This is a genomic window from Halobacterium sp. GSL-19 (assembly GCF_016917855.1).
Taxonomy (GTDB): domain Archaea; phylum Halobacteriota; class Halobacteria; order Halobacteriales; family Halobacteriaceae; genus Halobacterium; species Halobacterium salinarum.
Genome location: NZ_CP070377.1, coordinates 1,271,441 through 1,492,723, shown reverse-complemented (window position 1 = coordinate 1,492,723; position 221,283 = coordinate 1,271,441). Strand labels below are relative to the sequence as shown.

The 221,283-nt window shown below is 68.7% G+C and carries 240 protein-coding genes and 5 tRNA genes (2 of these 245 only partly in view); 133 read left to right on the top strand and 112 right to left on the bottom strand.

The window, feature by feature from the left end; genetic code table 11:
- A protein-coding gene (locus JT689_RS09740; protein ID WP_205251095.1) for a tRNA (guanine(26)-N(2))-dimethyltransferase crosses the window boundary here: on the bottom strand, positions 1-839 show its 5' portion. It extends 277 nt beyond the left edge of the window; 839 of the gene's 1,116 nt are visible here — the first part of the coding sequence; the start codon lies at positions 837-839; its stop codon lies beyond the left edge, outside the window.
- A 91-nt stretch (positions 840-930) separates the two neighbouring features.
- Between JT689_RS09740 and JT689_RS09735 the strand changes: the two genes are divergently transcribed.
- Positions 931-1,284, top strand: a complete 354-nt coding sequence (locus tag JT689_RS09735; RefSeq protein WP_012289430.1) for a hypothetical protein — start codon at positions 931-933, stop codon at positions 1,282-1,284.
- 87 nt (positions 1,285-1,371) lie between these two features.
- Here JT689_RS09735 and hisH read toward each other — a convergent pair whose 3' ends face one another.
- The gene (gene hisH / locus JT689_RS09730; protein WP_205251094.1) at positions 1,372-2,028 is read right to left on the bottom strand and encodes an imidazole glycerol phosphate synthase subunit HisH; all 657 of its coding nucleotides are present in this window, start codon (positions 2,026-2,028) and stop codon (positions 1,372-1,374) included.
- A gap of 151 nt (positions 2,029-2,179) precedes the next feature.
- Between hisH and JT689_RS09725 the strand changes: the two genes are divergently transcribed.
- The 3 genes from JT689_RS09725 (at position 2,180) to phnE (ending at position 5,073) form a co-directional block, all read left to right on the top strand.
- Positions 2,180-3,142, top strand: a complete 963-nt coding sequence (locus tag JT689_RS09725) for a phosphate/phosphite/phosphonate ABC transporter substrate-binding protein (RefSeq protein WP_205251093.1) — start codon at positions 2,180-2,182, stop codon at positions 3,140-3,142.
- A gap of 87 nt (positions 3,143-3,229) precedes the next feature.
- Complete coding sequence (locus JT689_RS09720) at positions 3,230-4,081, top strand: phosphonate ABC transporter ATP-binding protein (RefSeq protein WP_205251092.1); 852 nt, start codon at positions 3,230-3,232, stop codon at positions 4,079-4,081.
- Positions 4,078-5,073: a phosphonate ABC transporter, permease protein PhnE gene (gene phnE / locus JT689_RS09715; protein WP_205251091.1), complete on the top strand. Its 996-nt coding sequence runs from the start codon at positions 4,078-4,080 to the stop codon at positions 5,071-5,073. The genes JT689_RS09720 and phnE overlap by 4 nt, the downstream gene beginning before the upstream one ends.
- A 3-nt stretch (positions 5,074-5,076) precedes the next feature.
- Here the strand turns inward: phnE and JT689_RS09710 are convergent, their stop codons facing one another.
- From JT689_RS09710 to JT689_RS09700, 3 genes are read right to left on the bottom strand one after another with little or no spacing between them, the layout of a single operon-like run.
- A complete protein-coding gene (locus tag JT689_RS09710) occupies positions 5,077-5,688 on the bottom strand; it encodes a uracil-DNA glycosylase (protein ID WP_229373361.1) in 612 nt (203 codons plus the stop codon).
- Between the two features lie 27 nt (positions 5,689-5,715).
- Positions 5,716-6,264, bottom strand: a complete 549-nt coding sequence (locus JT689_RS09705; protein ID WP_205251090.1) for a DUF99 family protein — start codon at positions 6,262-6,264, stop codon at positions 5,716-5,718.
- Positions 6,261-6,446 (bottom strand): DUF5786 family protein, encoded by a 186-nt coding sequence (locus tag JT689_RS09700; RefSeq protein ID WP_010903530.1) that lies wholly within the window; start codon positions 6,444-6,446, stop codon positions 6,261-6,263. The genes JT689_RS09705 and JT689_RS09700 overlap by 4 nt, the downstream gene beginning before the upstream one ends.
- Positions 6,447-6,522: 76 nt before the next feature.
- Between JT689_RS09700 and JT689_RS09695 the strand changes: the two genes are divergently transcribed.
- From JT689_RS09695 to JT689_RS09685, 3 genes are read left to right on the top strand one after another with little or no spacing between them, the layout of a single operon-like run.
- Positions 6,523-7,140 carry an MBL fold metallo-hydrolase gene (locus JT689_RS09695; protein ID WP_205251089.1) on the top strand — a complete coding sequence of 206 codons (618 nt, stop codon included), beginning with the start codon at positions 6,523-6,525 and terminating at the stop codon, positions 7,138-7,140.
- A 57-nt stretch (positions 7,141-7,197) separates the two neighbouring features.
- Positions 7,198-7,734 carry a GNAT family protein gene (locus JT689_RS09690; RefSeq protein WP_205251088.1) on the top strand — a complete coding sequence of 179 codons (537 nt, stop codon included), beginning with the start codon at positions 7,198-7,200 and terminating at the stop codon, positions 7,732-7,734.
- Positions 7,731-8,162: an NUDIX domain-containing protein gene (locus JT689_RS09685; protein ID WP_205251087.1), complete on the top strand. Its 432-nt coding sequence runs from the start codon at positions 7,731-7,733 to the stop codon at positions 8,160-8,162. The genes JT689_RS09690 and JT689_RS09685 overlap by 4 nt, the downstream gene beginning before the upstream one ends.
- 67 nt (positions 8,163-8,229) lie before the next feature.
- Here JT689_RS09685 and JT689_RS09680 read toward each other — a convergent pair whose 3' ends face one another.
- The gene (locus tag JT689_RS09680) at positions 8,230-8,373 is read right to left on the bottom strand and encodes a 50S ribosomal protein L40e (protein WP_010903526.1); all 144 of its coding nucleotides are present in this window, start codon (positions 8,371-8,373) and stop codon (positions 8,230-8,232) included.
- A gap of 46 nt (positions 8,374-8,419) precedes the next feature.
- Complete coding sequence (locus JT689_RS09675; protein ID WP_012289427.1) at positions 8,420-8,917, bottom strand: DUF367 family protein; 498 nt, start codon at positions 8,915-8,917, stop codon at positions 8,420-8,422.
- Between the two features lie 82 nt (positions 8,918-8,999).
- On the opposite strand from JT689_RS09675, the gene JT689_RS09670 reads away from it, so the two are divergent.
- Positions 9,000-9,329 carry a nuclear transport factor 2 family protein gene (locus JT689_RS09670; RefSeq protein WP_205251086.1) on the top strand — a complete coding sequence of 110 codons (330 nt, stop codon included), beginning with the start codon at positions 9,000-9,002 and terminating at the stop codon, positions 9,327-9,329.
- A 33-nt stretch (positions 9,330-9,362) separates the two neighbouring features.
- On the opposite strand, the gene serS is transcribed toward JT689_RS09670, so the two are convergent.
- Positions 9,363-10,745: a serine--tRNA ligase gene (gene serS / locus JT689_RS09665; protein ID WP_205251085.1), complete on the bottom strand. Its 1,383-nt coding sequence runs from the start codon at positions 10,743-10,745 to the stop codon at positions 9,363-9,365.
- Between the two features lie 117 nt (positions 10,746-10,862).
- On the opposite strand from serS, the gene JT689_RS09660 reads away from it, so the two are divergent.
- The 3 genes from JT689_RS09660 (at position 10,863) to JT689_RS09650 (ending at position 15,693) form a co-directional block, all read left to right on the top strand.
- Positions 10,863-11,771: an MBL fold metallo-hydrolase gene (locus JT689_RS09660; RefSeq protein ID WP_010903522.1), complete on the top strand. Its 909-nt coding sequence runs from the start codon at positions 10,863-10,865 to the stop codon at positions 11,769-11,771.
- A gap of 11 nt (positions 11,772-11,782) precedes the next feature.
- Entirely contained in the window at positions 11,783-13,735 is a 1,953-nt protein-coding gene (locus tag JT689_RS09655) for a long-chain fatty acid--CoA ligase (RefSeq protein ID WP_205251084.1), read from the top strand.
- Positions 13,736-13,827: 92 nt separating this feature from the next.
- Entirely contained in the window at positions 13,828-15,693 is a 1,866-nt protein-coding gene (locus JT689_RS09650) for a cation:proton antiporter (protein ID WP_205251083.1), read from the top strand.
- 10 nt (positions 15,694-15,703) lie between these two features.
- Here the strand turns inward: JT689_RS09650 and JT689_RS09645 are convergent, their stop codons facing one another.
- The 3 genes from JT689_RS09645 to JT689_RS09635 all read right to left on the bottom strand — a co-directional run bounded on the left by JT689_RS09645 (position 15,704) and on the right by JT689_RS09635 (position 18,153).
- Positions 15,704-16,174, bottom strand: a complete 471-nt coding sequence (locus tag JT689_RS09645; RefSeq protein ID WP_010903519.1) for a GtrA family protein — start codon at positions 16,172-16,174, stop codon at positions 15,704-15,706.
- The gene (locus JT689_RS09640) at positions 16,167-16,940 is read right to left on the bottom strand and encodes a glycosyltransferase (RefSeq protein ID WP_205251082.1); all 774 of its coding nucleotides are present in this window, start codon (positions 16,938-16,940) and stop codon (positions 16,167-16,169) included. The genes JT689_RS09645 and JT689_RS09640 overlap by 8 nt, the downstream gene beginning before the upstream one ends.
- Positions 16,941-17,010: 70 nt before the next feature.
- Complete coding sequence (locus JT689_RS09635; protein ID WP_205251081.1) at positions 17,011-18,153, bottom strand: thiolase family protein; 1,143 nt, start codon at positions 18,151-18,153, stop codon at positions 17,011-17,013.
- Between the two features lie 129 nt (positions 18,154-18,282).
- On the opposite strand from JT689_RS09635, the gene JT689_RS09630 reads away from it, so the two are divergent.
- The 3 genes from JT689_RS09630 to JT689_RS09620 all read left to right on the top strand — a co-directional run bounded on the left by JT689_RS09630 (position 18,283) and on the right by JT689_RS09620 (position 22,202).
- On the top strand, positions 18,283-19,998 hold the full coding sequence (locus tag JT689_RS09630; protein ID WP_205251080.1) for a flippase activity-associated protein Agl23: 1,716 nt from the start codon (positions 18,283-18,285) through the stop codon (positions 19,996-19,998).
- A gap of 69 nt (positions 19,999-20,067) precedes the next feature.
- Positions 20,068-21,384 (top strand): ATP-binding protein, encoded by a 1,317-nt coding sequence (locus JT689_RS09625; protein ID WP_205251079.1) that lies wholly within the window; start codon positions 20,068-20,070, stop codon positions 21,382-21,384.
- Positions 21,381-22,202 carry an MBL fold metallo-hydrolase gene (locus tag JT689_RS09620; protein ID WP_205251078.1) on the top strand — a complete coding sequence of 274 codons (822 nt, stop codon included), beginning with the start codon at positions 21,381-21,383 and terminating at the stop codon, positions 22,200-22,202. The genes JT689_RS09625 and JT689_RS09620 overlap by 4 nt, the downstream gene beginning before the upstream one ends.
- A gap of 5 nt (positions 22,203-22,207) precedes the next feature.
- On the opposite strand, the gene JT689_RS09615 is transcribed toward JT689_RS09620, so the two are convergent.
- Positions 22,208-23,188, bottom strand: a complete 981-nt coding sequence (locus tag JT689_RS09615) for a DUF5787 family protein (protein ID WP_205251077.1) — start codon at positions 23,186-23,188, stop codon at positions 22,208-22,210.
- A 122-nt stretch (positions 23,189-23,310) separates the two neighbouring features.
- On the opposite strand from JT689_RS09615, the gene JT689_RS09610 reads away from it, so the two are divergent.
- Genes JT689_RS09610 through rdgB form a run of 10 tightly spaced genes read left to right on the top strand, consistent with a single transcriptional unit; the run spans position 23,311 to position 29,287 of the window.
- On the top strand, positions 23,311-24,555 hold the full coding sequence (locus JT689_RS09610; RefSeq protein ID WP_010903512.1) for a translation initiation factor IF-2 subunit gamma: 1,245 nt from the start codon (positions 23,311-23,313) through the stop codon (positions 24,553-24,555).
- Between the two features lie 4 nt (positions 24,556-24,559).
- Positions 24,560-24,943 carry a hypothetical protein gene (locus JT689_RS09605; RefSeq protein WP_010903511.1) on the top strand — a complete coding sequence of 128 codons (384 nt, stop codon included), beginning with the start codon at positions 24,560-24,562 and terminating at the stop codon, positions 24,941-24,943.
- 3 nt (positions 24,944-24,946) lie between these two features.
- Positions 24,947-25,519, top strand: coding sequence for a DNA-directed RNA polymerase (locus JT689_RS09600; RefSeq protein ID WP_010903510.1), 573 nt, complete (start codon positions 24,947-24,949; stop codon positions 25,517-25,519).
- Positions 25,520-25,717 carry a transcription elongation factor subunit Spt4 gene (spt4, locus tag JT689_RS09595; protein WP_010903509.1) on the top strand — a complete coding sequence of 66 codons (198 nt, stop codon included), beginning with the start codon at positions 25,520-25,522 and terminating at the stop codon, positions 25,715-25,717.
- 5 nt (positions 25,718-25,722) lie between these two features.
- A complete protein-coding gene (locus tag JT689_RS09590; protein ID WP_012289421.1) occupies positions 25,723-26,256 on the top strand; it encodes a DUF359 domain-containing protein in 534 nt (177 codons plus the stop codon).
- Between the two features lie 55 nt (positions 26,257-26,311).
- On the top strand, positions 26,312-26,620 hold the full coding sequence (locus JT689_RS09585) for a 30S ribosomal protein S24e (RefSeq protein WP_010903507.1): 309 nt from the start codon (positions 26,312-26,314) through the stop codon (positions 26,618-26,620).
- Between the two features lies 1 nt (position 26,621).
- Positions 26,622-26,756: a 30S ribosomal protein S27ae gene (locus JT689_RS09580; RefSeq protein ID WP_010903506.1), complete on the top strand. Its 135-nt coding sequence runs from the start codon at positions 26,622-26,624 to the stop codon at positions 26,754-26,756.
- A gap of 8 nt (positions 26,757-26,764) precedes the next feature.
- Complete coding sequence (locus JT689_RS09575; protein ID WP_010903505.1) at positions 26,765-28,363, top strand: bifunctional N(6)-L-threonylcarbamoyladenine synthase/serine/threonine protein kinase; 1,599 nt, start codon at positions 26,765-26,767, stop codon at positions 28,361-28,363.
- Positions 28,364-28,410: 47 nt separating this feature from the next.
- Positions 28,411-28,692: a DUF5808 domain-containing protein gene (locus tag JT689_RS09570; protein ID WP_010903504.1), complete on the top strand. Its 282-nt coding sequence runs from the start codon at positions 28,411-28,413 to the stop codon at positions 28,690-28,692.
- 40 nt (positions 28,693-28,732) lie between these two features.
- Positions 28,733-29,287 (top strand): RdgB/HAM1 family non-canonical purine NTP pyrophosphatase, encoded by a 555-nt coding sequence (gene rdgB, locus JT689_RS09565; RefSeq protein WP_010903503.1) that lies wholly within the window; start codon positions 28,733-28,735, stop codon positions 29,285-29,287.
- 14 nt (positions 29,288-29,301) lie between these two features.
- Here the strand turns inward: rdgB and JT689_RS09560 are convergent, their stop codons facing one another.
- Both JT689_RS09560 and JT689_RS09555 read right to left on the bottom strand, forming a co-directional pair.
- Positions 29,302-29,775, bottom strand: coding sequence for a hypothetical protein (locus JT689_RS09560; RefSeq protein WP_205251076.1), 474 nt, complete (start codon positions 29,773-29,775; stop codon positions 29,302-29,304).
- Positions 29,776-29,856: 81 nt separating this feature from the next.
- The gene (locus JT689_RS09555) at positions 29,857-30,624 is read right to left on the bottom strand and encodes a DUF6517 family protein (protein ID WP_205251075.1); all 768 of its coding nucleotides are present in this window, start codon (positions 30,622-30,624) and stop codon (positions 29,857-29,859) included.
- Between the two features lie 353 nt (positions 30,625-30,977).
- Between JT689_RS09555 and JT689_RS09550 the strand changes: the two genes are divergently transcribed.
- Together JT689_RS09550 and JT689_RS09545 are read left to right on the top strand one after the other, a co-directional pair.
- Entirely contained in the window at positions 30,978-32,498 is a 1,521-nt protein-coding gene (locus tag JT689_RS09550) for a PAS domain S-box protein (protein ID WP_205251074.1), read from the top strand.
- 26 nt (positions 32,499-32,524) lie between these two features.
- Positions 32,525-33,094, top strand: coding sequence for a response regulator (locus tag JT689_RS09545; protein ID WP_205251905.1), 570 nt, complete (start codon positions 32,525-32,527; stop codon positions 33,092-33,094).
- Here the strand turns inward: JT689_RS09545 and JT689_RS09540 are convergent.
- The 3 genes from JT689_RS09540 to JT689_RS09530 all read right to left on the bottom strand — a co-directional run bounded on the left by JT689_RS09540 (position 33,091) and on the right by JT689_RS09530 (position 34,248).
- Positions 33,091-33,327 (bottom strand): hypothetical protein, encoded by a 237-nt coding sequence (locus tag JT689_RS09540; RefSeq protein ID WP_010903497.1) that lies wholly within the window; start codon positions 33,325-33,327, stop codon positions 33,091-33,093. The genes JT689_RS09545 and JT689_RS09540 overlap by 4 nt on opposite strands.
- Before the next feature lie 138 nt (positions 33,328-33,465).
- Positions 33,466-33,537, bottom strand: a tRNA-Thr gene (locus JT689_RS09535).
- A 45-nt stretch (positions 33,538-33,582) separates the two neighbouring features.
- Complete coding sequence (locus JT689_RS09530; protein WP_012289417.1) at positions 33,583-34,248, bottom strand: hypothetical protein; 666 nt, start codon at positions 34,246-34,248, stop codon at positions 33,583-33,585.
- A gap of 59 nt (positions 34,249-34,307) precedes the next feature.
- Between JT689_RS09530 and JT689_RS09525 the strand changes: the two genes are divergently transcribed.
- Positions 34,308-34,982 (top strand): enoyl-CoA hydratase/isomerase family protein, encoded by a 675-nt coding sequence (locus JT689_RS09525; protein WP_205251073.1) that lies wholly within the window; start codon positions 34,308-34,310, stop codon positions 34,980-34,982.
- Here JT689_RS09525 and JT689_RS09520 read toward each other — a convergent pair.
- On the bottom strand, positions 34,979-35,785 hold the full coding sequence (locus tag JT689_RS09520; RefSeq protein WP_010903494.1) for an NAD+ synthase: 807 nt from the start codon (positions 35,783-35,785) through the stop codon (positions 34,979-34,981). The genes JT689_RS09525 and JT689_RS09520 overlap by 4 nt on opposite strands.
- A 130-nt stretch (positions 35,786-35,915) precedes the next feature.
- On the opposite strand from JT689_RS09520, the gene JT689_RS09515 reads away from it, so the two are divergent.
- Together JT689_RS09515 and JT689_RS09510 are read left to right on the top strand one after the other, a co-directional pair.
- A tRNA-Gly gene (locus JT689_RS09515) sits at positions 35,916-35,986 on the top strand.
- Positions 35,987-36,093: 107 nt separating this feature from the next.
- Positions 36,094-36,486, top strand: coding sequence for a hypothetical protein (locus JT689_RS09510; RefSeq protein WP_205251072.1), 393 nt, complete (start codon positions 36,094-36,096; stop codon positions 36,484-36,486).
- 40 nt (positions 36,487-36,526) lie between these two features.
- On the opposite strand, the gene JT689_RS09505 is transcribed toward JT689_RS09510, so the two are convergent.
- The 4 genes from JT689_RS09505 to JT689_RS09490 are packed head-to-tail and all read right to left on the bottom strand — an operon-like array spanning position 36,527 to position 38,674.
- Complete coding sequence (locus JT689_RS09505) at positions 36,527-37,240, bottom strand: hypothetical protein (protein WP_205251071.1); 714 nt, start codon at positions 37,238-37,240, stop codon at positions 36,527-36,529.
- Positions 37,237-37,482 carry a zinc ribbon domain-containing protein gene (locus tag JT689_RS09500; protein WP_010903491.1) on the bottom strand — a complete coding sequence of 82 codons (246 nt, stop codon included), beginning with the start codon at positions 37,480-37,482 and terminating at the stop codon, positions 37,237-37,239. Before JT689_RS09500 ends, JT689_RS09505 begins: the two co-directional genes overlap by 4 nt.
- A gap of 26 nt (positions 37,483-37,508) precedes the next feature.
- Complete coding sequence (locus tag JT689_RS09495) at positions 37,509-38,423, bottom strand: acyltransferase (RefSeq protein WP_205251070.1); 915 nt, start codon at positions 38,421-38,423, stop codon at positions 37,509-37,511.
- Entirely contained in the window at positions 38,420-38,674 is a 255-nt protein-coding gene (locus tag JT689_RS09490) for a hypothetical protein (protein WP_205251069.1), read from the bottom strand. The genes JT689_RS09495 and JT689_RS09490 overlap by 4 nt, the downstream gene beginning before the upstream one ends.
- 88 nt (positions 38,675-38,762) lie before the next feature.
- Here JT689_RS09490 and JT689_RS09485 point away from each other — a divergent pair, with 88 nt between their 5' ends.
- Positions 38,763-39,821 (top strand): aldo/keto reductase, encoded by a 1,059-nt coding sequence (locus JT689_RS09485; protein ID WP_205251068.1) that lies wholly within the window; start codon positions 38,763-38,765, stop codon positions 39,819-39,821.
- A gap of 37 nt (positions 39,822-39,858) precedes the next feature.
- A complete protein-coding gene (locus JT689_RS09480; protein WP_205251067.1) occupies positions 39,859-40,029 on the top strand; it encodes a hypothetical protein in 171 nt (56 codons plus the stop codon).
- Positions 40,030-40,089: 60 nt separating this feature from the next.
- On the opposite strand, the gene JT689_RS09475 is transcribed toward JT689_RS09480, so the two are convergent.
- Positions 40,090-41,568: a heme-binding protein gene (locus JT689_RS09475; RefSeq protein WP_010903487.1), complete on the bottom strand. Its 1,479-nt coding sequence runs from the start codon at positions 41,566-41,568 to the stop codon at positions 40,090-40,092.
- Between the two features lie 110 nt (positions 41,569-41,678).
- Between JT689_RS09475 and JT689_RS09470 the strand changes: the two genes are divergently transcribed.
- The gene (locus JT689_RS09470; protein ID WP_205251066.1) at positions 41,679-42,209 is read left to right on the top strand and encodes a PadR family transcriptional regulator; all 531 of its coding nucleotides are present in this window, start codon (positions 41,679-41,681) and stop codon (positions 42,207-42,209) included.
- Here JT689_RS09470 and JT689_RS09465 read toward each other — a convergent pair.
- The 3 genes from JT689_RS09465 to pyrH form a co-directional block, all read right to left on the bottom strand.
- A complete protein-coding gene (locus tag JT689_RS09465; protein WP_205251065.1) occupies positions 42,206-44,008 on the bottom strand; it encodes a site-2 protease family protein in 1,803 nt (600 codons plus the stop codon). The two genes, JT689_RS09470 and JT689_RS09465, sit on opposite strands and share 4 nt — an antisense overlap.
- Before the next feature lie 79 nt (positions 44,009-44,087).
- Positions 44,088-45,734, bottom strand: coding sequence for a lysine--tRNA ligase (lysS, locus tag JT689_RS09460; RefSeq protein ID WP_205251064.1), 1,647 nt, complete (start codon positions 45,732-45,734; stop codon positions 44,088-44,090).
- Positions 45,735-45,738: 4 nt separating this feature from the next.
- The gene (gene pyrH / locus JT689_RS09455) at positions 45,739-46,464 is read right to left on the bottom strand and encodes a UMP kinase (protein ID WP_010903483.1); all 726 of its coding nucleotides are present in this window, start codon (positions 46,462-46,464) and stop codon (positions 45,739-45,741) included.
- A gap of 380 nt (positions 46,465-46,844) precedes the next feature.
- Here pyrH and JT689_RS09450 point away from each other — a divergent pair, with 380 nt between their 5' ends.
- Positions 46,845-47,096 carry a hypothetical protein gene (locus JT689_RS09450; RefSeq protein ID WP_010903482.1) on the top strand — a complete coding sequence of 84 codons (252 nt, stop codon included), beginning with the start codon at positions 46,845-46,847 and terminating at the stop codon, positions 47,094-47,096.
- Between the two features lie 83 nt (positions 47,097-47,179).
- Positions 47,180-48,292 (top strand): site-2 protease family protein, encoded by a 1,113-nt coding sequence (locus JT689_RS09445; protein WP_205251063.1) that lies wholly within the window; start codon positions 47,180-47,182, stop codon positions 48,290-48,292.
- Here the strand turns inward: JT689_RS09445 and thiL are convergent.
- Entirely contained in the window at positions 48,289-49,155 is an 867-nt protein-coding gene (thiL, locus tag JT689_RS09440; RefSeq protein WP_205251062.1) for a thiamine-phosphate kinase, read from the bottom strand. The two genes, JT689_RS09445 and thiL, sit on opposite strands and share 4 nt — an antisense overlap.
- Before the next feature lie 151 nt (positions 49,156-49,306).
- Here thiL and JT689_RS09435 point away from each other — a divergent pair, with 151 nt between their 5' ends.
- The 5 genes from JT689_RS09435 (at position 49,307) to truA (ending at position 52,967) form a co-directional block, all read left to right on the top strand.
- The gene (locus tag JT689_RS09435; protein ID WP_010903479.1) at positions 49,307-49,762 is read left to right on the top strand and encodes a 30S ribosomal protein S19e; all 456 of its coding nucleotides are present in this window, start codon (positions 49,307-49,309) and stop codon (positions 49,760-49,762) included.
- Positions 49,763-49,864: 102 nt separating this feature from the next.
- Positions 49,865-50,218: a DNA-binding protein gene (locus JT689_RS09430; RefSeq protein WP_010903478.1), complete on the top strand. Its 354-nt coding sequence runs from the start codon at positions 49,865-49,867 to the stop codon at positions 50,216-50,218.
- A 3-nt stretch (positions 50,219-50,221) separates the two neighbouring features.
- Entirely contained in the window at positions 50,222-50,812 is a 591-nt protein-coding gene (locus JT689_RS09425) for an alpha hydrolase (protein ID WP_010903477.1), read from the top strand.
- 51 nt (positions 50,813-50,863) lie between these two features.
- Positions 50,864-52,162: a histidine--tRNA ligase gene (hisS, locus tag JT689_RS09420; RefSeq protein WP_010903476.1), complete on the top strand. Its 1,299-nt coding sequence runs from the start codon at positions 50,864-50,866 to the stop codon at positions 52,160-52,162.
- A gap of 4 nt (positions 52,163-52,166) precedes the next feature.
- The gene (gene truA / locus JT689_RS09415; RefSeq protein WP_010903475.1) at positions 52,167-52,967 is read left to right on the top strand and encodes a tRNA pseudouridine(38-40) synthase TruA; all 801 of its coding nucleotides are present in this window, start codon (positions 52,167-52,169) and stop codon (positions 52,965-52,967) included.
- Here the strand turns inward: truA and JT689_RS09410 are convergent.
- A complete protein-coding gene (locus JT689_RS09410) occupies positions 52,964-54,289 on the bottom strand; it encodes a M28 family metallopeptidase (protein WP_205251061.1) in 1,326 nt (441 codons plus the stop codon). The genes truA and JT689_RS09410 overlap by 4 nt on opposite strands.
- Before the next feature lie 103 nt (positions 54,290-54,392).
- Here JT689_RS09410 and pepF point away from each other — a divergent pair, with 103 nt between their 5' ends.
- The 6 genes from pepF to JT689_RS09380 all read left to right on the top strand — a co-directional run bounded on the left by pepF (position 54,393) and on the right by JT689_RS09380 (position 60,032).
- Positions 54,393-56,186: an oligoendopeptidase F gene (gene pepF, locus JT689_RS09405; protein WP_205251060.1), complete on the top strand. Its 1,794-nt coding sequence runs from the start codon at positions 54,393-54,395 to the stop codon at positions 56,184-56,186.
- A 95-nt stretch (positions 56,187-56,281) separates the two neighbouring features.
- Entirely contained in the window at positions 56,282-57,517 is a 1,236-nt protein-coding gene (locus JT689_RS09400; RefSeq protein ID WP_010903472.1) for a proteasome-activating nucleotidase, read from the top strand.
- Between the two features lie 32 nt (positions 57,518-57,549).
- A complete protein-coding gene (locus JT689_RS09395) occupies positions 57,550-58,032 on the top strand; it encodes a pyruvoyl-dependent arginine decarboxylase (protein WP_205251059.1) in 483 nt (160 codons plus the stop codon).
- A 51-nt stretch (positions 58,033-58,083) separates the two neighbouring features.
- Positions 58,084-58,449, top strand: a complete 366-nt coding sequence (locus JT689_RS09390; RefSeq protein ID WP_010903470.1) for a DUF5811 family protein — start codon at positions 58,084-58,086, stop codon at positions 58,447-58,449.
- 696 nt (positions 58,450-59,145) lie between these two features.
- Positions 59,146-59,466, top strand: a complete 321-nt coding sequence (locus tag JT689_RS09385; RefSeq protein WP_205251058.1) for a hypothetical protein — start codon at positions 59,146-59,148, stop codon at positions 59,464-59,466.
- Between the two features lie 164 nt (positions 59,467-59,630).
- Positions 59,631-60,032: a hypothetical protein gene (locus JT689_RS09380; protein WP_205251057.1), complete on the top strand. Its 402-nt coding sequence runs from the start codon at positions 59,631-59,633 to the stop codon at positions 60,030-60,032.
- Between the two features lie 217 nt (positions 60,033-60,249).
- On the opposite strand, the gene infB is transcribed toward JT689_RS09380, so the two are convergent.
- Positions 60,250-62,052, bottom strand: a complete 1,803-nt coding sequence (gene infB, locus JT689_RS09375; protein WP_010903469.1) for a translation initiation factor IF-2 — start codon at positions 62,050-62,052, stop codon at positions 60,250-60,252.
- A gap of 214 nt (positions 62,053-62,266) precedes the next feature.
- Here infB and JT689_RS09370 point away from each other — a divergent pair, with 214 nt between their 5' ends.
- Together JT689_RS09370 and JT689_RS09365 are read left to right on the top strand one after the other, a co-directional pair.
- The gene (locus tag JT689_RS09370) at positions 62,267-62,506 is read left to right on the top strand and encodes a PRC-barrel domain-containing protein (RefSeq protein WP_010903468.1); all 240 of its coding nucleotides are present in this window, start codon (positions 62,267-62,269) and stop codon (positions 62,504-62,506) included.
- The gene (locus JT689_RS09365) at positions 62,506-62,967 is read left to right on the top strand and encodes an NOB1 family endonuclease (RefSeq protein ID WP_012289414.1); all 462 of its coding nucleotides are present in this window, start codon (positions 62,506-62,508) and stop codon (positions 62,965-62,967) included. Before JT689_RS09370 ends, JT689_RS09365 begins: the two co-directional genes overlap by 1 nt.
- A 1-nt stretch (position 62,968) precedes the next feature.
- On the opposite strand, the gene JT689_RS09360 is transcribed toward JT689_RS09365, so the two are convergent.
- Together JT689_RS09360 and JT689_RS09355 are read right to left on the bottom strand one after the other, a co-directional pair.
- Positions 62,969-64,018, bottom strand: a complete 1,050-nt coding sequence (locus JT689_RS09360) for a CPBP family intramembrane glutamic endopeptidase (RefSeq protein ID WP_205251056.1) — start codon at positions 64,016-64,018, stop codon at positions 62,969-62,971.
- 8 nt (positions 64,019-64,026) lie between these two features.
- Positions 64,027-65,307: a glucose-6-phosphate isomerase gene (locus tag JT689_RS09355; RefSeq protein WP_205251055.1), complete on the bottom strand. Its 1,281-nt coding sequence runs from the start codon at positions 65,305-65,307 to the stop codon at positions 64,027-64,029.
- 105 nt (positions 65,308-65,412) lie between these two features.
- Between JT689_RS09355 and JT689_RS09350 the strand changes: the two genes are divergently transcribed.
- The 4 genes from JT689_RS09350 (at position 65,413) to JT689_RS09335 (ending at position 68,989) form a co-directional block, all read left to right on the top strand.
- Positions 65,413-65,955 (top strand): hypothetical protein, encoded by a 543-nt coding sequence (locus JT689_RS09350; protein WP_205251054.1) that lies wholly within the window; start codon positions 65,413-65,415, stop codon positions 65,953-65,955.
- Positions 65,956-66,002: 47 nt separating this feature from the next.
- Positions 66,003-66,476, top strand: coding sequence for a DUF5812 family protein (locus JT689_RS09345; RefSeq protein WP_205251053.1), 474 nt, complete (start codon positions 66,003-66,005; stop codon positions 66,474-66,476).
- 132 nt (positions 66,477-66,608) lie between these two features.
- The gene (gene secF / locus JT689_RS09340) at positions 66,609-67,463 is read left to right on the top strand and encodes a protein translocase subunit SecF (protein ID WP_205251052.1); all 855 of its coding nucleotides are present in this window, start codon (positions 66,609-66,611) and stop codon (positions 67,461-67,463) included.
- Positions 67,460-68,989, top strand: a complete 1,530-nt coding sequence (locus JT689_RS09335; RefSeq protein ID WP_205251051.1) for a preprotein translocase subunit SecD — start codon at positions 67,460-67,462, stop codon at positions 68,987-68,989. Before secF ends, JT689_RS09335 begins: the two co-directional genes overlap by 4 nt.
- Before the next feature lie 7 nt (positions 68,990-68,996).
- On the opposite strand, the gene nucS is transcribed toward JT689_RS09335, so the two are convergent.
- Entirely contained in the window at positions 68,997-69,749 is a 753-nt protein-coding gene (nucS, locus tag JT689_RS09330) for an endonuclease NucS (protein ID WP_205251050.1), read from the bottom strand.
- A gap of 130 nt (positions 69,750-69,879) precedes the next feature.
- On the opposite strand from nucS, the gene JT689_RS09325 reads away from it, so the two are divergent.
- The gene (locus JT689_RS09325; RefSeq protein ID WP_205251049.1) at positions 69,880-71,490 is read left to right on the top strand and encodes a Na+/H+ antiporter NhaC family protein; all 1,611 of its coding nucleotides are present in this window, start codon (positions 69,880-69,882) and stop codon (positions 71,488-71,490) included.
- On the opposite strand, the gene rnhB is transcribed toward JT689_RS09325, so the two are convergent.
- Complete coding sequence (rnhB, locus tag JT689_RS09320; protein WP_010903458.1) at positions 71,487-72,125, bottom strand: ribonuclease HII; 639 nt, start codon at positions 72,123-72,125, stop codon at positions 71,487-71,489. The two genes, JT689_RS09325 and rnhB, sit on opposite strands and share 4 nt — an antisense overlap.
- Before the next feature lies 1 nt (position 72,126).
- Complete coding sequence (locus JT689_RS09315) at positions 72,127-73,404, bottom strand: tRNA pseudouridine(54/55) synthase Pus10 (protein ID WP_205251048.1); 1,278 nt, start codon at positions 73,402-73,404, stop codon at positions 72,127-72,129.
- Positions 73,405-73,585: 181 nt separating this feature from the next.
- Between JT689_RS09315 and JT689_RS09310 the strand changes: the two genes are divergently transcribed.
- The 3 genes from JT689_RS09310 (at position 73,586) to JT689_RS09300 (ending at position 75,774) form a co-directional block, all read left to right on the top strand.
- Positions 73,586-74,809, top strand: coding sequence for a hypothetical protein (locus tag JT689_RS09310; protein WP_205251047.1), 1,224 nt, complete (start codon positions 73,586-73,588; stop codon positions 74,807-74,809).
- Positions 74,810-75,026: 217 nt separating this feature from the next.
- The gene (gene trmY, locus JT689_RS09305; RefSeq protein WP_010903455.1) at positions 75,027-75,617 is read left to right on the top strand and encodes a tRNA (pseudouridine(54)-N(1))-methyltransferase TrmY; all 591 of its coding nucleotides are present in this window, start codon (positions 75,027-75,029) and stop codon (positions 75,615-75,617) included.
- 84 nt (positions 75,618-75,701) lie between these two features.
- Positions 75,702-75,774 (top strand) — tRNA-Pro (locus JT689_RS09300).
- Between the two features lie 1,521 nt (positions 75,775-77,295).
- Here JT689_RS09300 and JT689_RS09295 read toward each other — a convergent pair.
- The 5 genes from JT689_RS09295 to JT689_RS09275 form a co-directional block, all read right to left on the bottom strand.
- Entirely contained in the window at positions 77,296-78,141 is an 846-nt protein-coding gene (locus tag JT689_RS09295; protein WP_229373359.1) for a tyrosine-type recombinase/integrase, read from the bottom strand.
- 1,028 nt (positions 78,142-79,169) lie between these two features.
- On the bottom strand, positions 79,170-79,736 hold the full coding sequence (locus JT689_RS09290; protein WP_205251046.1) for a hypothetical protein: 567 nt from the start codon (positions 79,734-79,736) through the stop codon (positions 79,170-79,172).
- A 104-nt stretch (positions 79,737-79,840) separates the two neighbouring features.
- Positions 79,841-80,665: a hypothetical protein gene (locus tag JT689_RS09285; RefSeq protein WP_205251045.1), complete on the bottom strand. Its 825-nt coding sequence runs from the start codon at positions 80,663-80,665 to the stop codon at positions 79,841-79,843.
- 73 nt (positions 80,666-80,738) lie between these two features.
- Complete coding sequence (locus JT689_RS09280; protein WP_205251044.1) at positions 80,739-81,776, bottom strand: hypothetical protein; 1,038 nt, start codon at positions 81,774-81,776, stop codon at positions 80,739-80,741.
- A 620-nt stretch (positions 81,777-82,396) separates the two neighbouring features.
- Positions 82,397-82,918, bottom strand: coding sequence for a type IV pilin (locus JT689_RS09275; RefSeq protein ID WP_205251043.1), 522 nt, complete (start codon positions 82,916-82,918; stop codon positions 82,397-82,399).
- A 310-nt stretch (positions 82,919-83,228) separates the two neighbouring features.
- On the opposite strand from JT689_RS09275, the gene JT689_RS09270 reads away from it, so the two are divergent.
- Positions 83,229-83,711 carry a hypothetical protein gene (locus JT689_RS09270; RefSeq protein WP_205251042.1) on the top strand — a complete coding sequence of 161 codons (483 nt, stop codon included), beginning with the start codon at positions 83,229-83,231 and terminating at the stop codon, positions 83,709-83,711.
- A gap of 47 nt (positions 83,712-83,758) precedes the next feature.
- Here the strand turns inward: JT689_RS09270 and JT689_RS09265 are convergent, their stop codons facing one another.
- From JT689_RS09265 to glpA, 3 genes are read right to left on the bottom strand one after another with little or no spacing between them, the layout of a single operon-like run.
- On the bottom strand, positions 83,759-85,156 hold the full coding sequence (locus JT689_RS09265) for an anaerobic glycerol-3-phosphate dehydrogenase subunit C (protein ID WP_205251041.1): 1,398 nt from the start codon (positions 85,154-85,156) through the stop codon (positions 83,759-83,761).
- Positions 85,149-86,432, bottom strand: coding sequence for a glycerol-3-phosphate dehydrogenase subunit GlpB (glpB, locus tag JT689_RS09260; protein ID WP_205251040.1), 1,284 nt, complete (start codon positions 86,430-86,432; stop codon positions 85,149-85,151). Before glpB ends, JT689_RS09265 begins: the two co-directional genes overlap by 8 nt.
- A complete protein-coding gene (gene glpA / locus JT689_RS09255; RefSeq protein WP_205251039.1) occupies positions 86,422-88,134 on the bottom strand; it encodes an anaerobic glycerol-3-phosphate dehydrogenase subunit GlpA in 1,713 nt (570 codons plus the stop codon). The genes glpB and glpA overlap by 11 nt, the downstream gene beginning before the upstream one ends.
- Positions 88,135-88,354: 220 nt before the next feature.
- Here glpA and glpK point away from each other — a divergent pair, with 220 nt between their 5' ends.
- The 14 genes from glpK to JT689_RS09185 all read left to right on the top strand — a co-directional run bounded on the left by glpK (position 88,355) and on the right by JT689_RS09185 (position 105,266).
- A complete protein-coding gene (gene glpK / locus JT689_RS09250; RefSeq protein WP_205251038.1) occupies positions 88,355-89,887 on the top strand; it encodes a glycerol kinase GlpK in 1,533 nt (510 codons plus the stop codon).
- Between the two features lie 2 nt (positions 89,888-89,889).
- Positions 89,890-90,939 (top strand): hypothetical protein, encoded by a 1,050-nt coding sequence (locus JT689_RS09245; protein ID WP_010903445.1) that lies wholly within the window; start codon positions 89,890-89,892, stop codon positions 90,937-90,939.
- Positions 90,940-91,015: 76 nt separating this feature from the next.
- The gene (locus tag JT689_RS09240) at positions 91,016-92,188 is read left to right on the top strand and encodes an ATP-binding protein (RefSeq protein WP_205251037.1); all 1,173 of its coding nucleotides are present in this window, start codon (positions 91,016-91,018) and stop codon (positions 92,186-92,188) included.
- Positions 92,189-92,249: 61 nt separating this feature from the next.
- Complete coding sequence (locus JT689_RS09235; protein WP_205251036.1) at positions 92,250-92,789, top strand: AAA family ATPase; 540 nt, start codon at positions 92,250-92,252, stop codon at positions 92,787-92,789.
- 45 nt (positions 92,790-92,834) lie between these two features.
- Entirely contained in the window at positions 92,835-93,377 is a 543-nt protein-coding gene (locus tag JT689_RS09230) for an NUDIX hydrolase (RefSeq protein WP_205251035.1), read from the top strand.
- A 31-nt stretch (positions 93,378-93,408) separates the two neighbouring features.
- On the top strand, positions 93,409-93,579 hold the full coding sequence (locus JT689_RS09225) for a hypothetical protein (RefSeq protein WP_010903440.1): 171 nt from the start codon (positions 93,409-93,411) through the stop codon (positions 93,577-93,579).
- Positions 93,580-93,625: 46 nt separating this feature from the next.
- Positions 93,626-95,101, top strand: coding sequence for a tRNA guanosine(15) transglycosylase TgtA (gene tgtA, locus JT689_RS09220; RefSeq protein WP_010903439.1), 1,476 nt, complete (start codon positions 93,626-93,628; stop codon positions 95,099-95,101).
- Between the two features lie 63 nt (positions 95,102-95,164).
- A complete protein-coding gene (gene arcS / locus JT689_RS09215; protein WP_205251034.1) occupies positions 95,165-96,922 on the top strand; it encodes an archaeosine synthase subunit alpha in 1,758 nt (585 codons plus the stop codon).
- A gap of 154 nt (positions 96,923-97,076) precedes the next feature.
- Entirely contained in the window at positions 97,077-97,364 is a 288-nt protein-coding gene (locus JT689_RS09210) for a hypothetical protein (RefSeq protein ID WP_205251033.1), read from the top strand.
- Positions 97,365-97,539: 175 nt separating this feature from the next.
- Positions 97,540-97,824 (top strand): ArsR family transcriptional regulator, encoded by a 285-nt coding sequence (locus JT689_RS09205; protein ID WP_205251032.1) that lies wholly within the window; start codon positions 97,540-97,542, stop codon positions 97,822-97,824.
- Positions 97,825-98,030: 206 nt separating this feature from the next.
- Complete coding sequence (locus tag JT689_RS09200) at positions 98,031-102,122, top strand: surface glycoprotein (RefSeq protein ID WP_205251031.1); 4,092 nt, start codon at positions 98,031-98,033, stop codon at positions 102,120-102,122.
- Positions 102,123-102,151: 29 nt separating this feature from the next.
- On the top strand, positions 102,152-102,937 hold the full coding sequence (locus JT689_RS09195; RefSeq protein WP_229373358.1) for a hypothetical protein: 786 nt from the start codon (positions 102,152-102,154) through the stop codon (positions 102,935-102,937).
- Between the two features lie 70 nt (positions 102,938-103,007).
- Positions 103,008-104,765, top strand: coding sequence for a S8 family serine peptidase (locus tag JT689_RS09190; RefSeq protein WP_205251029.1), 1,758 nt, complete (start codon positions 103,008-103,010; stop codon positions 104,763-104,765).
- A 69-nt stretch (positions 104,766-104,834) separates the two neighbouring features.
- Positions 104,835-105,266: a CBS domain-containing protein gene (locus JT689_RS09185; protein WP_229373357.1), complete on the top strand. Its 432-nt coding sequence runs from the start codon at positions 104,835-104,837 to the stop codon at positions 105,264-105,266.
- Between the two features lie 5 nt (positions 105,267-105,271).
- Here JT689_RS09185 and JT689_RS09180 read toward each other — a convergent pair whose 3' ends face one another.
- Positions 105,272-106,186 carry a hypothetical protein gene (locus JT689_RS09180; RefSeq protein ID WP_205251028.1) on the bottom strand — a complete coding sequence of 305 codons (915 nt, stop codon included), beginning with the start codon at positions 106,184-106,186 and terminating at the stop codon, positions 105,272-105,274.
- Between the two features lie 84 nt (positions 106,187-106,270).
- Positions 106,271-107,182, bottom strand: coding sequence for a formyltransferase family protein (locus tag JT689_RS09175; RefSeq protein WP_205251027.1), 912 nt, complete (start codon positions 107,180-107,182; stop codon positions 106,271-106,273).
- Positions 107,183-107,307: 125 nt separating this feature from the next.
- On the opposite strand from JT689_RS09175, the gene purS reads away from it, so the two are divergent.
- Genes purS through JT689_RS09155 form a run of 4 tightly spaced genes read left to right on the top strand, consistent with a single transcriptional unit; the run spans position 107,308 to position 108,838 of the window.
- Entirely contained in the window at positions 107,308-107,562 is a 255-nt protein-coding gene (purS, locus tag JT689_RS09170; RefSeq protein WP_010903429.1) for a phosphoribosylformylglycinamidine synthase subunit PurS, read from the top strand.
- A complete protein-coding gene (gene purQ / locus JT689_RS09165) occupies positions 107,559-108,233 on the top strand; it encodes a phosphoribosylformylglycinamidine synthase I (protein WP_010903428.1) in 675 nt (224 codons plus the stop codon). Before purS ends, purQ begins: the two co-directional genes overlap by 4 nt.
- 53 nt (positions 108,234-108,286) lie before the next feature.
- Positions 108,287-108,454, top strand: coding sequence for a hypothetical protein (locus tag JT689_RS09160; RefSeq protein ID WP_010903427.1), 168 nt, complete (start codon positions 108,287-108,289; stop codon positions 108,452-108,454).
- A gap of 45 nt (positions 108,455-108,499) precedes the next feature.
- Entirely contained in the window at positions 108,500-108,838 is a 339-nt protein-coding gene (locus JT689_RS09155; protein ID WP_205251026.1) for a hypothetical protein, read from the top strand.
- Positions 108,839-108,844: 6 nt separating this feature from the next.
- On the opposite strand, the gene JT689_RS09150 is transcribed toward JT689_RS09155, so the two are convergent.
- The 4 genes from JT689_RS09150 to JT689_RS09135 all read right to left on the bottom strand — a co-directional run bounded on the left by JT689_RS09150 (position 108,845) and on the right by JT689_RS09135 (position 112,358).
- The gene (locus tag JT689_RS09150; protein ID WP_205251025.1) at positions 108,845-109,924 is read right to left on the bottom strand and encodes an archaeosine biosynthesis radical SAM protein RaSEA; all 1,080 of its coding nucleotides are present in this window, start codon (positions 109,922-109,924) and stop codon (positions 108,845-108,847) included.
- A 79-nt stretch (positions 109,925-110,003) separates the two neighbouring features.
- Complete coding sequence (locus JT689_RS09145; protein WP_205251024.1) at positions 110,004-110,150, bottom strand: hypothetical protein; 147 nt, start codon at positions 110,148-110,150, stop codon at positions 110,004-110,006.
- Between the two features lie 452 nt (positions 110,151-110,602).
- On the bottom strand, positions 110,603-110,821 hold the full coding sequence (locus JT689_RS09140; RefSeq protein WP_205251023.1) for a hypothetical protein: 219 nt from the start codon (positions 110,819-110,821) through the stop codon (positions 110,603-110,605).
- Between the two features lie 520 nt (positions 110,822-111,341).
- On the bottom strand, positions 111,342-112,358 hold the full coding sequence (locus JT689_RS09135) for a phosphoribosylaminoimidazolesuccinocarboxamide synthase (RefSeq protein ID WP_205251022.1): 1,017 nt from the start codon (positions 112,356-112,358) through the stop codon (positions 111,342-111,344).
- Positions 112,359-112,505: 147 nt separating this feature from the next.
- Here JT689_RS09135 and cofH point away from each other — a divergent pair, with 147 nt between their 5' ends.
- Positions 112,506-113,867, top strand: coding sequence for a 7,8-didemethyl-8-hydroxy-5-deazariboflavin synthase subunit CofH (gene cofH, locus JT689_RS09130; protein WP_205251021.1), 1,362 nt, complete (start codon positions 112,506-112,508; stop codon positions 113,865-113,867).
- A gap of 6 nt (positions 113,868-113,873) precedes the next feature.
- Here cofH and cofG read toward each other — a convergent pair whose 3' ends face one another.
- The 5 genes from cofG to JT689_RS09105 all read right to left on the bottom strand — a co-directional run bounded on the left by cofG (position 113,874) and on the right by JT689_RS09105 (position 118,664).
- Positions 113,874-114,992, bottom strand: coding sequence for a 7,8-didemethyl-8-hydroxy-5-deazariboflavin synthase subunit CofG (gene cofG / locus JT689_RS09125; RefSeq protein WP_205251020.1), 1,119 nt, complete (start codon positions 114,990-114,992; stop codon positions 113,874-113,876).
- Positions 114,993-115,033: 41 nt separating this feature from the next.
- Positions 115,034-115,663 carry a 2-phospho-L-lactate guanylyltransferase gene (cofC, locus tag JT689_RS09120; protein ID WP_010903420.1) on the bottom strand — a complete coding sequence of 210 codons (630 nt, stop codon included), beginning with the start codon at positions 115,661-115,663 and terminating at the stop codon, positions 115,034-115,036.
- Entirely contained in the window at positions 115,663-116,457 is a 795-nt protein-coding gene (locus tag JT689_RS09115) for a hypothetical protein (RefSeq protein WP_205251019.1), read from the bottom strand. Before JT689_RS09115 ends, cofC begins: the two co-directional genes overlap by 1 nt.
- A complete protein-coding gene (locus tag JT689_RS09110) occupies positions 116,435-117,619 on the bottom strand; it encodes a tubulin/FtsZ family protein (protein ID WP_012289408.1) in 1,185 nt (394 codons plus the stop codon). Before JT689_RS09110 ends, JT689_RS09115 begins: the two co-directional genes overlap by 23 nt.
- 157 nt (positions 117,620-117,776) lie before the next feature.
- Positions 117,777-118,664: a complex I NDUFA9 subunit family protein gene (locus JT689_RS09105; RefSeq protein WP_205251018.1), complete on the bottom strand. Its 888-nt coding sequence runs from the start codon at positions 118,662-118,664 to the stop codon at positions 117,777-117,779.
- A 98-nt stretch (positions 118,665-118,762) separates the two neighbouring features.
- On the opposite strand from JT689_RS09105, the gene tmk reads away from it, so the two are divergent.
- Positions 118,763-119,362, top strand: a complete 600-nt coding sequence (gene tmk / locus JT689_RS09100) for a dTMP kinase (protein ID WP_010903416.1) — start codon at positions 118,763-118,765, stop codon at positions 119,360-119,362.
- 10 nt (positions 119,363-119,372) lie between these two features.
- Here the strand turns inward: tmk and JT689_RS09095 are convergent, their stop codons facing one another.
- Positions 119,373-119,699, bottom strand: coding sequence for a hypothetical protein (locus JT689_RS09095; protein ID WP_205251017.1), 327 nt, complete (start codon positions 119,697-119,699; stop codon positions 119,373-119,375).
- A gap of 65 nt (positions 119,700-119,764) precedes the next feature.
- Between JT689_RS09095 and JT689_RS09090 the strand changes: the two genes are divergently transcribed.
- Complete coding sequence (locus tag JT689_RS09090) at positions 119,765-120,811, top strand: thiamine pyrophosphate-dependent enzyme (RefSeq protein ID WP_049892524.1); 1,047 nt, start codon at positions 119,765-119,767, stop codon at positions 120,809-120,811.
- Positions 120,812-120,829: 18 nt separating this feature from the next.
- Here the strand turns inward: JT689_RS09090 and JT689_RS09085 are convergent, their stop codons facing one another.
- The gene (locus JT689_RS09085) at positions 120,830-121,069 is read right to left on the bottom strand and encodes an Lrp/AsnC ligand binding domain-containing protein (RefSeq protein ID WP_012289406.1); all 240 of its coding nucleotides are present in this window, start codon (positions 121,067-121,069) and stop codon (positions 120,830-120,832) included.
- Between the two features lie 89 nt (positions 121,070-121,158).
- Between JT689_RS09085 and JT689_RS09080 the strand changes: the two genes are divergently transcribed.
- A complete protein-coding gene (locus tag JT689_RS09080) occupies positions 121,159-121,836 on the top strand; it encodes a TrkA family potassium uptake protein (RefSeq protein WP_205251016.1) in 678 nt (225 codons plus the stop codon).
- Positions 121,837-122,064 carry an Lrp/AsnC ligand binding domain-containing protein gene (locus JT689_RS09075; protein ID WP_010903411.1) on the top strand — a complete coding sequence of 76 codons (228 nt, stop codon included), beginning with the start codon at positions 121,837-121,839 and terminating at the stop codon, positions 122,062-122,064. It abuts the gene before it with no gap.
- Positions 122,065-122,080: 16 nt separating this feature from the next.
- On the opposite strand, the gene JT689_RS09070 is transcribed toward JT689_RS09075, so the two are convergent.
- Complete coding sequence (locus JT689_RS09070; protein ID WP_205251015.1) at positions 122,081-122,557, bottom strand: DUF5813 family protein; 477 nt, start codon at positions 122,555-122,557, stop codon at positions 122,081-122,083.
- Positions 122,558-122,650: 93 nt separating this feature from the next.
- On the opposite strand from JT689_RS09070, the gene JT689_RS09065 reads away from it, so the two are divergent.
- The 3 genes from JT689_RS09065 to JT689_RS09055 are packed head-to-tail and all read left to right on the top strand — an operon-like array spanning position 122,651 to position 124,205.
- Entirely contained in the window at positions 122,651-123,037 is a 387-nt protein-coding gene (locus JT689_RS09065) for a CrcB family protein (protein ID WP_205251014.1), read from the top strand.
- Positions 123,034-123,393 (top strand): CrcB family protein, encoded by a 360-nt coding sequence (locus JT689_RS09060; RefSeq protein ID WP_205251013.1) that lies wholly within the window; start codon positions 123,034-123,036, stop codon positions 123,391-123,393. The genes JT689_RS09065 and JT689_RS09060 overlap by 4 nt, the downstream gene beginning before the upstream one ends.
- A 50-nt stretch (positions 123,394-123,443) precedes the next feature.
- The gene (locus tag JT689_RS09055; protein WP_010903407.1) at positions 123,444-124,205 is read left to right on the top strand and encodes a heptaprenylglyceryl phosphate synthase; all 762 of its coding nucleotides are present in this window, start codon (positions 123,444-123,446) and stop codon (positions 124,203-124,205) included.
- Positions 124,206-124,207: 2 nt separating this feature from the next.
- On the opposite strand, the gene JT689_RS09050 is transcribed toward JT689_RS09055, so the two are convergent.
- From JT689_RS09050 to JT689_RS09030, 5 genes are all read right to left on the bottom strand, one after another.
- Positions 124,208-124,561, bottom strand: a complete 354-nt coding sequence (locus JT689_RS09050; RefSeq protein ID WP_205251012.1) for a nuclear transport factor 2 family protein — start codon at positions 124,559-124,561, stop codon at positions 124,208-124,210.
- 69 nt (positions 124,562-124,630) lie between these two features.
- Positions 124,631-124,713, bottom strand: a tRNA-Leu gene (locus tag JT689_RS09045).
- A gap of 78 nt (positions 124,714-124,791) precedes the next feature.
- Complete coding sequence (locus JT689_RS09040) at positions 124,792-125,133, bottom strand: hypothetical protein (RefSeq protein WP_010903405.1); 342 nt, start codon at positions 125,131-125,133, stop codon at positions 124,792-124,794.
- A gap of 46 nt (positions 125,134-125,179) precedes the next feature.
- Positions 125,180-125,722: a peptidylprolyl isomerase gene (locus JT689_RS09035; RefSeq protein WP_012289404.1), complete on the bottom strand. Its 543-nt coding sequence runs from the start codon at positions 125,720-125,722 to the stop codon at positions 125,180-125,182.
- Positions 125,723-125,789: 67 nt separating this feature from the next.
- Positions 125,790-126,848 (bottom strand): anthranilate phosphoribosyltransferase, encoded by a 1,059-nt coding sequence (locus tag JT689_RS09030; RefSeq protein ID WP_205251011.1) that lies wholly within the window; start codon positions 126,846-126,848, stop codon positions 125,790-125,792.
- Positions 126,849-126,958: 110 nt separating this feature from the next.
- On the opposite strand from JT689_RS09030, the gene JT689_RS09025 reads away from it, so the two are divergent.
- Positions 126,959-127,996 carry an Lrp/AsnC family transcriptional regulator gene (locus JT689_RS09025; RefSeq protein ID WP_010903402.1) on the top strand — a complete coding sequence of 346 codons (1,038 nt, stop codon included), beginning with the start codon at positions 126,959-126,961 and terminating at the stop codon, positions 127,994-127,996.
- A gap of 9 nt (positions 127,997-128,005) precedes the next feature.
- Here the strand turns inward: JT689_RS09025 and JT689_RS09020 are convergent, their stop codons facing one another.
- From JT689_RS09020 to JT689_RS09000, 5 genes are all read right to left on the bottom strand, one after another.
- Positions 128,006-128,272, bottom strand: coding sequence for a hypothetical protein (locus JT689_RS09020; protein WP_010903401.1), 267 nt, complete (start codon positions 128,270-128,272; stop codon positions 128,006-128,008).
- Between the two features lie 31 nt (positions 128,273-128,303).
- On the bottom strand, positions 128,304-128,510 hold the full coding sequence (locus JT689_RS09015) for a hypothetical protein (protein ID WP_012289403.1): 207 nt from the start codon (positions 128,508-128,510) through the stop codon (positions 128,304-128,306).
- Between the two features lie 237 nt (positions 128,511-128,747).
- Positions 128,748-129,068 (bottom strand): hypothetical protein, encoded by a 321-nt coding sequence (locus JT689_RS09010; RefSeq protein WP_227970882.1) that lies wholly within the window; start codon positions 129,066-129,068, stop codon positions 128,748-128,750.
- Positions 129,069-129,259: 191 nt separating this feature from the next.
- Positions 129,260-129,333: transfer RNA gene (locus JT689_RS09005), tRNA-Ile, on the bottom strand.
- A gap of 74 nt (positions 129,334-129,407) precedes the next feature.
- A complete protein-coding gene (locus JT689_RS09000) occupies positions 129,408-129,968 on the bottom strand; it encodes an FxsA family protein (protein WP_205251009.1) in 561 nt (186 codons plus the stop codon).
- A gap of 100 nt (positions 129,969-130,068) precedes the next feature.
- On the opposite strand from JT689_RS09000, the gene JT689_RS08995 reads away from it, so the two are divergent.
- Positions 130,069-131,649: a DUF255 domain-containing protein gene (locus tag JT689_RS08995; RefSeq protein WP_205251008.1), complete on the top strand. Its 1,581-nt coding sequence runs from the start codon at positions 130,069-130,071 to the stop codon at positions 131,647-131,649.
- A gap of 290 nt (positions 131,650-131,939) precedes the next feature.
- Positions 131,940-132,740, top strand: coding sequence for a TrmB family transcriptional regulator (locus JT689_RS08990; protein ID WP_010903396.1), 801 nt, complete (start codon positions 131,940-131,942; stop codon positions 132,738-132,740).
- 147 nt (positions 132,741-132,887) lie between these two features.
- On the opposite strand, the gene mptA is transcribed toward JT689_RS08990, so the two are convergent.
- On the bottom strand, positions 132,888-133,823 hold the full coding sequence (gene mptA, locus JT689_RS08985; RefSeq protein WP_010903394.1) for a GTP cyclohydrolase MptA: 936 nt from the start codon (positions 133,821-133,823) through the stop codon (positions 132,888-132,890).
- 48 nt (positions 133,824-133,871) lie between these two features.
- A complete protein-coding gene (locus JT689_RS08980; RefSeq protein WP_010903393.1) occupies positions 133,872-134,720 on the bottom strand; it encodes an NAD(+)/NADH kinase in 849 nt (282 codons plus the stop codon).
- 122 nt (positions 134,721-134,842) lie between these two features.
- Here JT689_RS08980 and JT689_RS08975 point away from each other — a divergent pair, with 122 nt between their 5' ends.
- Complete coding sequence (locus tag JT689_RS08975) at positions 134,843-135,994, top strand: KaiC domain-containing protein (protein WP_205251007.1); 1,152 nt, start codon at positions 134,843-134,845, stop codon at positions 135,992-135,994.
- Positions 135,995-136,031: 37 nt separating this feature from the next.
- Here the strand turns inward: JT689_RS08975 and JT689_RS08970 are convergent, their stop codons facing one another.
- Both JT689_RS08970 and JT689_RS08965 read right to left on the bottom strand, forming a co-directional pair.
- A complete protein-coding gene (locus tag JT689_RS08970; protein WP_012289398.1) occupies positions 136,032-136,457 on the bottom strand; it encodes a universal stress protein in 426 nt (141 codons plus the stop codon).
- A 48-nt stretch (positions 136,458-136,505) separates the two neighbouring features.
- Positions 136,506-138,305 (bottom strand): ATP-binding protein, encoded by a 1,800-nt coding sequence (locus JT689_RS08965; protein ID WP_205251006.1) that lies wholly within the window; start codon positions 138,303-138,305, stop codon positions 136,506-136,508.
- Positions 138,306-138,407: 102 nt separating this feature from the next.
- Here JT689_RS08965 and JT689_RS08960 point away from each other — a divergent pair, with 102 nt between their 5' ends.
- Positions 138,408-138,755 (top strand): hypothetical protein, encoded by a 348-nt coding sequence (locus JT689_RS08960; protein ID WP_010903389.1) that lies wholly within the window; start codon positions 138,408-138,410, stop codon positions 138,753-138,755.
- 7 nt (positions 138,756-138,762) lie between these two features.
- Here the strand turns inward: JT689_RS08960 and JT689_RS08955 are convergent, their stop codons facing one another.
- From JT689_RS08955 to JT689_RS08945, 3 genes are read right to left on the bottom strand one after another with little or no spacing between them, the layout of a single operon-like run.
- Positions 138,763-140,370, bottom strand: a complete 1,608-nt coding sequence (locus tag JT689_RS08955) for a hypothetical protein (protein ID WP_205251005.1) — start codon at positions 140,368-140,370, stop codon at positions 138,763-138,765.
- Positions 140,371-141,120 (bottom strand): ABC transporter ATP-binding protein, encoded by a 750-nt coding sequence (locus JT689_RS08950; protein WP_010903387.1) that lies wholly within the window; start codon positions 141,118-141,120, stop codon positions 140,371-140,373.
- 43 nt (positions 141,121-141,163) lie between these two features.
- Positions 141,164-142,402: a DNA double-strand break repair nuclease NurA gene (locus JT689_RS08945; RefSeq protein ID WP_205251004.1), complete on the bottom strand. Its 1,239-nt coding sequence runs from the start codon at positions 142,400-142,402 to the stop codon at positions 141,164-141,166.
- Positions 142,403-142,813: 411 nt separating this feature from the next.
- Between JT689_RS08945 and JT689_RS08940 the strand changes: the two genes are divergently transcribed.
- Together JT689_RS08940 and gpmI are read left to right on the top strand one after the other, a co-directional pair.
- Entirely contained in the window at positions 142,814-143,068 is a 255-nt protein-coding gene (locus JT689_RS08940) for a hypothetical protein (RefSeq protein WP_010903384.1), read from the top strand.
- A 117-nt stretch (positions 143,069-143,185) separates the two neighbouring features.
- Positions 143,186-144,712, top strand: a complete 1,527-nt coding sequence (gene gpmI / locus JT689_RS08935) for a 2,3-bisphosphoglycerate-independent phosphoglycerate mutase (RefSeq protein ID WP_205251003.1) — start codon at positions 143,186-143,188, stop codon at positions 144,710-144,712.
- 2 nt (positions 144,713-144,714) lie between these two features.
- On the opposite strand, the gene hsmR is transcribed toward gpmI, so the two are convergent.
- Positions 144,715-145,053 carry a multidrug efflux SMR transporter protein HsmR gene (hsmR, locus tag JT689_RS08930; protein ID WP_205251002.1) on the bottom strand — a complete coding sequence of 113 codons (339 nt, stop codon included), beginning with the start codon at positions 145,051-145,053 and terminating at the stop codon, positions 144,715-144,717.
- 102 nt (positions 145,054-145,155) lie between these two features.
- Here hsmR and JT689_RS08925 point away from each other — a divergent pair, with 102 nt between their 5' ends.
- Entirely contained in the window at positions 145,156-145,947 is a 792-nt protein-coding gene (locus tag JT689_RS08925; protein WP_205251001.1) for a TrmB family transcriptional regulator, read from the top strand.
- Here JT689_RS08925 and nadC read toward each other — a convergent pair whose 3' ends face one another.
- The 6 genes from nadC to JT689_RS08895 form a co-directional block, all read right to left on the bottom strand.
- Positions 145,948-146,754, bottom strand: a complete 807-nt coding sequence (gene nadC / locus JT689_RS08920; protein ID WP_205251000.1) for a carboxylating nicotinate-nucleotide diphosphorylase — start codon at positions 146,752-146,754, stop codon at positions 145,948-145,950.
- Positions 146,741-148,270, bottom strand: a complete 1,530-nt coding sequence (locus JT689_RS08915; RefSeq protein WP_205250999.1) for an FAD-dependent oxidoreductase — start codon at positions 148,268-148,270, stop codon at positions 146,741-146,743. Before JT689_RS08915 ends, nadC begins: the two co-directional genes overlap by 14 nt.
- 2 nt (positions 148,271-148,272) lie before the next feature.
- Positions 148,273-149,397 carry a quinolinate synthase NadA gene (gene nadA / locus JT689_RS08910; protein ID WP_010903378.1) on the bottom strand — a complete coding sequence of 375 codons (1,125 nt, stop codon included), beginning with the start codon at positions 149,395-149,397 and terminating at the stop codon, positions 148,273-148,275.
- 121 nt (positions 149,398-149,518) lie between these two features.
- The gene (locus JT689_RS08905; protein WP_205250998.1) at positions 149,519-151,039 is read right to left on the bottom strand and encodes an amidohydrolase; all 1,521 of its coding nucleotides are present in this window, start codon (positions 151,037-151,039) and stop codon (positions 149,519-149,521) included.
- Between the two features lie 50 nt (positions 151,040-151,089).
- Positions 151,090-152,259 (bottom strand): thiamine ABC transporter substrate binding subunit, encoded by a 1,170-nt coding sequence (locus tag JT689_RS08900; protein WP_205250997.1) that lies wholly within the window; start codon positions 152,257-152,259, stop codon positions 151,090-151,092.
- Complete coding sequence (locus tag JT689_RS08895) at positions 152,256-152,573, bottom strand: MTH1187 family thiamine-binding protein (RefSeq protein ID WP_010903375.1); 318 nt, start codon at positions 152,571-152,573, stop codon at positions 152,256-152,258. The genes JT689_RS08900 and JT689_RS08895 overlap by 4 nt, the downstream gene beginning before the upstream one ends.
- A 95-nt stretch (positions 152,574-152,668) precedes the next feature.
- Between JT689_RS08895 and hmgA the strand changes: the two genes are divergently transcribed.
- Complete coding sequence (gene hmgA / locus JT689_RS08890) at positions 152,669-153,886, top strand: hydroxymethylglutaryl-CoA reductase (NADPH) (protein WP_010903374.1); 1,218 nt, start codon at positions 152,669-152,671, stop codon at positions 153,884-153,886.
- A gap of 6 nt (positions 153,887-153,892) precedes the next feature.
- Here hmgA and JT689_RS08885 read toward each other — a convergent pair whose 3' ends face one another.
- Together JT689_RS08885 and icd are read right to left on the bottom strand one after the other, a co-directional pair.
- Positions 153,893-154,417, bottom strand: coding sequence for a DUF5817 domain-containing protein (locus tag JT689_RS08885; RefSeq protein ID WP_205250996.1), 525 nt, complete (start codon positions 154,415-154,417; stop codon positions 153,893-153,895).
- Between the two features lie 84 nt (positions 154,418-154,501).
- Complete coding sequence (gene icd / locus JT689_RS08880; RefSeq protein WP_010903372.1) at positions 154,502-155,770, bottom strand: NADP-dependent isocitrate dehydrogenase; 1,269 nt, start codon at positions 155,768-155,770, stop codon at positions 154,502-154,504.
- A 98-nt stretch (positions 155,771-155,868) separates the two neighbouring features.
- Here icd and JT689_RS08875 point away from each other — a divergent pair, with 98 nt between their 5' ends.
- Positions 155,869-156,753 (top strand): isoaspartyl peptidase/L-asparaginase, encoded by an 885-nt coding sequence (locus JT689_RS08875; RefSeq protein ID WP_010903371.1) that lies wholly within the window; start codon positions 155,869-155,871, stop codon positions 156,751-156,753.
- Positions 156,754-156,759: 6 nt separating this feature from the next.
- Here the strand turns inward: JT689_RS08875 and JT689_RS08870 are convergent, their stop codons facing one another.
- Positions 156,760-157,884, bottom strand: coding sequence for an ABC transporter ATP-binding protein (locus JT689_RS08870; RefSeq protein ID WP_205250995.1), 1,125 nt, complete (start codon positions 157,882-157,884; stop codon positions 156,760-156,762).
- A gap of 142 nt (positions 157,885-158,026) precedes the next feature.
- On the opposite strand from JT689_RS08870, the gene JT689_RS08865 reads away from it, so the two are divergent.
- Genes JT689_RS08865 through map form a run of 4 tightly spaced genes read left to right on the top strand, consistent with a single transcriptional unit; the run spans position 158,027 to position 161,854 of the window.
- On the top strand, positions 158,027-159,205 hold the full coding sequence (locus JT689_RS08865) for a PotD/PotF family extracellular solute-binding protein (RefSeq protein ID WP_010903369.1): 1,179 nt from the start codon (positions 158,027-158,029) through the stop codon (positions 159,203-159,205).
- 1 nt (position 159,206) lies between these two features.
- Positions 159,207-160,100 (top strand): ABC transporter permease, encoded by an 894-nt coding sequence (locus tag JT689_RS08860; RefSeq protein WP_010903368.1) that lies wholly within the window; start codon positions 159,207-159,209, stop codon positions 160,098-160,100.
- Entirely contained in the window at positions 160,100-160,915 is an 816-nt protein-coding gene (locus JT689_RS08855; RefSeq protein WP_205250994.1) for an ABC transporter permease, read from the top strand. Before JT689_RS08860 ends, JT689_RS08855 begins: the two co-directional genes overlap by 1 nt.
- A 48-nt stretch (positions 160,916-160,963) precedes the next feature.
- Positions 160,964-161,854, top strand: coding sequence for a type II methionyl aminopeptidase (gene map / locus JT689_RS08850; RefSeq protein ID WP_010903366.1), 891 nt, complete (start codon positions 160,964-160,966; stop codon positions 161,852-161,854).
- Positions 161,855-161,891: 37 nt separating this feature from the next.
- Here the strand turns inward: map and JT689_RS08845 are convergent, their stop codons facing one another.
- The gene (locus tag JT689_RS08845) at positions 161,892-162,092 is read right to left on the bottom strand and encodes a hypothetical protein (protein WP_010903365.1); all 201 of its coding nucleotides are present in this window, start codon (positions 162,090-162,092) and stop codon (positions 161,892-161,894) included.
- Between the two features lie 120 nt (positions 162,093-162,212).
- On the opposite strand from JT689_RS08845, the gene JT689_RS08840 reads away from it, so the two are divergent.
- Both JT689_RS08840 and JT689_RS08835 read left to right on the top strand, forming a co-directional pair.
- Entirely contained in the window at positions 162,213-162,758 is a 546-nt protein-coding gene (locus JT689_RS08840) for an HIT domain-containing protein (protein WP_205250993.1), read from the top strand.
- Between the two features lie 40 nt (positions 162,759-162,798).
- Positions 162,799-163,698, top strand: coding sequence for a cation diffusion facilitator family transporter (locus JT689_RS08835; protein WP_010903363.1), 900 nt, complete (start codon positions 162,799-162,801; stop codon positions 163,696-163,698).
- Positions 163,699-163,716: 18 nt separating this feature from the next.
- Here JT689_RS08835 and JT689_RS08830 read toward each other — a convergent pair whose 3' ends face one another.
- Both JT689_RS08830 and deoC read right to left on the bottom strand, forming a co-directional pair.
- Positions 163,717-165,015, bottom strand: a complete 1,299-nt coding sequence (locus tag JT689_RS08830; RefSeq protein ID WP_205250992.1) for a tRNA (N(6)-L-threonylcarbamoyladenosine(37)-C(2))-methylthiotransferase — start codon at positions 165,013-165,015, stop codon at positions 163,717-163,719.
- A 58-nt stretch (positions 165,016-165,073) separates the two neighbouring features.
- Positions 165,074-165,712: a deoxyribose-phosphate aldolase gene (gene deoC / locus JT689_RS08825; RefSeq protein ID WP_205250991.1), complete on the bottom strand. Its 639-nt coding sequence runs from the start codon at positions 165,710-165,712 to the stop codon at positions 165,074-165,076.
- Between the two features lie 97 nt (positions 165,713-165,809).
- Here deoC and basB point away from each other — a divergent pair, with 97 nt between their 5' ends.
- Genes basB through JT689_RS08790 form a run of 7 tightly spaced genes read left to right on the top strand, consistent with a single transcriptional unit; the run spans position 165,810 to position 174,592 of the window.
- Positions 165,810-167,051 (top strand): chemotactic signal transduction system substrate-binding protein BasB, encoded by a 1,242-nt coding sequence (gene basB, locus JT689_RS08820; RefSeq protein ID WP_205250990.1) that lies wholly within the window; start codon positions 165,810-165,812, stop codon positions 167,049-167,051.
- Positions 167,048-169,465: a chemotaxis signal transducer protein BasT gene (gene basT / locus JT689_RS08815; RefSeq protein WP_205250989.1), complete on the top strand. Its 2,418-nt coding sequence runs from the start codon at positions 167,048-167,050 to the stop codon at positions 169,463-169,465. Before basB ends, basT begins: the two co-directional genes overlap by 4 nt.
- 42 nt (positions 169,466-169,507) lie before the next feature.
- Entirely contained in the window at positions 169,508-170,452 is a 945-nt protein-coding gene (locus tag JT689_RS08810) for a ribose 1,5-bisphosphate isomerase (RefSeq protein WP_205250988.1), read from the top strand.
- Between the two features lie 43 nt (positions 170,453-170,495).
- Positions 170,496-171,329 (top strand): DUF63 family protein, encoded by an 834-nt coding sequence (locus tag JT689_RS08805; protein ID WP_205250987.1) that lies wholly within the window; start codon positions 170,496-170,498, stop codon positions 171,327-171,329.
- Between the two features lie 24 nt (positions 171,330-171,353).
- Positions 171,354-172,241 carry a carbohydrate kinase family protein gene (locus JT689_RS08800; RefSeq protein ID WP_010903356.1) on the top strand — a complete coding sequence of 296 codons (888 nt, stop codon included), beginning with the start codon at positions 171,354-171,356 and terminating at the stop codon, positions 172,239-172,241.
- Between the two features lie 48 nt (positions 172,242-172,289).
- On the top strand, positions 172,290-173,066 hold the full coding sequence (locus tag JT689_RS08795; RefSeq protein ID WP_205250986.1) for a nucleoside phosphorylase: 777 nt from the start codon (positions 172,290-172,292) through the stop codon (positions 173,064-173,066).
- Positions 173,067-173,125: 59 nt separating this feature from the next.
- Positions 173,126-174,592, top strand: coding sequence for an HPP family protein (locus JT689_RS08790; protein WP_205250985.1), 1,467 nt, complete (start codon positions 173,126-173,128; stop codon positions 174,590-174,592).
- Between the two features lie 9 nt (positions 174,593-174,601).
- Here JT689_RS08790 and JT689_RS08785 read toward each other — a convergent pair whose 3' ends face one another.
- Complete coding sequence (locus JT689_RS08785) at positions 174,602-175,768, bottom strand: NAD-binding protein (RefSeq protein ID WP_205250984.1); 1,167 nt, start codon at positions 175,766-175,768, stop codon at positions 174,602-174,604.
- Between the two features lie 96 nt (positions 175,769-175,864).
- Between JT689_RS08785 and JT689_RS08780 the strand changes: the two genes are divergently transcribed.
- Together JT689_RS08780 and JT689_RS08775 are read left to right on the top strand one after the other, a co-directional pair.
- Positions 175,865-176,140 carry a ubiquitin-like small modifier protein 1 gene (locus JT689_RS08780; RefSeq protein WP_012289392.1) on the top strand — a complete coding sequence of 92 codons (276 nt, stop codon included), beginning with the start codon at positions 175,865-175,867 and terminating at the stop codon, positions 176,138-176,140.
- On the top strand, positions 176,140-176,871 hold the full coding sequence (locus JT689_RS08775) for a glycerophosphodiester phosphodiesterase (protein WP_205250983.1): 732 nt from the start codon (positions 176,140-176,142) through the stop codon (positions 176,869-176,871). The genes JT689_RS08780 and JT689_RS08775 overlap by 1 nt, the downstream gene beginning before the upstream one ends.
- On the opposite strand, the gene JT689_RS08770 is transcribed toward JT689_RS08775, so the two are convergent.
- From JT689_RS08770 to JT689_RS08760, 3 genes are read right to left on the bottom strand one after another with little or no spacing between them, the layout of a single operon-like run.
- Positions 176,872-177,813, bottom strand: a complete 942-nt coding sequence (locus JT689_RS08770; RefSeq protein ID WP_010903350.1) for a GNAT family N-acetyltransferase — start codon at positions 177,811-177,813, stop codon at positions 176,872-176,874.
- Positions 177,801-179,084: a Glu-tRNA(Gln) amidotransferase subunit GatD gene (gatD, locus tag JT689_RS08765; protein ID WP_205250982.1), complete on the bottom strand. Its 1,284-nt coding sequence runs from the start codon at positions 179,082-179,084 to the stop codon at positions 177,801-177,803. The genes JT689_RS08770 and gatD overlap by 13 nt, the downstream gene beginning before the upstream one ends.
- A gap of 35 nt (positions 179,085-179,119) precedes the next feature.
- The gene (locus JT689_RS08760; RefSeq protein ID WP_010903348.1) at positions 179,120-179,776 is read right to left on the bottom strand and encodes an ArsR family transcriptional regulator; all 657 of its coding nucleotides are present in this window, start codon (positions 179,774-179,776) and stop codon (positions 179,120-179,122) included.
- 112 nt (positions 179,777-179,888) lie between these two features.
- Here JT689_RS08760 and JT689_RS08755 point away from each other — a divergent pair, with 112 nt between their 5' ends.
- A complete protein-coding gene (locus tag JT689_RS08755) occupies positions 179,889-180,227 on the top strand; it encodes a DUF5802 family protein (RefSeq protein ID WP_012289390.1) in 339 nt (112 codons plus the stop codon).
- A 44-nt stretch (positions 180,228-180,271) separates the two neighbouring features.
- The gene (locus JT689_RS08750; protein WP_205250981.1) at positions 180,272-181,153 is read left to right on the top strand and encodes a Vms1/Ankzf1 family peptidyl-tRNA hydrolase; all 882 of its coding nucleotides are present in this window, start codon (positions 180,272-180,274) and stop codon (positions 181,151-181,153) included.
- A gap of 7 nt (positions 181,154-181,160) precedes the next feature.
- Here the strand turns inward: JT689_RS08750 and JT689_RS08745 are convergent, their stop codons facing one another.
- Entirely contained in the window at positions 181,161-181,358 is a 198-nt protein-coding gene (locus JT689_RS08745) for an HVO_0649 family zinc finger protein (protein WP_049892519.1), read from the bottom strand.
- A 120-nt stretch (positions 181,359-181,478) separates the two neighbouring features.
- Here JT689_RS08745 and JT689_RS08740 point away from each other — a divergent pair, with 120 nt between their 5' ends.
- On the top strand, positions 181,479-182,492 hold the full coding sequence (locus tag JT689_RS08740) for a DUF1611 domain-containing protein (RefSeq protein ID WP_205250980.1): 1,014 nt from the start codon (positions 181,479-181,481) through the stop codon (positions 182,490-182,492).
- A complete protein-coding gene (locus JT689_RS08735) occupies positions 182,489-183,520 on the top strand; it encodes a dipeptide epimerase (RefSeq protein WP_205250979.1) in 1,032 nt (343 codons plus the stop codon). The genes JT689_RS08740 and JT689_RS08735 overlap by 4 nt, the downstream gene beginning before the upstream one ends.
- Positions 183,521-183,649: 129 nt before the next feature.
- On the opposite strand, the gene JT689_RS08730 is transcribed toward JT689_RS08735, so the two are convergent.
- Entirely contained in the window at positions 183,650-183,859 is a 210-nt protein-coding gene (locus JT689_RS08730; RefSeq protein ID WP_010903343.1) for a cold shock domain-containing protein, read from the bottom strand.
- 208 nt (positions 183,860-184,067) lie between these two features.
- Between JT689_RS08730 and thrS the strand changes: the two genes are divergently transcribed.
- Entirely contained in the window at positions 184,068-185,990 is a 1,923-nt protein-coding gene (gene thrS / locus JT689_RS08725) for a threonine--tRNA ligase (protein WP_205250978.1), read from the top strand.
- A gap of 30 nt (positions 185,991-186,020) precedes the next feature.
- Here the strand turns inward: thrS and JT689_RS08720 are convergent, their stop codons facing one another.
- A complete protein-coding gene (locus JT689_RS08720) occupies positions 186,021-186,566 on the bottom strand; it encodes a redoxin domain-containing protein (protein WP_205250977.1) in 546 nt (181 codons plus the stop codon).
- Between the two features lie 91 nt (positions 186,567-186,657).
- On the opposite strand from JT689_RS08720, the gene JT689_RS08715 reads away from it, so the two are divergent.
- From JT689_RS08715 to JT689_RS08695, 5 genes are all read left to right on the top strand, one after another.
- Positions 186,658-187,275 carry an alpha/beta hydrolase gene (locus JT689_RS08715; RefSeq protein ID WP_205250976.1) on the top strand — a complete coding sequence of 206 codons (618 nt, stop codon included), beginning with the start codon at positions 186,658-186,660 and terminating at the stop codon, positions 187,273-187,275.
- 252 nt (positions 187,276-187,527) lie between these two features.
- Entirely contained in the window at positions 187,528-188,304 is a 777-nt protein-coding gene (locus JT689_RS08710; protein WP_205250975.1) for a hypothetical protein, read from the top strand.
- 89 nt (positions 188,305-188,393) lie between these two features.
- The gene (locus JT689_RS08705) at positions 188,394-190,055 is read left to right on the top strand and encodes a CTP synthase (protein WP_205250974.1); all 1,662 of its coding nucleotides are present in this window, start codon (positions 188,394-188,396) and stop codon (positions 190,053-190,055) included.
- Positions 190,055-190,972: a glutamine-hydrolyzing GMP synthase gene (guaA, locus tag JT689_RS08700; protein WP_010903336.1), complete on the top strand. Its 918-nt coding sequence runs from the start codon at positions 190,055-190,057 to the stop codon at positions 190,970-190,972. Before JT689_RS08705 ends, guaA begins: the two co-directional genes overlap by 1 nt.
- Before the next feature lie 52 nt (positions 190,973-191,024).
- A complete protein-coding gene (locus JT689_RS08695; protein WP_010903335.1) occupies positions 191,025-191,345 on the top strand; it encodes a hypothetical protein in 321 nt (106 codons plus the stop codon).
- Between the two features lie 38 nt (positions 191,346-191,383).
- Here the strand turns inward: JT689_RS08695 and JT689_RS08690 are convergent, their stop codons facing one another.
- From JT689_RS08690 to JT689_RS08680, 3 genes are read right to left on the bottom strand one after another with little or no spacing between them, the layout of a single operon-like run.
- A complete protein-coding gene (locus JT689_RS08690) occupies positions 191,384-191,611 on the bottom strand; it encodes a hypothetical protein (protein WP_205250973.1) in 228 nt (75 codons plus the stop codon).
- A gap of 52 nt (positions 191,612-191,663) precedes the next feature.
- Complete coding sequence (locus JT689_RS08685; protein ID WP_205250972.1) at positions 191,664-192,371, bottom strand: 5-formyltetrahydrofolate cyclo-ligase; 708 nt, start codon at positions 192,369-192,371, stop codon at positions 191,664-191,666.
- A complete protein-coding gene (locus JT689_RS08680) occupies positions 192,368-192,982 on the bottom strand; it encodes a molybdenum cofactor biosynthesis protein B (RefSeq protein WP_205250971.1) in 615 nt (204 codons plus the stop codon). Before JT689_RS08680 ends, JT689_RS08685 begins: the two co-directional genes overlap by 4 nt.
- A 90-nt stretch (positions 192,983-193,072) precedes the next feature.
- Between JT689_RS08680 and JT689_RS08675 the strand changes: the two genes are divergently transcribed.
- Positions 193,073-194,116, top strand: coding sequence for a zinc-binding dehydrogenase (locus JT689_RS08675; protein WP_205250970.1), 1,044 nt, complete (start codon positions 193,073-193,075; stop codon positions 194,114-194,116).
- Positions 194,116-194,349 (top strand): hypothetical protein, encoded by a 234-nt coding sequence (locus JT689_RS08670; RefSeq protein ID WP_010903330.1) that lies wholly within the window; start codon positions 194,116-194,118, stop codon positions 194,347-194,349. Before JT689_RS08675 ends, JT689_RS08670 begins: the two co-directional genes overlap by 1 nt.
- A 51-nt stretch (positions 194,350-194,400) precedes the next feature.
- Here the strand turns inward: JT689_RS08670 and JT689_RS08665 are convergent, their stop codons facing one another.
- From JT689_RS08665 to JT689_RS08655, 3 genes are read right to left on the bottom strand one after another with little or no spacing between them, the layout of a single operon-like run.
- Entirely contained in the window at positions 194,401-194,811 is a 411-nt protein-coding gene (locus JT689_RS08665; RefSeq protein WP_205250969.1) for a desampylase, read from the bottom strand.
- A 47-nt stretch (positions 194,812-194,858) separates the two neighbouring features.
- Positions 194,859-195,488: an NUDIX domain-containing protein gene (locus JT689_RS08660; RefSeq protein ID WP_205250968.1), complete on the bottom strand. Its 630-nt coding sequence runs from the start codon at positions 195,486-195,488 to the stop codon at positions 194,859-194,861.
- A 39-nt stretch (positions 195,489-195,527) separates the two neighbouring features.
- The gene (locus JT689_RS08655) at positions 195,528-195,941 is read right to left on the bottom strand and encodes an Lrp/AsnC family transcriptional regulator (protein WP_010903327.1); all 414 of its coding nucleotides are present in this window, start codon (positions 195,939-195,941) and stop codon (positions 195,528-195,530) included.
- Positions 195,942-196,038: 97 nt separating this feature from the next.
- On the opposite strand from JT689_RS08655, the gene carA reads away from it, so the two are divergent.
- Complete coding sequence (carA, locus tag JT689_RS08650; protein WP_010903326.1) at positions 196,039-197,100, top strand: glutamine-hydrolyzing carbamoyl-phosphate synthase small subunit; 1,062 nt, start codon at positions 196,039-196,041, stop codon at positions 197,098-197,100.
- 70 nt (positions 197,101-197,170) lie between these two features.
- Here carA and carB read toward each other — a convergent pair whose 3' ends face one another.
- Complete coding sequence (gene carB, locus JT689_RS08645) at positions 197,171-200,299, bottom strand: carbamoyl-phosphate synthase large subunit (protein ID WP_205250967.1); 3,129 nt, start codon at positions 200,297-200,299, stop codon at positions 197,171-197,173.
- 171 nt (positions 200,300-200,470) lie between these two features.
- Here carB and JT689_RS08640 point away from each other — a divergent pair, with 171 nt between their 5' ends.
- Together JT689_RS08640 and JT689_RS08635 are read left to right on the top strand one after the other, a co-directional pair.
- Complete coding sequence (locus tag JT689_RS08640) at positions 200,471-201,679, top strand: hypothetical protein (protein WP_205250966.1); 1,209 nt, start codon at positions 200,471-200,473, stop codon at positions 201,677-201,679.
- Positions 201,679-202,227 carry a hypothetical protein gene (locus tag JT689_RS08635; protein ID WP_205250965.1) on the top strand — a complete coding sequence of 183 codons (549 nt, stop codon included), beginning with the start codon at positions 201,679-201,681 and terminating at the stop codon, positions 202,225-202,227. The genes JT689_RS08640 and JT689_RS08635 overlap by 1 nt, the downstream gene beginning before the upstream one ends.
- Before the next feature lie 19 nt (positions 202,228-202,246).
- Here JT689_RS08635 and JT689_RS08630 read toward each other — a convergent pair whose 3' ends face one another.
- From JT689_RS08630 to JT689_RS08615, 4 genes are all read right to left on the bottom strand, one after another.
- Positions 202,247-202,795 (bottom strand): DUF5815 family protein, encoded by a 549-nt coding sequence (locus tag JT689_RS08630; protein ID WP_205250964.1) that lies wholly within the window; start codon positions 202,793-202,795, stop codon positions 202,247-202,249.
- A gap of 57 nt (positions 202,796-202,852) precedes the next feature.
- Positions 202,853-203,272 (bottom strand): hypothetical protein, encoded by a 420-nt coding sequence (locus JT689_RS08625; RefSeq protein ID WP_010903322.1) that lies wholly within the window; start codon positions 203,270-203,272, stop codon positions 202,853-202,855.
- 65 nt (positions 203,273-203,337) lie between these two features.
- A complete protein-coding gene (locus JT689_RS08620; RefSeq protein WP_010903321.1) occupies positions 203,338-203,571 on the bottom strand; it encodes a hypothetical protein in 234 nt (77 codons plus the stop codon).
- Positions 203,572-203,698: 127 nt separating this feature from the next.
- Positions 203,699-204,952 (bottom strand): FAD/NAD(P)-binding oxidoreductase, encoded by a 1,254-nt coding sequence (locus tag JT689_RS08615; RefSeq protein WP_010903320.1) that lies wholly within the window; start codon positions 204,950-204,952, stop codon positions 203,699-203,701.
- A gap of 312 nt (positions 204,953-205,264) precedes the next feature.
- Here JT689_RS08615 and JT689_RS08610 point away from each other — a divergent pair, with 312 nt between their 5' ends.
- From JT689_RS08610 to JT689_RS08590, 5 genes are all read left to right on the top strand, one after another.
- Positions 205,265-206,086, top strand: coding sequence for a hypothetical protein (locus JT689_RS08610; RefSeq protein WP_205250963.1), 822 nt, complete (start codon positions 205,265-205,267; stop codon positions 206,084-206,086).
- Positions 206,083-206,598: an Hsp20/alpha crystallin family protein gene (locus JT689_RS08605; protein ID WP_205250962.1), complete on the top strand. Its 516-nt coding sequence runs from the start codon at positions 206,083-206,085 to the stop codon at positions 206,596-206,598. Before JT689_RS08610 ends, JT689_RS08605 begins: the two co-directional genes overlap by 4 nt.
- Before the next feature lie 138 nt (positions 206,599-206,736).
- Positions 206,737-206,928 carry a hypothetical protein gene (locus JT689_RS08600; protein WP_010903317.1) on the top strand — a complete coding sequence of 64 codons (192 nt, stop codon included), beginning with the start codon at positions 206,737-206,739 and terminating at the stop codon, positions 206,926-206,928.
- A gap of 55 nt (positions 206,929-206,983) precedes the next feature.
- Complete coding sequence (locus JT689_RS08595; RefSeq protein ID WP_205250961.1) at positions 206,984-207,556, top strand: DUF6149 family protein; 573 nt, start codon at positions 206,984-206,986, stop codon at positions 207,554-207,556.
- A gap of 119 nt (positions 207,557-207,675) precedes the next feature.
- Positions 207,676-207,903, top strand: a complete 228-nt coding sequence (locus JT689_RS08590) for a hypothetical protein (protein ID WP_049892518.1) — start codon at positions 207,676-207,678, stop codon at positions 207,901-207,903.
- A gap of 25 nt (positions 207,904-207,928) precedes the next feature.
- Here the strand turns inward: JT689_RS08590 and JT689_RS08585 are convergent, their stop codons facing one another.
- The gene (locus tag JT689_RS08585) at positions 207,929-208,381 is read right to left on the bottom strand and encodes a DUF5518 domain-containing protein (RefSeq protein ID WP_205250960.1); all 453 of its coding nucleotides are present in this window, start codon (positions 208,379-208,381) and stop codon (positions 207,929-207,931) included.
- Between the two features lie 72 nt (positions 208,382-208,453).
- A complete protein-coding gene (locus JT689_RS08580; RefSeq protein ID WP_205250959.1) occupies positions 208,454-209,770 on the bottom strand; it encodes an NAD(P)/FAD-dependent oxidoreductase in 1,317 nt (438 codons plus the stop codon).
- Positions 209,771-209,890: 120 nt separating this feature from the next.
- Between JT689_RS08580 and JT689_RS08575 the strand changes: the two genes are divergently transcribed.
- Entirely contained in the window at positions 209,891-210,796 is a 906-nt protein-coding gene (locus tag JT689_RS08575; RefSeq protein WP_205250958.1) for a homoserine kinase, read from the top strand.
- A gap of 211 nt (positions 210,797-211,007) precedes the next feature.
- Complete coding sequence (locus JT689_RS08570) at positions 211,008-213,092, top strand: thermonuclease family protein (RefSeq protein WP_205250957.1); 2,085 nt, start codon at positions 211,008-211,010, stop codon at positions 213,090-213,092.
- Positions 213,093-213,101: 9 nt separating this feature from the next.
- Here JT689_RS08570 and pdxS read toward each other — a convergent pair whose 3' ends face one another.
- Positions 213,102-214,010, bottom strand: a complete 909-nt coding sequence (pdxS, locus tag JT689_RS08565; protein ID WP_010903311.1) for a pyridoxal 5'-phosphate synthase lyase subunit PdxS — start codon at positions 214,008-214,010, stop codon at positions 213,102-213,104.
- Between the two features lie 198 nt (positions 214,011-214,208).
- Between pdxS and JT689_RS08560 the strand changes: the two genes are divergently transcribed.
- Entirely contained in the window at positions 214,209-214,892 is a 684-nt protein-coding gene (locus tag JT689_RS08560; protein WP_205250956.1) for a DUF1405 domain-containing protein, read from the top strand.
- 1 nt (position 214,893) lies between these two features.
- Here JT689_RS08560 and JT689_RS08555 read toward each other — a convergent pair whose 3' ends face one another.
- Complete coding sequence (locus JT689_RS08555; protein WP_010903309.1) at positions 214,894-215,253, bottom strand: DsrE family protein; 360 nt, start codon at positions 215,251-215,253, stop codon at positions 214,894-214,896.
- Positions 215,254-215,292: 39 nt separating this feature from the next.
- Positions 215,293-216,198, bottom strand: coding sequence for a DUF6293 family protein (locus JT689_RS08550; protein ID WP_049892517.1), 906 nt, complete (start codon positions 216,196-216,198; stop codon positions 215,293-215,295).
- A gap of 97 nt (positions 216,199-216,295) precedes the next feature.
- Here JT689_RS08550 and JT689_RS08545 point away from each other — a divergent pair, with 97 nt between their 5' ends.
- Positions 216,296-216,574 (top strand): PadR family transcriptional regulator, encoded by a 279-nt coding sequence (locus JT689_RS08545; RefSeq protein ID WP_010903306.1) that lies wholly within the window; start codon positions 216,296-216,298, stop codon positions 216,572-216,574.
- A gap of 1 nt (position 216,575) precedes the next feature.
- On the opposite strand, the gene JT689_RS08540 is transcribed toward JT689_RS08545, so the two are convergent.
- Both JT689_RS08540 and JT689_RS08535 read right to left on the bottom strand, forming a co-directional pair.
- Complete coding sequence (locus JT689_RS08540; RefSeq protein WP_268824157.1) at positions 216,576-218,024, bottom strand: sodium:solute symporter; 1,449 nt, start codon at positions 218,022-218,024, stop codon at positions 216,576-216,578.
- Positions 218,025-218,062: 38 nt separating this feature from the next.
- Positions 218,063-218,275 (bottom strand): DUF3311 domain-containing protein, encoded by a 213-nt coding sequence (locus tag JT689_RS08535; protein ID WP_205250954.1) that lies wholly within the window; start codon positions 218,273-218,275, stop codon positions 218,063-218,065.
- Between the two features lie 130 nt (positions 218,276-218,405).
- Between JT689_RS08535 and dnaG the strand changes: the two genes are divergently transcribed.
- Entirely contained in the window at positions 218,406-219,626 is a 1,221-nt protein-coding gene (gene dnaG / locus JT689_RS08530; RefSeq protein WP_205250953.1) for a DNA primase DnaG, read from the top strand.
- Position 219,627: 1 nt separating this feature from the next.
- Here dnaG and JT689_RS08525 read toward each other — a convergent pair whose 3' ends face one another.
- Positions 219,628-220,950, bottom strand: coding sequence for a TIGR00297 family protein (locus JT689_RS08525; RefSeq protein ID WP_012289378.1), 1,323 nt, complete (start codon positions 220,948-220,950; stop codon positions 219,628-219,630).
- Positions 220,951-221,038: 88 nt separating this feature from the next.
- Between JT689_RS08525 and JT689_RS08520 the strand changes: the two genes are divergently transcribed.
- Positions 221,039-221,283: the 5' end (the start) of an undecaprenyl diphosphate synthase family protein gene (locus JT689_RS08520; protein ID WP_012289377.1), read on the top strand. The gene runs 364 nt beyond the window's last position; the window shows 245 of its 609 coding nt (coding positions 1-245); the start codon lies at positions 221,039-221,041; the stop codon falls past the right edge of the window.

Genomic DNA, 221,283 nt, shown 5'->3' with positions numbered 1-221,283 from the left:
TCCTCGTGGGCCGGCCCGAGCCACAGCGGCCCGGCGGTCAACACCTGGTGGCCGCCACACCGTGGACACTCCGCCCGCGGGGCGGCCACGAGGCCGTACTCGTGGTCGCGGGACAGACACTGCTGGCAGTGATACACGTGCCCGACCTGCTCGACCGCCGCGTTCGCGTCGGTCGCCCGGTGATCCAGTTCGAGGTACGTCCGCACGTAGTGGTCGCTGACGTGGCTCAGGATCGGCGTCACGCCGACGTCATACCGGGCCGCCGTCCGCGCCAACGCCCCCAGCAGGATCCGCAGCCCCATCTCCGCGTGGTAGTTCGTGTTCCGGGGGGTCGCCGAATACTTCCGCACGCCGGACTCGAAATGCGCGCCACACAGCGGCGCGGTGTCCGTCGCGGTCACACACACGAGGTTGCGCGCGTTCGCGAACGCCGCGTCCGCGAACGGCATCGGCGACCCGAACGGGTCGATGTCAACCACGTCGAGCACGCGGTCGTGGTCGTGCAGCAGGCTGTTGGCGTCCCGCGCGACGACCTCGCCGTCCAGGCCGTTGCGCGCCAGGTTCGATGTCGCCAACTCGACGGCGTCGGCGTCGACGTCCGCCATCGTCACGTCCCAGCCCGCGTCCGCCGCCCGCACGCCGCGGATGCCGCTGGCGGTCATCGCGTCCAAATACGACGCCGCCCGCGGCTCACGTTCCCGGAACGCCGCCAGCGTCGCCACGGTCAGATCCCGGTTCAACTCCTGGGTCGCGTTGAAGAACACGTCGTCGGCGGCACCCTCACCGCCGCCCGACGCGGTCGGCACCGAAACCGTCACACCCCCCTCAGATACGTCCATACGCTCCGTCGGCGGCCACACGGCAAAAACGACCCGGACTCGCCACCCGCGCAACCGAACTGCTAAACCGCCCGCCCCCTAAGCACAGCACGTGCCCGACGACGGAGGCCCCAACAGCACCGGCTGGCAGGAGACCCTCGCCGAGACGGGGGCGCTCACCCCCGAGATCACGCGTCGCATCCTCGACGCGCACGGCGACCGCGGCCGCCGCGCCATCGAAGCCGCCAGCGAAGGCCGCGTCAAACAGTACACCGACTTCACGGTCGTCGTCGGTCACGGCGACGAGTACATCATCGAAGGCGGTGCCTGCAACTGCCAGGACGCCCGGTACAACCTCGGCCCCGACGAATCCTGTTGGCACGCCCTCGCCGCCGCCATCGCCGCCCGCGTCGGCGCCGTCGACCACCACGACATGTTCTACAGCGACGTCCGCGAGTTCGTCTGAGCCGCCGCGCTTGCGCTCGGCCGCCGGCAGCCGGGCCGCCAGAGACGGCGGCCGCGTCGCCGAGGCGCGTCGAGGACGCGGCGTCGGCTACTGGTCGGCGCAGTAGTCGACGAAGTTCCGGAGGATGCGCAGCCCGGTTGCCCCGGACTTCTCGGGGTGGAACTGCGTCCCGAAGACGTTGCCGGCGTCGTTGGCGACGACCGCGGGGAACCGCTCGCCGTAGTCGGTCTCCGCGACGACGTGACCGGGGTCGTCCGGCGCGGCGTAGTAGGAGTGCACGAAGTAGGCGTACTCGCCGTCGACGCCCCCGACGAGCGGGTGGTCGCGAGTGACAGCGAGCTCGTTCCAGCCCATATGCGGGACTTTCACCGTGCCGGTGAACCGGACGTTCCTGCCCGGAATGAGGTCCAGCCCCCTGGCGTCGCCTTGGCCCTCGTGGTCGGCCTCCTCGCTCGAAGACAACAGCATCTGCATCCCCAGACAGATGCCGAACAGGGGCCGCCCCTCGCCGGCCGCGTCGGTGAGTGCGTCCCGGAACGGCCCGGCGTTCTCCATGCCGTCGCCGAACGCGCCGACTCCCGGCAACACGATGCCGTCGGCGTCGTCCAACGCGCCCGGGTCCTCGACGATCGAAACGTCGGCGTTCGCGCGCTCCAACCCCCGCGTGACACTCCGCAGGTTCCCCAGGCCGTAGTCCACGACCACGATCGACGCCCCACGCTGCCCGGTGCCCGTCGTATCCATGGCCGCCCGTTCGCCACCGACGCCAAAGGCCTTTTTCGTCTCCACCGGTGCCCCGCCGCAACGCACGCGCAAACGCCCGCTGTGGTCCGTCTCCGCGAATAGAATGAAAAATCCTTTTTGATTCAATAATGGAACTGTAACCCGTACACCAATGGACCGACGCAACTTCCTCAAAACCGCGGGCGCAGCCGGAACCATCGGGATCAGCGGCCTCTCGGGCTGCCTGGGAGTCCTCGGTGGCGGCGGCGAAGACGCCGATGTCCGGTTCGTGCTGACGCCGGCCGAATCCGACGTGAACGTCAAAGAACAGTACGCCGGCGTCTTCGACTACCTCGAATCCGAGACCGGCGCGTCGATCGAACCCAAGGTGGCCGCCGACCACCAGGCCGTACTGCAGGCCCTGGAGAACGACCAGGCCGACATCGCCGACGCCTCGCCGACGCTCGCGGTCGTCGGCGACAACGCCGGCGTCACCGACGTCGTCGGCATCCGCGTTGCGTACGGCGCATCGCGGTACTTCTCGACGATCACCACCCAGCCCGACAGCCCCATCGACTCGCTGTCGGATCTCGCGGACGAAACGGTTGTCTTCGGCGCCCGCCTCTCCACGTCCGGCTCCCTGTTCCCGCTGAAGATGCTCGCCGATGCCGGCCTCGACGTCGGCGACGCTCCCGAGGGCGAGGTCACCGGCTTCACCGGGAAGTGGTCCAACGACCACAACACCGCCATCGAGCAGCTGCTCGAACGCGACGAGTACATGGCCGCCGGCACCGGCGCGTTCGTCTCCCTCCCACACGTCCCGCAGTCACAGCTCCCCGAGCAGGTCATGAACATCTCCTCGGACGCCGACACCGCCGGCACCGAGGACCCCGAGCTCCAGTTGCTGGCTGCCTCCGATCCGATCCCGCGCGCCCCGCTGCTCTCGCGGCGCAGCTGGGAGGGCAGCGTGCGCTCCGACGTGCAGACGGCGCTGCTCGACGCCACGGAGTCCGACCTCAAGGGCAGCAACGCCAGCGACGAACTCTGGTTCACCGGCGTCGCGGAGGCCACCATCGACGACTACGAGCCGGTCCGGAACGTCAAGAACACGCTCGGCCTCGAGTTTGGGAACTAGCCGGCCAGCAGCCGTGATTCCGAGTTGTTTTAGGCATCGAATCACTCCCTTCGACGCACCCACCGCCGGCAACGGCACCCAAGACAGATGAGCAACATAACGGTCACCAACCTGCACAAATCGTACGGCGACGTCGACGCCCTCGAGGACGTTTCCTTCGAGATCCTCGACGGCGAGTTCGTCGTCATCCTCGGCGAGTCCGGAGCGGGGAAGTCGACGCTCCTCCGGTGTCTCAACGGCCTCACAGAACCCACCACCGGCTCCGTGAAGATCGACGGTGAGCCGGTCAACGGCCCGCGCGACGACGTCGGGATGATCTTCCAACAGCACAACATCATCGAAGAAATGACGGCGTACACGAACGCCCTCTCGGGGTCGCTCAACCGCACCTCGCTGGTGCGCAGCCTCTTCCAGTGGAACGACCGCGAGGAGAAACTCGACGCGCTCCGCGCGCTCGACACCGTCGGCCTGCTCGACGACGCCGAACAGCGCGCCGGCCGCATGAGCGGCGGCCAGCAACAACGCGTCGGCATCTCGCGCGCGCTCGTGCAGGACCCGAACCTGCTGCTCGCCGACGAACCCGTTGCCAGCCTCGACCCGGCGAGCGCCGAATCAGTCATGGGGTACATCAAGGACGCCGCCGACCAGCACGACCTCACGACGCTCGCGAGCCTCCACCAGGTGAATCTGGCCCGCGAGTTCGGCCAGCGATTCATCGGCATGAAAGACGGCCGCGTCATCTTCGACGGCTACCGCGACGACCTCACGTTCGACGTCATCGACGACATCTACGGCAACATCCAGACCGACGCCATCCGCACCGGCGACGACGAGGACGACGCCAACGCTGACGTGGCCCCCACGACCAGCAGCGACGGCGGGACCGACGCCGCCGGCGGCCCCGACCAACAACCCGCATCCGACCCACATCTGTCATGAGCACGAAACCGAACGAGGGGCTGTTGGCCCGCTTTGGCTTCGGTGTCGACCCGGACGACAAATACGAAGCGCAACTCTACCGGATCAAGCGCAACCGAACGAAAAACCGCATCATCTGGGCGCTCGCCCTGATCGCCTTTCTCGTGCTGTTCGAGGTTGCGCTGGAACTGGTCAACTTCTCGCTGCTCGAAATCTCGGCGTACTGGTCGCAGTTCGTCGGGTCGCTTCGGGACTTCTTCCCGCTGACATCGCTGTTCGGCGTGGTGCCGTTCGTCGACGTGGGCCAGTATTACTCGTTTTTGGCGGCCCACGAAAACCCCTCGATTCCGCTTGCGGCGGTTGAGACGCTCGGCATCGCGTTCGCCGGCACGGTGCTCGGCGCGCCGCTGGCGCTGACGTTCGGCGTGCTCGGCAGCGAGCGCGTCACGCCGTTCCCGCTCAACTTCCTGTTCCGTGGCGTGATGAGCTCGATCCGGTCGATCCCCGCGCTCGTGTGGGCGCTCATCTTCATCCCGCTTGGCGGTCTCAGCCCGTTCACGGCGACGCTGGCCATCGGCACGGACACCATCGGGAACCTCGGGCGGCTGTTCACGGACGCCCTCGAAGAAGTCGAGGACGGCCCCATCGAGGGCGTCGAGTCGACCGGCGCGTCACGGCCCCAGGTCATCCTCTTCGGGATGCTCTCACAGATGGTGCGGCCGTTCATCGCGTGGTCGATGTACATCCTCGAAATCAACGTGCGGGTGGCGGTCACCATGGGCCTCATCAACGCCGGTGGGATCGGCGAGATCCTGATGTTGCAGCGCCAGACCCGCAGCTGGCACAACATGATGGCCACCATCATCGTCATCTTCGTGCTGGTGGTGTCAGTCGAAATGCTCAGCCAGCGCATCCGCTCCCGCATCCGGGGCAACGAGAGCACGAGCGTCCTCCGGCTGTTCGTGCGGACGATCAAGCAGTTCCCGTCGAAAACCCGGGAGGCGCTCACGTAACGGTCAGTAGTCGCCGAGCCGGGCCTGCCCGCCGTCCGCGCCCGCCATCGTCGCGGCCTGCTCGATTGTCTCCCGGAACGCCGGCCGCTGGCTCGCGTCGTAGAGGGTTGCAGCCGGATGCAGACACACCACCACATCCCGGGCGGTGCCGCCCAGCGACACCCGTTCGACGCTGCCCGCCTCGCCGGTGACGGCGACCGACCGTTCGAGCACGTGCTCGCTGGGGACTTTGCCGAGCGTCACGATCACCGCGGGGTCGACGCTGTCGACTTCGGCCACGAGATGTGACCGACAGTTCGCGAGCTCCTCGCTGTGCGGGTCGCGGTTGTCCGGCGGCCGACACCGGACGCAGTTCGTGATGCGGACGTCTTCACGGGCGAGCCCGGCGGCCGCGAGCTCGTCGTCCAGAACGTCGCCGCTGCGCCCGACGAACGGCACGCCGGTGTCGTCCTCGGTTGCGCCCGGCGCCTCCCCGATGAACAACACGTCGGCGTCGCTGGGGCCGTCGCCGTTCACGACCTGACTGCGTGACTCCACGAGCGCGTCACACCGCGTGCAACACGCCGTCACAGCCGCCCCGTCCATGGTGTCGTCCCGTTGGCTGGGCTCGTCCATGCCCTGACCTGACGGGCCCGCGCCGTGTTAAGCGTAGTCGTCGCCGGCCCGTGCCGCCAGCCGCGCAACCCGCAGGGGTTCGGGACGGCCGCCCACGGGCGTGAACGCGCGCACCACAGCAGCGGCCCGATCGCAGCCGACGCTGCGCACGAACACGCGGTGGTCGTTCACCGTGACCGGCGTGCGCTCCGGCAGCGACTCGTAGATCGCCAGCCGGGCGTCGCGCTCGCGCCCCGTGAACTCGCGGTTGATCGGCTCGTCCAGCCCGGGGCTCTCCTCGAAGGACACCGCGAGCACCGGACGGTCGACGCGCTCGTGGACGGCCCGCACGTCGATGACGTTGAACCACGCGGGCGCGATCCCCGCGAGCAGCACGTACTGGACGTCCTCGCGGTTGAGGCGCTCGTAACACCGACTCACGGCGGCGGTGCTGTCCAGCCCGCCGACCGTGCACGCCGAAAACGAGACGCCGTCGACGACCCGAGCGGCGCGCACCACCGCCCCTCCGACCGTCGCGTGACCGCCGTCACCGCGGTTCGAGACCGCAACCCCGAGCGCGCGCGTGCCGCGCTTCACGAGGACTGGTCTTTGATCTCCTGCAATCGATCCAGCAGCTCGTCGTTCGACGCGCCGATCTCGTAATCTACGCCGCCGTCGTGCTCGTGTTCGGCCGTGTCCATTTCGTCCGCGGCAGCGACGTCCTCGGAGTCGATGGACTGGGTGTCTTGCTCGGACTCGTCGTAGCTCCCGAAGCCCATAAGCGAGTGAGTGTAGGCGACTGCGCCACTAAAATTTCTCGCCGGGTTTAGGTGCGAACCACCCGTGTGGGCGTGTATGTCCGTCCGAGTCGTCACCAGCGGTGCGGCGTCGTTCACCTGCAACGCCTTCCTGGTCGTCGGGGACACCACCACGCTCGTCGACGCGGGTGCGTACGACGGCGTCGCCGACGAGATCCGCGCGCACGTCGACGCCCTCGATCAGGTCGTGATCACCCACCAGCACACGGATCACGTCCAGCAGCTGGACGCCGTCGTCGACGCCTTCGAGGGCCCCGACGTGTACGCCTACGCCGACCACCCGCTGCGCACCCACGCTCTCGCCGACGGCGACACAATCCGGGTCGGCGACCAGGCCGCCGACGTGGTGTTCACGCCCGGCCACGCCCCCGACCACGTCTCGCTGGTCACCGAGACGGCGCTGTTCGCCGGGGACGTCGTGGTTCACGACGACGGCGCTTTCGACGACGGCAGCTTCGGCCGCACCGACATGCCGGGGCAGTCGCGGGAGCGCCTCATCGGCAGCCTCCGGGAGTTGCTGGCCCGCATGCCCGACTCGGTCTCGGAGCTCTACGCCGGGCACGGCGGCGTCTTCGAGGGCGACGTTCGGGCGGTCGCCGAGCGCGCGCTCGACCGCGCCCAGCGCCGCGACCCGAAGTACCCGGACGACCAGTAGTGCGCGGGCTTGCCACACCACGACAACGCTTATTTTCGCGGCGTCGAACCGTCGGGTATGCCCGGCCGTCCGTTCATCTCCGGCGAGCGCGTCGACCTCTGCCCGGTCAGCGAGGACGACGTCGATTTCCTCCACGACACGATCAACGACCCCGCCGTCTGGCCCCCGGTGGGCGCTCGCACGCCCGTCACCGAGCGCGAGGAACGCGAGTGGTACGAGGAGCAGGCCAGCGCGGACAACGGCACGGTCAACTTCGTCGTCGCCGTCGACGGCGCTCCGATCGGCAGTCTCGGCGTGCACGGCGTCGACGACACGAACGGGAGCGCCGAGCTCGGCGTCTTCCTCGCCGAGGACCACTGGGGCGAGGGGTACGGCACCGAGGCGGGTCGGCTCGCCACCACGTACGCCTTCGATCAGCACCGACGCCACCGCGTTTTCGCCCGCGTCTTCGAGGACAACCAGGCCTCGATGCGCGTCCGGGAGCGCCTCGGGTTCGAACGCGAAGGCACCCACCGCGACGCGATGTTCCTGCACGGCGAGTACCTGGACGTGCACTGCTACGGCGTCCTCGAATCCGAGTGGCGCAACCAGTGACGCCACCCGAGCTCGTGCCCGCCGTCGTCGCCGTCGTCACCGACGACGAGGGACGCGTGTGTCTCGTCCAGGACACGAAACGCGACCGGTGGCTGCTCCCCATGGGACGCGTCGAACCCGGTGAGTCGGTCACGGACGCCGTCCGCCGGGAGGTCCGCGAGGAAGCGGGGCTGGTCGTTGCCCCTGACGTTGAACTCACCGGCGTCTACACCGACCCGGCCACGCAACTGTTCGACACCCCGGACGGCCCCATGCAGTATCTCGCGCACGTCTTCCGCTGTGCGTGGGTCGACGGCGACCCCGAACCGGACGGCGACGAGACGACTGCCGTCGACTTCTTCGAGCCCGGCGAGTACCCCACCGACCTCCACCCCAGCGACGACTGGATCGCACACGCCCGCCACGGCGACGGCGTCGAAGTCACCTGACCCACTGCTGTCAGCGACACAGCCGCCGCTGTCGGCCGTGAGCGTGCTGCAGAAGACCGCCGGTCAGTTATGCGGAGCGACGCTCGGAGGCCTTCGTGCGGAGGTTCTTGTACCCGCACTTCCGGCAGCTCTCGGCGTCCGTCGGGTTCCGTGCGTTACACCGCATGCAGACCTGCTTGTTCAGCAGTCGGTCCTCAATGGTCTCGCTCATGCACCCGGGTTCGGCGCCACCGCGTTTAAGCGGTTCGGAACGCCGGTCAGTCTTCGCCGGCGTCGAGGTACGCCTGCTGGACGGCCACCACCTCACTGGAGTCCTCGCAGTCGGCGTACCGCCGGAGCGGCTCCTCGTTCAATTCGAGGAACGTATGCCCCCACGTGAACTTCGACAGCAGTTCCTCGGCGCGCTCCCAGCGCCCCAGAATGGCGAGCGCGCCGGCGAACGCCTCCACGGTGTTCAACTGGAACGGCTGCCCGTAGTTGACGGGGTTCGCAGCCACCAGGAACGGCAGCGCGCGGTGCTCGCCGTCGATCTCGAACATCGCGCGGCCAGCCGTCTCCCACGAGCAGTCCAGTGCGACTAGCATGTCTGTGTCGTCGGCCGGCGACAGCGCCCGCTCGGCGTGCGGGTTCAACACCACGCCGGCCGGCGTCTCGCGGCCGGTCCGATGCAGCGCCGCCAGATCGAAGCGCGCGAGCTTCCGCGCCGTACACTTCTCGGGGTCGTCGTCGCCCTCGTACCGGACGTGTAACTCCACGGTGTCATCATGCCGTTCGGCGGTCGCCGGCAAAAGCCACTCGCCCTGTGGTTTCTTCACCGCGCGCGCCAACCACCACGCCATGGACGCCACCGACCCCGTCCAGACGTACTACGACGCCATCGACGACGGCGACTACGACGCACTGCGTGGCGTGCTCGCCGACGACTTCACCCAGGAGCGCCCGGACATGACACACGACTCCCCGGACGCGTTCGTCTCGTTCATGCGCGACGACCGCCCCCGGGTGGACACCTGCCACGTCCTCGACGGCGTCTACGCCGGCCCAGCCCGCGGTGTCGCCGCCCGCGGCCGCCTCGTCGCGCCCGAGGGACCGATGTTCGCGTTCGTCGATGTCTTCGAGCTGACCGCCGCCGGGCGCGTCAGTCGCCTCCGATCGTACGTCGACTGACTGCTGCCCGCGGGCGCTCGCGGCTCACTGCGTTCACGCCTCGCGGTCGCCGTCGCCCAGCGCGGACTCGCCGACCTTCCGGGAGCCCTCGATGCGCGTCTGGCCGTTCATGTACGGCTGCAGCGCCTCCGGTACCGTTACGGTGCCGTCGTCGTTCTGGTAGTACTCCAGGATCGCCACCAGCACGCGGGGCACCGCCACCCCCGATCCGTTCAGGGTGTGCAGATGCTCGGCGGACTCGTGGCGCTCGGGCCGGTACTGGATGTCGGCCCGCCGCGCCTGGAAGTCCTTGAAGTTCGACACCGACGACACCTCCAGCCACCGGCCCCCCATTTCGGGGCCGTCGTCCATGTCGTCGCCGGGTGCCCACACCTCGATGTCGTACTTTTTGGCCTGCGTGAACCCCATGTCACCGGTGCACATCTCCAGGACGCGGTACGGCAGATCGAGCCGCCGCAACACCGCCTCCGCCTCGTCCAGCAGGCCGTGGAACCGCTCGGCGGAGTCCTCCGGGCGCACGAAGTTCACGAGCTCGACCTTGTTGAACTGGTGGACGCGCACGATCCCCCGGGTCTCCGTGCCGTGCTCGCCGGCCTCCCGGCGGAAGTTCGGCGAGTACGCCTGGTGTTTCACCGGGAGGTCGTCGTCCAGCAGGATCTCGTCCCGGTACATGTTCGTCACCGGGACCTCCGCGGTCGGCAGCAGCCAGAGATCGTCGTCGTCGTAGTCCGCGTCGTTCTCGCCGCCGATGCGGTAGGCGTCCTCGACGAACTTCGGGAACTGCCCGGTGCCCTCCATCGACCGCGCCGACACCGGCATCGGTGGGAACACGTCCTCGTAACCCTGTTCGCGGTGCACGTCGAGCATGAACTGCACGAGGGCGTGTTCCAGGCGCGCGCCCGCCCCCTTCGAGAAGTAGAACCCGCCGCCGGAGACCTTCGCGCCGCGCTCGAAATCCAGGATGTCCAACTCCTCGCCGAGGTCGTAATGTGGCACCACCGACTCGGGCAGATCGCGGCGGTCGTCGAACCCCTCGCGGCGGCGCTCGACGTTCTCGGCCTCGCTGTCGCCGACCGGCGCGTCCTCGTCGGGCACCATCGGCAGCGTCAACAGCAGGCGTTCGAGCTCCGCCTCCAGGTCGTCGGCGCGCGCCTCGACGTCCGCCAACTCGTCTTTGAGCGCCTGCGAGCGCTCGATGGCCGCCTGGGCGGCGTCCTCGTCGCCGGCCTGCTTGAGCTCGCCGATCTTCGAGGACACCTCGTTGCGGTCGTGGCGGAGCTCGTCGCCCCGCGCTTTCAGTTCGCGCCACTCCTCGTCAACCTCCAGGATCCGGTCGAGGTCCGCGTCCACGCCCTTCGCATCGAGGGCGTCCCGCACTTTCTCGGGGTGCTCGCGGACGAATTGTCGGGACAGCATTTGCGTCCGGGTTCGCCGGGCCGCGGCAAGAACGTATCGCATCCCTGTGATGCAGTCACGCCGGGCGGTGTCGCTGCCACGCCAACGCTTTTCCCGGCTGCCGTTCCCCGTTCGTGTATGAGCGCAGGCGACGTCTTCGACGTGTCCGGCTGTCCCGGCATCTCGTTCGTCGACACTGGCATGTACGACACCGCCGAGTACGGTTCGGTCTACGTCATCGACGCCGACCGGCCCGCCGTCGTCGACACCGGCACCGGCACGAACTACGAGCGCATCCTCGACGCCCTCGAAGAGCACGGCATCCAGCCCGCAGACCTCCAGGCCGTCCTGCTGACCCACGTCCACCTCGACCACGCGGGCGGCGCTGGCCTGCTCGCCGAGGCGTGCCCGAACGCCGACGTGTACGTCCACGAGCTCGGCGCGCGCCACGTCGTCGACCCCGAGCGGCTCGTCGAGGGCACCAAACAGGCGGTCGGCGACCAGTGGCAGTATTACGTCGAGCCGACGCCCGTCCCCGAAGACCGGGTCGTAGAGCTCACCGACGGCGACACCGTCGACCTCGGGAGCCGCACGCTCACCGCACACCACGCCCCCGGACACACACCCCACCAGGTGGTGTTCGAGGATCACTCCTGTGATGCGGTGTTCACCGCCGACGCCGCCGGCATCTGGGTCCGCGCCCAGGACCGCGTGCGCGAGACCAGCCCGCCGACGGATTTCGACCTCGAACAGTGCATCGACGACGTCGAGATGATCCGCCGCCTCGACCCCGAGACGCTGCTGTACGCGCATTTCGGCCCAGGGCCTGCGGACACCGACGCCGTCCTCAAAGAGTACGAGCACGTGCTCCGAGACTGGGTTGCGGCGGTCAAACGCGAGGTCATCGAGCGCCACAGCGAGGCGGCCGCCATCGACCACTTCGCCGCCACGACGACCGTCGAGGACGTCTGGGGCGAGCACAAGGCCCGCGCGGAAACCAAAATGAACGTTCGTGGCGTTCTCCGGTATCTTAACACCCGGGCCTGAGAGTAGCCGACATGGACCCCCGCGACGCCGAACGCGAGTACGACGACCACGTCATCGCACGCCAGACACTTTCACGCACGTTCGAGGACGCCGCCGAACGCCACGCCGACAGCCCCGCCCAGGCGTACAAGGGCGGCGTCTACGACCGCAGCCTGGCCCCCGAGGTGGTCGACCCCGCGCCCGACGGCGGCGTCGAAACGCTCAGCTACGACGCCCTCCGCGACATCGTTCGCACGCTCGCCGCCGGCTTCCGGGACCTCGGCGTCACGGCCGGCGACCGCGTCGGCGTCTTCGCGCACACCCGCATGGAGTGGGCGCAATGCGACCTCGCCGTGCTCGCCGCCGGCGGCGCGGTTACCACCGTCTACGCCAGCTCCAGCCCGGCGCAGATCGCCCACCTCCTCGGCGACAGCGGCGCCGTCGGCGTCGTCGTCGAGAACGACACCCTCCGCCAGCGCGTCCGCGAGGTCGAATCCGACCTCGACGACCTCGAGTTCGTCGCCACGATGGACACCCCCAGCGACGACACGCGCCCGCTGTCAGCGGTCTACGACCGCGGCCGCGACGCCTTCGACCCGGACGCCTACCAGGGCTGGATCGACGACCGCGATCCCGACGACCTGGCGAGCCTCATCTACACCTCCGGCACCACGGGAACGCCCAAGGGCGTCGCCCTCACACACCGGAACTTCCACGCGAACCTCAACCAGTCCCGGCGGCGATTCGGACCCCGGCCCGACCGCGGCGACGCCCCCGCGGTCACCAGCGACAGCCGCCACCTCTCGTTTCTCCCGCTCGCACACGTGCTTGAGCGGCTCTCGGGGCATTTCCTGCCGCTGGCGTCGGGCGCGCAGGTCTGCTACGCCGAATCCCCGGACACGCTCCGGGAGGATTTCGGCCTCTTCGAACCCACCAGCGCCACCAGCGTCCCCCGCGTCTACGAGAAGCTCTACGACACCATCCGCGAGCAGGCCGCCGACTCCCCGGTCTCCGAGCGCGTCTTCGAGTGGGCGACCCGCGTCGGCCGCGCCGCCCACACCACCGACGACCCCGGGATCGGGCTGCGCGCCGCACACGCCCTCGCGGACACGCTCGTGTTCTCGGACATCCGGGACGCCCTCGGGGGGGAGATCGAGTTTTTCATCTCCGGCGGCGGCTCGCTGTCCCCGGAGCTGTGTGCGCTGTTCCACGGCATGGGGCTGCCCATCCTCGAAGGCTACGGCCTCACCGAGACCAGCCCGGTGCTCGCGGTCAACCCCTACGAGGACCCCATCGTCGGCACCATCGGCCCGCCGGTCACGGACACCGAGCTGACCGTCGATGAGACCATCGCCAGCCCCGAGCAACGCCAGCGCTGTGACGGGGCCGCCGGCGAGCTGCTCGCGCGCGGCCCACAAGTGTTCGACGGCTACTGGGGGCTGCCCGATGCCACCGACGCCGCGTTCGTCACCCGCGAGGGCAAAGAGTGGTTCCGCACCGGTGACGTGGTCGAACTCCGCCCCGACGGCTACGTGCGGTTCCTCGAACGCGCCAAGCAACTGCTGACCCTCTCGACGGGCAAGAACGTCGCCCCCGGCCCCATCGAGGACGCGTTCGCCGCCAGCCCGCTGGTCGCACAGGCCATGGTCGTCGGGGACGGCCAGAAGTTCGTCTCCGCGATCCTGGTTCCGAACTTCGACGCGGTCTCCGAGTGGGCCGCCAGCCAGGAGATCGCGCTCCCCGACGACCGCGACGCGATCTGCCGCGACGAGCGCGTCCGCGCCCGCATCCAGTCGGCGGTCGACGACGTCAACACCGGCTTCGAGCCCTACGAGCGGATCAAGCAGTTCCGCCTCGTCGCGACCGAGTTCACGGAAGCGAACGACCTCCTCACACCCACGATGAAGAAGAAACGCCACCACATCCGTGACCGGTTCGCGGACGCGGTCGGCGACGTCTACGACGACTCCGAATTCAGCACCTAACACACCGCCGACGCTGTCGTTTCGGCCGATACCCATGGTGATTTATGCTCGCGCGACAACGAGCAAGACGTGATACGACTGGAGGCTGCGCAATGAGCTCCGGAATCATCCCCGTCGTTGCGACAATCATCGCACTCGGCGTTCTCTCCCAGGTCGTCGCCGACAAGCTCCAAGTCCCCAGCGTTCTGTTCCTCATCCTGGCCGGCATCGTCGTCGGCCCCGAAGTCCTCGGCGTCGTGACGCTGTCGTCGTTCGGCGGCATCGACACGCTGGCCGGGATCGTCGGGCTCTCGGTGGCCGTCATCGTCTTCGAGGGGGCGTTCCACCTCAAACTGGAGAAGCTCCGGGAAGCCCCCGGCGCGTGGCTCCGGCTGGTGACCGTCGGCGCAGCCATCGCGCTGTTCGGCACGGCCATCGTCGTGCGCGTTCTGCTCGGGACCGGCTGGGATGTCGCGTTCCTCATCGGCAGCCTGCTCGTCGCCACCGGCCCCACGGTCATCACGCCCATCCTGAGCGTGGTGCCGGTCCGCGACCGCGTCGGCGCCGCCCTCGAAACCGAGGGCGTGGTCAACGACGTGACCGCCGCCATCCTCGCCATCGTCGTGTTTCGCGTCGTCGAGAACCCCCAGCGCTCCGTCGACGTGGTGCTCCAGGACTTCGTGACGCGACTCGGCACCGGCGTCCTCGTCGGGCTGGTCGTCGCCGCCGTTGTCTGGTATATCCTCCGCCGGATCGATCTCTCGAAGGGCAACGCGCCACAGAACGCGCGCCTGGTCGTACTCGCCGGCGCGCTCGTCGCGTACGGGGCCGCGGACACCCTCTACAGCGAAGCCGGGATCGCCGCCGTCGCCACCGCGGGCGTCCTCCTGGGGAACGCCGACCTCCCCTACGAGAAGGAGATCGAGGCGTTCAAAGGCGACGTCACGCTCGTCGTGTTGTCGTTCGTCTTCATCGGGCTGGCGGCGCTGCTGTCCTTCCAGACGCTGCTCGATCTCGGCGTCGCGGGGCTTGCGGTCGCGGTCCTGGTGGCGCTGGTCATCCGCCCGCTTGCGGTGTTCGCGTCCACCGCCCGCTCGCGGTACACGTCCGCCGAGCGCGTGTTCATGAGCGCCGTCGGGCCGCGCGGCATCATCCCCGCGTCGGTCGCGACCCTGTTCGCCGTCGAACTCCAGGGCTACGGCATGCCCCAGGCCGCAAACGTCCTCGTCGGCACGGTGTTTCTCACGATCCTGCTGACGGTCGTCTTCGAGGGCGGTTTCGCCAGACACATCGCCCAGGCGCTCGACGTGATTCCCATGCGAGTCATCATCGTCGGCGGCGGCACCGTGGGTCGCGCGCTCGCCGAACGCCTCGAAGACCGCGGGGAGAACGTGGTGCTGGTCGAAGACGACCCCGAAGCCGTCGAGCGCGCCCGCAACGAAGGGTACACCGTTCACAGCGGCGACGGCTCCGACACCGACGAACTCCGGGCGGCCGGCGCCGAGAACGCCAAGATCCTGACCGCGGCCACCGGTGACGACGACGTCAACCTCCTGGTCGCACAGCTCGCGGACTCCAAGTTCGACATCGACACCATCATCGCCCGCGCGAACAACCCGGACAACATCGACGCCTTCGAGGACCTCGGCGTGAGCACGGTTTCGTCGTCGCTGGCGACCGCGTGGGGCATCGACAACATCATCGAGCGCCCCGCGCTCTCGAACTGGATGACCGAAATCGGCCGCAGCGGCGACGTCCAAGAGGTCGAAGTCACCTCCGAGGAGCTCGTCGGGCTGACGATCGCCGACCTCGACGACGACCTCCCCGGGGGCGTCATCATCGCGCTCGCCGGCCGCGACGGCGACAACCAGGTTCCCAACCCCGAGTTCACCATCCAGCACGGCGACCACCTCACGTTCCTCGGCCGCAAGGAGGCGGTCCGTGACGCCCTCAACTGGTGTCACCCCGACGACGGGTAGTCGCGCCCGCTCACTCCTGGACGTGCCAGGTGAACAGGCTCTCGAAGACGTAGTTCACGAGCATCGCCACCGCGATCGCGCCGCCTTTCACGGCGATCAGCCAGCAGTCAACCCCGAAGACGGTGGCGTCGACGGTGACCCCGTAGAACACACCGACGAACAGCGCGTACTGCAGCGTCGACCCGCCCGCCCGCACGACGTGTGACCGCACCAGCCGCCGCCCCACGGAGCCGCTGCCCGCGTCCGCGAACGTCCACCGGTCGTTCACCGCGAACATCACGAGGATCGCCGCTTCGATGCTGGCGACGTTCGCGGCGGCCGCCCACACGCCCGCAGCCTCGGTCAACACCAGCAGCGTCGTCACGTCGACGACCGCGCCGACGGCACCCACGGAGACGAACTTCCCGAACCGGGCGCGCGACGCCAGCGCGCTGATCCGTGCCGGCACCGCCGCCCGGATGCGGTCGCGGCGCTCACTCATGGCTGCCCGGTCGGTCGATCAGCGCACGATCATCGCTGCCACGCGCCGCCAGCGCCGCGTGCAGGCGGCTGTCGCCAAGCCGCTTGGCGCGGTGGCGCGCCCGCACCAGCGCCCCGAGCAGCCCCACCGGCGCGCGCACCGTCGACACCGTCGATCCGGGCTGGTCCTCCCACGTGATGGGGACCTCCGCAACCCGACAGCCCAGCGCGCCCCCGACCGCGACCAGTTCCACGTCCCAGGCGAACCCCGCCTCGTAGAGGTGTTCGCGGACGCGCTCCCAGGCCGCGGCGGTGAGCGCCTTGGCCCCACACTGGTAGTCGTGGAGGTCCACCGCCAGCAGGGTGCCCGCGAGCCACGCGAACCCGTCGCCGAGCAGTCGCCGGACGACCGTCTGGTGGCTCTCGACGGTGGCGTCCGGATGCCGCCGCGAACCCACTGCGAGGTCCGCGTCGCCGTCTGTCACCCGGGCGACGACCTCGGCCAGCGAGCCCGCGGGCGTCGCGCCGTCGGCGTCCGCGAACGCCACCACGTCGGTGTCGAGCGCTTCGAACCCCGCGGTGATGGCCGCGCCCTTCCCGCGGCGGCCGGCGCTCTCGGCGACCGTCACCCCGGCGTCCCGAATGCGGTCGGCGACCCCGGGGCCGGCGGCGTCCAGTTCAACGCGGAGCGCGGCGGGGTCGAACGTCTCTCGGAGGGCGTCGAGGTACGCCGTGAGGCGGTCGATGTCGGGATCGTAGGCCGGGACGACGATGCCGACGGAGGTCATTACCCGGACGAACACGGGACGGTGGTATCAGTTTCGTGGTTTCGGTCCACCACGCCACCGCACCGGGTGGTTATCGCTCGAAGGAGATCGCTGCGCCCTGCCCGAAGCCGACACACAGCGTCGCCAGCGCCTTGCCGGCGTCGCGTTTGTTCATCTCGTGAATCAGGGTGACCGGGAGGCGCGCGCCGCTGGCACCGAGCGGGTGGCCAACGGCGATCGCGCCGCCGTTGACGTTGAACCGGTCGTTGTCGATGCCGAGTTCGTCCCGCGAGTAGAGCGTCTGGGAGGCGAACGCCTCGTTCAACTCCACGAGGTCGAACTCGTCGATGTCCTCGCCGGTGCGGTCGAGCAGGCCGCGGGTGGCCGGCACCGGCCCGATCCCCATCACTTCGGGGTTGACGCCCGCGACGTTGTGGTCGCCGACGCGCGCCAGCACGTCGAGGCCGTGGTCGCGCGCAAACGCCTCGCTCGTCACGAGCGTCGCCGCCGCCCCGTCGGAGATCTGGCTGGCGTTCCCGGGCGTCACCGACCCGTCGCTTTTGAACACCGTGGGGAGCTCCCCGAGCGCCTCCAGCGTGGTGTCCGGGCGGATGCCCTCGTCCTCCTCGACGAGGCCGCTGTCCGTCTGTACGGGCACGATCTCGTCGTCGAAGCGCCCGGCGTCGGTCGCCTCGGCTGCCCGCCGCTGGCTCTGGAGGGCGTACTCGTCCTGCTCGGCGCGCGTGATGCCGTGGCGCTCGGCGACCTCCTCGGCGGTCATCCCCATCTCGAGTTCGGGGACGTTGTACTGCTCGCTCAGCCCCGGATGCAGGTGGGCGTACGAGTCGCCGTCCATCGGCACCCGGCTCATGTTCTCGACGCCGCCCGCGATGATGGCGTCCCGCTGGCCCGCCCGCACCGCGTCCGCGGCCCGCATGATGGCCTCCATGGAGGACGCACACCAGCGGTTGATCGACGCCGCCGGCACGTTCTCACCGAGCTCGGAGAGCAACGCGATGACGCGCGCGACGTTGTTGTCCTGCTCGGTGCGCTGCTGGGCGACCCCCCACTGGAGGTCGTCGATGTGGTCGCCGGTCAACCCCGTCTCGGCGAGGATGTGGTCGATGACCGTCACCGAGAGGTCCTCGCTGCGCGTGTCGGCGTACACGCCGCCGTCCTTTCCCTGTGGGGTGCGGTAGGCCGCAGCGATGACCGGAGTGGTGGTGGCTGCCATACCAAACGCGAGCGCGCCCCGCTCCTTAAAGCTCCCACAACGGCCGACATCCAGCCAGCGGTTTACTGGCCGCGATCCCGCAGCCCGCATCCAGAAAGCGTTTACTCCCGTCCCCGCAACCGCGTGTACATGCGTCGCTCCCGCGACGACTCGTCCCCCCGCGTCGCGGCCGCCGTCGTGGCCGTCACAGCCGCCGCTCTCCTCGCCCGCCTGTGGGCGCTGGGCTGGCGGGTCGCCCACCAGGACGAAGCCCGGGTCGCCGACTGGACCCTGCAGTACATGGACCTCGGGGCGTGGCAGTACCGCCCCATCATCCACGGGCCGTTCCTCCCACACGTCAACGGCGTGGTCTTCGACGTGTTCGGCGCGACCGACTTCACCATGCGACTGGTGGTCGCGGTCGTCGGCGGCCTCCTCCCGCTGACGGCGTGGCTCTACCGGACCCGCCTCTCGGACGTCGAAGTCGGCGCGCTGGCGGTGTTGCTCGCGGCCAACCCGGTGGTGCTGTACTACTCGCGGTTCATGCGCAACGACCTCCTGCTCGCGGGGTTCATGTTCACCGCCGTCGGGCTGTTCGTTCGGTTCCTGGACACTCATCGTGCGCGATACCTCTATGCCAGCGCCATCCCGTTCGCGCTGGCGTTCACCACCAAGGAGAACAGCCTGCTGTATCCGCTCTGTTGGCTCGGCGCGCTCGCGCTCGTGACCGACGACCGCATGGCCGTCGCGGGCGCGACCGACACCAGCCGGCTCGCCGTCGCCCGTCGCGCCGCCGCCCGCATCCGCCACCGCGCCTGGCGCGCGAAGGCCGCACTCGCCGGCAGCGCGCTGACCGCCGCCGTCATCGTCGTCTCGTTTTACGCGCCCAAGCCCGACCTCTACCGCCTCTTCGAGCAGCCCGGCCGCGCGCCCGCCGTCCTCGAAGCCGCGACGATCGGCACCTACCACGAGTTCGCCGCCCTCTGGGCGTCCACGAGCACGGTCGCCCACTCCTACGTCGCGTTCCTCAGCCACGACCTGAGCGTGCTGGTCGCCTGCGGGACCGTCGTCTCCGTCGCCGCAGTCGTCGGCTACCTCGCGAACCGTTACGCAACCGAGACGCCACGCCCGCTGGTGTCGTTCGCGTTCTACTGGGGCGTGTTCTCGGTGCTCGGATACCCCGCGGTCGTGGACATCGCCGCCGCCTGGACGGCGGTCAACGCCCTCGTCCCGCTCGCCATCCCGGCGGCCGTCGGCGTCGGTGCCGTCGTCAGATACGGCCGCCGCGGCGCCGCGGCCGGCGACACCGCCGCCGTCCGGCTCGCGGTCACCGTGCTCGTCGTTTCGGCCGCCGGTATGGGTGCCGTCGCCGCCGAAACCACCTACGCACACCCACAGTCCCCCAGCAACCCGCTCGTGCAGTACGCCCAGCCCGGCGGCACCATGCAGCCCACCATCGACGACATCCAGCGGGCCGCCACCGCCACGAGCGGCCTCGACGTGCTGTACTACGGTGACAGCAACGACACCGCCGACGACGGCCTCGAATTCAGCGACGCCGGCGACGGCACGTTCAACCTCACCACCGGCCCGCCGTCGGGGTGGCACGACCGCCTGCCGTTCCCCTGGTATCTCTCACAGGTGGGCGCGAACGCAACCACCGTCCAGACCGCCGCCGAAGTCCCCGACACGCCGCCGCCGGTCGTCATCTCGGTGGTCAGCGAAGAAGACGACTTCGCGGCGCTGCTCGCGGCCGCGGACAACAGCCACTACGAGCGCCACACCTACCCCCGGTATCTCACGGACGGCCACAACACGCTCGTGATATACGTCGACACGACCGCGGTCCCGGCCGCCCAGCAGTGACCGCGCGGCCCCCACATCTCGGCCCGACTGCGACGCGCTTAAACGGGATGCGACGGTAGTTCTTGGGTAGTGACCGAGGCTCTCGATGTCGTGGAGTTCCTGCTGACGGCCCGCGTCTACGACCGCCACCAGGACTTAGACGAGAACGACCTGCCACCGGCGCACCGGATCGCGCTCTGGGGGGACGACGGCGTCCCCCGACCGCCACAAACCACCGAGGACGCAACCCGCGACGCCACCGGCATCGCCGACCCCTGGGAGGCGGTGTCCGAGCTCATGTTCACCGACCGGGACGCGTTCGCCGGCAGCATCACGCTGGTCGACGACGACATGGCGATCGACTGGTTCGTCGACCGCGCGGCCGCCGACCGCATCAGCGCCAACCCCGTGTTGGCGTTCGTGCTCGGCGACGAGTTCGGCGTCGACTACGAGACCGCCCGCGACGCCAACCGGCCGGTTCAGGCCGACCCGCAGTGGATCGACGGGCTGCTCGAGGAGTATTTCGACGAGGACGACGAGGAGATGCTCGACCTCGTGGACGTGCGGTCGCCGGCGGAACTCACGGTGTCCCTCGACGACATCGTGCTCACCGACGACCAGGAAGCGGAGATGTCGAAGGTCGCGAAGGCCATCGAGCACCGCGACTACCTGGCGACGATCGGCCTCAACGAGGTCGGAAAGCTGCTGTTCGTGGGGCCGCCCGGCACCGGGAAAACCTCGACCGCCCGCGGGCTCGCCCACCAACTCGACCTGCCGTTCGTCGAGGTCAAACTCTCGATGATCACCAGCCAGTATCTCGGCGAAACCGCGAAAAACGTCGAGAAAGTCTTCGAGGTGGCCAAACGGCTGTCGCCGTGCATCCTCTTCATGGACGAGTTCGACTTCGTCGCCACCACGCGGACCGGCGACGAGCACAACGCCATCAAGCGCGCGGTCAACACGCTGCTGAAGTCCATCGACGAGATCAGCCTCGTCACCGATGACGTGTTGCTCATCGGCGCGACCAACCACCCCGACGAGCTCGACGCGGCGGCGTGGCGGCGCTTCGACGAGATCCTCTCGTTCCCGCGGCCCGACGAGGGGATGCGCGCGGACATCATCTCGCTGGTCACCAGCGAGGTGGACATCGCCGACTTCGACCCCGCCGCGCTCGCCGCCGAAACCAGTGGCCTCACCGGCAGCGACCTCCGGCTGGTGCTCCGGGAAGCCGTCCTCGACGCGCTCGTCGAGGACCGCACGGAACTCACACAGGACGACCTCATGGCCGCCATCTCTGAGTTCGAGGACCGCGACCACCTCCGCAACCTCGACACCCTCGAAGACGCCCTCGACGACACCCACAGCGACCACACCCACGACGACCATCCAGCTCCCAATCCGGAATGAAGGTGACGCTGCTGGGGACCGGTGACACCACGGGCACGCCGACGCCGGGCTGTGACTGCGCGACCTGTCAGGCCGCCCGCGAGCGCGGCGTCGAACGCACCCGGTTTTCCGTTCACGTCGCCGACGAGGCGTCCGGGGACGCGTTGCTGATCGATTTCAGCCCGGACTTCCGCGCCCAGTTCCTCCGCACGGACGCCCCGTCGCTGCCCGACGCGGGCGTCGTCACGCACGTGCACTTCGACCACCTCGACGGCCTCGGGAACGCCTACCGGCTGTTCGACGACCTCCCAGTGTACGCCGCCACCGACACCGACCCCACCACCGGCGAGTCGGTCGCCGAGACGGTCGCCGGGAAGTACGACTACCTCGACAGCATCGCCCTCCGTGGCGTCGCCCCACGCCGCTCGTTTGCGGCCGCCGGCTTCGACGTCACGCTGGTTCCGGTCGACCACCCGCCCCTGCTCTGCTACGGGGTCGTCGTCGAGCGCGCCGGCGCGAAACTCGCGGTCTCCGGGGACACCACGTACGCGATCCCCGAGGCGTCCCGGGACGCGATGCGCGACCCCGACCTGCTGGTGGCCGACGGCATCGTGCCGGCACACCTCACCCACCACCACCCGAAAGGCGGCCGCCATCCCGACGCCGACGGCGTCCCACGGACGTTCGGCACGAAACACATGACCAGAGAGGGCGCGCTCGCGCTCGGCGACGACCTCGACGCCGACCGGACGCGGGTCGTCCACGCCGCCCACTACTACCCCGTCGAGGAAGCGTTCGCCGACGAGATCGCGGTCGACGGCGAGACGATCCGCCTCTGACCGGCTCAGAACTGGTCGAGGCCGGCCTGCCGGTGGCGGCCACCGGCGTCGCGCTCCCAGCGCGTTCGGCGCTCGCGCTCGGCGTCGAGGGCGACCGCCGGCGGATCCGCGTCGGCGAACCCCGGGCAGTCGGTGCCACACTCGCGTGCCGGGTCGACCACCCGACCGAAGTGCTCGCAGTACGGCAGCGTGACATCGCCGTCGCCGGTCGACGCACGGGCGCAGCCCGGCAGGTCGAACGTCCGCCACCCCTTGCCGTGCGCGCGCTCGGCGATCTGTCGCCGCTGGCGCGCCTTCGCCGCGCCACTCACGGGCCGCACGTCGGTGCGCGCCGCGTGCTCGTCGAGCACCTCCAGGCCCGGGCCGGCGGCGTCGAGGCGCTCGGGCTCCCGGACGATCCGGATCGGCCGCTCGCGGTCGAAATCCACGCGCCACACCCCCACCGCGTCGGGCAGCCGGTTCAGGTGCGCGCCAGTGACGTGTGATTCGGTCGCCACCACGGCGTAGTCGAGCACGCCGAGGCTGGCGTCGTGGCGCAGCTGGCGGGACAGGCCGCCCGGCCGCCCCAGGTCGGGTTTGTTCTCCACGCCGACCAGGCCGCCGATCCACTCCGGGTAGCGTGTGGGCTGGCGGACGACCTGCTGGCCGTCCCGGCGTGTCACGTCCAGGAACCCGGTTTCGGCGCCCGCGTCGGCGACCGCTCGCGCGCGCTCCGGCGGGCCGTCGAACACCCGTGTCACGCGTTCGTACGTCCCGACGGGGACGGGCGCGTCGAGCACCGCACGCGGGATGGTGTCGCTGGTGAGCGCCATCCGGGCGTCGAACGCCGGCCCCGGCAGCACGCAGACGGCGTCCACGATGCGCCCGCCGGTGGCGTGCACGCTCGTCCCGAGTTGCCGGGCGACGACGCCCGCCTCCCCCACGCCGGGCACTCCGTCGGCTTCGAGGTGCGCGCACAGCCGCAGTTCGAAGGCGTACTCTCGCACGGCTACCCCCGCGTACGGCACCCGTTCGGGAAACCGTTGCCCATGGGGTTCCGGCGACGACTCCGTAACAGTAGGTTTATCAGTCGCTCGGGGCGAAATTCACGCAAGATTACTCTGTGAACATGGCAGACGAACACCGTCAACCGGAGGTGAACATCGGACTGGTCGGCCACGTCGACCACGGCAAGACGACCCTGGTCCGCGCACTCAGCGGTGAGTGGACTGACCAGCACTCCGAGGAGATGAAACGCGGGATCTCCATCCGCCTCGGGTACGCCGACGCCACGCTGCGTCGGTGCCCTGACTGCGACGAACCGGAGTGTTACACGGTCGCGGAGACGTGCCCCGAGCACGACACCGCCACCGAAATCGAGCGCACAGTCTCGTTCGTTGACGCCCCCGGCCACGAGACGCTGATGGCGACGATGCTGTCGGGCGCCGCACTGATGGACGGCGCGGTGCTCGTCGTCGGTGCCAACGAGCCGGTGCCCCAGCCCCAGACCGAGGAGCACCTCATGGCGCTTGACATCATCGGCATCGAGAACATCGTCATCGCACAGAACAAAGTCGACCTCGTCGACGCCGAGGAGGCCCGACAGAACTACGAGGAGATCCAGGCGTTCGTCGAGGGGACCGTCGCGGAGGACGCGCCGGTCGTCCCGGTCTCCGCCGAACAGGAGATCAACGTCGATCTCGTTATCGACGCCCTCCAGACGGAGATCGCGACCCCCGACCGCGACCCGAGCGCCGATCCCCTGCTGTACGCCGCGCGATCGTTCGACATCAACCGCCCCGGAACCGAGTGGGGCGGCCTCCTCGGCGGCGTCATCGGCGGCAGCCTCGTGGACGGCGAACTGGAAGCCGGCGACGAACTCGAACTCCGGCCCGGCCGCGAGGTCGAGGAAGGCGGGAAGACGGAGTGGCGGCCGGTCACCACGGACGTCCGCAGCCTCCAGGCCGGCGGCGAGGACGTCGACAGCGCCAGCCCCGGTGGCCTCCTGGGCGTGGGCACGGGCCTCGACCCGAGCCTGACGAAAGGCGACGCGCTCGCCGGCCAGGTCGCCGGGCCGCCCGGCAGCCTGCCGCCGACGTGGGAGTCCTTCGAGATGGACGTGGATCTGCTCGAGCGGCTCGTCGGCGCGGCCGACGGCGAGCAGATCGACGACATCTCGACGGGTGAGCCGCTGATGCTCACGGTCGGCACCGCCACCACCGTCGGCTCGGTGACGAGCGCGCGCGACGGCGAGTGCGAGGTCGCACTCAAGCGGCCCGTCTGTGCGCCCGCCGGCGCGAAGATCGCGATCAACCGTCGCGTCGGCGCGCGCTGGCGACTCATCGGCGTCGGGACGCTGACGGAGTCCGAGTAGACGCATGCAGGCGGTCGCCATCGACACCAACGCGTTGTTGTTGCCGGCCACGCAGCCGCTCCGGCTCTTCGAGGAGCTCGACCGGCTGCTCGGCGACTACGACGCCGTTGTCCCCCAGGCGGTCCACGACGAGCTCGTGGCGCTCGCGGCGGGCGCGGGAGAGACGGCGTCGGCGGCCAGCGTCGGCGTGGATCTGGCGACCGACCGGTGTGGCACGCTCCGGACAGACGTATCGTATGCGGACGACGCGCTCCACGCGCTTGCGGTGAGTGAGGACGTGGACGCGGTCGTGACGAACGACGGCCCCCTGAAAGAGCGCGTGCTCGACGCGGGCACACCGGTAATTCATTTACGGGGCCGGACGCAACTCACCATCACTCGACCATAGAAGATGTACAAGCGAGCACGGCTGAAAGACACGATAGAGGTCCCCCCCGAGTATCTCGGGGCTGTCGGTCCGGACCTGGTGAAGCGGCTACTACAGGACAAACTCGAAGGACGCATGGACGAAGACGTCGGCAGCATCGTCACCGTCACTGAGGTCCACGACCTCGGTGAGGGCGCGGTGTTGCCGAACCGTCCGGGCGTCTACTACGAGGCGGAGTTCGACGCGGTGACGTTCGAACCCGAGATGCAGGAGGTCGTCGACGGCGAGGTCGTCGAAGTCGTCAGCTTCGGGGCGTTCGTCGGCATCGGCCCGGTCGACGGGCTGTTGCACGTCTCCCAGATCAGCGACGAATACCTCGCGTTCGACGAGGAGAACCAGCAGCTGGCGTCCCGGGAGTCGAATCAGGTGCTCGGAACGGGTGATTCGGTGCGGGCGCGCATCGTCACGAAGAGCATCGACGAGCGCAACCCCCGGGAGTCGAAGATCGGCCTGACAGCGAAACAGCCCGGCCTCGGAAAGCACGGCTGGCTGCAGGCCGACCGCGAGCAGGCCGACGCGGCAAGCGAGGGCGAGTAGATGGCGTCGAATCGCCTCGCGTGCCACGACTGCCACCGGATCGTCGAGCCCGACGAGGAGATGTGTCCGTACTGCTCGTCGAACAGTCTCACCGAGGACTGGGCGGGCTACGTGGTGATCACCCACCCCGACACCTCGGAGATCGCGGACAAGATGGAAGTGCATGAGGCCGGCGAGTTCGCGCTGAAGGTTCGGTGAGGACGGTGTCGGAGACGGACGCAGCGGCGACGCTGCCGGCCGACGCTCGGGACGCGTTCAAATCCCCCATCGGGCCCGTGTACACGGACGCGGCGGCGCTGCTGGCGGACGCCACGCCCCCGATCATTGCGGTCGGTGACGTGGTGACGTACCACCTCGTCGATGCCGGGCAGACGCCGGCCGTGGCGGTCGTCGACGGGCGCACCGAGCGTGACGCCGTTCGGCCCGCCGTTCGGGACGCGATCCCGGAGCCCGATCTCACCGTGGCCAGCGAGCCGGGGACGGTGTCGGTGTCGCTGGTGCGCGCGCTCGTCGACGCCATCGCGGACGCCGACGCCACCGTGGTGTCCGTCGACGGCGAGGAGGATCTCGCTGTTGTCCCCGCAGTGCTGGCGGCGCCCGCCGACGCCACCGTGGTGTACGGCCAGCCCGGCGAGGGAATGGTGCGGGTGCCCGTGACCGACGCGGGGCGCGCGGAGATGCGCGAGCGCGCCGACCGCCTGGAGACGACGGCGGCGTTCTGGCGACTCGTGGACTGATGCGGCGTTCGAAATGCTTTTACAGATTTCCCGCGCAAGTACGTGTTAACTGACCATGGAAATCGAGATTCTGGGGCAGGAGGACAATCCCCTGCTTCACCGGACGGACGTCCAGTTCAAGATCGTGCACGACGACGCCACTCCGTCGCGGCTGTCCGTGCGCGACAGTCTCGCGGCGAAGCTCGACAAAGACTCCGAGGAAGTCGTCGTGCACGAGCTCGACACGAAGTTCGGCATGCGGAAGACGCGTGGCCGGGCGAAGGTGTACGACTCGCCGGCCCAGGCCGCCGAGGTCGAACACGATCACATGCTCGAACGAAACAAGATCGGCGCCGACGACGCCGACGCCGAGGAGGCCGAGTAAAATGGCGCGCGGTGACTACTACAGCGACGACGGCACGACGGACAAGGAGATGTGCCCGCGCTGCGGGGACACGTTCCTCGCGGCCCACGACGACCGCCAGGTGTGTGGGCGCTGCGGGTACACCGAGTGGGAGTAACGGTATAGATGCGCGTGCTCGGCGTCGAAGGGACAGCGTGGTGTGCGAGCGCGGCGCTGTACGACGCCGACGCTGCTGCTGATTCTGTCGTCATCGAATCCGACGCGTACCAGCCCGACAGCGGCGGCATTCATCCCCGCGAGGCCGCCGAACACATGCGGGAGGCGATCCCCGCAGTCATCGAGACGGTGCTCGGGGCGGCCGACGGCGACATCGACGCGGTCGCGTTCTCCCGCGGGCCGGGCCTGGGGCCGTGTCTGCGCATCGTCGGATCGGCGGCGCGCGCGCTCGCTCAGGCTCTCGACGTGCCCCTCGTGGGCGTCAACCACATGGTTGCGCACCTCGAAATCGGCCGCCACCAGTCTGGGTTCCAGCAGCCCGTCTGCCTGAACGCAAGCGGCGCGAACGCCCACGTGTTGGCGTACCGCAACGGCCGGTATCGCGTGCTCGGGGAGACGATGGACACCGGCGTCGGGAACGCCATCGACAAGTTCACGCGCCACGTCGGCTGGCAGCACCCCGGCGGGCCGAAAGTCGAAACGCACGCCCGGGACGGCGAGTACACCGCGTTGCCCTACGTGGTGAAGGGCATGGACTTCTCGTTTTCCGGGATCATGAGCGCCGCCAAAGACGCCGTCGACGACGGCGTGCCGGTGGCCGACGTCTGCCGGGGGTTGGAGGAGACCATGTTCGCGATGCTGACCGAGGTCGCGGAGCGCGCGCTCGCGCTCACCGGCCGGGACGAACTCGTGTTGGGCGGCGGCGTCGGCCAGAACGACCGGCTGCGGGGGATGCTCGAAGCGATGTGTGCGGCCCGCGGGGCGTCGTTTCACGCGCCCGAGCCGCGGTTCCTGCGGGACAACGCGGGCATGATCGCGGTGCTCGGCGCGAAGATGGCGGCCGCCGGGGCGACGATCCCCGTGGCCGACTCCGCGATCAACTCCCAGTTCCGCCCCGACGAGGTGTCGGTGACGTGGCGCGACCCCGAGTCGCCGGCACGCGACCCGGGGGCCGACGCCGTGCGCCAGGGCGCCGAAGCCACCGTCACGTTCGCCGACGACGCCGTGATCAAGGAGCGCGCGCCGAAGGCCTACCGTCACGACCGCCTCGACGACCGCCTGCGCCGAGACCGCACCGTCCTGGAGGCCAGACTGACCAGCGACGCCCGCCGGCAGGGCGTTCCGACGCCGCTCGTCCGCGACGTCGACGTGCCCGCGGCGACGATCACGCTCCAGCACGTCGGGGACGCCGACCTCCGGGACGCGCTCTCGCCCGCCCGCGTTCGCGCCGTCGGCCGGCATCTCGCGACCATCCACGACGGCGGGTTCGTGCACGGCGACCCGACCACGCGCAACGTGCGCGTCGGCGCCGAGCGCACGTTCCTCATCGACTTCGGGCTGGGGTATTACACCGACGCCGTCGAGGACTACGCCATGGACTGCCACGTCTTCGAGCAGAGCCTCGTCGGCACCGCCGCCGACGCCGACGCCCTCGTTGCGGCCTTCGAGGACGCCTACGAGGAGGCCGCCGCCAGCGGGCGCGTGCTCGACCAGCTGCGCGCCGTCGAGGGCCGGGGGCGTTACCAGGACGACCCCGAGACGGCGTAGTCCGGGCGCTCCCAAACTGATATGTCCGCCGCCGCCGAAGACGGCGTATGGTCGAGAAACCCACCAGCGGCAGCCTGTTCGGTGTGCCGTACAACTTCGAGCGTCCGAAACTCTCCGCGATGCTGTCGGCGTACTGGCAGCCCGGCGAGGGCATGCTCGTCGAGAAGCCGTTCGGGATCGGGTACACGTTGAACCTCGCGAACTGGCGGTCGTGGATCGTGCTCGGCGTCGCGGGCGTTCTGCTGTGGCAACAGCAGGGCAGCGACGCCGCCAGTGAGGACGCCGAGTCGGCCGTCGACGACGCCGTCGAAGTCGTGGTCGACGACTAACCGACGCCATCTTCTCCCCGCAGCCCCACCGCTGGCGTACATGTCTACGCTCCGGTTCGTCACGACGAACAGCGGGAAGGTACAGGAAGCCGCGTCCTACCTCGACGGCCTCCGGCGGGTCGAGCAACTCGACTACGATTACGCGGAACTCCAGTCCGATGACCTGGCGGCGATCGCCACGCACGGCGCCCGAGAGGCCTACCGGGAGACCGACGACGACACCCCGGTTATCGTCGACGACGCGGGGCTGTTCGTGCGCGGTCTGTCGGGGTTCCCCGGGCCGTATTCGGCGTACGTCGAGGACACGCTCGGTATCGAGCGCGTGTGGGAACTCGCCAGCGATCTCGACGACCGGCACGCCGCGTTCCGGTGCGTGGTGGCGTACACCGACGGCGACACCGTGGAGACGTTCACCGGGGCCGTCCAGGGGACGATGGTTGCGCCGCGGGGCGACGGCGGCTTCGGTTACGATCCGATCTTCGAACACGACGGGACGACGTTCGCGGAGATGCCCACGGACCGGAAGAACGCGCTCAGCCACCGCGGGCGCGCGCTCGCGACGTTCGCCGACTGGCTCGCCGAGCGGGCTGACTGAGCCGGGCGGGCGGACTACGCGCGTGGGTCGCGGTCGGGACCGGGGTAGTCGCCGCCCACGACCACCGGGTACAGCGACGCCGGATCGAACAGGCGGGCGAACGCCCGCGGTGATTTCACGCTCACGGAGACGCGGCCGGCGAGCGCCGCGCCGGTGGCCGCCGACTGGAGGTCGTCGTCGTGGGTGAGCACGTGGGCGGCGCCGCCGCGCATGGCGGCCGCGAGCGCGGGCTGGTCGCCCTCGGGGTGTTCGACGGTGGTGACGCGGTCGGCGATGCGGCCCCGCCAGTCGGCCGCGAGCGCGTCACTACCCAGGGCCGCGATCACCGCCTGGGCGTCGTCCAAGAGGGGCGTGCTGGCGACCAGTGTCACCCAGTCGTGGGCGCGCACCACGTCCAGCGCGGCGCGCGCGTGCCCGTCGACGAACACGTCCGCGGCGAGCACGTCCGCGTCGGCGGCGACCGCCGCGGGGTCGGGGTTACTCGCCACGGCGTGCGTCGAGTTCCGCGTGGATGTCAGCGCGCGATACGTCGGCGTCGGCGCCGCGCTCGAAGAGGGTCTGCCAGGCTGTCATTGTGTTGTGGCCATCAGCTGTCGCACGTTCGCCCGGTAGTCGGCGGGCGTTAATCCCAGATCGATGTCGATGGTGATAGTGATTGCGTCCGAGAGCTCTCGGGTCGCCGTCTTGGTGTAGTTCTGCGCGGGGTACGCGCCCCCGGCAACGACGACGTCGTCGCCCTCGTTCCACACCGCGAGGTCCCCAGCAACCGCGATGCCTCCGGCGTCGATGGTGACGGTGTCGCCGCCGGTCTCGTACTCGATGTCACCGACCCGGTAGTCGCCCTGGAACGTCGCCATCGCCGGCTCTCGACCGGTTGCGGTCGTCAGCGTCTCCACGCCGGTCTCGGTGATGTTCGTCACGCCGCGGTCGCGCATGCGCCGGCGGAACTGGCTGCGGGCCTGTGCCGTGGTTTTGTCGAGGACTTCCGCGCGGCCGACGTTCCCCGGCAAGTCGTTCAGTGGCGGGTCGAAGTTGATGTGTGATGCGGTGAAGACGCCGAGCGTGGCGTCGACCCGCCCGCCGGTGTCCTCGGCGACGGCGGCCGCGAGTTCGGCGTTCCGGTACGTCAGCGTGACCGCCTTCCCCGCCACCTCGACCGGGCCGTACGACTCCGAGAACACGGTCTCTTCGCTGCGGTCGGCACGCTCCCAGCCGCCCGCGTCCAAGGCGTCGCTCGACACGTCCGGCGGCGCGACGGTCCCCACCGCAGCCGAACATCCCCCCAGGATGCCCAGCCCGGCAGCGCTCACTCCCCCGATGAAGCTGCGACGATGCATACACCGCGTCGGGGGTTCGGCTGTATGCATGTTGTGGCCAGTTTAGCTGCCGGTGTGGCTGTACATTACGATCACCCACCGATACATACGTTTAGTTACATTTCGTCGTATTTCCAGTCCGATCGCTGACGTTCTCACGCGGCTGTCTTCCCGTATTTCGCGTATTTCAGACTCTGGGCTGTCGTCTGTCTGACGTGGATTTATGGGGGGTCGCAGTGTAGGACTCAAGCGGACGCGCGACCCCCTCCCTCCCCCCGCGCGTCCAACACTCTCCCACTCCCGCTTTTGGCGACGACTGCATCGACACGCACCGCTGTCCGTAACTTTACAACCATCCAGCACCCACTCCACCCATGGCCGCCCCCGGGCCGTCCGCCGACACTGATACCGGTCTCGACGCGCTCGTCGACGACGCCGGGTTTTTTCGCTCGCTGGTCGAACACGGCTCGGACGCGATCGTCACCATCGACGACGACAGCACCATCCGGTACGCCAACCAGGGCGTCCACCGCGTCCTCGGCTACCGCCCCGACGACCTGATCGGGGACTCGCTCACGACCATCATGCCACCGCGGTTCCACGACGCCCACTTCGACGCCGTCGACCACTACCTCGAAACGGGGGATCGCCGACTCGACTGGAACGCCATCGAAATGCCCGGCCAGCACGCCGACGGCCACGAGATCCAGCTGTCCATCACGTTCGAAGAACACGTCCACAACGGGGTCCGCGCGTTCTCCGGGATCATGCGCGACGTCTCCCGCCAGAAAGCCTACGCAGCCACGCTCGAATCGCTCCAAGACATCACGCACACCCTCATGCAGGCCCGCACCCCCGGTGCCATCGGCGACCACGTGGTCGGAGCCGCCGTCGACATCATCGGCTTCCCGGTGGCGTCCCTGTACCGGTGTGACGACGCCACCGGCGTGCTCCGACCGGTCGCGCAAAGCGACGCCGCGGCGGCGCTGTTCGCGGACCCACCCGCCCTCTCAGCGGGCTCGCTCGCCTGGCACGCCTTCGAGACCAACGACTCGGCGGTCTACCACGCCGACGCGGACGCCACCACCCCCGTCCACGACCCCGACGGCCCCATGACCGCCGAGTACGCCGCCCCGCTCGGCGAGCACGGCGTCCTCCTCGTCGGGGACACCGACGACGTGGCGTTCGACGACCACACCAGCCGCCTCATCGAACTGCTCGCCGCGAACACCCAAGCCGCACTCGAACGCGCCACGCGCGAAGCCGAACGCGAACGGCAGAACGAACAGCTCGAACGGTTCGCCAGCATCGTCTCCCACGACCTCCGGGATCCACTCCAGACCGCCCGCGCCACGGTCGCACTCGCAAAGGCCGGCGACGACGACGCGCTGACGGATCTCACCGCCGCCCTCGACCGCATGGACGCGCTCATCGCGGACGTACTCACGCTCGCGAAACACGGCCAGACGGTCGGCGAAACCGAACCCGTCCCCGTCGCGTCGGTCGCCGCCGACGCGTGGTCGACGGCCGGCGCACCCACCGCGTCACTGTCGACGGCCCCGGATCTGCCGACGCTCAACGCCGACCCCGAGCGCCTGCGCACGCTCTTCGAGAACCTCTTCGGGAACGCCGTCGCACACGGCGGCGACGACGTCACGGTCACGGTCGGCGCGCTCACCGGCGCTGACAGCGGCGGGTTCTTCGTCGCCGACGACGGCGACGGCTTCGGTGACACCGACACCGCACAGCTGTTCGACTACGGATACACGACCGACACCGACGGCACCGGCTTCGGCCTCAGCATCGTCCGCGACATCGCCACCGCACACGGCTGGACGATCGACGCAACCACCAGCGACAGCGGCGGCGCGCGATTCACGATCCACACACAATGACCGAGACACACCCCGACCAGTCCGAGATGCGCTCGACCGAGCCCGTCGTCCTCGTTGTCGACGACGAACCACGCGTCGCCGAAGCCTTCGCGCTCTGGCTCGAAGACGACTACGAGGTCCGCACAGCCACCAGCGGAGCGGCCGCACTGGAGGCCGCCGACGGCGACGTTTCGGTCGCGTTGCTGGACCGCCAGATGCCCACCATGACCGGCGACGAAGTGCTCGCCGCGCTCCGCGAGCGCGCCCTGGACATCCGCGTGGCGATGGTGACCGGCATCGACCCCGACTTCGACATCGTCGAGATGCCCTTCGACGAGTACATCCAGAAGCCCGTCGACGGCGACACCCTCCACGACGTGGTTGCGCGCCTGCGCACGCTCAACCAGTACGACGACTCCATCGACGAACTCTACCGCGTCACGCAGAAACTCGCCACCCTGGAAGCCCAGCTCTCGGAGCGCGCGCTCGCGGACAACGACGAATACCAGCGCCTCCGCGAGCGCAAAGCCACGCTGTCGGAGGCCGCCGACGCGGCACTCGACGCCGCCGGCACGTCCACCGACGCGCTGGGCGACGAGTTCGCGCGCCTCTTCTAGCCGAGCCGCGACAGCAGATCCTCGACGTACGCCGGCACCGCCACGTCCGCGAGGTCGCCGTCCGCGTTCCACGACGCCACCACCTCGTAGCTGCCGTCGCGCTCGACGTCCAGCTCCCACTCGGTGCCGTCCGCGTCGGTCACCTCGACGCGCGCGCCGCCGGACTCCAGGGGCCGCTGGGGCGCGATCTCCACCGTGTTCCCGTTGTAGGCTTCGACAGTTTCGGCGTCCATATCCGAGGGTACGTCAGCCCCACACTTGAGCGTTCAACGACGGCGTGTCACCTCACGAGGTCCCAGACCTGCACGTCGTCCCCGGAGCCGGTGGGTCCAGAGCCACGGCTACGCACTCGCTTCGTCGCCCGCAGGAAAAGCCTAGGCCGGAATTTGAATCCGGGGTCTCGTCCTTACCAAGGACGCGCTTTACCGCTAAGCTACCCAGGCACGCATTACGATTGAAGGTCCGGAAGTGACTTTATGCGTTTCGATTCAGCGCTCGATACCTGGCGGCGTGCCGACACGATCGTCGGACTGCACGGAGCCGACGCGCGCCATGATCTCCGCGACGCGCTCGGGGAGCGCGTCCGCGGCCGCCGGCAGCGGCTCGCCGTGGTTGTCCGCGAGGCCGACGAGATACTGCCGGAGCGCCACCGGCGGGTCGCTGCCCGTCGCGGACCCGCCCGCGATGGCCGCCAACTCGAAGACGTTGGCCTCCAGGCAGCGGTCGGTGGGCGCGCGGTCGGCGTGCCTGTCGGTCTGCTCGCGGCCGAACGCCCGCACTGTTTCGACCGCCTGGTCGGCGGCCTCCGTGCGCGCCAGCAGCCGGAAGCCCCGGGCGACCAGCACGTCCGCGGCGAGAATGTCGAGGTCGTCGCCGGGGTCGTCGGGTGCGTCGGCCGCCGTCCACGGCTCCGCGCTCACGAGGCCTCGCGTCACCCGGAGGCCGTCGTAGATGAGCTGCACGCCGGCCGCGCGCTGGGCGATGGCGTGCTCGTCGACAGCGCCGTCGACGACACGCGCGCTCAGCAGCGTCAACACCCCGGGAAGCATCGACGACGACACCACGTGGTCGTCGATGACTGTTTGGAGCCCGTCCGGCGTAACGTCAGTAATGGCCTCTCTGGCGGCTGCACGTGCCTGTTCGGCCTCCTCCATCACACCCGCCTAGCGGAGCGAACGGCAAAGACCTTTGGAAAGTACTACCACGTATTGGCATGCTCTCGATCACCGACGGCGACGCCGTCCGCGAGATCACACTCGACCGGCCCGACGCCAGGAACGCGCTCACCCGCCAGGGGGTGACGGCGCTGGCCGACGCAGTGACCGCGGCCTCCCAGCCGGTGGTCTACCTGCATGGAGCCGGCACGGCGTTCTGCGCGGGCGCGGACCTCGATGTCGTCGCGGACCTCGACGGCGACACGGGGGCGGCGTTCGCCCGCCGCGGCCAGCGAACCATGAACGCCATCGTGGACGCCGACGCCGTGGTTGTCGCGGGGGTCGACGGTCCAGCCCGCGGGGGCGGTGTGGAGCTCGCGCTCGCCTGTGATGTGCGCGTCTGCACGCCGGCCGCGTCGTTCGCCGAGACCGGCGTGACGCTCGGGCTGTTCGGCGCGTGGGGCGGCACGCGACGCCTCCGGCAGGCGGTCGGCACCACGCACGCCGCCGACCTCTCGCTGTCCGGGCGCACCGTCGACGCCACCGACGCCCGTGCGATGGGGTTGGTGTCCCGGATCGTCGAGGACCCGCGCGCGGTCGCCGACGAGATCGCCGCCAACGACCCCGACGCGCTGCGGGCGCTGCAGGCACTGCTGGGCCAGAACGGCAGCCAAGCGGCGACCGACGAACGGGAGGCCGCGGCGTTCGGCCGACTCCACGCGGAGCCGCGTTAGGGGGCCGGCGGCATCGCGCGCTTGTGTTTGCTGGCCCCGTAGAGGTCCCGGACGGTCTCGACCACCGACGGGTCGATGTCGAGGTGGGTGGCCGTCGCGCTCGCTGGGAGGCCGCCGTCGACGTGCACCGCGAGCACGGCGTCGATGGTGTCGTAGTCAACGCCGAGCTCCCCTGCGTCGGTCTGGTCGGCCCACAGCTCCGCGGTCGGGGCTTTCGTCACGAGGTCCTCGGGCACGCCCAGGTCGCGGGCGAGCTGCCGCACCTGCATCTTGTAGAGGTTCCCGATGGGGTTGCAGTCCACGGCCTGGTCGCCGTACTTGGTGTAGTAGCCGGTCATCGCCTCCGCGCGGTTGCCCGTCCCGAGTACGACACCGTCGCCGTGGTTCGCGACGAAGTAGTTGATCACGGCGCGCGTCCGCGCTCGCGCGTTCCCGACCGCGACTTCGTCGCCGGCCGCGTCCGGGAACACGTCGGTCAGCTGGGTCACGAACGGATCGATCTCCACGACGTCGTACTCGATGCCGAGGTCCTCGGCGACCCGCTCGGCGTCGCTCATGTTCTGGTCGCGGGACACCGCGCCCGGCATCACGAGCCCGTGGAGGGCGTCGGCACCGAGTTCGTCGACGGTGAGGTGTGCAACGGTCGTCGAGTCGATGCCGCCGGACAGCCCGAGCACGCAGCGCTCGGCGCCCGCCGCCGCGACGGTGTCTCGGATGAACGACTGGATGCGGTCGCGGCGCTCGGCGAGCTCGGCCGCGGAGAACCGCAGGTCGAGTGGCGAAACGGTGTCTGGGGCGCTCATCGTCTCTAGGTTTGGCCCGAGCAGTAAAATCCCCGCGGCTAGTCACTCGTCCACACGCCGGCGTCCGCCAAACGCTACGTTGAAGTGCCACCACAGTCAACGATGGATCACCGCTGTTCGAGCGCGGCGCGCGCTGGTGGTCTAGTGGTAGGACATGAGCTTCCCAAGCTCATAGCCCGGGTTCAATTCCCGGCCAGCGCATCCTTCACGCGCCCGGTTCTGCCGGGCGCCGACTGACACCCGATAGCTGTGGCTGTGGCGGTCGCCCACGCCGGAACCCTCTTGTCGCGGGCGCTGGGAGGATCACCATGGCAGTTGACGCCAGCGCTGCCCGCGAGCACGTGTGCACCGCTCACGCCGACGTGCTCGCGGCCGTCGGGGCCGCTGCGGACGCCGTCGACGCAGCCGCCGCGTCCAGTGGCCCCCAACTCGGCGCGGCCCTGGAGTCGCGGCTCACCGACCGCGGCGTGCTTGCGTCGCTGCCCGGGGTGCTTGCCGCGGCCGTGGCGGCGGCCGGCGGCGAGCTGCCAGCGGAGCCGGTGGCAGCACCGCCGTACGTCGTCGTGACGGGCCGCGGCCCGGTGTTGCGGGCGACACTCGACGCCGGCCGGTTGGTCGTCGAACTGCGGGTGTTCGCGCTCACCGACGCGAACCGCTACGAGCGCCGCGACGGGGTGGCCGTCGAGGCGTCCGTCAGGTAGCCGCGCACGGCTGCCGTGGGGCAGCCGAGACTGGGGGCGATCACCGCACCGCGGGATACGTGTCACGCTCGATCCACTCGCGGAGGCGGCTGGCTCCGGCGGTGTCGTATCGAAGGGGGCGACGCCACCACGGCCCCCGCCCGGAGTCCGCCGACCACTCGGTGACCGCTCGGTTCGCTTCAGTGCCCTGCGCCCCGCTCAACGGGACCGCAGTGTCGTACAGTCGCGAGGCGTCGGGGTCGCCAGCGAGCAGGACCGCGGCGTCGAAGGGGTCACGGTAGCAGTGAGCGTTCCCCGCGAACGCCGCCCGCTCGTCGGCCGACAGGGCTGCGTACTCGTCGCCGGGCAGCGGGTCGCGGGCGAGCGCGAACTCGCCGATGAGGTACGCCCCCCAGTCGGACGCCATCCAGGCGGCGGGGTCGTCGGGGGTGTCCAGCGTGCCGTAGAAGTAGACGTCGTCGCCGGCCGACAGTTCCAGCAGCGGCCGGGCTTTCAGGTCATGCGGGTCGCCGTAGGTGTACCGCTCACAGCACGGGTACTCGGCGAACGACGGATCGAGGTGCACGGGCGTATCCTGCAGGTCGGGCGGGACCGTGATCGGGAGATCGAGGTCGGCGTACGTCGGCACCGAGCCGGCGGTCGGTTCGGGCTCGGGGATGGGAACGTAGACGAACGAGCCGTCGGCTCGCAGCGGCCCGCGGAACCCCGGCTGGTTCGTGTTCGCGGCGACGTTGATCGCGACTCCTGTGGTCACGGCTGTAGTGACCGCACGCAGCGCCGACAGAAGTCGTATCCGGAGTCGTTTTCCGTGCCGCAAGCCGGACACGTCGCCGCGGTCGGGGTCGGGTCGTCGTCCGCGCGCTGGTTGGCGTCCCGGTCCGGGGGTTGTGGTGCCACCTCGGTGACACCGATGTCGCCGCGCTGGATGCGCCGCCACACCGCGATCTGGAGCACCGCAACCACGACCATCGCGAGCAGGAATGGCGCCCACTCCATGCGCCGTGCTACCACGGCCAGGCTCTTTAGCGTTCGCCCGGTGGCGAGCGGTCCCGCTGGAACTCGTCGTACACGGCGGCGTCGGCCGGCACCGCGTCGTCGAGTCGGCGCTCGGCCTGCCGGCGTTCGCCGCCCGCATCCAGGGGCGCGGCGACCGGCTCCCACCCCGGCTTCACGCGCACGCTCTCCGCGGGGCTCCCGACCGCAATGTGGTGGGCCGGCACGTCGCCCTGTACGACCGACCGGGAGCCGACGAGCGCGTTCTCCCCAACGCGGACCCCCGCCCGCACGAGCGCGCCCTGGGTCACCCGCGCGTCGGCACCGATCTCGGTGCGGTAGTTCGTCACGTCGGTCTGGTCGACCACGTCGTGGTCGTGCGTGTAGAGGTGTGCGCCGTCGCTCACGCTGGCCCGCGCCCCGACCACGACCTCGCCGCGGTCGTCGAGGTGCACGCCGTCGTGAACGACCACGTTGTCACCGAGTTCGATGTTGTGGCCGTAGGTCATCGTGATGCCCTTGAACAGCCGCACGTCCTCGCCGACGCCGGCGAACAGGTGGCCCGCGAGCATCCGGCGGAACGGGAGCGCGACGTCGACGTTGTCCGCCAGCGGCGTGGTGTCGAACTGCCGCCACAGCCACTGCAGGGGTTTCGAGCGCGCGAACGCCGCCTCGTCTTTCTCGGCGTAATACTCCGATTCGAGGCTGGCGTTCCGGGGGTCGAGGGTTGCCAGCCGCGCCGTCGCGGCCGGCCGGACGTCGTCGCCGTCCCGCCAGGCCTCGTAGGCGTCCCGCTCGCCGCGGAGGTCCGCGAGCGTCCCCGTGACGGCCGTGGCCAGCTCGTCGGGCGTCTCCGCGGCGGACAGCCGCTCGTCGACGCCCGACACGAACGCCCGACGAACGTCCTTGGCGTCCGCGGGCAGCGAGACGTGTCGCTTGGTCATGCCGTTCCGTGGGCCGCCAGCGGCATAGTGGTTTTCGTCCCGAAAGCTGCCGCCGCGACGGGTCTCGCTGGGAGCCAGTCGGTGGCTGACGACAGCAGCACCGCGGCGACGCCGGCGACCGCGAGCACGCTGACCAGCGACACGAGGGACTCCTCCCCGGCCGTCGTGAGTCCGAGCGAGACCACCGCGACGAGCGGTCCTACTCCCAGCACCGTCAGTCGGTCCAGCCTGCGTTGGAGGGCGTCGTCCATGCTCGTGGCTGTCGAATTCACGCGACGAAACCGTATCCCTGTCGCTGGAACCGTCGGCGCTAAGTGGCACAACACCCAACCCTGACACATGCAACATCGGGAGCTCGGTGACTCCGGCGTTGAGGTCAGTGAAGTCGGGTTCGGCGCATGGGTCGTCGGCACGGACTGGTGGGGCGACCGCGACGAGGACGACGCCCTGGAGATGGTCGAGTACGCCCTCGACCACGGCATCACGTACTTCGACACGGGCGACGTCTACGGCCACGGCCGCAGCGAGGAGCTGCTCGGGGAGGCGCTGGCCGAGCACGGCGACGAGATGACCGTCGCCACCAAGGTCGGCTACGACTTCTACAACAACCCGCAGGCCGGCCACGGCGAACTCCCCAAGGAGATGGGCGTCGACTACCTCCGGGACGCCGTCGAGAAGTCCATGGACCGCCTCGGCGTCGACCACGTCGACGTACTGCAGCTGCACAACCCGGACGTCGACGAACTCACGCCCGATGTCCTGGATCTGCTTGACGACCTCCGCGCGGACGGCCGTGCCGACGCCATCGGCGTCGCGCTCGGCCCCTCGATCGGCTGGCTCGCCGAGGGCGATCACGCCATCGAGGCGGCCTTCGACTCCGTGCAGTACGTCGGCAACGTCCTCGAACAGGACGTCCACAACCACTTCGTCGACTCCGTCCGGGAGCAGGGCGCGGCCACGTCCTTGATCCCCCGCGTCCCGCACTCGTCGGGCCTCCTGAACGAGCAGGTCACCCCCGACACGGAACTCGGCGAGGGCGACCACCGCGGGTTCCGCCCGGAGGAGTGGTACGAGACCGGCTGGGAGAAAGTCGACGCGCTGCGCTTCCTCGAACGCGACGGCGAGCGCACCATGGGGCAGGCGGCCATCCAGTGGCTGCTGAGCTTCGACGAGGTCGCGACCGTCACGCCGACGTTCCGCTCGAAAGCAGACATCGAGGCGTGGGCGAGCGCCTCCGAGACGCCCGCGATCAGCGACGCGGAGCGCGAGCGCGTCGCGGAGCTCTACGCGGACAACTTCGGCGTCGACCGCTTCGACGGCATGGAGAAAGAAGACTACCGCACGAGCGTCGACGGCGACGATCTCCGGGACGCAGGCATCCTCGGATCGGCCGACTGATCCCAACCTATATTCTGTGTGGGACTGAACGCCCGGTGTGCCTGACTCCACCGACCAAGTCACACCGCGGTCGCTGTCCGCCGCCGACCGGCTGGCCCTCGGTGCCCTCGTGCTCCTCTACGTGAGTGCGGGCCTGGACCTCCTGCCGGCCGGCACGGTCGCGGTCAACATGCTGTTGGTGATCGGTCTCCACCGGATCGTCTCCTGACGCTCGCTGTCGAGTGCTCCCGTGGGTACCACCCGGACAGTGGTCGGGGTGCGCGGTTCCTTACGCGAGGAAGACGTGGCGCGGGCGGTCCGCGAGCACGTCGCGACCCCAGTCAACGGTGTCCCCGAAGTCGTCGCTGCGGAAGAACGCCATGGCGTCCTCCTGGGAGCGCCACTGGCTGGCGATGAACATGTCGTCGTCGTTCTCGACGTTCACCATCAGATCGGTGTCGAAGTGGCCGTCCATGTCCGCGAGCACGCCGGCGACGGTGTCGAACTTCTCGACGAACTCCGCGGTGTGTTCGGGCTTGGTCTCGTAGAACATGCCCATCGTGCCGAACCCGGACTCCTCGCCGGCGCGCTCGACGACCTCGGGCAGGTCGGCGAGGAAGCCGGCGGCGGTGTCGGCGGCGCTGGCGGTGTCCCAGATGGAGACCACTGCGCGCCGGTCGGCCTCGTGGCCGTCGTAGACGGCGGTTTTCACGTGCGTGTCGTAATGCTCGAAGTTCCCCCGCAGCCCCTCGACCTCCTCGAAGAGGTCGTCGGCGCCGGCTTCCGAGTACAGCACCGTCGCGTAGACGTCCTCGCCGTGGGGCTGGCCGGCGTAGATGTCCTCGTCGGCGAGTTCGCCGCGGATGCCGTCGTCGGCCTCGTCGCCGGTGCTGTGGTGGTGCTGTTCGCCGTCGTCGCCGTCGTGGTGGTCGGAGTCACCGTGGTGGTGCGTACGCTCGCCCTCACCGTGGGCGTCCGCCCCGCCCTCGGGGGCGGGCACTCTCTCGCCGGCCATGAACGCCGGCAGATCCGCGGGCGGGAACCGGCGGCCGACGAAGAAGTCGCCGAACGCGCCGTACTTCGCGGACACTTCGTCGAAGCGCATCTCGTAGACGATGTCCTTGATGTCGGTGAGGTCGTCGGCGAACAGCGTCACCCCCCACTCCATGTCGTCGAGGCCCACCGAGGACGCGATGACCTGGCTGACCTTCCCGGCGTACTGCTTGCCCAGGTCGCCGTGGACGTCCATCATCTCCGCGCGCTCCTCGATGGGCAGGTCGTACCAGTTCTGCTCGGGCTGGCGGCGCTTGCTCATCGGGTAAAACGAGACGTACGTGTCGTCGGGGATCTCCGGCGTGAGCTTGCTCTCGAAGTACTGCCGGAGCCCGTCGTCGACGGAGTCGGGGTCCTCGAAGTAGTCGGGCGCGGTGTACCCCGAGATCTCGACCACGGAGACGTACGAGTGCGCGCGCTCGGTGTACTCGGCGAACGCGGTCTGCTCGAAGGCCCGCTGGATCCGATCCAGTTCGTCGAGGCTCTCCCGGAAGTGCACGAACAGCAGGTCCGCTTTCTGTCCGGTGATCGAGAACACGCCCGACTCGCCCTCGTCGGCGTCCGCAAGCGCCTCGCGGTCCGCGAGGAACGACGCCGCGTCGTCGAGGGCCGCCGTCCGATCCCGCTCCGGCGCGTCACGCCATGCATCCCAGTCCACGGTGTAGCAGTCGTGGAGCACGAACCATCCCTCGTCTGTCGGCGGAGCGTCTGCCATACATCGGCGTTCGAACCGGGCGTAGAAGGGTTTTCCCAAAGCAGCCCGCAGTGTGACGGCGGCCCACCGACCGAAACCCTTTCACTGCGACCCCCGGAAGGTGGACGCAGATGCGAAAGAGTGGGCCGCCGAAGGGGCTCGTCTCCTACCTGGTGTTGGAGTTGCTTGACGAACAACCCCGGTACGGCTACGAGATCCTCAAGGAGATCGAATCCCTCTCCGGGGGCCACTGGGAGCCGTCCTACGGGTCGGTCTACCCCATCCTCTACAAGTTCGAGGAGAACGGGTACGCCGAGCGCCTCGACGTCGAGGACGAACCCGACCGGAAATACTTCGAGTTGACCGACGCCGGCCGCGAGGAACTCGCCGCGAAACGCGAGGAAGTCGGCACGGCGGGCACGGACCTCTTCGATGTCATCCTGGGGTTCTATCACATGTTCGCGGTGCTCGGCACCGACGACCGCTTCGACGTCGAAAACCCACCGGAAGGCACCGGGTGGCGCTTTGACGAGGCGTTCTCGGCGTGGATCGTCGAACAGGTGGTGCGCCACCACGAACATTACTTCTCGGAGTTCGAGCGCGTCCCCGACACCCCCGCGGAGTTCGCCGACCGCATGGGCATCGACGGCCCCGACGACTAGGACAGCAGCTCCGGCCCGAACAGCATCAACAACAGGCTGCACAGCATCAGCAACCCGATCCCGGTCGTGATCGCGCGCGTCGCCGTCTCCGGGCTCTCGAAGGGCAGTCGCACCGTCACCGCCTCCGCGGCCGACCGCAGCAGGTGGCCGCCGTCAAGCGGGAACGCCGGGATGCAGTTGAACAGCGCGAGGTTGAGGTTCACCCAGCCGGTCCACAGCAACACGTTCGCCGCGCCGAACGTCACCCAGTCCGGGAACACGCCCAGCACGCCGGTGACGTGATAGAAGCTCGCGTTCATCCCCGCGATCCCCGCGAAGTTGAACCCGAGGGTCGGATCCACGAGCCCGATCAGCGGCAGGTACAGCGCGATCACGACCGCCTGCAGGAAGCCCGTGATGGGGTCGTCTGCGCCGCCGAACAGCGTGCTGAGGTACGCCGACCCGGACGTCTCCCCGGAGAGCAGTCCGCGGTAGGTGTCGGCCGGATACAGTGTCGCCCCGAAGCCGTCGACGGCCACCCCGCTGACGCCGCGTGCGGGCGCGATCCCCATGTAGCTGGAGCCGTCGGACTGCTCGCCCAGCGTGATCTCGGTGGTGGTCCGACTCCCGTTGACGTACGCCCCGACGCTGATCGTGTCACCGGGGTCGCGGGCGTCGAGCTCGCCGCTGAGCGCGTCGTACGTGGGCACCCGTGTTCCGTTGACCGAAACCACGACCGCGTTGGTGCCCGCCGACAGGCCGTCCATGGCGGCCGGCGCGTCGGGGATCGTCGTCACGAGCGCGCCCGCCGGCCCGGTCGCGGTCGCCGCGCCGTCGTTCAGTTCGAACGCCGCGACCTCGCGGTCGGCGAGCGCCGCCCGCAGCTCCGATTCGGTGCTGACCGTCGTGCCGTTGACGGCCGTGATGGTGTCGTTCGTGGTGATCGACAGCGGCGAGTTCGACGCGTTCGCGACCACCGACAGCTGCCGCTCGACGCGCACCGTCTCGTTGCTGGCGAGGGTCACCGGCACCGTGGGGTCGTCGTACTCGTCGAGGGCCTGCCTGAACGCCGTGTTGTTCGCCACCGGCGCGCCACCCACCGCGGTGATGCGGTCCCCCCCGGAGAACCCGGCGGCGGCGGCCGCCGTCCCGTCGTGGACCTCCCCGACGAGGCCGCCGTCCGAAACCGCGACCGCGCCCGCAACCGGCCCGAACAGCAACGCCAGCGTCACCACCACAACGAGGAAGTTGTTCGTGACGCCGGCAGCGAACATCCGGGACTTCGACCCGCGGTCGGCGTCCGCCTGGCTGTCCTGGTCCGGTTCGACGAACGCGCCCACGGGCAACACCGCCAGCAGCGCCACGCCCATGGACTCGACGTCGATGCCCTCGACGCGACACATCAGCCCGTGGCCGAACTCGTGGATGACGATCCCGATGAACAGCCCGGCGATGATCTCCGGCGCAACCGACAACGGCAGGAAGTCGTTGACCCCCGGGATCACCAGCACGTTCGACGGCTGGCTGATGCTCGTTGGCTCCGGCGGATTCAGCAGCGTCGTGATGGCCACCAGGACGAGCGCGATCAGCACGCCGACCAGCACGACCGACGCCAGCCCCAACCCGAAGTTCCCCCACGCGCGCCACAGCCGCTTGGGGGTCGCCATCCAGTCGAGAAACCGCTTCCCGCGCTTCGTGTGGAGGGTCGTTATCGGGCCGCTGGTGTGCACGAACGACGGCAGCAGGCCGCGGCTCTGCGCCCACGACACCGCCGCCCAGTACGCGAGCAGCCCGACCAACAGCAGCTGCCAGGTTTCCATTGTCCGTTGCTTCGGGGGTCTAGGTCAAAAGGAGTTCGGGGATGGATCGCCCGCTCCACCGCCGTCCACGGGGCGGCGTTCAGCCCTCGCGGCGGAGCCGCGTGACCACGAACTCGCGGTCGAGCTTCGCGAGGAACGGCCCCAGCTTCGGGCCCTGGTCCTCGTCGAAGAACAGCCGGTAGCCCGCCGCGAAGAACGCGCCGATGTCGATGTCGTGGCGCTTGGCGGCCTCGTAGATCTCGCCCTGCAGCGCCTCCCCGTCGGGGTCCTCGCTGTCGAGGAACGCCGCCAACTCGTCCAGCGCCGCCGCCGTGGCGTCGTCGAAGTCGTGTGCGGGGATCTCGGCGCGCGCGAGCCGGTAGTTGAACTCGTTGTTCGTGCGGCGCGCCCACTCCCGGGCGCGCTCAACGCGCGTGAGCGCGTCCGCGACGGTGTCGGCGTCAGCGTCCGCGGGAATGTGGCCCTCGCGGCGCGCGATCTCCTCGCGCAGAGCGGAGTCCTCGGTCATCCCCAGCACCGCCGCGAACGTGAACGGGATGCGCACGCGATCCGCGTCGATGTCGTCGACGAGCAGCGGGTACACGCGGGCGGCGCGCTCGCGTTCGTCCTCGCTGGCGTCGGCCGCCTCGCCGAAGTACACGCGCTCCATGCGATCGAACTCGTCGACGAGCTGGTCGAGGTGCTCGATGGAGAAGTCCCGCGCGCGGCGGGGGTCCTTGCTGAAGAAGTACCGCACCACCGGCAGCTCCAGCAACGCGAGCACGTCCTGGACGAGGATGACGTGGCCGGCCGACGAGCTGAACGGCTCCCCGTCGAGCGTGAACCACTCGTACACCATGGGGGTCGGTGGCTCGTCGCCGAGCACGTTCCGGGAGATGTCCGTCCCGGAGGGCCACGACCCTTCGGCGTGGTCTTTCCCGAACGGCTCGTAGTCCACGCCCAGCGTGCGCCACTGCGCCGGCCACTCGAAGCGCCACGGCAGCTTCCCCTCGCGGAGGGTCGCCGTGCCCTCGTGACCACACCCCTCGATGGTCTGGTCGCCGGCGTCCATGTCGGTGCAGACGTACTCGACGGTGCCGGCGTCGGCGTCGACGTCGGTGACCGTCTCGGTCACCTTCCCGCACGCCTCACAGATGGGATTGAACGGCACGTACTCCTCGTCGACTTTGTCCTGGTATTCACCCAGCACGTCGCGGGCCGCCGTGACGTGCTCCAGGAGGTACCGCGTGACCTCTTCGAACCCGCCGTTGGCGTAGGTCTCCGTGTTCGAGACCATCTCGACGTCCACGCCCAGGCGGTCCGCCGAGGACTGAATGAGGTTCGAGAAGTGCGCGCCGTAGGAGTTACAGCACCCGAAGGGGTCGGGGATCTCGGTGTAGGGCGCGCCGAGGTTCTGCCCGAGCGCGCCCGCGTTCACGTCCCCGAGAGCAACGACCTCCCCGTCCAGGTCGGCGAGCTTCCGGGGCAGCCCCCGCAGCGGGTCGCGGTCGTCGCTGGTGAACACCTGGCGTACCTCGTGGCCGCGCTCGCGCAACACCGCCGCCACGAAATACCCGCGCATGATCTCGTTCATGTTGCCGAGGTGTGGCACGCCGGACGGCGAGATCCCGCCCTTGATCACGATCGGTTCCTCGGGGTCGCCGTCGAGCACGCGGTCGGCGGCGGCGTCAGCCCAGAACAGGCGACCGCTGCCGTCGTCTGCGTACGGGTCGTCGTCAGGATGCATGGTCTTACTCCTGGTTGTCGGCCCAGTACGTCATCTGGTTGTCGGTGCCGTCGGGGATCACGTCGGTGCCGTCGTGCTCGCCGAAGCGCACCGCGTCCACGATGCGGCGGGGGTCGGTCCCGTCGAGCACGATGGTGCGGACGCCGGAGCGCTCGATGAGCTTCGCCGCCAGCAAGTCCACGGGTGCCGACGATCCGGCGTTCATCTCGATGTCCGCGATGATGTCCACGAGCTCGCCCGCCGTCATCCGCGTGAAGTGCTCGGCGTCGGCGTCCTCGTTGGGGTCCGCGGAGAACACGCCGGGCACACTGGTCGCGTACAACAGCAGGTCGGCGTCGGTGTACTCCGCGAGCGCGGCGCTCACGGCGTCGGTCGTCTGCCCGGCGACCACGCCCCCCATCACCGCGATGTCGCCGCGCCGCATCGCCTCCCCGGCGTCCTCGTAGTCTTCGGCCGGGCTGGGCGCTGCGTCACCGCCCAATGCGGCGATGAGCAGCCGGGCGTTGAGCCGCGTCACGTCGACGCCGATGTCATCGAGCTCGATCTCGTTGGCGCCGAGCTCGCGCGCTGTTCCGATGTAGTCCCGTGCGACGCCGCCGCCACCGACCACGGCCCCGACCTCACAGCCGGCGTCGGTCAACTCGTTGATGGCGTCGGCGTGGGCGTCGACTTGGTCGGCGTCCAAGCCGGGCGCGAGCACGCTGCCGCCGATAGAAACCACCACTCGCATACTACAGCCCGGTAGCCCGGTGGCGTGCTTAAGGGTTGTCAACTGATCGCGCGTGCAGCCGTTAGACGGCCGGAAGAAACACTCCTGCGACGTTCGGGGCCGCCTGGCTCCGGTGCGCGCGCCACGACTGCCGGCACTGTCACCTCCCGATCGTCTGACGTGTCGATGACAGCCCCCGCTGTCACCCGGCCTAGGAGATGCTGTCGTCTCCCACCCAAAATAAACTCTGAAACACGAGTATAAACTGTCTAATTGGCTCTAAGCACGTTATAAACTGTACGTACCCCCTCAGTTCACGGGGTGAAACGGCCGAAATCAGCCCGAACGTTCCTTCTGTTATAACCCATCCTGGGCGGTACACGAAAGCGAGGCCAGACACCATGAGCGCACCCAACTCCCCCTCCAGTGAGGCCGAGTCGCAGGACAAGGAAACGCGCCTGAAGTCCTACCTCCGCGAGAAGGCCGACGACGGCGAGCTCTACTTCAAGAGCAAGTTCATCGCCGACGATGTCGATCTCTCCCCCAAGGAGATCGGCGCTCTGATGGTGAAACTCTCGAAGTCCGCCACCGACATCACCGTCGAGAAGTGGTCGTACACCAGCGCCACCACGTGGCGCGTCCAGCCCGCATAACACCCCTCCCCCGCCACTGCGTCCCCGTTTTCGCCGTGCAACACCCATAGTGGTTAAGCGGCTGTAGCCGCTACCACGCTTCAATGCCGCCTGAATCGCCAGCGGACGCGCCCTCCCCGGCCGCCTTCGGCGACCGCTTCGACGTGTACGACGTCCAACACCGGGACGACGAACTCCTCTACTTCGGGCAGCCCGGTGCCGACCGAGCCACGATCGAGCGCGAACTCTGGCCGCTGTTCCGCGAGCACGGCTACGACGTCAGGCTCACCGACCGCACCGGCGAGCGCGTGCTCGTCGCCACGCCAGCCGACGCCGCTGACACCGACACCGGGGTGCCGTGGACGAACGTCGCGTTGTTCCTGGCGACGCTCGCCTCGACGCTGTTCGTGGGCGCGAACTGGTATTACGTCGACCCGTTCTCGCCCGCCGTCGTGCGCGCGATCCCGTTCACGCTCGCGGTCATGGGCGTGCTGGGCACCCACGAGCTCGGCCACTACGTGATGAGCAAACACCACGACGTCGACGCGACGCTGCCGTACTTCATCCCGTTCCCGTCGCTGTTCGGCACGATGGGCGCGGTCATCCGGATGCGCGGCCGAATGCCCAGCCGCAACGCCCTCTTCGACATCGGCGCAGCCGGGCCGCTGGCGGGTCTCGTCGCTGCCGTCGTCGTTTCCGTGATCGGGCTCGTGTTGCCGCCGGTGACGGTGCCCCCGGGGGTCGCGAACTCGGCCAGCGCCGTTCACGTGGACTTCGGCTACCCGCTGTTGCTGCGCGGGATCGCGGCCGTGCTCGGCGAGCAGTTCGCGTACGCGGACCCACGCACAGCCGTCAACCCCGTCGTGATGGGCGGCTGGATCGGCATGTTCGTCACGTTCCTGAACCTGCTGCCGGTCGGCCAGCTCGACGGCGGGCACATCCTCCGGTCGCTGGTCGGCGAGACCGCCGGTCGCTTCGCGCCGCTCGTGCCGACCGCGTTGCTCTCGCTGGGGGCCTACCTCTGGATCGTCCGAGACGCCGGGAACGCCGCCGGCATCTGGCTGCTGTGGGGTGTTCTGGCGTCGGTGGTGTCGCTGTCCGGCACCGTCACGCCGGTCGACGACCGGCCACTCGACCGCCGGCGCGTCGCGCTGGGCGTGGTGACGTTCGTCCTCGGCGCGCTGTGTTTCATGCCGGTCCCCATCCAACTCGGCTAATGCGTCCAGCCGTCGTCGGCCAGCGCGTCGCCGTCGAGGCACACGCCGTCGGCCGCCGCGGTGACGCGCCCGACGACCGACAGCGACCCGGGGACCGCCGCCCGCGCCGCCTCCACGCGCTCGGGCGGCACGGCCGCCACCAACTCGAAGTCACCGCCGAAGGACACCGCGCGCTCGACGGGGTCGGTGGTCACCTCCGCGAGCGCGTCCGCCACCGGGAGGCGGCCGCTGTCGACCGCCATTCCGCAGTCGCTGGCCGCCGCGAGCTGGTGCAACGACCGCGCCAGCCCGTCGCTTGCGTCCATCATCGCGGTCGCGTGCGCGCCGAGCACCTGCCCGGCGGCCACCCGGGGCATGAACTGGAACAGGTCGTTGGCGCGGTCAGTGTCGCCGGCGTCGAACAGCGCCATCGCGGCCGCGCTGCGCCCCAGCGACCCGGTCACGACCACGCTGTCACCCGGCCGGGCACCGCTGCGCGCGACGCGGTGGTCGGCGTCACCGATCGCCGCCGTCGCCACCGTGAACTCGCTGTGCCCGTCCAGGTCGCCGCCCACGTACTCCGCGCCGACGGCCGTACAGACGTCGCGTGCACCGGTCACGAACGCGGCCAGCTCGTCGTCGTCGAAGCCCGGCGCGCCGTAGGCGGCCACTGCGGCGGTCGCGGTCGCGCCCGTCGCGGCGACGTCCGACAGCGACGCGCCGACCGACCGCCAGCCCGCGGTGTACCTGGTGGTGCCCGACGGGAAGTCCGTCGCGTCGTGGAGCATGTCGATCGTGAGGGCGGTGTCACCGACGACTGCGGCGTCGTCGCCGGCGCGTGAGACGAGCCCGCCGACAAGCTCCAGGGCCGCACGCTCATCCATACCACGCGGTTGGCAACCACCGGTGATAAGCCCCCGGAAAGCCGCCACGGCACCCGGCCGCTGCCGCCGGGGTGGCGGTCACGCACGCCGGTGTGGCCGCCTCGCGCCGCCTAACGATGCCTTTAAACGAATCAGGGACGACGTGCCTGCAATGGCAACTCTCTACGACGCCCCCGTGGACGAGCTCATCGACGAGCTCGCCGCGGACCTCGAAACGCGACTCGACGAGCCGGACTGGGCGAACTACGCGAAGACGGGCGCGGGCCGCGAGCTTCCCCCCGAGCAGTCTGACTTCTGGGCGACCCGTGCGGCCAGCCTCCTGCGGAAGGTCGCCATCGACGGCCCGATCGGTGTCAAGCGCCTCTCGGAGGCCTACGGCTCCACGACCTCGGGCTCGAACCGCTACGTCGTCGCGCCGTCGACGACGACCGCCGGCTCCCGGAACATCGTGCGCACGATCCTCCAGCAACTCGAAGCCGAGGGCCTCGTCGAGCAACAACACGACCACGGCCGCGTCGTCACCGGTGACGGCCGCAGCCTCCTCGACGAGACCGCCGGCGACGTGATCGAATCCCTCGATCGCCCGGAGCTCGAACGCTACGCGTAACGCTCGCCGACGCGACGCCGCCACTTCTCGTTCGGGTAGCGCCGGCAGCAGTCGACGCTGTGCACAACAATTAACACGACTCGCGGCCAACTGTCATCCAGTATGAGTGGGAACCCTGACGACGACCGACTAGAGGAGCTTCGCCAGCGAAAGAAAGAGCAGCTCAAGCAACAACAGCAGGGCGGCGACGCGGAGCGTGAGGCCCAACAGCAGCAGGCCCAGCAGGCCGAACAGCAAAAGCAGGCGATGCTCAAGCAGAACCTCACCGACGGCGCGCGCAAGCGCCTGAACACGATCCGCATGAGCAAGCCGGAGTTCGCCGAGCAGGCCGAACAGCAGGTCCTCGCACTGGCCCAGTCCGGACGCGTGCAGGGCCGCATCGACGAGGATCAGATGAAAGAGATCCTCCGCGAACTCAAGCCCGACTCCCAGAGCTTCAACATCAATCGCCGATAAGCGATGGAACTGGGCCTGCTTTACAGCGGCGGGAAAGACTCCACGCTGGCCGCCCTCGTTCTCGATCGGTTCTACGACATCACGCTCGTCACCGTGCATTTCGGCATCACCGACGAGCACGCCCACGCCCGCGCTGCGGCGGCTGAGACCGACTTCGACTTCGAGGCACTGCAGTTGGACCGCGGGGTCGCCGACGACGCGGTGGCGCTGATGGTCGAGGACGGCTATCCGCGAAACGGCATCCAGCACGTCCACGAGCACGCCCTGGAGGCGGTCGCGGAGCGCTTCGACGCGGTCGCGGACGGCACGCGCCGCGACGACCGCGTGCCGACGGTGTCGCGGGCGCACGCCCAGAGCCTCGAAGACCGCCACGGCGTGGATTACGTCTCCCCGCTGTCGGGGTTCGGACGCGGCGCGATCGACCGACTGGTGGCCGCCGAACTCGACGTCGAAACCGGCCCGAGCGAGGAGATCCCGCGCGCGGACTACGAGGCGGAGCTGCGGGCGCTGCTGGCGGCCGACCGCGACGACACCGCGATCAGCGACGTGTTCCCCGAGCACGACCAGACGTACGTGCACGGGCTCCGCAACTAGGGTGGGCGTCGAACGGAAGCTTTGAAGCGCCGGACGCGACAACCGCACTCCATGTACGACCGACTCAAGGGGTTTCGTGACTTCTACCCCGCGGAGATGGGGCCGCGGCGCGCGGCGATCGACGCGATCGAGGACGCCGCCGCCAGCTACGGGTTCCGTGAGGTTGGCACGCCCGCCATGGAGCGCACCGAGATGTACGTCGACAAGTCCGGCGCGGAAATCGTCGACGAGCTGTACTCGTTCACCGACCAGGGCGGGCGGGACGTGGCGCTCACCCCGGAGCTGACGCCGACCGTCGCGCGCATGGTGGTGGCCAAACAGCAGGCCCTCTCGAAGCCGATCAAGTGGTACTCCTCGCGGCCGTTCTGGCGCTACGAGGAGCCCCAGCAGGGGCGGTTCCGGGAGTTCTACCAGACCAACCTCGACATCTTCGGCACGAGCGATCCGCGCGCCGACGCCGAGGTGCTCGCGGTCGCCGCCGACGGTCTCACGTCGCTCGGGCTCACGGGCGCGGATTTCGAGTTCCGGGTGAGCCACCGGGACATCCTCGGCGGCCTGCTGGCCGCGTTCGACGCCACGGTGGACACCGAGGCGGCGATCCGCACCGTCGACAAACGCGAGAAAATCGAGCGCGCGGCGTACCTCGATGACCTGGCGGCGGCGGGGCTGTCATACGATCAGGCCGAGCAATTCGACGACCTCCTGGACGGCGACGACCTCGACGCGCTCGTGTCGTTCGCGGGCACCGACCGGGTCCGGGACGCGGTCGCGAACCTCCGGAACGTCCTCGATGCGGCCGAAACCCTCGGCGTCCGCCAGTACTGTGACGTGTCGCTGACGACCGCCCGCGGCCTGGATTACTACACGGGCGTGGTGTTCGAGTGCTTCGACTCCACGGGCGACGTCGGGCGCGCGGTGTTCGGCGGCGGCCGGTACGACGACCTCATCGAGCGCTTCGGCGGGCAGCCCACGCCGGCGGTCGGCGTCGCGCCCGGCCACGCCACCCTCAACCTCCTGTTGGAGAACGCCGGCGTGCTCCCCGACGACGAGTTCACGCCCGACTACTACGTGCTCCAGGTCGGGGACACCGACGCCGAAGCCGCCGACGTCGCGAGCGCGCTGCGCGAGCGCGGCAACCGCGTCGACACCGACATCACCGGGCGCAGCTTCGGCGCGCAGATGAACTACGCCGACAACGTCGGCGCGGACACCGTCGTGATCGTCGGCGAGCAGGACCTCGCTGACGGCAACGTCACCATCAAGAACATGGCGTCCGGCGAGCAGACGACCGCCCCGATCGCGGCGTTCCCCGGCGCGCACGACGCGCCGCGGGTCGAGGACTTCGCGTAACCGGATGCCGCGTCGCGCGTTCCGGGTCGCCTACGACGGCCGCCCATACCACGGCTTCCAGCGCCAGCCCGACGTCTCCACGGTGGCCGGCGAGCTGTTCGGCGCGCTGCGCCGCCTGGACGTCTTCGACGGCGCGAAACCGCCGGGGTACGCCGCCGCCGGGCGGACGGACGCCGGCGTGTCCGCGCGCGCCCAGACGGTCGCCTTCGACGCGCCGGCGTGGCTGACCCCCGACGCGTTCACCGGCGCGCTTCCGGACCCCATCCAGGTGTGGGCGCACGCCGACGCGCCGCCGGAGTTCCACGCCACCCACGACGCGGTCGCGCGCACCTACGTTTACTACTGGTACGCCCCCGACAGTCGGGCCACTGACGACCGCGCCGCCGGGGCGCTCGACCGGCTCACCGGGACACACGACTTCCACAACCTCACCCCCAACACCACCAACACCGTCCGCGAGTTGGACGCCACTCTGGACCGCGACGGGGCGTTTCGCGTCATCACCGTCCGTGCCGGCGGGTTCTGTCGGGAGCTCGTTCGCCGCGTCGTCTCGCTCGTCCAGCTCGTCACCGAGACCGGTGACACCGACCGGATCGACACCGTGCTGGGCGACGAGCCGGTTGCCGGCCCGGACGGCGTGCCGCCCGCTGACCCACACCCCCTGGTGCTTCACGCCGTCGCCTACGACGGCCTCTCGTTCACCGTCGACGAGGACGCCGCCGAGCGCGCGCGAACCACGTTCCGCGCAGCCCGCGCGGACCACCACGAGCGCGCCCGCGTCGCCGGCCACCTCGCCTCGATCTAGTCCCAGGCGGCCGGCCAGACGTCCGCGGCCACCATCCCCGACCGCATGCCCGCATCGACGAGGCGCTGGCGGAGCGTTGCCTGGCTGGCACGGGGGATGGTCGTGTCCTCGCGCGCGAGTTCGCGGACGAGCAGCGCGGCGAGCATGCCGTGCTCGCGCAGCGTCCGCGCGTCGACTTTGTCACGGGTGTCGGCCTGCGTGTGTCCCCAGCCGCGGCCCCGCTCGGGGGTGACCGAATGCAACTGCACCGCGGGGACGCCCGCCCGGAGGAACGGCCAGTGGTCGCTGTACGGGTGCAGCGTGTCGACCACGTCGATCGGGTGCCCGGTCGCGTCCTCGACCGCCGCCAGCACGTCCGCGAACGCCGGGGTGGCGTGCAGGAACGCCCGCAGCGTCCGATACCGGCCCGCCCCGTCGAGGTTCACCACCGCGCGCACGGCGTCGGTGTCGAGGCCGTCCGCGAGCGCGCTCGCGCCCACGAGCCCGACTTCCTCCCCGCTGACCGTGCCCAGCCGCACGCGCGTCTCCAGGACGGACTCCATCGCGGCCAGCACGCGCGCGGCCGCCACCAGGGTGGCCACGCCACAGCCGTTGTCGAGTGCGCCCTCGCCGATGTCGTGGGCGTCGTGGTGCGCGATCACGACCACCTCCGTGGGCGTGTCCGGCCCGAGCACGCCGTGCGTGTTGACGCCCGTCCCTGGCTCGGTGTGCGCGTCGACGGTCAGCTCGGCCGCCCCGCCCCGCTCGGCGTACGCCTCCAGCCACGACCCCACCTCCCCGGAGACGCTGGCGGCGGGGCGCTCGCCCACGCGGCCACCGCGGAGTGCACCCGTTTGGGGGAGTTGGCCGTCGCGCTGGTTGTGGAACACGAACCCCGCTGCCCCGCCCGCCACCGCCCGGCCGTACTTCTCCATGCGGTGGACGCGATCGCCCCCCGGCGGGCTGCCCGTCGACGCAACCACGACCGCGCCCTCGACGTCGACCCCGTCGAAACCGGCCGGCGCGCCGTATCCCGCCGAGACCAGTCGCCCGGTCGCCGTGCCGGCGGGCGCATACGGCAACGCGATGGCGTTGAACGCCCGCTCGTCGGGCGCGGTCACGCGCAGCGCGCAGTCCCCCCGCGTCCACACCGGGAGGGGGAACGGCTCAGTGGTCACGTCACGAACCCCGGCCTCGCCCAGCGCGTCCACGACGTGTTCGGCGGCCCGGCGGTCGCCGGCGTGGCCCGCCATCCGGGAGTCGAGCGCCGTGAGCGCCGTAAGCACGTCCCACGGCGTGTCATCGGTCCATGCCTGTCCGAGCGCCCGCGGCACAGCGTCCATGCCGCCCGCTACGTCGGGCACCGGGTTAATTTCGGGGGCCGTCGCCGGCAATCACCCGGTTGTTTGCGAACGTTTAACCGGACGCACGCGAACGCTGGGGCATATGAGCAGTGTCCCCGACCGGGCGGACGTGGCGGACGAGTACAAATGGGCGCTGGCGTCCATCTACGAGACCGACGACGAGTGGGAGGCGGCCTTCGAGGACGTCCAAGCCGAGCTTGACGCGCTCAACGACTACGAGGGGCGGCTCACCGAGGACGGCGAGACGCTGCTGGCGGCCCTGGAGTTGCGCGATGCGGTCTACCGGGACGCCGAGATGGTGTCCGCGTACGCCCGCATGCGGTCGGACGAAGACACCCGCGACCAGGAGTCCCAGGCGCTGCAGGCGCGCGGCGCGAGCCTCATGACCGACGTGTCCTCGGCGACGTCCTTTTTCGACCCCGAGCTCCAGGCCTGCACCCGCGAGCAACTGCAGTCGATGATCGAGGAGACGCCCGAGCTTGCGGTGTACGAGCATTACTTCGACGACGTGTTGCGGATGAAACCGCACACGCGTTCGGCGGAGGTCGAGGGGCTCCTGAGCGAGCTCGGCGAGGTGTTCGGCGCGCCAAGCGACGCGTACAACATGCTCACCGACGCCGACCTGGAGTTCCCCACCGTCGAAGACCCCGCCGGCGATGCCGTCGAGATCTCGCAGTCGAACTTCACGAACCTCCTGAAGACCCCGGACCGGGCGTTCCGACAGACCGTCCACGAGCAGTTCTACGACACCATCAGCGGCGTCCGGAACACCATCGGGTCGACGATGAAAACCCAGATGAAACGGGACGTGAAACTCGCCGAGGCGCGCAACTACGACACCGCCCGGCAGGCCGCCCTGGACAGCGGCAACATCCCCGTCGAGGTGTACGACACGCTCGTCGACACGGTCGACGACAACCTCGGCACGCTCCAGCGCCACGCCGACCTGAAGCGGCGCGCCCTCGGCGTCGACGACCTGGAGATGTGGGACCTCTACATGCCCATCGTGGACTCCGAAGGCCCCGATATCGAGTACGCCGACGCCCGCGAGCACGTCATCGAGGCGGTCGCGCCGCTCGGCGAGGACTACCAGCAGCGTGTCGCCGACGGCCTGGATTCGAACTGGGTGGACGTCTACGAGAACCGCGGGAAGCGCTCGGGCGCGTACTCCGGGGGGACCTACGACACCCAGCCGTTCATCCTGATGAACTACCAGGACGACATCTCCTCGATGTTCACGCTCGCCCACGAACTCGGGCACAGCCTCCACAGCCAGTACACCAGCGAACACCAGCCCTACGTCTACTCGAACTACGAGATCTTCGTGGCGGAAGTCGCGTCCACGGTCAACGAGGCGCTGCTGGTCAACCACCTGCTCGACACGGTCGAGGACGACCACTTCCGGCGGCACATCCTCAACGAGTACCTCGAACGCTTCCGGTCGACGCTCTACCGCCAGACGCTGTTCGCGGACGTCGAACAGCGCCTCCACGAGCTCACCCGGGCGGGGGAGGCGCTCACGCCCGACCGCATCGACGAGGTGTACGGCGACCGCAAGCGCGCGTACTACGCGAACGCCACCATCGACGACCACATCGAACGGGAGTGGATGCGCATCCCGCATTTCTACTACAACTTCTACGTCTTCCAGTACGCCACCGGCATCTCCGCGGCGGTCGCGCTCGTCGAGGACATCCTCGACGACGACCAGCCCGACGCCGCCGCCCGCTACCGGGAGTTCCTCACCCGCGGGTCCAGCGCGTACCCGATCGAACTCCTCCAGGACGCCGGCGTCGACATGTCCACGAGCGCCCCCATCGAGCGCGCGATCGGCGTCTACGACCACTACCTCGACGAGGCCGACGACCTCGTCTAACGCCGCGCCGCCACACCCCCGTTTGGCGTCCCGCGCACGGACAGTGTAGCCTACCCAAAGGAACTTCTACGCGCGGCCCCTATGGACGGCAACGAATGTCGCGTAGCCCCTCATTGCCGGACCGGCCGACGCTCGACGTCGATCCCGAGTCGACGCCGGCGGAACGCCTCAACGCGCTCCAAGACCACTACGTGGATATCGTGGCGGTCAACGGAGAGCTGCAGGCGCAACTCGACGATGTCGAAGCCCGCCGCGAAGAACTCCGCGAGGAGGTCAACCGCCTCCAGCGCGAGAACGAGACGCTGAAAACGGCGTCGCTGTACCTGGCGACCGTCGAAGACCTGCCCGAAGACGGCAGCGCCGTGATCAAACAGCACGGCAACAACCAGGAGGTCCTCACCGAGCTGTCGCCGCGACTCGCGGACACCCTGGAGGTCGGCGACCGGGTCGCGATCAACGACTCGTTCAGCGTGCAGCGCGTGCTCGACGACGAGACCGACGCCCGCGCGCAGGCCATGGAAGTCGACGAGTCGCCGTCGGTCACGTACGCTGACATCGGCGGCCTCGACGACCAGCTCCGGGAAGTCCGGGAAGCCGTCGAGGACCCGCTGGTCAACCCCGAGAAGTTCGACGCGGTCGGCGTCGAACCCCCGAGTGGGGTGTTGTTGCACGGGCCGCCCGGCACCGGCAAGACGATGCTCGCGAAAGCCGTCGCGAACCAGACGGACGCCAGCTTCATCAAGATGGCCGGCAGCGAGCTCGTGCGGAAGTTCATCGGCGAGGGCTCCCGGCTGGTCCGGGATCTCTTCGAGCTCGCCGAACAGAAAGACCCCGCGATCATCTTCATCGACGAGATCGACGCCGTCGCCGCCAAGCGCACGGATTCGAAGACCAGCGGGGACGCCGAGGTCCAGCGCACGATGATGCAGTTGCTCTCGGAGATGGACGGCTTCGACGAGCGCGGCGACATCCGCATCATCGCCGCCACCAACCGCTTCGACATGCTGGACTCCGCGATCCTGCGGCCCGGCCGCTTCGACCGCCTCATCGAAGTCCCCAACCCGAACCCGGACGCCCGCGAGCGCATCCTGGAGATCCACGCCGGCGAGATGAACGTCGCCGACAGCGTCGACTTCTCGGATCTCGCCGCCGACACCGCGGAGTTCTCCGGTGCGCAGCTCGCCAGCCTCGCCACGGAAGCCGGGATGTTCGCCATCCGCGACGACCGCGACGAGGTCCACCGCCAGGACTTCGACGACGCCTACGAGAAACTCGTCGCCGAGGGGGACACCGAGTCCAGCGGCCCGCGGTACCCGAGCTACATTCAGTAAGTATAGGACGCCGGACGGCGTACGCCGACCGTATGCCTCGCATCCGAATCGCGTGGGGGAGCGGTGTCGCCCCGACGGAGATGGCCGCCTACGACGCCGCGCTCGCGGACGCCAACGTCCACAACTACAACCTGATTCGCGTCTCGTCGGTCATTCCTGCCGACGCAACCGTCTCCCCGGTCGACACCGCGCCCGACCTCGGGCCGGCGGGGAACACGCTCACCGTCGTGGAAGCCCGCGGCCAAACAGCGGGGCCGGGGCAGGCAAGCGCCGGGCTGGCGTGGGCACCCCGCGACGGCGCGCCCGGACTCTTCTACGAAGCCGCCGACGAGACCACCCCCGACGACGTCGCCGACCGCGTCACCACCGGCATCACGGCCGGCATGGAGGTGCGCGACTGGGACGGCGTGGAGCCGTCCGTGCGGACCGAGACGGTCACCGCCGACGCCGGCGAGCACGCCGCGGCCGTCGTCATCGCGGCCTACGGCGACAGCGACCCCGTTTTCGACCAGTAAGATCACCCGACAGTAGAAGGGTTATACGTTCCCACCACGTACCCGTGTGTCATGCATGGAAACGCGCCGTACAGCGGGCCGGCGGACGCCACTGGCGACCTCAGTGGCGAGCAACGTCGCGCGCTCCAGACGAGCATCGCGCAGATCGCGTCCCGGACCCGCGAGTTCCTGCCCGACGAGTACGTGGTCGGCTCGGAGGTCACGAACGGGTCCAGCGGCGTGCAGGTCACGGTTGCGGTTCGCCCGCCCGCCGGCAACCCGGTCAGCGCCGGTTTCACGCCAGAGTTCGAGGATCTCGCCGACGACGACCTGATCCCCACCGAGGACCGCGAGGAGGTCGCTCGCGGGCTCGCCGCCAGTGCGGCGCTGCAGGTCAAACACGCCCTCGGCGACGACGTTCCCGAAACAGCGCGATAGTTCAGCCGGTTCTCACGGGCCAAATTCGGTAGTCAACTAGAGCTTACAGCCGTATCCGCTGCCGGCCCCAGGCCGCCTACTTCCCTCAGAAGCCATGAAATAGTGAAGTGCCCCGAGTGTGAGCACAAGGCGGACCCTTTTGAGGACGACTGTTCCGACTGTGGCGCGTCTCTCGAAGGTGGGGAACCCGTCGGCTACTCCGAAGGGACCATTAAGAACGCTACTGGCGCTATCTCGAAGTTCTTTCAGATTCACCGCTCCGACGACCCTAACCCTGTCGAACAGTGGGACACCCCTGGTAATGAGGGGAAGTGGTCGCCGCACTGGGGACAGACGGGCATTCTCACTCACCAAATGTGGGGTAAATCGCCCGTATATAGGCGGAAAAGTCGCTGGTTTGACGGCTTTCGCAAAGACTGGCGACACCATTCACGTCCCACGCGAAACGTCGGACGCCACACGGGCGGACAGCGGAGTAGTGTTCTCATATTGGTAGCACGCGAAAGGTGACGTAAAAGCGTCTGAGCCGTCCACAGACGCCCGCCACGGGAATGACCTACAAATCTCCTTGAACCTCTCACACCGCTGTCCTCACCGCCCCGCCACTACTTCCCTATACCATGTACGTTAAAGATAGGTACTTAAGTAAAAGAATAGGGGTCAAACTGTTTTACCCAACGCAGTTTATTTCTGCGTATGGGAGTGTACCGACGAGGTTATCGAATTGGAATAGGTTTCCAGAACGAATCGTACTATCGACTTGCAAAATGTATAAAGAGGTTGTTGGTTGTCACGGATATTCTCCTTACAGTGATAGCAGTGGCTGTCCCCATACCTTCGATAGTTGGTGTACTATTGTTGATTCTCCTCGGTATTCTAATCACAAAACTCGAAAAGAGGAGTGTTACCGAAACTGTCGGTGTGAGTGACGAGGTTTCTGCGAAGGTAAATCAGCATGAGTCTGAACAAGATTTGATTGATAGAAATGACCGAAAATATCGTAACGACGATAATTAAAGTCGGTCCTGGCTCGCGGTTCTGATTTTACTTAAACAGGGTACTTGTGAGTACGGTTATAGTGAGGGAGAGGCGTCGGACCCGAATTTAGGGCTGGATATCAAGGGGCTGGAACCGTCGTCAGCTCTGCGCTAAACCCTATGGTTCGCAAACCTACCACTTCTATGCATAACAATAAACCGCCAGACACGGACAAGGTTGGTGAAAGCACAGTAGGGGCGGGAGAAATGAAGGTTCTCCTTGACGATGTGGTCAAACTCAAACCCTTCAGCGGGGGGTCCGAACCCTACGAAGCCCCGTTCTCTAAAGTAATGCAAAGGCTTGCTCGGGAGTGGAATAATACAGAATACATCGATTTTGACCTATACATTTTCTTTACTGACGTAGTGGGGGAGCAGTACGGGATGCATGTGGAGAGTTATTCAGATATTCCACTCAATAAGGACTTGACGTTTGAGCAATCGCTTGAGCGTGGTGAAAAACATAGCCGCATAGGCGACCCTATAACGGAGGACGATGCCGCGGCTATGATACCCCTTAATCCTGAGAATATGGACTTTGGATAACGTTCGGCGCGCTCAAATCCACCACATACCTCCGTGTGCATGGGACCCGCGTCGCGCCAATCTTGACGGGGCGGGAGAGATTCGACCGCTGTCATGCGGTTACGGACGTGGTGGGAGACGTGGCGCGTCGCCTACATATCAGTCCGTTAGAGTGGTCTGGCGCGTTCGAGGGATGAACCCACCTAATTTGTGTGCACAGTTGGGTGGGTTAAACCGCCTACTTCCCCCAGAAGGGGTCGCGTTTGCGCATGATGTCCAGATAGGATTTCAGCGCCTCGCGCTCGTCGGCGGGCAGGTCAGACGTGAGCTCTTGGTCCAGGACCTTCGCGTGCTTTTCGGGCAGGTCAACCCAGAGTTCGTCGCCCTCCTTGATGTCGCGGCCGACCGTCGGGCCGTCGATGGAGACGCTGACGCGGTTGCCCGCACGGGCTTCGTCGACGTCCTCACCCTGATCCTGGATGCCCTTGACGATGCCCGCGCGGTCGAGGTCGTTGCCCTCGATACCGCCGACCGGCGTGTTCCGCTTGAGCGTGCCCGACACCACCTCAACGCCGACGACCGCGGGGTCGTTCTGGCGGAACACGTGGTCTTTCAGGATGCGGAACCGCGCCGGGCGCACGATGTTGTCGAAGACGGCTTCTTTCTGCTCGCGCTCCTGGGCGTCGACGAACGCCTCGTAGTCCTCGACGAGCTGGTAGATCACGTCGCTGTTGAACACGCGCACGGACTCGCGTTCGGCGTTCTCCGCGGCGGCCGGCAGCACGTCGACGTTGAACCCCAGGAGCACGCGGTGTTTCTCGCTGTCGACGGTGGTCGCCATCGCCACGTCCCGCGGCGCGACATCGCCGACTTCTGCCGACATCACGGGGATCTCGGCCTCTTCGAGCGCGCTCACGAGCGCCTCCAGGCTGCCCAGCGTGTCCGCTTTCACCACGATCCCCTCCTCGCCGGTTTCGACCGCGACCTCCGCCAGCTCCGCCTCCACCTCGGTGACGACGTCCGCGACGTCACGATCGCCGACCACGCGGATCGGCGCGCCGGCCATCGCGTCGTCGAGGTCCGGCGCGGCGACTTTCAGGCCGGCGGCGGCCTGCATTCGGTCGACGTTCCCGAAGCGTTTCTCCGTCCGCATCTCCGCGAGGTCGCCGGGCTTCAACAGCGCGCGGACGTCCGTGACGATGGGCTCGGGCTGCGCGCCGACCACGACGGTGTCCCCCGACCGGATGGTGCCGTCGTAGAGGATCACGTCGACGGTCGTCCCGAAGCCCTGCTCGTCTTTGACTTCGAGGACGGTGCCCGCGCCGGGGCCGTCGATGGTGACCTCCATCTCGGATTTCATGTACCGCTGGGCCAGCCCCATCAGCACCGTCAGCAGATCCGGGACGCCCTCACCGGTCTCCGCCGAGACGGGGATGACCCCGACGTTCTTCTGGAAGTTCTGCACCCGCCAGTAGAGGTCCGAGGAGAACCCCGCGTCGGACATCTCGCCGATGAGTTCGTACAGCGCGTCGTCGAGGTCCGAGCGCACGCGGTCGCTTTGGTCGTCGTAAGTGCCCTGCACGGGCGCGTCCGGGTTCGGGTTCCACCCCGGCGTCGTGTCGATCTTGTTCGCGGCGACGACGAACGGCGTCCCCGTGTCCTTCAGGATGCGGATCGCTTCCTCCGTCTGTGGCTGGAAGCCGTCGTTGACGTCCACCACGAGGATGGCGATGTCCGCGAGCGCGCCGCCCCGCGAGCGCAGCGTCGAGAAGGAGTGGTGGCCGGGCGTGTCGATGAACAACAGCCCCGGCAGGTCGAACTCGGTGGGGTCGACGAGGCTGCCGGCGACCTCCGAGACGGTGTCCAGCGGGACCGCTGTCGCGCCGATGTGTTGGGTGATCGCGCCGGCTTCGCCTTCGATGACGGCCGAGCCGCGGATCTTATCCAGCAGGCTAGTCTTGCCGTGGTCGACGTGGCCGAGCACGGCCACGATCGGCGTTCGCAAGTCCCCGGGGTCGTCGGTGGTGTCTGCGTCGGGCATAGTAGAATCCTCCGAGAGAACGGTCGTTACCCCAATGGAGCGCGCGGTAGCCTATAATTCCATCGTCACGGCGGCGACGGCGACGCCGATGGGCCGACCGCGTTCGGCCGGCGTCGCGTGTGGCGCTGTCGACTCGCTGTGTGGTGGTTTCGCTGTCGCACGCCCGTCGGACATCCCCCCGGGGTTTATGTGAATCCCGACAGTGAAACCGGGTATGGCCGACATCCTCGCCGAAAACCTCTCCGGGAAGGCCGTGATGGGGTCGGACGGCACGGAGCTTGGCATGCTGTACAACATCACGATGGACCTCAAATCCGGCACGCTGGAGCACCTGCTCGTCGAGCAGACCGAGGAGTCCGTCGCCGCTGACTTCCCGATCGGCGACGACGGCCGGTACCGCGTTCCGGTGAGTCGCGTGCAAGCAGTCAAAGACTACATCGTCGTTCGCCGATAGTGCACGTCCTCGACGCCACCGCGTTCATCGACGAGTACGACGCCCCGGACCCGACCGCCTCGGTCCCCGAGGTCCGCGACGAGCTCACCGACGCCGCGGCGTTCCGGTTCGACGCGGCCGCGGGCAGCGGCATGCGGGTGCACGTCCCCGCACAGGACGCCCGCGAGGCCGTGCGCCAGGCCGCGGCCACGACCGGCGACGCCGACGTGCTCTCCGAGACCGACCGCCGGCTGTTGGCGACCGCCCACGAACTCGACGGGACGCTGGTCAGCGACGACTACGCGATGCAGAACGTCGCCGCCGAGCTCGCCGTCACGGTCGAGTCGATCTCCCAGGACGGCATCACCGAGCGCCGCGACTGGCGACTCCAATGCCAGGGGTGTGGCCGCGAGTTCGACGACACCGACCACGACCGCTGTCCCGTCTGTGGCAGCCCCCTCGAACGCAAGAACCCGTCGTAGGCTACGTGAACTGCCAGTACGCGAGCCCGAACTGGACCGCGTCGTAGACGCCGTGGATGACGATCGGTGCCAGCAGGTTGTCGGTGCGCTCGTAGGCGACGCCGAGCACCAGGCTGACGACGAACACGCGCGCGAGCGCGACCATCACGGCACCCGGGGCGGCTGTCCCGGCGTACGCCAGCAGGTGGCTGGCCGCGAACACGAACGACGCGACGACCACGGCGCTGCGCCGCGAATACGCGTCGTAGAGGTATTTCTGCACGGCGTTGCGCGCGAGCAGCTCCTCGCCCGGCGCGACGAACACCAGGGAGACAACCGCCAACGGCACTAGCATCGCGGGGGTCTTCCGGGCAGCTTCGATGAGGCCGTGTTGGGTCTGTGGCAGCGAGAGCGCCGTCACGACCACGTTCAACCCCAGATGCAACGCGAAGATCGCGCCCACACCGCCAGCCGCAACGCCCACGTCACGCCGGGTGACGGTGGGGGTGTCGATCCCGGCAACGTCCGACGCCCGCACGAACACGACGCCCATGATCCCCAACCCAACGCTTGACACCGCAGCCCGCACCGGGTACGCGACCGTCGGCGCGTCCGGCGCGATGCCCGCGGCGATGGCTGCAAGCAGGCTGCTCGCGACGAGCGCGCCGGCGGACACGACCACAGCAACGCCGACCGCCCGCTCCCGGGCGCGCACGCCGTCGGCATCCACGCCGGCGACCGCGGCGAGCCCGGCCCCGATCACGCTGATCCCCGCGAACAGCGCCACCGCCGGCCCGGCGGTGACCGGCCCGGTCATGGACAGCAGCGCCGCCGCCGCCGTCAGCGAGAGCGCGCCGCCCGCCCCGGTGCCCACGCCGGACAACCACGCGGGGCCGGTGCCGTGGCGACGCCCCGCGAACGCCAGCGTGGCGACGGCGGCGCACGCGGTGGCGGCGTGTGCCACCGTGTCCGCGGCGGGCGCCCAGTCGAGCAGCGTCGCCGCCAGCCCGACGCCCGCGACGACGAACCCGACAGTCGACGCGTACCGGTCGGATACAGGAGGTGTTGGCATGGCTGCGCTCACTCCACGATGTGGGTCTCCGTCTCCGGAAGCGGGTCTTCGCCGCGGAGCAGGTCGCGGGCGGCGTTCTTCCCCCACTCGACGGCGGGCTGGGTGAACGTCTCGACGCCGTAGAGCTCGCCCGCGAGCACGCAGGCGGCTTCGAAGTCGAACAGCAGCCGCCCCACCGACCGCGCGTCGACGGCCGGCACCTCCACGCGCACAGTGGGGACACCGGACGCCGCGAGGCTGGCCGCCGTCGCCTCGAACTCGGCGTCGAGTAGCGCCCCGAGATCGCCGCCGGTGAGATAGTCGATGTCAGCCAGTTCCGCCTCCGGAATCGCACAGTCGGGCCGCGACGCGGGCCGAAGCATGGTCACGAGTTTGTCCCGCGGGCCGGCGCGGTAGAGCTGGAGTTGGCTGTGCTGGTCGGTCGCGCCCAGCGCCCGCGCCGGCGTCTGCCCGACGCCGTCTTTCCCGAGGCTCTCCGCCCAGAGCTGTGCGAACCACTCGGCGAACGTCTCCAGGCGCTCGGCGTACGGCAGCATCGCGTTCACGCCCGCCCCGCGCTGATCGAGGGCGTACGCGGTCGCGCCGTACGCGTACGCGGGGCAGTCCTCCAGGGAGCCGGCAAGCGCCGCCCGCCCGTCGGCCGCGCCCGCCACCAGCTCGCCGACGTCGACGCCGGCGATCGCGGCGGCCGGCAGCGCGATCGTCGACAGCGCGGCGAACCGGCCGGGAACGCCCCTCGGGGCGTCAAGCACGGGCAGGTCGTGGGTGTCCGCGAGCGCCCGCAGCGGCCCGTCGTCGCCCGTCGTGACGAGCGTGCGCGCCGTCCAGTCCACGCCCGCGTCGTCCATGGCGTCCCGCACAACCAGGAAGTTCGCGAGCGTCTCGGCGGTCGTCCCCGACCGCGACACCACGTGCACGGCGGTCGTCGAGAGATCGATCCGGTCCAGCAACCGGGTGACGTGCGCGGGGTCGACGTTGTCCAGCGCGTGGTAGTCCAGGTCGTCGTCGCCCAGCGCGTCCACGAGCGTCGCCGCGCCGAGCGCGCTCCCGCCGATCCCGACGGTCACCAGCGTGTCGGCGTCCGCCACCGCGTCGGCGGCCGCCGTGATCGCGTCCACGTCAACCGTCCGCGGGAGGTTCAGGGCCGCGTACCCGAACTCGTCGCCGTCCATCCCGGCGGTGATCCGATCGTGTGCGCGGGCGACGCGGCCGTCGAGTCGGTCCAGCGCGTCCGGCGGCACGCCCGGCGTGGCGGTCGCGTCGAGTGCAGCGCCGATGTCGATTCGCATACACGGAGGGGGGTCTGCCGGCCACTTCAGGGTGGCTAGTTCCGCGAGCCCCGGGTCGGCGCGGAGTCGCCGGGCTTTTGCTCGCCGCGCCCGCAGGCCACACAAATGGGCCGGTTCGATAGCTACTCCGGGCTGCTGTCGGCGTTCCCGTACGCGTTCCGCGAATCGGACTCCCGGCTGTTCAAAAGCTACGCCGTCGTCAGCGCCGTGCTCGGTGGCCTGTTCGCGTTCCTGATGGCGGGCGCACTCGTCGTGCTCATCTCCAACACTGCCGGCGGGAGCGGCGGCTCGCTGACGCTGTCCCGCACGTTCTACGTCGTGCTCGGGCTGTTCGTGTTCCTGCCGTTGGTCTCTCCCGTGTTGTTCGTCGCACGCCGCCACCGGCGCGCACTGTCCGTGAGCCCCGCCTACGACGCCGGCGTTTCGAGCGCCGGCTATCTGTTCGTGGTGTCAGTGTACCTCGGCGTGGTGGCGTCCATGCCGGCGACCTACCGGGTCGCCGGTGAGATCGCGTCCCGACCGCCACCCAGCGGCGTCGCTGCACCCCTGATCGCCGTGCTGTACGGCATCCCGCCGCAGTTCTCGCCGGTGGTGCCGCTGGCCGGCGCGGTGCTCGTGTACGCCACGCATCGCTGGCTGCGCGCGTGAACCGCCGAACAGTAACAGTGAACCGGGGAGCCGGCCTACGGGCGGGCATGACCGACGCCCGATCCAAGACCGCGACGTTCTTCGTCAGTGACGCCAGCGAGGACTCCGCGATCCTCACCGACGTCTCGGACGCACAGGTGCACACCCTCTCGGAGAACCCCGGGCTCTCGGCCGGCGACGTACTGGACGCAACCATCACGCCGGACCCACCGATGCACGTCACGTACAGCGTCGCGTCCGTCGCCGAACACACCCAGATCCCGGTGACCGTCAGCGACGAAACCCCCACCCCGAACGCTCGCGATCTGGCCGCCGACCTCCCCCGCGGCGAGCTCGCGACCGCCGAGCGCGCCGGCGTCGGCGAAATCCACGTGCTCTCGGTCGGCGCGGACAACGTCTCAGACGCCGTCGATGACGTTGTTGCGGACGACCAGACCGTCTCGCGGGCCGCCCGCATCGGCATCAATCGCGTGGAGGTGCGGGCGGGCGAGGACTTCATCAGCGTCCGATATCTGCCGTAGCCCCGGGCCTGCCCTCCCGTCGCGCCCCCACCGGCGCGGTCACGTCGTGTGAGTGCGTCCCGCTGTACCAGCTCTCGAACCCACGGCGTCCGGATAAGAAGGCTTAACCAGCGTCGCATCCCACCGCCAGGCATGTCATGGTTCGAGGTCCCGGACGTTGACCTCAGCCAGTACTCAATGCGGCAACTCGTTGCGCCGCCGCTTGCCGTGTTGGTCGTCGCCCTCGCGGTCATCGGTGGGTGGATGGCCGCCACGGGCGCGCCGGTGTCGCCCGGCATTGAGTTCACTGGCGGGTCGGAAGTGGTCGCACAATCAAGCGCGCCGTCCGCACAGGTCAAAGCCGCCTTCGATGCCGAGCCGACGTCGTTCCGCTCGGTCGGCACCGACGGCAACCGGTACCTCGCGACCTTCCAGAGTGAGAACGCCCCCGGCATCAGTGGGGACACCGCTGACATCGAAATCGTGCAGTCCCAGGAAGTCTCACCCTCGTTTGGCTCCTCGACCCAGGGACTGGCACTGCTGGGTGTCGCGGCCGCATTCCTCGGCATGAGCGTGCTCGTGTTCGCGCTGTTCCGGACGTTCGTCCCCAGCATCGCGGTCGTCGTCTCAGCGTTCAGCGACATCGTCGTGCCCGTGGCGCTGATGAACGTCTTCGGCATCAAGCTCTCGCTTGGAACGGTCGCTGCGTTGCTGATGTTGATCGGGTACTCCGTCGACTCCGACATCCTCCTGAACAACCACGTCCTCCGTCGGTCGGGCGGGTTCTGGGAGAGCGTCGACCGCGCGATGAACACCGGTGTCACGATGACACTCACCTCCATCGCCGCGATGGTCGTGATGACGATCGTCTCCTACATCTTCGGCATCCCACTGATGTCCTCGATCGGCCTCGTGTTGGTGATGGGGCTGGTCACTGATCTCATGAACACATACATGTTGAACGTCACGTTGCTTCGCTGGTACAAGTTCGAGGGGGTGGCGAAATGAGCTGGTTCCGCGAGAACTGGCGGATCGCAGCCCTCGTCGTCCTGGTCGTCGCCAGCTCCGTCGCGTTGTTCGCGCCCGGCATCGGCGCGAGCGCCAACACCAGCGGCCAGCAGGCCGCAACCGGTGACCCGACGAACCTCAACTACGGCCTCGAACTCTCCGGTGGGGTCCGCCTCCGCACGACTGTTACCGGTGTCACCGCTGACGGCGTGTCGGTCACTCCGGACAACGAAGGCGAGATCGCCACCCGCATCAGCACCGCCCTCGACGTCGAGCGTGGCAACGTCCGCGCCCGCCCGGCCACCGGCAGCGTCGAAGTCTACCAGAACGTCTCCACCAGCAGCCTGCGCACCACGCTTGAGGACGCTGGCTACTCGCCGGACTCGGTTCGCCGCGGCGTCACGCAGGCCACACGGGACAACATCGTCTCCATCATCGGCTCGAAGATCGACGCCACCGGGCTCGGCGGCGCGGAAGTCAAAGACATCGAAACCAGCGCCGGCGCTCAGGCCCACTACATCGTCGTGGAAGTGCCCGGCCAGAACGCCTCCCAGGTGCAGTCGCTCATCCAGGGACGCGGCCAGGTCACCCTCGACGCGTATTATCCGGGATCCAACGGGACGAACATCAACGCCACCGTTCTGCGCGGCGACGAGCTCGTCGAAGTCGACCAACCCAAACGCGACCAGAACGGCCGGCCGTTCGTCCCGGTACAGCTCTCGGCGGAGGCCGCCCAGCGGTTCACCGGCGACATGACCCAGTACGGGTTCACCTCCCAGGCGGGCATCAGCAACTGTCGGTTCCCCAACGGCGGATACTGTCTGCTGACCAAACTCGACGGTGAGGAAGTGTACAACGCCAGCATGGGGCCGGGGCTGGCGCGGACCCTCAGCTCCGGGAAGTTCGTCAACAGCCCGTCGTTCCGGATCACGGCCGACTCCATGACGGCAGCCCGCAACCTGCAGGTGAACCTGCAGGCCGGCGCGCTGCCCGCCGAGATCACCGTCCAGAACTCCTACTACGTCGCGCCGAGCTTCGCACAGAAGTACAAACCGCTCTCGCTGGTGACCGGGCTCGCGGCCGCGATCGCGGTCGCGATCATGGTGTTGCTCCGGTACGGCGAGCCGAAGATCGCGATCCCGATGGTGTTCACGGCGCTCGCGGAGGTCGTCATCCTGCTTGGGTTCGCTTCCGTCTCCGGGCTGGCGCTTGACCTCTCACACCTCGCCGGGTTCATCGCGGTGATCGGAACCGGGGTGGACGACCTCGTCATCATCGCCGACGAGGTGATGACAGAGCAGGTGTCGTCGTCGCGCATCTTCCAGAGCCGCTTCCGGAAGGCGCTGTGGGTGATCGGTGCCGCCGCCGCCACCACCATCCTCGCGATGAGCCCGCTTGCGGTGCTGAGTCTCGGCGACCTCCGCGGGTTCGCGCTGGTCACCATCCTGGGCGTGCTCATCGGGGTGCTCGTCACGCGGCCGGCCTACGGTGACGTGCTCCGGCGGCTGCTGACGACAGACACCTGAGCGGGCCTCAGAAGTCCGTGAGCTTCGCCTCGGTCGCGCCCTTCGCGTCCAGGCCGAACTCGGCGAGCGCCACGAACTCCAGGCCGTTGTCCCGGAGCGCCCGGGTCACCCGCTCGGACGCCGACGGCGCGACCAGCATCCCGCGCACGTCATCGTTCGTCTCCGCGTAGCGGTCGACGTAGCGCTTGAGCTGGTCGAAGTGATTCAGCGTCGCCTGGATGCGTTTGACCTCGATCACGACCGGCGTGCCGCCCCCGTCAACGGCGTAGAAATCGATGAACCCGTATTTGGTTTCGCGCTCGTGCTCGACGATGCGCAGCCCCGTTTCGAGGGCGTCGGGGTTGGCCTCGATGTACTCGTGCATCTCCGCCTCGGTTCCGGACTCCTCGTAGGTCGCGCCGTCCTCGGCGTCGAACCGCGTGACACCGTAGACCTCATGCAGCCTGGTTTCGACGCGCTCGGTGGGGTTACTGCGGCGCGCCAGCAACACCGCGTCGCCCTGGCTGGTGCGCGCCTCGACGGTGCCGCCGCCGGGCATCCAGTTGACGGGCTTGTGGCCCGTGGGCTGATGCACGAGAAACGTGCCGTCGGGTTTCGCGACGAGCAGCCGATCACCGTCGCCGAGATAGCCACTCGTCCGCCCGTTGTATTCGACCTCGCAGCGGGCTTGCACGCTCAGCACTGCGCCGTTCCGGAACGCCGCGTTGGCCGCGTCGACGAACGCCGCCGGTGTCGGCGCGGACACTCTCTCGACTGTCATTCTATGGGTGTGCAGGCCACCGCGATGGTTAAACGCCCGACTTCCCGGTGGTTCCTGTCGGCGCTCCGTCGTGTGTGAACCGCGCCGGTGCGAAGCTGGGTTTAAGTCTCTGGGACAGAATTCAGGCGGTATGTCGGAGTTCGGCGTCCTCTCCGTTGTCCCGCCGTTACTTGCAATCGCGCTGGCGATCATCACGCGGAAAGCCATTCTCTCGCTGTTCCTCGGCGTGTGGTCGGGGGGGATCATCTACACAGGCGGCCTCGGCATCCAGCAGACGTTCAGCTGGGTCGTCCGGTCGATCTCCCAAGTCGAACCCAACGCCGAGGGGTCGGTGTTCCACGCCCAGATCATCGTGTTCACGCTGTTGCTTGGCTCATCGGTCGCGATGATCTGGCGCCTCGGCGGCTCGCACGCCGTCCGCGACTGGGCGCTCACGCACATCGACAGCAAGCGCTCGGCGGGCGTCGTCGCGTGGCTGCTGGGCGTGCTGTTGTTCTTCGACGACTACGCCAACACCGCCATCGTCGGCTCCACGATGAAAGACGTCTCCGACCACCTCGGCCTCTCCCGCGAGAAGCTGTCGTACGTCGTCGACTCCACTGCCGCGCCCGTGGCGACACTCGGCATCTCCTCGTGGGTCGCGTTCCAACTCTCCATGATCGAGAAGGGCTACGAGACCGCCGGCGTGTCCGCCGCCAACCGCCCACAGAACTTCGAGATCTTCCTGCAGGCCATCCCGTTCAACATGTACTCGATTCTCGCCGTGGTGATGGTGGCGATCATCGTGCTTTCGCGCCGCGACTACGGGGCAATGTTGACCGCCGAACACCGCGCGACGACAACCGGCGCGGTCACCAGCGAGGACGCGACCCCGATGCAGGACGTCAAGGGCGAACTCGGGGAGCCCAGCGCGGAAAACCCCTCGCTGGTCTCCTTTTTCGTCCCGGTCGCCGTCCTCATCGCTGTCACCATCGCCACCGCACTGTACACCGGCTACGGACCCGACACGACCCTCTACGACATGGTTGTGGGCGCGGACTACGCAGTGGCGCTCATCGTCGGCTCGTTCGCGATGGTCGTCTCGACGTACGTCCTCGGCCTGACGTACGGGATCCTCTCACTGGGTGAGAGCGTCGACACGACCGTCGACGGCTTCGGCATCATGCTCACGGCCGTGACGATCCTCGTGTTGGCGTGGTCGATCGGCAACGTCGTCGACGCGCTCGGCACTGCAAGGTACGTCAGCGGCATCGCAAAGCTGTTCCTCACGCCGGCGCTGCTGCCGGTTGTCGTGATGTTCACCGCCGCGTTCGTCGCGTTCTCTACGGGCAGCTCGTGGGGGACGATGAGCATCGTCACCCCCATCGCCGTGCCGGTCGCGTGGAACCTCGCCGGCACCCACACCATGGTGTCCGCGGTCGTCGGTGTGGTGTTCTCGGGCGCCATCTTCGGCGACCACGCCTCCCCGATCTCCGACACAACCGTGCTGTCGGCGACGTTCACCGGCGCGGACCTCATCGACCACGTGCGCACGCAGCTGTACTACGCCGGCACGGTCATCGCCGTCACCGCGGTGCTGCTCGCCGTCTGGGGGGTCACCCGCATCACGCCGTGGGTGTTGCTGCCCGTCGGCGCGCTCGCGCTCGTTGTCCTCGTCTACGCCCTCTCGGAGCTCGACGCCAGACGCCGCGACATCAGCCCCGTCCAGTCGGGCACCCCCAGCGCAGACCCCGACGACTAAAACTCGTCCAGCGCGGACTGCTCGGCCGCCCCGAGCGCGTCGCGGCTGGTCTGCCAGCTCGCGCGCGCGCACTCCGGGAGTTCGCCGTGCTCGCGGACGTACGCCGCCAGGAACTCCCGCGTCGTCGAGTCGCTGGGGTATCCGGACCCGATGTCCGCGTCGAACGCCGCGGCGAGCGCGTCGACGTGGGCGTCCCGCGCGACTTTCGCGACGATGCTCGCCGCCGCCACCAGATCGTACTCGTCGTCGGCCCCGTGTTCGGCGGTCACCGCCACGTCGGCCGCGACCCGGTTGGCCACCCGGCGGCCGAACCGCTGTTCGTTCACGTCGCCGGCGTCAACGTACCCCGCCATGCCGTCGGCCACCACCCGCCCGAGTGCGTCCGCCTGGGCCGCCACGGTGAGCGTGTTCATGTCCGTCTCCGGGTCGTCGATGCGGTCGACGGGCACCTCCGCGACACCCACTCGCATCGACGCCCGAACGCGGTCGTCGAGCTCCGCCCGGCGGTCGGCGCTGAGGCGCTTCGAATCCGCGACCCCGTCCGGAACGGCGGCCGGGTCGCCGGCCACCGCCGCCGCGAACATCGACCCGAGGACCGGCCCTTTCCCCGCCTCGTCGACGCCGAACCGCGCCATCTCAGGGGAGATGCTCGGTGTCCTCGAAGGCCTCGGTCTCGCCCGCTACAGCGACCACGTCAAGCGCCGTCACCACGGCCCCGACGCCGAGCAGGCCCGCGAGGCTCGGATTCGTCCGGCCGTCGTCGCTGGACACGAGCTCCTTGATGTAGAGCCCGCCCTCACCCTCGATTTCGACGGTGGCGTGCGTGTCGTCCTCGCGGTCGGCCGTGATGTCGTAGACGTCGCGCTCGCGGACGAGATGCGCGCGCCGGTGGTCGACGCGGTTCGGCGTCTCCTGCTCGATGGTCGCGCCGTCGAGTTCGTCGATCGCGTCCCGGAGGTCGTCGTCGCCCACCGGCGCGTCGAACTCCACGTCAGCCCGGTAGCGCTTGCGGGCGTCGAGTTCCTTCACGCGCTCGACCATCTCGTAGCCCGCGACCGCGACGCCCTCGACCTCGGCTTTGCCGTCCGCGAAGTCGTTGATCGCGTCCGCCAGCGCGTCGGCGTCCGGGTGGCGGTCCTGTGGCTCCGCGACCTCGATGACGAACGGCCGCCCCGTCCCCAGCATCAACGCGTCGATGTCCTCCCGGCCCGCGCCGTGGAACGACGCCTCCGTGCCGCCCATCGCGTCGACGACCGGCGGCGCGGTGAGCTGCTCGACGCTCTCCGGGTAGAGAAAGCCCGTGCCGTCGCAGTGCGGGCACGGCGAATCCACGAGCGTCCCGCTGCCGTTGCAGTCCGAACACGGCCACTTCGTCTGGGGGATCCCGCGTTCGAGTTTGCGGTACCGGCCGTAGACGAACGCCGAGTTCACCGTCACGTCGACGGTTTCGGCTTCGACGTCGATCACGGCGAGCACGTCCGGCCGCCCGAAGTCCACCTCAGTGCCCGTGCGATCGCCGACGCGCTTCCCGACCTCGCGGTTGCACTCGGATTTGAACGGCTCGCCGGCGTCCTCAGCCAGCCCGGCGAGGTCCCGCAGCATCGCCTCGTTCTCCTCGACCAGCGGCGGCGCCTGCGTCCCCACCTGGTAGGTGTCAAACGACGCGTCCGCGACGGCGTCGACCACGAGGTCCGCGAACTCGTCGAACCGCCCGGACGCCCCTTCGCACACCCAGCACGGCTCCCCGGGCTCCTCGTAGGGCTCGTCGTCGGCAAGCGCCACGGCGGTCCGCAGCGCCCGCCCGCGCTCGGCGTTCGACAGCCCGAAACTCCGTTCCGCGAAACACCGCCCCAGGCAGGCGTCACACACCGGGGTTTCCGCCAGCACCGCGCGTGCATCCTCCAGGATGGTCATGGGCGTTTCGTAGGCGGCCGGTGGTACGTACTCTTCGGTCCGCGGCCACACGACCCCCGCGGCCGGCGGGAGGCGACCGCTCCCGGCGGCGCGCCGCCGGCCACACGCGCCGGACCGCGCTCGGGCGAACCCTGCGCTGTAATGAGTAGACTCAAGAGAACCCTCCCGGAACTACCCTCGGATGCGACGCGGGACAGCCGGGCTCGTCGGCGTCGTTCTCGCGCTGAACGCGACCCTGGTCGTCGGGGCGCTGTTCTCGGAGCGCGCACTCACGATCGCGGTGGTGTTCGCGCTCGACGCGGTCGCCGGCATCGCCCGCCTCCTCTACGAACGGCTCGCGGCCGAACGGGCGTCGACAGCGCCGCCCGCGATGACGCCGCTCCGGTTCCTCGAACCGCTGTACGAGATGGTGGCGGACAAACGCGGGAGCGTCCGGGTCGCGGCCCGGTTTCCGTCGGTGTCACCGCGGAACCTCCCGTACGTCGTCGACCAGTGGGTCGTCTGCTTCGCCGTGTTCCCCGTGGTCGTGCTCGCGTGGACCGCGCTGGAGCCGTTCGAGGGCGGGCTCGGGCCGACACTGCTTCCGGCCGTCCTCCTCGTCGCGGCGAAACACGGCCGCATCGTGCAGACGTGGGCTGCGGCCGGCCGGTACGCGACCGCATCGCCGCGAACTGTTCGGCCGAGCCGCGACATCGTCTACAGCACTGTCGTCGCCTGCGTCGCCGTCTGGTCGCTCTCCAGGACGCCCCCGGACCCCGCGCAGGTGACCGCGGCCACGGCGCTGTTCTGCCTCCCGAAGTTCGCCTTCGAGTGCCGCGAGTGCGGGGTCGGCCCGTGGCCGTTGACCTTCGACCCCGCGGGCGGCGCGACACTCGACCCGCTCTCGGTCCCGGACGGACCGCCGCGCGCGACCGTCCAGAACGACCGCGGCGTCGTCCGCGCGTGGGCGGTCCACGACGGCCTCTCGTACGCCGTCCTCTTCGCCACCTCGTTGACCGGATTCCTCGGGACTGTCGCGGTTCTCGGCTCCGGGTCGCTGCGCGTCACGCTGTGGGCGGTCGCGATAGCGCTCCTCGCGGCGCCGCCGGTCGCCGTCCTCACCGTGGTCGCCGTGGTCTGGCTGGGGCACGCCAACGAGGAGTACCGGGTCTACGACGACGCGCTGGTCGCCTACGACTCGCTGCTCGACGAGCCGCAATGGGTCGTCCCGGTCGAGGACATCAGTTCGGTCTCGGTCGGCGACGACCCGCTCGGCTGGACGATCCTGGGCCTCGTCCACGTGCTCCCGTTCGAGACGTATCCCGTCGTCGTCGAACGCGAGAGCGGCGACGACGTCCGCCTCAGCGCGCTCGCCGACCCGGCGGCGCTCGCCAGTGCCGTCCGAGCCAGTCCGCGCTCCCGCTAGCCGTCACGGGGCGTCCGCGTGGCCGCTCGCTCGCGGGCACCCGGGCGCGAACAACCGGCGCGTCGAGAGCAGCCCGTCCCGCCTCATCTCGTCGGCGCAGTCGGCCGGCGGACACATCGGGCTCACCGAGGACTGCACGCGCCGAGGCGGTCGGAGTGGTTCGCCGCTCAGCCCCGAACCCGATGCACGTAAGCCACCCACGCCCGACTACCCACGCATGAGACAGTTCGTCGTCCTCGGGCACGACGCCCCGACGACCCCCGACTTCCCGCTCGACGACCTGCCGGGCGCTGCCGGCCGGCTCGACGTCCTCTGTCGGTGCGTGAGTGCGGCGCTGTTCGTCTCGCATGGCATCCGCGACGACGTCGAGGTGTTCCTCGTCCTCGGCGACGAGGTGACGGTCCGCATCGACGCCGGCGCGGTCCAGTACATGCATCCCGACGAGCGCAACGTCGCCGGACTGCTGAAGCAAGCCCTCGACGCGAAAACCGAGGCCATCGGCCACCAGGAGGCGTCGTCGTCGCCGGGCATCCACGTCTCGAAGCGTGGCTTCGAGGCCGTGCTGGACGCCGTCTCGGGGCCCGTCGTGGCGCTACACGAGGACGGCGACGCGCTCGCCGCCGTCGACCCCCTTGCGGATCCCGTGTTCGTGCTGTCGGATCACCGCGATTTCACCGCCGCCGAGGCCAGCCTGCTCGCGGACGCCAGCGACCACCGCGTGCGCGTCGGCCCGACGGTGTTGCACGCCGACCACGCCATCACGGTCGCGCACAACCACCTCGACACCGCCGGGTTCGACGCGTACTGACGGCGACGGCCACGGCAGCCGGCGGGTCACGCCTGCTCCCCGATCCGGAACCGTTAAATCCACAACGGCCATTCTCTCACGTGCGGGCCGGTGGGGTAGCTTGGTATCCTTCGGCCTTCGGGTGGCCGTAACCGCGATTCGAATTCGCGCCGGCCCATTTCTGCCCGCACTCGTTTTCGATTGACTAAACGGCGTTCATAAACCGTCTTAGAAGCCCGGCTCTTCACTTCAATCGTGCCCCTACGCCGTCGTGGACTTCTACGAATACGTAGGGGTCGTAGACGTTTCAGTTCCCCTGTTTCGGAATAGATTCTGTACCATTGAGTATTCAGCGCCCTGTCTTCAGATGATACGGCTAATGGTCGCCACCAGCAAGCCGAGCGAGCGTCGTGAGTGGCGCGTGAGTGCGGTCGAAGCCCTACCGAGTAGATTGGCGATATTTTTGACGTTCGCTCTGCGGCTGTAAGCGCTGGTCTAACCGACGGGACGGCAACACTAGCTAACACCGCGAATGAGAGTCAGCCCGAGGTAGCACAAGCGCCGCTGTGGGTCAGACACGTTGACTAACGTTATACTGACGAGCCTTCAACCACTACTGAGAGAGAAACATTGTCTCCGCCAAGCCGACCGCGAGAATATTGAGTCAGTCACCCTTTGAACCCCAAAATGGTAAAATCGGTTTGGCACTCTCTGCGGATATTCCCCGCTCGAAACCCACCTGCCGAACAGGGGGAAACCGATTTGTCACGACCGACGCCGATGGCCAGCAACGTTCGTCAGTACAACCTCTGTGGGGGTGCCATCACGGCAGGGGGACAGGTCGTCTCACCCGTTCGCCAGTGACGAGAGTTGTGTGGCTGAACCTCTGAGATCACTTGACGACGCCGTGAGACATGGGGACGCTTGTAGCTTTGAGTGAGGTGGGGACACCAAGGCGCGAGCATTAGGGATACCGGGGCAGAGAAAAAAATATTACCTGTCAGCCACACATCTGCTGTTGTGCCAGTCAGAAATACTGCATGCCCTCATTGTGGCCATGAAACTTTAGTAAATGTGCCTGATGAAAAGACGAAAATCAAACGTGTTGCACAGAATGATAGCTGGTCGGGTAAAGACACTCACGTAGCCTGTCAAAACTGTGACAAAAAATTCAGTGCCAAATATACAAAATAAATTGGTTTTGAACGGTTTAACCACCGTTCGGTTATTGATCTCTCCAGCCCTATGACCACCTCTCGGTCCCTCTCTAAATGTCCGATTATCGGGCCGAAATAGCATGTAGAAGTGGTACCATGTTCTTATAATTTAAGTAGGGTAGCCCAAGACGCTACCTGCTACAAATCACCGATAAGACGAGCTTGCGCGACGGCCAAGTTCGCCTCTTCCTCGGTGAGTTTCTGACCACGCCCGTCTTCGAGTTCGGCGAGCAGGTCGGCCTCGTTTTCAGGGAGCCTTCAGTCGGTCGTCGTTCTACACGCCGTCAAGACAGTCACGACGCTGTTCTACATTCACCTATTCGTCGCGTCGGTCGTAGTGGGCGTCGAGTTCTCCTTGGCTCACGTTTATCGGGTCGGACACTACCCGTTCCGGTACGTCTTCGGTTAGGTGGTGCGTTATGCTTCCCCTCCAGATTACGTGGAGTGACACAGACGATAGATACTTGCTCGCTCTCCCTCGTTCAGTAATGGCTTCGCACTCGTCTCTCTCTCTCTTTCCTATGCGGACAGTCTCTTTGAGACCGACAGGGGCGCGTCCGCCGATAGACCGTTTGTCGGAGAGTGTTGTTGGTGGGTCGTCCGTGCTTGGTGGTCAGCAATGGGTCACGCCCGTATTCGTCGGTAACATCGTGACGGTGTACATCGACGTAGTCTTCGACCACAGTACAGACAGCCGTCGTGAGAGCCACGTATCGCTCACCGTTCCCTTTGTTCTTTAACGGCGTATCAGTATCCGGCTGGTGGCGAACGGAAAGGTATTGATCGTCCGGGTGGAAGTCCGATAGGTCGAGCGAACGAATTGACCCGATACGCATACCTGTCCGCCATAGCAAGAGAACAACGGTGTGAGAGAACGAAGCATACTCGAACCGTTCGAGATAGTCGAGTAGCACCTCGGCTTCCTCCGAGTCGAGTTTCACGTCCCGCTGACCAGTTCCGTCCCCAAGCGTCGGAGAGATTATTTTCGAGTGTAGGTCACTTTCGACGGCGTCCACCGTCTCACAGAACCGAATAAACACCCGAAGGGTATCCATTTGGGATTTGAGACTGACTTTGTTCAGGTCGCCGTCTTCCTTCCGCCACAGTTTGTAGCGGTGAAGGTCGCGGCCGGTGAGATTGTTCACGTTCTCTACGTCTCCTTCGCCGTCGCACCATCGGACAAAATGGTTTAGACGGTACTCATGAGCCTGTAGGGTACTCTCGGTCACGTCGGTACTCCGCTCCCGTAGGTACAGGTCGAGCGCTTCTTTTGGCGTCGTCGGCGTGAGATTCCGGTTTGGCTTGGACATAGTTACTTCGAAGCCCATGAACGCCCGAGAGAGCGCCTGAGGGTGGCCGTAACCGCGATTCGAATTCGCGCCGGCCCACTACTCACTTACCCCGTTTCCCGCATTTTCAAACACTTAGTGGCCGCTTTGCGGGGTGTTACACAACCGCTCTGGATTGAGGCGTATTCCCGGAGCCACGAGCACGGCTACCCCGAAGGCTGCGCCTGGTTTGTGGGTGCGAGTTCGGCCACAAGGAGACACGAGAGCCTCACATCGGGATCCATAACTCCGAAAAGTGAGTGATTTTGAGCTACTGAACGGAGTGAATCGGCCGGGATCCGGCATGATCCACCCGATCACCTCGGCCTTGATTGGCTCCTTGAGAGTGCGAGTACCGAATTATGCACACGAGGTTTGCGGCTTTGCGTGCACATACCGGAATCGAGTTTGAGTGCGTGAAACCGCATGGTTGTAAATGATCCGCCGAGACTACAGAATGGCTAGTCTCGTTATTGGTTGTCCCCGACCGAGCCTAAATCTGCTTCTGGTGGCTTAGGTTGCGCGTTTTCATATATCTTGTCCATATTAACGCTAGGCGAGCCTTTACCGTCGTAATCCGTGGTTTTCCCATCGTATTCACTTACTTTTTCGTACCTGTCTGACAATTTTATTGATCGCTGTTTGGTCAATGCAGCTCCGTCCAGGGCCCTTACCTTTGTCCCAATTCCTGAACTTACCGGACAATAATTAACAGAGTCGGTAGTAGTAATGACAAATTCAGAGTGTTGCTTTACCATGACGGCTATCGATACTAGTTGAGCGCTTCGCCCCTTCAGAAGTGCAATCAGCCGAGAAGCACAACAACTGGACGTACCTCAGCCCGCACGACCTCCGGAGAACGTGGGACACACTGTCGTCCAAGCGCGAAATTGGTTCCAGACTATTCATGGAATACGACGGCTGTGAGAACTGAGATACGTTCTGCGAACACGATCTCGACTAATACTCAGTGAAAGGTCAGCACTAGACGAGAGAACGTTCGGTAGTTATGACCTGTCTCTCAGTGCTTATTCCGGGAGCAGTCTAATCCACTCCATCGTGTAGTCGTTAGCTTGGCTCTTGATGAGGACAAGCTCTCCTTCCGGGGCGATGCTCCCTGTTTTCTCGAGGTAGAGTGCCTCTGTATATTCTCGGCCAGAAAAATTGTCCGGGACCATTCCGTATAATATGTGTCTTTGTTCGTCGACCTGCGTGATGTTCCCGTCAATACGGTCCAAATCAGCGCCTGACGGAGTGTGAACGTCGAGTCGATAATCGTCTACGTCGTCTCCAGCTCGCATATCGAGTACCACCGTGTACGTATCATCGGTAGGAGTACATTCGTGCCCATTGTCCTCACCTATTGCACTGTAATTGCATCGGAGTCCAAACGGGTGATTCTGTGTATAGAACCATCCTGCCGGTGCTATGACCAGAACAGCGGCGATTGGCCCGAGGAACCCCCAATTGAAGACACCAATCAAGACAACGAGGATAGAACCTATGAGCGAGCTAAGTTGGTATATAGGATGTGCTGTGTAGGACTGAAGAAACTCCTTAACATTACGAACGAATCCAGACGGGTCAGAGAACACTCGACGAATCGCTGGAATTGGTGCAATCCATAGCGGAGTGCTTAGAACAACAACTGGAATGCTAAATGCGGCCCGGCAAAATTCCTGAATCGAGTCGAGAGACACTATCGGCCATATGAGGGATAGACAACTTCCTTCTCGAATAACTGCTTTACATACCTACGGCCATCGTCGGGTGCATCGTCGCCTATCTGCATATTCCCACGGTCATAAGTCACAGAGACCACTTCCGTACCGGGATTACCGTTGTCTGTTAACTCAAAGTAAACCTCAGCGCGCTCAATAATGTACTGCTCACGGCGAATTCCGAGATCTCGAAGGGATCTGATCTCACCACTCAAATCAATTTTCTCCAGCATCGGAAGGATCTGCTCAAACTGTTCGGGCTCGTCAAATTGATCCCTCAAACTAGGATCCAAGAGAGCATCATCTGGGTCAATATCATCATTCGAAAGGCTGTTAGCGACTCGCTTGAGATTAGTGAAGTCAAATCGTCCTTCCGACCCGGTCAATGTCAAGGAGTCGTACTGATCCGCTCTCTCGAAGAAGTTCCAGAGCGCCTCGCGTTTGACAGAGATGGACCTTTTTAGACCATTAGAGCCTTCAAACTGGTCGTCAAGATCTCGAAGAACCACGTCCGGATCAACACGCCCGTTTTCCAGTGTTAATAGGAATAATCCGGATTGGGAGCGATACTCGAATGACGCACTCTGTGCCCGATTTTCACCCTTCCAATCAGTGAAATTATAAATTAGGTCGCCGGAGTAGACATTCTGATCTTCGTATGGATAGTCTTCAATCTCCCTGTGGCCTGTAACAGTTCTCTGTTCAATATCATCAAGATCAACACTAGACTCAGACGTGCTCAGATGGGTCTGTCGCCGGAACTTGTCAAAGTTTTCGATGCGTCCAAGTCTTTTGGTCGACATCTGGTTGGAGCCGCGTGTAGCCGTGTTTGGTCCTTTGTCGGAAGGACGTGTATTTCTTACGCAGGATAACGGTTTATGTAGCGTCTTTGCCAGGCTCGCGCATATCGTCGTCTACCGGCTGCCGTTGGCGCTTCCGCTTGTACTCTTCCGGAACTCTCCTCAGCTGACCCTGATACTCATAGCCCTCTTCCTCTGCTCGCTTCGCGAGATCGTAGAAGAACGACTCTGGGGGGTACTTTTGCGTCGACGGGAGGTTCCGCCAGATGTCGTACTGGTGAATGAGTTCAAAGATGAACTGAAGAGAGACTGCCATCCGGCGGAGATGGCTCAACTCTTCAAGCTCGTTGTCAGTGACCGTGACATGAACTTTCCCGCCCTGCTCAATCTTAGCCTTCACAACTTGATTATCCAGCACGAACTGGCACTTGAGCTTCTCCGGCTTCTTTTGATCTAGGATTGCGATGATTGCCGGCACTGAACGAAGGACGTTCTTCGAGTCCTCAATGGTCACTCCCTGTCCCGTGTTGTCGATGGAGTCGCTTGTCGTGCCTACAGTCGAGACCTCCCGAATGCTCAGCTCGGAATTAAGGCCCTGACCGTTGAACGTCCGGTAGAGAATCCAGAGCAGGAAATCGTGATGGAAATTCAGCTCTTCAAGCTCTACTTTTTCCGAAAGCCCTCCCCGAAGCCGTCTCCTGTTCTTCGCGAGCTCGGCTTTCTGCCCACGGAAGACCATCAGGTCCTCTCTGCTATCCCAGTGGATCTCTACACCGTCTTCTTTCTTCTTCTGGATGGTGCGCTTCGAGCCAGTGTTCCGATCGAACCCCGATTGGGTGTCCCAGCGGGTGTGCTTGTAGTTGAACGAGTAGAGACGATCTCCGAGACGCTGAAGGTTCCACGTGAGGTCGCCCGTGGTCTGGAGAAGGTCGTCAAACTCGGCTCGCTCAAACCCTCGGGATTCAACCCCAGGGTCAGGCTCAGTGTACTGCGAGAGACCAGAAACTAGGTCTTCCGGTGTTTCGTCCTCGTCCTTGACATCAACGGAGAAGAGGCCGTTGAAAACCAACCAACCGTCGTAGGTGTACATCTCCTCGGGAAAAGAGGCGGACATTGGTTAATAGAAGTAGTCCTTGACACTTAAACTTCTAGCCCACAAACACAAAATGACCTATTTTCACTGGCAATTCCAAAATTTGGGTAAAGTCGTTTTAATTCAATTATCAAAACAAACAGTCAATGACATATATCAGTTAGCCCGAGAGCGGTCTCGGCTGATTCTCCACGTTTACTGTCTTCAAGATATCGCTGGCCCCAGGTCGTCACGCTGATCCGCCCTTCGAAAATATCTCAGCCAAACCTGTGCTGGCGAGCAAGCTGAAGACCTGATTCCCGGATCGTTTTGAATCGGGAGACATGGGATGCGTTGTCTGCGGTGTCGTCCTGACTGCCTCATTGAATTAGCAGCAGCTGGCAGTGGTAGTTAACCACTTGATCGAGAAGCACTACGACAATTTCTCGCAGGAGGAAATCTGGCGCCGTCGCCGCCATCAGACGGAACAGCGTTGCAACCACATCAAAAACATCGCTCTCACCGGTGACTAACATCAACAGCAAACCGCGAGTACAGCGCGAGAGATGTACCTGAAGGGTCAGTAAACTAATTCCCGCCAGCCCATTTCTCCCCACAGTCGTCGCTCACTCGCCGGCCGCCGCTTCGTTGGCTCCACCCGCCTACGAGGCGGTCAGCGTGTCCTCGATCACAACCGTCTCCGACGGCGTGTGCACCACCCGGACCGTGATGGTGTCGCCGCTGTCGAGCGAGCAGTCCCGGTTTGCGATCCGGAACGTGGCCGTCTCGCCGGGCCGCCAGACGCCGTCCGTGTTCGCGTCGAACGCCCCGCCGTCCGGGCTGTAGAAATCGAACAGCTTGTCGCCGTCGTACGTGCTTGGGCCCAGCGTGCTCGTGGGCAGGTCCACGATCCGGGCCCGCTTCCCGCAGGCGGCAGTCGCATCCACGACGACGTCGAGGTCGGACACCGCCACATCGTCGCCCGCGATGTGGGTGAGTCGAACGATCTGATCGCCGCCGCCGGCCGTGTCGCGGACGAGTTCGCCACTCGACTGCCCGATCAGCGGCGCGGGGCTGCTGATGGTGTCCGTGGACCCGAGGGTGAACACCGCGACTGTCCCCGCAAGGACCACTACGACGACGACCATGAGAACGACGGCCGTGACTGGCGTGGCTGCTCGCATTGGTGGGCTGACTGGATCACTGTTCGTCGTGTGGGCGTGAATACGCTTCGCTCCGTTCCGGGATACCGCCAGCAGCCACCGTACGGCCGGTGGGTGCATTGCTGGTCTCCCGAGAACGAACCCGCATTGGCGCTGTCCGACCGCACACACACCTGCCGCATTGGTGCTGTCCCTGGTCGGCGTCCGCCGAGCTTTGATCACTGGTCCCCATTCAGTGCCCAGTGAACCCCGCCCACCCGAAGGTAAAACAACTAACAAAAATTATTTGTTTCTTCCATAGCATATACATGATGGAGGAAATACCAAACTCATGGATCGAAGAACATACATTGCAACGATCGGATCGACAGTATCGGGAGCCACCGTTTTATCCAAGACGGCTGCTGCCCAGTCCAGCTCTGAGGACGGTAACGATCCGGATGTGCGCTTCGAATCAGTAACTGGCCCATCGAAGGACGTGTACACAAGGGGTGAAACCGTCGAAGTGAACGCCACGATAAAAAACTATGAACCGCTCGGGAGGACGGTATACGTCGGGTATTCCGTCTCTAACGACGGGCGGCTCTTCGAAAACGGGAACCGGACCGACGAGGCGGTGTTCGTTGGCCCCGGTGCCAAGAGCGACGTGGAGCTCGAATGGAACGTTTCGAGCGAAGCACCCCCAGGGTACTACGGGCAGTACGTGAAGATCTGGCGGGACAGAGTGAACAACGGATCGCCTAGAGAGAAACTCAAACACGGCCTGGACGAGTACGACAGGACTGACGAGCGGGTCTTTCGGGTCAAATCGTAGCTTCCAGGTCACCCACTGAACCCGGGTCGCACACCATGACCGCGCCGTCAGTCGACGAGCGCGGCCTCCAGCAGCTCCAGGGGGTGGCGCACCTCGTAGCCCGTGCCGTGCTCCATCTGCATCGCACACGTCGGGCACTCCGTGAGGCCGGTGTCGCCCTCAGCGGACTCCATGTGATCGAACATGTCGTCGCCGATCTCCATGGAGGTCTCGTATTTCTCTTCTTTCCAGCCGTAGGTGCCCGAGATCCCCGAACACGAGTCGCCCACGTCGTCGATGCCGACGCCGTCGAGGTCGCCGAACAGCTCCACCGCCTGGCGGTCTAGGCCCTGGCTGCGGGCGTGGCAGGGGGCGTGGTACGCGAACTCGTCGGCGAGCTCGCCGTCGATGTCGGCCGACTGCACGGTCTCCCGGAGGGGTTCGTGGATGCGCAGGTATTCGACGGCCTCGAAGGTGTTCGACGCCACCGTTTCGATGCCGTCGATGTCGAACAGTTCGGGGTACTCCTGTCGGAGCGCCATCGAACACGACGTACACGAGGCGATGGCGTCGTAGCCCTCCTCGATGAGGTCGCTCATCGAGGACACCGTGATGTCGGCGTGGCGGCGGGCGTCGTCGAGCATGCCGTTGGCGAACATCGGGGTGCCCGAACAGCCCTGTTTGGGGACGACGATCTCGTAGCCGAAATGCTCGTAGACGCGCACCATCGCCTGCCCGACCTCGGGGGTGTTGTAGTTGGCGTAGCAGCCATGGAAGTACGCCACCTTCTTGTCGGCGTCCACGGGCTCGCCGCGTTCACGTCGGCGGGCTTGCGCGCGCTCCTTGGAGGCGGCCGCGCCGCCCCGCGCCTGCCACCACTCCCGGAAGGTCTCGGTCGCGAACGCGGGGAACTCGCGTTCGCTGGTCACGCCCAGCGTCTTCTCCATCACCCAGCGCGCCGGCCCGAAGTTCATCGCGGCGTTCGCGAGCCGCGGGAGCGTGCTGGCGATGCGCGCCGACGTGCGGTAGTTCGCGAGGATGCGGTTGCGCCAGTATTTCAGCGAGCGCTTGGACATCTGGTCGTCGACGTACTCGCCGCGCGCGGTGTTGTGCATCTGTGACAGCGACACGCCCGACGGACAGGCCGAGTCACACCGCATGCAGTTCGAACACTCGGTGATGGAGTCGTCGATCTCGTGGTCCTCGTCGTCGGACTGCCCTTTGAGCCGCCACTGCTCGGGGCCCTGGAACTTCGGGCCGGGGAAGTCGTCGTCGACCTCCGCGACCGGGCAGTTGGTGTCACACGTCGAGCACTTATAGCAGGAGTCCGACTCGGGGCGCAGGTCGAAGTCGTCGGTGTCGTCGTGGAGCGCCACCGGGTCGAACTTCTCGCCCACGTTCGGTGTGGCTGGCTCGAAGCGATTCTCCGCGGTGGTCGTCGTGGAATCGGATTCTGAGTCACTCATCGTGGATCGCCTCCGCTGCCGCCGTTCCGGCCGCGTACCCCGTTGCGATGGAGACGCCGCTGCCGGAGTGCTCCGCTGCGAAGTTGTAGCCGCCAAGCACTGCGCCCGCCGCCCGCAGGTTCGCGTGGGCGGCGGCACCGTCGTCGTCGCGTGGCCGCAGTGTGTCGTCGGTCCGCACGCCGAACTGCGCGAACGCGTGGTCGCCGAACGCGTCGTCGTCGAACCACGCGTACCGGTCGTCGCTGTGCGCGATCCGGCAGTCGAAGATCGGTTCGTAGACCGCGTCCCGGTCGGAGTCGATGCCTTTCCCCACGAGCCCGCCGGTCGCGAGCACGTACTCGTCGGCGCTGTTCGGGATGCGCGCGCCGTTTTTCTCCACGTACACGGTCTCGACGCCGTCGGCGGTCGTGTCGGCGTCCACCACGGGGTTGCCGGTTTCGATGCGCACGCCCGCCGCCTCCAGCGCGCCGAACAGGTGATCGGACAGCCGCAGCCCGGGCAGCGACGGCGGTCCCATCGGCACCTCGAACACCGCAGCCCCCAGGTGGTCCGCGAGCGCGTCTCGCACGCCCGCGGGGTCGTCGTCGCCCAGCACCGCCGGGAAGCCGACGCGGTCGGCGTCGGCGGCCGCGTCGGCGACCCGTGTGGCAAGCGCCAGGCGGAGCGGGCGCTCGGTGCCGTCCACCGACACCCGGGGGTTCGCGTCCAGCAGCCCCGCGTACCGGGTGACTTTCGCGCCCGCCCGGAGGTCGCCCGGGAACGGCACGGTCACACCGTGCACGTCGAAGGGAACGCCCGCCGATTCGAGGTGGGCGGCCGCGTGGTCCGCGTTGAAATCCGGCAGCGTCTCGAAGCCGACCAGCAGCGTGTCCCGGTCGTCGCTCGCCAGCCCGGCGGCGGCGCTGGCGGGATAGCGCGCGGTCGGCTTCACCGTGCCGCCGTGGGTCGGCACCAGCGCGTTGGCGTCGGTGTGGTGCCCCTGATAGCGCGGCGCGTGCGCGTCGAAAAACGCCATCGCGTCGCGCACCGTGTCGACGCCGACGGTCCGATACGGGTGGGCGTCGGGCAGCGACGGGATGGCGTCGAAGGGGTCGACCACGGGACCGTCCCCGCCGGGCGTGTAGCCGAGCACGTCGACGAGCCCGCTGGCGTTCCGGAGCGTGCTCTGTTTGTACGACACCAGTCGGGTGTCCGCGCCCGCGTCGGCGGCCGCCAGCGCGCTCGTGATGCCGGCCAGCCCGCCGCCGATCACGAGCACCTCGGATTCAATTGCCATGCGCGCCCTCCGGGCCGCCGTCGGCCGCCAGCGGCCCCGCGTCGAACGCCCCGAAGTCGATCTCAGTGTCCGCGTCGGCCGGGTCGTGGCCGCGGTTCTGCGTGGTCGCGTGCAGCGCGTAGCTCAACATCGCCTGAGAGAGCTGGTCGCCCCAGAGGGCGTGGCGCTGGCCGCGCCACCGCTCGGCGAGCAGTTCGTCCCAGGACGCCCGCACGGTGGCGTCGTCGTAGCCGGCGGTGTGGAGTTCGTTCGCCAGGCGGTGCGCGCAGAACCCGCCCTGGCAGTTCCCCATGGTCGCCCGCGTGCGGATCCGCACCGCGTTCAAGTCCGTCCCGGACTGCTCGATGGCGTCCTGGATTTCCGCCCGCGTGACCGCCTCGCAGGCACAGATCGTGGGGTTGGGGTCGTCCGTGTCAAGCACGCTGCCGGCCCGCGAGCCGAGGCGGTCGACGCTGCGCTGGGCGACCGGCGACCGCAGCCCGAACTCCGTCATGTAGTCGTCGAGCGCGGTGTTGTCGGCGCTCCCGGGGAGCGCGACGTCCGCGGTCCGACAGTCCGCGGTGACGCCGAGGCGCTCGCAGACGTGGTCGGTGATCTCCTCGGCCATCATCCGGTAGGTCGTGAGCTTCCCCCCGACGATGGTCGTCATCCCGGGCAGGTCGTCGCGGTCGTCGTGCGCGAGCAGGAAGTAGTCCCGCGTGATGTCCGTGGGGTCGTCGCTGTCGACGTCCGGGGGCTCGTACAGCGGCCGCACGCCCCAGAACGACCGCACCGTGCGGGCGTCGTCGAGCATCGGAATGAGCTCCGCCAACTCGTCGATCACCATGTCGACCTCCCACTGCTGTTCGGGGTAGTCCTCGGGGTCGGCGACCTCCTCGTCGGTCGTCCCCAGGATGCAGGTGGTCTCGTGGGGCACCACGATGTCGGCGTCGCCTTTCGGCCGGCACCGGTTGACCACGGTGTCGACCTGTCGCGTGTTCATCACGGTCATCACGCCCTTCGACGGACGGACCTCGACGTCAACGCCCGCCATCTCACCGAGGCGGCCCGCCCACGCGCCGGCGGCGTTCACGACGTGGTCGGCGCGGATCACCTCGGTGCCGCCCTCGGTGCCGTGCACGCGCTTGCCCGCGCCGGTCGCGTGTTCGACTTCCACGCCGACCACCGCGCCGTCCTCCACGACGACGTCCGTGACCGTCGAGTGCGTCTCGATGCGCGCGCCGTGCTCCTGGGCGCTCGCGGCGTTTGCGACCACCAGGCGGAACGGGTCGATCGCAGCGTCGGGCACCCAGATGGCCTTCTCGACGTCGTCGGCGAGATGTGGCTCCAGTTGCCGGGCTTCCGCCCCGGAGAGCACCTTCGTGGGAATGTCGCAGGCCTCACAGCCCGCGAGTTTCTCCTGGAAGTACTGCTCGCTGTCCTCGGGCCGTTTCACGAACAACCCGCCTGTCTCGTCAACGCAGTGCGTTGCGATCTCTCTGAGCACGCGGTTCTCGATGATACACTCGCGCGCGCTGGCCTGGTCGCTGACTGCGTACCGGCCCCCTGAGTGGAGGAGGCCGTGCATCCGGCCAGTCGTGCCATGCGTGAGGTTGCCCTGCTCGACGAGCGTGACCCCAAGGCCACGCATCGCGAGGTCGCGGGCGACGCCGGCCCCGGTCGACCCACCCCCAACGACAACCACGTGCGGTTCCTGCGCCATACGACGCCTTACACGGCGACCGCCTTTACCTCATCGAAGGTCCCGCAGCGACGCGTAAACAATCGGGTCGTGTCGGCGGTCGGGGCATTCCGTCCGGCGTGAAAGGACACATTCAGGGCTCTTCGCGGAGTTTCAGGGATTTTTATTACGGGTTATGATATTGTGTACCGGTAACGCGGTCTTGACGGTAAGACAACCGCGCAACGAGGTTGACACAGCTATGACAGACGCATACGTCGGCGCGATCGACCAAGGGACGACAGGCACGCGGTTCATCGTATTCGACCAACACGGCGACGTGGTCGCGAACACCTACGAGAAACACGAACAGCACTACCCCGAGCCCGGCTGGGTCGAACACGACCCCCTGGAGATCTGGGAGAACACGAAAAGCGTCGTGACGGCGGGGCTCTCGGCCGCCGGGCTGGACGCCGACGACCTCGCCGCGATCGGCATCACGAACCAGCGCGAGACCACCGTGGTCTGGGACGCCGCAAGCGGCCGCCCGATCCACAACGCCCTCGTCTGGCAGGACCGACGCACCACCAGCCGCGTCGAATCCCTGGAGGAAAGCGGCAAGATCGAGCGCATCCGCGAGAAAACGGGCCTGGAGGCGGACGCCTACTTCTCGGCCACCAAAACCGAGTGGCTGCTCGACGAAGCCGAGCCGCTGAAGCTCTCCTCGGCGCGCGCCAGCAGCCTCCGGGATCGCGCCCGCGACGGCGAGTTGCTCATGGGCACCATCGACTCCTGGCTCATCTACAACCTCACCGGCGAACACATCACGGACGTGTCGAACGCCTCCCGGACGATGCTGTACAACATCACCGACCTGGAGTGGGACGACTGGCTGCTGGAGGAGTTCGACATCCCCCGGGAGATGCTGCCGGAAGTACGGCCGTCCTCTGACGAGGCCGTCTACGGGCACACCGACCCCGACGGCTTCCTCGGCGCGTCGGTTCCCGTCACGGCCGCGCTGGGCGACCAGCAGGCGGCCCTCTTCGGGCAGACGTGTTTCGACGCCGGCGACGCCAAGAACACGTACGGCACCGGCTCGTTCTACCTCATGAACACCGGCGAGGACGCCGTCTCCTCCGAGCACGGCCTGCTCACGACGATCGGGTTCCAGCTCTCCGGGGAGCCCGTCCAGTACGCCCTCGAAGGATCGATCTTCGTCACGGGCGCGGCGATCGAGTGGCTCGAAGACGTCGACCTCATCAACAACGCCGCCCAGACCGCGGAACTCGCCAGCTCCGTCGACACCACCGACGGCGTCTACATGGTGCCCGCGTTCACCGGGCTGGGCGCGCCACACTGGGACGGCCGCGCCCGCGGCACCCTCGTCGGCATGACGCGGGGCACGCGGAAAGCCCACATCGTTCGGGCGACCCTCGAATCGATCGCCTACCAGACCCGCGACATCGCGGCGGCGATGGAGGCCGACTCCGGGGTGTCCACCACGACGCTGCGCGTCGACGGCGGCGCGGTCAAGAACAACTTCCTCTGCCAGCTGCAGTCGGACATCATCCAGACCGACCTCGCGCGCCCGGAGGTCGACGAGACCACCGCGCTCGGGGCGGCCTACGCGGCCGGCCTCGCGGTCGGCTACTGGGACAGCCTGGACGACCTCCGGGAGAACTGGCGTGTCGACCGGTCGTTCGAGCCGGAGATGGACCCCAGCGAGGCCGACAGCAAGTACGGCCGCTGGGAGGACGCCGTTGATCGCTCGCTGGCGTGGGCCACGGAGGACTGACGATGCCGGGACTCACTCTCGCCACGCTCCCCGTCGTCGACATGGCCCCCGAACCGTTCGCCGTCCTCCTGCTGACGGCGCTTGCCGGGGGCGCGTTCGGCGCGGCCATCGGCGCGCTGCCCTCGTTCATCTTCACGGGATTCGTCGTCCTCATCGGCGAATCGCTCACACTGCTCCCGGGCGACCTGCCCGTGAGCCTCACCAACGCCATCGGGTTCGGGCCGATCGTCGGCCCCCACATCGCGTTCGCGGGCGGCGTCGCCGCCTCCGCGTACGCCGGCACGCGGTACCCGGAGCTCGCGCCCGACGGCTGGGACTACCACTTCGGGAAGAACATCCAGTACGCGTTCGGCACCAAACCCGACGTGCTGGCGGTTGGCGCGGTCTTCGGCGCGCTCGGCATGCTGATCGCCAAAGTCGTCACGGCGCTCGGCATCCCCACGGACAACATCGCCGTGGCCGTCGTGGCGACCGCCCTGATCGCCCGACCCGTGTTCGGCTACCCGATCGTCGGGTCGCCGTCCGGCTCCGGCCTCCTCGACATGGGACCGTTCGAGCGCGACGAGCCACACCCAGCGGCCGACGGCGGCGCCGCCGAACACGCCGGCCGCCCCGCCACGGAGCCCTGGCTCCCCCAGCAGTACACGTGGACCGGCGTCACGCTCATCGGCGCGATCTTCGGCGTGCTCGCGGGGTTCCTCTGGCTGCAAACGGACAGCGTCTTCCTCGGGTACGGCCTCTCGGCCGCGAGCCTGGTTTTCCTGCAGTTCGACGTGCCCAACTTCCCGGTCACACACCACATCACGCTGCTGGGCGCTGTGGGCGGCGTGCTCGGGTTCAGCGTCTTCGCAAGCCCCCTGCTGGCGGTCGTCGCCGCCGGCTGCTTCGGCGTCCTGAGCGCGCTCGTCGGCGAGTGTGGCGAACGCATCCTCTACTCGCACTCCGGCACCCACGTCGACCCGCCCGCGATGGCGATCGCCACCCTGATGTTGGTGATCGGCGGGGCCTTCCAGCTCGGACTGCTGCCGACCAGCAGCTACCTCGGCCTGTAACGCCCGCGTTGCTGTCGCCGCCCGCCGTTTAGGCGGGGCAGCCACACCACTCACCGCGACACAACCCCACTACAGCATGGACCTTGACGCGAGAATCACGCGCCGCCAGCGCCGCAGCACCGACGCCGCACTCATCACCGACTTCGAGCCGCTCTCGCCGGTCGCCCACATCACCGAGCCCTCCGACCGTGGCCCCGCCTTCGAGCGCCTGCTCGACCACTTCAGCCCCGCCTTCGACGGCGCGCTCCCGCCGAACGCCTACCTCCACGGGCCGCCCGGCGCGGGCAAATCGGCGGTCGTGTCCGCGCTGTTCGCGCGGCTCGCGCGCCACGCCACCGGGGACGCGGTCATCCACACGAGCACGCGCGCCGGCACCCCACAGCCGTCCACCCCGGCGTCGGCGATGCCGGCGTTCGTCTACGTCGATCGCCGGACCGCCACCACCCCGTTCGCGTTCTCCCACGCCGTCCTCGACGCGCTGGTGTCGGAGTCGGTGCCGACCCACGGCGTGAGCACGGCCGCGATCCGGGACCGACTCGCCGACGCGGTTGCCGCCCACCCAACGGGAGTCGTGGTCGCCGTCGACCACACCACGACCGCCGCCCCCGTGGCCGAACTGCTGACCGCCCTCCCGGATCGCGCCCGGTGGCTCGCGGTCGGGCGTTCCGAGCCGTCCGACGCCGCGCTGACCGCCCACACCGATCGCGACCTCCGCATCGACGCCTACCAGCGCCAGACGCTCGTCGGGGTTGTGACCACGCGGGCGTCCCTGGCCCTCGGCCAGCACGCGTTCACCCAACAGCACGCGCGCCGCATCGCCGCCTGGAGCGACGGCAACGCCCACGACGCGCTGGCGGCGCTGGCCGTCGCCGCCCACGCCGCCGACAGCGCCGGCCGCAGCCGGCTCACCGACGCCGACATCGAGGCGGGCGTCCAGGACGTGCCCCGCGGCGGCGTCGTGCTCGGGCGTCCGCTCGCGGTTTCGGACGCCAAACAGCGCGTCCTGGCGGCGCTGTTGGACACCGACGCCACCCACGGGTCGGTCACCGAGGCCGCCGACGCGGTCACGGCCACCCCCGGCGTATCGCTGTCCCAGAGCACGGTCACGCGGCTGCTGTACGAGCTGTCCGGCGACGGCATCGTCGAGCGCGTGCGCGCCACCACCACCGATTCGGCCGGCCGCCCCCCGAGCCGTGTTGCGGTCCGGTTCGCGCCGACGGCGTTCCGCCGGCTCCGAGCGCGGGCGTAGCCGCCGGCGCGCCGATTCCACAGGTTCATATTGCCGGCGGGCCGTCTCTCATTCGATTACCGTGAGCGGGACGCCCGTCTCAGACACCAGATCGACGAACGGGGCCGAGCAACGACTCGTGGTCGTGTGCGGGCTGCCAGGCACCGGGAAAACCACCGTCTCCGGACACGCCGCCGAGACCCTCGACGCCGAGTTGCTGCGCACCGACGTCGTCCGCACGGACCTGTTCCCCGAGCCCGACTACACGCCGGCGGAGGTCGCAGCCGTCTACGACGCGCTGCTCGACCGCGCGGGCGCGGCGCTCCGGGACGGCGACTCGGTCGTGCTCGACGGCACGTTCAAGAACCACGCGCGCCGGGCGGCCGCGCGACAGCTGGCCGACAGCGTCGGCGTCCGCTTCGAGCTGGTGAAAGTGGAGTGCACCGAGGCGGTCGTTCGCGACCGCATCCGGGCGCGTTCGGGGGACGAAAGCGACGCGGATTTCGCCATCCACCAGCAGTTCCGCGAGGAGTTCGACCCCATTCCCGGCGACGACCACGCGATCATCGACAACTCCGGCGACCGCGACGCCACGCGCAGCCAACTCGTGGCCCTCCTCTGAGCCCGCCGCGCCAGCCTTTTTCGCTCCCGCCGCCCAATCGGAGGCATGCCGACCGACGACCTCGCGTGGGAGACGACCGCCACGACGACCGCCTACGACTGCCCGGGGTTCGTGATCCGCCGCGACGAAACCCGGCTGCCCGACGGCACTGAAACCGACTACGACTACCTCCACGACGGCCCGGCGGTGGTGGTGTTGGGGTTCACGCCCGACGGCGACGAGGTGGTGCTCATCGAGGAGTGGCGGCAGGCCGTCGGGCGCGTGAACCGCGCGCTCCCCGCCGGCAGCGTCGAGCCCGGCGAATCCCTCGCGGCCGCCGCCCGCCGGGAGTTCCGCGAGGAAACCGGCTACGAGCCCGCCACGATCGAGCAGTACGCCACCTACGAGCCGGCCAACGGCATCAGCGACGCCGTCCACCACTACTTCCGCGCGACGGACTGTACGCCCACCGCCAGCCAGGCCCTGGACGACGACGAGACGATCCGGGTCGACACCGAGCCGTACGACGATCTGGTGGCGGCCGTCCGGGACGACGACATCCGGGACGGCCGCACCGCGCTGGGCGTGCTCCAGCACGAACTCGCGTAGGTTTATTGGGACTGCCGGCCTGCGTGCCGCTATGGGCGTCATCGTCTACGACGATCCGCGTGGGGATGTCACCGAGTGGCCGACCGACGACGACCGACTCCGGTACGACGAGGCCACCGAGCACTGGCTCGTGAAAACCGGCGACGGGACGGTTCGGCGCATCCCCCGGGAGCGCGTGTTCTACGTCGAGCAGGAGTCCTGAGCGCCGAAGGCAAGCCTCAAGCGCGCACGGTCGCTACGCCGGTGCAATGAGAGACGTCTTCGAGGTCGGCGCACAGGACGGCCTCGCGCGCATCGGCGAACTCGACGTACCACGGGCGGGTGTCACCGTCGAGACGCCGACCCTGATGCCGGTCGTCAACCCCAACCTGATCACCGTCGAGCCGTCCCGGTTCGTCGACGAGTTCGGCGCGGAACTGCTCATCACGAACTCCTACATCATCAACAGCGACGACGACCTCCGCGAGCGGGCGCTCGATGAGGGGCTCCACGAGATGCTGGGGTTCGACGGCGCGATCATGACCGACTCGGGGAGCTTCCAGCTCGCGGAGTACGGCGAGATCGACACCGACACCGAGGCCATCCTCCGGTTCCAACACGACATCGGCAGCGACATCGGGACGCCCGTGGACATCCCGACGCCGCCGGACGCCGACCGCGAGCAGGCCGCGGCCGAGCTCGAAACCACCCAACAGCGCCTGGAGCTCGCCGAAACGGTCGACGTCGGCGACATGCTGGTGAACGCACCCGTCCAGGGGGCGACCCAGCCGGACCTCCGCGAGCAGGCCGGCGCACACGCCTACGGCACGGCCCTCGACCTGTTCCCGGTGGGTGCGGTCGTCCCCCTGATGAACCAGTACCGCTACGACGACATGACCGAGGCCGTGCTCGCCGCCAAGCGCGGGCTCGGCCGCGACGCGCCCGTCCACCTCTTCGGCGCGGGCCACCCGATGATGTTCGCGCTCGCCGCCGCGCTGGGCTGTGACCTCTTCGACTCGGCGGCCTACGCCATCTACGCCCGCGACGACCGCTACCTCACCGTGTCGGGCACGGAGCACCTCGATGACCTCCACTACTTCCCCTGTGACTGTCCGGTCTGTGCCGAGCACAGCCCCCAGGCCGTCCGGGGGATGGCGGCCGGCGACCGCGAGCGCCTGCTCGCCGAGCACAACCTCCACGTCTCGTTCGGGGAGATCCGCCGGGTCAAGCAGGCGATCAAGTCCGGGACGCTCATGGAGTTGGTCGCCGCGCGCGCCCACGCCCACCCCAGCACGCTGGACGGCTACCGCGCCCTGCTCGATCACAGCGACCAACTCGAAGCCAGCGACCCCGCGAGCAAGGACGCGTTCTTCTACACGGGCGCGGGCAGCGCGCGCCGCCCCGAAGTCCACCGCCACCACCAGCGCCTCGACCGGTTGGACGTCGACGGCGACGACGTCCTGCTGACCGAGGGCGACAGCAACCACCGCTACGACGAGTCCTGGAACGTCCTGCCGCCGTTCGGCCCGTACCCCTCGGCGCTCGCCACCACCTACCCGCTGACCGCCGAAACGCCCGCCCGGATGGATCGCGCGGGCTACGAGGCGGCCGCCGAAGGCGTGTGCCGGCTCGCCGAGGCCAACCCCGACACCGCGTTCACGCTCGCCCACGACGACTGGCCCGAGAGCGCGCTCGAAGCGGTGCCACAGCGCGTTTCGCTGTACAACGCCGTGCGCGGCGAGTAGACCCGCCACCTGCGGTGTCGGCGAAAGGCAAGGCAATTGAGCGCGCGCCCCCCACAGCGCAGTATGACTGAGTACTTCGAGATCCACGAGCGCGACGCCGCCGCGCGCGTGGGCGAACTCCGGCTCTCGGAGCCCGTGACGACACCGACGCTCACGGACGACGTGATCGCGGACGCGGGCAGCCGGTGGACACAGCCCCGAGAGACGCCCGACGGCGACGACGCCGCGCTGACAGTGCTCCCCCACCGCGGGTTCCCGTCGGGCACCGCCGACGACGTACAGGCGTCGTTCGCCCCCGACTACCCGGACGTTGCGTTCCCGAGCGCGGCCGTCGTGTCGCCGTCGACGGCCGCGGACTTCGGTGCCGACGCCTACGTGCTGTCGGGCGCGCCCGGCATCGTCGGGCACGGGTCGGCGTTCGCGGACGCCATCGTCGAGGCCCGCGCCGCGATCCCGGACGACACCGCGCTCTCCCTGTCGGGGGTCGCCACGCCCCGGAACGTCGCCGTGCTCGTCTACGCCGGCGTCGACCTCGTGAACGCCGACCGCGCCGTGGTCCGCGGGACGCAGGGGCGCTATCTCACCACCGAGGGGGCCTACGACCTCGCCGACCTCGACGAGCTGCCGTGCTCGTGTCCCGCTTGCCAGCAGCCGGCCGCCGACTTCGACCGGACCGACTGCGTCGACCACAACGTGAACGCCCTCGAAGCCGAGCTGGCGCGGGTCCGCCGCCGCATCCGGGACGGCCGCCTGCGGGACTACGTCGAGGGGCAGGCCCGCCACACGGCGTGGCTCACGGCCGCGATGCGCGAGCTCGACCAGCAGTACGGCTACGTCGAACAGCGGACGCCGACGTTCCGGGACTCGCTGCTGTTGTCCTCGACCCAGGACGCGTTGCACCGCGTGGAGATCCAGCGGTTCGCCGACCGCGTCACCAGCCGGTACCGCAAGCGCCTGGACGGCCACCCGCTGTTGCTCGTGCCGTGTTCGGCGCGGAAACCCTACAGCGACTCCCAGAGCCACCGCCAGTTCCAGGACGCCGCCAGCTACCGCGCGCACGTGGCGTCGATCACGTCGCCCATCGGCGTCGTCCCCCAGGAACTCGAACTCACGTATCCCGCCCAGCATTACGACTCCGTGGTGACGGGGCGCTGGAGCGCCGAGGAGAAGGACTTCGTCGCGCGCGTGCTCCGCCGGTACCTCGAACGCACGGATTACTCCCGCGTGATCGCGCACGTCCCGCCGGAGGGCTACCGCGACATCTGCGAGCGCGTCGCCGGCGACGTCGACGTGCCCTTCGAGTTCACCGTCGCGGACCATCCCACGACTGACGAGAGCCTCGGCGAACTGAACGCCGCCCTCGCCGGCGAGGACAAGATCTGGGTGCAGGAGCGCGAGGCGGCCACGCTGAAGGCGGTCGCGGACTACTATCTGGGCGACGGCGCGGGCGACGCGGTGTTCGCGGACATCGAGGTGCAGGGCCGGTATCCCAAGCTGCAGGCGCTGGACGCCGACACCGGCGACCAGCTCGCGGCGCTCGTCCCCGAGTACGGCTCGCTGTCGTTCACGCTGGCGGGTGCCCGCCAGTGGGTCGCCAGCGACGCGCCCACCAAGCGCGTCGAGATCGACGGCTTCGTGCCCCAGGGCAGCGTGCTCGCGCCCGGGGTGATCGACGCCAGCGACGACATCCGGGTCGGCGACGAAGTCGTCATCGAGGGGCCGGCCGCGTTCGCCGTCGGGCGCGCACGGATGCCCGGGCCGGCGATGGCCGACGCCACCCGCGGCATGGCGGTGCAGGTCCGGCACTGCGTCGAACGATAACACCCCGTCGTTGGGTCCGCTGAGCCGGCGGTCTCCGGTCACGTTTTCGCGGGGTCGTGGTGCTGTCTCGCACTCGTATCACAACACCGAAAGAAATTTCACGCATATCAGTAGCTTAAAGTTACTCATTCGCCATTGGCACATAGGCTACATAATGGTTAACGGGAACACGGTCCACGAACCGACAGGCAGTACCGCCGGACAGCCAGCCGACATCGAGGATCCGACGTGGGTAGTGGTCAAGTCGTTGTTGGAGACGAACACCGCCACCACGAACGCGCTCGAAACGGTCATGCTGTACGCGGCGACGGATCGCATCGACGACCTCCCTGCCGACGCACTCGCGGCGCACCTCGATGACCTCATCGAGACCCAGCGCCGCACGATCACCGAACTGGAGCTCGCGAGGGACGCGATCAGCGAGCTGAACGCCGAGCAGTAACGCCCGCCAGACCCCACTGCCGACCGCCCTGCCCTGATCGCCGCCGTCGGCGACTGCGTGCCGTCGTGCACCGACACCGGTGTGCGCCCGAACCAGTCGTTGCCACCCATGGCATATACTACCAGTACACGACAATATCCTAGCATATATCAGATCCGGCCGTGAGGTAGCAGCCATGAAACTCGCAGTACCGACGGATTTCGACATTCTCGACGCGCTCTCCGACGGAAAACGCAACAACGCCGTCAACCTCTCGCATATCCTCGACAAGAACAGGGCGTACATCAACACCCGGCTGCCCATCCTCACCGACTACGGCCTGGTCGAGCGCATCGGTCCCGCCCCGAAAAGCGGGCTGTACGCGATCACGGCGAAAGGACAGGCGGCGCTGACCCACCGGGACGCCTACGAGAACGACGACGACGACTTCGAGGCGCGCGTCGAAGCCACCGTCGCGTAACCCCGCCTCGTTTTCGGCCCGCACGCTGTCCTGCTGCGGTGCTGTGTTTCGATACCGCCCGTCGGTTCCGCTGTTCCGTGCTCCGTAACTAATTTAACGGCAACTGGTATATACTGACAGTATATGTGGGTAGTTGGCAGCGCCGCCGCATCCGCCCCCCGCTGGGGCCGCCGCCGACTGCACGCCACGACACAGCCGATCCTACCATGACAGACCACACCCCCACCACCAAGTTGCGCGCGGTCGCCCTCGCTGCGCTGCTGGTTCTCTCCGTGCTCGCCGGTGCCACCACGTTCACCGGCGCTGCCGCCGCCGCCGCAAACGCCGGCCCGGAGGCGTTCCAGGACCAAGCGACCGACGCCGGGGACCTCACGCCAAACGAAACCGCAGTCGTACAGACGATTGATGCACGCGACGCCGACGGTGGCGACGACGACGCCGACACCGTCCTGACCGGGCTCACCCTCTCGGGGGCCACCAGCAACACCGTCTCCGCATCGAACATCTCCGAAATCGAGGTCCTCGACGGGAGCGGGACGTCGTTGGGCACCACGGCCCCCGCGGCGTTCACCTCGCCACAGCAACTCGACATCACGAACCGCACCATCCCCGACGACACCACAACCGAACTCCGGGTGCAGGCCACGGTCGCGGCCAACGCAACCCAGTCCAACGCCACCTTGGCGTTGGACACACGCGCGAGTTGGGTCGAAGGCAACACCACCGGCACCACTGACCCCGCCACCGACGGCGCGCCCGAAACCCTGGCCGCGGACACGGCTCCCACTGACAACGAGACGGTCAGCCTCGACAGCGTCGAACTCGACGGCAGCGACACCACCAACCAAACGGTGGTGTTGACGTTCAGCCAGCCGGTTGTGGCGACTGACAGCGGCATCACCGCCGCCAACGTCACGTACACCGACGCCAACGACACCGGCAACCGCTCGGTCACCGCCGTGCGCGACCTCGACGGTGACACCCAGGTCGCGGTCTCGGTGAACGAGAGCGTCACCGCCGCCGACCTCGGCGTCGACACCGTGGGCGTCGAGTCCGGTGCGCTCCGCACCACCGACTCACCACCCACGACCGTATCCGCAGCCAGCATGGCCATCACGGCCGACGCCACGACCGACACACCCCCACTGGTGGTCGTCACACCGTCCACCCGCACGGTCAACCAGTCCACGGACGCACTGGACGTGGCGTACCGCTACAACCAGCCGGTCTCCGGCGGCAGCGCCGACGTCAGTATAACGCTGGCAGCGGCCAACAGCACCGAAACCGCCACGTTCGACATCTCCGACAGCCCACTGGTGGCGAACGCGACCCAGCGCCTCACGCTGGACTTGGCTGAGAACGCCCCGCTGGCCGACGGCGCGTACACGCTGTCGGTCACGGTCGACGACGGCTCCGGCAGCCCCGTCACACGGACGACCGATCCGGTCGTCGTCATCGACGACGAACCCCCGGACGTTTCGGCGGTGTCCCTGAACGCCTCGACGGACGTTTCACCACGCGACACCGTCGCCGTCAACTACACCTACGACGACGCAACCAACGCCACCAGCGCCACCGTCCACTTCGTCGCCGCCGCCGACGCTGGCAACTTCACCGCCGGTGACCTCGCCAACGCGTCGGCCGCCAGCGTGTCGAAGGACATCGATATGGCCCCCGGCAAACAGCGCGTCGACGTGAACCTCCGGTGGGTCCGCGAAGTCACGGACAACAGCAACTACACCGTCTACGTGACCGCCACCGACGAACGCGGACTCACGAACCTCAACACGAGCGCCACACCGATCATCGAGGGCACCGTCGCCAGTGCTACCCTGGACGTGAACGCCGCGCAGCCAACCCTCGACGGCGTGGAAACCGACACCGGGAGCACGACGGTCACCGCGACGTTCAGTGAACGCGTCGCGGCCGTCGACGGCGACCCCAGCCCGAACGAGTTCGTCTACCAGGACGCCACCAACGACGGCGCGGGCGCCATCACGGCAGCCACCGCCAGCGGCCCCGCATCCATCGACCTGACACTCGACAGCGCCGTCACGACCGCCGACATCGGCACGGACGCCGTCTCCGTTCGCGCCGACGCGTTCACCGACACCGACGACGCTGATCCGCGCGCCGTCCCCGCCAGTTCGGCGGTGGTCGCCGACACCACCGCGCCGACCGTTCGCAGCGCCGATGCCGGCCCGATCAACAACCGCACCGTCAGCAGCTACGACGTCTCGATCACGACGGGTGACGAGCCCGTTGAGGCCGCTGTGACCCTCCGCGGATCGGGCGGCACCACCCGCTCGAAGACCGCCGCCGACGTCACCGGGGACGCGACGTTCACGTTCGACGCGACCGCGCTCGATCGTGGCGCTGTCGACGTCACGGTGACCCTGACCGACGCCGCCGAGAACACGGTTTCCACCACGAAAACGGTCCAGAAAGACACCGTCGTCCCGACCATCACGACCGCCGCAGCGAACCCCGGCGCGAGCCCGGACGCCGGCGGGAAGACGCGGCTCGTGACCGTGCTGTTCTCCGAGCCGGTCGACGGGTCGTCCGTTTCCGCCCAGAACCTCGCGATCACCAGCGACGACTACGCCATCGACGACGTCCTCCCGGAGTTCCTCACCGCCGACAACGAGGCCGTCCTGTTGTTGAACCGGTCGGTCGCTGTGGACGCCATCGGCTCGGAGTCCGTACAGGTCCGCGCGCCCGGCGTCACCGACACCGTCGGCCACCCGGTCGCGAACGCGGCACCGCTGGCGGACACGGAGACGACCGGCACCGCAGCGCCCGAGCACACGCCCGGCTTCAAGGAGGTGGTCGCCGAGCCGGGGGCCACCACGCTGACCGTTCGATTCGACGAGATCGTTAGCGCACCCGATGGCAGCGGCCTCACCGCCGCCAACTTCACGTTCGAGGACGGGAACAACGCGTCGGCAGGCACCATCACGGCCGCCACCCAACTCGACCCACAGACGGTCGAGATCACGCTCGACGAGGCGCTGACCGCCGCCGACCTGGTCGACGACTCGCTTTCGGTGACCGCCGACAGCGTCGTCGACACCAGCGGCAACGTGATGCCGGCGGCGTCGACGACGTTCGGCATCGACCTCGGGCTCACAACCATCACCGCTGGCGACACGATAACGCTCCGGGTCACGACGCTGAACGACATCGAGGCCGCCGTCGGGAACGGCCTCACCGTGACCGAGGCCACCCGTGAGCTCGCGTCGCTTGAGGAGTTCACCCTCGACGACCGGTTCACCGCGACGCTCAGCCCCGACGACTTCACCGAGATCAACGCCGGCGTCTACGAGGCGTCGGTCACGGTCCCACACGCCGACGGAGCCGTCGCCGACGGCCGCTACGAGGTGTCGGGGACGGTCGATGGGCGGGTGCTCTCGCGGACCGCCGAGATCGACACGACGCCACCCCGCCCGACCGACGCCGTGCTCCACACCGTCACGAGCGAGGCCCAACCCGGCGACGCGCTGAACACCACCCGGGTCCGCGTGCTGTTCAACGAGCCAATCGACGCCGGCGACATCACGCCCCGCGACGTTTCCATCGACGGGTTCGACGGCGAGATCGTGGCTGTCCAAGACGGCGGCCTCTTCGGCAGCGTGAGCGTCGTCGTCGAGGGCCACATCCAGACCGGCACCAGCCCGGCAGTGACTATCGACGGCGACAGCTACACCGACCGCACCGGCACGCAAGGCGCGACCGGCGCCAGCACCGTCGTGCACACGGACGTCCTCCGGCTGGATCGCGGCCAGAACTACGTGTCAGTGCCGGCCACCAGCGGCGCGGTGCCGCTGTCCGAGATCGACACGTCGGCGGTCGACGCGATCTACGCCTACGACGCCGCAGCCGACGCCTGGGACGCATACGATCCGGACGCCAGGGAGAACAGCCTCACCGCGCTCGAAGGCGGCGCGGGCTACGTCTTCGTCATGGATCGCGCGTCCACCGTTCCGGTGAACGTCTACAACATCGCTGGCGCCGCCGCGGGCGCGGACCCGAGCGCGCCGGCACCGACCGCCCAATCGCTCAGCGAGGGGTGGAACCTCGTCGGCCAGTACCGGGCCTTCGAGCAGCCAGTCGACACCGCGCTGTCCTCGGTCTCTGAGGGTGCCGTGTACAGCGTCCTCGCACAGGACGAGACCGCCGACGGCGTGGCGTTCACCTCCCACTCCGCCGGCGACTTCGAGACGATGGAGCGCAGCGAGGGCTACTGGGTCTTCGTCCGTGAGGACGAAGCCTACACCGCAGCGCCTGCCGACAACTAACACACCTCCGCCACGCGATGTTTGATTCCATGGACACGATACGACCCACGATCCGGCGAACAGCAGTCGTCGTCACAGCCGTCGCAGTGATCGCAGCGCTGGCCGCTGCGGGCAGCACCGCAGCCGCGGCGTCGTCGCCACCGACACCGCCACACCGGTTTTTCGGCACTGTCAGTGATGCTGACGGCCACCCCGCCGGCAACGTCACCGTCGAGGTGGTACACAACGGCTCCGTTGTCGCCTCGAACACCACCGCTGACAGTGGATACTACGATCTGATCGTCCCCGCTGACGCCGTCTCTGCGGGGCGGTCCGTGACGGTGACCGCCCGCAACCAGTCCGCCCAGTTCGAGTGGACCGCGGCCGGGTCGACGGAGGTGGAGTTCACGCTCGGCCCGTCGGGCGGCAGCGACGTTGACGATGGCACCGACAGTGGTGGTGGCACAGACGGCGACACCGGCGGCAGTGGCGACGAGGCGGGTGGCGGAGGCGGTGGCGGAGGCGGTGGCGGTGGCAGTGCTGGCGGCGGTGGCGGCGGCAGTGTCGCTGCCGGGAGCGCGAGCCAGGACGCGACGACGGTGAACGCCGCGACCCAAACGCCGACAACGACGACGGCGACTTCCCAACCCACCACCCAAGCGACCACGACGCCAGACACGTCGACGGCAACGAGCACGGCGGCACCGACAGCATCAACGACCACAACCGAACGCGATACGGACGACGCGTCCAGCGGGACCGTCCCCGGGTTCGGGGGCGTCATCACGCTGGGCGGCATGGCTGCGGCGGCGCTGCTGGCTGGCCGGCTGCGATAACCGCGCCGCCGCGCGCTCGGTGGCTGGAGATGGCGTAGTTATTTGTATACTGGTAGTATATACGGATGCTATGAGACAGACCCGGCGAACGTTCATGAAGACAGCCGCCGCAGCGATCGGCGGCCTCTCAGCCACGACACAGCCCGTCACCGCCGAGCGCGTCCGCGACGACCAGTTCCTCGTCGACACGCAGTCGGCCACCAGCGACGCCTGGCGAGAGGCCGTCGACGTCATCGACGAAGCCCAGTCCGTCGGTTTCGCGTCGGTCTCCGGCTCGGAGCAAGCCCTCACCGGCTACGGCCTGGACTTCGCCCCGGAGTTCGAACTCTCCATCGACCCGCCGACGATCACTGGCGTCTCCCCCGCGGACGTGCCCGACGAGCTCCCCGACGGCGCACAGTCGGCTTCCTTCGACACCACTGACGACGACATCCCACAGCCACACCCACTCCAGTGGTCGAAAGCCGAGCAGAACGTCGCCGCCATCCACGACAACGACGTCACCGGCGAGGGCACGACCATCGCCATCGTGGACTCCGGGATCGACGCCAGCCACCCGGATCTCACCGTCGACACCAGCCGCTCGGGCAACTTCTCCCTCGATGACTCACTGGGAACCAGCGCCGACAGCAGTCACGGCACGCACTGCGCCGGCATCTCGGCGGCTACCGGTGCCCGCGCGTCCAGCGGCGGCCCATACGCCGTCGGCGTCGCGCCCGACGCGACGCTCCTGGACATGAAGGTGTTCCCGTTCAAATCCAGCGCATCGATCCTCAACGCCGCCGAAACGGCGATCCGAGCGGGCGCGGACGCAGTGAACCTGAGTCTCGGGCCGTCCAGCCCGGTGTCGCCGAGCGTCAGCCAGCACCTGAGCGTCAAGGCCTACCGGCGCATCGGCGAGCTCGCCGTCGACAACGACGCCGTCCTCGTCGAGTCCGCCGGCAACGCCGACACCAACATCGACGACTTCGAACCGCAGGTAACGAACACCGGAAAGGGCAGCCACCCCGGATGGATCTCCGTCTCGGGCACCGGACCACGAAGCGCGGTCCCCACGCTCGAAGCCCAGCCCCCGGACGCCGACGGCGACGGTGTCCCGGACTTCGGCACGAACAGCCCCACGCACACGCCCGCCGTCTACACCAACTACGGCCCGGACTCCGTCGACGTCAGCGCCCCGGGCGGGAACGTCGGGTCGTCGGGCTCGCTCTGGGACGGCGTGTTCAGCACGCTCTCCCCGGCCGTCGATTCGTTCGGGTTCGCGCGAACCGGCCCCGGCGGCGGCTCGGGGCTTTACGCCGGCTCCGGGATGTACGGCACGCTGCACGGAACCAGCATGGCGGCACCACACGTCACCGGCCTCGCCGCCGTCGTGGCGGCACAGAACCCCGGCGCGACCACGCGCCAGATCATCGCCCACATCAAACACACCGCCGCCCACGTCCGGTCGGACTACCAGGTCGACTACTTCAGCGCCGGCGACACCACCCCGGACACGTACGACAACGGCACCCTCGAAGACCGCTACGCCTCCGAGACGTTCCGCGGCGCGGGCCACATCGACATCCAACGCGCCGTCGAAAAGCCCATCCCGTTCCCGGGCGGCCTCGAATTCGACGGCACCACGTATTACCCCGCCGACCCCGACGACGACGGCGTCTACGAGGACGTCAACGGCGACGGCGTCGTTGACATGGCCGACGTGGAACTCCTCTACCAGTTGGCGCTCCGCAACGCCGTCCCGGAGGGCACCACTGCCTTCGACGTCACCGGCGACGGCAAATTCGACATGCACGACGTCCAAGCGCTCACCCGCCAAGTCGAGTGACACCGTCCCCCGCCCAAATGTTGGGTGTGTGACGTAATCACCAAGTTCCCGGCTGCTGTACCCTTGCGTGTGCGCGTCGACGACATCATGACCACCGCCGTCGTGGCGGTCCCGGCCGACGCGTCGTTGCACGACGCCGCCGACCGCATGCTTGCGACCGGTGTTGGCAGCGTCGTCGTCACCCGCGACGACAACCCCGCGGGCATCCTCACCGAGCACGACTTCGTCGCCGCCGGCCACGAACACGACCGTCCGTTCGACGAAATCCCAGTGTACGCCGCGGCGTCCCGGCCCCTGGAGACGGTGTCTCCGTCTGCGACCGCTAACCGGGCTGCACACACCCTCCGCGATGCCGGCGTCAGTCACCTCCCGGTCGCGGATGGCCTCGACCTCGTCGGCATCGTCACCACTACCGATCTGGTTGGTGTCCGGGATCACCTCGACGCCGACGCCGAGCACGCGCTCCGCGAACGCACGGCCTGGGAGCAGACGCCCGACTGACTGCGTCAGGTCTTGTAGCCGAGCTGTTCGAGTCGATCGTCGACGACCGACGCGTCGGTCGCCTCCACGGACCCGCCACGACCACCGCTGGGTTCGCGCGTCCGCTCGTCGCTGGCGGTGGTCTCACACCACGGCACCTCCCGAAGCGCCGGAACATCGACGCCGCCGGGATGGCCGTAGATGGCGTGTTCACCGAACGCGTTCCCGTGGTCGGCGGTGAGCACGGTCCTGTCGGCGTCGACGTTCGAGCGCAACACCGCGACGTCCTCTAAGACGACTTCGAGGTTGCGCTCGTAGTCCCGCCAGGCGTCCGCGACGGAGCGCCGGCCGAACCGCAGTTGCTCCCAGACGGACATCGGCTGGTCGCCCCAGTCGTCCAGGGCGACTCCGCCACTGTCGTCGTCGAAGACGGTGGGGAAGTGGGGCTGCATGTAGTGGACGATCAGCCGGTCGGTGTCGTGGGTGCGCCCCGCCCTGATCGCGGCGTCGGTCACCGGGCCGGGTGGGATGGTACCCTGGGCGTCGTCCCAGCCGTACTCCCAGACCGCCTCGTAGCCGCCCAGCCGGCTCGTGTCAATGGTGCGCGAGGAGTACGGGTTCCCGGTCACGTAGGAGACGTCCGCAAGGGCGTCGTCGCTGGCGCTCCCGAGCACCGCGGTGAGCCACTCCGTCGACGTGCTTGCCGGCGATGTCGCCGTTCCGCCACTGTCGAAGTCGTACTCCCCGCCGCCGACGACGTCGGCGAACACGTCCGCCCGACAGGCGTCCAACACGACCAGCATGTCCCATTCCGCGTCCAGGATCGGGTCCGGGGTGCTGCGTGATCGTAGCCCGTAGTACGTCCGCGAGGCGAACTCGCGGACCGCGTCGAAGCCGGCGTACCGGAGGCTGCGGGCGGCTGCCGCGAGGTCCGAGATCATCGTCCCCTCCGCAGCACACTGTCTCCGTTGTTCACGCCGGCAGCCACGACTGGAACGTATAAGATTGCTGTGAAAGGCCGCGGCTCAGTCGTCGGCCAGCGCGCCGTACTCGTGTGGGCCGTCGACCGCGACCGCGCCGCGCCGCACCGTCGTGTCGCCGGCGAGGTGCGCGCGCACCGCCGCCACGAGCGCGTCCGCTTCGAGGGGCTGGCCGCGGTCCTTGACCGCAGCGACCGACGCGTTCGGCGGCACGGTGAACGCGCGCTGGGTGAGGATCGGCCCCTGGTCGAGGTCGGTGGTGACGTAGTGTGCGGTGACGCCGGCGACACGCACGCCCGCCTCGACGGCCTGCCGGTAGGCCTGTGCGCCCGGGAACGCCGGCAGCAGGCTTGGATGGACGTTCACGATGTGGCCCGCGTACCGGAACACCACGTCCGGGCTGAGGATGCGCATGTATCGCGCAAGCACCACGAGGTCGGTGTCGTACGCCGCGAGCAACTCCAGGAGGCGCTCCTCGTCGGGGGTGCCCGTGTCGTCGCCGATGTCGTGAAACGGGACGTCGTGCTCGTCGGCGACCGCTTCGAGGGTGTCGTGGTTGCCGATGACGACGTTCACGGGCGCGCCCAGGTCGGCCTCAAGGAGCGCGCGCAGGCAGTGGTCTTCTTTCGTGACGAGGACCGCGATGCCGTCGTCGCGCTCGTCGGGGAACCGAACCCGCACGTCGACGCCGAGCTCGTCACCGGTGTCGTCAAGCGCCGCCTGGAAGGCCGCGCGGTCGGTGACCGGCTCCGCGCCGTCTGCGAACCCACAATCCGCGAGCAGCGTCATGCGGAAGACGCCGTCGCGGACGGTCTGCTCGACGTCTTCGATGTTCGCGCCGTGCTCGAACAGCAGTCCCGTGACCGCAGCGACGATCCCGGTGCGGTCGGCTCCGACCACCGTGACTTCGGTGTAGTCGTTTTCGGCGACACTGCGGGAGTGCTGTTCGCTGGACATACACGCCCGGAGGTCGTCGATACGGATAGATGTGTCCCACGTGAGTGGCCCTCTCGCAACTCATGAACGTGTATTATCGTAGCGTTCCAAAAGAGTGATTGCACACGAAAGTCCACACCGATGTGATGACCGCGTACACCGCCACGGTGACGGTCCGACTCCAACACGGCGTCCTCGACCCGGAGGCCGAAACCACCCAGCAAGCCCTCGAACGCCTCGGGTTCGAACTCGACGCGCTCCGGTCGGCCGACCGCTTCGAGATCGACCTCGACGCCGACGACGAACAGGCGGCCGCCGAGCGCGCCGACGAGATGGCCCACCGACTCCTCGCCAACCCGACCATCCACGACTACGACGTGGCGGTCGAAGCCCGCGAATGACGGTCGCAGTCGTTCGCTTCGGCGGCTCGAACTGCGACCGCGACGCCGTCCGGGCGCTCGCCCACCTCGGCGTCGACGCCGCGGTCGCCTGGCACGACGACGGGCTTCCCGCTGACACCGACGGCGTCGTCGTCCCCGGCGGGTTCTCGTACGGCGACTACCTCCGCGCGGGTGCGATGGCCGCCCAGTCGCCGGTCGTGGCGGAGGTCCGCGCGCTCGCCGCCGACGGCGTCCCGGTTCTCGGCGTCTGCAACGGCGCCCAGATCGGCTGCGAGGCCGGCCTCGCGCCGGGCGCGTTCACGACGAACGCCAGCGCGCGCTTCCAGTGCGAGCGCGTCCACCTCCGCGTCGAGAACGCCACCACGCCGTGGACGGCCGCCTACAGCGAGGGCGACGTCCTCGAAATCCCCATCGCGCACGGCGAGGGACGCTTCGAAATCGACGACGACGCCTACGCGGACCTCGTGGCCGACGACCGCGTGCTCTTCCGGTACTGCAACGCCGACGGCGAGGTCACCGAGGCGGCGAACCCGAACGGATCGACGGGCGCCGTTGCCGGCGTCACGGGCGACCGCGACCACGTTGCGGTCATGATGCCCCACCCCGAGCGCGCGACGCTCCCGGCGCTCGGTGCCACGGACGGCCAGGGCATCCTCGGCGCGTTCGCGTAGCGCTTCCACCCGCCACCGAAACAGTGTAGACCCTGGTCCCCCCAATACCACATATGGCAGTCAAAAAACACGTCACGAACGGTATCGTCTCGCTCGTCGTCAGTGTCGCCGCCACCGTGTACGCTGCCGACGACGGCCCCTGGGACCTCGAACAGGTCACGCTGGCCGTCGCGGTGTCGGCGTTCCTCTCGGGGTTCTTCACGAGCTACTTCGCCGAGTAACGCCGTCGGGGAAACGCCGATACGGCATCCCCACGTAGGTCGCGCATGGACGCCCCACAACCGGCCGGCGACGACTGGCCCGCCCGCCCGCTGTCACCCGACGAAGCCCGCGCCCGCCTCGACGACACCGCGGACGCCCGCGCCGTCTGGGTGATGGACCACGATGACGGCGTCCGCTCCACAGTCGTTCCCGACGACGCCCCCGCGGACGCGGTCGTGGACGTCGTCGTTGAGACGGCCACGGGCTTCGAGATGTACAGCTACACGCGTGGCCAGTGGATGGACTACGGCACGCAACGGCACGATGACGACGACGCCCCCTCGATGGCGGGCACCCTGGAGAGCTACCGGCTGCTGGCCGGCGAGTCGGCGCTGTCACTCTGACCGCACTCACTCCGCCAGCGGGAGGTTGTAGGCCGTCTCCCGTTCAACGACCGCTTCGTGCGTGGCCTCGCACTCGCAGGCGACCTCCGAGAACACCGACGGGTCCTGGCGCAGGTCGAAGTCCTTGATGGCCTTCTGCACGCGGTCGTCGCACTCCCCGCAGTTGTGCGCCCCCCGGTCGCTGCCGTGACCGACCGGGTCCGAGACCACGATGGCGTCGACGTCCGCCGTCGACTCCAGGACCTCGGCGACGCTCCAGAGCCACGGCGGCCGGTAGCCACCGCGGAAATGCAGCTGGTCGACCATCGTGTACCGCTGGACGTTCGTCGGGTTCATCGACACCGTGTGACAGCCATCGACGGCCGCACACCGCCGGATCGAGGACTGCATATCCGCGATCGCCTCCGACTCGGCGAGGAACGGCGGCTTCATCAGGAGGTACGCCTTGATGCCGGCGTCCGCCGCGCGCGCCTCCGCGCAGGCGGCCTCGAAGTCCTCGAAGTCGAAGTACTTGTTCACGCAGTCGTGGCGCACCCGATCGGTCGCCGTCTCCAGGCCGACGGCCACGTCCGTCTCCAGGCCGACCGCGGTGAAATCCGTGATCTTCTCCCGATCCACGAAATCCGGCAGGCTCTCGACGACGATGCGCTCGCGGTCCGCGAACGTCTCGGCGATGGCCCGCCGGGTTTCGGCGGGCACCTCGCGCTCGTCGAGGAACGACCCGCTGGTGTAGATCTTGATGAGCCCGGCCTGCTCGTCGCCCTCCGCGCGTTCGTGGGCGAGGCACTCGTCGATCTGCGCCAGGAGGTCCTCGTGGGCAACTGAGCCACCCTCGACGGACTCGGCGACGTACCCGCACATCGTGCAGCCGCCGGCCCGCGCCCACCGACACCCGCCCGTGTTCAGGATGATCGTGAGACTGTTGTAGACGCCGTCCGGCGTGTTGTCCTCGTCCAGCCAGACCCGCGTCGGCTCCCGGGGGTCGTAGTCTTTGGCGCCCTTCTCGTCCCGCAACTCCCGCATCACCTTGTTGTGGGCGTCCATCCCGCGCCCCTGCTCGTAGACGTCCGCGCTCGGCTCGCTCATTGCCCGCGACGAGGACTCGCGGGCGTAAAGCGGCTTCGTCTGTCGGTGTCCGCCCGGGAAACCGACGAACCGGAGCGCTTCAGACGCCGAACCAACGACGGACCGCCCGGAGCCAGCCGACGCCGCGCGCCCGCTGCTCGTCCTCGTCGTCCTCGTCGTCGGGCGTCTGGACGCCGATTCGCGAACTCCGGCCGGTGGCCGCGTCGATGACTGTTGCGTGCTTCAAGACCTCTCCAGTCCACCAAAGTCACTTCCGTTGTATATTCTCAGCTCCTTGTCTAATCCATCCGGTTCATATCGGCGGTAACTGGCTTGTTCATTGTTTTACTAACCAGGGTGGTATCCTATTCTTCATCCTCCTCGGTCTACTGCGAAAGGAGGCCAACTCCTGTCGTACAGATTGACATTCTCTGGCTATCAGGATGCATTCAAAGTCACATTGACGGGTGAACTCTCGGACAATGTCGCTAATCCGTTCTAGTCGCTTGAGAAACCCGGTACGGCCTTGTCTCCGAGTGCCGCTTTCGTGATGATTAGCGTACAACGAGACAGCCCGTAAGTGGAACTGTATGTGCGTATCTATCCATGATTCCTCCCATTTATTGCACCCAAGTCGCCGGTAAATAGAGTTCTCCTCTTCGTCTGTGGGTAGATCTGGTATATCGCCTCTATTGGTAATTAGCCGTATTTAGACGAGAAAATTACGTATGTTGCTGAAGATAATACTGTTACAGCTAGAGAAATAGTTAGGGTGTCTGGGTCGGTAACGGTCTTCATTGCTGGCTCTGGATAATTGGCGATAACACTCCAGATGAAGACGCTGATGAGTACCATCCCTCCAAACACTAGGCTCCCATAGAGGGGGTTATTTTTCAACCAAGTGTTCAATTCGACCATATATTCTGCTCGCTGCTGGACAATAAAAAAGTGGTAGTGGTGCCGTGAGGGTCTTATTCTATACACTAAAGGACTTAATGATTAATCATATCGCTGAAATTTTACGTCCGAATCTTTGAATAGCTGGTGGGGTAAATAATGGCGGGCGTTTGATTCGTCTGTTATGTCCTCCGGGCTATTTGATGCTCTTCGTCAACCAGAACATACTGGTGAAAACAGATGCACGTCATGCACAATGGTAATATCACAATAGAATCATCCTCGGCTTCTTTTGTTCTTTAATGCCAAAATGTTCCACTATATTTTGATGTTGTCTTTCCTTTCCTGATTTACTTTTCCGGGTGTCAAATTCGAAACCGCTCTGAATTCATCGGAACATCAATCATGATTCTGTAGGTGAGATCTGGAACTGTTTAGCTCAGACATTCTGATAGGCGTCTCCAACACTCGTTTCACAGAGGTTCCGTTCAAACCGCCAGCCAGAATGCAGGACACCGCGACCACGACGACCGCCGCCGCATCACTCGAAGGCGTCGAGCGCGTCGCCGAGCGGCGGCGCGTCGAACCACTCGCGGGCCGTGTAGCGGTTCGCGCCCGCGGCGTACAGGTCCGCCGCGGCCTGCAGGATCTCCGGCGGCAGCGGGTCGGGGGACGGCTCACAGAGGGACTTCCAGTCGGCGACGCCGCGCTCGTCTGCCGCCCGCTTGGCGTCTTTGAGGGCGCCGACCCACTCGGGGGCCGAGCGCTTGTAGAACTGCCGCACCGCCTCCTTGGAGACCTCTCGGCCGTCGAACCGGAAGCGGTTCTCGTCGAACGTCCCGGCGACGTCCGCGACCCGCACCTCGCCGTCGACGTATACGCATTCGAGCTTGCCGTCGTCGTGGACGAAGCCGGCGTCGGCCGCGCAGTCGGTGATGGTTTCGTTCACGCGGCGCGCGAGCGCGTCCAGCTCCGCGATGTCGGCGTCGCCCGCGATCTCGTCGGCCATCGACCGGGACAGATAGCGGTCTTGCTCCTCGTACTTCGTCGAGAACTCCACGATCGTCTCCGGCAACTCGACGGGTCCCTGGGGCCATTCGTCGGCGTCGATCCCGACGTCCGCGGGGGCACACCGCGTCCGGAGGCTGGAGCCGACCGGCACGGCGTTCCGGAACACCACCTCCAGGGGCACGAGGTAGTTGCTGCCGCCGGCGTCGTGGTACCGGTCGTAGTCGTAGTTCCCGTCCTCGAACGGGAGCGTGGGCACCTGCGTGAGGTCGATCACCATCTGGGTGGGTGCCTCGGGGGCGTCCGCCAGGCGCACCGTCTCCCCACCCGGCGTCCGCACGCCCTGGTAGTGTGTGGGGACGCCCGCGGCCGCGAGCTGTTCGAACGTGTACGCCCCCATGGTGCAGAGGCTGGCCCCCTTGCCCGGAACGTGGTCGGGCATCTCCCCCCAGTCGAACACCGAATACCGGTCGCTGAACTCGAAGACACCCCGCCCGAGGTCGGTGTCCGTTGCTGGTGACTCGACGCGGCGGTCTTTGACGCTCGCCATACCACTATGCCTGGGACCCCACCCCATCAATCTTTCACTTGCGTGCGTACACGCCACTCGTCTGCGCGCAGTCTGTCCACGAATTTGCGTACGGATCCGGCTGCCGCTGTGGCAGGGTTTTTGCCCGTGCAACCGGTGCCATCGACAATGACCGACGCCAGCGCTCTCGACTTCGACGTGGTCCCGAGCACCGACCAGTCGTTCGAGAACGCGCTGGCGAACGCCCGTGACGGCCGCCGCCTCACCGTCGCCGACGGCATCGAACTCATCACCACGGGCACCGACACCGACGGCATCGACCCGCGACGCAAGGAACTCGTCCTGGAGGCCGCCGACCGCCGCCGGGCCGACGTGGTCGGCGACGACGTGACGTTCGTCGCCAACCTCAACAACAACGTCACCACGGCCTGCAACACCGGCTGCCTGTTCTGCAACTTCAAAGACACCGCCCACCGCTTCGAAACCGAGCACGAGGCGGCTCACGGCGGCTTCACCAAGACGCCCGCCGAATCGAAAGCCACGGTCGCGGACGCCGTCGAACGCGGCGTCTCCGAGGTCACGTCGGTCTCGGGGCTGCACCCGGCGTTCGGACTGAACGAGGCCCACCGCGACGCCCTCGACCCCGACGACCCCGACCACAACTACAAGCCCCCCGAAGCGTACGACACGGACCCGACGACGTACGCCGCGCAGATCGCGGCGATGAGCGAGGCCGGCGCACACGTCCACTCGATCACGCCCGAGGAAGCCCACCACGCCCAGCGCGGGGTGAGTTGGGGTTACGACGAGGTCTACGAGACGCTGGCCGACGCCGGCCTCGACACCGTTCCCGGCACCGCCGCCGAAATCCTCGTCGACGAAGTCCGGGACGTCATCTGTCCCGGCAAAATGACGACCGACGAGTGGGTCGCCGCCATGGAAGCCGCCGCCGACGCCGGCCTCGGAACGACCGCCACCATCATGTACGGCCACGTCGAGAACGCCGCCCACCGCATCCACCACCTCGACGTGATCCGCGCCCTCCAGGACCGCACCCACAACATCACGGAGTTCGTCCCGCTGTCGTTCATCCACGAGCAGACCCCCCTCTACGAGCGCGGCGTCGTCGACGGCGGCGCCAGCGACGCCGAAGACGAACTCATGATCGCCGTCTCGCGGCTGTTCCTCGACAACATCGACCACATCCAGTCGTCGTGGGTGAAGTTCGGGGACGCGAAGGGACTGGCGCTGTTGAACTGCGGCGCCGACGACTTCATGGGCACGATCCTCAGCGAGGAAATCACGAAGCGCGCCGGCGGCCAACACGGCGAGTTCCGGTCGGTCGCCGACTACGCCGAGATGATCTCGGCCATCGGCCGCACGCCGGTCGAGCGCTCCACGGACTACACGACTCGGCACGTCATCAACCCCGACGCGGACACCATCGGCCCCCACGTCGGACCGAACGCCGACGGCACGCCCCTGGTGTCCGAGCGCGCCGGCACGCCACCCCACAGCGCCGGCGACTAACCGCCGTCACTCCGCGCGCACCGCCTCGTACCGGTCGCCGTCCTCGATCGCGCGCCAGATGCGCTGGCTCACCCAGCCGTCACCGGCGGTCCCGCCGTCGGCGGGCAAGAACCGCTCGTACACCGGCAGGCGCTCGCGCAACGGCACCCCCGCGTGGTCGGCGATGGCCGACAGCTCGTCGAGGGCCGGCCACGCGTAGTCCGGGTTGATGTGGTCTTTGGTCACGGGCGAAACGCCGCCCAGATCATCCACGCCGCAGTCGACCAGCCCGCGCACGTCCGTCAGGTTCGGCGGCACCTGCACCCCGACCTCGGCCGGGAGCACGGCCCGCGCCATCGCCACCACGCGACGCATCGTCTCCGCGCCCGGCGGCTCGCCCTGCCAGCGCGCGTTCGGACGCACCGGCTGCACGATCACCTCCTGGACGTGGTCGTGGCGCTCGTGCAGCGCCCGGATCGCGAGCAGGCTCTCGGCGCGGTCCCGCCAGTCCTCGCCGATCCCCACGAGAATGCCCGTGGTGAAGGGCACGCCCAGGTCGCCCGCCACGTCGATCGTGTGCAGGCGCTGCTCGGGGGATTTCGCGCGTGGGCCGCCGTGGGCCTGTACGTCCGCCGTTGTCTCCAACATCACCCCCATCGACGCGTTCACGTCGGCCACGGTGGCCATCTGTGCGCGCGTCTGATCGCCGGGGTTGGCGTGGGGCAACAGCCCCGCTTCGAGCGCGATCTCACAGGCCGCCCGCAGGTACTCGTGGATGGAGTCGTAGCCCCACTCGCCGAGCTGCTCGTGGATCGCAGTGTAGCGGTCGTCGGGCTGGTCGCCGAACGTGAACAACGCCTCGGTGCAGCCCGCATCGGCCCCAACACGGCACTGCTCGCGGATCTCCTCCGGCGTCAACAACGACGCCTCACCGGGCACGTCGTAGTACGTGCAGTACGTACACGTGTACCGACACGCCGTCGTCAGCGGCACGAAGACGTTGCGCGCGAACGTGAGACTGGACGCCGGCGCCACGTCCGCCGGACGCACGTCGAGGGCGCGCTCCACGGCGGCCTCGGAGACCGACACTGACACGTCGTACTCGTCGCCGCCGAACTGTGTCTCAGTCACGGCACACCCCCACATCCAGACGCCACTTCATGCCAACGCGTCCGGCCGTCGCGCGGTTAGTCGTTGGGTTCCCGGACCACGGTTGGCGTGCCGTCGTCCACCGCGAGCCGCCACCCGCCGGCGATCAACCACTCCCGGGTCCGGCGCGTGTTGTGCACGAACACGTCCACGAGATCCGACGCGTCGTCGACGTCGGCCGCCAGCCGGAACGAATCAACCGTGGTGACGGTCAACCCGGCGCGCTCGGCCGCCGTCACGTGATCCCGGAACGACACGCCGTGATACGACACCGGCACGTCGGCCGTCCGCGCGAGCACCACGTTCGTGCCGCCGCCGCTGCCGGGCGCGAGCACCACGTCCCCGCTGGCGGCGAACACCCGCCGGATGGCGTCCGGCGTGGCGAGCGCGAGGTCCGCCATCACGACCGCCGTCGGGAGCGGCCCGTCGGCGATCGCGGCCGCCACCGCCGTCGACAGCGCGCGGTCGTCAACGGTCACGGGCGCGTCGACGGGCCGCGACACCGGAGCCGTCGCAACCACCACCGGGTCGCCGCCCGCGTCCCGCACCGCCCCAAGCACGTCTGCAAGCATTGCGTACGCGAACCCACGCCGCTCCTCGGCGTCCGCAAAGAACTCCGCAAGCCGCGACTTCGGATCCCGAGGGTCGAACGGCACGACCGTCCGCATCACCCCAGCTTGTCGTAGGTGTCCCGCTGCTGGAGATACCAGTAGCCGAGCCCACCGAGCACCAGCAACACCACAACCGCAGCGCCGCCGTACATCAACAGCCGGGTGCGCTTGGCCGAACTCTGTGCGCTGCTCGCGGCGCTCTCGGCCTCGTTGGCGTTCGTGACCGCCTGGCTGAACTCGCCGGCGTTGTAGAACTCGATGGCGTCGCGCACGTCGCGTTCCGCGCCCGTGACGCTTCCGCCAGCGTCGGTCGCGCGCTCGACCGCGGCCTCCGCGTCATCGATCGCCCTGCGAGCCTCCCGGCTGTCGGTCGTGTACGGCCGCGTCTCGAAGGCCGATCCGATCTGGCTCGTCGAGCCCCCGCGCTGGGTCTGCTCGAAGGACGCGTAGGTCACCGTCTGCTCGGGGTCGTAACTCCACTGGAACGTCTCCGTTCCCGGTGTCGTCCCCTCGATCTGGACGTCCGCACGCGTCACCGCCGTCGCGGCGTCGAAGTCGTACTCTATGGCCTGTCCGGTCAGCGTCTCCTCGTCGACCTGATTGCCGGCGTTGTCGAACGTCTGGATCGTCCACGTGACGTTTTCGAGGTCGGTCTCCGCGCGCAGCGTCCACTCCTCGTAGTCGCTGAACGGCTCCGCGACCTCGAACGTCGTCGATTGCTGTTCGCCGACCTGCACCGTGCTCGGCTCGTCCCCGCTGACCGACACTGCAGCCGCCGGTGTCGCTGCCACTGCAAGCAGCGCCACGACAGCGAGGACAGCCCCGAGCTCAGAATAATGGCTCGAGCTCATCCTCGTCGTCTTCGACTAACTCTTCTAAGTTATCTTCGCTTTCCTCTCGGATCTCGTCGATGTTGTCCTGGGCCTCGATGGCGACCTCCTGAAGCTCCTTGATGCGCGGGACGTCGTTGACGCCCGACAACAACACCACGGAGGCCACCTGATCGGAGTTCGACACCGGGTAGTCGCCGCCCCGGACTTCCATCGATCCGGTCTGGTCTTCGAGCCACTTCCGCCCGCGCTCGATGCCTTTCCGGTTCAGGTACTTCGGCGGGCCCGCCGTGACCAGCAGCGCGCGCTCGCTGCCCTCGATCTCACACGGCAGCGTGAGCCGCCCCAGCGCGGCCTTCCGCACGAGGCTGGTGATGCGGTTGGTCGTTGAGGCGGTGTCCTCGAGTTCGTCGTCGTCGCCGGTGAACCGGGACAACAGCCCGCTGCCGGCACCGCCGCTGTTGTTGTCCACCGTCTCGGAGGCGTAGCCGATCGTGGACACGCCGCCGCCGGCCAGCGTGTTGATGATCTCGCTGGAGTCGACGACGGACTCCGCGACATCGCCGCCCTGCTCGACCTCGCCCGCGCCGAACAGGATGCCGAACCGGGTGACGATCTCCTCGTTGATCTCGTCGTAGCCGCCCTGCACGGACTCCCCGGACTTCCGCCAGGCGTCGTTGTCGAACACCAGGAGGTTGTCCACCTCCCGCACGAACGTCTGGAACGACCGCGCCGCGTTCAGCGTGTAGATGCCACCCTCGTCGCTCCCGGGCAGCACGCCGATCCCGTAGACTGGCTCCGTGTAAATGCGCTTGAGGTGTTTCGCGATGACCGGCGACCCACCCGAGCCGGTGCCGCCGCCCAGCCCCGAGATCACGAGGAACGCGTCGACCTCGTGGACGGGGATGGAGTCGATGGCCCCCTGTACCTCGTCGATGTCCTCCTCGGCGATCTCCGCGCCGAGTTCGTTGTCCGCTCCGACCCCGTGTCCCTTGACGCGCGACTGCCCGATCAGCACGCGGTTCTCTTCGGGGATATGCTCCAAGCCCATGAGGTCAGCCTTGGCGGTGTTGACGGCGACGGCGGCGCGCACGATGTCCGACCCGTGGCGCTCGTCGTACTCGATGAACTTGTCGAGTATTTTCCCGCCCGCCTGACCGAACCCGATCATTGCCAGTTTCATGCGGAATCCTTGCCAAGGTAAAGCGCCAACGGCTGTATAAGGCTTTTGCAGACGAGCGTCAGACGCCCGCTTGGACGCCCAGTACGCCCGCTACACGCCCGTTCTGGTCGCCCGCCGTCGCCCCGCATCAGACGGCATTCATGTAACTGTCCTTCCATCATTCGACACCGAGGTACGCTGCCAGCGTCCGCAGCGTCGACGGGTCCACGTCGAACGCGGTCACGTCGTTGGCGCTGGTGGTGTTGTCCAGTTTCAGCGACCGGTACTGGTCGGCACCCATGGGCACGAACGGCAGCGGGTCCGCGAGCGTCAGCCCCACCGCAGCCAACGGCATCGGCACCGGAAGCACGCGCACCGACTTCCCGGCCGCGCGATACGCCATCCGGGTCACGTCCGCCAGCGTCAGCACGTCCGGGCCGCCGATGTCGTAGGTCTCCCCCCAGTGGGCCTCCGTGCCGAGGGCGTCCGCGAGCATCGGCACGAGGTCACCGACCCAGATCGGCTGGAACTTCGACGCGCCGCCGCCGGGCAGTCCCGTGACGTAGGGCGTCGTGAGCTGCTTCGTGAACGGGACGAACTCCCCGCCGTCACCGAACACGACCGACGGCCGCACGATCGTGTAGTGGAGATCCGACGACCGCACCGCTTCCTCGGCGCGCCCCTTCGCCCGCAGGTACGCGGTCGGTCCCGTGGGGTCGGCGTCGAGGGCTGACAACTGGAGGACGTACTCCACGCCGGCCTCCGACGCCGCTGCAACCACGTTCTCGGTGCCGCCGAGATGCACGTCGAGGTGGCGGCTGTCGCCGCCGGAGGGCTTGAACAGCGGCGACAACGCCACCAGGTTCACCACCGCATCGTGGCCGTCGATCGCGTTCGCGACTGTCTCCTTGACCGTGACATCGCCCACGATGCGGGTGACGTCCGCCGGGAGGGCCGCGTCAGCCGGCTCCCGTGCGAACGCCGTCACGTCGTGGCCGCGATCGTCCAACTCTCGACAGAGGTGTGTGCCGATGAACCCCGTCCCGCCAGTAACCAACACGTCCATACTGTCACACACACACGCGGCCATCGTAAAAGTATGCAACGACGCCGCCGACCGCCGATCCGAAGGGCGTTTGTACGCCGCTGGCCGTCACCTCGGGTATGCTCGTCACGCTTGAGGGACTCGACGGAAGCGGGAAGACCACGGTCTGGGAGTCGCTTCGAGCGTCCCACGACGACGGCGTCACGTTCACCGCCGAGCCGACGGACTCGCAGTACGGCCAGGCCGTCCGGCGGTCGGAATCCGCGGCCGACGCCGACCCGATCGCCGAGCTGTTCCTGTTCACCGCCGACCACGCCGACCACCTCTCGCGTGTCGTCTCTCCGGCGCTCGACCGCGGGGATGTCGTGATCTCGGATCGCTACTCGGACTCCCGGTACGCCTACCAGGGCGCGACGCTGGCCGACACCGTCCCGCGCGCCATGGAGTACGTCCGGGGCATCCACCAGCCCTGGACGCGCCCCCCGGACGTGACCCTCTACTTCGACGTGGACCCCGACACGGGGGCCGCGCGGTCCGGCGCAACCAACAAGTTCGAGACCGCCGCGTTCCTCGCCGACGTCCGGGCGAACTACGAGCAGCTCATCGACTACACCCCCGAGCGGTTCGTCCGCATCGACGCCACACAGTCCCCGGAGGCCGTGATCGCGGACGCCGAAGCGGCGCTCGCCGACGCGCTGCCGGACGACGCCTGGGCGTGAGTGCGCCGCCCTACTGTCGGGTGTTCTCCGGGCGGTCGCTGAACTCCTCGACCGGCGGCAGCCAGAACAAATGCACCGACCACCCCAGGAAGAACGGGAACGCCCACGTGGTGACGATCAGCGATCCGGGATCCGAAAACGTGCCCGCGCCAACCCCAAGCACTCCGAACAGGATCGTCGTGACGACGTAGACAACGGGCACGAGTACGAGCGTGTAGATCACCGCCCCCAGTCGCGTCTTCAGCGTGATGCGGAAGAACCGCGCGGCGAACGCCGCGATCGCCGCGTGCACGACCACGATGAGGGCAACACCGGCAGCGGTGGCGGCCGAAACCATACCGGGTGTACTGCCTCGTGGGGCTTTTCGCTATCGGTAAGTACCTGCCCACAGTCCGGCCGGATATGCACCGCGTCATCGGGGCCCGTGATCTCCACGCTGTCGACGTGAGTGAGGAGCAAGCGCGCGCTGTTCTCCGGGACATGGTTCGCGCCCGGCACTTCGACGAGCGCGCGCTTGCCCTCCAACGCCGCGGCTGGATGCCAGGGTACCCACCGTTCAAAGGACAGGAAGGGTCGCAGGTCGGGGCGGCACACGCTCTCGCCGGCGACGACTGGCTGTTCCCCACGTATCGTTCCAACGCCATGCAGCTCGCCCGTGGCGTCCCCGCAAGCGATCTGTTGCTCTTCCGGCGGGGGCGCGCGGAGTTCCACTCCGACCACGACCACAACGTCTTCCCGCAGGCCGTCCCGATCGCCAGCCAGATCCCGCACGCGGTCGGCGCGGGGATGGCGATGTCCTACACCGACAGCGGGCAGGCGTCGCTGGCGTACTTCGGGGACGGCGCAACCTCCGAGGGGGATTTCCACCAGGGGATGAACTTCGCGGGCGTGTTCGACGCGCCCGTGGTGTTCTTCTGTGAGAACAACAACTGGGCGATCTCGCTGCCCCGGGAACGCCAGACGGCAAGCGACTCCATCGCGGCGAAGGCCGACGCCTACGGCTTCGAGGGCGTGCAGGTCGACGGCAACGATCCGCTTGCCGTCTACGAGACGGTGACCGACGCGCTGGCTGGTGCCCGCGACGGCACCCCGATTCTCGTCGAGAGCCTGACCTACCGGCAGGGCGCACACACGACCAGCGACGACCCCGACCGGTACCGCCCCGAGGAGGAGGACCTGCCGGCGTGGCGGACCGCCGATCCGGTCGACCGGTACGCCGACTACCTCCACGACCAGGGCGTCATCGACGCCGGGTTCGTCGAGGAGTGTTTCGACGCGGCCGCCGACGAGATCGACGACGCCGTCGAAACCGCCGAAGCAGCCGGCGCGCCCGCCGTCGACGAACTGTTCGATCACGTCTACGCCGAGCGCACGCCCCGCATCGACGACCAGAAGGCGTGGCTGGAGTCGTGGCTGGAGACCCACGACCCACAGGAGATGGAGTTCTGAGCGCGGCGCCCGCCGCGCTCACGCCGTCGCCAGCGTGATGTACGTCTTCGTGTCCGTCACGCCGGTTATCGTCCCGATCTCCGTCGACACGTTCTGTAGGATGTGATCGACGACGTCTTCGCCACCGACCTCCGCGATGACGTCGTAGTTGCCCGCCACGACGCGGGCATCGGTCACGCCCTCCATTGTCGTGACTGCGTCGCAGATGTCCGCGACAGCACCTGCACCGGCGCTCACCATGACGAATGCGCGTGTCATGCCTCTCTGTACCGTGGCACACACCAAAAGCATTGCTGCATGAGACCATCACACAAACTTATTTGTTGTGGCATATCGTACTGGAACACATGGACATCGTTATCGTCGGGGCTGGGCGCGTCGGCTCCCGGACCGCCCGGGTCGTCACGAACGAGGACCACGCCGTCACCGTCATCGAACAGGACTACGACAGGGCAGAGCGCGCCCGCACCGAGGGCTTCGACGTCGTCGAGGGCGACGGCACGAGCGAGGACACCCTGCTGGACGCCGGCATCGACACCGCCGACGCGATCGGCGCGCTCACCAGCGACCTCAACACGAACTTCATCGCCTGCATGGTGGGCAACCACCACGACTGCCGCACCGTCCTCCGGATCGACGAGGACTACCGCGAGGACATCTACCGCAAATACGCCGACGAGGTCGACGAGATCGTCTACCCCGAGCGCCTCGGCGCGATCGGCGCGAAAAACGCCCTTCTGGGCGGCAACGTCACCGCCATCGCCGACCTCGCCGAACACCTCCAGGTCGTCCAGCTCACGGTCACCGACGACGCCCCCATGCGTGGCTACAGCATCAGCGAGCTGGAGCTCCCGGCGGGCGCGCGCCTGCTCGCGTTCGGGAAACACGACGCCTCGCTTGCGTTACCCCTGCCCAGCGAAACGCTCGAGACCGGCGACCGGATCGCGGTCCTCGCCGAGTTCGACACCCTCGACAGCGTCCGCCAGATCCTCGTCGGCAACGCCCCGCCAACGGAGGTGGCCTGAATGGTCGTCGCTTACGTCCTCGTGAAAGCCAACACCGGCCGTGCGGAGGAACTGCTCGACGAGATCGCGACCATCGACGGCGTCGTCAACGCCCACATCGTCGCCGGCGACGTCGACCTCATCGCGAAAGTCGACGTCGACACGCCCGCCGACGTCAAGGAAATCGTCACCGCCCCCATCCAGAACCGCCGCGGCGTCGAAGACACCGAAACCTACATCTCCATGTAGGCCGGCCAACCCCGTCCTACAGCGGCGTTCCGCCGGCTTCCTGCGCGTTCTGGGCGGCCTGCTCGCGCATCGCCTGCACCGCCTCGATGTAGTCGTAGCCCGGCACGATCCCCTGGAACCACGTTCCTTCCACGTAGTTCACCAGCGCCAGCGCGTCGTCGGCGGCCATCCCGGAGCGCGGTGCCATCGTCAACGTCACCGTGATCTCGCCGCCCGCCCGCGTGACCGCCGACACCGACACGTCCTCGGCGCGCGTGACGCTGTCAGCGTCCCGCACGCGGCGCTCGAAGGTCTCGTACCAGCCGTCGCTGACCACGTCCGCGACCTGCTCGGTCGTCGCCGCGTCCAGCGTCGGCACCACGACCGCGATCTCGACGCCCGGCGGCTCCACGGCAACCACCGCCTCCCAGTCGTTCGTCGTCGGCGCAAACGATCCCTCCGCCACCGCCCGGAACCGACCGTGAGACTCGAACTCACCGGCGATCTCGTCCATTGGCCGCCCCTACGGTGCCGGGCCGTTTGGACGTTGCGCTGGCGGCGCGGCGCTTCGACAGCTACACGCGCGCCCACCCGCAATCGGACCACGATGGGGATCCCACTCCGGATCGACGCGCGGTCGACAGCGCTCGTCGCCGTTGGCGGGGCCGTCGGCGCAGTGCTCCGGTACACCGTCGCGCAGGCGATCGCCGGCCCGCTGGGTACGCTCGCCGCGAACGCCGCCGGGAGCCTCGCGCTCGGCGCGCTGGCCTACGAGGCCGCCGCCACCGACAGCGCGCTCTCCGCCGACGCCCACACGCTGCTTGGGACCGGCTGCCTGTCGGCGTTCACGACGTACAGCACGTTCGCCGTCCAGACCGCAGGCCTCGCGCCGCGCTGGATGGCCGCGAACGTCGCCACGACATACGCCCTCGGGTTCGCGGGCGTGCTCGTTGGGCGCGCAATCGCCGCCACAGCGCGGGGTGATCGGCGATGACCGGCCCGGTGGTTCCGCCGGCGGTGCTCGTCGCCGCCGGCGGCGCGCTCGGCGCGGTGCTCCGGTGGCGCGTCGTCGCCGCCACGCCCACCACGGAGTACCCCGCGGGCACGCTCGTGGTGAACGTCGTCGGGTCGTTCGTGCTCGCCGCACTCACGTTCGCCGCGGCCGACGCCGACATCATGCTGTTGTTCGGCACGGGCGCGTGTGGCGCGTTCACCACGTTCGCGTCGTTCAGCGTCGACGTGGTCGCGCTCGTCGACGCCGACCGGCCGGTGGCGGCCGCCGGTCACGCCCTCGGCAACCTCCTGGGTGCCGGGCTCGCGGTCGCGCTCGCGTGGCTGCTGGTCGCGTGACGACCCCGCGGTCGGAGGACTGAAGCCCACGCCCCAGCAAACCCGCGGTAATGACCATCGACTGGGGGTCAGTCACCCACATCACGAAAGTCGACCCCGCGGATCCGCTGCCCGACGACGCGTCCGTGCTCGGGCACACGGATCTCGTGATCGTCGGCGGCTCCGACGGCGTCACGGAGTCGAACACGCTCGCGACGATCGAACGCATCGCCACCGAAGCCCCCGACATCCCGGTGTGGCAGGAGCCCTACAGCGGCAGCCACGTCTCCAAAGACACCATCGAAGCCGTCGACAACGTCGCCGTTCCAGCCGTCTACAACGGCGATTCCGCGAACTTCGTCGACAAACACGTCGACTTCTTCACGCAGGCCGCCCGCAAGCCAGCGCAGCTCACCGGGGCGAACCTCCCGCTGGTCGGCGACATCGTCGAGTCCAAGGGCCGAGACGCGGTCACCGACCTCACCGACGCCGTGCTCGCGGAGGGATACGTGGTCCAGAACCTCGACTCGAAGGCCGCCGCCGAGTCCGGCGTCGACACCCTCTACACGCCCGAGCAGGTCGCCGGCGCGGCCCTCGCCACGGAGTCGTTTTTCGACTTCCCCGTGTTCTACGTCGAATACTCCGGCACCTACGGCGGCCCCGCGGACGTCGAGGCCGCAGCCCAGTACCTCGAAGACACCACGCTGCTCTACGGCGGCGGCATCCAGAACGGCACCCAAACCCGGGCGATCCTCGACGCCGGTGCCGACGCGGTCGTGGTGGGTGACATCTTCCACGAGGACCCCGACCGATTCATCGACACCATCCCCTGACGCTACTCGTAGGCGAGCCACAGCCGCTGGATCAGCCCCTCGACGACCGTGTAGACGCACAGCGCATCGCGCTCCCCGCCGTCCGTGTTCGTGATGTGTTCGTGGTCGACGACGTACGGCCCGCAGCTCACCCGGTCCACGACGCTGATCTCCGGGGCCGCCTCGGCGAACTGCTCACCGTACGCCGCCTCGATCGCCGCCGTCCCCACCGCGATCGGGTCGCCGTCGCCGTCCAGTGCGTCGAACGTCGTCACGACGGCGTCGTCGTCGAACTCCGCGGCGAACGACGCCACGTCACCGTCGTTGTACGCCGCGATCTGGCGGTCGACCACGTCCTCGGGCTCCGTGCTCCACATGTCGGCACCGTCGCAGCGCTCCCCGATGAAGGCTGGGGCGCTCGCCGCCGGCAGCGCTCGCAAAACGAGTGCGAGAGGTGGGATTCGAACCCACGAACCCCTACGGGAGCGGGTCTTAAGCCCGCCGCCTTTGGCCGCTCGGCCACCCTCGCATCTCCGTAGTGTGGGGGCGCGGAGAAGTGGGTTACGGTCACGCGGCGGCGCGAACACGGCGCTGCCCGCGTCCGCCGCTACCAGTCGACGGACAGGCTGCCGTCCCCGCTGGGGTCGGGCGCGATCTCCTCGTCGCTGCGGCGGTCGACGACGTGAATGACGCCGTCGCCTTTCTTCGCGGGGCAGGCGTCGGCGGCGTCGATGTTGTGCTGGAGGTCGTCCTCGTCGAAGAAGTACGCCACCGGGTCGGCCAGCCCGGTGCCGATGTCCATCTCCCAGTTGGCCGACACGGCGGCGCATTTCCCCGCCCCGAAGCATTTGTTCGCCTCGAAGATGATCTTGTACGGCGCGTCCTCGATCGGTGGCGCGTCGGTTTCGCCGATGTCGCTCGGGTCCGGCGCGGTGTCGGCGTCGCTCATGGGTCACGCTTGGGCGTGACCGGTCTTTCGGCTTTCGGTCGGCGGTCTACTCGTGGATCTCGACGCGGTCGATGGTGATCTCGGACGCCGGCGCGTCGTTGGCGTCGGTCTCGACATCGCCGATGGTTTCGACGACGTCCATGCCGTCAGTGACCGCCCCGAACACCGCGTGGCGGCCATCGAGGTGCGGTTGGGCGTCCAGGGTGATGAAAAACTGGCTGCCGTTCGTGTCCGGCCCGGAGTTCGCCATCGAGAGCACGCCGGGGCCGTCGTGGGTGAGGTCGTCGTGGAACTCGTCGGCGAACTCGTAGCCGGGGCCGCCCCGGCCGGTGCCGGTCGGGTCGCCGCCCTGAATCATGAACCCCTCGATGATGCGGTGGAACGAAACCCCCGCGTACAGCGAGTCCCCGCGGATCTCGCCGCTCTCGGGGTCCTCCCAGGTGACGGTGTCCGGCGCCGGGTCGGCGTCCGCCGCGGGCTCGTGGCGCGCGAGGTTCAGGAAGTTCTCGACGGTGCGGGGGGCCCGCTCGTCGTACAGTTCGATGTCGAATTCGCCCTCGCTCGTGTGAACCGTGGCGTCGACTGGCATCGTGTTCCGACAGTCGGCGCGCCGCATGAAAAACCCTCCCGACTCGACCGCCGCCGCGTGGCGGCGCTCAGAACGCCCGCAGGTCGGCCAACAGCGCCTCCGCGGTGCCGTCGGAGATGACACGCTCGGCGGCCTCGATGCCCTCGTCGAGCGTGGCGACGTCGGTGCGCGCGTACAGCCGCAGCGCGGCGTTCACCAGCACGGCGTCGTGGAACTGGTCGGTGCGCTCGCCGGACAGCACGTCCTTGGTGATCGTCGCCGAATCGGCGGCCACGTCCTCGACGTGGAGGTCCTCGGTCTCGAAGTCCATGCCGTACTCGGGGGTTTCGATGGTGAAATCCGCGAGGTCGCTGCCGGCGTCCCACTCGGCGACGGTCGTCGACCCCGGGCGGACGTCGTCGTACCCCTCAAGCCCCTGGAACATGAGCACGCGCTCGAAGCCGGCGTGCTCGCTCTCCCGGACGGTTTCGACCATCTTCTCGGCGAACGCCAGGTGGTAGAACGACCCCAGGTGGACGGCCGCGTCGGCGGGGTTGGCAAGCGTCTCGACGGTGTTGACGAACGTCCGCACGCCCATCTTATCGCGGCGGTCCCACAGGGCGTCCACGGTCGGGTTGAACGCCGGCTGGTAGTAGAACCCGAAGCCGTGCTCGTCGACCATCCGCGCCGACGCCTCCGGCGTGAGCTCGGTGCGCACGCCCAGCGCGTCCAGGACGTGCTTGTACGCGACCTCCTTCTGCGAGGGGACGTGATCCCCGGAATGCACGACGATCGGCGTTCCGGCGGCGGCGGCGACGATGCCCGCAGCAACGCCGAGCACCGCCGACCGCGCCTTCCCGTCGTAGTTCGCCCCGCAGTCCACGGGGTCCGCGTCCGGGGCCGCCGTGTGCCGGCTCTCCTCGTACATCACGTCGACGTACGCGCCGAGCTCCTCGGGGTTGTTTTTCTTCCAGCGGTTCGCCAGCCAGAACGCGCCGAGCGTTGTCTGATCCGGTTTCAGGTCCAGAATGCGCTGGAACGCCTCGCGGGCCTGCTCGCGGTCCATGTCCCCCGCGGATTTCGGCCCGGACGCAACGACTTCGGTGTTCAGGCGCTTCAGCGGCCACTCGCCGTACTCGTCTGCCATACACGCCGGTTGGGCGTACACCGGGGTAAATCCACGCACTTCCTCCCAGATCGTGGTACGCCCGACCGGAACCGGTACACAGTAACCGCGGGCGGTCGTAGCTCCCCGTGATGGTTTCGGGTGATTGGCGCGACCACATCGACGACACCGACGCACGCCTGATCGACGACTACCAGAGCGGCTTCCCGGTCCGCGAACGCCCCTTCGAGGCGCTGGCCGACGACCTCGATACGACCCCGTCGGACGTCCTCGACCGCGTTCGCAGCCTCCGTGACGACGGCGTCTTCCGGCGCTTCGGCGCGGTCCTGAACCCGCCGGTTATCGGCTCCTCGACGCTGGCGGCGGTCGCAGCGCCTGACGACCGCTTCGACGAGGTGGCCGACGTCATCAACGGCTACCAGCAAGTGAACCACAACTACGAGCGCGCCCACCGCTACAACCAGTGGTTCGTCGTGACCGCCGGCGACCGGGAGACACGCGACAGCATCCTCGCGGACATCGCCGACCGCACCGGCTGTGCGGTGTTGAACCTCCCGATGCTCACGGACTACTACATCGACCTGGAGTTCCCCGTGGTGAACTCCGACCGGTTCGCCCGCGAGTCACTGGCCCACACCGCCGTCGACGCCACACGCATCAGCGAAACCGCCACCGGCGACCTCGCCACCCTCGACGCCGAGCTCCTGCTTGCGATCCAGGACGGGTTCCCGCTGTCCGCCACGCCGTACCGGGACATCGCCGCCGACATCGACGCGGACGTCAGCGCCGTCCTCGACGCCGTCGAGCGCCTGCTGGCCGACGGCTGCATCAAGCGCGTCGGCTGCATCGTCAACCACGTCGTCACTGGGTTCGACGCCAACTGCATGGTCGTCTGGGACGTCCCCGACGACGAACTCGACGAGCGCGGCGTCGCCGTCGGCGAACTCCCCTACGTGACGCTGTGCTACCACCGGCCGCGGCGACCCGACCAGGACTGGCAGTACAACCTCTTCACGATGATCCACGGTCGGGAAAGCAGCGCTGTCGACGAGAAAATAGACGAACTCGCAGCCACCGAACTCCCGTTCGAACACGAGCGGCTGTACAGCAAGCGCACGCTCAAACAGACCGGCGCTCGCTACGACGATCTGGTTGACGCCGCCGAGTAGTTTCGGCGGTTACTCGCGCGCCGTCACGAAGAGGATCGGCGCGATCACGAGCAACGCGATGCCGACGAACCGGAACATGAACGGCGTCTCGCCGAGCAGCGACTCCGGCGTCGCCAGGAACAACACCCCGAACAGGGTGGTGTTGATGGCGACGATCTTCCGACTGCCCAGCGGCAGCGTTCCGACCACGGAGCCGATCAGCAACACCGCAAGCACGTGCCCGATGTGGTAGTTCTGTAGGAAGTTGTCGACCAACGGCAGGGGCGTGAACACCATCCTTTGAACGAATTTGGCCGCGAAATCCTCTTTAAGGTTCCGTTCCGCCCTCCGTCCGGGACAGATCGAGGGGGCGAATCCACGTGTACCACACCGTCAGAACCATCAATCCGTACCCGCCGGCCCACACCGCCTCGTCGGCCAGTCCCGTGGTGGACTGCGCGACCAGATAGCTCGCAACCCCGGGGAGGACAACCCCACCAGCAAGCACTGCGGCGAGTTTCACGTGGTCGTTCACGCGTCACTGTTCGGGCTCGAGCCGCCTGAATGTCCCGGTTCGTGACCGGTCGCGATGGCACTGTGTGCGTTCCGTACAGGGGGAGCCGCACCGGGGTCGGCAGGGGGATCACGCTTGACGGACTGGGCACCCCGGGCGGTCAGAGACACGGGCTCCGAGCGGAACCCACGAGACCGTAGCGCCCCGACCGTTGTTAACCCACAGCCGCAGTTGCAGCGCGTGCAAACGCCGCGCCGTTCACACGCCGAGTTGGCGCGCCATCCACTCCTCGCCGGCCTGCCCCAGCATCGCCTCGAAATCACTGAACGACGTCCGTGCGGCCACGTACTCGTCGAACGCCGCTTCGGGGATCGCCGCGAACTCCGCCCGCGACGACACCGACCACTGGCTGGCCGCCATGAACGCCTCGAAGCTCTCGGCGTCCGTGTGTCGCTGCATGAACGACGGCGGGAACACCACGCCCAGCGCGTCCCCGTTCTCGGCCAGCGACGCCGCCCGTGCGTGGAGTTCGTCCACCACCGCGCTCACGCTCCCGTACTCGTTGCCCCCGTCACTCATACCATGACCATCGACGCCCGCGGTCAAAACAGTTCGGTGCTCACGCCCCGACTGCGGCCACACCTCCCGAGCGGGACGCGATACCGAGTCGTGCAGCCCTGGGTTCAGCGGACCCCAACGCATGACGCTACCAACGACAGCGCTACGGACTCGAACCACCGGCGGAAGAACCCTGCCGCGCGAACCGCTAGTGGGTCAGTGCGGATTTGAACCGCAAGCCTCCACCTTATCAGAGTGGCGCTCTACCTAGTTGAGCTACTGACCCGCGCACTTCGAGGTAGTCCGGTGGTACAATTAAGGGTTTCCTTTCGACCGGACGACGGCAGCCGGTCCCACGGCTCACTGGTCGTCGTCAGCGTCGTCCTCGAAGGAGACGTCGTAGGCGTCGTCGCCGAGGTTGATGGTGTCGTCGTCGCCGTCGCCCGCGCCGCCGCCGCCGAACCCGGATCGAGGGTCGCCGTCGCCCGCGCCGTCTCCCCCGGGGAACCCGAACGTGTAGACGTTGCCCGAGACGAACCCGCCGGTTTTCGCGTCGAGCTTCGGGGTGACGTACCGCTTGACCCCCCAGCGGAACGCCACACGCGTGACCGGGATCACGATCAGGAACCCAAGCGCGTCGGTCACCAGGCCCGGCGTGAGCAGGAACGCGCCGGCCGCGATCAGCAGCCCGCCGTCGACGAGCTCGTTCGTCGGCGGGTCGCCGCGCGCGACCGACGCTTGCAGCCGCGACAGCGTCGCACGCCCCTCCGCCCGCACGAACAGCGTTCCCAGCAGGGCAGTCAGAACCACCAGCGCCACGGTCAGCTGCCAGCCGAGCTCACCCGCCACGAACACCAGAAAGACGGCGTCCACGAGCGGCACCACCAGCAACGCAAGAAACACCGACCGAAAGCGAGGCATGCCCGAGGGTTGCCGGGCATGCCTGATAGCCTTTCTGCTCCCGCCGGTGCCGTTCGGCGGTCCGAAACCGTTTCCCGGCGGCGACGCGGAGTACTGCCGTATGAGCGACGCCAGCGACGACCGAACGCGCGTGGAGTGGCGCGAGTGGGGGAGTGATGCGTTCGCGGACGCCCGCGAGCGCGGCGTGCCCCTGCTGGTGTCGGTTGTGGCCACGTGGAGCGAGTCCTGCCGGGCGATGGCCCAGCGCACGTACGCCGAACCCCGGATCGCGGCGAACATCAACGACGACTTCGTGCCGGTGCGCGTGAACGCCGCCCGCCGCCCCAGAGTGCGCGAGCGGTACAACATGGGGGGGTTCCCGTCGACGGTGTTCGTCACCCCCGACGGCGAGCATATCGCGGGCGCGACGTTCCTCGAACCGGATGGCTTCCGGCAGGTCCTCCAGCGGGTGCGCGAAACCTGGGACGACGCGGGCGCGGACGCGGGCAGCGTGCCGCGCGCGCTGTCCGGTGGCGAGCCACCGGCGGCGCCGCTTTCGGGTGACATCGAGGGGTTGGTTGCGGGCCAGCTCGCCGACCAGTACGACAGCGAGCACGCGGGCTGGGGGTCCAGTGAGAAGTTCCCCCTGCCCGAGACGGTGTCGTTCGCGCTGAAGCGCGACCGGGACCGCGCGCTGCGCACCCTGGACGCGATCCGCCGCCATCTCGTGGGCGACGACGGCGGGTGTTTCCGGTTCGCGCACGGCCGCGACTGGTCGGACCCCCAGACGGAGCGCACCCTCTCGGTGAACGCCGGCATGCTCGCGGCGTTCGCGCACGCCTACCTCACCACCGGCGACGACGAGTACCGCGGGGCGGCCACTGGCGTCCTGGACTACCTCACCGAAACGCTCTGGACGGGCGCGGCGTTCGGCGCGGGCGAAACCCCCGACGGTGGCGTCGACGACGCCGCGTACGCCGACGGGAACGCGCTGGCCGCCGACGCGTTGCTGTCGCTTGCCGCGTACACGGGCGACGACCGCGCAACCCGGTACGCCGAGCGCACCCTGGCGTATCTCGCCGACGAACTGCTCGTCGACGACACGGTTCGACACTACGCAGGGGCGGCCGCGCCCGTGGGCCTGCTCGCCGACCGCGCGCGCGTCGCTGGTGCGTTCACGACGGCGGGGCAAGTGTTGGATCCGGCGTACCTGGAGCCGGCACGCGCGATCGCCGACCGCGCGATCGCGGACCTCCAGGACGACACCGGCGCGTTCGTCGACGGCCCCGAGACGGGTGCCGGGCTGCTCGATGAGCCGCTGCGCCCCATCGACGACACGGCCGCGATGGCGGACGCGCTCGTCGACCTCTCTTACCTCACCGGTGAGGCGCGCTACCGGGACGCCGCGCGGGACGCCATCGCCGCGTTCGCGGGGGCCGCCGAGCGCATGGGCGTCCAAGTTGCGGGGTACGCGACCGCCGCCGCCCGCCTCAGCACTCGCCCGCTGGTGATCCGGGTGGCCGACGACCCCGGCAGCGAGCTTCATCGGGCCGCGCTCCGCATGGCCGACCACGAGAAGGTGGTCGCCGTCGGTGTGGACGGCGACCCGGGGACCGCGTGGCTCGACACTGCCGACGGCGACACCGACGCGGTCGCCACCCCGAGCGCGCTCGCGGCGCTCGTTGCCGACACGGCGCAGTAGCCATCCCACCGCCCGGCGGTCGCCGGCGGTTTCCGGTCTCTTGCCCGCTATATAGGCCTCTGGAGCGGGATTCAAGTCGCTGGCGACCGATCCGCTACGTGATGGCCCACGACGAGCCCGGCTCCCCCTCGGACACCGCCCCGGACGTTGACGAACTCCTCGGTGATCTCCCGTACGTCGTTGTCTGGCGCGCCAGGCCGTGACGCCGCATACGCCGCCCAGTCCCGGCAAGTGCTGCCGATTATAAACTGTCGGAGCGTTTTTCACGGCGTGTCTTGAATTGACGCACCATGTCCGACTTGAGGGACTTGGGGCTCTCGGAGTACGAGGCCAACGCTTACCGATCCCTGTTGCGCATCGGCGCAGCAACCGCCAAGGAGTTGTCGTCGGCCAGCGGCGTTCCGATGGGACGCATCTACGACGTGCTTGGCAGCATCGAATCCCAACACCTCGTGCGCAGCCAGGCCGCCAGCCGGCCGAAGAAATACGTCGCCGTCGAACCCGAGACGGCGCTCAACAGACTGCTTGAGGACCGCAAGCGCGAGCTCCAGGAGAAAGCCACCCAGTACGAGAACGTCGTTGACACGCTGGCGCGCGAACTCGATCACCCGAAAGCCCCCGAAGACGGCTTCTGGACGGCGGAACTCGGCCCGGCGGCCGCGCTGGATCTGTGGCTGGAGCGCATCGACGCCGCCCAGGACACGATCACGCTGGTCTCGGGGACGCCCGCCTCCGGGTTCGACCTCGACGACGTATCCAGCCAGGTGTTCGACCGGCTCGCGGTCGCCGTCGAGCGCGGCGTCGACGTTTCGGTGCTGTTGTCGTCGGACCTCGCGGACTGCATGCCACACGACGTCAACGAGCGATACATCGACGCGCTCGCCGACGACCCCACCTACGAGGTCCGCATCGGCGACAGCATCGACGGCAACGTCACCATCATCGACGGCGCGGAAGTCTGCCTTGAGGTCTCGAACCCCGTCCAGCCCGGCGAAGCGTTCGCCACCATCGACCTCCAGGACCGCGAGTTCGCCGCCGACGTCCGCGCCGCCTTCGAGGAGAGTTGGGGCGATTCGACGACGCTCGGCTGAGTCCGTCGGCGGCTGTGCCCGCGGGCGGACAGCTGCGACGCTCCCAGGGCTGATCTCTGCGGGTGCGTGCCCGCCTGTCGATGTCGTCCCGCAGCCGCCGCTCGTACCGGCGCGTTTCGCGGTGTGGCACGGCGGCCGACTCGCCGATCACTCGCCGCTGCCGACCTCCTCGCGGAGCTGCCCGAACTCGGCGACGCGCTCGGCGTGGGCGTTGTGCTGGTGGATGGACTCGTCGTTGGACTGCTTCATCGTCACGACTGCGTCCTCGGGGAGGTGGTCGAACTCCTCGACGACGCCGCGGGCCATCGACCGCACGCAGTCCTCGACGAACTTCGCGTTCGCGTGGGACTCGTAGGTCATGTGGTCCTCGTCGGGGCGTTTCGCGGTGTTGTAGATGCGCGCGCTCATCGAGTCCCGCGCAACCGACACGAGATCCATCAGGTTCACGTCCGGATCGCCACCGGCTTCGACGGTGAGCGTGGCGTGCCCGCGCTGGCTGTGCCCCGCCTGCGGCACGTCGCGCAGGAACTCCCGGACGGCGTCCTCGCCGACGCCGAGCTCGGCGAGTTTCCGGCGCGCGGTCTCGCTCATCATCTGCTGGCTGCAGGGACACACTGTCATGCCGACGACGCGCGCGCCGATCTCCTCACGGGTGGGCGCGTCCTCCTGGGCCGTCGCCGAGGCGATGATGTCGATGGTGCCCTGGGTCGGCAGGTCAGACGCCGGCGTCTCCTCGCGCAGCATCAACTCGGCGTTCATCTCGACGGTCGCCGTCGTCGTGTAGTCGTGTTTCTCAAGCAGCCGCTCGGCGACCTCCCCACACATCTCCTCGACGCGGTAGATCGGCTCCCGAACCGCGTCTTCGAGCGTTTCGTCGATCACGCGCATGTTCCGACTCATGTCGATGCCCTTCCGTCCCCGGGGCAGATCGACGTACACCTCGAACTCCGCCATCAGCACGATCGGGCGGTCGTCCTCGCGCGCGATCTCGACGAGTTTCTCCACGCCCGTGACGCCGACTTCGCTCAGGCCAACTGATACGTCAGGCTCGGTTGCCTGCACGTCCGGCAGCTGCTGACTCATTGGCCGGGCGTACGTCGGGAGGCTCAATACCACTTTCCGTTCCGGCACTCACTCCAGTTTGCTCAGCGCCTCGAAGAAATCCGCCGCCGGCCCGGCCACTCGCGCCGGCTCGTCGGCCGCCGTCACGGTCATCTCCACGGGCGGGTCCACGCGGGTCAGTCGCCCACCGTCGCTGGCCACGACGACGCGCCCCTCGCCGCCGTCGTCGAGTGTCTCCACGCGAATCCGGATCTCGCTGTCCAGCCCGGTCACCAGCGGCGGGAGCGCGTCAGCCCCACACATCTCCGTGACGACGAGCGCGTCCACGCTGGGCTGCACCAGCGGCCCGCCCTCGCTGAGGTTGTACGCCGTGCTGCCGGTCGGCGTCGCCACGAGCACGCCGTCGGCGCGCGTCGCCTCGTACTGGGAGCCGTCGACGCGCACATCGACGGCCACGCCGTGGCCGTGGCCGCGCTGCTCGCCCTGGATCGCCACCTCGTTGAGCGCGGGCGTGCTCGCCCAGCCGTCGCCGGCCGCCACGACCCGGGGGACCTCCCGGCATCGGACCGCGCCCGTCTCCCGGTAGCGGTTGACCTCCTCTCGGACCGCTTCGACGGCGTCGGCCGGCGCGACCGCGTTCAGGAACCCGACCTCACCGAGGTTGACGCCGAGGATCGGTGTCGCCCCCGCGCCCCGCGCGGCGAACAGAAACGTTCCGTCACCGCCGATCGACACCACGAGATCGCAGTCCGTGAACGCCGTGGTGTCCCGCCCGCACTCGCCCGCGCAGGCGAGCGCCTCCGCGGTCGCCGTGTCAACCCAGACGGTCACCTCAAGCGCCCGCAGTTGCTCGCGGATCTCCCCCGCAAGCGAGGTTGCGCGCTCGTTGCCGCGCTGGGCGACGATGCCGACGTGCATACGTCTCCCTGGGACGCCGGCACTTGAAAAACCCGCGGGCGGCGGAAACTACTTTTCCCTCCCCGTCTTCGCCCGAAACATGACGCCGACAGTGCGTTCGGGCACGGCCCGGGGGCGACACTGTGGCTGACGACACCGCCGCCGGGAGCGACGACGACGACGACGATGGGTCCGACGGCGACTGGTTCGAAGCCGCGTTCGCAGCCGACGACGACGACGCCAGCGAGACCGACGATGCAAGCGACGTGGACGCCGACGCACCGCCGGACGCCGACATCGGGCGCGCCCGAGACGAACCCAGCACCGCCGCGGACGCCGACTCGGCGGACCCGGAGACGTTTGCGACCGCCTTCGGGACCGAAGACGACACGCCCAGCGGCGACGGCCCCGGCAGCGAGGAGGGGCTTTTCGACGACGACTTCGCCGACGCGTTCGCCGGTGCCGACAGCACGCCCGCACAGCCCCCAGACGGGCTGGCCGACGACAACAGCGGCGGCACGCGCACGTTCGGGTTCGACGTCGAGGGCACCGACGCCCCCGGCGGCGGCGACTTCGAGGATCCGGAGTTCGACTCCGACATCCCACGCATCAACGTCGGCATCGAGGGGCTCGACGAGATGGTTCAGGGCGGCGTCCCCGAGCGCTCGCTGCTGGTTGCGGTCGGCGAAGCCGGCACCGGCAAAACCACGTTCGGGCTGCAGTTCCTCCACGAGGCGCTCTCCAACGGGGAGCGCGCGGTCTTCATCACGCTCGAAGAGTCCCGGGGGCGGGTCATTCAGAGCGCCGACGAGAAGGGGTGGGCGTTCTCCGAGCACGCCGACCGCGGGAACCTCGCGGTCGTGGACATCGACCCGATCGAGATGGCGAACTCCCTCACCAGCATCCGCAACGAACTCCCGCGGCTCGTCGAGGAGTTCGGTGCCAGCCGGCTGGTGTTGGACTCGGTCTCCCTGCTGGAGATGATGTACGACGACCAGTCCACGCGCCGCACCGAGATCTACGACTTCACCACGGCGCTGAAGGAGGCGGGCGTCACCACGATGCTCACCAGCGAAGCCAGCGAGGACAACCCGTTTGCCTCCCGGTACGGCGTCATCGAGTACCTCACTGACGCCGTCGTGGTGTTGCGCTACATCCGCCCGGAGGATTTCCGCGAAACCCGTCTGGCCGTCGAGATTCAGAAGATCCGGGACGCAAACCACTCCCGGGAGACCAAACCCTACGAGATCACCCACGAGGGGATCTCGGTCTACCGGCAGGCCAACATCTTCTAGCTGCGGGCCCGCGGTCCTCGGCGTGGCGGCCGCGGCGTCACCGGACGATCGTCACCGGAATCGGCGACCGCCGAACGACGTTTTCGGCGACACTGCCAAGCAGGATCCGGGTCACGCCCGAGCGCCCGTGGCTCCCCATCACGATCTTGTCGATGTCGTTTTCCTCGGCGTAGGAGACGATGGTGCGACTGGGCCGCCCGACCTCCGTGGCGGTCTCCAGGGTCGTGTCGTACTCGTCGGCGGCCTCCTGCGCGTCAGCGAACAGCTCCTCGGCGGCGGCCTTCGACTGCTCGAACCACTCCTCGGAGTATCCTGGTACCGCCGCCTGCGAGGTGTATCCGGCCTCGATCGGGTCGATGACGTTCAGCACGGTGATCGTCGCGTCATCGAACTCCGTGAGGGCGTGATTGATCGCGGTTTCCGCCTGCGGCGATCCATCGATCGGCACCAAAACTCGGGGCATGCATGGGGATTCAGCTGCCGAACGCATAAACACCGAGGCTCGTTCCTATCAGTCGCGACCGTGGCGCGTCACGCACGTCGCCAGCCCCTGGACCTCCACGGGCTCGGAGTTGTCCGGCGAGTACACCACCATCTGCCCGGTGTTCATGTACGGCACCTTCGACTGCAACGTGGCCGGAATGTTCACCGCCTGGATCGCGTCCTCGTCGCCGAGGTTCAACACGACCGTCGTGTTCACCTGCTTGAACACGGGGCCAGCGATGTCCTGGGGGTCCTGGGTGATGAGGAACAGCCCCAGGCGTTCCTTGCGGCCCTGCTTGGCGGCCTCGGTGAACTTCCCGACCACTTTCCGGGCCTGCACGCTGTCGGCGTCCGAGAGGAAGTTGTGCGCCTCGTCCATCCCCACCAGCAGCGGCGTCTCCTTGATGGGCTCGTAGCTCGGGTCGTTCGAGAGCTTCTGGTCCACCAGCAGGCTGGACACCGCGAGCACCACCGTTTCGGCGGCCCGTGAGTTGCTGATGTGGTAGGTCGGCACCACCGAGAGGCGGCCCGGCTGCACGAACTCGCGGTCCTCGACGAGGGCCGTGATGGACCGCGCGTCCTGGTCGAACAGGCCGTTGGGCATGCCGTTCACCCGGCGCAGGACGGCCTCGTAGGTGGCTTCGTGGACGCGCCCGGACTCGTCGAGTTCCTCCTTCAGCGCGGGGTCGTCGAGGAACGCACAGAACTCGCGGTAGGTGCCGGACTCGCCGTACTGACCGAAAAAGCGGTCGAGCAGGAGGTGAAGCGCGCCGTACTGGTTGTCGTTGAGGCCGCTGGAGGCGACCAGCCAGGGGTTGTCCCGCACCATCGAGAACGGCACCGTGAACGCGACCTGTTCGGCGGCGTGGTGGTCGGCGGCGTACGACGCCGAGCCGACCGTCGGGACGAACGCGACGGTGTCGTCGTGGCCGCCGTAGGCCAGCCCCTGTGTCTCCCACTGGCGCCGGTCGCTGGCGTCGGCGTCGGGATTGTCGTCGTGCATCTGGGCGTACTCGTCTTGGGGGTCGAACTGGACGACCGCCATCCGGCGTTCGGGGCCGCCGGAGTCGACGGGGTACCGGCGGTCCTCGTGGAGGTACTGCCGGAGCACGTTCTTCGCAGCGTGGGTCTTCCCGGAGCCCGTGCCGCCCGCGATGAGGGTGTGACGAAACACGAGCGGGTCGCCCGCCTCGTAGCCGTCTTTCACCCGGTAGTCGATGGTCGGCGGGTCGGCCGCCGTCCGGACTTTCTCCCCGCCCACGGAGAGGTGCCCGAGGAACACGCCGTCGGCGGGGATTTTCAACCCGGCCTTGATCTCGGCCGCGTCGTCGGCCGCCCGAACCACGGTTTCGGGTTTCGGGACGCGGTCGGGCATCCGGCGCGTGATGTCGTCGCCCTCGTCGGAGAGGACGGCGACCGGATCGAGTTCAGCGAGGAACTTGTAGTCCGCCTCGTCGACGCCGTCCGAGCGCATCGCACGCCGGGCGTGGATCTCGGTGGCGTCGTCGCTCTCGAACGCCTGGACGTATTCGAGGCCCGTGATCTTGCAGAACAGCGTCTCCCCGCCCGGGTAGGGCGCGACGAGGTAGGTTCCCAGCCGGACCGCCGCCCGGTTGCCGGCGGTGACGTACGCCTTCAACGCCGTCTCTTGGCCGTCTTCGTGGATGCGCAGCCCCTCCGAGACGGCGAGCGCGCCGAGGCCGTCGTCGCTCCCGGTGGCTTCGAGTGTCGGGCGGTCGAAGTCGTCGTCCGCTGGGGCGGGGTCGTCGTCGCCACCACGCTCGTCGTCGTCGCGGCCGTGGTCCGCGAAGTCCCCGAGGTCGCTCATGGACGAGCCGTGGCGGCGCACGGACTAACCGCTTTCCCCTGCCCGCACGGCCCAGCCCCCGGTGGCCCGCGGTCTTTTGTGTGTCGCCGTGCTAGCGCCGGCATGCTGCTGGTTCGTGGGTCGGCGGGCGGAACCGCCCTGACGGGAACGCTGTACGAGCGCGGGGAGACCGCGCCGTCGTTCAAGGGAGCGCCCGACGAGGCGGCACCCTACGTCTGGGTGTGCGACGAGTTCTACGAAGTCGACAGCGGCGGGCAGGTCCAGCGCGTCGACGGCGAGGACGTGCACGTCGCCTTCGAGTCGCCGATGCCACGGGGGTTCGAGACGCGGGACGCGGCCTTGGAGGCGGCCCGCGAGCACGTGCGCACGCAGTTCGCGCGCATCGGCGTGGACCCCGAGACGGTTGACGTGACAGTGGTGCAGGAACACGAGGCCGACGCCGAGTTCTGAGCGCGGGTCAGCCGTCCGCGGTGTAGCCGTCGAAGGCGCGGACGGCGTTGCGGCCGGCGACGACAGCGCAAGCACCGGCGACGGCCAGGCCGACGGCGAGCCCGGCGACGTGGACGACCGCCGTCGAGACCCCGAGTGCGCCACCGAGGACGCTCCCGACCGCGGGGGATTGAGCGCCGGTGGCGATGCCCGCGGACAGCAGGAAGACGATCGTGTAGACGCCGAACGACCACAGCGACGGGACGACGACTTCCCGGCTGCGGGTCATGCTTGTGGCCTCGTATTTCGGGAAGGACGCGCCGACGCCGGCGGCGACCGTCGCGGCGAGCGCCGGGAGGACGACGCCGCCAACGGCGAGGCACGCGACTGCGACCGGCGACAGGGGACTGAGGACGCCCAGCACGACCGCGAGCGCGATCGAGACGGGGGTGCCAACGAGCGCGCTGGCGGCGACCAGGCCGGCCACGACTTCACGGCCGGTGACGCCCGAGGTGGCGGTGATCGGGAGAACCGCGCCCTCGTCGCCGAGCGGGTTGAGGGCGAACAGCGCGCCGGTCGCCCAGGCGGCGTACAGGGTGAGCGTCGCGGGCAGCGTGGCCGTGACCCGCCCCGCCGCGATGCTGTTTTGGATGGGGCCGAACAGCACGAACGCGGGGTAGACGACGTAGAGGAGCTTGATCGGGGCGCGGCGCGCCCGCAGCCAGCTTTTGCGCGCCACCCACGCCGCCGGGCGGCCGAGCACGCCGTCGAGGCGGCCGCCGCGTGCGGAGTCGGTCGTGCGGATGTCGGCGTGTGCGCCGTCGTCGTACCACCGGCGCTCCGAGACGCGAACGCTTGCGAGCACGCCGAGCGCGGCGACACCCATCGACCCGGCGAGGGCAGCCCCGGCGCGGAGCGCGCTGGCGTCGGCCCCGGGGACCGTGATCAGCGCGAGGTCGGTGTACCACGCCACTGGGGACGCACGCGCGGCCTCGATGACCGGCCCGGCGACGGTCCAGAGGGAGTCCGTGAGCAGCAACGCGAGGTACGCGACGAACGCCCCCGCGCCGAGCGCGCCCTTGTACCGGTCGACGAACGCCGACTGCCCGAGGGCGTACGCGATGACCATGCCGATGGGGAACCCGACGAGGTACGCGGTCGTGGTGAGCGCGAGCACGGCGATCGGCGCGGAGAGGAGCGCCAGCGGCCGCCCCACGCCGCCGGCAAGCCCGACGCTGGCCACGAGCAACGGCGGCACGAACATGCCCGCGACGCGGACGTACCCCGCGGCCAGCAGCCCCCCCACGACGTCGCGGGCGGGGACGGTGGTGAGGTAGCCGTCACGGACATCGATGTCACCGATCTGGAGCACGGTGAGGTAGGCGGTCATCACGACGGTGACCACGCCGATGCCCGCGGGCACGAGGGTGCCGATCGCACTGGCCCCGTCGACAACCGACTGCGCATTGGCGTACACCACCCAGGTGATCCCCGGGGTCATGGCGGTCACGGCGACGACGGCGAGGCCGACCGCGAAGTGGTGGGTGACGCTCTTCCCGCGGAGTTTCCGCCAGCCGATGCGGAGTTGGGTGGCTGCGATGCGGGCGGCGTGGTGGGTGTTCGGAACGCCGGGCATCTACGCCGCCCCGTCGATGCCGCCGGTGACGGTGAGGAACACGTCTTCGAGGGTGCGCTCGTCGCCGGCCTCGGCGCGCTGCTTGAGGGCGTCCGGCGGGCCTTCGGTGACGAGGCTGCCGTCGTAGAGCACGCCGACGGTGTCCGCGAGGTCGTCGACGACCGGCAGGATGTGCGTCGAGAGGAAGACGGTGGCGTCGCCGGCGGTGAGATCCGCGATGGTGTCCCGGACGGTGCGCGCCGCGCGCGGGTCGAGTCCCGAAGTGGGTTCGTCCAAGAAGAGCACGTCGGGGTCGTGGAGCATCGCCTGGATGATGCCGGTTTTCTGTTTCATCCCCTTGGAGTACGTCGAGATGCGGCGGTCGGCGTCGTCGCCCAGCGAGAACCGCTCCAGGAGGTCCGTGATGCGTTGTTCGGCCCGGGGGTCGGGGATATCCCGGAGCCCCGCGATGTATCGGAGCTGTTCGCGCGCCGTGAGCTCGGCGTGCAGCGGCGGCTCCTCGGGGAGGTAGCCGATGTTCGGAACCACCGACGCTCGGTCGGTCACCTCAACGCCGGCGACGGTGGCGGTGCCGCTGGTCGGTTCCACGAGCGTCGTGAGCATCCGCATGGTCGTCGTTTTCCCGGCCCCGTTGGGCCCCAGGAAGCCGTACACCGAGCCGCTGGGGACCGCGAGATCTATCCGCTCGATGGCTGTCGTGTCACCGTACCGCTTCGTGAGGGCGCGTGCTTCGATTGCGCGGTCGGTCATCGTTCGGCGGTCCTCCGGCTGGCCGTATAAAACCGCCCGCCGGCTACCAGCGGTGGTCGTCGTAGTTCCGGTCCTCGCGGCTGCCGACGACCCGTTCGAGCTTGCGCACGAGCTCCTGTTTCTCGTCGCTGCTGATGCGCGCGAGCTCGTCGGCTTTCCCCACTGGTTTCGGGGGGCCGGCTTCGGCAGCGACCTGGCTGGTGACGTAGCGCTCGACCGCCGCCCGGCAGTCGGGGTCGTCGGCGAACACGCGGGGCACCTCGACCCTGTGCACGAGATCCGTGCGGGGGTCGTAGACGACGAAAAACGCCACCTCGTAACAGGCGGCGTCCAGTTCGCGGTCGACGCCGAGCGCGTCGGCGTCGGCGAACACGCCGTCAGCGCCGAGCGTGGACGTGAACCAGCACGTCCACGTGAGCTCGTCGGTGCGTCGGTGCTGGTCGTCCCCGTCGAACTCGCGGCGCTCAAGCACCTGGCCGAAGAACGCGGCGTCGGTGGCCCACGGCGTGGGGCGGCCGCGGTCGCGGAGCGCGCGCACGAGCGCCTGGCTCGCGGGGCTTTTCACGAAGCCGGCCAGCGGGACACCCCGGTCGGCGAAGTCCTCGACGAGCCGGACGTAGTTCTCAAGCACTTCGCCGACGAGTTCGTTCTGCGTGACGAGGTCCGCGAGGCTGGCGTGGCGGTCGGCCCAGTTCACGAGCTGTTTGGGATAGACGGGGCCGTCGAGCAACAGCAGGTCCTCGACGCGATGGGCGTGTTCGCGGGCGTGATGGCTCTCCGCGAGGTAGAGCGCCAGGCCGTGGACGACGCGCTCCTGGTCGCGGGCCAGCGGGGTGGTGTGGACGATGCGGCCCCGCCAGTAGCCCTCGTCGTGTGTCTGCCAGTCGGTGCTCGTGTCGACGCTGGCGTCGTTGGAGTGGACGCTGGTGATGGTGGTGCGGGCGCGGTGGCAGTCCAGCTCCGAGGGGGTCGCGCTCATCGCGGCCTGCGCGAGGTCGAGAACGAGGCCGTTGGTGAACGTCCGAGGGTTGATCGTGCCGGAGTCGAGGCCGTGGGCGGTGTCGAAGGCGTCGGGCTGGAGTGCGAGCTCCTCGATCGGGGCGGCGTGTTTCGCGAGGTCGTCCAGCGGTTCGAGGACGGGGCCGTCGTCGCCGTAGAGGGGGTCGAGGAACTCTCGGAACGTTTCGTCGGCGAGATCCCGGTGCTCCTCGGCGTCCACCTCGTGTGTGATGTGCGCGGCGAGGGCCGCGATGCCGTCGAAGTGGACGGGGTCGAGAGTCATGCTCACGGCTCGGGGGCGGACCTCCTAATACACCGGTGGTCAGGCCCGGCTGCACTGTGCGACGTTGATGACGCCAACCAATAAACGCCTGAGTGTGGTGGTACGAATCCCGCTCAGACTCGCAAAACCATCGAGAACTGCGTCTGGGTGTACAACCATGGGTCGTCCCCGAACCAGGTCTCTCGGTGAAAACTAAGCGCTCGTACCCTTTGAGGACACCTGAACGAAGCGCCGACGGTGTTCCGCTGGAGCCGCTGTCTCACGTGAACGAAACCGCGATTCGGCACGTGAACGAGACGACGTGACGCGACGGGGGACCGAGCACGACTGCGACGCGCTCTGTCGTTTACTCGCGACCGAAGCAACTTTTGTCAGAATTCTTAACTTCGTCGGGAGGGTAGCCAAGCGTGGATGCAGCAACACCGCGCGAACTCGGTGAACTGGCGGCGCACCGACAGCGGCGTCGAACTCTACGACGAGACCAACCCCGACGCCTGGATTCACGTCGACGTCGACCCCGGCGCCCCCGCAGACGAACGCCCCTACAGCGTTTGCCCGGACTGCGGCGTCGTCGCCCCCCAGCGCACCGCCCCCACCGACCACATGGTGTGTGGCGAGTGTGGCGCCGAGTTCGACAACGACGAGCGCCCCGCTGACGACGCGTAACGCCCGCTGGACGCGCTCGTCCCGAACGCCGTTCCGAAGCCGCGTCGACTGGGCGGCCACGCTCGCGGCGGGCAGCGACACGACACCTACATACTCCCGGCTGCCACAGCCCCGTACATGCAGGCCGCGCTTGTGATTCTGGACGGCTGGGGCCTCGGCGATCACGACAGACGCGACGCGGTCCGGGCCGCCGACACCCCTAATTTCGACGAGTACGCCGAACGAGGCGCGTTCGGGACGCTGACCACGTCCGGCCGGGACGTGGGGTTGCCCGACGGCCAGATGGGCAACAGCGAGGTCGGCCACCTCACCATCGGCGCGGGCCGCGTCGTGAAGCAGGCGTACACGCGCATCGAGGACGCCATCGCCGCGGGCGACCTCTGCGGGAACGACGCCATCTCCGGCGCACTCGACCACGTCGCCGACACCGGCGGCACGCTGCACGTCATGGGTCTGGTCTCGGACGGCGGCGTCCACGCCGACCAACAGCACATCCACGCGCTCGTGGAGTGCGCCGCCGGACGCGGCGTCGAAGCGGCCGTGCACGCGTTCACCGACGGCCGGGACACCTCGCCGACCGGCGGCGAGGACTACCTCGCCGACCTCGAAGCCGTCGCCGACGAGCACGGCACCGGCGACGTGGCGTCCGTCTCCGGGCGGTACTACGCGATGGACCGCGACCAGAACTGGGCGCGCACGAAGCGCGCATACGACGCCATCACGCGGTCCGGCGGGGTCGCCCATCACGCCGCTGCCGCGGTCGACGCCGTCACCGACTCCTACGAGCGCGGCGACACCGACGAGTTCGTCGTACCCACGACCATCGAGGGCGGCGCCGCGCTCAGCGACGGCGACGCCGTGGTGTTCGCGAACTTCCGGGCGGACCGCGCCCGCCAGCTCACCCGGCTGCTCGCGGACATCCACCCCGCGGGCTGGGACGCCGACGGCATCGAGACGAACCCGCCGGCCGTGCCGGTGGTGACGATGACCGAGTACGACGAGACGTTCGACTGCCCGGTGGCGTTCCCCGCCGCGGAGCCCACGGACACGCTCGGGGCGGTGCTCGCAGCCCACGACCACACCCAACTCCGGGTCGCGGAGTCGGAGAAGTACGCCCACGTGACGTATTTCCTCAACGGCGGCCGCGAGGTCGCGTTCGACGGCGAAACGCGGACGATCGTGGACAGCCCGGACGTGCCGACCTACGACGAGCAGCCCGCGATGAGCGCGCCCGCGGTCACCGACACCGTGCTGGACGCGCTGGCCGGCGACGACCCGGACGTGCTCGTGTTGAACTACGCCAACCCCGACATGGTCGGGCACACCGGCGACTTCGACGCCGCCATCGAGGCCGTCGAAGCCGTCGACCGGGAACTCGGCCGCCTCGTGCCCGCGCTCAACGACGCCGGCGCACACGCCTTCCTCACGGCCGATCACGGCAACGCCGACGACCTGGGGACGCCCGCCGACCCACACACCGCCCACACGTTCAACCCCGTGCCGTTCGTCTCGCTTCCGCCCGCGTCCGGCGACACCGCGGCCGTCCGCGACGGCGGCGCGCTCCGGGACATCGCGCCGACGCTGCTGGACGTGCTCGGCATCGACCGGCCGACCGTGATGACGGGGGCGTCGCTGCTGGAGTGACCTCAGTGCGCCGGCGTGTAGGCGTCCGAGGCGACGTTCAACACGACGACGCCCGCGACAATGAGCGCAAGCCCGACGACACCGGCCACGTCGACCGACTCCTCGAACACGACCACGCCGACGAGCGCCGTCGCGACGATGCCGACGGCCGCCCACGTCCCGTACACCACCCCGACCGGGAGTTCCTCCAGGACGAGGCCGAGGAAGTAAAACGAACTCACGTAGCCCGCGAGCACGACGACGCTCGGCGCGGGGTTCGAGAACCCCTCGGACAGTTTCAGCGCGGTCGTGCCGGCCACCTCCGTGGCGATCGCCGCCGCCAGATACGCGTATGGATACACGACTGCTGTGTCGTTCGGCCGGGGAAAGTGCGTTTCCGAACGTGGTGCCACTTGTAGCGCGTTTCCGGCAGCTACTTGCGGCCCGGCCGCCCGCAGCCCGGTATGTCGCGGCTCGCCGAACTCGGGCTCTCGGGGTACGAAGAGCAGTGCTACCGCGCCCTGCTGGCGCGCGGCCCGTCGACGGCGCGCGCCGTCTCGGACGCCAGCGGCGTCCCCATGGGACGCGTCTACGACGTGCTGAACGGCCTCGCGGCGCGCGACCTCGTCGAGACGCGGCCGGGGGAGCCGACACGGTACTGTGCGGTTGACCCCGAGACGGCGGCCGACCGGCTGCTGGCGGAGCGCAAGCGGGAACTCGCCGAGCAGACCGACCGCTACGAACGCCTCGCGGCCGCCCTCGGCGACGAACTCGCGGCCGTCCCGCCGACCGAGAGCCGCTTCTGGACCGCCCCACTCGGCGGCGAGACGGCCGTCTCGCTCACCCGCCAGGTGTTCGAAGACGCCAGCGACGAGGTCCGGTCGGCCATGAGTCGCCCTTACGTCGGCGCGCCCTGGGACCGCTACGACGCCGAGATCGCGGCGTTCGACGAGACGCTGCCAACCGAGCAGTCGGTGCGCGTGCTCGTGGCTGCGCCGGTCCTCGACACGGTTCCGGTGGCGGTCCGCGACGCGTACCTCGACCGCGAGGCCGTGTCGCTGCGCGTCACCACGGCCCTCGCTGCGACCTTCGATCTCGTGGACGACGACCGCGTCTACCTCCACGTGCCCCACCCTCTCGACGAGGGCGAGCGCCTCGGCGCGGTGGAACTCCGCGACGACGCCCTGCTGGCGCGGCTGCAGGACCGCTTCGAGCGGGCGTGGGAGCGCGCCGAGACGCTGTCCGCGCTCCGCTGACTACGTCCGGAAGGAGAGATCGAGGGTGGGCGCGGAGTGGGTCAGCGCCCCCATCGAGATGACATCGACCCCCGTGGCCGCGTACGCGGGCACGTCGTCGACGGTGATGCCGCCGCTGGCCTCCGCGAGCGCCGCGCCGTCGAGCAGGTCGACGGCGCGCTCGGTCTCCACCGGCGTCATGTTGTCCAGCAGGACGATGTCCGCGCCGGCGTCGGCGGCCCGGGGCGCGTCCTCGGGGGTCTCGACCTCCACGTCGAGTTTCGTCGCGAAGCTCTTCGCCGCCCGGAAGCGCTCGATGGCTCCTTCGAGGCCGAGCTCGGCGACGTGGTTGTCCTTTACCATCACCATGTGCGAGAGGTCCAGGCGGTGGGTGTCGCCGCCGCCCGCGACCACCGCGCGCTTCTCGACGCCCCGCAGCCCGGGGGTGGTTTTCCGGGTGCCCGCGATCGCCACGTCGTCGCTCGCCTCGCGGGCGGCGGCGACCGCGCGCCGGGTCTTCGTCGCGACGCCGGACGCGTGGCCGGCGACGTTCACGGCGACGCGCTCGGCCCGGAGCACGCTCTGTGCGGCCCCCGAAACCCGGAGCACGGTGTCGCCGGCGTCGATCCGGTCGCCGGCCGCCGCGGGGGCGTCGGCCTCGCAGCCGAGATACTCGAAGACCCGCACGGCGGCGTCGAGGCCGGCGGCGACGCCGGCCTGCTTGGCGACCAGTCGGCCGGTGGTTTCGCCGGGCACGTCGTTGGTCACGTCGTGGTGGCCGAGGTCCTCGCGCAGCCACCGCTCCACGTCGGCGTCAGTGACCGGCATCGGGGGCCTCCTCGGCGGCAGCCTCGTCGCTGCGGTGGTGGCAGCCGGCGCTCTCCGGGTTCTCACCGGCGGCCCGCGCGATCAGCAGCCCGACGACGGCGGCGTTCCGGAGCTGGTAGAGGTCACGACTCGTCCGCGTGCGGGCGTACGAATCGACCTCGCCTTTGAGCCGGCGGAGCACGCCCTGCGCGCGCTGGAGGTCCGCGCCGGTGCGCCGGAGGCCGACGTGTTCGTCCATCACGCGGCGCAGCCGCCGGAACTTCTCGGCGGCGAACCCGTCGGGAAGGTCGGGATCGCGGTCCCGCAGCTCGGGCGGCTCGCTCGGTGCCGGCGCGCGACCGTCACCGGCCGCCGTCTCGCCGGCGCGCAGCCCCCAAACGAGCCCTTCGAGCAGGCTCGTGGACGCCAGCCGGTTCGCGCCGTGGACGCCCGTGCGGGCGCACTCGCCGACCGCGAACAGCCGGTCGAGGCTCGTCCGCCCCACCGTGTCGACGGCCACGCCGCCACAGAGGAAGTGCTCGCAGGGCGCAACCGGGATGCCGGTCTCCCAGTCGACGCCGCGGTCCGCGCAGGCCTCCGCCAGCCCGGGGAACTCCTCGCCGAACGCGAGCGGGGAGACGTCCAGCCTGACCTCGCCCGTGGCGTCCCGTTCGGCTGCCACGGCACGCGCGACCACGTCGCGGGGCGCGAGCTCGGCGTCCTCGTGGTAGTCCGGCATGAACCGCTCGCCGTCGGCGTTCCGCAGGAGCGCGCCCTCGCCCCGCACCGCCTCCGAGACCAGGAACGGGTCGGCGTCGTCGTAGGCGGTCGGATGGAACTGGACGTACTCGGCGTCGGTGACGTCGGCCCCGGCCAGCGCGGCCATCGCGACGCCGTCGCCCGTCGATCCGCGCGGGTTCGTCGAGCGCCGATAGAGGTCGCCGATGCCGCCCGTCGCGAGCACCGTCGATCCGGCGAACACCGGCACCCCAGTCTCGGCGCGGTCGCCCGTTCGGGGGTTGCGGTCGAGCAGCGCGCCGGTCACCGCCCCCTCGTCGGTGATCAGATCGAGGGCGGCGGCGTCCTCCAGCATGTCGATGTTCTCGTGGGCGTCGAGGTGTCGGAGGAACGGCCCCAGGATGTGGTGGCCCGTGGCGGCGTCCACGTGCAGGATGCGCGCCGCCGAGTGGGCGGCCTCCCGGGCGTAGTCGAACCCTTCCTCGCCATCGAAGGGCACGCCCAGCGTGTCCACGAGCACGTCCTCGACGGCCGCGGCGGCGTCGCCCACGAGTGCGTCCACGGCCTCGGGGTCGGCCTCCCCGTCGCCGGCCGCCAGGATGTCCCGTTTCAGCGACTCGGGGTCGTCACGGGTGGTGGCGATGCCGCCCTGTGCCCAGTCGGTGCTGGCGTCAGCGGGCTGTTGGGCCTTCGTCGCGACGAGCACGCTCGCGCCCTCGCGGGCGGCGGCCAGCGCGGCCCCACACCCCGCGATGCCCGATCCAAGTACGAGTACGTCGGTGGTGGTGGCGTCGGTCATCGTCAGAGTTCGAGCATGCGGTCGAGGCCCACCTGTGCCAACTCCGCTTCCTCGCTGTCAACCTCGATGACGTTGCGCTCGCGGCCTTCGACGAGTTCTTCGAGGACCCACGCGAGGTAGTTCGGGTCGATCTGGCGCATCGCGTTGCAGTCCATGCAGGCGTCCCCGCACAGCGGGACGACGTTCACCTCGGGGTGCCAGCGCTGGAGGTGGTTGGCCAGGTGGATCTCGGTGCCGATGGCCCACGTCTCCCCCGGGTCGGCGTCCGCGACGGTCTCGGTGATCGTTGCGGTCGATCCCACGACGTCGGCCGCTTCGACGACCTCCCGGCGGCATTCGGGGTGGACGACCACGTTGGCGTCCTCGTGGTCCGCCCGGACCTCGGCGACGTGCTCGGGCGTGAACCGCTCGTGGACCTGGCAGTAGCCGTCCCAGAGCACGATGTCGGCGTCGGCGACCTCCTCGGCGGTCTTCCCCTCGGCTGCCCAGGGGTCCCACTCGACGGTCGCGTCCGCCATGCCGAGGCGGTGGGCGGTGTTCTCGCCGAGGTGCTTGTCGGGCAGGAACAACACCTTGTCGCCGCGCTCGAACGCCCATTCGAAGGCGCGGTGCGCGTTCGAGGACGTACAGACCAGCCCGCCCTGTTCGGCACAGAACGCCTTCAGGTCGGCGTAGCTGTTCATGTACGTGATCGGGATGATGGTCTCGTCGGGGGCGGCGGCGGTGATGTCCGCCCACGCGGCGTCCACCTGGAGGGCTTCGGCCATCCCCGCCATCGGGCAGGAGGCCTCCATCGACGGCAGGATCACCGACTGGCTGTCGTCGGTGATGATGTCCGCGCTCTCGGCCATGAACGTCACGCCGCCGAAGATGACGTAGTCGGCGTCGGCGTTGGCGGCCTCCTTCGAGAGCTGGTAGGAGTCGCCGACGAAGTCGGCGTGCTCGACGATCTCGCGGCGCTGATAGTTGTGGCCCAACACCACGACGTCGTCGCCGAGTTCGGCGCGCGCCGCCTCGATGCGCTCGGTGCGCGCTGTTGGTGTCAACTCACGGTACTCATCGGGAAGTGCTTCGAGGTCGTCGTATTTGAAGAGACTCAGGTCGGTCTCGAACGACGACGTGTCCATTTGTGCCACGTTCAGTTCACCAGTGTAATAACCACTTCAGAACTCCACAATGAAAAGATTAGTTCTTCAATACTGCCACTGGGAGACTCACCGTAGTCAACACGCCGGCCTGACACCCGCCTCACCGACCGTCGTACACCACCGCTCCGTCCACGACGGTCATCGACACGCCGACCTCGTCGGCGATCGCGTCGGCGTGCTCCCACGGCGACGCGTCAAGCACCGTGAGGTCGGCGAGCGCGCCCTCCCGAATCACGCCCTGCTCGTCCTCCCGGCAGCCGGCGCGCGCGCCACCGCTGGTGTACGCCCGCAGCGCCGCCGTGACCGACAGCCGCTGGGCGTCGGCGGGCGCGGTCACCGCGTGATGAACGCCCACGAGCGGGGCCAGCGGCATACAGTCGCTGCCGAACGCCACGTCCACGCCCGCGTCGAGCATGTCGGCGAATCGGTTGCTGGCTTCCCGGCGCGCAGTGCCCAGGCGGTCCGCGTAGAGCCCGTCGCTGCCCGCCCACTTCAGGAAGTTCGGCTGCACCGACGCCACCACGCCGAGGTCGGCCATCCGCTCGATGGCGTCGTCGGACGCGAGCTCGGCGTGCTCGATGCGGTGGCGGCGCTCGCCCGCGTCCTCGTAGGCGTCGAGCACCGCGTCGACCGCGGCGTCACCGATGGCGTGCGCGACCACCTGCAACCCCGCGTCGTCGGCGCGCTCGACGAGGGCCGCCAGCGCCGACGGATCGACGACCCACTGTCCGGTCTCGCCGGGCGCGTCGGCGTACGGCTCGGACAGCTTCGCCGTCCGCCCGCCGGGGCTGCCGTCCGTGTACGTCTTGATGCCGCCGACGGTGACCATCCCTCCGCCGTGGTTCGTCACCAGCCCCGTCTCCAGGACGGCGTCGAGGTGGTCCGCCCAGTAGTTCAGCCGCACCCGCACGGAGAGCTCGCCAGCCGCGTCCAGCTCGCGGTACACCCGGGGCGCATGCGAGTCCCGCACCATCTCGTGGACAGCGGTCACCCCCCTCTCGTTGGCCTCCCGCTGTGCGGCCTCGATCAGCGGTTTCGTCCCCGCCAGATCCGGATCGGTGGCGTCGTAGACGGCCTCCACGGCGTCCTCGACGATGCGGCCGTCCTCACCCACGTCCGCGGCCGGCATCTCGTCGCCGTGCTCGGCCAGCGCGACGCCGTTCACGGTCGCGGTGTGCATGTCCTCCCGGATCGCCGCCACCGGCCGTGCCTCGCTGACGGCGTCCAGATCCGCCGTCGAGAGCGCCGCGCTCCACTGGCTGTCGTCGTACCCGAACCCGAGCACCCAGCCGGCGTCGGTCTCGCGGGCGCGCTCGGCCAGCCGTGCTGTCGCCGCCGCCGGGCTGTCGGCCCCCCGGAGGTCCGCGTGGACGCCGTGCTTCCCGAGCACCGCCAGATGCGTGTGTGCGTCCACGAACCCCGGCACAACCACCCGGCCGCCGAGATCCACCTCCCGGGTGCCCGTGTCCGCACGGAACGCCGCGTCGTAATCGTTGGACAGCCCCACGATGCGGCCGTCCCGGATGGCGACCGCCGAATGCGTCGGGTCCGCGGGCGTCGCGGTGTCGGTGAGCACGTGCACGTCGCCGTTGTAGAGAATCAGGTCTGCGGCCGCTGTCATACGTGTACGCCACACCGCAGCCGGCTTAGGCGTTCGGGAACCGGCTGCGCCTACTGGCTGGCGATCTGGCGGGTGACCGCCGCCCGCCACTCGTCGGCGTGCTGACGCAGCGTCTCGGCGGAGTGGCCGATCGGCGCCTCCGGAACGTGAACGTACTCCCGGAGCTCCGCGGGGAGGCTGGCGTTCGTCACGGTTGGAATGCCGACGTTCTTCTCGGCGACGGTGCGCTGGGTGTCCCCCGACAGCATGAACGACGCGAACGTGTCCACGAGCGCCGGGTTCGTTGCACTCTCGAACTTCGTCGTGCCCGAGACGTACGTGTAGGCGCTGTCGCCCGGGAACGCCACCTGGTGGCGCGCCATGTCCACGTCCGGATCCTGGCTGGCGTACACCTGATCGGTGCTGTACGACATCACCATCGGCGCTTCCCCGCCCGAGTACGCACTGTACGTGGCGTTCCACGACCCCGCGGTCTGGAGGCCGTTGTCGGCGAGTCGCCGCCAGTACTCCAGGAACCCGTCTTCGCCGAACGCGTCCACGGTCCACAGCACGAACGCCAGCCCTGTCGCGGTGTTCTGGGGGTTCGGCACCAGGATGCCGTCGCTGTATTCCTCGGTGGTGAGCGCCGCCAGCGTCTCCGGGGCGTCCACCACGGTCTCGTCGTAGATGATCGTGACGTACGACGCCCCCGTGGGGAGCATGCGGTCCGTCCCGTCGATCCAGAACCGGTCGTGGACGTTGTCGGTGTTGTCGACGGCGTCGGTGTCGAAGGCCGCGAACAGCGGCGCCGAGAGCTCGCGGTCGGCGCGCGCCAGATCCGCCGCCGTCACGCCCACGTAGCCGTCAGCCCCCAGGTCCACGCCCTGCTGCGCGCGGCGCATGAACTCCGTGACGCCGTTCTCGGTCACCACCCAGTCGAAATCGACGGTGTACTCCGACTGCACGGCGTCTTTCACCCAGTTGCCGGCGCTCGTCGACACGGCGTTGACGTACGTCTCGCTCGCGCCCATTCTGAGCCGTGGGGGCGTCCCCTGCTGGGTCGCGGTCGTTCCGCCTGTCGTGGTTGTCGTCCCTTCTGTCGTGGTTGTCGTCCCTTCTGTCGTGGTTGTCGTTTCTTCTGTCGCGGTTGTCGTCTCCCGGTCGCCCACGCATCCGGCGAGCCCCAGGCTGGCGGCCGTCGCGCTGCCGACCGCCGCCACGAACCGTCGCCGGGAGGTCATCGGTCGCTCGCGGCCGTCCGTCCGAGACGATCCTCGACGCGGTCGACTTTCTCCTCGACGGCGAGGTCCTCCTCGCGGTAGTGATCGATCTTCAGCGTGGTGCCCACGCGGGGCGCGTCGACCGCCTGGTGGGCGGCGGTCACGGCCGCCATCAACTCCGCCATGTCGTCGGCCTCGATGGTCGTCTCCATCGGGTGTGTCCGGTACCGCACGTCGAACTCCTCCAGCGCGTCGACCGCGCTGGCGATCTGTGCGTCGAAATCGACGCCGGGGCTGTCCACCGGGGCGACCGAAAGCATCGCCGTCACTGTCATACCCCGGCTAGCCGATCACCAACTCATATAACCCACTGTTCGGTGCCCGGTGTCGAAGGACAACCTTCAGGGCGGCGGGCCGCCGACTCCCGGGCATGCCCGACGATGCCAGCGACCTCGCCGACCGCGTACAGGCCGGGGACCTCCGGCTGTACGAACTCGACGACGAGACCGACGCCGACACCGCCGCGGCGGCACGCCGCGCGGTCCTCGAACGCGAAACCGACGCCGACACCGACGCGCTCGGCGCGTTCGCCTTCGACGCCGATCAGGCAGCCGACACCGCCGTCGAGAACCTCACCGGCGGCGCGCAACTCCCGCTCGGCGTCGCCGGCCCGGTCGCCCTCAGCGGCGGCGCCGCCGACGGCGAGTACTACCTCCCGATGGCCACCACCGAGGGCGCGCTGGTCGCGTCCGTGAACCGCGGCTGCTCGGCGATCACCGCGGCCGGCGGCGCGAACGCCCGCGTCACCAAAACCGGGATGACGCGCGCCCCGGTGTTCCGCGTCGCGGACGTGACCGAGGGCGCGGAGGTCGCCCAGTGGGCCGACGACAACACCGACGCCCTGGCGGCGGCCGCCGAATCGACGACCAGCCACGGCGAACTCACCGACGTGACGCCGTACGTCGTCGGGGACAACGTCTACCTCCGGTTCCGGTACGACACCAAAGACGCCATGGGGATGAACATGGCCACCATCGCCACCGAGGCCGCAAGCGAGCTCGTGGAGGACGAAACCCCCGCGGAGCTCGTCGCGGTGTCGGGCAACCTCTGCACGGACAAGAAACCGGCCGCCATCAACGCCGTCGAGGGCCGGGGCCGCACGGTCACGGCCGACGTGACCATCCCCCAGGACGTGGTCGAGGAGCGCTTCGACACGACGCCGGCCGCCATCGAGGAAGCCAACACGCGCAAGAACCTCATCGGCTCCGCGAAAGCCGGCAGCCTCGGGTTCAACGCCCACGCCGCGAACGTCGTCGCCGCCGTCTTCCTCGCGACCGGCCAGGACGCCGCCCAGGTCGTCGAGGGCGCAAACGCCATCACGACCGTCGAAGCCCGCGACGACGCCCTCTACGCGTCGGTGAACCTGGCGAGCCTCGAAGTCGGCACCGTCGGCGGCGGCACCACACTCCCGACCCAACGCGAGGCACTGGACGTGCTCGGCGTCCGCGGCGGCGGCGACCCCGCGGGCGCGAACGCCGACGCGCTCGCGGAGATCATCGCAGTGGGCGCGCTCGCCGGCGAGATCAACCTCCTGGCGGCGCTGGCCTCTCGCCGCCTCTCGGCGGCCCACGCCGACCTGGGGCGCTAGGCGCGCTCACAACAGCCGGTAGCCGTCCCCGGCGTCGACGACCTCGCCCGCCCGCGTCAACTTCGCCAGCGCGTCCGCGACGTACTCGCTGCCGACGCCGTGCTCGGCGGCGAACGCCGCCACCTCGAGCTCCGTCGGCTCGTCCAACTCCCGCAGCGCCGCCCTGACGGTGTCCTGTCGCGAGCGACTGCGCCGGGTGCCCTCGGCGCGCTCCCCGGCGGCCGCCGCCTCGGCCGCGTCGACGCCGGCCGCGTCGAGGTAGTCGTCGTCGTCGATGCCCGCCGCCATGGCGTCCTCGCCGAGCGCCGTGAACCCGTCCATGTCAGCGAACGCCTCCCCGTAGCCCGCCTTGTTCGCGAGGATCGACGCCCGCACCTCACGGGCGTGGTCCTCGTCGTCGGTGGTGACGAACTGTTTGAGCGTCCCGAACTGGTGGCGCGTCTCGCAGCGCGGACAGCTGGTGGTCTCCGGGCGGCCCGCGACCACCCACAGCGCGTTGCAGTCCGAACACCCGACGACAGCGTACGACATCACCCGATCATGGGGCGTCGGCCAGGATAAACACGGCGGCTCAAAAAACCGGCCCACGGTGGTCGGTGCTCGGCGCTGGCGGCGTTACGCGAGGTCCTCGATGCGGTCGATGACGGCCTCGGCGTACGTCGTGCTGGACACTTCCTCGGCGTCGTCGCGCTGGCGCGCGAGGTCGTAGGTGACCGTGCCCGACTCGATGGTGTCCTCGACGGCGTCGCGCACGAGCGTGCTGGCGTCGTCCCAGCCGATGTACTCGAACAGCAGGCGGCCCGAGAGGATGAGCGCGGTCGGGTTCGCCTTGTCCTGGCCGGCGCGCTTCGGCGCGGATCCGTGGACCGGCTCCGCGAGACACCGCCCCGCCCCGAAGTTCGCGCCCGGCGCGATGCCGAGGCCGCCGATCTGCGCGCCCGCGGCGTCGCTGAGGTAGTCGCCGTTGAGGTTCGGCATCGCGAGCACGTCGAACTCGTCGGTGCGCAGCTGCATCCACTGCAGCATGGCGTCCGCGAGGCGCTCCTCGACCATGACGGCGTCCTCCGGGATGTCGACCTCGTCCTGTTCCTCCCACAGCGAATCGGGCGCGGCGAACACCTCGTCGTCGGGGTACTCCTCCTCGGCGACCTCCATCCCCCAGTCACCGAACTGCCCCTCGGTGAACTTCATGATGTTGCCCTTGTGGACGAGCGTGACCGTGTCACGGTCGTTCTCGATGGCGTAGTCGATTGCCTCCCGTACCAGACGCTTGGAGCCCTTCTCCGAGATGGGCTTGAGGCCGATCCCGATGTCGCCGTCGTGCATCACGTCGTCGAAGTCCATCTCGTCCTCGACGAACGAACGCACCTGCTCCGCCTCGTCGGTGCCGGCCTCCCACTCGATGCCCGCGTAGACGTCCTCGGTGTTCTCCCGGAAGGTCACCATGTCCATCTCCTCGGGGGCCTTCATGGGTGACGGGACGCCGTCCAGGTAGTAGGTCGGCCGCACGTTCGCGTAGAGGTCAAGCGTCTGGCGCAGCGCCACGTTGAGGCTGCGGAACCCGGCACCGACCGGCGTCGTGAGCGGCCCCTTGATCGCGACGCGGTGCTCGCGGATGGCCTCGACGGTCTCCTCGGGGAGGTTCTCGTCGTACATCTCCCGGGCGGACTCGCCGGCGTACACTTCCATCCACTCGATGTCGTGGCCGGTGGCCTCGGCGGCCGCGCTCAGCACGTCCTGGGCGATGGGACCGACGTCCTTGCCGATGCCGTCCCCGTGAATGATGGGGATGATCGGGGTGTCGGGGACGTCGAGTTCGTCGGCGGCCTCGTCGTAGCTGACTTTCGCCCCGCCCTCGGGGACTTCGATCTTGTCGTAGCTCATTGTCGTTTACACCTCACGCGAGACGCCTAAAAGGACTACTGTTTGCGCCGTCGCCGCCACCCCCAACGCACTCCCCGCTGGCGGCGGTACGGGAGCGCATGCGCGTGCTCGTTCACGGCGGTGCCGGGGCTCCCCCCGACGCGCCCGCACCCCGCCAAGACACCCTGGAGACGGCAGCCGACACCGGCGCATCGCACGCAACGCCCGTCGACGCAGTCACGGCGGCCGTTCGCGTCCTGGAGCGCGACCCCGCGTTCAACGCGGGCACCGGGGCGACACCCCAATCGGATGGCGTGATCCGCACCGACGCGGGCATGATGACCAGCGACCGCGCGGCCGGCGCAGCCGCCTCGATGCCCGGCGTCGAGGCCGCGGTCGCCGTCGCCCGCGCGGTCATGGCGGACACCCCGCACGTGCTGTTGAGCGGCGTGCACGCCGTCGACTTCGCCGCCGACACCGGCATCCCCGTCGAGTCGGATCTCTGGACCGCCGACACCCGTGCCCGCTGGGACGACCTCGACTCCCATCCCGACGGGTCACCCACCGACCACCGCGACTGGGTGCGGGAGCGGTTCGGACGCACTGACCCCGGCGGCCGCGAGTCGCCGCCCGGCGACCACGACACCGTGGGCGCGGTGGCGTCCGACGGCGACCGGTTCGCAACCGCGACCTCGACGGGCGGCCGGTGGCTCGCGCTCGCCGGGCGCGTCGGCGACGTGCCCCAGATCGGGGCCGGGTTCTACGCCGCCCCGGCGGGCGCGGCGTCGGCCACCGGCGCTGGCGAGGCCATCGCGAAAACCACGCTCTCGCGGCGCGCGGTCCGGCACCTCGAAGCCGGGCTGGGGGCGCAGGCGGCCGCCGACCGTGCCATCGAGGAGTTCAGCGAACTCACGGGGGCGTCAGCCGGCGTCATTGTCGTGGACCGCGACGGCGGGTGCGGCACAGCACACAACGCCGCCGCGATGCAGACCGCACGGCACTGACTCGCGTCAGGCGTCGAACACCACGGGATCGCCGGTGATCGCGGCGGTGACGCGTTCGCCCGCCGACAGCGGAGCGTCCGTGTCGCGGATCGACGCCGCCAGCGTCACGCCCTCGGCGGCACCGACGGGTGCGAGCCGGTACCGGACCGCCTCCCCCTGGAAGGTTCGTTCGCGGACGACGGCCTCGAAGGCGTGGTCGGCGGCAGCGTCGTCGGTGCGGGCGACCATCTCCGGGCGGATCGAGGCGGTGACCGCGCCCGTCGCGTCCGTCGCCACGGGAACGGTCACCCAGTCGCCGACCGTGAGCGCCGGCGCGCCCCCGGCCGCTGGCTCGACGGTGCCGTCGACGAGCGTCGTGTCACCGATGAACGACGCAACGAACGGGGACGCCGGGTTCCGGTAGACGGCTGCCGGGGTGCCGACCTGCACGAGTTCGCCGTCCCGCATCACGCCGATGCGGTCGGAGACCGCCATCGCGAGCTCCTGGTCGTGTGTCACGTAACAGAACGACCCCTCGACGGCGTCGCTCAGCCGCCGAAGCTCCGCCTGCATCTGCTTGCGGAGCGTGCGGTCGAGACTCGACAGCGGCTCGTCCAGCAGCAACACCGCCGGCTCGTTGACGAGCGCGCGCGCCAGCGCCACGCGCTGCTGTTGGCCCCCGGACAGCGCGCCCGGCGATCGCTCCCCGGACTCCGTGAGGTTCACCAGGTCCAGCGCCGACTCGACGCGGCGCGCCACCTCGTCGGCCCCCACGTCGGGGTCTTTCTCCAGGCCGTACCCCACGTTCTCGGCGACGCTCATGTGCGGGAACAGGGCGTGCTGTTGGAACACGAGGTTGGTGTCGCGTCGCTCCGGGGGCACGCCGGTCGCGGGCTCGCCGTTGATCCGGATGGTGCCCTCGGTCGGCGACTCGAAGCCGCTGATCAGCCGGAGCGTGGTGGTCTTCCCACAGCCCGACGGCCCCACCAGCGTGAACAGCTCGTTCCGGCGCAGCGTCAGCGTCAGATCCGCGACCGCCGTGGTGTCACCGTACGTCTTTCGGACGCCGTCCAGCCGCACCAGCGCGGCCGCCTCCCCGTCGTCGTGCCCGCCCCCAGATGGGGGTGTCTCGGCCCCCGCTCGTGCAGTCATTACTCCGGCATAGCTCAGGCCGGGGTATCCGGCCGACGCATCCCGTCGATATTGCCGGTTCCACTCGCGGCCCCGCCTTCCCGCGGTACCTGCGGGTATCGCGCGGTTTTTCAGTCGACCACGACTTCCGTCGAACAGTCGCATGTCTCCACGCCAGCCTGACGCTTCTGACGCGGACGCTCCTGCGGACACCACCAGCGACGCCGGCCACCCCCACTCGACCGTGGGCCGGCGGTCGTTTCTCGCCGCCACCGGCGCTGCGGCCAGCGCCACCACGCTTGCCGGCTGTCTCGGCGGCACCACGGGCACCCCAACGATCAACGTCCTCACCTGGGAACATTACGCCCGCGACGACGTGGCCGCCGCCGTCGAGGACGCCGTTGACGCCACGGTGAACGTCACGAAGTCGATCTCCTCGGAGAAGATGTTCGCCGGCTGGCAGGCCGGGAAAGACCAACAGTTCGACATCGCCATCCCCAACAACAACTACGTCCCGAAGTTCGCGGCGGCCGGGCTCGCGGCCCCGGTTCCGGTTTCGGACCTCGACAGCTACCCCGCGATCTACGACTTCTTCAAGAACGCGATGGACACCCAACTCGCCGTCGACGGCACCCCGTACGGCGTGCCGATCCGGTTCGGGTATTACGGCTACGGCTACGACTCGCGGGCCGTCCCCGACCACGACCCCTCCTGGAGCGTGCTGTTCGACGGCATCGACGGCGTCGATCTCAGCAGCGCGGTCGCGCTCTACGACAACCACTTCAAGGCCATGTCCGCGGCGGCGCTCCACCTCGGATTCCGGGACGCCTTCGACGGCGACCGCATCACCCTCTCCGAGTCCCAGCTGGGCGCGGTCACGGACGCCCTCATCGACCAGAAGCAGTCCCTGCTTTCGGGATACATCGCGGGCGACGCGTCGTTCGTCAAAGGCATCACGAAAGGCGACTTCCACGTCGGCCACACCGGCCGCATGAACGTCACGAACATGCGCGCCGACGGCACCGACTGGATCGAGATGGCGACCCCCACGGAGGGCGCGCTCTCCTGGTTCGAGGCCGCCGTGGTCTCCACGCAGACCGACCACCCGGACCTCGCGTGGGAGGTCGTCAACGAGTACATCGCCCCCGAGACCGGGGCCACGCTCGCCCGTGAGGGGCACGCGCCGAGCGTCAACCCGGAGACCACAGCCCACCTCTCCGAGCGCCGCACCGAGCTCTACGGGGCGATCGACCCGGCCCGCCTGGCGGACATGATCCCGTCGAAGGCCGTCGCCAACGAGGACGCGTGGCGGGCCGCCTGGGAGCGCGTCAAGACCGCCTGAGATGGGCGACACAGACTCCGTGCTCGGCCGTCTCGTCGGGTCGCCCCGTGCCCGCCTGGCGGCGCTGCTGGCACCCAGCGGCGGCCTCCTGGTCGCGCTCCTGTTCGCGCCGCTGTCGTTCATGGTCGCGGTGTCGTTCGCGCGGGTCAGCGACGCCTCCCGGATCATCTGGCACCCCACCGCGGCCAACTACACCGCGCTCGTCGACGCCACGCCGTTCTGGTCGACGCCGTTCGTCACATCGCTGCTGTTGTCGGTTGGCATCGCGGCCGCCACCACGGTGGTCTGTCTGGTGGCCGCCTACCCGGTGGCGTACGCGCTCGCGCGCCGCGACCGCGGCCGGCGGGTGGTGTTCTTCCTGGTCCTGTTGCCGTTTTTCACCATGTACCTGGTCCGCGTCTACTCGTGGTATCTCCTGTTCGGCGACGGCGGCGTCCTCAACGACATCGCCACCGTCCTGGGGGTCGGTCCCGTCGACGCCTTCGGGTTCGGGGTGCCGGCCATCGTCGTGGGGCTTGCCCACGCCCAGTTCCCGTACATGCTGTTGACGCTGTACGCGGGCATCGAGGCCGTCGACTTCGACGTGCTGGAGGCCGCCCGCGACCTCGGGGCGTCCCGGCGGGCGGTGTTCCGCGACGTGCTCTTGCCGTTGACGCTGCCCAACGTCGTCGCCGGGTCGCTGTTCGTGTTCGTGCCGGCGTTCGGGTCGTTCGTCGCGCCACGGTTCCTCAGCGGCTCCACCGTGTTGTTGGTGGGGCAGCTCATCGCGGGGCGCATCGACTCGTTCAACATCGCCAGCGCGAGCGCCGCCGCGACGGTGGTGGTCGTGCTGATCGCCGCCGCGTTCGGCGTCGCCGCGCGCTACACCGACGCGTCGGCCGGAGGTGACCACTGATGGCGTCGCCGTCGGCCCGCAGTCGGCTCCTGGGGCACGCGCTGTCGGCGTGGACTGTCGCCGTGCTCGCGGTGCTGTGGCTACCACTGGTCGTCATCATCGCGCTGTCCGTCGCGGAGAACGCCGCCACGATCCTGCCGTTCACCGGCGTCACGCTCGCGCACTACCAGGCCACGCTTCAGGACGGCGCGCTGTTGGGCAGCGTCGCCAACAGCGCCACCATCGCAACCCTGGCGTCGGTGCTGGCGACGGCCGTCGGCGTGCCCGCAAGCGTCGCGCTCGTTCGGTACGACGTGCCACTCTCGAACGCGTTCCGGGTCGCGGTCGTGCTCCCGATGGTGGTGCCGGGCGTGGTGCTTGGCATCGGCGTCCTCATCTCCATCCGCACGCTGCCGGGGATCACGCCCGGGTTCGTGCCGACGGTGCTGACCCACGCCGTCTACGGGCTGCCGTTCGTGGTGCTGTTGGTGTCCGCCCGACTGGCGGCCGTCGACGACACGCTCGCGGACGCCGCCCGCGACCTGGGTGCTTCGCCGCTCGTGGCGTTCCGGGATGTGACGCTGCCGGCGATCGCGCCCGCGGTCGCGTCCGGGTTCCTGTTCGCGTGGGTGCGGTCGTTCGAGGAGTTCGTGCGCGCGTACTTCGTGTCCGGGACCACGGACGTGCTCACCACGGAGATGTACGCGCTGCTGGCGTACGGCACCGCGCCCAAGCTGAACGTGATCGCAACCCTGGTTCTGTTCGTGCTCGCGGTGGTGCTTGCCGTGGCGATGACCGCCGGCGACGTGGTGTCGGCGGTCACCGCCGGCGAGTAACACGCCCAACCCGCAACCTCTTTGCCGCGTTCGGGGTAACCTCCTGGTATGACAGACAGCGTGACGGTTGGTTCGGACGCCTACGAGCAGTACGTGGAGGCCGGCGACATCCTCACGACGGTGCTGTCCGAGGCCGCCGACCGCGTTACGGTCGGGGCGACCCACCTGGAGGTCGCGTCGTTCGCCGAGGAGCGCATCCGCGAGCTCGGCGGCGAGCCGGCGTTCCCGGTGAACATCAGCGTCAACGAGGAGGCGAGCCACGCCGCGCCGGGGGCGGACGACGACACCGAGTTCGGCGAGGACATGGTGTGCCTCGACGTCGGCGTGCACGTCGACGGGCACATCGCGGACGCCGCCACCACGGTCGACCTCTCGGGCACTCCCGAGCTCGTGGAGGCCGCCGAGGAGTCGCTGGCGGCCGCCATCGACATGGTGGAGCCGGGCGTCCAGACGGGCGCGCTGGGCGCGGAGATCCAGGACGTCGTCGAGGCCTACGGCTACAACCCGGTGGTCAACCTCACGGGCCACGGGATGGACGTCTTCGACGCCCACACGGGGCCGACGGTCCCCAACCGCGGGGTCGACTCCGGGGCCGAGCTCGCGGTCGGCGACGTGGTCGCCATCGAGCCGTTCGTCACCACCGGCACGGGGAAGGTCACCGAGGGTGCGGCGACGGAGATCTACGAGGTGGTGTCCTCGGGGACCGTCCGGGACCGGCGCGCGCGCCAGTTGCTCGACGACCTCGAACAGTTCGACGGGCTGCCGTTCGCGGCCCGCTGGCTCGACGGCGCGCGCGCGGAGATGAGTCTGACGCGCCTCGAACGCGCGGACATCGTGCGGTCGTACCCCGTGCTGAAGGAGGCAGATGGGGAACTCGTCGGGCAGGACGAGCACACGCTCATCGTCACGGAGGACGGCTGCGAGGTCGTGACTGCGTAGCCGCCACTTGAGCCGGGCCGTGCGACGGGCGGGGCCGTCAGGCGTTGTTCATTCGTTGTGCGTGTTCGGCGTCGCACTCACAGCACGTCGCAACCCGGTACGGCTCCCGGGAGAACGCGGCGTTCTCGGTGTTCGTGTTCTCCGTTCGGAGCTCAACCGCAACCTGGTGGGTCGTGGTCTGACCGCAGCGCTCGCAGTACTCCGTCACCCCTTCGAAGCCCGGTGTTTTGCTCGCCATCGGTGAGTCCCGTGTGAGTACCTACACCTCCCGAACGTATATGTGTGTGGATCGTTACCATGATAGATAGTTGATACCGGCACCGAAACACTCCTTGCCCAGCCACGCACAGGGCCGCGTATGGAACAGGTGTTCGCGCCGTGGCGCATCGAGTGGGTCGAACGCGACGACACGACCGACGACGACGTTGACTGCGTGTTCTGTGCGTTCCCCGGCCGCGAGCACGCCCGCCAGCACCTCGTCGTCGCGCGCACCGACCACGCCGCCGTGATGCTGAACAACTACCCGTACAACCCCGGCCACTGCATGGTCATCCCGGACGTCCACACGGGCGACTACGGCGACCTCGACGCCGACACGCTGCTCGACCACGCCCGCCTCAAGCAGGCAACCCTCGACGCCCTGGACGCCGCGCTCGGCCCCGACGCGTTCAACACCGGGCTGAATCTCGGCGGCGGCGCGGCCGGCGGCAGCATCGGCGACCACCTCCACACCCACGTCGTGCCCCGCTGGAACGGCGACACGAACTTCATGCCCGTCATCAGCGACACGAAAGTCATCGTCGAAGCGCTCGACGACACCTACGACCGGCTCCACGACGCGTTTCTCGCCCGCCCGGACGCCACCGAAGCCCCAACCGGGGCTGTGTTCGTTGATTTCGACTGAATCGAAACCTCGATACTGCCCGCCACACTACGCGTGACCAATGGAGCGCAAGCGCGCAGTCCGGCGCGTCGGTGCGCTCGTGCTCGCGGCGAACCTCGCGCTCGTCGCGGCCAAGGGCGCTGCCTGGTGGGCGACCGGCAGCCTCGCGGTCGGCTCCGAGGCGATCAACAGCCTCGCCGACGTGGCGTACTCGCTGGTGGTTCTCGGCGGTCTCTATCTCACCACGCAACCCCCGGATTTCAAACACCCACACGGCCACGAACGCATCGAACCGTTCGTCTCCCTGGTGGTCGCATTGGGCGTGCTCGCCGCCGGCGGTGCCGTGCTCTGGCAGGCCACCACGACCGTGGCCGCGGGCGACTACGGCCCCACTCCCGGCCTCCCCGCGGTCGGCGTGCTCGTCGGCACCGCAGTCGCAAAATACGCCCTCTACCGGTACGTCCTCGGCGTCGCTGCCGATCATCGCTCCCCGGCGCTGCGCGCCACCGCCCTCGACAACCGCAACGACATCCTCACCGCCAGCGCGGCGCTCGTCGGCGTCCTCGGCTCCGCCACCGGCTACCCCGTCTTGGACCCGCTTGCGGCGTTCGTCGTCGCCGCCGGCATCCTCCACACCGGCTACGAGATCGTCCGGGACAACGTCAACTACCTGGTCGGCGCTGCGCCGCCCGCCGACCTCCGCGAGCAGATCCTCGGGCGCGCCCTCGACAATCCGGACGTCGAAGGCGCACACGACGTGGTTGCCCACTACGTCGGCCCCGAGATCGACGTCAGCCTTCACGTCGAGGTGGAGGGCGAGATGACGCTGCACGAGGCCCACGACATCGAGACCGACCTCATCCTCGACCTCGAATCCATCCCGGAGGTCGACGACGTGTTCGTCCACGTCGACCCGAAGGAACTCGGCGAATGGAAGGACGCGGACACCGCGCCCGAATAGCGCGCCGCCTGCGAACGGTCAGTCCGCGGTCGTTTCGGCGGGGCCGTCGTCGACCGCGGCGGCATCCACGGGCTCCGCGAACGCGTAGACGGTCTGGTGGCTGGTGACCTCCACGGTAGCGAAGTCGCCGGGCTCCAGTCCGTGGTCGGTGGCGTTCTGCACGATCACCTGGCGGTACGCGCCGTCGTAGCATTTCACCGAGTCGCCGGTCCCCTCCTCGACGACGAGCACGTCACGCCGGGTGCCAACCATCGACTCGTGGGCTTCCCCAACCACGTCCATTTTCAGCTCCGTCATCGCCTTCGAGCGGTCCTTTTTCGTCTGCCCGCCCAGCCCCTTCAGCTCGGCGGCGTCGGTGCCCGGGCGCTTGGAGAACCGCGTGACGTTGATCTTCTCCGGGCGGGTCTCCCGCAGGAGGTCCATCGACGCCTCGTGGTCGTCGTCGTCCTCGGTCGGGAAGCCGACGATGAAGTCCGTCGACAGCGTCCACTCCCCGAGGGTGTCGTTGAACGTCTCCACGATGTCGCGGTACTGGCTGACCTCGTGTTGGCGGCGCATGTCCGCGAGCACGTCGTCGCTGCCGGACTGGACGGGCGCGTGCAGGAAATTATAGATCTCGTCGTGCTCGGCGAACACCGCCGCCAGCTCCTCGCGGATGCCGTGGACGCCGCCCGGGTTGGCCATCCCCACGCGCACCCGGAACTCGCCCTCGATCTCGGTGGCGATGCGCTCCAGCAACTCGGGGAGTTTCCGCTCGCCGGTGTCCCAGCCGTAGACGCCCGTGTCCTGGCCGGTGATCCGGATCTCCTTCGCGCCGGCGTGCACCAGCGCGCGCGCCCTCTCGACGTTCTCCTCGACCGGCGGGGAGTCCACGCGGCCGGTGGCCTGCTTGGTGATGCAGTACGAGCAGTTGCTCATGCAGCCGCGCGCGATGGGCAGGATACCCACCACGCCGTCCAGGATCGGCTCGGCGTCCGGCGTCGTCGTCGGACACTCGCCGTTCGTCACCGCCTCGGGCACGTCGTCCCAGTGCAGGACCTGTGCGTCCACGTCGGCGTCGGCGAACGCCTCGCCCTGGGCCAGCGCCATGCAGCCCGTGACGATGAGGTCGGCGGTCTCGTCGGCGAGTTCTTTGGCCCGCCGGAGCATGTTTCGCTCCGTTTTCTCGACGACCGTACAGGTGTTGAGGATCGCGACGTCCGCGTCAGCCGCCGTCTCCACCTTGTGGTGGCCGGCGTCGCGGAGGCGTCGCTCGATGTCGCGGCTCTCGCCGCGGTTCGAGGTGCACCCGTATGTTTCGATGTGGTAGCGGGCCATCGCTGTACATGTGTTGCCCGCGCGCAGCAAAAAGGCATGCGGTCGCCAGTGATGGCGCCTACTCCGCGAACGACGCCACGATGTCGACCCCCGAGGACGCGCCGATGCGCACCGCGCCGGCGTCGAACATCGCCGCGGCGTCGGCGTACGTCCCGACGCCGCCGCTGGCTTTCACCGGGAGGTACTCGCTCATCAGCGACACGTCGGGGACCGTCGCCCCGCCGTCGGTGAAGCCGGTCGCCGTCTTCACCATCGCCGCGTCGGCGTCGGCCGCCGCCTCGCAGGCGGCGCGTTTCTCGGCGTCGGTCAACACCGGCGTTTCGATGATGACTTTCACCGGCAGCGGCGTGGCGTCGTTCACGGCCGCGATCTCCGCGGTCACCGCCTCGTGGTCGCCGCCTTTCAGTCGGCCGATGGGGATCACGAGGTCGAGTTCGTCCGCGCCGTCGGCGTGCGCGCGCTCGGCGGCCGCGACCTTCACGCTGGTTGCCTGCGTGCCGTGTGGGAACCCGATCACGGTGGCGATGGTGCGGTCGGCGGACGCGTGGTCGCGGGCGTCGGCGACGTAACACGGCGGGATACAGACGTTCATCCCGTGGGCTTCGGCGTCGTCGACCACGCTCAACACGTCCGCGCGTGTCGTGGTCGGTCCCAGCACGGTGTGGTCGATGCGGGCGGCGAGTGTCTCGCGGTCCATACCCGGACAACAGCCCGGCGCGTGGAAATATTCCGTGGCTCTCTTCGCTGATAACGCCACCCGAAGGTTGAAATGCGACAGTTAGCAGTGATTGAGTATGCATAGCACGACCAGACGAGAGTGGTTGGGCGCGATCGGAGCCACCGCAGCCACCGGGCTCGCTGGCTGTGCCGGCGTCGGGGGGGCAGGCCAGCCCGTCACCGTCGGCTCGCTGCTCCCGCTGTCCGGCCCCGGCTCACTCGGTGCCCTCGCCGCCGACCACCAGCGCGCCATCGACACCGCCGTCGAGCACGCCAACCGCGGCGGCGGGATCAACGGCCGCGATGTCGTCCACGTCTCGAAAGACACCGAAGCTGACCCGTCGGTGGCGGCCGACCGGTACGCCACGCTCGCCGCCGACGAGTCCCCCCTGGCGATCGTCGGCCCCGTGCTCAGCGGCGTGACGACGGCGCTCACCGAGCAGGCCGCCGCGGACGCACAGCTCCTCGTCAGCCCCTCCACAACCGCGCCCGCGATCGCCACCGCGGGCCGCAGCGACGGCCAGAAGTTCGTCGCCCGCACCTGCCCCAACGACAGCCAGCAGGCCGCCGTCATGGCGAAGATCGTCGACGACGACATGTACGCCGCCGCCGACACGGCCACCATCCTCTACGTCGACAACGCGTTCGGGGCCGCGTTGGCCGACGTGCTCGCCGACCGCCTCGGGGCCGACCTGCTGGCGTCGGTCCCCTATCAGGGTGGGACCGACACCCCGGGCGGGCCGGTCGACGACGCGCTCGCGCCCGACCCGGACGCCGTCGCGTTCATCGGCTCGCCCGGCTCCTCGAGCGGCGTCATCGACGAGCTGGTCGGCCGCGAATACGGCGGCGAAATCGCGCTCAGCTCCGCGCTCGCGTCGGCGTCCTCGCCGCCCAGCTGGAACGGCGCCTACATCGCGACCGTCAACAGCGTCAACACCGTCGGTACCAAGCGCCTCCGGCGCGCCCTCAGCGACGCCACCCCGCTGCAGCCGTACACCGAGAACGCCTACGACGCGGCCGCGCTCGCGTTGCTCGCGGCGTCCTACAGCGGCGACCCGGCTCCGCGCGCCGTCGCCGGCGCGCTCCAGTCCGTCTCCGGCGGCGTCGGTCACTCGATCACCGTCGGCGACTTCGGGCGCGCGACCGACCTCATCGACGCCGGCCGCGAACTCAACTACAACGGGGCCACCGGGAACGTCGATCTCACCGCCGCCCTCGAACCGGTCACCGGCTACCTCATCCAACAGCTCACTGACGCCGGTATCGAGACCCGCGAGCTGCTGAAATCCGGATACTTCACGGACGGTGGTGACGCGTGAGCGACATCGACCGCGGACTCTTCGAGCGCGTGCTCCCCGCGCGCATCCGGGGCAGCTACGCGGCGAAGTTCAACGTGTTGTTGCTCGTGGTGGTGATCATCGTGGCGGCCGCCGGCGGCTACATCCACCTCCAAACCCAGTCGACAGTCGGCGAGAACACCGAGCGCCGCGTGTCGGGTATCGCCGAACAGCAGGCCGCAACGCTGCACGACTGGCTCACACAGAAAGAATCAACCACGACGTTCCTGGCCTCGGACATCGGGGGTGATGCGGTCCGGACGAGCGACGTCAAACCACAGCTCGAACGCCAGCTCGCAACCCTCCAACAGGACGTGCGCGCCATCCACGTGGTGTCCACGAGCCAGGACACCGTGGTCGCGAGCACCGACGACGCGCGCTCCGGGACGACACTCCAGGCCGGCGACGCGCCGTGGCTGTCCACCATCGAGGACGGCACCACCGACGTGTCCGTCTCCGACCCCTACGAGGTCGACGACTCCCCCGTGGTCGCCATGACTGCGCCCACGGACAAACCCGGCTGGGTGCTCGTGATGACCGTGTCGCTGGCCCAACACTCCCAGTCGTTCAACTCCCCGATCGCCACCGGTGACGTGAAAGTCGTCAACGGCGACGGCGTCATCACGCTCGACAACCGGAACCGCGCGCTACTGGAACAGTACACTGACACCGCGGGCAACGTTCCGGCTGCGGTTGCGACCGCGCGCAGCGGTCAGACCGTCTACAACACCGAACCCGAACGCACCGGCATGGACGACGGCCGGTACGCCACCGCGTACACGCCGGTCGCCGGCACCGACTGGGTGTTGACCTACCACGTCCCCCGCGGGCAGGCGTACGCGCTCCAGTCGGAGGTCACGCAGAACCTCGCCGGCCTCGTCGTGGTGGCACTCGTGGGCCTGCTGTTGGTCGGGCTGACTGTCGGGCGGCGCACGTCCAGCGCCCTCGACGAGCTGGCGGGCGTCGCGGCCGCCATCGCCGACGGCGACCTCGACACCACGATCCCCGACACCGACCGCACCGACGAACTCGGACAGCTCGTCGGGGCGTTCGGGGAGATGCAGACGTATCTCACCACGGCCGCCAGCCAGGCCGACGCGCTCGCCGACCAGAACTTCGACGCGGACGTGCTCGACGAAGACCTCCCCGGGGCGTTCGGCGCGTCACTCTCACAGATGCACACGCGCCTGGAGGCGCTCATTACGGACCTCGATGAGGCCCGCGAGGACGCCGAGCAGACGCGCAAAGACGCCGAAGAGGCGCGTGCAGCCTCGGAGCGGTTGAACGAGCGCCTGGAGCGTCGCGCCGCCGAGTACAGCGACGAGATGGCGGCCGCGGCGGCCGGTGATCTGACCAGACGCCTCGACGAGGACGTCGACAGCGAGCCGATGCAGGACATCGCCGAGGCGTTCAACGACATGATGGGCGACGTGGAAGCCACGCTGGCACAGGTGCGGTCGATCGCCGACGCGGTCGACGCCGCCAGCACCGACGTGTCCACGAGCGCCGCGGAGATCCGCAGCGCCAGCGACCAGGTCAGCGAATCCGTCCAGGACATCTCCGCGGACGCCGACCAGCAACGCGACCGCCTCGGCACGGTCGGCGACGAGGTCACGTCGCTGTCCGCGACCGTCGAGGAGATCGCGGCCAGCGCCGACGACGTCGCCGAGACGGTCAACCAGGCCGCCACCGAGAGCGAGCGCGGCCAGGCGCTCGGCGAGGACGCCGTCGCCGAACTCGAACGCATCGAGGCGACCGCCGACAGCGCCGTCGAGCGCGTGACCGCCCTGGAGGAGGCCGTCGACGCCATCGGCGACGTGACCGGCGTCATCACGGACATCGCCGAGCAGACGAACATGCTGGCGTTGAACGCCAACATCGAGGCCGCCCGCGCCGACAAGAGCGGCGACGGCTTCGCGGTGGTCGCCGACGAGGTCAAGGACCTCGCCGATGAGGTCAAAGAATCGGCCACGGAGATCGAGACGCTGGTCGACGACGTGCAGGCCGACGTCGCGGACACGGTCGCGGACATGTCCGAACTCGGCGACCGCGTCGACGCCGGCAGCGAGACCATCGAGGCGGCGCTGGCGGCGCTCGACGACATCGGCGACCAGGTCGAGGCCGCAAACGGCAGCGTGCAGTCGATCAGCGACGCCACCGACGAGCAGGCGGCCTCCACCGAGGAGGTCGTCACGATGATCGACGAGGTCACGGACCTCAGCGACCGCACCGCCACCGAGTCCCAGCAGGTGTCGGCGGCCGCCGAGGAACAGGCGGCGTCGGTCTCGGAGGTCGCCGGGCGCGCCGACGACCTCGACGATCAGGTGTCAACGCTCAACGACCTACTCGACCAGTTCGACGCGCGCGCGGCGTCGGCCGACACCGACGAGAACTGACGCGTCGCCGAACCCTTTTCTTCGTGGGCGCGTAGCCCGAGTATGGTCACCGAGGACGTGCGGGCGACCGCCGACGACATCGCCGACATGGAGATCCGGGGCGCGGCAACCATCGCGCGGGCGGCCGCCGACGCGCTCGAATCCCAGGCCGCCGACAGCGACGCCGACTCGCCCGCCGCGTTCCGCGCGGAGCTTCGGGCGGCGGCCCGCCACCTCCGGGACACCCGCCCGACGGCGGTGAGCCTCCCGAACGCCCTCCGGTACGTGCTCGGCAACACCGACGGGGAGACGGTGGCCGCGCTGCGGGCGTCGGTCACCGACGCCGCCGACGCCTTCCGCCAGCAACTCGACCGCGCCCAGGACGACCTGGGCGCGATCGGCGCCAACCGGCTGCGGGACGGCGACACCGTGATGACCCACTGCCACTCCACGGACGCCCTGGCGTGCGTGAAAGCCGCCCTCGACGACGGCAAACACATCGAAGCCGTGGTCAAGGAGACCCGCCCCCGCAAGCAGGGCCACATCACCGCCGACCAGCTCCGCGAGTGGGGGGTGCCGGTGACGCTGATCGTCGACAACGCGGGGCGTCGCTACCTCGACGCCGTCGATCACGTGCTCGTGGGCGCGGACTCCATCGCCGCCGACGGCTCGGTCATCAACAAGATCGGCACCAGCATGCTCGCCGTGGTCGCCCGCGAACGCGGCGTGCCCGTGATGGTGGCGGCCCAAACGCTGAAACTGCATCCGGACACGCTCACCGGCAACACCGTCGAGATCGAGATGCGCGACGAAACCGAGGTGCTGGCCGCCGCCGACCGCCACCAACTCGGCGCGCCCGCCGTCGAGAACCCCGCGTTCGACGTGACGCCCCCGCGGTACGTCGACGCCATCGTCACCGAGCGCGGGCAGTTCCCCCCCGAGAGCATCGTCACCCTGATGCGGGAGCTGTACGGTGACGGCACCACCGAACCGTGGGCCGAGGACTGACCCGAAAGGCAACACTTTCACCGCGAGCGTGACGCCACCCCGTATGGACACCATCGTCGTGCTCCCCTCGGGGTTCGCGCTCCCGCCGCTGCCACACCTCCTCGCCGTCGCGGCGCTGGCGGCCGCCGTGCTCGTGGGGCTGCGACGCGACCCGCCAACCGTCGACGGACGGGCCGTGCTCGCGCTCGCGCCCTGGATGGTCGCCGGATCGAGCCTCTACGCCTGCCACCAACTCGGGCTGTATCCGTCGGCCGTCGCCCCCGTCTTCGGGTCGCCCATCGTCTACGCGACCACCGCCGCCGCCGCCGGCGCGACGTGGCTGGCCGTCCGCCGGTTCGGCGCGCGGCCGCGAGCGCTGCTCGCTGGCGTCGGCGCTGTCGCCGCCGCCGTCCCGATCACCGCCGCGCTCGCGCGTGGCTGGACCGCCGGCACGCTCACGCTCGCGTGGCCGTTGGGCGCGGTCGGCGCGGCGCTGGTGCTCACCGCCGGCAGCTGGCGGCTCCTGGCCCGCATCCGCCCCACTGACACGCGCGCGGTCGGCGCGGCCGGCGTGCTCGCGGTCTTCGGGCACGCCCTCGACGCGACCTCGACGGCCGTCGGCGTCGACGCCCTGGGGTACGGCGAACAAACCCCGCTGTCGACCGCCATCATCGAGCTCGCGCGGGCGCTGCCGACCGCGCCCGTCGTCGGCGGCGGCTGGCTGTTCGTGGTCGTGAAACTGGCGTTGGCGGCCGGCGTCGTCGTTCTGCTCGCGGAGTCGGTCCGCGACCGCCCCCAGGAGGGCACCGCGATCCTCGGGCTCGTGGCCGCGGTCGGGCTCGGCCCCGGCGTGCACAACGTGGTGTTGTTCATCGCCGCCAACCCCACAGGCTTTTAGCCGCCGCGGCCGCTGGCCGCTGGTATGAGCCGCGTCGTCGCCGCCGGCCACGTCAACTGGGATGTCACGCTCCGCGTGGATGCGCTCCCCGAACCCGACGGGGAAGCCGAGATCGTCTCCCAGCGGCGCTCGGGCGGTGGCAGCGCCGCCAACGTCGCGTGCGCGCTCGCCGGCTTCGACATCGACGCCGGCCTCGTCGGGAGCGTCGGTGACGACGAACACGGCCTGCTCGCGCAGCGCGAACTCCAGGCCGCCGGCGTCGACCTCGCCGGCCTGCGCGTCGTCGACGGCCTCGAAACGAGCGTCAAATACCTCCTGGTGGACAGCCGTGGGGAGGTCATGGTGCTCGGCAACGACGGCGCAAACGAGGCCGTCGCGCCCGGTGACCTCGACCCCGCGGTGGTCGGCGCGGACTGCGAGCACGTCCACCTCACGAGCCAGCGCCCCGCCACCGCCGCCCGCCTCACGGCCCTCGCCCGGGAGCACGACGCCACCGTCTCCTTCGATCCGGGGCGTCGGCTCCGCGACCGCGACTACGGCGACGCGCTCGCCCGCACCGACATCCTGTTCGTCAACGACAACGAAGCCGGCGCCGTTCTCGACGACGACGGCGGCCCGACCGCCCCCGACAGCGACCGCGTCGTCGTCGTCAAACACGGCTCCGAGGGCGCGACCGTCCACACCCCCAGCGGGTCGGTCACCCACCCCGGGTTCGCGGTCGACCCCGTGGACACGACCGGCGCAGGCGACGCGTTCGCCGCCGGGTTCGTCGCCGTGGTGCTTGACGGCGGCGACCACGAGCGCGCCCTGGAGTTCGGCAACGCCTGCGGCGCGCTCGCCGCCCAACACGAGGGCGCGCGCACCGCGCCGACGCGCGCCGACGCCGCGTCGTTTCTCGACAGCCAGTTCTGACCGCCACCGGATCCACGGCTTTTTCTCGCCACCAGCACAACCCCGCGTATGGCCAAACAGCCCCACCTGCTCGTCGAGGACGGCGACGTCACTGATATCGCGTTGCTCCCCGGGGACCCGGGGCGTGTCGACCGCATCGCCAGCCACTGCGACGACAGCGAGGTCGTCGCGGAGAACCGCGAGTACAAGGTCGTCAACGCCACCTACGAGGGGGTTTCGCTCACGATCTGCTCGACCGGGATCGGCTGCCCGAGCGCCGCCATCGCGATCGAGGAGCTCGCGAAAGTCGGCGTCCAGACGGTCATCCGTGTGGGCACCATCGGCGGCCTCCAGGCCGGCGTCGAGGTCGGTGACATGATCGTCGCCAACGGCGCCGCCAAAGCCGAAGGCACGAGCAAGCGCTACGAGTCCGCGACGTACCCCGCGGTCCCGGCGTACAGCGTGCTCGCGGAGCTCGTCGACGCCGCCGAAGCCACCGAGGGTGTCGGCGACCACGAGCAGTCCGCAGCCGCCGACGGTCCCGCCGGGGCGACGGTCCACGTCGGCCCCATCGTCAGCGACGACGCCTTCTACAACGAGAGCGACGACTACGTCGCCGACTGGGAGGCCGCGAACCTGCTGGGCATCGAGATGGAGGCCGCGACCGTGTTCTCGCTGGCGCGGCGGCGCGGCCTCGCCGCGGGCGCGATCTGCACCGTCGACGGCAACCTGGTCGCGGGCACTCAGAAGGGCGCCGACAGCGACGACGAACTCCCCGAGAAGGCACAGAACAACGTCTCGCGGGCGATCGATATCGCCCTCGACGCGGTCGTCGCCCTGTCGTAGCTCGCGGGCGTGCGGGAGCGAAACACACAAACAGTCACCGACCGGACTGCTGTGGTGTTGTGCTCCCGGAGGTCCGCCGTCGACTCGCCGCCGCGCGCCGCCGTGTTGCGCGCATCGAGCGGCGCGAACTCCGCCAGCTCCGGCGGTGGCTGGAAACCACGAGCAACCTCCTGCACGCGTCGGTGCTGTTGTTCGTGCCCCTGCTCGTCGGGCTGGTAACGCTGTTGTCGAACACCATCGGCGCGGTGTCGTTTCTGTTGTTCCCGCCGCTGGCGTCGGGCACGTACACGCTGTTCTCGGACCCCGACGGCCAGTACGCCGACCCCGTCACGTTCGTGGCTGGCATGACCGTCGGCGCGCTCTGCGGGTGGGGTGCGGTCACGGTCGTCGCCACGGCCGTCTACGACGTGGCCCCCTCCGCGGTCGGCGTCGACGCCGGGGCGGCGGCGCTCGCCGTGCTCGCCACCGGCGGCGCGACGTGGCTGCTGGGCCTGGAGCTCCCGACGGCGTTCTCGACGGCGCTGCTCGCGCTGTTCACTGGGAACGCCGGCGTCGCGTACGTGGCCGGTGTCGCGCTGTCGTCGTCGCTGGTCGCCGTGGTGTTCGTGGTCTGGCGCAGACAGGTCTACGAGGAGCGCGCCCGCTACCTCTACCACACCACGGCGGCCGACGACCACGTCGTCGTCCCGATGCGCGGGCCTCGGGCTTCGAAGGCGGCGATGCTGGGCGCGCGCCTGGCGGCAGCCCACGACGCCGGCAAAGTGGTGTTGCTCGACATCGTCGACGACGCGGACGTGGCGGCCGCGCGGCGCAACTGCATCCGGACCGCACCCGACGACGACGCGCGCGTCGAGAACGCCGCCTCGCCCGCCGAGCAGGACGCCGCCGAAACCGCCGCCCAGCGCCTCGAAACCCAGGCCTCGCGGGTCGAAACGGCGGTCGGCGTGCAGTGTGAGGTCGTGGTCGCGGTCGCCGACAACGACCCCGCCAAGACCGTGCTGGCAACCGCCGACGAGGCCAACTGCGATCTGGTCGTGACGCCGCTCGCCGCCGGCGACGACGCGGGCGACTTCGACGGCGGGCTGTCGCCGTTCGTCACGACGCTGTTCGGATCGTCCGTCGACGTGGTGGCGCTGCAGGCCGGCGACGACACCACCAACTGGAAGCGCATCATGGTGCCCGTGCGGTCGGCGTCCGACGTCGCACACGCGATGCTGGATTACGCCGCGCGCCTCGCCGGCCACGACGGCACGGTCAGCGCGTGCTCGTGTGTCGAGTCCGAGCGCGACCGCCGCCGGGCGGAGTCGTCGCTCGCCAGCCTCACTGACGTCGTCGACACGAGCTGCGAAACCCGGGTTTCGCGGTCGTCCGTGGAGTCGTTCATCGAACGCAACGACAGCCACTACGATCTGGTGTTGCTCGGCGCCAGCACCGACCGGTCGGCCGCCTCGAAGTTCTTCTCGCGGCCCACCTACGAGCGCGTCGCGGACCTCGACACCGACGTCGCGCTCGTCCACATGGGGTGACCCGGCCGGCTACGGGTCGGCGACGTCCCCGACCACGTCGTGGGCCTTGCGCTCGGCGTCGTGGTCGCCCAGCGCGGATTGCGCGATCAGCCGGCCGCCGATGACCGCCGGGCTGATCACGGTGTCGGCGCCCGCGCGCCGGAGTTTCGCCTCGTTCTCCTGGTCGCTGGCGGCCGCGACCACCGCCACATCCGGGTGGGATTCCCGCACGGTCAACACCACGAGTGCGTCCTCGCCGTCGTCGTTGGTCGCCGCGACGACGGCGCGAGCGCGGTCGACGCCCGCCCGCGTCAGCGCCTCGTCGTCGGCCGGCTCCGCCACGAGCACGTGCAGGTCGCGCTCCCGCAGCGCGGTCACGCTCCGGTCGTCGCTGGTCACCACGACGTACTCGCCGGGGCCGCGGTCGAGCTCTGTCAGAATCGGTTCCGTGAGATCGCCGTACCCCGCAACGACCACGTGATCGTTGAGGGCGTCGAGGTCGCGTTGTGTCATGCGTCCAAGGACGTTCGCGAGGCGCGCTTCCAGGGCCGGCCCGATCAGGGTCGTGAGCGCAACCGCGAAGCTCGCAGCGCCGCTCACGAGCACGGACAGCGAGAACAGCCGCGCGGCCTGCGTGGTGGGTGTGATGTCGCCGTACCCGACTGTGGTGGCGGTGACCAGCGTGTAGTAGAACGCGTCGAGCACCGTCGACACCGCCCGGAAGCCGTCGTCGCCGCGGAGCGCGTACGTGCCGACGGTGCCGTACGCCAGCACCCCGATGAGTCCGGTGCCGACGGCGAGCTGGCTCGTGGATCGGGGCGTGCGACCCGTGAACCGGCCGGCGGTGACGCCGACGACGGGAAGCGACCCCACCGACACCACCACCAGCGGCACCGAGTACGGCGTCGCCTGCAACAGCCCCTGGGCGGCGGTGACCGGCAGCAGAACCACCGTTGAGTACCACGCCGCCCGGAGCCCGCGCCGCAGCCCGACCGCGCTCACCACCAACAGGAACCCAGTGAGCGCGCCCGTGAACCCGGCGGCCTGGCTGACCCACGCCGGCACGTACTCCGCCACCGGCCCGAACCCCGTGCCGGGGTCGATGATGCCGACAACGCCGGTGGCGACGGACAACACCGCGACCACCAGGGTCAACGCCACCGCGAGCCGCCCGGGCACGCGCTCGGCGCCGTCCATACGGCTACGCCGACGCCCCACGTAATAAGCGCGGCGACGCCGCCGGGCTGTGGCGACCCCGCAGCACATATGCCGGGCGGCCGACGACGTAGTGGTATGGAGTGGCAGCTGTTCGCCGACCTCTCGGAGGTGGCGGGCGACGACACCGTGACCGTCGCCGTGCCCACCGACGACCCCACCGTACAGGACGCCCTCGACGCGCTGGTGGCCGACTACCCGGCGCTCGGCGACCGCGTGCTCGCCGCCGACGGCAGCCTCGCAGCACACGTCAACGTGCTCGTCAACGGCGTCACCGTCGACGCCGACGACCTCGACACCGCGATCGCTGCCGGCGACGAACTGGCGATGTTCCCGCCGGTCAGTGGGGGCTGATGCGACTGCTCGCACACCGCGGGTTCGCCGGCGTCGCACCCGAGAACACGCTCGCCGCGGTTCGCGGGGCCGTCGACCGCGCGGACGGCATCGAGGTCGACGTCCAACCCGCCCGCGACGGCACGCCGGTCGTCTTCCACGACCACCGCCTCGACGACGCCGACGGTGCCCGCGGGATCACCGACGCCACCGGGGCCGTGTGGGACGCCACCCCGGACGCGCTGGCCGACGCCGACGTGCTCGGGTCCGGGGCGGGCGTGCCGACGCTCGCCGCCGTCGCCGACGCCGTCACCGGCGACACCACGCTGCACGTCGAACTCAAGTCCCCCGGGTGTGTGACCACGCCCGGAACCGACGGCCCCCCGCAGTCGCGCTGGCAGCCGTTCGTCGACAGCGTGGCCGCCGCGGTCGCCGACACGCCCGTGGTGTTCTCGTCGTTTTTCGACGGCGCACTCGCCGCGGCCCGGGACGCCGCCCCCGGCGTTCCGCGCGCGGCGCTGTGCGTCGACGGCCAGCGCGGGCTGGCTCGCGCCGCCGCGACCGACTGTGCGGCGCTGCACCCGCCCGTCGACCGCATCGAGGACACCTCGCTCGTGGCGCGCGCACACGACGCCGGCCTGACGGTGAACGCTTGGACCGTCGACACCTGGCTGGACGCCACGCGCTGCCGGCGGGCCGGTGTGGACGGCGTGCTCGCTGACTACCCCGGAGTGGTGGCCACCACGTGGTGACTACGCCCGGTAGTCGCTCGTGAGGTCGGCGGCCAGCACGAAATCCGGCGTGTCGCCGATGTCCGTGCGCGTCACCGCCACGTCGCTGACCATGCCCACGTCCTCGGGGAGCAACACCCGGGTGCGATCCGCGTCGACGCGCGCGGCGTCGCGCGCGACCGCCGCCAGGATGTCCCGGCAGGCCTCGGCGTCAGTCCAGCCGGCGACGCCGTACTCCGCCCACGTCTCGGTGACGCCGTCGGCGTTCTCCCGGTCGTAGGTCCGCGCCCGGAAGGTGAACCCCTCCGTGCCGGCGGCGTCGTCCTGCACCACCAGGAGGGCGTCGCGCTCGCTGCTGGCCGCCGCCAGCCGGTCGCGCGTGAGCTCCGCCAGCGCCCACGACTCGTCGGTGTGCAGCGCCAGCCCCTGGAGGCGGTCGCGGGCGCGACTCGACTGCCAGAACCGCCAGGCCGCGTTGACGTCACCGGTCACGGCCCGGCTCGGGGTCGCCGTGGCGTCCGGCGTGGGGTGCACCCACCGGAACTCGGTCGCCGGCGCGAACCCGGACGCCCGCGAGTGCCCCAGCCCCATCACGTTCCAGGAGAACACCATGTTCCGGGCGACGGTCACGCCCTGTTCGCGCGCCCAGTCGAAGCCCGCGTGCACGAGCTGCAGGCCGACCCCCGACCCCCGGTACTCGGGGTTCGTGCGCATCCCCTGTGCCCAGGCCTCGTGGGCCGACAGCTGCACGAACTGCACGATGCCCGCGATGTCGTCGCCGGCGTCCGCGACGAACGTGCGCTGGCGGGGGCCGTCGGTGGCCACCCACTCCTCGAAGATCTGGGGGATGTAGTCGCCGTTGTCGCGGCGCTCGGCCCACGTGTCGCTGGTGAACGCCGTGACGGCCTCGTGGTCGGACAGCCTCGCCTGCCGGACGGTCAACTCCCCGCTCATGCCGTCCATGGGCGGGACTGCGTGGTGAGCGCGCCAGCGACCGACTCCTGCATCGCCGCCTCGGGGTCGTCGGCGTTCGCCAGTGCCCACATCAGCTTCACTTTCGCCGTCCCCGGCAGGGTGTCGCCGGCCTCCACGACGCCCGCCGCGAGCAGATCCCGGCCCGTGTCGTAGACGCGGTCACACACCCGCCCTTCGAGACACTGGCTGGTCATGACGACCGTCGTGCCGTCGTCCACCAGCGACCCGATGGTGTCCGTGAGATCGCTGTGGACGTGGCCCAGGCCGGTGCCCTCGATGACCACGCCGGCGCTGCCCTCGCAGGCCGCCAGCAGCGACTCGTTCATCCCGGGCGTGAACTTCACCAGATCCACCGCCGGCTCCAGCGCCGACGCGACGTCCAGGGTGGCGTCGCCGCGGGCGGCGTGTGCGCCCTCGACGGTGACCCCGCGGGCGTCCGCGGTCGCGGCCTCGCTGGCGGCGTCGTAGTCGACGTACCCCAGCGGGGTCGCACCCACCGTCTCGAAGGCGTCCCGGCGGCTGGTGTGGGTCTTGCGCACGCGGGTGCCGCGGTGGAGCGCACACCGGTCGTCGCTCTCGGTGGCGTGCATGCAGACCATGACCTCGGCGACGTCGCTTTTCGCGGCTTCGACGGCGCAGACGGCGTTCATCACGTTGTCCGAGGACGGCCGGTCGGCGGACCGCTGGCTGCCCGTGAACACCACCGGGACCGGCGTCTCAAGCATGAACGAGAGCGCGCTCGCGGAGAACTGCATGGTGTCGGTGCCATGCATCACGACCACGCCGTCCGCGCCCGCTTCGATCTCCTCGCGGACGGCCGCCGCGAGGTCCTGCCAGATCGAGGGCTCCATGTTCTCCGAGAGGATGTTCGCGACGACGCGCCCCCGGTAGTTGGCGCGGCCCGCGAGGTCCGGCACCGCCCGCAACACGTCCTCGGCGTCGAACTGTGCGGTGACCGCGCCGGTCCGGTAGTCGACCGTCGACGCGATCGTGCCGCCCGTCGAGATGAGCGCAATCGTCGGCAGGTCGTCGTCGAACTCGACGGTCGATCCCGCCGCGTCCTCGCCGGTGTCGCTGTCGACGGTGACGGCGTCGGCGTCCAGGACATCGATGTCCGCGTCGGCGGTGTCGACGCCCACGTTGTACCCCGAGTCGAGTTTCACGACGAGATGGTCGTCCGACGGTGACGGCACCAACACGCCCTCGTGGCTGGCGTCACCGTGCGTGACGCGCACGCGATCCCCTGGGTCTGCTGTCATACGCCGCAGTACCGCACCACCGGAGGAAAAGGTTGCTACTCCGCGATCGCGTACTCGCCGTCGGCGCGCTCCACGACCAACCCCCGGTCGGCCAGCGTCTGCAGGACGCCGTCGATCAGCGGGACGGGTGCTTCCAGCGCCTCCGCGACGTCGCGAGCGGTCCGCGAGTCGTCGGCGAGCGCCGCCAGCACGTCGGCGTAGAGGCGGTCCGGGCCGTCACCGATCGCGTCGCCGAGCGCCGCCTGCACGTCGGCCAGCTGGCCCTGCACCCAGCGTTGGGCCATCGACAACTCGCGTTCGAGCTCGTTCAGCTCCTTGAGCTTCGCGGCGAGCTCGTTGACCTCCGCGTTCGAGTCCCGCTCCTCGATGCGCACCGAGACGTACTGGCACCGCGCCAGGTCGAGGTCCGTGCTCGCGGGGTATGCCGACTTCGCGCCGTACCCGAACGGCGACAGCTGCACCTCCAGGCGGAGGTTCTCGGCGATGTGGAAGTACTTGCGGCGTTGGTCGTCAACCCGGGACTCGACGAGGCCAGCGTCGTCGAGCTGCTGGAGGTGGTCGATGACGGCTTTCGGGCTGACGCCGATGTACTCGGAGATCTCCGTGACGTAGCAGGGCTTGCGTGCGAGCAACTGGAGGATGCGTCGGCGGTTCTCGTTGCCGAGCAGATCCAGCAATGCCCCTGAGTCCATACAGTTCCTGGTTGATCGCCGGCGCTGAAAAGGGTGTCTGCTTGGCTGAACCAGCAATTTGTGCCGGGTTGGGCGATGCACTTATCCGTGAGTGTGACAAACATACACATGCATGTTCGAGGCGTTCTCAAGCGGCTACTACCTCGGACGGTTGTACGTCGAACCCGCGGACACCGGCCGGGCCGCCATCAACCGGTCGCACCACCAGCGGGTCAACGAACAGCTGTACACCACCGCGGCCGGCGTCTCCCGGACCGACCTCCCGCTCGTGATGAAACTCGGGGGCGCCCACCTCGCGGTCGACGGCCAGGCGGACGTCCCACAGCAGACGCTTGCAGTGCCCGCCGATCGCCTCGACGACCTGAACGTCGACAACCCGCCGACGCTCTCGGAGGTCCTGCTCGCGAAACGCGACCACGCCGCCCGCCTGCTCGACATCGGCGCCGTCTGACACGCGGCGCAACGCCTATACTCGCAGCCCCCCGCGATCACTCCATGCTCGACGACCTCCTCGGGCGCACCGAACTCAAGGCCCGGATCGACGACCTCGAAGCCGAGGCCGACTCCCTCCAGCAGCAACTGGACGCCGAGGCCGACCGCCGCAGCGAGGCGGCCCGCAAGCGCCAGGCGGCAGAGCGCCGCGCCAACGAACTGGAAACGAAAATCGAGGAACTCCAGGACCGACTCGACCGCACGAACTCCGGCGACGCCGCCCCCGAGTTCCGCGACCGCATCGCCCTCACCGGCCGCCGCCGCGACCGCGTCCTCGCCCTCCTGGAGAGCCTCGACGCCGGCCCGGAGGGCGTGCTCACGGCGTACGTCGCCGACGACCCGCCGGCGCGGCTCCGGGACGCCCTCGGAGACCGCGCGCCCCTGGTCGCGCGCGCAGCGCCCTGCCTCGTCGTGCACGACCGCGACGGCATCGTCTCCACGGCGCTCCGGCCGCCGAACCCACCCGAGCCGTTCTGCGAGTGGGGCCAGACGGCGCGCATCGAACGCGACTGGGTCGCGCCCACCGGCCGGTACGCGTTGGCCGTGGTGCGCGCGGACCTGTTCGCGGTCGGCGTCTACCGTGACGGCGACCGCCGCTCCTTCGACGGGTTCACCAGCAACGTGAAAAGCGACCACTCGAAAGGCGGGTTCTCCCAGGCGCGCTTCGAGCGACTGCGCGACGAACAGATCCAGGCCCACCTCGAAGAATGCCAGCGCGCGCTCGCGGACATCGACGCCGATCGGCTGTTCGTCGTGGGCCAAGACACGCTGCTGGACGCGTTCGACGCCGCCGCGACCGCCGCCGTCGACGCCACCGGCGACCCCGCCGACGCGCTGGCCGACGCCCACACTGACTTCTGGACGCTCCCGTTGTCGCTGCTGTAGCGGCGTCTCAGAGCCGATAGGTCACGTCGTGACTGCGCCCGCAGCACGGACACACGCGCCGGTACCGGATGTGGCTCCCGTCGGTCACGGACTCCCAGCACCCCGCCTCGTCCTCGTAGCCACAGCCCGAACACGTCACGTCGACGCGTTCGAGGCGGCTGCGCATCCGATCGAGCGCGGTTGTCCCTCGCTGTGTCGCTGCCATACGTGTCAGTACACCACCCACGATCAAATACGCTGTGGCGTGTTCACAAGATCCACCTCTGTGGGGTCAACGAATCACCCCAGCAGTAAACTTACCACACCCCAGTGCCACCCACGTGGCATGCGCGTCGCCTTGCTCGCTCACGGCCAGTTCCCCGACCGCGCGAAAACCGCGGTCGGCGTGCTCCGGTACGCCGACTACGACGTGGCCGCCGTGCTCGACCGCGACACCGCGGGCACCCAGGTCGCCGACCACATTACTGGCACACAGGACGCCCCCATCGTCGCCTCGATGGCGGCCGTCGACGCCGCCGTCGACGCGCTCATCATCGGGATCGCGCCCATCGGCGGCGGCTTCGATCCGTCCTGGCGGCCCGACGTCCGGGCCGCCCTCGAACGCGGGGCCGACGTCTCCGCCGGCCTCCACACCTTCCTCGCTGACGACGACGAGTTCGCCAGCCTCGCAACCGAGCACGGCTGCGAACTCCGTGACGTCCGCCGCCCACCGGACGACCTCGGGGTCGCCGACGGAACCGCACGCGATGTCGACGCCACGGTCGTCACCACCGTCGGCACCGACTGCTCGGTCGGAAAGATGACCGCCACCCGGGAACTCTACGCCGCCGCCCGCGATGTGGGCCTCGACGCGGGGTTCGTCGCCACCGGCCAGACCGGCATCCTCATCGAGGGCGACGGCGTGCCCGTCGACCGCGTGGTCGCCGACTTCGCCGCCGGTGCCGTCGAAGACGCGGTGACCGCCGCCGCCACCAACCACGACTACGTCTTCGTCGAAGGACAGGCCAGCATCGTCCACCCCGCGTACTCGGGCGTGACCACGAGCGTCCTCCACGGCTCCGCCCCCGACCACCTCGTGCTCTGCCACGAGGCCGGCCGCGGGTCGATCCACGGCTACGACACCACGCTCCCGCCGATCGAATCGTTCCCGGCGCGCTACGAGCGACTCGCCGCCCCGGTCAGCGACAGCGACGTGGCCGGCGGCATGCTGAACACTCGCCACATCGACGCCGACGCCGACGCCCACGACGCGGTCGCCGACTACGCCACCGCCATCGACGCGCCCGCCACCGACCCCGTGCGGTTCGGCCCCGACGCCGTCCTGGAGGCGATCCGATGAACACCGACTTCGAACGCCGCCAGTTCCCCCTCGAACACCCGTTCACCATCGCCCGCGGCACCCAAGACACCGCCACCGTTGTGACCGTGACCGTCAGCGACGACGACGGCACCACCGGCGTCGGCGCGGCCGCACCGTCGGCGCACTACGGCGAAACCGCGGCCACCGTCGACGCCGTGCTCCCGGACCTGCTCGCGGTCGTCGAACGCGTCGACGCCCCCGAACACCTCGCCCGCATCGAGGCGGGGCTGCGCGACGTTGTCAGCGGCAATCCGGCCGCCAGAGCCGCCGTCTCCATCGCCTGCCACGATCTCGTGGCGAAACGCGCCGACTGCCCGCTGTACCAGTACTGGGGATTGGACCCGGCGAACACCGTCGAAACCTCCTACACCATCGGCATCGACGACGCCGAGACGATGCGGGAGAACACCCGCGCGGCCGTCGACGCGGGGTTCGGCACGCTGAAGGTGAAACTCGGGACGCCCCGCGACGAACAGCGGCTGTCAGCGGTCCGGGAGGCCGCGCCGGACGCGACGATCCGCGTGGACGCCAACGAAGCATGGACACCCCGCGAGGCCGTCCGGAACATCGAACGGCTGGCCGACTACGGCGTCGAATTCGTCGAACAGCCCGTGCCGGCCGACCACCCGGCGGGCCTGCAGTTCGTCCACGAGCGCGCCGCGCTCCCCATCGCCGCCGACGAGTCCTGCATGGTCGCCAGTGACATCCCACAGCTCGCGGATAAGTGTGACATCGTGACCCTCAAACTGATGAAGACCGGCGGGCTCCGCGCGGCCATGCGGCTGATCCACACCGCCACCGCCCACGGCCTGGACGTGATGTGTGGCTGCATGATCGAATCGAACGCCAGCATCGCCGCGGCCGCCCACCTCGCGCCGCTGCTCGACTACGCGGACCTCGATGGGTCGCTGTTGCTGGCCGACGACGACTTCGACGGCGTCCCGATGCCAGCCGGCCACATCGACCTCGCCGCGGTCGACGGCCCCGGCACTGGCGCACGAGAATAACCAGCCGTCCGCGAAGCCACCGGCTGTGGGGTGGGTGATTGCTGCTCCGAAATCGAACGCCACGACGCCGGAGCGTAAGAGTAGTGATAGTGAAGCGTCAGCCGTCGTCAGATACGACGGGCGGCGGCGTTACTCGTTGCGAACGAGGTTCGTCGCGCGCGGACCCTTCGGGGATGATTCAATGTCGAACTCGACTTCCTGACCTTCCTCCAGGTCCGGACCGCCGACGTCTTCCATGTGGAAGAATACGTCCTCGTCGTCATCGACGTCGTCTGCGTCAGTCGAAATGAAACCGTAGCCGCCCGTGTCGTTGAAGAAGTCAACCTTACCGGATGCCATTGCAATCAACCGTTGGGCCGACTACGGGATAACACTTCCGAGGGTCACGGTAGCATGGATCGCAGCATCGGCTGTGCAGTGCCTCCACCCCGCTCGGGCGCAGCGGCCGACTGTGACACCCGCGCGGCGACCGCTCCGCGCGTGTGGGGCGGCATGTTCACACCGTCACAACAAGCTTATGAATGTCTCCGAGCGAAGCAGTGATATCATGAGTTCGGTCACTGTGACGCTGCCGGACGGCTCCACGCTTGAGGTGGCGTCCGGCGCGACGGTCGAGGATGTAGCGCACGAAATCGGGCCTGGCCTCGGCCGTGACACAGTTGCGGGCAAGATCGATCACGAGTTGGTGGCCAAAGAGGAGCCGATCTCCGAGGACTGCGAGATCGAGATCGTCACCGACCAGAGCGACGAGTATCTCGACGTGCTCCGGCACACCGCCGCGCACGTGCTTGCGCAGGCGATCCGCCGACACCACCCCGACGCGAAACTCACCATCGGCCCCTACACCGACGAGGGGTTCTACTACGACATCGCGAACGTCGAGTTGGACGCCGACGACCTCGACGAGATCCAGGCCGAGGCCGCGTCCATCATCGCCGACGACCTCGACGTCGAGCGCGTCGAATACGACCGCGCGGACGCCCGCGAGCACTACGCGGACAACGAGTTCAAACGCGAGATCCTGGACGCGGAGGCGGCCGGCGACGGGCCGGTGAGCTTCTACACGCAGGGCGACTTCGAGGACCTCTGCAAGGGCCCACACGTCGACTCGACGGGCGAGATCGGCGGCTTCGAGGTGCTTGAGACGTCCGCCGCCTACTGGCGGGGCGACGAGGAGCGCGAGACGCTGACGCGCGTGTACGGCACGGCGTTCCCCACCGAGAGCGACCTCCAGGAGTATCTGGCGCGCCGCGAGGAGGCCAAAGAACGCGACCACCGCAAGCTCGGCCGCGAGATGGACTTGTTCTCCATCCCGGACGTTACGGGGCCGGGGCTGCCCCTCTATCATCCCAACGGCAAGACGGTGCTGCGGGAGCTCTCGGAGTACGTTCGGGGCCTGAACAGCGAGATGGGCTACGACGAGGTCGAAACCCCACACCTGTTCCGCACGGAACTCTGGAAGCAGTCCGGCCACTACGACAACTACGTCGACGACATGTTCCTCCTCGACGTCAACGACGAGGAGTACGGCCTGAAGCCGATGAACTGTCCCGGCCACGCCACCATCTTCAACGAGGGGTCGTGGAGCTACCGCGACCTCCCGGTGCGGTACTTCGAGGACGGCAAAGTCTACCGCAAAGAGCAGCGCGGGGAACTCTCCGGGCTCAGCCGGGTGTGGGCGTTCACCATCGACGACGGACACGTGTTCGCGCGCGCCGACCAGATCGAGGCGGAAGTCCGGCGGCTCATGGACACCATCACGGAGGTCCTGGACACCTTCGACCTCGACTACGAGGTTGCGCTCGCCACCCGCCCGGAGAAGTCCGTCGGCAGCGACGACATCTGGGAGCAGTCCGAGCGCCAACTCCGGGAGGTGCTCGACCAGCAGGGCGTTGACTACGACGTCGAACCCGGTGACGGTGCCTTCTACGGGCCGAAAATCGACTTCGGCTTCGAGGACGCGCTCGGCCGCTCGTGGGACGGCCCCACGGTCCAACTGGACTTCAACATGCCCGACCGCTTCGAGCTTGAGTACACCGGCTCCGACAACGACGCCCACCAGCCGGTGATGATCCATCGCGCCCTCTACGGCAGCTACGAGCGGTTCTTCATGGTGCTCATCGAGCACTACAACGGCCGGTTCCCCACCTGGCTTGCGCCCGAGCAGGTCCGCATCCTCCCGGTCACGGATGACAACCTCGGGTACGCACACCGCGTGAAAAACGAGCTCGGCGACTACCGCGTCGAGGTCGAAGACCGCGACTGGACGGTCGGCAAGAAGATCCAGCAGGCCCACGACGACAACGTCCCGTACATGCTCGTCGTCGGTGACGACGAGGAGGACGCCGACGCCGTTTCGGTGCGGGACCGCCAGGAGCGCGAGGGCAAAGGCGTCGACCTCGCGGCGTTCCGTGCCCACCTCGACAGCGAGGTCGACGGCAAGCGCACCGAACCCGACTTCCTCGACTGACAGCCCCCCGTCGGCGGCGCTCCGTTCGGCTCAGCCGTCGGTGGTGCCGTCGTCGTGGGCGTCCGAGATGGTTCGCGGAGCGACGCCCGCGGTGTCCGGCTGGAGGTCGTCGATGGCGGCTTTCACTGCCCCGAAATCCGGGCTCTCTGAGAGGTCACTGCTGGCCCAGGCGTACCGGATCACGCGGTCGGCATCGATGAGAAACACGGCGCGCTCGGGGACGCGGTCGTGGTCTTCGGCCGACGCCTGGAGCACGCCGAAGGCGTCCGCGATCGCGCCCGCGTGATCGCTGAGCAGCGGGAACGTGAGCGCGTACTCGTCGGCGAACGCCTCGTGTGCGTACGTACTGTCCGGCGAAATCCCCCAGACGGCAAGCCCGGGCGTGCAGTCGAACCAGCGCGCGTTCTGGATCGCACACAGCTCCGTTGCACAGACCGGGCTGAAGTCGAACGGGTAGAAGAACAGCACCACCGCCCGGTTGTCCGCGAGCGCGTCCGTGAGTCCCAACCGCGTCTGTGTGCCGTCCGATACGCCCGGCAGCTCGAACGCGGGGGCGCGTGCACCCTCACAGCGCATACTCGGTGTATCTGTGTCATTGTTGATAACGCTACCGGCGCGGCCGGGAGACAGCCGTGGCGCTAACCGTTCGGAGCCCCAACCCCGCTGCATGCATCAGGAGACCGTGCTTGTGCCGGGCGCTCGGGACGTGGAAGCGACCCTCGACGAGCCGGCGGACGGCGACGCGACGGCCTGCGTCGTGGCGTGTCCGCCCCACCCACAGCACCGTGGGCATCGCGGCGACGACCGGCTGCAGGCGGTGGCGGCGGCGCTCGTCGAGGACGGTCTGGCGTGTCTGCGCTTCGATTACGGCGACTGGGACGGCGGCATGGGCGAACGCGAGGACGCCCGCAACGCCATCCGGTGGGCCGGCGAGCGCTACGCCCACACCGCCGTGTTCGGGTTCAGCTTCGGCGGCAGCATCGCTGCGCTCGCCGCCGCAACCACCGAGCACGACCTGTGGGCGGCGTCGCTGCTCGCGCCCACCGCCGAGCTCGCCGCGGGGTTGGACGCCGCGGCCGCGCTCACGGACGTGCCCGCGCCCGTCCAAGTCGCGTACGCCACCCGCGACACCACCGCCGACTGGGAGCCCGTCGTCGAGGCTGCCCGCAGCGACCCCGAGACGACGGTCGCCGAACTCGACGCCGACCACTTCTTCGTCGGCAAGCACGGAACGGTGGCCGCGACGGTCGGCGAGTTCTTGATCGGGCATCGCCGGGGTCGATAGCGCCCCGCCCTACGTCCGGCGCAATCCGGGAACTCGGGCAGCGAACGGGACCATTCCGCTACACGCACTGCTATCCCTGAGCCACCGGTTCCGGCCGCGTACCGACTCCGGTCGAACCGGTCGTGGCCTCGCCGTCGAACCCAACAGGAGTCCAGCGCCAGCGCCGACGGGGGCGGAATCAGACAGTTCGAGCTGGTCCAGTCGTCCACTAACCGACACGCTTTCGTATTGACCTTTTATCTATGCTAGGAAATGAGAAACGACGACTGCTGTTCCCGGCGGCAATTCGGAACGACACTCGGGGGTATCGGAGTAGCCACGATGATAGCCGGCTGCAGTGCGTTCGGTTTACCCTCGAAGAAGCCGGTCACGGCGAGCACTGAACGATCGCTCTCTCCCGAATCTGGGTCGATGTCGCGCAGTGATTTTGCGGTAGCGGTTGACAACACTCGGGAGACGCACGGCGAAAACGGCATCTGGGGGCTGGCAGCAAGCGAACCCGATCACGGACTCGAATACGTCGGTGCGTGGCAGGATTCAGCGATCGGACACCGGACAGACGACGAACCCGCGTTCACGTCCGACCACCTCGTTGTTCTATACCGGATTCCCGGATTGCAACTGGACGGTGAGCAGTTCTATCGGGCGTGGCTCTGGAGTGGCGCAGTGCCCGAACCGTCCTCCCAACTCGAAGCCATCCGCCCGTCGATCCATCTCGTTCGTGATTCGGACGACATGCGCCGATACGACCCTGCGAGTACTGCGACCGAGGGGCCGGTCTCCGTTTCGTTCAATACACCTGCTACACCTGGCCCTGATGGGCCGACGATAGAATTCCCCTTGCACGCCGGCGAAGTCGAGTACGCGGCGAGAGAAACGAGGGTCGGGGACGCCGGCGGCTACGGGGCCACGTGGACTGGCGCGTACGATTCCGTCCAAGGTGTAAACGCGACCTGCGTGATGAAGTGGCCGGCAGACCGGGCGTACGACATCCGGTGGAACGCGGAAATCAAAGCCACACCGAAATAGTAGACGGCGCTCGTAGTCACGTTGTGCCACCTCCTGACGCGCAGCGTGCGCTCCGAAACCGTTTTTGCCGCGCCAGCCGCACACACAGTATGCCGACAGAGACCGAATACGACCCCTCTCTGGGGAGCAAGTTCGTGTTCGTGACCGGCGGCGTGATGTCCGGGCTGGGGAAGGGCATCACGGCGGCGAGTCTCGGGCGACTGCTCTCGAACGCGGGGTTCGATGTTACTGCGGTGAAAATCGATCCCTACCTGAACGTCGACGCGGGCACCATGAACCCCTACCAGCACGGGGAGGTGTACGTCCTCGATGACGGTGGGGAGGTTGATCTCGATCTGGGGAACTACGAGCGGTTCCTCGACGAGGACATGACCTCGGATCACAACGTCACCACGGGGAAAGTCTACCAGGACGTCATCGAGCGCGAGCGCTCGGGCGACTACCTCGGGAAGACCGTCCAGATCATCCCGCACGTGACCGACGACATCAAGCGCCGCGTGCGCGAGGCCGCCGAAGGCAGCGACGTCTGCCTGGTGGAGGTCGGCGGCACGGTCGGCGACATCGAGGGGATGCCGTTCCTCGAAGCGCTCCGGCAGTTCAGCCACGAGCAGGACGACGAGGACATCCTGTTCACGCACGTGACCCTGGTGCCGTACTCGAAAAACGGCGAGCAGAAAACCAAACCCACACAGCACTCCGTCAAGGAGCTTCGGTCGATCGGCCTCCAGCCGGACATCCTGGTCGGGCGCTGCGAGGACCGCCTCGATCCCGACGTGCGCGAGAAGATCGCGCTGTTCTGTGACGTGCCCATGGACGCCGTGTTCTCCAACCCCGACGTGGAGGACATCTACCACGTGCCCCTGACCGTCGAGGAGGAAGGCCTCGACCAGTACGTCATGGAACAGTTCGATATGGTTGAGGACGCCCTGCCGGCCGCCCAGCGGTCGACGGAGTGGCGGGATCTCGTCACCCGCGAGCGCACCGGTGAGGTGGACATCGCGCTCGTCGGCAAGTACGCCCTGGAAGACGCCTACATGAGCATCCACGAGGCGCTCAAGCACGCCAGCCTGGAGGCCGGCGTGGAAGTGAACGTGTTGTGGGTTGACTCCGAGAAGATGCACGACCACCACGAGCGCCGCATCGCCGACGCCGACGGGATCGTCGTCGCCGGCGGGTTCGGCTCGCGTGGCACGGCGGGCAAAATCGACGCCATCCAGCACGCCCGCGAGCACGACGTGCCGTTCCTCGGGCTGTGCCTGGGCTTCCAGCTTGCGGTCGTGGAGTACGCGCGCAACGTTCTCGGGATGACGGGCGCGCACTCCGCGGAGATCGACGAGGACACCGAGTACCCGGTCATCGACCTGCTGCCCGAGCAGTACGACCTCGAAGACCTCGGCGGGACGATGCGGCTGGGCGCACACGAGACCGCCATCGAACCCGGAACCCTGGCCCACGACCTGTACGGCGACACGTCGTGCACGGAGCGCCACCGCCACCGCTACGAGGTCAACCCCGAGTACATCGACGACCTCACCGCCGACGGCCTGACGTTCTCCGGCGAGGCCGGCAACCGCATGGAGATCGTCGAACACGACGACCACCCGTTCTTCTTCGGGACGCAGTTCCACCCCGAGTATCGGTCGCGGCCGACGCGGGCGAGCCCGCCGTTCGTCGGGCTGCTTGACGCCGTCCTCGAACGGGCGGACGTGGCTCCTGCTGGCAGCGACGCCGACGTGGAGGTGACGAACTGATGGTGGACGTCGACTCCTTCGTCGAGGACGCCCGCGCGGAGATCAGCGAGGCGCTCGGCGACGAGACGGCCATCATCGCGCTGTCCGGCGGCGTCGACTCCTCGACGGCGGCCGCACTGGCCTACGAGGCCGTCGGCGACCAGCTCGTGCCGGTCTACGTCGATACCGGCCTGATGCGGAAAGGCGAAACCGACGAGATCCGGGAGGTCTTCGACTACATGGACAGCCTCCGGGTTGTGGACGCCAGCGACCGCTTCTTCGACGAACTGGCCGGCGTCACCGACCCCGAGGAGAAGCGCCACGCCATCGGCGAGCAGTTCATCCGGGAGTTCGAGACGGTCGCCGAGGAGGTCGACGCCACCCAGCTCGTGCAGGGCACCATCTACCCCGACCGCATCGAGAGCGAGGGCACGATCAAGAGCCACCACAACGTCGGCGGGCTGCCCGAGCGCGTCGGCTTCGAGGGGATCGTGGAGCCGATGCGCGACCTCTACAAGGACGAGGTGCGGGAGGTCGCGCGCCACCTCGGCCTCGAAGAGATCATCAGCGAGCGCATGCCGTTCCCGGGCCCCGGGCTCGCGGTGCGCGTCATCGGCGAGGTCACCCCTGAGAAGGTCGCGGTCTGTCGGGAGGCCACCCACATCGTCGAGGACGAACTCGAAGCCTACGAGCCGTGGCAGGCGTTCGCCGCCGTACTCGGCCGCGCCACCGGCGTCAAGGGCGACAACCGGGTGCACGGCCACGTCGTCGCCGTGCGGTCCGTCGAGTCACGGGACGGCATGACCGCACGCGCCCAGGAACTGGAGTGGGAGACCCTCCAGCGGCTACAGTCACGCATCGCCGGCACCATCGACGAGGTGTCGCGGGTCGTCTACGACGTGACCCACAAGCCGCCGGCGACGATCGAATACGAGTAACCCGCCCCCGCGACTCGGCAGGTTCTTGAACGCGCCGCCCCCAGCTACCAGCATGCACGCACTCGTCGTCGGTGGCGCTGGCACCGACATCGCGGACGCGCTCGAAGCTGAGGGCGTCGACGTGACCCGCCTCGAAGGCGTGGTGTCCGGCGACCGCCTCGAAGACGCCGGCGTCGCGGACGCCGACCTGTTGGTGGTCGCGGACAGCAACGAGGCGACCGCGGTCCCGGTCGCCCACGAGCACAACCCCGACATCCGAACCGTCGCGTACACGGGCGACGGCGTCCCCGAGTTCATCAAGGGCGTCCTGGATCTGACCGTCGATCCCGCCCTGTTGGACGCCACCGCGGTCGCCGAAGAGCTGGCTGCCTAACTCCTCTCCCGACGGTTTCGGGCTGTGACACGGGCGTCTCACAGCGAGAGCGCCAGCGGCCGCCCGGGGTGGGCGTCGGCGGGGTCGTCGACGGCGGCCGACACCGGGCTGACGTGCTCCCAGCAGACGAACGTCTCGACCCGCCCCGGTTCGTACAGGAAGTAGTCCGCGGGCTTCGGGCAGCGGTCGCAGACGGGGTCGCCCTCGCAGCCGTCGAGCGCCGCCGACAGCGCCGCCGGGGCACCGTCGTCGTGTGAACCCGACATACATGCCAGGTACGGCGCGCTCCCACTTGAAATTCGGCCCCGTGGGACGGACCTACGGCGAGCGGCGGTCCAACACCGGGATCTCCGCCAGGCGCTGCTCGTCCAGTGCGTCCCAGTCGATGCCACTGGGCGTGTCATCCTCGTGGGTGGTGGTGATCGTTCGGTCCGGCGTGACCACGTACTCCATCGGCACGTCGTGGGCGGCGGTCGGCACAGCGTCGTCGACGACCTGGCGCTCGTGGACGGTCGTCACAGTCGCGGTGTCGTCGTCGACGCGCCCGAACGCCCGCAGCAGCGCGAACTCCAGGTCGCTGTACCCCTCCCCTTTCCCGACGCGCTCGCCGCGGTCGGTGACCGCGACGCTCCCCGACACGATGAGGTCGATGGGATCGACGTCCCCGGGACCGACCGGGTCGCCGTACTCCTCGATCCCCGACACCGTCGTGGCGGCGTCGATGTCGTCGATGGTCGTTGGGTCGAGGCGCAGGAAACACTCCTCGTCGCGCAGCCGCGGCACCGCCGCGTACAGTGTCTTCCCCGCGCGCAGCGCCGCCCGCCGCACCGGCAGCTGGGGGGCGTCGGGGTTCGCCTTCACGGTCTCAGCGCGCTGCCACACGTCCGTTTCGGTGAGGCGGGCGGCGGCCTCATCGGCACCGGCGTAGTTCGGGATGCGGCCGTGTGGCGGGAACGGGAACCGCGCCACGCCGCTGTCTTCGAGGTCGTCCCAGACGCGCTCCCGGAGGCGGTGTTTGTCCGTCATGCGTCAGTGTTGTGGCCGGCTAGTCCGGCGAGGTGCGCAAGCTCGGGCAGAATGATTTCGTCGGTCCCCAGCGTGGCCGCGTGCTCGCTGCCCGGCAGACAGAACACGAGCGTCCCGCCGACCACGCCGCCGGTGGCCCGCGACCCGATGATCTTGGTGCCGATGTCCGCGGCCGACCGCCGCCGGAACTCCTCGCCGAACCCCGGCAACTCCATGTCGAACAACGGGCGGGCGGCGTCGACGGTCACGTCGTCGGGGGTCACGCCGGTTCCGCCGGTCGTGATCACGGCAGCCACGTCGTCGCGTCCCGTGAGATTGTCGAGTGCGCCCTGCACGCGGTCGTACCGGTCGGTCACCAGCTCCCGCGTCGCCACCTCGTGGCCGGCCGCCTCGACGGCCGCGACGACGGCGTCGCCGGCCGGGTCGTCGGACAGCGACCGCGACGACGACACCGTCACCACGGCGACGCCGACCTGCGAGACGTCGTCCTCGTGGTGGGCGTCAGTGGAGTCCTCGGCGTCGGAGGTGGACTCCGCCGTGCCGTCATCGCTGCGCTCCGCAGCGTCGTCGTCATCGTTGCGCCGCGTGTTCCGCGACTGAAAGTCGACCATACATCCACGTGGGCGGCCACAGTGATAAGACTGTGAGCCTGCGCGTCGCCGGGGCGTACAGTTTTGCCGTGGGGGAGCGACCACGCCGATATGCAGGCAGTCACCTTCGACGGCCACGGCGGCACCGGCGTGATCGACTACCGGACGGTCCCGGAGCCCGACCTCGGGGCCGACGACGTGCTCGTGGACGTGCGCGCCGGCGCGCTCAACCACCTCGACGTGTGGACGCGTCGCGGCATGCCGGGGATCGACCTCTCGATGCCACACGTCCCCGGCAGCGACGCCGCCGGCGTGGTCTCGGCGGTCGGGGCGTCGGTGACCCGGTTCGAACCCGGGGATCGGGTGGCGGTGCTCGCGGGGGTCTCGTGTGGGCAGTGTGAGTTCTGCCGGCACGGCGAGCCCGCGCTGTGCGCGTCGTTTCGGGTGCTCGGCGAGCACGTGCCGGGCGTGCACAGCGAGCGCGCGGCGGTCCCGGCGGACAACCTGATCGCCGTGCCCGAGCACGTCGACTGGGAGACGGCAGCGGCCGCACCGCTGGTGTTCCAGACGGCGTGGCGCATGCTCAACACGCGGGCGGACGTGTCCCCCGGGGAGTCCGTGCTCGTGCTCGGTGCCAGCGGCGGCGTCGGGCACGCCGCCGTCCAGATCGCCGCCCACGCCGGGGCCGAGGTGTTCGCGACGGCGAGCACCGAGCAGAAGCTCCGGTACGCCGCGGAGCTCGGTGCTGACCACGTCGTGAACTACACCGAGACGAACTTCGCCGACGAAATTCGCGCGCGAACCGGCAAGCGCGGCGTCGATGTCGTCGTCGATCACGTCGGCGAGGCGACCTGGGACGACTCCCTGCGCTCTCTCGCGAAGGGCGGCCGTCTGGTCACCTGTGGGGCGACCACCGGCGGCCGCCCGGAGACCAACGTCCAGCGCGTGTTCTGGAACCAACTGGACATCCTCGGGTCGACGATGGCGACGCCGGGCGAGGCCGACGCCGCCCTCGAACACGTCTGGGACGGCACCTTCGACGTCCGCATCAGGGACGTGCTCCCGATGCGTGAGACTGCCCGCGCCCACGAACTGCTGGAGAACCGAGAGGGCTTTGGGAAAGTAGTCGTTAAACCGGACAACGAACTCGACTGATGGTCCAGACCCACGAACCCCAGGAGGCCGCCGGTACAGACGACATGAGCAAGCGGTCCCAGTGGCTACTCGTCGCCGCGCTCGCCGTTTGCGGGCTGGCTGCGCCCGCGTTCATCTACTGGGCCGGCGCGGGCAGCTTCGGGCTGGGGTTCCGTGACACCTACCTCACGATCCCGATGATTCCCGCAGTCCTCTTGGGTGTGGTCGGCGTCTGGACGGCCGTTCGGGGCTGACCCGACGGTCGCGGCCACGTTTCGACCGGCACGGGATCGGCCGGCTTTCCGTTAGCGCACGGCGACCGCCTGGCGCTCGAACGCCTCGCCGGTCCACAGCCACGCGTCCAGTATCGGCGGCCGCGCCGCCAGCGACGCCACGACGTACACACGGTCGGGCCACTGGGCGTGCTCGCGGTCGGTCGCGCTCGGCCGGCCCGGCCCGACCGGGTGGCTGTGATAGAACCCCACGACCTCCCGACCGGCTGCGGCGGCCTCGTCGAACACTGCCAGCGTCGCCTCGGGGTCCAGCTCGTACCGCATGCGGGGCGCGTCAGCGACGTTCGGCACTCGTCGGACCGCCGTCACGCGCCGCAGGTCGCCGTCGCGCTCGCCGACGAACACGCCACACGCCTCACGGGGCGTGTCCGCCTGTGCGTGATCGAGCACTGAGTCATAGCCCTCCCTCGTGAGGACGAACACGGCTCGCGTTTGGCACGCCAGTACAAAAGTCGCGGTGGTGTGTGGGATTACGCCCGGGTGCCGTCGGGGACGGGGTCGGCGTCGCCCTCGAAGTCCCGCCGCATTGCGATCTCGAACCACGGGCACAGCCGGAGCTGGCGGTAATACCGGGGGTTCTCGTAGAGGTCTTCGTAGTCGACCCACATCGCGCCGCCGACCTCCTCGGGGTCGCGGTCGAAGCTGGTGTCGTGCAGCGTCGCCTGCAGGACCGCACAGACCTCCCATTCCAGGCCCTCGTCGAGGTAGCGGCGCTTGTATTCGAAGCGGTCGGTGATCTCCAACTCGTCGTACTGGTGTGGTTCGATCCCGAGCTCTTCGGCGAGGCGCTGGCGGGTCGCGTCCACCTGGCTCTGCCCCTCGATGGGATGGCTGGCGACCGTGCCGTCCCAGTGTGTGTCCCAGAGGCGCTTGCGGTCGGCGCGCTGGGCCAGCAGCACGCGGCCGTCCTCGTCGAACAGCAGACACGTGAACGCGCGATGCCGGACGCCGTCGCCGGTGTGCGCGTCGAGGCGGTTGGCCAGCCCCGTGCGCTCGTCGTCGGGGGTGACTGCGATCACGTCCTGCGTGGCGTTTTCGGCGGTCTCGTCCTCGCGGTCGGTCTTCCCCGACCCGGGGCTGCTTCGGTCGGCTTCGCTCATGCTGTCACGCATGACCACCCTGCCTAATAGCGCTTCGACTCACCCCAGCTTCTCGTCAAGGATCAGCCGCGTGCGCGTGGACACCACCACGTCCTGCTCGCGGGCTCGCCGCATCAGATCGTTGACGCCGCTGGTGTCGGCGGCGTCCACGATGAGCACGATGTCGTCTTCCCCCGAGACCTGCCACACGAAGTCGACGGCGTCCCACTCGACCATTCGGTCACCCACCACGTGGGTGTCGGCGTCCATCGCGACCCCGATCTCGATCATCGCCTTGACGTTCCCGGTCGAGGTCGACACCGTGAACCGCTCGATGACGCCGTCGTCGACGAGCTGGTCGACGCGGTTTCGGATGGTGCCCTCGCTGACGCCGATGTCGTCGGCGATCTCCGTGTAGGGGGTGCGGGCGTCGCGCCGCAGCGTGTCGAGGATCTGTTGGTCGATGTCGTCCATGACTGGTGTTGTGCCACGCACCGCAAAAGAGTTACGAATTTCGTAACTAAGCTACGAAGAAAAGATTTATACTCGGCGAATACGTGGCAATGTCGTAATGTCCGACGCGTACCTCGCGCTCGAAACCGGCGACGTGGTCGAAGCCACAGCCCGCGCCCCGGGGATGGCGCGCGGCGAACTCGTCTTCACCACCGCGTACACCGGCTACGAGGAGAGCCTCACCGACCCGTCCTACGAAGCCCAAGTGCTCACGTTCGCCTACCCCCTCATCGGCAACTACGGCGTCCGTCCCGAACGCACCGAATCCGACCGCGTTCACCCCAGCGCCGTCGTCGCCCGCGAGCTCACCGACGACGTGGCCGACTGGCTGCGCACCGAGGGCGTGCCCGCCGTCGACGGCATCGACACCCGCGACCTCGTGTTGGACATCCGCGACGGCGGCGCGATGCAGGTCGGCATCGCCGCCGGCCCCGACGCCAGCCCCGCCACCGCCCGCGCCCAACTCGCCGACTGCCCACGGCTCTCGGCCCGCACGGAGATCGGCGCCCACGTCAGCGTCGACACCGCCGAAACCCACGGCAACGGCGACACCACCGTCGCGCTCGTCGACTGCGGCGCGAAACGCTCCATCATCGACGCGTTCGTCGCCCGCGGCGCGACCGTCCACCGGCTCCCCTACGACGCCACGCCCGCCGACATCGCTGCCGTCGACCCCGATCTGCTGTTCATCTCCAACGGCCCCGGCGACCCCGCGAACTTCGACGCGGCCGAACACCTCGTCGACGAGTACATCGGCACCGTCCCCATCGCCGGCATCTGCCTGGGTCAACAGATCGTCGCCCGCGCGCTCGGCGGCGACACCGAGAAAATGGACTTCGGCCACCGTGGCGTCAACCAGCCGGTCCTCGACCACGACTCCGGGCGCGTCGTCATGACCACACAGAACCACGGCTACACCGTCGCCGACCCCGGCGACCTCACCGTCACGCAAGTCAACGTCAACGACGGCACGCCCGAGGCGCTTGACTCCGCGCCCCTCGACGTTCTCACCCGCCAGTACCACCCCGAAGCCAACCCCGGCCCCCACGACACGCGCGGGTTCTTCGACGACGTGCTCGCGATGGCTGACGCGTCCTACACGCCCGCCACCGCTGACTGAGGCCGCCCCAGCGCCCCTCGTTTCTCGGCTCTCAACACGCCACCGGCCGGGTCTCACCCCGTGCGACCGGTCACCCCCACGTCTCGTCGTTGACCGGCCGGTCGGCGACCGGCATGGCCTCACGGGCACCGTCGGCCGCCGCGATCCCCTCACGCATCGCCTCCGCGGCCGCCACCGTGGAGACGTACGGGATCTCGGCCTCGACAGCCGCGGTCAGCGCGTCGCGGTCGTCGCTGACGAGGAACTCGACCTCGCCGCGACGGATCGCCGCCGGCACGTCTTTGACCGTCACGACCTCGAACCGCTCGCCAAGCCCCTCGACCGGAAGGTCGACGACCGCCGTCGACCCGGGTACGGGTGCGTTGGACGCCGCCACCTGGGCCTTCCAGTAGGCCATCCCCGGATCGCTGGCGGTGCCCATCACCTCGCCCGTGGACTTCATCTCCGGGCCGAGGCGCGGATCCGACCCCGGCAGCCGGTCGAACGGCAACACCACCTCTTTGACGCTGTACTGCTCGGGTACGCCCTCGCTTGCGTCGAGGTCGGCCAGCGACTCGCCGGCCATCACCTTCGCCGCGAGCTTCGCGATCGGGACGCCGGTCGCCTTCGAGACGAACGGAACGGTGCGCGAGCTCCGCGGGTTCGCTTCGAGGACGTACACTTCGCCGTCCTGGACGGCGAGTTGGACGTTCAACAGTCCCACCGTGTCCAGCGCCCGCGCGATCTCGGTGGTGACCTCCCGAACCCGCGCGAGGACGTCGTCGCCGAGCCCCCGGGGCGGAATCACGCACGCCGAGTCCCCCGAGTGGACACCCGCGCTCTCGATGTGCTCCATCACGCCGCCCACCAGCACGTCCTCGCCGTCGCTGACGGCGTCCACGTCGAGCTCGACGGCGTCGGCGAGGAACTCGTCGACGAGAACCGGCTTCTCGGGGCTGACCCGGACGGCCTCCTCGACGTAGCGGCGGAGCTCGTCGTCGTCGTGCACGATCTCCATCGCGCGCCCACCGAGCACGTAGCTCGGGCGAACCAACACCGGATATCCGACCTCGGCGGCGAGCTCCAGCGCGCCCGCCACACTGGTCGCAGACCCCCCATCGGGCTGGCTGATGTCGCGCTCGTCGAGCAGCCGATTGAAGCGGTCGCGGTCCTCCGCGAGATCCATCGCGTCCACGTCCGTCCCCATGATCTCACAGTCGAGGCCGCGGCGCTCCAGCTCGGCTTCGAGGGGCGCGCCCACGTCCACGCTGGTCTGGCCGCCGAACTGCACCATCACGCCGTCGGCGTTCGTCGCCTCCACGACGTCCGCGACCTCCTCCGCCGTGATCGGCTCGAAGAACAGCCCGTCGGAGGTGTCGTAGTCCGTCGACACCGTCTCCGGGTTGTTGTTCACCACGTGGGCGTCGATGCCCGCCTCGCGGAGCGCGCGCACGGCGTGCACCGTACAGTAGTCGAACTCCACGCCCTGCCCGATGCGGATGGGGCCGCCCCCGACGATGACCACGCTGTGGGCGTCCCGGTCGGCCCGCACGTCGCTTCCCGTCGATCCCTGCGAGCGCGCCGAGTAGTAGTACGGCGTCGAGGCCGCGAACTCGCCCGCACAGGTGTCGACCTGCTTGAACGTCCGTTCGGGGGCTGTCGCCGCCACGTCGTCGACGGCCACGTCACCGCCATCCGACGCCAACGCCGCGACCGCGCTGTTCGTGTACCCGAGCGCGGCCGGCGTCGCAACGTCGCCCTCGCTCGCGGCCGCGGAGGCCGCGGCGACGTTCTGGAAGCGCTGCAGATACCACTCCCGGAAGCCCGTGTGGTCGTTCACGTCCCCGACAGTGAACCCGCGCTCGAACGCCTCGAAGACGGCGTAGGGCCGGTCGGGACTCGGTCGGGCGAGGTAGTCGGCGGCGAGTTCGTCGTTGCTGACGGTCGCCCAGTCGACGCTCGGATCGTACTCGCTGGAGCGCAGCGCCTTCAGCAGGCTCTCCTCGAAGGTGCGCCCGATGGCCATCGCCTCCCCCGTGGACTTCATCGCCGTCGACAGCTCGAAGTCCACCTCGGGGAACTTGTCGTTTGGCCACCGGGGCACTTTCGTCACCACGTAGTCGATGGCCGGCTCGAAGGCCGCCGTGGTCTGGCCGGTGATCTCGTTGTCGATCTCGTGGAGGCGCTTGCCGAGCGCGACCTTCGCGGTGACCCGCGCGATGGGGTAGCCGGTCGCCTTCGACGCCAGCGCCGAGGACCGCGAGACGCGCGGGTTGACCTCGACGACCCGGTACTCGCCGCCGGGCGTGCCGTCGTCGCGCCACGCGAACTGGATGTTGCAGCCGCCCTGGATGCCCAACTCGCGGATGACCGCGACGGCCGCGTTGCGCATCTCCTGGTGGCCGTCGTCCGGGATGATCTGGCTGGGCGTGACGACCGTGGACTCGCCGGTGTGGATGCCCATCGGGTCGATGTTCTCCATGTTGCAGACGATGATGCAGGAGTCGCCGGCGTCCCGCATCACCTCGTACTCCAGTTCGACCCACCCGGAGATGGACTCCGTGACCAGCACCTCGGCGTTCCGCGAGAGCCGCAGGCCCGTGCGCACCCGGTCCACGAGCGCCTCGAAGTCGTGGACGACACCGGAGCCGCTGCCGCCCAGCGTGTACGTCGTCCGCGCGATCACCGGCAGCCCGCCGACCGCCTCGACCGCGTCGTCGACGCGCTCTCGCAGCGCCCCCTCGTCGATGTCCGTTGCCGTCTCGTCGTCGCCGAGCGCGATGGTCGTCGAGGCCGGCACCGGCTGGCCGAGGTCCGCCATGCGCTGGCGGAACAGGTCGCGGTCCTCGGTCGCGTAGATGGTGTCCAACGGCGTCCCCATCACGTCGACGTCGTGTTCGTCGAGGACGCCCTGCTCGGCCAGCGCTGCCGTGACGTTCAGGCCGGTCTGGCCGCCCAGCCCGGCGATGACGCCGTCGGGGTCCTCCTGCTCGATGACCTCGGCGATGGCGTCGGGCTCGATGGGCTCGATGTAGACCGCGTCGGCCATCTCGGGGTCGGTCATGATGGTCGCTGGGTTGGAGTTCACGAGCACAACCCGCGCGCCCTCCTCCTGGAGCGCGCGACAAGCCTGCGCGCCCGAGTAGTCGAACTCCGCTGCCTGGCCGATCTGGATGGGGCCGCTCCCGATGAGCAGTATCGTCCGGCTGTCCTCGGTCATGTGTTACCCAGCTAGCGTGCGGTCATCGTAATAAAACACACGAATCTATTCGACTATCGGATTCAAGTTGCGAATATCGTAGCAAAACGCTCAGAAGTCACTCTCGGTATCTCCCAATAAGTTGTTCTGTTCAATGGAAACTTATTTTAATTGATTACACTACATCCGGTCGTGGACACAAGTAACACGCCTCCAGATCACGCACACTCTCAGCCACGAATCGGACGGCGAGCTGTTCTAGCTGGGCTCGCCACCACAGCTGTCGCCCCCGCATCCACCATCGCGGCCGCACGAGACTCACACGCAGTCCCTGATGAATCCCCGATCGCGGCCGACAGGCCAGGCAACAAGCACGGCCTCCCGGTCACGGCGCGCGGCGAACTCACGACCACCGTTCGGCGCGTCACCGACGACGCCTTCCTGCACGAACGCACGTTCCGCAGCGACGCACTCGCTGAACACTTCGGCGACCCGGTCTTCGAGTTCGAACCGACACCAATCGCAGCGGCGTGGCTCTCCCCGTCGATCACCGCCGCCGGCGGCGTTAGCTACACGCGACCCGCGACCGAAGTCATCGGCACGCCTGCGGAACACGCCCGCGCCGAAACCACGATCAAAGCCCAGCGCACCGCCACACACCCACTGCTCGATGATTCCGCTCCCGCGTCCGACATCCGCGACGACCTCACCACGGTCCCACTGTACAATTACGCATCGAAAGACACCGCTCGTGCGGACCCCGCGGCCCGCGCAGCACCCACGAACATCGCAATCACGTCCGGCCCGGCACCCGACGCCGGGGCCTGGATGGAGTCCGCCTGTGATTGGACATCCGGCGTCGACGAGTTCTTCGACTTCATCGGTGATCTCCCCGGTATCGGCGGCGGAAACGACAACCCGTACGCCCAACCTCGGTTTCTCAACTACGACGGCGACATCATCGGCACTGACCGCCACGTCATGAAACGCGCCTCCGGGCGCGTGTTCTCTCAGCTTCACGCCCGACTGTACGATGTCAGCGATCACACCGACGCCGTCGACGTTGTCGGCCAAGTTCACCGCGATCCTGCCGACCACAACAAGCTCCGTGACCCCCTGCCGATCGATAAAGCCGCATGGGAGTACACCGACGCCCGCGACGCGGCATGCGACTGCTGGGCGAGCCACGATTCCGCCAGCAGTGACGGCCCCGCTGCAGTGTCACGGTACCCGGTTGGGCGTGGAGACGTTGCGACCCACGATGGCCGTATCGCGGCGATCCAGAACAACGGCTTCCAGCGACCAGCCACCCAGCGGACACACGACCCCGCCGCCGCGAGTGCGACGGCCACGACCACCACGCAGCCCGACCGGCCGTGTGCCTGCTTGCTTGGGTTTTAATGGCTCCTACCGGTATCTCGGTTGTGACCGCGGACGGGTCATCACCCCTTGTCGGAACCACGCTCACCGTCCATCTGTTCGCCGCCACCACCGGCGTGCTCGCCGCGGCGATCGTTCACCACTACCGCGCCCGCATCCGCTCTGCACCCCGTGCGCTGCTCGGCGCGTGCCTGCTTGCCGGCGCACTGTATGGCGGCCTCTGGGTGGGTCGTCAACTCCTCGGCTCGACCACCGCGGACTGGGCGGCGGAAATCACCGGCATCCGGGATGCAGCGCTGGTGGCTGGCGCTGTCGCCGTGTTCTGCCTGGTTGTGGCCGCGACTGTCGCACCGCCGTTGTGGCTACTCTCACGGGATCTCCTCGCGAGCGCGCTGCTCGGGCTGTTCGCAACCACGTACAACCTCGTGTGGGCGCTGCTCACAACCAGCACGGAAAGCAACAGCCTCATCATTCACCTCGGGGTGGCGTACCCCGTCCTGTTGGCGGCGATGCTCGTCGCCGCGGGTGTCGAGGTCACCGCGGGCCACGTGATGGCTGTCCTCCAGTAGCCCCCTTCGGCGACCCGATTCAGACCGCCGTGTCGTACTCGTCCTCGAAGTCCCGCTGCTCGCGGTAGATGGCCACGAACTCCTCGACGTCGAACGCCTCCAGTTGCTCCTGGAACTCCGTCTTCGAGGACTCCGCCTCGGCGTGGCTGACGGCGTGGTCCATCAGCTCCACGACGAGCTCGACGACGACCCGGTGGAGTTCGCGGGCGTCGAGGTCCGTCACCCAACACATCGCGTACCCAACGCTGCCGTTCTCGCTGGCGTCGATAGCGGTAATATCCTCGGGCAGCTCTTCGAGCACGGCCCCCATCAAGTGCGGGGTGCCGAACTCCTCGAAGTCGTCGCCGTCAGCCGGCTCAACGGCGTCCTTGAGCACGTCCACGATGGATTCTGGCACCCACCGCGACGGCGGATGCATATCCATCACGACGGCGTGTGTGTCGCCACACGCACACGCGTAGTTCCGCATCCCCATGTCGAAATCCTTCATGTGCGCTTGTTCACCACACGGCAGGTCCACCCAGTCGTCGTCGGCTTGCTCCGTTCCGGGGACGCGTGGCTCCGTCATCGTGTGGGTGTTGGCGTCGGCACCGAATAAGCGCCGCGGACCGCGCCCGGACAGGGGCTACGGCCAGTCGTCGCGCTCGGGCTCGTCGGGCATCGGGTCGGGCTCGTCTGCCTCGGCGATCTCCCAGTCGGCGTTCTCCGCGGCGGCCTCCAGGGTGAGATACTCCCAGTCGACCCGCTCGGCGAGCTCGCGGTCCTCGTCGTCGATCCCGACGAAGACGTGTCGCTCCGTGTCGAACTGCTCTTTGACCGACTGGAGGCTGTCGGCGCGGCTCTTCGGCCCGGAGAAGAAGTCCTGACGGATGCGCCGCTTGCGGGTGAAGTTGGTGACGACGTAGGTCGGCTCGTCGGAGACCACGCCGACGTACTCGGTCCACTGGCGAGCGCCGGCGAACGCGGTCCCGGGTTTGGCGAGCTGCTTGAGTGCAGACAGCTCGAAGGCGAGTGTCATGTCCGTGCTCCCGCCGGATTGGCTCATGCCGGGGAATGGGGTGCGGACGGGAAAAACGGCTTCGGTTGGGGTAGGGGTGTGGCTCGGACCAGTCAGCGCGCGACGGTGATCCGGTAGTAGCTGGTGAACCGTACGACCTCGCCGTCCGTGAACGCCGCTGCGTCGTCGTCGTCGAGGTGGACCGCGCCGCCTGTGGCGGCCTCGTGCAGCGTGTCCTGTGCGTGGTCGTCCAGTTCGTCGAAGTCCCGAACGGGTGCATGCGTACCGCCGTCGGTGGCGGCTGCACCGGGGGACTCGGCTTTCGTGGCGTGGATCGTTGGATTCATCCGGTCACCGGCACGCGTGTGCCAAGTTACCATACATAGTTCAATGACTTAACTCTATTGGCCGTTCACACGCCATCCGCCACACAGAAACGCCCCGTCGGACACGACACAGCACCGGCGACGCCCGCTACTGCTGTGTCGCCGCGCCGAGCTCGTCCATCTCGAAGTTGTCCTGGAGCAACACGTCCTGTTGGTCCGCCACGACCGCCTCCTCCTTGATGAGCTGCTTGTACTTCGACTGCGGTGCCAGGTTCCCGATCAGAACGCCGCCGACGAGCTGGCCGTCCTTGAACGCCAGCCGCCGCCACTCGTTGTCCCCGTAGGACCGCTCGCAGGTCTCGTCGCCGATCGTCGGGAAGCCAAACGAGAGGAACGGGAAGTCGAAGTGCGTGATCGAGTACGACGACACCCAGCGGAACGGCTCGATCTCCACGTCGTGGCCGCTGTCAGCCAGCATCGTCCGCCCCGCGAGCGCACCCTGCTGCTTCGCGGACCCCCACGACCCGTTCTGCGCGCGCTCGTCGAGGATCGTGTCCCAGTACTGTGTGATGTCGCCGGCCGCGTAGATGTCGTCCACCTCGGTCCGCATGTACTCGTCGACGTGCACGCCGTTCTCGATGGTCGCGTCCGTGTCCTGGAGGATCTCCACGTTGAAATCCAGGCCGATAGCCACCCCGGCGAAGTCGGCGTCGTGGCGGACGCCGTTCCCGTCGACGGCGGCCGCGAGTGCGCCGTCGTCGTCGACCTCGAAGTGATCCACGCCGGACTCGAAGACGGGCTCGACGCCCTTCTCGCGGAGCCCCTCGTGGATGATCTCCGCGCCCGCCTCGCTGAGCGCGTACCGCCACCAGCGGTTCCCCCGCATCAGATACTTGGCGTCGACGTCCTGGCCACCACAGATCGCCGCCAGGTCGATCCCAAGCAGGCCCGCACCGACCACAACCCCGGTGTCGGCCGCCTCGGCGTGCTCCCGGATGCGGCGCGCGTCCTCGAACGTCCAGAAGTGATGGACGCCGTCGGCGTCGGCGTTCTCGACGGGGAGGTCGTTGGGCGTGCCCCCCGCCGCCACCAGCAGCTTGTCGTACTCGATCTCGGTGCCCTCGTGGGTTTCGACCGTGTGGGCGTCCGGGTTGATCCGAGTGACCAGCGTGTTCAACTGGATGTCGATGTCGCGCTCGTCGTACCACTCCGGATCGTGAATGCTGATCGGGGCCTCCGGGAGCTTGCCCTTCGCGTACTCCTTGATCAGAATCCGGTTGTACAACGTCTCCCCTTCGTCTGTGAGGACAGTGATGTCGGCGTCCGGAGCCTCCTCGTGGATGGCTTCGGCGGCGGAGCTGCCCGCGATGCCGTCTCCAATGATCACGTACGATGCGCTCATACTGGGGGGTCACGCCTCCAGGGTTAATGTGGGTTGCCATCTCCTCGCCGGCCGGAATTCCGCCGTATCGTCGCCCCAGCAGTCCCACGCCGCGGCGCCAGCACACGACACCGCCGCCTCGCCGTTCCGCCGGGTGGGGTTACGGGGAACACGCCGCCCATCCGACCGCTATATAGCGTTCCCACGCCCTCTATACCGCCAGTTCTGCACTCTGGTGTCGATTCCTGCGCATAATTCAGATAAACTATAATGCTAGTTTATTACCTGTCCCGACGACAGTCCGCATGTCTCCACCCCGGAGACGGACCACCAATGCAGGACCAGTCAGGATTCCGCCAGCAGCAGCTATCGACAGCCCAACAGCGCGCACGCCCGGTCGACGCACGATACGCCCAGTCCGGAACGGTCCGCCAACAGCAACCGGCACAGCAGTCCATCGCCCAACAGCAGCCCATGGCCCGCCCGCAGCCGGTAGCCCAGCAACAGCCCGCCGCACAGCAGCCCGCACAACAGCCATACAAGCAGCCCCGCCAGCAGCCGCCGGCCGAACGCGCCCCGAACTCGAAGATGGCAGCGCCACGGCAGCCTTATGCCCAGCAGCCATCCGCACAGCCGGCGCGCTCGATCCCTGCCCAGTCAGCCGCCGCCAACCCGAACGCGCAGCGGACCCCCAGTACCTGGCAGGCCCAGCAGTCGCAGCCGCGCCAGCCACAGTTCCGACAGCCCGCGCAGTCGGCGTTCAGCCAGCCTGCGATCCAGCAGCCCAGCGCCCAGCCCCAGCGGCCGGCGTTCGAGCAGTCCCCGATGTCGCAGTCCCAGCCCGCCCAGCAGGCACCCGCCAGCCAGTTCACCGCACCGGCAAGCGCCCCGTCGATGCGCGGCCAGCCCCAGCAGTCCGTCGAATCAGCGAACACGAAACTGCTGGTGGAGACGCTCGCGCGCCGGCTCGGTCTCACCACCCAGCAGCTCTCACAGGCCGTTCCGCGACTCGACGTTGCGCTCGGCAGCGCCCAGTCGCGCCACCAGCCCCGGCTGATGGGGTCGGCTGACAGCCAGCCGATCCGTTCGGAGCCCGTCGCCGACGCGCCCCAGCCAGTGAGCCAGCCGGAGTCCGCGACCACCGAAATCCAATGAGCTACGACCCCCGACTCGTCAACGACGCGCCGCGTGCAGCCGCCACCTGGAGCGCGCCCGAACAGGCCGCACCGGTCGGCGCGGCGGGAATGCCCCGCCAGCATCCCCAGATGCCCCAACAGCAGCCGGTCCAAGACGGGGCCAGCCAGCGCCAGGCTGCCACCATCGACCAGCAACCGCCCGCCGCCACGCCCAACGTCGACGTCATCGAATCCGAGGCGGAGGTCGTCGTGATGATCGAAGTCCCGGGGTTCTCCAAGGACGAGATCACGGTCCAGGCCGACGCGAGCAACCTCTACGTGACCGCCGAGCGTTCGAGCGACCCACAGATGGGGATCGAGGGCGACGACAACGTGTTGCTCCGGGAATGCCCGGATCGCCTTGAGCGCGCCATCACGCTCCCCAACTACATCGATCCCGGGGAGGCAACGGCCGAGCACGTTGACGGCGTCTGTCACGTCACTGTGCCGAAAGACGAGGCCGAGCGCCAACACGAGATCGCCTTCCAGTAGCCAGCCAGCCGACCACACGCCGCGTTTTTTCCGGGTGGCCGTGCCACGATCCCCCGGGACCCGAAACGGTCTTTGTGACTGACCACGTATGGGGGGTAGGGCTAGGTGCCGCGGTCACCGCGGGCCTACTGAGTACCGATGTCACAGGATTATCGTCTCGTCTCCACACTCGTTCGCGCCGGCGACAGCCTGCCGTGTCCAGCGGAAGCCGATCCCGTTGTGCAACCAACCAGCACGCCAGGACTGTTACGGGTGACATACCTCAAGGAAGTCACCCGTGTGCCGTTCGCCGAACCCACCCGCGACGCCGACGTGGCGTACGTCGAGTGACCGCGCGGCCACCGGTGTCGGGACGTTCTTGAGTCCGGCCGCCGTACAGGCCTGTATGAAGCTCCGCCAGAACCTTCGCCATTTCGCCTCACAGAAGGCGCTTGAAGTGCCGGGATTGCGCGACGTCGTCCACGACAAGCTCGTCGACATCCACACGAGCATCTTCCTCGATAAGGCGACCGAGTCGCGCCGCGACGAGCGGGAAGCCCACCTCGATGGGTTCTTCGACGCGTCGATGGAGATGTATCTCGTCGCGTTGCAGTCCGGGCTTCCGGAGGCCCAGGCCCGAGAGATCACGCATATCGTCGCCAACTTCGACTTCTACAACCACGGCTGGACGGAGATGATGGAGTTCCCCGGCGACGAGCTCCGCGACCACTACGACCGCCACGCCGACTTCTTCGACGAGCACGACATCACCATCGACAACCCGCTGGGCGCGTTCCAGCCGGCCGACGGCATTCCGGACGCCCCGGCAACCCCTGAGAAGCTCGCCGACGCCGACTTCGAGAACGCCGCCGCCGGCTTCGAGGACGACGTGTACGTCGAAACCGACGACGGCATCCAGAAGGGCGGTGTCGACGAACCCGACGACGTCGACCCCGAGGACAGCCCGTTCGCCGAGTAGTCGAGCACCGCCGCCCGACCGGGCTGGGGGTCGTGACGACCTCGAAGCCACCGGCGCTGTCGCCGGTCAGCCGTGTCGAAGCCACCAGAGCTAAGTGGGGTTCGGGCGACCAGCCTGACGTGACAGCCCCGCCCTCCCCGGAGACCGTCACGACGTACCTCGAAGACGGTGCCCGCATCGCCGGCATCCTCCTCGTCTGGGGTGTGTTGACCTGGTTCTTCCGGTACGGCCTCACGGCGTTCCCCGGGCTCGATGTCGTGTTCGGCTTCGTCGGTGTCCTGAACGCGGTTCTGTACGTGGCGTACCGCACGCTCGACTACCACCACGCGCTCGCCGAAGACGGGTAGCCGGCACACCCCGCGAAATCAACGCTCACCCGGCGTGGTCGACTCGTCGGCCGCGTCGGGCCGCGACCCAGCCGCCGACTCTCGCGCCGAGGACGCCGACGACTGCGGCGAGCGCGAGCACGAGCGCTGCGACCGCGCTGGTGGCTCCGAGGACGAACGCGGGACCAGCGACCTCGAACCAGGCGGGCCCGGACAGCGCCGTCGCGTCCCCGAGTATCGCCGCGAGCAGCCACGCGACCCCAGGGAGGCCGCCGACGACGCCGGCACGCAGGCCGACGGCGTCCGGGTCGGCGGCGCGACCGGCGGCCAGGTACCCGGCGACGAGTCCGGCGACCGCGACGGCGTCCAGCGGGAACTCGCGGCCGCCACCGGACAGCCAGTAGAGCGCGGCCGTCACGGGCATCGACGCGACGCCGCCGAGCAGGGCGTCCCGCCACGTTTCGGAGAGTCGACCGTCGTCGGGGCTGCGTCGGACCATACGGCGGCGGACGGCAGCGATGATAAAAAAGACCAGTGTGAGTTCGCCGCTCGTGCAGTCGGCCGAGCGGGACTACGCGCCGTCCAGAATCCGGTCGGCGGCTTCGTTGCCGGCGACGATGCCGCCGTTCAGCGACCGCTCGGGGTACTGCGCGCGGCTCGCCATGCCCGCGTAGTAGACGCCGTCGTGGCCCTCGCTGGCGAGGTCGTAGGGCACCACCATGTCGAGGTAGCCGCGCTCGTAGACCGGTGCCGTTCGGGGGTTCCGGTTCGTCTCCACCCAGTTCACCGATTCGCGGTCGAAGTCGGGGAACAGCGCCTCGATGCCCGACAGCCAGTGCTCGCGGACCTCCTCGTCGCTCATCTGCCACACCTCGTCGTCGCGGCTCTGGACGTACTTCGGGACGTACAGCAGGTGTTCGCCGCCGTAGCGGCCCGGGTCGATGAAGTTCGTGTGCTCGATGAGCGCGCCGAAGGGCGCGTCGTCGGCGATGTTCAGCCAGTACGTGTCCGTCAGCGCCTCGTCCATCGAAACGATGGAGCAGACGGTTCCCTGGAAGGTGATGTCGCACTCGTAGCCGGTCAGGGATTCGAGCACGGTGGGCATCGCCGCCACGATCACGCCGTCGGCGTCGACGCGCTCGGTGCCCGCCTCGCTGTCGACAGTGACGCCCGTGACATCGCCCGCGTCGTCGCGCTGGATGGCGGTGACACGCGCCCCGGTTTCGATGTGTTCGCGGCCCACGTCCTCAACGAGCGCGTCCAGCAGCCGGCCGAACCCGCCGTCGAGGTAGCCCAACGGCTCGCCGCGCAGCAGGTCGCGCTCGCCCCGGAACTTGATGCGGCCCAGCAGCCACGCCGCGCTCACGTCGTCCATCCGGCTCCCGAACTTCGCTTCCAACAGCGGCTCGAAGAACTGCTCGTAGACGCCCCGCGTCGTGTGCTCGCAGAGGAACTGCTCGACACCGACGTGCTCGAAGTCCGTCAGGTCCTCGTAGGTGTCACGCGACGGCAGGCCGCCCCGCACGTCGAGTTCCTGTGTCAGCATCGCCAGCCGGGCGGTGTCGTAGAGGGACAGATGCGGGAACGCCAGGATCTCCCAGGGCGTGTCCATCGGGTGGACGGTGCCGTCCACGTAGTAGGCGTTCTTCCCGATGGGCCACCGAAGGTCGTCGCCCAGCCCGAGCTCCTCGATGCGGTCGATGATGGTCTCCTCGGCGGCCGAGAGGTGGTGGTAGAACGCTTCGATGGGGTCGCCGGCTGTTTCGTGCGTGGCCGCCAGCCCTCCGACGGTGGCCGACGCCTCGAACACGCGGGCGTCGACGCCGTGTTGTTGGAGGCGTCGCGCAGCCGAGAGGCCAGCGATGCCGCCGCCAACGATAGCAATCATACCTCGGGGTCGCGTGGCAACCGGGGTCAGCGTTACGGTCGACCGCCACGCCGCCGTCCGTGTGAGACGTTGGTTCCCCCCGTCAGCGTTTTCCTCGCCCACAGCAGACGTTACGCCAGCATGGTTGTCACGGTGCGTGCGCCCGCGACGAGCGCGAATCTCGGCAGCGGGTTCGACGTGTTCGGGGTCGCGTTGTCGAAGCCCGCCGATGTCGTTCGAGTCGAGCGCGCCGACACGACAACAATCACTGTCACCGGGGCGGGCGCACAGTACGTGCCCACCAACCCACAGGAGAACACCGCCGGCGTCGTCGCCGCAGCGCTCGACGCGCCGGCCGCGATCCACATCAACAAGGGCGTGCGGCCGTCCTCCGGGCTGGGGTCGTCGGCGGCCAGCGCGGCGGCCGCGACCGTCGCGCTCGCGGAGCTGTACGACCGCCCGCTCGACGACGACGCGCTCGTTCGCGCGGCCGCCCAGGGGGAGGCGGCGGCGTCCGGCGTCGCGCACGCCGACAACGTCGCCCCCGCCATTCTCGGTGGGTTCACCATCGTCCGCGAGGACGGCATCGAGCACGTCGACGCCAGCCTCGCGCTTGCGGTCTGCCTGCCAGAAACGACCGTCTCAACGCGCGATGCGCGCGGCGTCATCCCCGAGTCGGCGGCCATGGAGGCCGTTGTCTCCACCGTGGAGTCGGCCGCCACGCTCACGCTCGGCATGTGTGAAAACGACCCACAGCGGGTCGGCCGCGGCGTCGAGGACGCACTCGTCACGCCGGCGCGTGCCCGACTCATGGACGGGTACGAGGCGGCGTCCGCGGCCGCCCGCGACGCCGGTGCGACCGGCGTGACGATCAGCGGCTCCGGGCCGGGCGTTGTGGCGGTCTGTCGTCGGCGCGACCGCAAGCGCGTCGCCGCCGCGCTCGTGGACGGCTTCGATTCGGCGGGGGTCGCTGCGTCGGCCTACCAGACGCGCATCGGCGACGGTGCCACACGGCTGGCAGCCGATGGTGACGACCGCGCGCCGTGACTGGTGGCAGCCACGGGCACGCTCCGGAGTCCGCTATAGTTATATTGTCAAGAAAACACATGTATGAGCGGCTCTTGAGACGTATTCCCAACCCAAACACCGGGGTTTTTTGTTGGTTTGGAGCGGCGTAACTGGTATCCGGGCGGCGGCGCATCGCAGCCGGGCCGACGACGGATGGCACGTCTCAGCCCACACAGAGACATCCACACCAATGCACAGACGGCAGTTCTTGACCGGGCTTGGCATCTCCCTCGGTGGTGTCACAGTCGGGTCTTCCACCCGGGCGCGTACAGTCATCACAGACACAACCGCAGCGACGGCCGACGACCGTGTCGACGAACTCCTCTTCGATTCGTCGGCGGGCCTCCTGGCCGCACCCCGCACCGACGGCGGCGATCCGGGATTCCTCCCGGACGCCCAGATCGTGGCCGCGGCCGAGCCGACCGCAACGACCGTCGACCGCGACGGCAACGACGACACCACCGCGTACCCCGACGGCGAGACGATCCCGCTGATGGCCGTCGACGGCTCCGTGGTCGCGTTCGCCGCGCCGTTTGCCCCGGACGACAGCGACGCCGGGTCGTACGGCAACGAGGACGTGTTGCTGAACGTCTTCGACGCCTACGCCGACGCGGGCACGATCTACTGGGACGACGGCCACGACCAGTTCTACGACCGCGCCTCGCACTCGGCGGTGGCCGCGCGCGCCGACACCGCGGGCCACACGGTCGCCGCGACGACCGACATCGCCGACGCGGTCACCCGTGAGGACGCCGCCGCGGCCGTCGTCACGTCCCCCGCCGACCCGTTCAGTGCCGCCGAACAGGACGCGCTGGCGGCGTTCGCCGCCGACGGCGGGCTCGTGGTGTTGATGAGCCAGTCGGACTATAAGAACTACGACGCCACGGCATCGCTCAACGACCTCGCCGACGGCATCGACACCACCATCCGGTTCAACGACACGCAGGTCACCGACGACCAGCACAACGCCGGCGCAGCGTTCGCGCCGACGACGGCGACGTTCCCCAGCGACGACCACGCGTCGCTGCTGGCGGCTCGCACTGACGGGACCGACGATGTCACGATCACCGCCGACGAAACGTACACCGTCGACGTGGTTCGGGTCACCGACGGCGACACTGTCGACGTGCGGTTCCGAGACGGCACGACCGACACGGTTCGCATCGTCGGCATCGACACACCGGAAACCGGCCAGACGACCGAGCGGGTCGCCGAATACGAGGGCATCACTGACGCCGCCGCGCTGAAAGCCCGCGGCGACGCCGCGACCGCGTACGCACGGGACGCGCTCGGCGGACAGACGGTCACGCTGTCCTTCGATGCGGGCGGGCCAGCGCGCGGCGACTACGGCCGCCTCCTGGGGTATCTCACGCTCCCGGACGGCACCACGTACAACCGCCGCGCCGTCGCCGACGGCGTGGCGCGCGTCTACGCCTCCGCGTTCTCCCAGTACGACGACTACTGGGCGGCCGAAGCCACAGCCCGGGCCGCCGGCGACGGGCTGTGGGGGCTCTCGGACCCGACCGCCATCGGCGGCCCCGACAGTCGATCCGTCGAGTCGCTGTTCTTCCCCGATCCGGTCGCGGTGACCGGCGGCCAGACAGTGGTCACGTCGGCCGACAGCACGCCCCTCGTCACCGCCGATGCTGCCGCCCGCGTCGCCGCGGTCGGCGGCCCGCTCATCGACGAAGGGTTCGAGCCCGCCGAGTCCGACGGCGCCGCCACCAACGAGGGCCACGACGTCTCGATGTTCGTCGCCGAGCTCATCGACTGCCTCGCTGCGGACGGCTTGTCCGCGCCCGTGCTCGTCGACGGCGGCCACGGCCAGTTCGGCAGCGACGCCGCGCTCTCCGCGGAGGACGTGGCGTACTTCCAGCGGTTCCTCGAAGGCTGGTCGCCGGCCGGCGTGGATCTGGACGGCGTCACCACCCTCCCCCACGACACCGGGCCGGCGCTCTGTCACGCCGACGGCACGCCGGCCGCCAGCGCGCTCATCGTCTCGTCGCCCACGACCGCGTTCACGGCGGCTGAGCGCCGCGCGGTCGCCGACTTCGCCGACGCCGGGGGCGCTGTCATCCTCATCGGGTCGGCGGCCGACACCGACGCACTGGCGCGGTTCGCGCCGCTCACCGATGCACTGGATACGACCGTCGGATTCACCACGACGCCGGTCACCGACCGGACACACAACCTCGGCGGCGATCCCACGCGGCCGACGACGACGGCACTCACGGAGCCGGCCGCCGTGCTCGGCTCGAACGCGACCTCGCAGTAGCCGCGGCGCCTAGTTCCCGCGGTCCTGCATCCGCTCGTCCTCGGGCAGGTCGGCGTTCGGGTCGCCCTGCATGCCCTCCCCGATGTTCGACGCGATCTCCGCGAGGCGCTCGGGGTCGTCGTGGTTGTTCACGGCGTCCACGACCGCCCGGCCCATGGCCTCGGGGTTCTCTGCGCCGAAGATCCCCGAACCGACGAAGATGCCGTCACAGCCGTGATGCATCATCAGCGCCGCGTCGGCCGGCGTCGCGATGCCGCCCGCCGCGAAGTTGACCACCGGCAGCCGCCCCATCTCCGCGGTCTCGTGCACGAGCTCTCGGGGGGCTTCGTGGTCGCGGGCCCACATGTCCCGCTCCTCGTAATCCATGCCTTCGAGCTTGCGGATGGCGGATTTGATGTTGCGCTGGTGGTGGACCGCCTGGTTGACGTCACCGGTGCCGGCCTCCCCCTTGGTGCGGATCATCGCCGCGCCCTCGTCGATGCGGCGCAGCGCCTCCCCGAGGTTGCGCGCCCCGCAGACGAACGGCGCGGTGAACTCGCGCTTGTCGATGTGGTACTCGTCGTCGGCGGGCGTCAACACCTCGCTTTCGTCGATCATGTCCGCGCCCACCGCCTGCAGGATTTCGGCCTCCTTGCGGTGGCCGATCCGGGACTTCCCCATCACCGGGATCGACACCTCCTCGATGATGCCGGTCAGGCTCGCCGGGTCGGCCATCCGCGCCACGCCGCCGCGCTTCCGAATGTCCGCCGGCACGGCCTCAAGGTTCATCACAGCAACCGCACCCACGTCCTCGGCGATGCGCGCCTGCTCGCGGTTCACAACGTCCATGATGACGCCGCCCTTCTGCATCTTCGCGAACCCGCGTTTCACCAGCTCGCTGCCGCGCCGCAGTTCCTCGAGGTCGGTTTCCGTTGCCATACCATACCGTTGGTTTGGGAGTGCTTAATTGGGCCGGTTGCGGAACGACCTGAACGCAGCGTCACGCCGCCAGCACGCCCCCGACACCGCTCGCTCCGGCGGCCGGCTTCCCCGGCGCTGACGGCCGTGTGACCGCCACTGGCACCCGCCCGGACCGCAAGCGCTATGCGGCGACCGCGCGACCGTCGCCACGTACCGATGCCGACTCGTGACGCCGCCGAGACGACGCCCGACGACACGCTCCCGTGGTACGTCGCCCCGCTCCCGACGCGACTGGAGGACCTCGCGCTCCGGCTGGCGTGGGTCATCGCCGCGATCAACGTCGCAGGCACCGTCTTCGGGTTCTGGTACTACCGCATACAGCTCGCGGACACGCCGCTGGCGGCCTGGATCTTCGTGCCCGACAGCCCGATGGCAACGCTGTTCATCGCGGCCTCGTTGGTGACGTACAAGCTCGACTGGGACGCCGACTGGCTGCACGCGCTGGCGTTTTTCGGCTGTCTCAAACTCGGCCTGTGGACGCCGTTCGTCCAACTCGTCGTGAACGGCCAGGGCGCGCTCTGGTGGGGCATGTACTGGTTCCTGGTGCTCAGTCACTTCGGGATGGCCGTCGAGGCGTTCGTCGTCCACCGCTACGCGACGTTCTCGGTGCCCGCCGTCGGGGTGGCGCTGGCGTGGTACGGCATCAACGACCTCCTCGATTACTTCCTGGGTGTGCTCGGTGGCCCCCACCACACGCTCCTGCGCGCCGAACTCGGGGCCGAAGCTCCCCACGCCCTGTACGCCCACGACATCGCGGCCGCCTGCGCGGTGGCGCTCACCATGCTCGCGACCTACCTCGCGCTCGCCACCCACATCCACGCCACCGAGCACCGCCGGTGACTCACGGCAGCTTCAACATCCGTGCGCCGTCCTCTTGGGCGCGCAGCACCTCCGCGACGCCGGACGGAACCACGGTGACGCCGGACACGAACTCGGCGTTGGTGTAGTCGAAGCGCGCCACCGAGCGCTCGCAGACGGCCACGGTGACGCCCGCCGCGAGCATCTGCGCGACGTTCTCGGCTTCGGGTGCCGACGCGCGCAAGAACCGGACTCCCGGCCCGTTGACGACCACCTCGATGGCCTCCGGCGGGGTTTCGACGCTCGCGTCCTGCACGAGGTTCGCGAGGTTCTGCAACGCCATCGTCCACCCCGACACCGTCTCCGCCGTGATATGCACCACGACACCGGACTGACTGCTCATACACCGCGTGGTTGGAGTGACGCCCGCATAACCCTGCCGTCACTCCCCGGTGCCGGTGTTCTCGTGGGCGCGCACCCACAGCTGGCCGATGCGGGACAGCCACGTCCGGTAGGATTTCCCGTGTTCCTCGCGCTCGACGTACCCCTTCCCGCCCGGTCCGAGTTTGTCAACGGTGTAGGTCACCTTCGACCGGAAGCTGTCGGTGTACTCCTCGTTGAGGTCGTCGGCCAGCGCCGCCGCCAGCTCGCTGACCGACTCGAAGGTGCCGTGCTCGCCGAGGGTGAACAGGATCACCTCCTCGAAGGGCTTGACGTTCGAGAACGACGCCACGGGCAACTCCACGATGTGGCTGCCCCCGATCTCCTTGGCGCCGATGGTGGTGCCGCGCTCGTCGAACTCCGCGAGCAGATCGCGGGCCGCGGTCAGGCGCTCGTCGACCGCGTCCGCGTCGACGTCGCCGTCGGCCACCGACTCAAGCAGGGCGGCGCTGGCGCGTAACTCCTCGGCGAGCTCGGTTTCCAGATACTTCTCGGGGGCCGTGTAGTAGGTGTGGATGCGGTCGCGGTCCTCGGGCTGTTCGACCATCATCGAGTGGGCGGCCGTCGCGAACGCGAACGAGACGGTGCGGGGCATCGACGCGATGTTCACCCACACCTCGCCGTCGGGGTCGGCGTCGAGAACGTCGTCGATGAGCGCGAACGCCTGCTCGAAGGCCGCGTCGTAGTCGTACACGTCGACCACGGACACGCGGTCGGTGTCCGCGCCCAGTAGGTTCCGGAAGTCCTGTTCGAGTTTCTCGGAGATGCGCTGGCTGTACTCCACGTTCGCCTGACTCCCCACGGCCCCCTCCAGGAGAATCACGCGGTCGACCTGTAACTGCTCGCGCACCAGTGGCGCGATCAGCCGGTCGTAGTCGAAGCCGACCGGGACGACGTGCGTCTGCATGCCTTCGGCTTGGAGCATCGGCGGCAAAAGGCTACCGCGCTCCCAGCGAGGCCCCGACACCGCCAGCAGTAATAGCCGGGCACGCCCTATCGGGCGTATGAGCAAGTGGCTGGCGTCCGGGCTGCGACGCGATGTCTGCGTCGTGGTGGCTGGCGAGGGGTCCCCCACCCAGCAGTCCGTGAAGCGCGCCGTCGAACGCAAACACGACGACCGCATCGACCCCCAGCGCTTCGTGGGCGTGATCCGCAAGCTGGAGTCCGCGGGCATCATCGAGCGCGAACGCGACGGCCTCCACGATCGGCTGCTGTTGACCGACGCCGGCCAGCGCCGGCTCCGGGAGCACCACGCCTGGGTGGCCGACTACCTCGACGACTGACTCAGTCCGCGCGCAACGCGTCGACGTACGCGCTCGCGTTCTCCGTGGCGCTGGGCGCCGTCACGGCCGAGACGCCGACGGTCAACACGACGCCGAGGGGGAGGCCGACGACCTGCGCGAACCACCCAAAGTACGACGACGCGATGATCGGGACGCCGGCCAGCGTGACCGGCGGCCCGAAGACGGTCGCGAGGTAGAACGCCTGGGTGCCCAGGACGCCGGCGAACATCCCGGCTTTCGTGGTCCGGCGCCAGTACATCGCCAACGCGACCGGCGGCGCGAGCTGGGCGAACCCACCGAAGGCCGTTGAGCCGACCTCAAGCAGGCTGCCGGGCCGCAGGAGGCTGCCGCCGAACGCCGCGACGGCGAACGCCGCAACGCCGACGCGGCCCAGGGTGTCCTCGCGGCGGGCGGTGGCGTCGGCGTTCACGAACGGCCGGTAGATGTCCCGCGTGAAGTACGACGACCCCGACAGCAGCATGGAATCACTGGACGACATCATCGCGGCGAGCGCGCCCGCAACGACGAGCGCGGCGAACCAGCCGGGCGTGTACTCGCTGAGGAGGATGGGGACGATGTTCTCGCCGTCGGGCAGCGGGAGCCCAACGCCGTTGGCCCACGCGCCCATCAGGAACGCCGGCACGAACAGCAACACGACCAGCAGCGGCCAGATCGCGAACGTGCGCTTGAGGGTGCGCTCGGAGTCCGCAACGAAGAACCGCTGGTTCACTTGCGGGAACATCGAGACGCCGACGGCGATGCCGATGGCCTGCGAGAGCATCCACTGCGGGGAGTACGCGCCGCCGCCGAGCGCGCGGAACTCGGCGGGGAGTGCGCCCGCCAGCCCGCCGGTGGTGCCCGCGATCTCGGCGGCCACCCAGACGAACGCCACCCACGTGATGCCGAGCATGAACACGCCCTGCAGGGTGTCCGTCCACGCGACGCCGCGCATCCCGGAGATGGCGACGTACACGACCATGAACAGCGTGATGAATCCAGCACCCGCCCAGTAGGGGACCGCGCCACCGGTGAGGCCAACCAGCGCTTCCCCGGCACCGATCTGCTGGAGCATCACGTACGGGAACAGCCAGAAGATGCTGACGCCCGCGACCAGCCCGCGCAGGCCCCGGGAGCCGAAGCGGTCGCCGAGCATCTCGCCGAGCGTGACGTAGCCGTTGGCCTTGCCCAGCAGCCACTGTCGGTAGCCCAGGACGTACCACAGCAGCCCGAACAGCACGCCGTCCATGAGGCCCATGACGAGGATCCACTCGGGGCCGTTGGCGTACGCGATGTTCGGCCCGGCGAAGAACGTGAACGCCGACAGCAGCGTGGCGAACGTGGTGAACAGGAGCACGCCAGTGCCCAGGCCACGCCCGGCGAGGTAGTAGTCCTCGGCGTCCCGGTCGGTGACGCGGTACGCGACGAGACCGACCGCCAGCGCCACCACCATGTAGCCAGCCACCACGCCGAGCTCCAGGGCCACGCCGCTCACTGTCGCTCACCCGTCACGAACAACCCCCAGTCGTGGCGCGCGAACGCCCCGAACGCGAGCGCGGTCACGCCCATCCAGGCGATGTGCCACCACAGCCAGACCGGGAGGCCAGCGACGAGCGTGTCGCTGCGCCAGAGGAACCACGGGACGGCAAGCCCGAGCAACACGACGAAACAGCCACCCCAGCCGAGCGCGCGCCATGTTCGCATGGAATCATGGTACGCGTCCCATCCCGGGTTAATCATTGGGTTCCGGGGGTGGCTGCCAGGACGCCGGTTTCATGCCGCTCACGACAGGTATTTGACGACCCCCGTCATACAACAATGCAACACGAAACCGATGGAAGACACCGCCAAATACCTCATTCACGCGGACTTCGTCGTTGACGGCGTCGTCGAGCGCAGCGACGTCGTCGGTGCCGCGTTCGGGCAGACCGAGGGGCTGCTCGGCGACGACCTCGCGATCCCCGACCTCCAGGACTCCGCGAAGCTCGGCCGCATCGACGTCTCCGTGGACAGCGAGGGCGGCCAGTCGTTTGGCGACATCACCATCGCATCCAGTCTCGACCGCGTCGAAACCGCGACGCTTGCGGCGGCCCTCGAAGCCGTCGAACGCATCGGGCCGTGTCGCGCCGACGTCGAAGTCGACCGCATCGAGGACGTGCGCGCCGCCAAGCGCCGCGAAGTCGTCGACCGCGCGAAAGAACTGCTCGCGACCGCCTTCGACGAGGGCGCGATCAACGCCGACGACATCCTCGACGAGGTCCGGGAGAGCGTTCGCGTCGATGACATCACCGACTACGACGGCTTCCCGGCCGGCCCGAACGTCGACTCCAGCGACGCCGTCGTGATCGTGGAGGGCCGCGCCGACGTCGTCACCCTCCTGAAATACGGCATCAAGAACGCCGTCGCCGTCGAAGGCACCAACATCCCCGACGCCATCGCGGCGCTCTCCCGGGAGAAGACCGCGACGGCGTTTCTCGACGGCGACCGTGGCGGCGACATGATCCTGCGCGAACTCGGACAGGTCGGCAGTTTGGACTTCGTCGCGCGCGCCCCGACGGGGGAGTGTGTCGAGGACCTCTCCCGACGGACCGTCGACTCCGCGCTCCGGAACAAAACCCCGGCGTCGGCCGCCGCCCCGATCGCCACCACCCAGTCCGAAACCGCCGCCACGGACGGCAGCGCGACGCCGGCGCCCACCCCCGAGCCGGCGCCGGACACAGCGCCCTCTCCGGACAGCGACGGCGACGACACCGAGGCGGCCGCGCCGCCGACGCTCGCCGAGCACGCCCGCGCGGTCGCGGACACCGAGACTGCACGCCTTCTCGACGACGCGCTCGCCCGCATCCGGGAAGTCCCTGCGGCTGAGGTCGTCGACGCCGTCGCGGACGCCGACTCCGTGCCGGCGGTCGTCGTCGTGGACGCCACGATCACCCAGCGCCTGCTCGATGTCGCCGCTCAGCGCGGCGTCGCGTCGCTGATCGGTGCCGACACCGACGAGTTCGTCAAACAGCCGCTTGCCACGCGCGTTCGCACCCTCGACGACGCCCGCACCTGACTCACGCGACGCCGACAGCGAGCGCGAGCGCACCGCCGACCGCAGCGCCGGTCAGCGTCGCCAGGAAGTTCACACCCTGGTTGGTGAGCACGCGGCCTTCGATGGTTGCGCCCGCGAGGCTGTCGGCGGTCATCCCGGCGACGCCCGCCGCCACCACCACGCCGCCGCCCCGCAGCGTCACGCCGAACACCGCGACCGACAGCACCGCAATGATCGTCGCCCCCACGACGCCCGCGAGCTCGCCCTGCCAGGTGACCGCGCCGTCGGTCCCGGGGTCGACGCGCTCGAACGTCGTCACCAGCCGCGGGGTGTCGAACAGCCCGCCGACCTCCGAGGACAGCGTGTCAGCCAGCGCCGTCGCAACGCTGCCGGCGTACGCGAACAGGAATGCCGTGTCGGCGAACGGCACGTGTGCGTGCGCCGCATACAACACCAACGCGATGAGCGCGGCCGCCGAGTTCCCCAAGACGTTGGCTGTGCCGCGCGCGCCGTCGTTCGGCTCCGCAACACCGCGGTCGGCCTTCAACTCGTACTTGAACTTCGTGGCCAGGCTGCCGACCGCGAAGAACGCAACGAGCACGACGAACCAGCCGTAGCCGCCGAGCACGACGGCAAGCAACCCGAGAAAGACGCCCGTGAGCATGCCCGCGATCGACGTCGCGCCGAGCGCACGCGACACCCACCCGAACGCCGTCGTGACCGCGAGCGCGACGAGCACGCGCTCCCAGGCCGCCACCGTCGGGACGCCGGCCAGCGGTGCCAGCGCCGTGACCACCCACAACACCACGACCACCGACCCCAACACCAGCGGGGCGTCCCGGAGCGCAAACAGTGTCCGCATGATCCCCGCCAGCAGCGCCCCGCTCACCGCCAGAAACACGAACTGGGGCTGTCCCACCGGCGCACCGGCGCTCGCGGCGACCACGGCCTGGCCCGCGAAGGCAGCGCCGGCGGCCGCGACAACGAACCCGCACATCGACAGCGTGCGGTTCTCCCGCACCGCCAACACGAGCCGGCGGCCGAGGTCGCCGTAGCCGACGATGAGCACGGCCGCGACGAACACGTCGGCGGGCGCGCCGAACGCCGGCAGCAACACGGCGGCGATCGCCGCCGCCAGTGCGAACGCCACGAGCGTGTGCAGTCGCCCCGCGTTGCGGTCCCGCACGGTCGACAACACGTCGAACAGCCAGCCGTCGGTGATCACCGCCGCCCCGGCGGCGACGGCCACGAACGGCACTGCGGCTGCACGGCCGAACGCGGGGGCCGCAAGTGACAGCGTCGACACCAGCGCGAACGCCAGTGCGCGCCGCAGGCTCCAATGCACGTCTGCCTCCGATTTGCCGGCCCCGCACTTAACTTCCCCGAAGCCGCGACCCACAACGCTTTGCACGGCGGCGCGTCATGGCCGACACGTGGGCCTGTACGACTACTATCTGGCCGCCCGCGTGCGCCGCCACAGCGCCGAGGCACCCGCACACACTGCGGTCGTCATCACGGAACGCGACCTCCTGGAGGCCGGCGCGTACGACACGCTCGCGGACTTCTACGCGTGGGCGTTCGACTCCGGCGTCGACCGCATCACCGTCTACGTGAGCGTGCTCGACGCCGCCGCCGTCCCGACGCTCGAACGCGAGCTTGGAAACGTCGCTGCGCCCCG

Bases quoted from the DNA above. Each gene is read 5' to 3' on its own strand.
- JT689_RS09195 (WP_229373358.1), top strand. From the start codon at position 102,152: ATGGACACGATACGACCCACGATCCGGCGAACAGCAGTCGTCGTCACA.
- JT689_RS09285 (WP_205251045.1), bottom strand. From the start codon at position 80,665: ATGTCGACCAAAAGACTTGGACGCATCGAAAACTTTGACAAGTTCCGG.
- JT689_RS09225 (WP_010903440.1), top strand. From the start codon at position 93,409: ATGGGCGTCATCGTCTACGACGATCCGCGTGGGGATGTCACCGAGTGG.
- JT689_RS08575 (WP_205250958.1), top strand. From the start codon at position 209,891: ATGGTTGTCACGGTGCGTGCGCCCGCGACGAGCGCGAATCTCGGCAGC.
- spt4 (WP_010903509.1), top strand. From the start codon at position 25,520: ATGGCGTCGAATCGCCTCGCGTGCCACGACTGCCACCGGATCGTCGAG.
- JT689_RS08900 (WP_205250997.1), bottom strand. From the start codon at position 152,259: ATGACCTCCCGGCGACGGTTCGTGGCGGCGGTCGGCAGCGCGACGGCC.
- JT689_RS09485 (WP_205251068.1), top strand. From the start codon at position 38,763: ATGCAACATCGGGAGCTCGGTGACTCCGGCGTTGAGGTCAGTGAAGTC.
- gpmI (WP_205251003.1), top strand. From the start codon at position 143,186: ATGCAGGCCGCGCTTGTGATTCTGGACGGCTGGGGCCTCGGCGATCAC.
- JT689_RS08735 (WP_205250979.1), top strand. From the start codon at position 182,489: ATGAACACCGACTTCGAACGCCGCCAGTTCCCCCTCGAACACCCGTTC.
- tmk (WP_010903416.1), top strand. From the start codon at position 118,763: ATGCTCGTCACGCTTGAGGGACTCGACGGAAGCGGGAAGACCACGGTC.
- JT689_RS08785 (WP_205250984.1), bottom strand. From the start codon at position 175,768: ATGGACGGCGCCGAGCGCGTGCCCGGGCGGCTCGCGGTGGCGTTGACC.
- JT689_RS09495 (WP_205251070.1), bottom strand. From the start codon at position 38,423: ATGACCAAGCGACACGTCTCGCTGCCCGCGGACGCCAAGGACGTTCGT.
- JT689_RS08655 (WP_010903327.1), bottom strand. From the start codon at position 195,941: ATGGACGACATCGACCAACAGATCCTCGACACGCTGCGGCGCGACGCC.
- phnE (WP_205251091.1), top strand. From the start codon at position 4,078: ATGAGCACGAAACCGAACGAGGGGCTGTTGGCCCGCTTTGGCTTCGGT.
- JT689_RS09465 (WP_205251065.1), bottom strand. From the start codon at position 44,008: ATGGAAACCTGGCAGCTGCTGTTGGTCGGGCTGCTCGCGTACTGGGCG.
- gatD (WP_205250982.1), bottom strand. From the start codon at position 179,084: ATGACAGCAGACCCAGGGGATCGCGTGCGCGTCACGCACGGTGACGCC.
- JT689_RS09490 (WP_205251069.1), bottom strand. From the start codon at position 38,674: ATGGACGACGCCCTCCAACGCAGGCTGGACCGACTGACGGTGCTGGGA.
- JT689_RS08625 (WP_010903322.1), bottom strand. From the start codon at position 203,272: ATGAGCCAATCCGGCGGGAGCACGGACATGACACTCGCCTTCGAGCTG.
- JT689_RS09350 (WP_205251054.1), top strand. From the start codon at position 65,413: ATGGGCCGGTTCGATAGCTACTCCGGGCTGCTGTCGGCGTTCCCGTAC.
- JT689_RS08685 (WP_205250972.1), bottom strand. From the start codon at position 192,371: ATGACGGACAAACACCGCCTCCGGGAGCGCGTCTGGGACGACCTCGAA.
- cofC (WP_010903420.1), bottom strand. From the start codon at position 115,663: ATGCGGACGGTCGTGCCGTTCGACCCTCGGGATCCGAAGTCGCGGCTT.
- JT689_RS09580 (WP_010903506.1), top strand. From the start codon at position 26,622: ATGGCGCGCGGTGACTACTACAGCGACGACGGCACGACGGACAAGGAG.
- JT689_RS09105 (WP_205251018.1), bottom strand. From the start codon at position 118,664: ATGGACGTGTTGGTTACTGGCGGGACGGGGTTCATCGGCACACACCTC.
- JT689_RS08905 (WP_205250998.1), bottom strand. From the start codon at position 151,039: ATGACAGCGGCCGCAGACCTGATTCTCTACAACGGCGACGTGCACGTG.
- JT689_RS08960 (WP_010903389.1), top strand. From the start codon at position 138,408: ATGCTGCTGGTTCGTGGGTCGGCGGGCGGAACCGCCCTGACGGGAACG.
- JT689_RS08770 (WP_010903350.1), bottom strand. From the start codon at position 177,813: ATGGACGGCATGAGCGGGGAGTTGACCGTCCGGCAGGCGAGGCTGTCC.
- JT689_RS09230 (WP_205251035.1), top strand. From the start codon at position 92,835: ATGCCGACCGACGACCTCGCGTGGGAGACGACCGCCACGACGACCGCC.
- JT689_RS08885 (WP_205250996.1), bottom strand. From the start codon at position 154,417: ATGTCGTACGCTGTCGTCGGGTGTTCGGACTGCAACGCGCTGTGGGTG.
- JT689_RS09140 (WP_205251023.1), bottom strand. From the start codon at position 110,821: ATGGTCGAATTGAACACTTGGTTGAAAAATAACCCCCTCTATGGGAGC.
- JT689_RS09205 (WP_205251032.1), top strand. From the start codon at position 97,540: ATGAAACTCGCAGTACCGACGGATTTCGACATTCTCGACGCGCTCTCC.
- JT689_RS09600 (WP_010903510.1), top strand. From the start codon at position 24,947: ATGTACAAGCGAGCACGGCTGAAAGACACGATAGAGGTCCCCCCCGAG.
- JT689_RS09650 (WP_205251083.1), top strand. From the start codon at position 13,828: ATGAGCTCCGGAATCATCCCCGTCGTTGCGACAATCATCGCACTCGGC.
- JT689_RS08830 (WP_205250992.1), bottom strand. From the start codon at position 165,015: ATGGCCCGCTACCACATCGAAACATACGGGTGCACCTCGAACCGCGGC.
- cofH (WP_205251021.1), top strand. From the start codon at position 112,506: ATGACCGACGCCAGCGCTCTCGACTTCGACGTGGTCCCGAGCACCGAC.
- JT689_RS08760 (WP_010903348.1), bottom strand. From the start codon at position 179,776: ATGGACTCAGGGGCATTGCTGGATCTGCTCGGCAACGAGAACCGCCGA.
- JT689_RS08835 (WP_010903363.1), top strand. From the start codon at position 162,799: ATGGAGCGCAAGCGCGCAGTCCGGCGCGTCGGTGCGCTCGTGCTCGCG.
- JT689_RS08615 (WP_010903320.1), bottom strand. From the start codon at position 204,952: ATGAGCGCATCGTACGTGATCATTGGAGACGGCATCGCGGGCAGCTCC.
- JT689_RS09450 (WP_010903482.1), top strand. From the start codon at position 46,845: ATGAGCGCACCCAACTCCCCCTCCAGTGAGGCCGAGTCGCAGGACAAG.
- JT689_RS09645 (WP_010903519.1), bottom strand. From the start codon at position 16,174: ATGAGTGAGCGCCGCGACCGCATCCGGGCGGCGGTGCCGGCACGGATC.
- JT689_RS08705 (WP_205250974.1), top strand. From the start codon at position 188,394: ATGCCGACAGAGACCGAATACGACCCCTCTCTGGGGAGCAAGTTCGTG.
- JT689_RS09000 (WP_205251009.1), bottom strand. From the start codon at position 129,968: ATGCCTCGCTTTCGGTCGGTGTTTCTTGCGTTGCTGGTGGTGCCGCTC.
- JT689_RS09400 (WP_010903472.1), top strand. From the start codon at position 56,282: ATGTCGCGTAGCCCCTCATTGCCGGACCGGCCGACGCTCGACGTCGAT.
- trmY (WP_010903455.1), top strand. From the start codon at position 75,027: ATGAGACAGTTCGTCGTCCTCGGGCACGACGCCCCGACGACCCCCGAC.
- JT689_RS09620 (WP_205251078.1), top strand. From the start codon at position 21,381: ATGAAGGTGACGCTGCTGGGGACCGGTGACACCACGGGCACGCCGACG.
- map (WP_010903366.1), top strand. From the start codon at position 160,964: ATGACAGACAGCGTGACGGTTGGTTCGGACGCCTACGAGCAGTACGTG.
- JT689_RS09510 (WP_205251072.1), top strand. From the start codon at position 36,094: ATGGCAGTTGACGCCAGCGCTGCCCGCGAGCACGTGTGCACCGCTCAC.
- nucS (WP_205251050.1), bottom strand. From the start codon at position 69,749: ATGACAGTCGAGAGAGTGTCCGCGCCGACACCGGCGGCGTTCGTCGAC.
- JT689_RS08690 (WP_205250973.1), bottom strand. From the start codon at position 191,611: ATGTCGGGTTCACACGACGACGGTGCCCCGGCGGCGCTGTCGGCGGCG.
- JT689_RS08965 (WP_205251006.1), bottom strand. From the start codon at position 138,305: ATGAGCGACCTCGGGGACTTCGCGGACCACGGCCGCGACGACGACGAG.
- JT689_RS08580 (WP_205250959.1), bottom strand. From the start codon at position 209,770: ATGATTGCTATCGTTGGCGGCGGCATCGCTGGCCTCTCGGCTGCGCGA.
- JT689_RS08610 (WP_205250963.1), top strand. From the start codon at position 205,265: ATGCAGGACCAGTCAGGATTCCGCCAGCAGCAGCTATCGACAGCCCAA.
- JT689_RS08660 (WP_205250968.1), bottom strand. From the start codon at position 195,488: ATGAGCGAAGCCGACCGAAGCAGCCCCGGGTCGGGGAAGACCGACCGC.
- JT689_RS08740 (WP_205250980.1), top strand. From the start codon at position 181,479: ATGCGCGTCGCCTTGCTCGCTCACGGCCAGTTCCCCGACCGCGCGAAA.
- tgtA (WP_010903439.1), top strand. From the start codon at position 93,626: ATGAGAGACGTCTTCGAGGTCGGCGCACAGGACGGCCTCGCGCGCATC.
- JT689_RS09155 (WP_205251026.1), top strand. From the start codon at position 108,500: ATGGACGCCCCACAACCGGCCGGCGACGACTGGCCCGCCCGCCCGCTG.
- JT689_RS08865 (WP_010903369.1), top strand. From the start codon at position 158,027: ATGTCTCCACGCCAGCCTGACGCTTCTGACGCGGACGCTCCTGCGGAC.
- JT689_RS09355 (WP_205251055.1), bottom strand. From the start codon at position 65,307: ATGCGAATCGACATCGGCGCTGCACTCGACGCGACCGCCACGCCGGGC.
- JT689_RS08915 (WP_205250999.1), bottom strand. From the start codon at position 148,270: ATGACCGACGCCACCACCACCGACGTACTCGTACTTGGATCGGGCATC.
- JT689_RS09080 (WP_205251016.1), top strand. From the start codon at position 121,159: ATGGACATCGTTATCGTCGGGGCTGGGCGCGTCGGCTCCCGGACCGCC.
- JT689_RS08845 (WP_010903365.1), bottom strand. From the start codon at position 162,092: ATGGCGAGCAAAACACCGGGCTTCGAAGGGGTGACGGAGTACTGCGAG.
- JT689_RS09630 (WP_205251080.1), top strand. From the start codon at position 18,283: ATGCGTCGCTCCCGCGACGACTCGTCCCCCCGCGTCGCGGCCGCCGTC.
- JT689_RS09470 (WP_205251066.1), top strand. From the start codon at position 41,679: ATGCGAAAGAGTGGGCCGCCGAAGGGGCTCGTCTCCTACCTGGTGTTG.
- JT689_RS09430 (WP_010903478.1), top strand. From the start codon at position 49,865: ATGAGTGGGAACCCTGACGACGACCGACTAGAGGAGCTTCGCCAGCGA.
- JT689_RS09390 (WP_010903470.1), top strand. From the start codon at position 58,084: ATGCATGGAAACGCGCCGTACAGCGGGCCGGCGGACGCCACTGGCGAC.
- JT689_RS08980 (WP_010903393.1), bottom strand. From the start codon at position 134,720: ATGCACGTCGGCATCGTCGCCCAGCGCGGCAACGAGCGCGCAACCTCG.
- JT689_RS09555 (WP_205251075.1), bottom strand. From the start codon at position 30,624: ATGCATCGTCGCAGCTTCATCGGGGGAGTGAGCGCTGCCGGGCTGGGC.
- JT689_RS09710 (WP_229373361.1), bottom strand. From the start codon at position 5,688: ATGGACGAGCCCAGCCAACGGGACGACACCATGGACGGGGCGGCTGTG.
- JT689_RS09585 (WP_010903507.1), top strand. From the start codon at position 26,312: ATGGAAATCGAGATTCTGGGGCAGGAGGACAATCCCCTGCTTCACCGG.
- icd (WP_010903372.1), bottom strand. From the start codon at position 155,770: ATGAGCTACGACAAGATCGAAGTCCCCGAGGGCGGGGCGAAAGTCAGC.
- JT689_RS08795 (WP_205250986.1), top strand. From the start codon at position 172,290: ATGGCCAAACAGCCCCACCTGCTCGTCGAGGACGGCGACGTCACTGAT.
- JT689_RS08720 (WP_205250977.1), bottom strand. From the start codon at position 186,566: ATGCGCTGTGAGGGTGCACGCGCCCCCGCGTTCGAGCTGCCGGGCGTA.
- JT689_RS08630 (WP_205250964.1), bottom strand. From the start codon at position 202,795: ATGACGGAGCCACGCGTCCCCGGAACGGAGCAAGCCGACGACGACTGG.
- JT689_RS08990 (WP_010903396.1), top strand. From the start codon at position 131,940: ATGTCCGACTTGAGGGACTTGGGGCTCTCGGAGTACGAGGCCAACGCT.
- JT689_RS09435 (WP_010903479.1), top strand. From the start codon at position 49,307: ATGGCAACTCTCTACGACGCCCCCGTGGACGAGCTCATCGACGAGCTC.
- JT689_RS09525 (WP_205251073.1), top strand. From the start codon at position 34,308: ATGCTCTCGATCACCGACGGCGACGCCGTCCGCGAGATCACACTCGAC.
- JT689_RS08545 (WP_010903306.1), top strand. From the start codon at position 216,296: ATGAGCAAGTGGCTGGCGTCCGGGCTGCGACGCGATGTCTGCGTCGTG.
- JT689_RS09370 (WP_010903468.1), top strand. From the start codon at position 62,267: ATGGCCGACATCCTCGCCGAAAACCTCTCCGGGAAGGCCGTGATGGGG.
- carA (WP_010903326.1), top strand. From the start codon at position 196,039: ATGTCCGACGCGTACCTCGCGCTCGAAACCGGCGACGTGGTCGAAGCC.
- JT689_RS09040 (WP_010903405.1), bottom strand. From the start codon at position 125,133: ATGAGCGACGCCGACACCGCGCCGGACCCGAGCGACATCGGCGAAACC.
- JT689_RS08535 (WP_205250954.1), bottom strand. From the start codon at position 218,275: ATGCGAACATGGCGCGCGCTCGGCTGGGGTGGCTGTTTCGTCGTGTTG.
- JT689_RS08680 (WP_205250971.1), bottom strand. From the start codon at position 192,982: ATGGTCGACTTTCAGTCGCGGAACACGCGGCGCAACGATGACGACGAC.
- JT689_RS08675 (WP_205250970.1), top strand. From the start codon at position 193,073: ATGCAGGCAGTCACCTTCGACGGCCACGGCGGCACCGGCGTGATCGAC.
- JT689_RS09085 (WP_012289406.1), bottom strand. From the start codon at position 121,069: ATGACACGCGCATTCGTCATGGTGAGCGCCGGTGCAGGTGCTGTCGCG.
- JT689_RS08895 (WP_010903375.1), bottom strand. From the start codon at position 152,573: ATGACAGTGACGGCGATGCTTTCGGTCGCCCCGGTGGACAGCCCCGGC.
- JT689_RS09325 (WP_205251049.1), top strand. From the start codon at position 69,880: ATGTCGGAGTTCGGCGTCCTCTCCGTTGTCCCGCCGTTACTTGCAATC.
- JT689_RS08870 (WP_205250995.1), bottom strand. From the start codon at position 157,884: ATGACTGCACGAGCGGGGGCCGAGACACCCCCATCTGGGGGCGGGCAC.
- JT689_RS09020 (WP_010903401.1), bottom strand. From the start codon at position 128,272: ATGGTGTTCACGCCCCTGCCGTTGGTCGACAACTTCCTACAGAACTAC.
- thrS (WP_205250978.1), top strand. From the start codon at position 184,068: ATGAGTTCGGTCACTGTGACGCTGCCGGACGGCTCCACGCTTGAGGTG.
- JT689_RS09180 (WP_205251028.1), bottom strand. From the start codon at position 106,186: ATGATCTCGGACCTCGCGGCAGCCGCCCGCAGCCTCCGGTACGCCGGC.
- JT689_RS09295 (WP_229373359.1), bottom strand. From the start codon at position 78,141: ATGGGCTTCGAAGTAACTATGTCCAAGCCAAACCGGAATCTCACGCCG.
- glpA (WP_205251039.1), bottom strand. From the start codon at position 88,134: ATGGCGCAGGAACCGCACGTGGTTGTCGTTGGGGGTGGGTCGACCGGG.
- nadC (WP_205251000.1), bottom strand. From the start codon at position 146,754: ATGCCGGTCACTGACGCCGACGTGGAGCGGTGGCTGCGCGAGGACCTC.
- serS (WP_205251085.1), bottom strand. From the start codon at position 10,745: ATGCTGTCCCGACAATTCGTCCGCGAGCACCCCGAGAAAGTGCGGGAC.
- JT689_RS09335 (WP_205251051.1), top strand. From the start codon at position 67,460: ATGAGCTGGTTCCGCGAGAACTGGCGGATCGCAGCCCTCGTCGTCCTG.
- JT689_RS09065 (WP_205251014.1), top strand. From the start codon at position 122,651: ATGGGGATCCCACTCCGGATCGACGCGCGGTCGACAGCGCTCGTCGCC.
- purQ (WP_010903428.1), top strand. From the start codon at position 107,559: ATGACGGTCGCAGTCGTTCGCTTCGGCGGCTCGAACTGCGACCGCGAC.
- rdgB (WP_010903503.1), top strand. From the start codon at position 28,733: ATGTCTACGCTCCGGTTCGTCACGACGAACAGCGGGAAGGTACAGGAA.
- JT689_RS08620 (WP_010903321.1), bottom strand. From the start codon at position 203,571: ATGAATCCAACGATCCACGCCACGAAAGCCGAGTCCCCCGGTGCAGCC.
- JT689_RS09275 (WP_205251043.1), bottom strand. From the start codon at position 82,918: ATGCGAGCAGCCACGCCAGTCACGGCCGTCGTTCTCATGGTCGTCGTC.
- JT689_RS08780 (WP_012289392.1), top strand. From the start codon at position 175,865: ATGGAGTGGCAGCTGTTCGCCGACCTCTCGGAGGTGGCGGGCGACGAC.
- JT689_RS09210 (WP_205251033.1), top strand. From the start codon at position 97,077: ATGGTTAACGGGAACACGGTCCACGAACCGACAGGCAGTACCGCCGGA.
- JT689_RS09200 (WP_205251031.1), top strand. From the start codon at position 98,031: ATGACAGACCACACCCCCACCACCAAGTTGCGCGCGGTCGCCCTCGCT.
- JT689_RS08745 (WP_049892519.1), bottom strand. From the start codon at position 181,358: ATGGCAGCGACACAGCGAGGGACAACCGCGCTCGATCGGATGCGCAGC.
- rnhB (WP_010903458.1), bottom strand. From the start codon at position 72,125: ATGGCGCGGTTCGGCGTCGACGAGGCGGGGAAAGGGCCGGTCCTCGGG.
- truA (WP_010903475.1), top strand. From the start codon at position 52,167: ATGCCGCGTCGCGCGTTCCGGGTCGCCTACGACGGCCGCCCATACCAC.
- JT689_RS08600 (WP_010903317.1), top strand. From the start codon at position 206,737: ATGTCACAGGATTATCGTCTCGTCTCCACACTCGTTCGCGCCGGCGAC.
- JT689_RS09310 (WP_205251047.1), top strand. From the start codon at position 73,586: ATGCGACGCGGGACAGCCGGGCTCGTCGGCGTCGTTCTCGCGCTGAAC.
- JT689_RS08710 (WP_205250975.1), top strand. From the start codon at position 187,528: ATGAGAAACGACGACTGCTGTTCCCGGCGGCAATTCGGAACGACACTC.
- JT689_RS08635 (WP_205250965.1), top strand. From the start codon at position 201,679: ATGGCTCCTACCGGTATCTCGGTTGTGACCGCGGACGGGTCATCACCC.
- hmgA (WP_010903374.1), top strand. From the start codon at position 152,669: ATGCCCGACGATGCCAGCGACCTCGCCGACCGCGTACAGGCCGGGGAC.
- JT689_RS08805 (WP_205250987.1), top strand. From the start codon at position 170,496: ATGGACACCATCGTCGTGCTCCCCTCGGGGTTCGCGCTCCCGCCGCTG.
- JT689_RS09640 (WP_205251082.1), bottom strand. From the start codon at position 16,940: ATGACCTCCGTCGGCATCGTCGTCCCGGCCTACGATCCCGACATCGAC.
- JT689_RS09190 (WP_205251029.1), top strand. From the start codon at position 103,008: ATGAGACAGACCCGGCGAACGTTCATGAAGACAGCCGCCGCAGCGATC.
- JT689_RS09655 (WP_205251084.1), top strand. From the start codon at position 11,783: ATGGACCCCCGCGACGCCGAACGCGAGTACGACGACCACGTCATCGCA.
- JT689_RS08925 (WP_205251001.1), top strand. From the start codon at position 145,156: ATGTCGCGGCTCGCCGAACTCGGGCTCTCGGGGTACGAAGAGCAGTGC.
- JT689_RS09380 (WP_205251057.1), top strand. From the start codon at position 59,631: ATGCATAACAATAAACCGCCAGACACGGACAAGGTTGGTGAAAGCACA.
- JT689_RS09575 (WP_010903505.1), top strand. From the start codon at position 26,765: ATGCGCGTGCTCGGCGTCGAAGGGACAGCGTGGTGTGCGAGCGCGGCG.
- JT689_RS08550 (WP_049892517.1), bottom strand. From the start codon at position 216,198: ATGCAGACGCACGTCGTCCCGGTCGGCTTCGACTACGACCGGCTGATC.
- JT689_RS09660 (WP_010903522.1), top strand. From the start codon at position 10,863: ATGAGCGCAGGCGACGTCTTCGACGTGTCCGGCTGTCCCGGCATCTCG.
- JT689_RS09700 (WP_010903530.1), bottom strand. From the start codon at position 6,446: ATGGGCTTCGGGAGCTACGACGAGTCCGAGCAAGACACCCAGTCCATC.
- carB (WP_205250967.1), bottom strand. From the start codon at position 200,299: ATGACCGAGGACAGCCGGACGATACTGCTCATCGGGAGCGGCCCCATC.
- JT689_RS09690 (WP_205251088.1), top strand. From the start codon at position 7,198: ATGCCCGGCCGTCCGTTCATCTCCGGCGAGCGCGTCGACCTCTGCCCG.
- pepF (WP_205251060.1), top strand. From the start codon at position 54,393: ATGAGCAGTGTCCCCGACCGGGCGGACGTGGCGGACGAGTACAAATGG.
- arcS (WP_205251034.1), top strand. From the start codon at position 95,165: ATGACTGAGTACTTCGAGATCCACGAGCGCGACGCCGCCGCGCGCGTG.
- JT689_RS09670 (WP_205251086.1), top strand. From the start codon at position 9,000: ATGGACGCCACCGACCCCGTCCAGACGTACTACGACGCCATCGACGAC.
- purS (WP_010903429.1), top strand. From the start codon at position 107,308: ATGACCGCGTACACCGCCACGGTGACGGTCCGACTCCAACACGGCGTC.
- JT689_RS09150 (WP_205251025.1), bottom strand. From the start codon at position 109,924: ATGAGCGAGCCGAGCGCGGACGTCTACGAGCAGGGGCGCGGGATGGAC.
- JT689_RS09060 (WP_205251013.1), top strand. From the start codon at position 123,034: ATGACCGGCCCGGTGGTTCCGCCGGCGGTGCTCGTCGCCGCCGGCGGC.
- JT689_RS09725 (WP_205251093.1), top strand. From the start codon at position 2,180: ATGGACCGACGCAACTTCCTCAAAACCGCGGGCGCAGCCGGAACCATC.
- JT689_RS08840 (WP_205250993.1), top strand. From the start codon at position 162,213: ATGGAACAGGTGTTCGCGCCGTGGCGCATCGAGTGGGTCGAACGCGAC.
- JT689_RS09425 (WP_010903477.1), top strand. From the start codon at position 50,222: ATGGAACTGGGCCTGCTTTACAGCGGCGGGAAAGACTCCACGCTGGCC.
- JT689_RS09110 (WP_012289408.1), bottom strand. From the start codon at position 117,619: ATGAAACTGGCAATGATCGGGTTCGGTCAGGCGGGCGGGAAAATACTC.
- JT689_RS08755 (WP_012289390.1), top strand. From the start codon at position 179,889: ATGTTCGAGGCGTTCTCAAGCGGCTACTACCTCGGACGGTTGTACGTC.
- JT689_RS09115 (WP_205251019.1), bottom strand. From the start codon at position 116,457: ATGAGCTCGAGCCATTATTCTGAGCTCGGGGCTGTCCTCGCTGTCGTG.
- JT689_RS09280 (WP_205251044.1), bottom strand. From the start codon at position 81,776: ATGTCCGCCTCTTTTCCCGAGGAGATGTACACCTACGACGGTTGGTTG.
- JT689_RS09010 (WP_227970882.1), bottom strand. From the start codon at position 129,068: ATGAGTGACGGGGGCAACGAGTACGGGAGCGTGAGCGCGGTGGTGGAC.
- lysS (WP_205251064.1), bottom strand. From the start codon at position 45,734: ATGCATCCTGACGACGACCCGTACGCAGACGACGGCAGCGGTCGCCTG.
- JT689_RS09720 (WP_205251092.1), top strand. From the start codon at position 3,230: ATGAGCAACATAACGGTCACCAACCTGCACAAATCGTACGGCGACGTC.
- JT689_RS08955 (WP_205251005.1), bottom strand. From the start codon at position 140,370: ATGCCCGGCGTTCCGAACACCCACCACGCCGCCCGCATCGCAGCCACC.
- pdxS (WP_010903311.1), bottom strand. From the start codon at position 214,010: ATGGCAACGGAAACCGACCTCGAGGAACTGCGGCGCGGCAGCGAGCTG.
- JT689_RS09245 (WP_010903445.1), top strand. From the start codon at position 89,890: ATGCCGGGACTCACTCTCGCCACGCTCCCCGTCGTCGACATGGCCCCC.
- mptA (WP_010903394.1), bottom strand. From the start codon at position 133,823: ATGAGTCAGCAGCTGCCGGACGTGCAGGCAACCGAGCCTGACGTATCA.
- glpK (WP_205251038.1), top strand. From the start codon at position 88,355: ATGACAGACGCATACGTCGGCGCGATCGACCAAGGGACGACAGGCACG.
- JT689_RS08695 (WP_010903335.1), top strand. From the start codon at position 191,025: ATGCACGCACTCGTCGTCGGTGGCGCTGGCACCGACATCGCGGACGCG.
- dnaG (WP_205250953.1), top strand. From the start codon at position 218,406: ATGGAAGACACCGCCAAATACCTCATTCACGCGGACTTCGTCGTTGAC.
- cofG (WP_205251020.1), bottom strand. From the start codon at position 114,992: ATGTGGGGGTGTGCCGTGACTGAGACACAGTTCGGCGGCGACGAGTAC.
- JT689_RS08595 (WP_205250961.1), top strand. From the start codon at position 206,984: ATGAAGCTCCGCCAGAACCTTCGCCATTTCGCCTCACAGAAGGCGCTT.
- JT689_RS09540 (WP_010903497.1), bottom strand. From the start codon at position 33,327: ATGGACGCCGAAACTGTCGAAGCCTACAACGGGAACACGGTGGAGATC.
- JT689_RS09160 (WP_010903427.1), top strand. From the start codon at position 108,287: ATGGCAGTCAAAAAACACGTCACGAACGGTATCGTCTCGCTCGTCGTC.
- JT689_RS08730 (WP_010903343.1), bottom strand. From the start codon at position 183,859: ATGGCATCCGGTAAGGTTGACTTCTTCAACGACACGGGCGGCTACGGT.
- JT689_RS08715 (WP_205250976.1), top strand. From the start codon at position 186,658: ATGCATCAGGAGACCGTGCTTGTGCCGGGCGCTCGGGACGTGGAAGCG.
- JT689_RS08570 (WP_205250957.1), top strand. From the start codon at position 211,008: ATGCACAGACGGCAGTTCTTGACCGGGCTTGGCATCTCCCTCGGTGGT.
- JT689_RS09095 (WP_205251017.1), bottom strand. From the start codon at position 119,699: ATGGTTTCGGCCGCCACCGCTGCCGGTGTTGCCCTCATCGTGGTCGTG.
- JT689_RS08855 (WP_205250994.1), top strand. From the start codon at position 160,100: ATGGCGTCGCCGTCGGCCCGCAGTCGGCTCCTGGGGCACGCGCTGTCG.
- JT689_RS08555 (WP_010903309.1), bottom strand. From the start codon at position 215,253: ATGAGCAGTCAGTCCGGTGTCGTGGTGCATATCACGGCGGAGACGGTG.
- JT689_RS09635 (WP_205251081.1), bottom strand. From the start codon at position 18,153: ATGGCAGCCACCACCACTCCGGTCATCGCTGCGGCCTACCGCACCCCA.
- JT689_RS08540 (WP_268824157.1), bottom strand. From the start codon at position 218,024: ATGGTGGTGGCGCTGGCGGTCGGTCTCGTCGCGTACCGCGTCACCGAC.
- JT689_RS09500 (WP_010903491.1), bottom strand. From the start codon at position 37,482: ATGGAGTGGGCGCCATTCCTGCTCGCGATGGTCGTGGTTGCGGTGCTC.
- JT689_RS09605 (WP_010903511.1), top strand. From the start codon at position 24,560: ATGCAGGCGGTCGCCATCGACACCAACGCGTTGTTGTTGCCGGCCACG.
- JT689_RS09135 (WP_205251022.1), bottom strand. From the start codon at position 112,358: ATGGCGAGCGTCAAAGACCGCCGCGTCGAGTCACCAGCAACGGACACC.
- JT689_RS08750 (WP_205250981.1), top strand. From the start codon at position 180,272: ATGCTCGACGACCTCCTCGGGCGCACCGAACTCAAGGCCCGGATCGAC.
- JT689_RS08950 (WP_010903387.1), bottom strand. From the start codon at position 141,120: ATGACCGACCGCGCAATCGAAGCACGCGCCCTCACGAAGCGGTACGGT.
- JT689_RS09360 (WP_205251056.1), bottom strand. From the start codon at position 64,018: ATGCCAACACCTCCTGTATCCGACCGGTACGCGTCGACTGTCGGGTTC.
- JT689_RS08810 (WP_205250988.1), top strand. From the start codon at position 169,508: ATGGTCACCGAGGACGTGCGGGCGACCGCCGACGACATCGCCGACATG.
- JT689_RS08605 (WP_205250962.1), top strand. From the start codon at position 206,083: ATGAGCTACGACCCCCGACTCGTCAACGACGCGCCGCGTGCAGCCGCC.
- deoC (WP_205250991.1), bottom strand. From the start codon at position 165,712: ATGGACCGCGAGACACTCGCCGCCCGCATCGACCACACCGTGCTGGGA.
- JT689_RS09315 (WP_205251048.1), bottom strand. From the start codon at position 73,404: ATGACCATCCTGGAGGATGCACGCGCGGTGCTGGCGGAAACCCCGGTG.
- JT689_RS09070 (WP_205251015.1), bottom strand. From the start codon at position 122,557: ATGGACGAGATCGCCGGTGAGTTCGAGTCTCACGGTCGGTTCCGGGCG.
- JT689_RS09030 (WP_205251011.1), bottom strand. From the start codon at position 126,848: ATGGCAGACGAGTACGGCGAGTGGCCGCTGAAGCGCCTGAACACCGAA.
- JT689_RS09050 (WP_205251012.1), bottom strand. From the start codon at position 124,561: ATGTGGAGCACGGAGCCCGAGGACGTGGTCGACCGCCAGATCGCGGCG.
- infB (WP_010903469.1), bottom strand. From the start codon at position 62,052: ATGCCCGACGCAGACACCACCGACGACCCCGGGGACTTGCGAACGCCG.
- glpB (WP_205251040.1), bottom strand. From the start codon at position 86,432: ATGGCAATTGAATCCGAGGTGCTCGTGATCGGCGGCGGGCTGGCCGGC.
- JT689_RS08940 (WP_010903384.1), top strand. From the start codon at position 142,814: ATGCAGCAACACCGCGCGAACTCGGTGAACTGGCGGCGCACCGACAGC.
- JT689_RS08970 (WP_012289398.1), bottom strand. From the start codon at position 136,457: ATGCCCCGAGTTTTGGTGCCGATCGATGGATCGCCGCAGGCGGAAACC.
- JT689_RS09410 (WP_205251061.1), bottom strand. From the start codon at position 54,289: ATGGACGCTGTGCCGCGGGCGCTCGGACAGGCATGGACCGATGACACG.
- JT689_RS09265 (WP_205251041.1), bottom strand. From the start codon at position 85,156: ATGAGTGACTCAGAATCCGATTCCACGACGACCACCGCGGAGAATCGC.
- JT689_RS08585 (WP_205250960.1), bottom strand. From the start codon at position 208,381: ATGGTCCGACGCAGCCCCGACGACGGTCGACTCTCCGAAACGTGGCGG.
- JT689_RS08560 (WP_205250956.1), top strand. From the start codon at position 214,209: ATGCCGACTCGTGACGCCGCCGAGACGACGCCCGACGACACGCTCCCG.
- basB (WP_205250990.1), top strand. From the start codon at position 165,810: ATGCATAGCACGACCAGACGAGAGTGGTTGGGCGCGATCGGAGCCACC.
- secF (WP_205251052.1), top strand. From the start codon at position 66,609: ATGTCATGGTTCGAGGTCCCGGACGTTGACCTCAGCCAGTACTCAATG.
- JT689_RS09520 (WP_010903494.1), bottom strand. From the start codon at position 35,785: ATGAGCGCCCCAGACACCGTTTCGCCACTCGACCTGCGGTTCTCCGCG.
- pyrH (WP_010903483.1), bottom strand. From the start codon at position 46,464: ATGCGAGTGGTGGTTTCTATCGGCGGCAGCGTGCTCGCGCCCGGCTTG.
- JT689_RS09240 (WP_205251037.1), top strand. From the start codon at position 91,016: ATGGACCTTGACGCGAGAATCACGCGCCGCCAGCGCCGCAGCACCGAC.
- JT689_RS09545 (WP_205251905.1), top strand. From the start codon at position 32,525: ATGCGCTCGACCGAGCCCGTCGTCCTCGTTGTCGACGACGAACCACGC.
- JT689_RS08875 (WP_010903371.1), top strand. From the start codon at position 155,869: ATGCGCGTGCTCGTTCACGGCGGTGCCGGGGCTCCCCCCGACGCGCCC.
- JT689_RS09475 (WP_010903487.1), bottom strand. From the start codon at position 41,568: ATGGCAGACGCTCCGCCGACAGACGAGGGATGGTTCGTGCTCCACGAC.
- JT689_RS09025 (WP_010903402.1), top strand. From the start codon at position 126,959: ATGGTTTCGGGTGATTGGCGCGACCACATCGACGACACCGACGCACGC.
- JT689_RS09570 (WP_010903504.1), top strand. From the start codon at position 28,411: ATGGTCGAGAAACCCACCAGCGGCAGCCTGTTCGGTGTGCCGTACAAC.
- JT689_RS09175 (WP_205251027.1), bottom strand. From the start codon at position 107,182: ATGTCCAGCGAACAGCACTCCCGCAGTGTCGCCGAAAACGACTACACC.
- JT689_RS08945 (WP_205251004.1), bottom strand. From the start codon at position 142,402: ATGACTCTCGACCCCGTCCACTTCGACGGCATCGCGGCCCTCGCCGCG.
- JT689_RS09695 (WP_205251089.1), top strand. From the start codon at position 6,523: ATGTCCGTCCGAGTCGTCACCAGCGGTGCGGCGTCGTTCACCTGCAAC.
- JT689_RS08995 (WP_205251008.1), top strand. From the start codon at position 130,069: ATGAGCGACGCCAGCGACGACCGAACGCGCGTGGAGTGGCGCGAGTGG.
- JT689_RS08775 (WP_205250983.1), top strand. From the start codon at position 176,140: ATGCGACTGCTCGCACACCGCGGGTTCGCCGGCGTCGCACCCGAGAAC.
- JT689_RS09090 (WP_049892524.1), top strand. From the start codon at position 119,765: ATGCACCGCGTCATCGGGGCCCGTGATCTCCACGCTGTCGACGTGAGT.
- hisH (WP_205251094.1), bottom strand. From the start codon at position 2,028: ATGGATACGACGGGCACCGGGCAGCGTGGGGCGTCGATCGTGGTCGTG.
- JT689_RS09345 (WP_205251053.1), top strand. From the start codon at position 66,003: ATGACCGACGCCCGATCCAAGACCGCGACGTTCTTCGTCAGTGACGCC.
- JT689_RS09395 (WP_205251059.1), top strand. From the start codon at position 57,550: ATGCCTCGCATCCGAATCGCGTGGGGGAGCGGTGTCGCCCCGACGGAG.
- hisS (WP_010903476.1), top strand. From the start codon at position 50,864: ATGTACGACCGACTCAAGGGGTTTCGTGACTTCTACCCCGCGGAGATG.
- JT689_RS09270 (WP_205251042.1), top strand. From the start codon at position 83,229: ATGGATCGAAGAACATACATTGCAACGATCGGATCGACAGTATCGGGA.
- JT689_RS09385 (WP_205251058.1), top strand. From the start codon at position 59,146: ATGGGAGTGTACCGACGAGGTTATCGAATTGGAATAGGTTTCCAGAAC.
- JT689_RS08800 (WP_010903356.1), top strand. From the start codon at position 171,354: ATGAGCCGCGTCGTCGCCGCCGGCCACGTCAACTGGGATGTCACGCTC.
- guaA (WP_010903336.1), top strand. From the start codon at position 190,055: ATGGTGGACGTCGACTCCTTCGTCGAGGACGCCCGCGCGGAGATCAGC.
- JT689_RS09550 (WP_205251074.1), top strand. From the start codon at position 30,978: ATGGCCGCCCCCGGGCCGTCCGCCGACACTGATACCGGTCTCGACGCG.
- nadA (WP_010903378.1), bottom strand. From the start codon at position 149,397: ATGGACACGTCGTCGTTCGAGACCGACCTGAGTCTCTTCAAATACGAC.
- JT689_RS08860 (WP_010903368.1), top strand. From the start codon at position 159,207: ATGGGCGACACAGACTCCGTGCTCGGCCGTCTCGTCGGGTCGCCCCGT.
- JT689_RS09075 (WP_010903411.1), top strand. From the start codon at position 121,837: ATGGTCGTCGCTTACGTCCTCGTGAAAGCCAACACCGGCCGTGCGGAG.
- JT689_RS09530 (WP_012289417.1), bottom strand. From the start codon at position 34,248: ATGGAGGAGGCCGAACAGGCACGTGCAGCCGCCAGAGAGGCCATTACT.
- JT689_RS09445 (WP_205251063.1), top strand. From the start codon at position 47,180: ATGCCGCCTGAATCGCCAGCGGACGCGCCCTCCCCGGCCGCCTTCGGC.
- JT689_RS09035 (WP_012289404.1), bottom strand. From the start codon at position 125,722: ATGCCAGTCGACGCCACGGTTCACACGAGCGAGGGCGAATTCGACATC.
- thiL (WP_205251062.1), bottom strand. From the start codon at position 49,155: ATGGATGAGCGTGCGGCCCTGGAGCTTGTCGGCGGGCTCGTCTCACGC.
- JT689_RS09610 (WP_010903512.1), top strand. From the start codon at position 23,311: ATGGCAGACGAACACCGTCAACCGGAGGTGAACATCGGACTGGTCGGC.
- JT689_RS09680 (WP_010903526.1), bottom strand. From the start codon at position 8,373: ATGAGCGAGACCATTGAGGACCGACTGCTGAACAAGCAGGTCTGCATG.
- JT689_RS09055 (WP_010903407.1), top strand. From the start codon at position 123,444: ATGACCATCGACTGGGGGTCAGTCACCCACATCACGAAAGTCGACCCC.
- JT689_RS08670 (WP_010903330.1), top strand. From the start codon at position 194,116: ATGGTCCAGACCCACGAACCCCAGGAGGCCGCCGGTACAGACGACATG.